This window comes from Nonomuraea gerenzanensis (assembly GCF_020215645.1).
In the GTDB taxonomy this organism is placed as follows: domain Bacteria; phylum Actinomycetota; class Actinomycetes; order Streptosporangiales; family Streptosporangiaceae; genus Nonomuraea; species Nonomuraea gerenzanensis.
Map to the genome: position 1 here is coordinate 6,733,038 of NZ_CP084058.1, position 225,190 is coordinate 6,958,227.

Below are 225,190 nucleotides of genomic sequence, written 5' to 3' on the forward strand. Positions count from 1 at the left end.
TCCGTGGGGGCGCCTGCACGAGGCGTTGCGGCGGCGGTTTCCCCGGTGCGAGGGGCGGCCTGAGGGTTTCACGCCGCATCTGACGCTCGGCCGCACCGAGGAGCCGATCCGGCTGGCGGGGATGTCGGCGCAGGTGGGAGAGCTGGTGGTGCTGTCCCGCCGGGGGGATGAGCCCATGCGGGTGCGGGCGCGGGTGACGTTGGGGACGGGCGAGCTGCGCTGGTCGCCCGACCCGGTGATCGGCGAGGATCTGCCGGATGCGACGGCTGCGGCACTCCTGACGGGCGCGCAGGACGCGGCGGGCCTGACCGGCGGGACCGGAGCGGACCTCGTGCGCCCGGCGAGCGGAGCCGAGCCGGGCCAGGCGGATCCGACGGCGGGACCGGCCGATCCGGTGGCGGGCCGGGTGGCTCCGGTGGCGCGCCGGGTGGCTCCGGTGGCGGGTGTCGTGCGGCGGTTGGCGGAGGCGCTGGAGCCCGGGGTGGTGCACGTCGCCGGGTCCCGGCGGATGGGGTGCGAGCTGCCGGACGCCGACCTGGACCTGGTGGCGGTGCTGCCCGGGGAGCCGGACCGGGCCGAGGTGGAGGCGCGGGTCCGGGCGGCGCTGCCCGGGGTGTCCCGGTTGCGGCGGGTGGTGGGGGCCCGGGTGCCGGGGCTGCGGTTGCGTACGGGCGGCCTGGACGTGGACCTGACCGTGGTGCCGTCCGGTGCGCTGCCACCGCGGCAGGCCGTGGCCAGGCGCGCCGAGCTGGGCGAGGCGGCGGCCACCGCGCTGAGCGCGATCAGCGACGCGGACGCCGTGCGCGCCGCAGTCGGCGGGCGGCACGCGTCCTTCGCGCGCCTGGCCCGGCAGGTGAAGGCGTGGGCACGGGCCCGCGGGCTGGACTCCGCCCCGTTCGGCGGTCTCCCCGGGCTGGCCTGGACGGTCATGGCCGCACGCACGGTCGGCGACGGCGGCGACGACGACCTGGGCCGCTTCTTCGGCACGTGGGCCGCCTGGAACTGGCGGGATCCGGTAACCCTGGGCCCCGGTGCCACCCATGAGGACTCGGAGCCCGCCGTGGTCCTGACGCCCAGCTTCCCCGTCCGCAACTGCGCCCGACAGCTCACCCCCGGCGCCCTGGAGCTGCTCACCCACGAGCTGTACCGGGCCTGGGAACTCACGGAGAGCGGCCGCTCAGCCGAGCTGGCCACCCCGCCACCCCTGCACCGCCGTCACGTGGCCTGGGCGGTGGTGACCGTGCGTTCCGGAGAGCTGGACGCGCTGCTCGGCCGCGTCAGAGGACGGATGCTGGAGCTGATCACCGCCCTGGAGGAGGCCGGGATGCCGGACGCGCACGCCTGGCCCCGCCCGTTCGAGAGCACCCCCACGCAGGCCAGGTACGCGATCGGCCTGGGCCGCACCCCACCGACGGCCGCCCGGCTCGGCGAGCTGGCCGGCCGGTGGGCCAGGGACCTGCCCGGCGTCACGGTCGAATGGGCCGACGGCGGCGCCGTCCCCACCATGAGCTGAGCGTCCGGGCGCTGAGCGTCCGGGCGCTGAGCGTCGCTCAGCGGTCGCACATCGCGGTGATGAAGGCGTCGATCAGGTGCTGCCGGTTCTCGGGAACGCCCGTGACGTAGACCGTGGCCGCGCGCCCGCCCCGGTTCCGGCCGCTGATGACCGCGGCGCCCGGCATGTCGCCGGCGGCGAAGTAGGCCTCGCCGCACTTGGTGCCCATCCGGACCACGCCGTGACCGTAGCGGGCGCCCGCGGGCCAGCCTTCCTGCTCCACCGGCACCGACCCGGCCATCAGCCTGCTCAGCGGCGCCTCGCGCCAGAACCGGTTGAGGTCGGCGGGCGTGGAGACCAGGCCGCCGCTCGGCCCGAACGCGTAGGTGGGAAGCTGGTCGGTCAGGTCCACCTCGCCGTCCTGCGGACGGCCCGGGTGGACGCCGTAGGTGTGGGCGTGCGGGCCGCGGATGCCGTTGTCGCCCTTGGCCGGCCAGTACGTGTCCCGCATCCCGTACGGCTCCAGGATCAGCTCCTTGCTCGCCCGGCGGAAGTCCTTGCCGGTCACCGCGGTCACGATCATGCCGAGGACCAGGTAGTTGGTGTTGGCGTAGGCGAACGAACCACGCGCGGTGGACTTGCGGGCCAGCGCGACCCGCAGGAAGTCGGGGAAGGGCTGCTTCCACTCGATCGCGTCGAGGAACTCGGGCAGGCCGCTGGTCTGCCGCAACAGCATGCGCACGGTGATCTTCCTGCCGTCGATCGCGGCGCCGTCGCCGGTGCCGCGCAGCACTCCGGGCAGGTAACGGTCCACCTTGGCGTCCAGGTCGATCTTCCGCTGGTCGGCCAGCCGCAGCACGGTGGCGGCGATGATCGGCTTGCTCCCGCTGGCGATCCTGAACCGCCCCTCGGCGCCGATCATCGGCTTGCCGGTGCCCCGCTCCGCGGTGCCGGAGCGCCGGGTCACGCTCGTCCCGCCCGGGCCTGTCACGTGGCTCAGCGCACCCGCCATGCCGTCCTGCCCGGTGAGCACGTCCAACGGGGACTGGGCGGGGGTGAGGGCCAGGAGGCCGGCTACAGCGGAGGCGAGCAGTTTCATCATGCGTCCAACCTCACAGGATGATCATGCAGGGGCAGTCACGCCTGCACGCCAGGCCGGAGTGGGGCCAGCACTACCCCGGCCGGCCGGTGGCGGGCCTGGGGCGGTCGAGCAGCAGGTCGCCGGCGTGGGCGAGGACCTGGGCGCGAGTGCGCCCCTCGTGGTCGGCGGCCAGGAAGTGCGCGCCGATCGCCGCGCAGAAGGCCAGCACGCTGCGGGCCTCGACCTCGTCGGGGTCGGTGCAGAAGGTGCCGATCATCTCGCGCAGCAGGGCCATGCGCCGGTTGTCGACCCGCCGCAGCCGCCCGGCGACCGCCTCGTCGCGCCGGGCCCAGCCGCGGACGGCGAGGTCGATGGGCAGCAGCCGGTCGCTGGAGAAGGTGAGCATGCCCGCCCGCTGGATCTTGGACTTCGGATCGCCGCCCTCGCGTTCGACGCGCTCGATCACCTCGTCGATGCTCTCCCGCTCCCAGGCGTCCAGCATCGCGGTCAGCAGGGCGTCGCGGTCGGCGAAGTACCCGTAGAAGCCGCCTTTCGTGACGCCGAGCCGCTTGGCCAGCGCCTCGACGCGCACGGCGTCCGGGCCGCCGGCGGCCAGGGCCTGCAGCCCCGCCTCGATCCACTTCTCGCGCGGGGTGCGGATCGCGCCCGCCATGTGTCCCACCTCACCCTGTCCGCCATCTATACGGTGCCGTATAGATGGGTCTAACCTCGATCTATACGGTAGCGTATAGATGAATGGAGACCAGCGTGACGATCATCCCCGAGTCCGTCCGCGCGCTCAGCCCGCTGTCCGACTACGCCGACCACTACACGCTCTCCACCGACGTGCGGGCCACGCCCGAGCAGTGGGCCCGCGCCATGTTCGGCGACGTGCCGAACGCCGCCGAGCGGCTGATCTGGAGCGGGTTCCTCGGGCTCCGCCTCAGCAGGGAGCCGTCGCCGCAGACCGTGGCCGGGTGGCGCATCGCCGAGCAGGGGCCCGGCTGGATCCGGATGGAGGCCGCGTCCTGGTGCCTGACCGCCAACATCGTGGTCCGGGCCGGCGACGGACAGGTGGCGGCGGCCACCTTCCTGCGGTACGAGCGGCGGCTGGGGCAGGTGATCTGGGCGGCGCTGTCGCCCATCCACCGCGCGCTGGTGCCGCGGATCCTGCGGATGGGCGCGGCGGCACGCGAGCGGCGATGAGTTCCGGCCGGCCCGCGAGTCTGTTCCGGTGACCATCGCGTGGCGGTCGCGCGCCGCCGCCCCGCACCGGATCCCACGGAGGACAACACCATGACGAGCACCCCGCGCATCGTCGACCTGGCCACCTGGCAGGCCGCCCGCGACGAGCTGCTGGCCCGCGAGAAGGCCCACACCCGCGAGGGCGACGCCATCGCCGCGGCCCGCAGGCGGCTGCCGATGGTGGAGTTCGACGGGACGGTGGAGGTCGTCGGCCCCGACGGCCCTGTCCCGTTCCTGAGCCTGTTCGAGGGCCGCGACGAGCTCGTGGTCTACAAGCACATGTGGTACGACGACACGCCGCACCAGGGCCAGTGCGAGGGCTGCACCACCACGGCCTGGCACCTGAAGGACGCCGTCTACCTCAACGCCCGCGGCGTCTCGTTCGCCATCGTGACCACGGGCCGGTGGGCGGAGGTGGCGGCGTTCGTCGAGTTCATGGGCTACACCCAGCCGTGGTACTCGGTGCGCGGCGTGGAGGGCCCGGCCGGCGGCCCCATGGGGTTCCTCACCTGCTACCTGCGCGACGGTGACCGCACGTTCCTCACCTACTCCACGACGGGCCGGGGCAACGAGCGGGTCAACGGCTCCATGGGCCTGCTCGACCTGACCCCGTACGGCCGGGGCGAGTCCTGGGAGGACAACCCGAAGGGCTGGCCCGAGGGGGGCGGCGCGTGCTGGACCTGGCGCTCGGACGCCGACGGGAACGCCACCTGGGGCCCGACCAGCCGCCCCGTGCCGCAGTGGACCCGTCCCGGCGCCACCCCCGTCGAGACTCTCGGCCGGCGCGGCCGGCACCACTGACCGCGCCGGGTCGAGGACGTCAGGGCAGCGTACGCAGGTAGGCCGGCGGCTTGCGCGCCCTGGTGGCCTGCTCGAACGCGTACCCCAGGCCGATCAGCGTCGATTCGGAGAACCGGGTGCCGAGGAAGGTGACGCCCAGCGGCAGCACCTTGCCGGCGTGACCGGCGGGGACCGTGATCGCCGGATACCCGGAGACGGCCGGCGGCGTGGAGGAGGAGACGAACGTACTGAAGTCGTCGCCGTTGACCAGGTCGGTGAGCCAGGCCCCGCTGTTCGTCGGCGCCAGCACCGCGTCCAGCCGGTGCGCGGACACCACGGAGTCGATCGCCTGCCTGGCCAGCGAGGTCGCCTTGTCGCGGGCCGCGCGGTACGCGGGGTCGTCCAGGTCGCCGGTGGTCGCCTGCGCCTGCTCGAACAGCTCCTGCCCGAAGTAACGCAACTCGGTCGAGGCGTGCCGCTCGTTGAACGCGATCAGCCCGGCCAGGTCACCCGGATGCCGCCCGGGGGTGGCGGCCAGATAGGCGTTCAGGTCGTGCTTGAACTCGGTGAGCAAGGCGGTGAACTCGGCCTCGCCCACCTCGTCCAGGCCCTCCAGCTCCACGTTCTCGACCACGGTCGCGCCGCGCGAGCGGAGCGTGGCGACGGCGGCGTCCAGGGTCGCGAGCACGTCCCGGTCGTCGCCCGCCACCGAGCGCCAGACGCCGATGCGCTTGCCGGCCAGCGCGTCCGGCTCCAGCGCCGCCAGGTAGTCGCGGTCACCTCCCGGCACGGTGGCCGGGTCGCGCGGGTCCACACCCTGGATGGCCGCCAGCACGGCCGCGGCGTCGGTGACGCTCCTGGTGATCGGGCCTGCGGTGTCCTGCTGCGCGGAGATGGGGATCACGCCGGAGCGGCTGACCAGGCCGAGCGTGGGCTTGATGCCCACGACGCCGCTGGCGCCCGCCGGGCAGACGATGGAGCCGTCGGTCTCGGTGCCGATGGTCACCGCCGCCAGGGTCGCGGCGGCGGCGACCGCCGAGCCGCTGCTCGATCCGCAGGGGTTGCGGTCCAGCACGTAGGGGTTGTTGGTCTGCCCGCCGACGGCGCTCCAGCCGCTGGAGGAGGGGGCGGAGCGGAAGTTGGCCCACTCCGACAGGTTCGCCTTGCCGAGGATGACGGCGCCCGCCGCGCGCAGCCGCTCGACCAGGAAGGCCTCGCGGGCCGGGCGGGCGCCGAGCAGCGCCAGCGAGCCGGCGGTCGTGCGGAGCGGCCCGACGGTGTCGATGTTGTCCTTGAGCAGGACCGGGATGCCTTCCAGGGCGCCGCGCCCGCCGTGGCGCCTGCGCCGGTCGCTGCGTTCGGCCTCCTTCAGCGCGGCGGGGTTGGTCTGGATGACCGAGTGCAGCAGCGGGTCCACGACCCGGATGCGGTCGAGGTAGAAGCGGGTGAGCGCCACCGAGTCGAAGCGTCCCCTGTCCATGGCGCGCTGGAGGTCCAGGACCGTCGCCCGGTCGAGGTCCAGCCCGCGCAGGAAGGTGTCGGAGTGACGGGTGCCCGCGCGGTCGGCGTGGGCGGGGGATGCCACGGATAATCCGGCGATGAGCGCCACCACCGCCGTCCATCGTGCGGGATGTAGGGGCTTCATGGGCCACGAGCGTAGCCCTGATGCTTTCTGTTGAAAATATTTCGTGTTGAGGCTTTCCGCCGTCGGCGAGCGGTTGCCCGCCCCGCCCGTGGTTGTCGGTCCTGGCGGGCACACTTCCCTCATGCCCGATGAGCCCCTCGAACTCGGCGAGATCGCGCCCTCCGAATACCACGTCCACCACGACACCATGGCCGGCGTCGGCTTCCTGACCATCGCCAGGCGGCTGCCCTCGCTCATCGGCCAGGCCTTCCGCCTGGCCTGGCGGGCCGGCCCGCGCGACACCATGACCACCGTCTCGCTCAACCTGCTCGGCGGGATCGTCACCGCGTTCGGCCTGCTGGCCACCACCGGCGTGCTCACCGCCCTGTTCAGCGAGGGGCCGACCCCCGACCGGGTGCTCGCGGCGCTGCCCGGCCTGATCCTGGTCGGCGCCGCCGCCGTCGTCCGCACGCTGCTGCAGGCGGGCGCGGGCTGGGCGGAGGCGCGGCTGAGCCCGCAGATCGAGCGCGCCTCCGAGGAGCGGCTCTACGCCCTGACCAGCCGGGTCGAGCTGGTCGCCTTCGACGACCCCGAGTTCCACGACGCCCTCGAACGAGCCAGGGGCCGCGGCGCGGCCACCGCGAGCTTCGTGGTGTCGGCGGCCGTGGACGTGGTCACCTCCCTCGTCGGCCTCGCGGCGGCGGCCGGCGTGCTCGGCCTGCTGCACCCGGTGCTGCTCCCGCTGCTCCTGCTGGCCGTGCTGCCCGACGCGTGGGCCGCGGTCCGCAGCGCGCGCCAGCGCTACTCGACCCTGTACGGGCTCGGCCCGGCCCGCCGCCGCAAGTGGATCCTCGCCGAGCTGCTGGCCGATCGCGAGCCCGCCGCCGAGGTCCGCGCGTTCACCATGCGGCACTTCCTGCTGCGCGTGTACGACGCGGTGGCGCGGGCCGAGCAGGAGGAGCTGCTCAAGCTGGTCAGGCGGCAGACGCTCACGCGGCTCGCCGGCAACGCGCTCGGCGGCCTCGGCACCGCCCTGGTCTACCTCGCGCTGGGCGTGCTGCTGGCGATCGGCGCCATCCCGCTGGCCGTGGCGGGCACCGCCGTCCTGGCCATCCGCTCCAGCCAGGGCTCACTGTCCAGCCTGATGTTCACCACCAACTCCCTGTACGAGCAGGGGCTCTACTTCACCGACTTCCTGCGGTTCTGCGACGACGCCGAGAGCCGGCTGATCCCGACCCGCCCGCTGCCCGCGCCGGAGGGCTTCGACCGCATCACCGCGACCGGCCTGACCTTCACCTACCCCGGCTCCGACACCCCGGCCCTGCGCGGGGTGTCCGTCGAGATCAAGCGAGGCGAGGTGATCGCGTTCGTGGGCGAGAACGGCTCAGGCAAGACCACTCTGGCCAAGATCCTGGCCGGCCTGTACGAGCCCGACACCGGCACCGTCCGCTGGGACGACACCGACCTGCGCCAGGTCAGCCCCGAAGCGCTGCGCTCCCGCACCGCCGTCATCGCCCAGGACCACACCCGCTGGCCGCTGACCGCCCGCTACAACATCACCATGGGCACCGACAAGGGCGAGCCCGCCCTGCACGCCGCCGCCACCGTGGCCGGCGCCGACGAGGTCATCGCCGATCTGCCGCACGGCTACCGCACCCTGCTGGATCGCCGCTTCAAGGACGGTCACGAGCTGTCCGGCGGCCAGTGGCAGCGCATCGCCGTCGCCCGCGGCTTCCACCGCGACGCCGACCTGCTCATCTGCGACGAGCCCACCGCCGCCCTCGACGCCCGCGCCGAACACGCCCTGTTCGAACGCATCCGCCACCACGCCGACGGCCGCACCGTCCTGCTCATCACCCACCGCCTGGCCAGCGTCCGCTACGCCGACCGCATCTACGTGCTCGACCACGGCCTGGTCACCGAGGAAGGCGACCACGACACCCTGATGGCCCTCGACGGCCTCTACGCCGACCTCTACACCTTGCAGGCCAGCGCCTACCGCTGAGCCTCAGCCGAGCCGCAGGAGGGAGCCCTGCCAGCGGGCGCGCAGCCACCGGTCGTGACTGGCCACCACGATCGCGCCGGGCCCGTCCGTCCCCAGGGCCTCCTCCAGCTCGTCGGCCAGGCGGGGCGAGAGGTGGTTGGTGGGCTCGTCGAGCAGGAGCAGCTCGGGCGGGTCGGCCACCAGCAGGGCCAGCGCGAGCCGGCGGCGCTGGCCCACCGACAGCTCCCCTACCCTCAGGTCCAGGTCGCGCTCGCCCAGCAGGCCGAGCGAGCGCAGCGGCACGGCCTCGGCGCGCTCCTGGCCGAGCGTCCGTTCGTAGGTCTCCCGCACCGTGCGTTCCGGCCGGTCGAACACGGTGTCCTGGGCCAGCAGGCCGGTGGTCAGCCCGGGCCGCCGCCGCAGTCGCCCCTCGGCCGCCTGGCGTCCGGCCAGCACCGCCAGGAGCGTGGACTTGCCGGCGCCGTTCGGGCCGGTGACGAGCAGCCGGTCGCCCGGCTTGAGGTCGAGGTGGTCGAGCACGAGCCGTCCCGGCACCCGTACGTCACGCAGGGACAACCAGGGCTCGCCGACGTCGGCATCGGCGTCGGCAGCGGCAGTACCGGTCAGGGGGCGGGGGTGGAAGCGGAGCGGGGGTGGCGGGGCGGGCACCTGCTCGCGTTCCAGCTCGGCGAGCCGTCGGGCGGCGTTGCGCACGCGGCGGGAGATCTGCTGCTGCACGCGCCCGGCCCGGTGCCCGTAGCCCATCTTCTCGTTGTCGCGGCGCAGCCCGTCCAGCGCCACGTTGCGCGCCGTGACCGCGACGGAGCGGCGCAGCTCGCCGAGCTCCTCCTGCTCCTCGGCGTGACGCCGCTCCCAGCGCTCGCGCTCGGCGCGCTTCTCGGCCAGGTAGGCGCTGTACGCCCCGCCGTACCGGACGGGCCCGCCGAGCGCCGGGTCGAGGTCGATCAGGTCCGTGCAGACCGCGTCCAGGAACGCCCGGTCGTGGCTGGCCACGACGACCACCCCCGTCATGCCGCGCAGTTGCTCCTCCACGAACGCGGCGGCGTCGTCGTCCAGGTGGTTGGTGGGCTCGTCCAGCAGCAGCGCGGCGGGGCGCCTGATGAGCAGCGCCGCCAGGGCGAGCCGGCCACGCTGCCCGCCCGACAGCGAGGCGATGGCGCGGGTGCGCGGCACGCCGCCCAGGCCGAGCCGGTCGAGGATGATCCCGGCGCGCCGGTCGGCGTCCCAGGCCTCGTGCAGCTGCGCCTGGTCGAGCCGGGCTCCGTACGCGTCGAGCAGGGCGGCGTCGTCGGGCTCGGCGGCCAGCGCGGCGGCGAGCCGGTCCAGCTCGGCCAGGTCCGTACGGGCCTCGCGCAGCGCGTCGCCGAGCACGTCGGCGATCGTGGCGTCGGCGGCGAAGGGCAGCTCCTGGTGCAGGAAGCCCAGGTCGGCGGGCCGTACGACGGTGCCGGAGTCCGGTTCGTCCGTGCCGGCGAGCAGCCGCAGCAGGGTGGACTTGCCTGCGCCGTTCTCACCGATGAGCCCGATCCGGTGACCGGGGGCGGCGGTGAGTGAGACGCCGTCGAGCACGCGCCGCGTGCCCAGCGTCCGTACGAGCTCGTGCGCGAGCAGGGTGTCGATGACCATGCGAGAAGACCTCGGAGGAGAGACCCGGGCGCGGCGGGGCGGCCCGGCGAAGGAGACAGGGTCCGGGGAACGACGACCAGGGCCCGCGTCGGCGGCGGCGTCAGGCGCGCTCACCGGGGCCGGTCAGACTCCGGGATCACCCGGAGATGTCGTCGTCACCTGCCATGTCGGGAGTCTCCTCAGGTGTGATCTTCGTCCTTCACGATAGCAGCCGCCCGGCTCAGCGCGGGTCGGCGGCGGCCTGGCGCTGCTCCTCGGCCCACTGCGGGTGGTGCTTCCTGGCCCACGACCACGTCACCGACCCGGTACGCATGCCGCGCCGCGCCATCGGGTCGCGGTAGGCCAGCCGGAGGTGGCCGAGCACGACGACGGCGATCGCCAGCGCCGTCAGGTCGTGCACGAAGATCGCGCTGGTCCGGGAGATCCACGGCAGAGCCCCGGTGAACCACATCAGCAGCCCCGTGAACATCATCACCGGCACGGCCCCGGCGATCCAGCCGGCCCAGATCTTCTGCCCGGCGTTGAACTTGCCCGCCGGGCGCGGGCCGGGGGTGCCCCGGCGGACGGCGCGCAGCCACTCCCGGTCGTACGGCGCGAACCGGTTGAGCCTGCGCAGGTCGGCGCGGAACGAGCGGGCGGCGAGCCCGATCAGGAACGGCACCGGCAGCAGCAGCCCCGACCACTCGTGGATGACGACCACCAGGTGCCGCCGGCCGACGAGCTGCGCCAGCGGCTCGAAGTAGAGGAAGGCCGCCGCCCCCGCGCACAGCAGCATGAGCGTGGCGGTGGCGCGGTGGACCAGCCGTTGAGGGCGGGTGAAGCGCCGCAGCCGCTCAGGCCGCCCGGTCGAGCCAGCCGTCGACGTCATAGCCGTACTCCTCCCAATATCCCGGGACGACCTGCTCGGTGACGGAGATGCCGGACAACCACTTGGCGGACTTGTAGAAGTACATCGGGGCGACGTAGAGCCGCACGGGGCCGCCGCGCTCGTGGGTGAGCGGCTTGTCCTGCATGTCCAGGGCGATCACCACGTCGGAGCGGCGGGCCTGGCCGAGCGTGAGGCTCTCGGTGTAGACGCCGTCGAAGCAGGTGAAGCGGACCGCCTTGCCCTCGGGGCGCACGCCGGCCAGGTCGAGCAGGTGCGCGAGCGACACCCCGGTGAAGGGAGTGCCCGGCACCCGCCAGCCGTCCGTGCACTCGACGTCGCCCACGACCCGGGTCTGGGGCATGGCGCGCAGCTCGTCCAGCGTGTACGTGATCGGCCGATCGACGAGCCCGCCGATCTCCAGCCGGTAGTCGGCCGCGGTCTTCTCCGGCACCGAGCCCGCCACGCTGAAGTAGCGGAAGCCGTCGGTGCTGGGCAGCAGCCCGGTCAGGCCGGTGGGGTCGTTCGCGCTGGCGGCGCTGACCGCCCGGTCCCAGCCGCTACGCAGGAACGGCGCGGTGGCCAGGCCCAGCACGCCCGCCGCGAGTGTCCCGAGCATCACGCGGCGCGCGATGGGCGTGCCCTCCTCCGCAGGACGTCGCCGGTCAACCATCACATCACTCCTGAGGCCTCGGTTCCGCCCAGGACCGCGGCGGAACGCCCATCCGGCACGGCCATCGGTCGTCACCGGTTCAACTAGTGACGATGGTTGCAGAGAGATCGTCACCTGTCAAACCAGTGACGGATTCAGGAGGTGGTCATGGGCCCCCAGGCGAGCCGGCGGCCGGTGGCCGCCTTCCGGCCCAGCTTCCCCGCCCTGACCTGCACGGCCAGGCTGTCGAGGATGACCCGGGCACTGAGCAGGGCGGTCTGCTCCGCCCAGTCGTACGGCGGCGAGCACTCCACCACCTCGATGCCGGCCAGCCCCGGCTCGGACACCAGCCGCACCAGGTTGAGCGCCTCCCGGGGCAGCAGCCCCCCGGGCTCGGGCCAGCCGGTGCCCGGGACGAACCCGGCGTCGATCACGTCGATGTCGAAGGAGAGATAGACGGCCTCGGCGTTCTGCCAGGCGATCTCCAGGGCGGTCTCGGCGACGCGCTCCACACCGACCCGCTCCACGTCGCCCACCGTGATCACGGTGGTGCCGCGCTCGCGGCCGACCTTGACCCCGGCCCTGGGCGCCTGCCAGCCACCGATGCCGACCTGCACGAGGTTGGTCGCGGGCGCGTTGGCCAGGTTGGTGGCGTGAAACCACGGCGTGGTGTGCATGCGCTCGTCGAGATCGGTCTCCTGGGTGTCCACATGGCGGTCGAAGTGGATGATGCCGACGTTGCCCCCATGATGCGCGGCGAGCCCCCGGATCGTCGGGAACCCGATCGAATGGTCACCCCCCAGCACCACCGGCATCACGCCCTGCTGGACGACGTGGCTCATCGCCTGGCTGATCTGGTCGAACGACTTCTCCAGGTTGCCGGGGATGGTGAACACGTCCCCGATGTCCACCAGGTTGAGCTGCTCGCGCAGGTCCACGCCCAGCTCGTAGCTGTAGGTGCCGAACAGGTTCGTGCTGCGCCGGATGCCCTGCGGCCCGAAGCGGGTGCCCGGCCGGTAGGTCGCCCCCGCGTCCAGCGGCACCCCGAAGATCGCCACCTCGGCGTCCCCGACGTCGTGCACGTCCTCCACGTAGGGGCACTTCAGGAACGTGCCGCGCTCACCCGCGAAGTGCGGCAGCTCCCCCCGCGCGAACGTGGGGATCGTGCGATCCGTCAGCGTGGGCGCGCCCGGCAGCCCGTGGGCCAACGCCCGCTCGATCTCCTCCTGGTGCCGGGCCGATGAGATTTCCGCCTCCGCCCGCTGGGCCCAGGCGCCTTCCTGATTTACGTTGGCCATGATTCGGAGTGTTCGCTCGTAACGATCGGCTGTCCAGCAATGATCATTCTGGGTGTCACGCTCGCCATCATCGCCATGATCGTCGTCGGGCTGCTGGTGGCTCGCCGCGTCGCAGGCGACAGCAGGAACTTCCTGGTCGCAGGTCGTACCCTGGCTTTGCCCGTGGTCGCCGCCACCCTCATGGGCCAGGCCGTCGACACCAACGCCACCCTGGGCGCCACCGACCTGGCGGCCACCCTCGGCTTCTGGGCGGGCGCCGGGCTGCCTGTGGGCCTGGCCCTGTGCCTGCTGCTCACCGGCCTGTTCTTCGCCCGGCCGATGAACCGCATGGGGCTGACCACGCTGCCCGACTACTTCCGGCTGCGCTACAGCAGGGCCGTCGAGGTCGCCGCCGCCCTCCTGATGATCGCCGCGTTCGCCATCCTGGTCGCGGGGAACCTGGTGGCGGGCGGTTTCCTGTTCGAGCGGTTCCTCGGCACGTCGTACACCGGGGGCATCCTCATCATCGTCGCGGTCGTGCTGATCTACACGCTCGCCGGCGGGCTGCTCAGCGACGCCTACACCTCGATCGTGCAGATGCTCATCACCGCCGCCGCCGCGTTCGCCCTGCTGTTCTGGGTCGCCTTGACGTACGGGCTGAGCGCCGCGCCCGGCACCGGCCCGCTCGACCTGGAGCAGCTGTCCGACCCGGCACAGGGCGCGGTCGTCAACTGGGCCACGCTCGTCGCGCTCGGCGTCGGCGACATCGTCGCCATCGACTTCATGCAGCGCATCTTCGCCGCCCGCTCCCCCGACGTCGCCCGCCGCGCCTGCTTCATCGCCGCCGCGGGCACCACCGTGATCGGCGTGCCGTTCGCGCTGGCCGCCGTCTCCACCGGCCAGGGCCTGCTGACGCTGCTCGACGAGGCCGCTCCGGCCGGGCTGAGCGTGCTGGTGCTTGCGGGCATCGTCAGCGCGTCGCTGTCCACCGCCGACGGCGCCATCCTGGGCACCGCCGCCGTCGCCGTGCGCAACGTGGGCTCGGCCCGCCGCGTCCACCATCCGGGCCGGCCCGACCCGCTGCTGCGCGCCACGCGCTGGGCGATGCCGCCCGTGGTCGGCGGCGCGGTGCTGCTGGCCCTGCGGGTGCCACAGACCGGGGTGCTGCTCACACTGGCCTTCGACCTGATGCTGGCCTGCCTGGTCGTGCCGTTCGTGCTCGGCTTCTGGTGGCGGCGCGGCGGCGCGCCCGCCGCCATGGCCGCGCTGACGGTGGGCCTGGTCGTACGGCTGGCGCTGTTCGTGATCACGCCCACCATGTACGGCGCGCCCAACACCCTGCTCTACCTGCCGAACACGCTGGTCGACGCGACCTTCGACGGCTGGCCGACGTTCATCGCGCTGGGCGCGTCCCTCATCGCCTACCTAAGCGTCGCGCTGCTCACCGCCCCGGCCGGGGTCGCCGGCCGGGAGCTGCGCGTGGAGGAGTCCGCGCCCGTCAGGGACGGATGACGATCTCCAGGTACTCCAGGGGCATGAGCAGGGTGTCGCCGTCGGCGTTCAGCTCGTGGACCAGCTCGGTCAGGTCGGAGACGAGGGCCCGCCTGCCCGCCTCGTCCAGGGCGCCGAGCGTCACCACCGTGGGTCCGTACGTGGCGCACCAGGCCCGCACGTGCTCGTCCGGGCTGGGGAAACGCCACCACAGCTCGCGTGTCGCCGACTCGATCTCCGCCCCCGGGCCGAACAGCTCGCGCAGCCCTTCCGCCGTGCCCCAGCGGCTCTCCGGCCTGGCGCCGGGCGCGGGCGGGACGTACGCGGTGTTCAGCGCCAGCATCCGGCCCATGTAGCCGGACGGCGTCCAGCACGCCAGCGCGATCCGGCCGCCGGGCCGCGTCACCCGTACCAGCTCGGCGGCGGCCCGCTCCTGGTCCCGCGCGAACATCACCCCGAACGTCGAGGTCACCAGGTCGTAGGCGTGGTCGGGCACCGGCAGCGCCTCGGCGTCACCGTGCCGGAAGTCCACCGCCAGCCCTTCCGCCTCGGCCCTGCGGGCGGCGTGGGCCAGCAGCTCGGGCTCCAGGTCGATGGCGGTGACCCGGGCGGCCCTGCGGGCACCGGCCAGAGCCACGTTCCCGGTGCCGGTGGCGACGTCCAGGTGCTCCTCACCGGCCCGTAGCCGCGCCGTCTCGCACAGCAGCTCGGCGGCCAGGAGGAACCGGGCGCCCACGGAGCGGTAGTCACCGATCGCCCACGTCCGCTGCTGCGCGTCGTCCTGCTCCGGCATCATGATCCTCCCCGGTCGATCCTCGGCCAAGATCCCGTCGCTGCCAGTCTGCGGGACCGGGGCGGCGGCTGGCCAGATCGACTTCGCGGTGCTGCCACGCGATCACCCTGCGGCGGCGCCCGTCAGGTGATGGGCCACAGACGGACGGTGCCGTCGGCGCCGGCCGCCGCGAGGGTTCTTCCGTCCTGGCTGAACGTGAGGAGCAGGGGGCCGGTGTGGCCGGGGAAGACGGCTTCGAGCTCGCCGTTGAGCACGTCGCGGACCAGGACACCGTCCGATCCGGCCTCCGGGCCGGCGCCTGCGGCGAGCACCCGGCCGTCCGGGGCGAAACCCAGCGCGCTGAAGGTCCTGCCGGCGCTCGACAGCGTGCCGAGGTTCTTGCCGTCGGCCACCTCCCACACCTGCACCCGGTTGCCGGGATCCGTGCCCCGGACGGTGGCCAGCCTCGCGCCGTCGGGGCTGAAAGCCGATGCGCCCACGAGATTGCCGCTCTCCATGGGGAGGTTGGGCCGGCTCCGGCCTTCTGCCACGTCCCACAGCCGCGTGGTGTCGTAGTAGGAGCCGCTGGTGGCCAGGAGTGTGCCGTCACCGCTGAACTTGAGAGTGAAGGCGCTCATCTCCTCGCCCGTGACCACGTTCCAGCGCCGGACCTGGTGGTCGTCGTGGCCCACGGTGATGAGGAGCTTGCCGCCCTGGCTGAACGTCATCGCGTCGAGGGGGCCGTTGAGGCCGGTGATGGTCGTCGTGGGCCGGAAAGGGGCGCCGCCGCCACCGGCGCTTCTGTCCCGGGAGGAGGTGAGGCCCAGATACGTGAGCACGGCGGCTGCGGCCAGCACCAGCGCGGCGCCCGCCACGAGGGCCTTGGGGCGGCGGGTCAGGGGTGCCGGTCGCCAGGGGCTCGCGGTCGGCTGCGCACCGGCTTCGGTGGTCGCGGGCGGCGCGTCGGAGGCCGTCTCCGATAGCCCGGCCGCCGCGGCCGCATCCGGCAGGGCGACCGGTGGCGACCCGGACGGCTGCGGCTGCGCAGGGGAAGCTGCTGCGGGTTCAGGCGGCGCGCTTTCGGGCGGCGCGGGCAGACGGGGCGCGGGCGCAGACGGCGCGGGCAGACGGGGCGCGGGCGCAGACGGCGCGGGCAGACGCGGCGCGGGCGCAGACACGCGGGCAACGTCCAGTTCACGTCCGCGCGATGACCGTGCGCCCCTCGACGTTGTCCTGCTTCTTGGGCCGCTGCTGCGGCATCTCCTCCACGACCCGGTCGTGCACGTACCCGTACAGCTCGTCGCAGGGATCGCACCGGCGGGAAAGCTCCATCGCGGATTCCCCGCGCCGACGGAACGACTCTCGCGCGGATTCACCTCACCGGCTGGCTCGCCGCCGGCCCGGCACCACCCGTCATCGGTGCGATGCCGGTCGCCGGCGCCGGTTCAGTCCACCTTGGCCTCCCGGCCGTGGACGATGAGCGCGTACAGGACGAGGACGTCCACCGCGATGACGGCGAGCGACCACCAGGGGTTCACGGCGATCCAGGTCAGCTGGGTCAGGGCGTTCAGCATGACCAGGACGACGCCGACCATCCTGGCCCAGGCCTGCCCGACGCTGATGGCGATGCCCGTGGCCAGGAGCAGGACGCCGAGGGCGAGATGCAACCAGCCCCAGGTGGTGACGTCGAAGAGCAGCAGGCGGTTGGGCGTCTGTACGTAGATCCGGTCGGCGAAGACGGCGGCGAGACCGGTGATGATGTTGAACAGCCCGGCCAGGACCATCATCATGCCGCCGAACCAGATCCAGCCGACCCAGCCGGTCACCTGGCGATGCGCATGGTGGTAGGTCATCGGAAACCTCCCCTGTGGACTCTGACTTCCGTGTGTTGCTTCCCCCACCAAGCCCGACAAATGCGATAAATCGGGATATAGGGCCACAAATGGGGTGGCTTATGCTCAGTCTTGAGCATGCGCTTGCCTTTTCCGGAGGCGGCCGGGGGCACCACCGTCCCATGGCAGACCTTCCCTTTCACGACCGGGCGGACTTCGACGACGCCGAGCGCGGCTTCCTCGCCAAGCTGACCCCTGCGGTGATCGAGGCGGCAGACGGCAGGGTCGTCTGGGACAACGACGCCTACGGCTTCCTCGACGGCGAGTGCCCGGACACGGCCCACCCCAGCCTCTGGCGGCAGGCGCAGCTCTGCGCCAAGCAGGGGCTGTTCGAGGTGACGGACGGCATCTATCAGGTACGCGGCCTCGACCTGTCCAACATGACCCTCGTGGAGGGCGAGCGCGGCGTCATCGTCATCGACCCGCTGGTCTCCACCGAGTGCGCGGCCGCAGCGCTCCGCCTCTACCGCGACCACCGCGGCGACCGCCCGGTCACCGGCCTGATCTACACCCACTCCCACGCCGACCATTTCGGCGGCGCCCGTGGCGTCACGGACGGCACCGGGATCCCCGTCGTCGCGCCCGCGCACTTCATGGAGCACGCCGTCGCCGAGAACGTCTACGCCGGCACCGCCATGAACCGCCGCGCCGCGTACATGTACGGCCAGCACCTGCCCCGCGACCCGGGCGGCCAGCTCGGCTGCGGCCTGGGCATGGGCACCTCGACCGGCACCGTCTCGCTCGTCCCGCCCACCCTGGACGTCACCCGCACCGGGCAGGAGGAGACGATCGACGGCGTCCGCATCGTCTTCCAGCTCACTCCCGGCACTGAGGCCCCGGCGGAGATGAACTTCCTCTTCCCCGACCACCGCGCCCTGTGCCTGGCCGAGAACGCCACCCACAACCTGCACAACGTCCTGACGCTGCGCGGCGCCCTGGTGCGCGACACCCGCGTCTGGTCCCGCTACCTGACCGAGGCCATCGCCCTGTTCGCCGACCGCGCGGACGTGGCCTTCGCCTCCCACCACTGGCCGACCTGGGGCAGGGAGCGCATCGTCACCTTCCTGTCGCAGCAGCGCGACCTGTACGCGTATCTGCACGACCAGACCCTGCGCATGCTCAACCGCGGCATGACCGGCGCCGAGATCGCCGAGGGCATGCGGCTGCCGCCCGCGCTGGAGCAAGCGTGGCACACGCACGGCTACTACGGCTCGGTCAGCCACAACGTCAAGGCGATCTACCAGCGTTATCTCGGCTGGTTCGACGGCAACCCGGCCCACCTGTGGGAGCACCCGCCGGTCGAGCAGGCGCGCCGCTACGTCGAATGCCTCGGCGGCACCTCCGCCGTCGTCGCGCTGGCCGACCGCTACGTCGGCGAGGGCGACCTGCGCTTCGCCGCCACCCTGCTCAACCACGCGATCTTCGCCGACGAGCAGGACTCCAGGGCCCGCCGGCTGCTGGCCGAGGTCTACACCCGGCTGGGCCACGGCGCCGAGAACGCCACCTGGCGCAACTTCTTCCTGACCGGCGCCGCGGAGCTGACGGGCCACGCGTCGGCGGGCGCCACCGACACCACGTCGCCGGACCTGCTCCGGGCGCTCACCGTCGAGCAGATCTTCGACTCGCTCGCCATCCGCGTGAACGGCCCCGGCGCCTGGAACGAACGCTTCGCCATCGACTGGCACCTCACCGACCTGGACGAGCGCCACCGCACCACGATGGGCAACGGGGTGCTGATCCACCAGGAGTCGCCCTCCGGCGGCGGCGCCGACCTGACGCTCCGGCTCACCAAGGCGCGCCTGATGGGCCTGCTGGCCGGTGACGGCGACCCCGGCGGCCTCGATCACGACGGCGACGTGTCCGTCCTGGAACGGCTGACCGCCCTCCTGGAGGAGCCCGCGCCGGACTTCGCCATCGTCACCCCCTGACCACGGCTTCGGCCAAGAATGCCCAGCCTTGGGCCATAGGTGCTGCAACCTCCGGCGTGTCCGTCGACCGCGCCTGGACGTCTGGCGCAGGCTCGCAGAGGGCTCGACCGGCACACGGACTGATGGGAAGCACGGGCATGGCCGAACTGGGACGCGTGCGCTGGAAGCGCTTCGCCTGGATCTTCGCCCCCGTCGCGGCGACGACCACGCTGCTCGTCGGTGCCACGGCGCAGGGCGTCATCGGCGCCACGTTCGTGGTGTCCGGCAACAGCTTCAAGCTCTTCGCCGGCGAGCTGCGCGGCCAGGGCTTCGCCCTGTCCAGCAACGTGGTACGGACCAGGAAGGACCGGCTGATCCCGGTCATCACCACCGGCGTACGGCGAGCCGTGGTCACCGGCCTGTGCCAGAGCGCGCTCGTCAAGACCCCCCTCGGCACGGTGACGATCGAGCTCACCGGCGGCCGCAACGGCAACGAGGTGACGATCGACGACCTGGTGATCGACGTGGCGGCGGGGCGGACCGCCTCCTCCCTGCGCGAGCTGGAGCTGGGCCGCGACGCCGCCACGCTGGACGAGGTCCCCGACGCCAGGGGCCCGGCAGGCACCTTCGGCAGCCAGGCCAGGTCGGTCGTGCTGCGCAACGTCAGGCTGGAGCCGTGGGCCGCGACGGCGGCGACGTTCAGCCTGCCCGACCTCGGCCTGCGGGTGCTGCGCGGGGTGCAGGAGTGTTTCTGAGAGCCGATGGGGGAGAGCGTCGTGAGGCTGTGGCGGCGATCGCGGCCGTTCTGGGGCGGGCTGTTCATCGTGGCGGCGGGGCTGGAGCTGCTCTCCATCCCGCTCGCGGTGAACGCGCTGCCCGTGGCGGTGATGTTCGGCAGGGTGGGCGCCGGGTTCCTGATCGCCCTGACGCTGGTGATCGCGGGGGTGCTCGTCTGGTTGCAGCCCGGCCAGCGGATGTTCCTCGGCCTGGTCTCGGTGCTGCTGTCCATGGCCTCCTTCGTCTACTCCAACCTGGGCGGCTTCCTGATCGGCATGCTCATGGGGCTGCTGGGCGGCATGCTGACGATGGCGTGGACGCCGGTCAGCCTGCCCGCCAACCGTCTCGACCGCGTCACCGTGCGCGGCCTGCTGGCGGCGGCGCGGCGGGCGCCTGATCTGCTCACCGCGACGCGGCGGAAGCCCGGCCTGCTCGCCACCGCACGAGGGAAGCCCGGCCTGCTCGCCACCGCGCGGAGGAAGCCCGGCGTGCTCACCGCAACGCGACAGAAGCCCGGCGTGCTCGCCGCGACAGGGCGCGGCACAGGGCGGGACGTGGCGGAGCCTCGGCCTCTGGACACCTTCGACGCGCTCGGCTGACGGCCTGCCGGTCGCCTCACCTGCCGAGCCTGAACTTCTGCGCCTCCCCCACACCCGCTGGTGGTCCGCCCACCGCGACGGGGTTGGAGACCCAGTGCACCGCCTGCCGCCTGAGCAGGTCGTCCTCGTTCCGCAGCGAGGTGATCACGTCGTCGCCGCGCCGCGAGCTGCTTGCGCAGCGGATCGAGCCTGGACGGCTTGGAGCCGTCGGTGAAGTAGCCGGGGTAGTGCGCCCGCAGCGCGTCCTCCCCGGGCGCGGGTGCCACCCCGGTGGGCGCCTGCTTGGTCACCTCCACCATGGACGTGCGACCGGTACCGGGCTGTCGCCGTGGCTCCTGGACGTCACCGTCACCGTGAAGTACTCCGCCGAGCAGGGCGGCGAACCGTTCGCGGGTGCGGTCAAGGGCCTGCTCAAGCCCGCTCCCACGGCCCGCTACTGCGACGTGCCGGCGGAGTTCCCCGAGGAGTGGTCGGCGTTCCTCGACGGCTCCGACGACACGATGGTCCTGCCGTTCACGCCGGCGTCGTTCCCCGGCATGATCGGCCGCGCCGTCACCGGGGTGTACGCCCTGTACTCCCCGGCCGGCTCAGGCCGCTTCCTGCTCAACGGCGACCAGCGCCTGGCTCTGGACGAGGGCAAGCTCGTGCCCACGCCCGGCTTGACCGCCGGACCTGGCGGCTGGTGCTGGACGGCGACAAGTCCGCTCTGGCGGGGCTGGGCCTGATCGTGGCCTACCGCGCCCGCCAGCGGACCCCACCCGTGCCCCGGTCAGGGGCACGGGTGCCTACGGGTGAAGCGGCCCCTCCTCGGCGTTCCTGGCGAAGGGCGGCTGCGCCGGCTGCTCGGCCGCGGGCCTGGGGGTGCCGCTGAGGATCCGCTGGACCGCGTCGCCCCTGTTCTTGAGGTTCTCGGTGTCGTCCTGCCATTGGATGCGTGGGCGTCGGGGTGTGTCAGGCATGCCAGCCACCGTAGTGACATGATCGGCAAGGCCGCGTAACGAGAGTCTCAGCTTTCCGTGCTTCGCGGCAGCCCGCCCGGGATGATCCGTTGCCCCGCTAGGCTTCCGCGCATGCAGCGTCCCCTCGCGCACCGGCTGGCCGTCGCCCTGCTCGCGCTCCTCTGGCCCGGCCTCGCCGGCGGCGTCGTGCTGGTCTGGCAGGGCCGCGCCGCCCCCTACGAGATCTTCGCGGGGGTGTTCTGGAGTGCGGTCTGGTACTTCTGGCTCGCCCGGGTCTGGCTGGGCGGGCCGATGGCGATCGGGCTGATGCGCAAGGCCCTCTACGGGATCTGCCCGATCCTGATCCTCGCCGCCGGGCTGGCCGTCGGGATGAGCGACGGCGAGATCCACCCGTCGCAGCTCACCGGGTTGGGCGCCGCCCTGTGCGGCCTCGCCGCCGCGCTGCTGCTCGGCCGCGGGGAGGTCAGGCGCTGGAGCGAGTCGGCCGCCGCGCCGAAGGCGGTCCGCCAGCCGCCCGACGGGACCGCCTTCGACCTGCGGGCCGTCGCGCTGCGGCAGAACAGGGGCATGTTCGGCTGCCTGATGATGGTCGTCGCGGCGGTCGTCCTCGTCGTGGTCGGCCTCATCGGCGCGGCGCTGCCCGCCGACCGGGGGACGGACGCGCCGGACTACATCGCGTTCATGGTGGGCGTGGTGCTGGTGGTGGTCATCGGCATCGCCGGATATATCCGGATAAATCTCCAGGCCAAGGCGCTGGGCGTGCTGGTGATCACCGCGCGGGGCGTCAACGACCATCCGTGGTCCAGGCTGCGCTCGGTCTCCCTGTCGTACGCGGGCGAGGCGTCCGTCGTGGCCGGGGTCCGCCGCCATCCGGGGGTGCGGCTCGACCTGTCCCTGTACGACGAGCCGGACGAGCACCACCTCGCCCTGCCCAACGAGGCGAACGTGCACGGCTCGATCGCGGCGGCGCTGGCGGCGCACGCGCCCGAGGGCGTCTTCCTCGGCTGGACCCGGCGGGCGGACCGGGCGCGGTCAGCCCGCTAGGCTCAGGCGGAAGGTGTAGTAGTCGACCTTCCAGCCGTCCCTGACGAGGTCACGGTGGGCGACGACCTGTCTGGTGAAGCCCGCCTCGTCGCTGAGCCGTTCGAGGTAGGCCAGGTCGCCCGCGGTGCCGAAGCCGATCAGCACGCGCCCGCCGGGGGTCAGGTGCCGTCCGGCGTCGCGGAAGAACGCCGTCATCGCCCGGTAGTCCTCGTCGGTGGTGGCGGCCTCGAACAGGTCGCGTGGTGCGAACCAGCGGAACGGCGGGTCGAAGACGATCAGGTCGAACCGGCCCTCGACGTGGCTGAACACGTCGCTGTGGCGGACCTCGACCCGGTCGGCCACGTGGTTGCGCGCGGCGTTGTCGCGGGCGGTCTCCACGGCGAGCGGGTTGATGTCCACGGCCAGCACCTCCGCGGCTGCCGAGGCGGCCAGGACGGCGTTGACGCCGCAGCCGGTGCCCAGGTCGAGGACGCGGTCGCCGGGGCGGACCTCGGTCAGCACGGCCTCGCCCATCAGGTGCGACATGCCGGTGATCGGCTGCACGCCGGGCGGCACCCACAGGGTCCTGCCCAAGTAGGTGAACGTCTGGCCCGAGCCCGCCTCGCGCTTGGCGGCCTCGTAGGCACGCTCGTGCCACCGGCGGATCCGTGCCACCTCGGCGGCGGAGAGCGTCGGGGTGTAGGACGTGCCGGCCGGCCGGGACGGGGGTGGGTCGGTGGGGGCCATACCCGAACTCTACGGAAGCGAGTGGCCCGCGCGCTGAGGCTCCGGACGCGGAGGCGGGCCGGGTGAGAGCGTGCTGCGCATCGGGGCGGTGCCGGGCCAGGCGAGGTGGTCGACCGCCAGGAAGGGCTCGGCGACCACGGTGGCGGGGGTCAGCCCGGTGAACTCCATGACGTCCCGGTGCAGGTGGGACTGGTCGGCGTACCCGGTGTCGGCGGCGACCCCGGCCGCGCCCGCACCGGCGACCAGGCGGTGCGCGGCGTGATCGAAGCGGACCAGCTTCGCCGCCGCCTTCGGCCGCAGGCCCAGCTGGGAGCGGAACCGGGACCACAGGCGCTTGCGGCTCCACCCGAGCTCCTGCGCGAGCCCGTCCACCCTGACCAGGCCGCGCCCGTCGACGATCCGGTCCCAGGCCCAGGCCACCTCGGGGTCCACCGGCGCCCGCGCCTCGCGGCGGCCGGCGAGCAGCGCGTCGGTCAGCGCGAAACGGGCCTGCCAGGAGGTGGTCGCGGCCAGCCGCTCGCGGACCCGCTCGGTCTCCCGGCGGCCCCACAGCTCCTCGACGGTCACCACCAGGCCGTCGAGCTCGGCCGGGGAGACGCCCAGCACCGAGCGGGCGATCACCGGGGACAGGCGTACCTGGAGGCACTCGACGTTCTCGCCGCGTGCCCAGACCGTCCCCCCGGCCCCGAACCCCGGCCCGGCGACGATGCTCCCCCGCTGCCGCGGCCCCGCGCCGCCGTCGAGGACGGGCGAACCGGCGCCGAAGTCCAGCACCAGTGTCACGGCCGGATGCGGGACCATCCGCAGCGCGTCCAGCCCGGCGATCCGGAACCCGGCCATGGTCACCCCGGCCACCCGGCTGGGCCGCCGCCGGCACTCGACGCCCCACGCGACCCCGCCCTGGGAGAACGTGCGCACGGCACCATGCTACGCGGGCGATCGAAGGAACATTCGTCCAAGCCACCGGCGGGCACCGGCGGCGACAGTGGCCTCATGACCCTTTCTGACGGCGGACCGCACCTGGACGATGCGGCCGCGACCACCGAGAGCCTGACCCTGTCCCTGCCCGACGGCGCGATCCACGTCCGCCTCGACGGCCCGCGCGACGCTCCCGCCCTCCTGCTCATCCACGGGTCCGCGGCCTCGGTCCGCTCGTGGGACCGGCTCGTGCCGCTACTGACGGCAGCCCATCGCGTCATCCGGATCGACCTGCTCGGCCACGGCCGCTCGGCCAAGCCGGGCGACCGCAGCTACGCGATCCCGGACCAGGCACGCCGGGTGGGCGAGGCGCTGGACCTGCTCGGCGTGCCGCGCGTCGTCGCCGTCGGGCACTCCAGCGGCGGGGTGGTCGCCACCGCCCTGGCCGAGCGGCGGCCCGACCTCGTGACCGCGCTCGCGCTGGTCAACACCGGCCCCAGCCTGGACGCCCACCTCGCGCCGCCGGACGCCGCCGCGCTCAGCCCCCAGCAGTGGCCGCCGACCGACGAGCAGCTGCGCCGGTTCGCCGGCACCGGGTTCAGCCGGGCCGGGTTCGAGGTGCCGCCGGAGCTGCTGCGGGAGGTGCGGCTGATGACCTTCCACACGCTCGCCGCGACGATGGCGGGCACCACCGGCTACCTGCGGGAGCGGGCCCTGCCCGAGCGGCTGGCGCCCCTCGGCAAGCCGCTGCTGGTGATCTTCGGTGCGGATGATCGCCGCTGGCGCTCCTCCTCCGCCGCCGGCTACGGCCTCGTTCCGGGAGCGGCGATCGAGCTGCTGCCCGGCATCGGGCACTCGCCCATCCTGGAGGACCCGCCGGCGACCGCCTCGCTGCTCCTGGACTTCACCGCCGCGTCGGTGACCTGACCATCAGCGCGTGAGGCTGTCGCTGGGCTGCCCGGTGCCCCACGAGGCGAGGATGCGCAACGCGTCGTGCGAGGGCGTGCCGGGCTCGGCGGTGAGGACCATCAGCCGCTGGCCCGAGCCGTCGGGGCTGCTCCACGTGTCACAGTCGAGGGTGAGGTCGCCGACCAGCGGGTGGCGGTAGCGCTTCGTCCCGTAGGCGGCGTTGTTCACGCGATGCTCCGCCCACCAGGTACGGAAGTCGGCGTCCCGCACCGACAGCTCACCGACGAGCCGGGCCAGCTCGGGATCGTCGGGATCGGCCCCTGACTCCATGCGCAGGGCGGCGACGGCGTCGCGGGCGTCGTGCTCCCACTCCAGGTGCATGCCGCGCATGACCGGGTCGGTGAACAGCAGGTACAGGTAGTTGCGCCGGTCGGCGGGCAGCCGGGAGAAGTCGGTGTAGAGGGCGGCGGCGCCGGCGTTCCACTCCAGGACGTCCAGCCGCCTGCCCAGGACGATGGCGGGGGTCGCGGTGAGCTGGTCGAGCAGGCGCCGCATGGCGGGGCGGACGCGTTGCACGGGCCGGCGCCTGCGGGGCCGGGCGTCGGTCTTGCCGGCGAGCTGGTACAGGTAGCGCTGCTGGTCCTCGTCCAGCCGCAGCGCGCGGGCCAGCGTGGCGAGCACCGAGGCGGACGCCCTGACGCGGCCCTGCTCCAGCCGCGTGTAGTAGTCGACGCTGATGGCGGCGAGCTGGGCGACCTCCTCCCGGCGCAGCCCCGCGACCTTGCGCCGGGACTCCTGCTCGGGCAGGCCGAGCTCGCGCGGGTCCAGTTGGGCCCGGCGGGCCTTGAGGAAGGCGCCGAGTTCGCCGGGGCCAGATGTGGGGCTCATGTCTCCATTGTCGGACCTGTGGTGCCGAGGTTGAGGGGGCAGGTTCTTTCCCAGGCAAGAACCCGCCGCTTTTGCCCGCCCCGCGATGCGACGACTGTGGACACGTGCCCGGCACCGAGCCGGGCCGGCCGAACACTTACGGAGCATCCCATGTCGAAGATCGACGTCACCTTCCCCAGCGCCGGCATCCCCCTCGCCGGGCACCTCCACCTCCCCGACGCCCCGGCGGCGGGGCCGCGCCCGGCGATCGTCGTGGGGCATCCCGGCACCGGGGTCAAGGAGCAGGCCGCCGGCCTGTACGCCCGCCACCTGGCCGAGCGGGGGTTCGTCGCGCTCGCCTACGACGCGGCCTACCAGGGCGAGAGCGGCGGCGAGCCGCGCAACCTGGAGGACCCGGCGCAGCGCGTCGAGGACCTCAAGGCCGCCGTGAGCTTCCTGACCACCCGCGGCGAGGCCGATCCCGGCCGCATCGGCATGCTCGGCATCTGCGCCTCGGGCGGGTACGCCCTGTCCGCCGTCGCCGGTGACCGGCGCGTCAAGGCGGTCGCCACCGTCAGCGCCGCCGACGTGGCCCGCCAGTTCCGGCTGGGGGCCGACGGCACGCAGGACCCGGCGGTGTACCTCGGCATGCTGGACGCCGCGGCGCACGCCCGTACCGTCGCGGCCGGGGGCGAGGAGGCGCCGGTGCTGGACCTCTTCCCCGAGACGGTCGAGCAGGCCCGCGCGCTCGGCGGCGAGCACGGCGCCGAGGGCTTCGAGTACTACCGCACCGAGCGCGGCCGGCACCCCCGCTCGCCCGGTCTGCTGACCTGGGACAGCGTGGACAGGCTGGCCTCCTTCGACGCGTTCGCGCCCGTGCCGCTGATCGGGCAGCGGCCGCTGCTCATGGTCGTCGGGACCCGGGCGGTGACGTCGTGGATGAGCGTCGAGGCCTTCCAGCGGGCGACCGGGCCGAAGGAGCTGCACTGGATCGAGGGTGCCAGCCATGTGGACCTGTACGACAGGAAGCAGTACGTGGATCCGGCCGTCGAGCGGATCGCCGCGTTCTTCGGCGAGCACCTGGGCAGGACGGCCTGATCGCCACGGCCTGACCGCCGCGCCTGATCGCCGGCGCCTGATCGCCGGCGCCTGATCGCCGGCGCCTGATCGCCGGCGTCTGATCGCCTCGCAGCGCGAGCGGCCGCCCGTCATGGGCGGCCGCTCGCGAGGGAGACTTCCGGTCGCTTACTTGAGCAGGCGCTTGCCGAGAAGCTCCTTGCCCTGCTCGGCTCCCTTACGGCTCTCGGCCTGAGCGCGGCGGAAGAAGCTCGCGAGCTCCTGATCGCCCGTACGCTCGGCGTCGGCGATGTAGTTCTCCAGCCGCAGCACGTTGCTCAGGCACTGCTCGACGAACCAGATCAGGTTGTAGTCCTTGTCCTGGGTACCGGTGACCTTGCCGGTCTCCTGGGTCGACGGATCCATCGGTCTCCTCCTAGCCGTTCGACGGTCAGATCCATCCCCCTGCCCACCCGGCGCGACGCCATCGCGCGGCCGGGTCGCCTCCGTCCCCCTGCCCGTCAGGCACGAGGTATGCACCATCGGGCCATGACCCTCGTGCGCGGTTTCACCGGGACGGAAATGCGCGGCCCTTCGTGGGTGTTGGCCGAGACATGGGAAACCGTTTCGCGGACCAGGACGTCATCCGGCGGCTCCTGACCGAGGCGCACACGTGGGCCTTCGTCGGCTTGTCCGACCACCCGGGCCGGACGGCCTACGACCAGGCGGGCCTGCTCAAGTCGCGCGGCCGGCGGATCATTCCCGTCCACCCGGCCGCCGGGGCCGTGCTCGGTGAGCCGGGTTACGCGTCGCTGGCCGAGGTGCCGGGCAAGGTGGACGTGGTGGCCGTGTACCGGCGTTCCGAGCATGCCGGTGAGGCTATCGACGAGGCCATCGCGATCGGGGCCGGGGCGGTCTGGCTGCCCCTGGGTGTGATCGACGAGGCGGCCGGTGAGCGCGCGCTGGCGGCCGGGCTGGACGTCGTGATGGACCGCTGCCCGGGCGTCGAGTGGGCCCTGCGCCGCACCGCCTGAAACCGCGTCGCCGTGCGCCGTTCAGGTCTGGGTGCGGCGGATGACCTTGGTTAGCTGCTGCCCCTCCCCCGCCGCCGGGCTCGCCGGTGCCGTGGACACCAGCACGTCCGGCGGGTCCTGCCGGTAGAAGATGTCGATGTCGACCTCCTCACCCCCCATGATCAGCGTGTCCCAGGCCCCGCTGATCAGCAACGTCCGTAACGTCTCCGCCTTCAGCCCGCGCAGATGCCCCCGGAGCGTGGCGTCGTCCGGCATTCCGGGGATGCGCGGAGCCAGCCGGTCGCGGATCTGCCGCAACCGGCCCATGAGCGCGTCCAGCTCGGCGTCCTGACGCGCGCCGGAATCCCAGCGGGCGCCGGAATCCCCGTGCGCGCCGGAATCCCTGTGCGCGCCCGAATCTCCGCGCGTGCCGGAATCCCTGCGCCCGTCGAGGTCCTTGCGCGGGTCGGAGTCCTGCGCGGCCTCCGCGATGCCCGCCGCGATCTGGTCCTTGATCGCCCGCGTGACCCCCTGCCCGTCCGTGGTCACCATCGCCTTCCAGGCGCGGCTCTTGTGCCGGTACTGCAGCATCGACATGGCCGCCTCGTGCCGGATGAAGTCCGCGTCCCTGAACGGCCGGGCCCGCCAGCTCTGGCTGAGCGTCCTGGCCAGTGAGATGGCCGAGGCCAGCCCGCTGTTCAGGCCGCGGCCGGGCCAGAAGTGGATGGCGTTGGCGGCGTCGCCGAGCAGGAAGCCGTACGTGCCGGGCGTGGCGGAGGTGGGCGGGTGGAGCTGGGCGGTGAAGCGGGGCCGCTGCACCATGTCGAGCCGGAACGCGGTGACCGCGCTCAGGTTCTCCTCCCGTACCCCGAAGAACCGCAGCCCCTCCATCACCCGCCCCCACAGCGCCGACCCCTTGACCAGAGCGGGCAGGAACAGCGTGCTGTGGGTGGAGCAGCGGAACTCGCCGTGCTCGGTCCGGTCCATCAGGCACGGGCTGGCGGCCACGCACTGCTCGAACACGTGCCGCACCGGGTCGATGCCGATGACCTCCTCGGCCTCGGCGTCGGTGAGCCGCATGTTGAGGAAGCCCTCGCCGCGCAGGGCGTTCAGCAGGAAACGGTTCTGCGCCACGGTGAGCAGGACCGTCATGGGGTCGGGCAGGTCGGACTTGACCCGCAGGCCCAGGACGACGTCCCGCAGGTGGTGGCCGTCGAGGGAGTAGATGGAGGTGTCGGCCTTGCCGAACTTGGCGGCGAAGTGCTCGCGGGTGCGCGACCGGCCGCCCTCGCAGATCGCCAGCACGTGGTCGCGCGCCGCGGCCTCGCCGTGCTCGCCGGGGTCGAACCGCTCGGGGACCAGCCTGATCCGGCCCGGCCGCTCGCCGGCCATCGCCAGCAGCGTGTCCTCGATGTAGGAGATGCGCAGGTTGCGCGGGCTGCGGCCGCGGATGGAGTCGGGGCCGGCGGGCCACATCTCGGTGAACGCGCCCGGGGCGAACAGCCGCGCCTGCACCTTCTCCGGCAGGTTCAGGTACTGCCGGCTCTGCACCGTGACCACCTGCTGCCGCCGGACGTTGCCCTGCTCCTTGCCCTTCCAGACGACCCGGTCGCCGTCGGGCATCCAGCGGCCGTCGTACACGGTGATCGCCACCCGCTCGCCCATGAGGTGGTCGAGGAGCAGGGCGAAGCCGAGCCCGACGGGGCCACCGCCGCTGACCGTGACGCGCAGGACCTCGGCGGGGTCCACCGCGCGCGCCGCCCGCCGGCCGATCTCCCGCATCAGCCCCGGGTCCATGATGGTCTCGACGTCGTCGGACGCCTCGAAGCGGAACACCTCGTCGCCGATCGCGATCACGTCGCCGGGCCGCAGCTCGTGCGTGGTCACCCGGACGCCGTTGACCAGGGTGCCGTTGCGGCTGCCCAGGTCGTGCAGCACGTACCGGCCGGCCTCGTACCGCACCTCGGCGTGCGCGCGCGAGGCGCGGCCGCTGGCGATCACGATGCGGCTGTCGCTCCTGCGGCCGAACGTCATCGGCCGGTCGTCGATCGGAAACCTCTGTCCGGACAGCGGGCCCTCACGCCCCACGATCACCGGCGGCATAGGTCACTCCCATTTCCTAGCCCATGGACTGACGGTGCGCCCCAAGCGTGAGCCGGTTCCGGGGAATTGACCGCTGAAAATTACGCACGCGGCGCGCACTTCGCGGGAAGTCGTGACGGCTGTGAAAGCTGAGGCGATTCAGCTGGGCAGGTGCAGCTCGAACCCTCCCGCGGCGAGCTCCGGCAGGAAGGCCGCCGGGTCCACGAGCTGTTCGAGATGCCGTACGCCGGGCGGCAGCGCGGGCAGGTCACGGATGAGGAGCGCCGCGACACGCCCGGTGGCGCGGCTCTGCGAGTGCCCGCTGAAGGCGGCCCGCGCCGGGCCGCGGGCGACGGTCACCGCGAAGCCGTCGCCGCCGAGGTGCACCTTGCCCAGCAGCTTGACCAGGAGGTCGCGCACCCGGGGGCGGCGCAGCACGGCGGCGACGCGCGGCCGTCCTGCCGCCGCGAGCAGGCCGGTCATGAGGCGGGAGTCCAGGCAGAGGCCGGTGCGGGCGGAGGCCAGGCCGAGCGCGCCGAGCCCGTCCAGCGTCCAGGCGATCGCCGCCGCGCCGTGCTGCTCCCCCGAGCCGAGCAGGACGCCGACGAGCAGGTCCCGGTGCCCGCCACGGGCGCCGGCCACCAGGCTCACGCTCAGGGCGGCGGCCAGCAGGTTGGTGACGCCGGGCACCAGTCCGACGCTCAGGGCGGCGATGGCGCCGCGGGCCGTGGCCAGGTCGTCGAGCTCCTCGATCGCCGCGAGCACGTGCCGCGAGGCCGACACGTCCACGTAGTGGATGCCGCGTTCCAGGCAGGCGCGGGCGACGCGGGCGTTGTCGATCTCGGCGCACATGAGGACGGTGGTGACGCCCTCCAGCGCGCTGCCCAGCTCGTCGGGATCGGCGGCGTCCACCCGCTTCGCGGTGGCACCGGAGACGGCGCGGGCCCGCTCGGGTTGCGCCCCGCGACGATCACCCGGATGCCGGGGTACGCGGCCAGCCGCGGCGGCGGCCTCCCTGCCGACCGCGCCGTAACCGCCCAGGACGAGCACCGTGTGCGTGCCGGCAGAACTTTTCGCAGTCACACCACAAGAATGTTTTCGTAGTGCTGCTACAGTCAAGTCCGTGAGCGCGACACGATCACCACGGCGGAGCGAGGACGGGCGAGCGGCGCGGGCCAGGTCCACCAAGGCGCGCATCATCGCGGCCGCCACGGAGCTGTTCACCACGCACGGCTACGCGGCCACCAGCGTCACCGCCATCGCCGCCGAGGCCGCCGTGGGCGAGCAGACCGTCTACTACGCCTTCGGCCACAAGCGGGCCATCCTGAGCGCGGCCCTCGACGTGGCCGTGGCCGGCGACGACGAGCCCGTGCCCACCCTCGATCGCCCCTGGGCACGCGCCGCGATCGCCGACCCCGACCCGCTGGCGCAGCTGCGCCGCCAGGTGTCAGGCGCCGCCGAGATCCTCCTGCGCGCGGCACGGCTGCTGGACGTGGTGCGCAGCGCCGCCATCACCGACCCCGACCTCGCGGGGGTCTGGGACACCAACGTCCGGCAGCGTCTGACCGTGCAGCGGGTCTTCGCCGACGCCCTGGCCGGCAAGACGGCCCTGCGTGCCGGGCTCACGCCGGAGACCGCGGCCGACATCGCCCTGGCCACCCTCTCCCCCGAGACCTACAACCTGCTGGTCCACGGCCGTGGCTGGAGCGCCGAGCAGTGGCGCGACTGGGCGCTCGACGCCCTCACCGGCATGCTGACGACCCTGCCCCGGCCGATGCCGCCCTCCGGGTGACGGCAGGCGGCCTGACGGCAGGCGGGTGACGGCAGGCGGGTGACGGCAGGCGGGTGACGGCAGGCGGGTGACGGCGGGCGATCGCACCACCACCGGCGCCACCCGCCGACCGTCATCACTTCTCGTCGCGCACCTGCGCCGCCGTGACCGCGACGGTGGTGACGATGTCGGCCACGGTCGCGCCCCGGGACAGGTCGTTGACAGGCTTGCGCAGCCCCTGCAGCACCGGCCCCACCGCCACCGCCCCCGCACTGCGCTGCACACCCTTGTACAGGTTGTTGCCGGTGTTCAGATCCGGCACCACGAACACGGTGGCCCGCCCGGCCACCTCGCTGTCGGGCATCTTGGTGCGGGCCACCGCCGGATCGACGGCGGCGTCGTACTGGATCGGCCCCTCCACCCGCAGATCCGGCCGCCGCTCGCGGACCAGCTCGGTCGCCGCGCGCACCTTGTCCACATCCGCCCCCGCCCCCGAGGCACCCGTCGAGTACGACAACATCGCGATCCGCGGATCGACCCCGAACAACGCCGCGGTACGCGCCGAGGCGATCGCGATCTCGGCCAGTTGCTCGGCACTCGGATCGGGATTGACCGCGCAGTCACCGTAGACCAGCACCCGATCGGCCAGGCACATGAAGAACACGCTGGAGACGAGCCCCAGCCGCAGGATCTCGAACGCCGGCCTGATCGTGTGCGCGGTGGTGTGGATGGCCCCCGACACCATGCCGTCGGCCATCCCGGTGTGCACCATCAACGTGCCGAAATAGGACACATCAGTCACCGTGTCCCGCGCCAGCTCCACCGTCATGCCCTTGTGCGCCCGCGCCTCGGCATAGGCGCGGGCGAACCGCTCACGCAGCTCCGCATCGAACGGGCTCAGCACCCGCGCCGCGTCCAGATCCAGACCGAGCTGAGCGGCCTGCACCCGGATCCGCTCCTCATCACCGAGCAGGGTCAGCTCCGCCACCCCCCGGCGCAGCAGGATGTCGGCCGCCCGCAGGATCCGCGGCTCCTCCCCCTCCGGCAGCACGATGTGCCGGCGCCGGGCCCGCGCCCGATCCAGCAACTCGTACTCGAACATGAGCGGCGTCACCACCTCGGTCTTGGCGATGTCGAGCCGCTCCAGCAGCAACCGGCCGTCCACGTGCTCGGCGAACAACCGGACCGCCGTGTCGATCTTCCCGCCCGCCTCCGGCGTGAACCGGCCCTCCACCGCCGACAACCGGGTCGCGGTCTCGAACGTGTCATGCTCGGTGGCCAGCACCGGCAGCGGAATCGCCATCCCGCGCAGCAACCGCTCGACCGGCACCGGCAGATCCGTGCCCCCGGTCAGCACCACCGCCGACAACGCCGCGAACCCCGGCGCCTTGTGCGCCGCGATCAGACCGGGCAGCAACGCGGCCGCCCGATCCGACGGAATGATCACCGCCGCGCCTTCCGTCAGCCGCTCCAGGATGCCCGGCAGCGACATCGCGCCCACCATCAGCGCGCTCGCCTCCCGGCCCAGGCCGTCCCGCTCCCCCAGATACAACCGCCCCTCACAGGCATCCAGCAGGTCGGCCACCGTCGGCGCCCGCAACGACGGCGTCTCCGGCAGCACGAACACCGGCGTCGGATGCGCCGGCGCCACCGGCCCGGCCGCCCGGGTGACCACCACCGCCAGCTCCCGGGCGTGGTGGTGGGCCAGCTCCCGCGCCGACAGCTCGACCGCCGCGCCGATCTGCGCCGCCGTCCGGCCCCGGCCGCTGACGACGTTCAGCACCGGCGTGCCGAGATCCGCGGCCAGCCGGGCGTTGAACCCGAACTCCATCGGCGCCCCCACGTCGGTGTAGTCGGTGCCGACCACCACCACCGCGTCACACCGCCCGGCCAGCGCCCGGAACCGGGCCACCACCTCCCCGGCCGCGCGCTCCCCATCGGCGTGCACCTCGTCGTAGGTGACCCCCGCGCACGCCTCGTACGGCAGGGCGAGCTGGAACCTGCTCCGGATGGTGTTGATCAGCGCGTCCTCCCGCCCCGCCCGCACCACCGGCCGGAACACCCCTACCGTCTCCACCTGCCGGGACAGCAGCTCCACCAGACCCAGGGCGACGGTTCCCTTGTTGCTCTCCGCCTCACCCGCAGCAATGTACACAGCACGCGTCATGCCTCTCATTGTTCTCGGCCCGGGCGGAAATAGGCTCATGGGCATGCCCGACCACATTCTCGTCCTGAACACGGGATCCTCCTCCATCAAGTACGAACTGGTGGACCCGCGCACCCGAGCCCGCTCGGCCAAGGGTCTCGTCGAACGCATCGGCCAGGAGCAGGGGCGGCTGACGCACCGCACCGGCGACGGCCCGCCCTACGTGCGCGACCGCCCGTTCCCCGGCCACCACGAGGGGCTGGAGGCGATGATGGAGGCGTTCGCCGAGGCGGGGCCCAAGCTGGCGCCCACCGCGGTGGGGCATCGGGTGGTGCACGGCGGCGAGCGGTTCGCCGAGGCCGTGCTCATCGACGACGAGGTGATCGCCGCCATCGAGGAGCTGGCGCCGCTCGCGCCCCTGCACAACCCGGTCAACCTCACCGGGATCCGGCTCGCCCGCGAGGTGTTCCCCGGGGTGCCGCAGGTGGCGGTGTTCGACACGGCGTTCCACCGGACGCTGCCGCCGGAGGCGTACACGTACGCGGTGCCGCGCGAGTGGCGGGAGCGGGGCGTGCGGCGCTTCGGCTTCCACGGCACCTCTTACGCCTACGTCTCCCGCCGCGCCGCCGCCCTGCTCGGCCGCGACCTCGCCGAGCTCAACCTGATCGTGCTGCACCTGGGCAACGGCGCCAGCGCGACCGCGATCTCCGGCGGGCGCAGCGTCGACACCTCGATGGGCATGACGCCGCTCGAAGGGCTGGTCATGGGCACCCGCTCCGGCGACGTGGACCCGGCCGTCGGCGGTTACCTCGCCCGTTCGGACGGCCTGGACGCCGAGCAGGTGGAGCACGCGCTCAGCCACCGGGGCGGCCTGCTCGCGCTGACCGGCTCCAGCGACATGCGCCAGGTGCGCGCCCGCGACGACGACGAGGCCCGGCTCGCCCTGGACGTCTACACGCGGCGCATCCGCAAGTACGTCGGCGCCTACTACGCGCTGCTCGGCCGGGTGGACGCGATCGTGTTCACCGGCGGGGTGGGCGAGCACGACGCCGCCACCCGGGCCGAGTCGCTGGCGGGGCTGGAGCGGCTCGGCATCGCCGTGGACGCCGGGCTCAACGCGGCGGCCTCGGGTGAGGAGCGTGCGGTGTCTCCCCCGGGCGCCGAGGTGCCCGTGCTGGTCGTCCCCACCGACGAGGAGGGGGAGATCGCCGGGCAGACCCTCGCGACGCTGACCGCGGACCCCTCCTGACCTGCCCGGCTTCGCCGGAGACGGCACGGTGACCCCCTGAGCGCGGCTATCGTGGGACGAAGATCTGAACCACAGCCGTGCCAGGAGAACGCATGAGCAACCGCCTCACCGCCACGATGATCAGCCAGGCGGCCGAACGGTTGCGCCCCGTGGTCCGCCGCACCGCGCTGGAGCCGAACGAGCGGCTGTCCGGCCTGCTCGGCGGCCAGGTGCTGCTCAAGCGCGAGGACGCGCAGGTCTGCCGCTCCTACAAGGTGCGCGGCGCGTTCAACCTGATCGCCTCGCTCACCGAGGAGGAGCGGCGGCGCGGCGTGGTCTGCGCCAGCGCCGGCAACCACGGGCAGGGCGTGGCGTTCGCCTGCGCGCGGCTGGGGATCAGCGGCCGCGTGTACGTGCCGTCCACCACGCCCCGGCAGAAGCGCGAGCGCATCGCGGCGCTCGGCGGCGACCGGGTGGAGATCGTGGTCGGCGGCGGCACCTACGACGAGGCGAGCGGCGCCGCGCACGCCGACAGCGAGCGCACCGGCGCGGTCTACGTGCATCCGTTCGACGACGTCAGGACGATGGCGGGGCAGGGCACGGTCGGCCTGGAGATCCTGGAGCAGTCGGGCCAGGCGCCGGGCACGGTGGTCGTCCCGGTCGGCGGCGGCGGCCTGATCAGCGGCGTGGCCGTCTGGCTGCGCGAGCACTCCCCCGCCACCCGCATCGTCGGCGCCGAGCCCGCCGGCGCGGCCAGCATGCGCGCCGCCCTCGACCACGGCGGCCCCCTCCCCCTGCCCGAGCTCGACACCTTCGTCGACGGCGCCGCCGTCGGCACGGTGGGCGAGAGCACGTTCCCGCTGGTCGAGGATCTGGTGGACGAGGTCGTCGCGGTCGACGAGGGCGCCGTGTGCACCGAGATGCTGGATCTCTACCAGACCGACGGCATCATCGCCGAGCCCGCCGGAGCCCTCGCGGGGGCCGCCGCGCGCGAGGTCCTCGCCTACGCGCCGGCGGGGCCGGTGGTGTGCGTGGTGTCGGGCGGCAACAACGACGTCAGCCGCTACAACGAGGTGCTGGAGCGCTCGCTCGTGCACATCGGGCTGCGGCACTACTTCCTGGTGACCTTCCCGCAGCGGCCCGGCGCCCTGCGCCACTTCCTGGACGAGGTGCTGGGCGAGGGCCAGGACATCATCGCCTTCGAGTACATCAAGAAGAACAACCGGGAGACCGGCCCGGCGCTGGTCGGCATCGAGCTGGAGCGGGCGGGCGACCTCGACGACCTGCTGTCCAGGATGAAGGCGAGCCCGCTCACGGTGGACCGCATCCCGCCGGGCTCGCCGCTCTTCACGTTCATCCTCTGAGCCGTCAGGCCCTGCGGTCACGGTCTTGCCCGCGCCGTCGGGCGCGAGCACGGAGTGGACGCGGCGCGCGCCGGCGCCCAGGCCACGCTGTCGACCGTCCACAGCGGGTCGGCGGCGATCTCGTCAGGCGTGCGGCCGGTGCAGCGCCCGGTCGAGCCTGAGGTCGCGGAAACCGGCCATCCTGACACCGGGAACGGCGGGACCCGCGCCGGGCGCCGCCACCTCCCAGCCGCCGCGACGCCGGGGCCCCCGCCGAGTCCGCTTCCATCACGCGAGCATTACTGCCGTGATCGTGAACCTGAGCGGCCTCCCGCCCGACTGTGCAGGGTGACGGAAGGGACGAGATGACCGATGAGCTGCTCGTGGTCCGCGCCCAGCTGGGCGAGCGGGCCGCCTGGGCGGAGCTGGTGGGCCGATGGCGGGTGCCGGTGTGGACGTACGTGCGGCGCATGCTGGACGCCGACCGGGCCGACGACGTGACCCAGGAGATCTGGCTGGCCGTGGTCCGCGGCCTGCCCCGGCTGCGCGAGCCGAGCCGGTTCGCGCCCTGGCTGTTCACGATCGCCCGCCGGTCGGTGGCCGATCGCCTGCGTGACGAGTACGCCGCGGCGGACGAGAGCCGCACGGCCGGCGAGGCGGCGGCGGAGGATCCGGTCGAGAGCGTGGTGGACCGGGCCGAGCTCGTCGCCGCGCTGGCCGGGCTGCCGGTGCTGGAGCGGGAGGTCCTCGTCCTGTTCTACCTGGAGGACCTGTCGGTGGAGGAGTGCGCGCAGATCTGCGCCGTCCCGCCGGGGACGGTCAAGTCCAGGCTCAACCGGGCTCGCCGGATGTTGCGCGAGCACCTGGAGGAAAGGGGATACCGGGCGTGAACGAGGAGGAGCCGCGCCTGTCGGCGCGGGAGCTGGTCGAGCGGCTGGAGCCGTCGTTGTCGCCGTGGCGGCGGGTGCGTGCCGTGACGGCGTTGCTGGCGGGGGTGGCCGGGGCGGTGTTCGTGGGTGCGTTGTGGTGGAGCGAGCCGGGGCCGTTGCCTGGCCGTACGCAGGTGGCGTTCGCCCTGTTCGCGGTGTTCTGCCTGGCCTGGGCGGGATACGGCGGGTGGCTGCTGACGCGCAGGGTGCCGTTGTTCGCCACCGATCGGGTGGTGGCGGGCTGGATCGCGCTGGGGGCGTCGGTGGTCACGGCCGCCGGTCTGGCAGTCGTCTCGGTGCAGCGCGGGGCCGGGCTGGGGGCCGCGCTGGCGGTGGGGGGCGGCTTCGTCGCGGTGGCGCTGGTGCTCGTCGTGCGGGCGCACGCGCGCCGCGCCGAGCTGCTGCGCCGCAAGCGCGAGCTGACCGGCGGGGAGCGATCGTGAACGCGCCCGGAGCCCGCGGGCCGGGCGGCGAGGTGCGCGCATGAACGCGCTGGACGCGGAAGGACTGGGCAAGCGGTTCGGCAGGCGCTGGGCGCTGCGCGAGGCCACGTTCGAGCTGCCCGCCGGAGCCCGGTGCGCGCTGGTCGGCCCGAACGGGGCGGGCAAGACCACGCTGCTGAACCTGGTGACCGGCCTGCTGGCCCCCACCACCGGCCGGGTGCGCGTCTTCGGCCGCCCGCTGGAGGTGTCCAGGGTGGCGTTCGTGGCGCAGGACAAGCCGCTGTACCGCCGGTGGAGCGTGGCCGACCTGCTGCGCTTCGGCGCCGCGACCAACCCGCGCTGGGACGGGCCCGCCGCCGCCTCGTTCCTGTCCACTCACGACATCCCCCTCGACCAGCGGGCGGACCACCTGTCCGGCGGCCAGCGCACGCTGGTGGCGCTCGCCCTGGCGGTCGGCAAGCGGGCCGACCTGCTGGTGCTGGACGAGCCGCTGGCCGAGCTGGACCCGCTCGCGCGCATCGAGGTGATGGACGCGGTGCGCGCCCTGGACACCACCCTCCTGCTGTCGTCGCACCTCCTCGCCGACCTGGCCGAGGTGTGCGACCAGCTGATCCTGCTCGGCGCCGGCCGCGTCCGCCTGTACGGCGACCGCGCCGGCCTGCTGGCCCGTCACCCCGCCACGACCATGGAGGACCTCGTGCTCGACCACCTGCGCAACCCCGGGCCGCCGCGATGACCGGGCCCGTCACGGGGCCGCTGTGGGTGGCCTGGCGCGGGCAGCGTGCGCAGGCCGCCGCGATCGCCGCCGTCGTGGCGATGTACGGCGTCCTCGTCGTGGTGGAGCACGTGGAGCCGGGCCTGTCCGGGCTCACCAGGCAACTGGCCGGCCTGTTGCCGGGGGCGGTCTGCCTGGTGTGGGGGGCGCCGCTGGTGGCCCGGGAGTTCGAGGCGGGCACGTACCGGCTGGCCTGGACCCAGAGCTGGACACGCGGTCGCTGGCTCGCCGCGGTCCTGTCCACGGCGGTCGCCGGCGCGCTGGCAGCGGCGGCGGTCCTGTCCGCGCTGCTGGCCTGGGCGCTGCCTCCTGCCGGGGGCGATCCGATGGCCTGGCCGTACTACGAGAGCCACGGCCCTGTCCTGTTCGCCCGCGTGCTGTTCGCCCTGCTGCTCGGCGTCGCGCTCGGCGCCGTGACCGGGCACACTCGCCTGGCCATGCCGCTGTCCGTCCTGCTGGCCGGGCTCACCCAGCTCGCGGGCCGGGCGCTGAGGGGGCTGCCCGGCCTGCCCTTCTGGCCCACGCAGTGGGTCGAGACGGCCTGCCATCTCCTCCTCGCGCTGCTGCTGGCCGGCGCCGCCCTGCTGGCCGTCCGGCGGCGCGCGTGACGGGCTTGGCGACGCGGGAACGGGGTAGCGAGCGGCCATGGCAGACGACGTCATCACCCTCATCAAGGCCGACCACCGCAAGGTGGAGGAGCTCTTCGCCAGGCTGTCTACCGGCAAGGGCGACGCCCGGTCCATCGTGGCCACCCTGCACGCCCTGCTCACCGCGCACGCCCGCGCGGAGGAGGACGTGGTCTATCCCCGTCTCGACGCCCATCACGGCCTGGAGGAGCACAAGGAGGCCGAGGTGCTGCTCGACAGCCTGAGGCGGGCCGAGCCGGGCAGCGCGGAGTTCGCCGGCGCGTACGAGCTGCTGGCGCTCTCGGTGAGCCACCACGTGCAGGAGGAGGAGAGCACGCTCCTGCCGCTGCTGGCCCGCACGACGACCGAGCGCGAGCTGCGCGCGCTCGGTAGGACGTTCCGTCACCGCCGGCAGCAGGAGTTGCGCGCGCTGACCGCCCCCAGACGGTCACGCCCGGCCTCCGGCGGGCCCGAGCTCACCAAGACGGAGCTGTACGAGCGGGCGCGCAGGGCCGACATCCCCGGGCGCTCCCGCATGAGCAAGCGCGAGCTGGAGAAGGCTTTGGCCAAGGCCCGCTCCTGACATGGGGCCTGGCCGACGATCTCCCTGAAGGCGGGCACGACCACGGGTCTCGGGGATGGGGGACCGGCGTGTGCGGAATCTGCGGATGGGCGGGCGAGGGGCTGTGGACGGCTCAGCACGCCGCGATCGGGCACTGCCCGCGGGCGCGCCTCAGCCGGCCCCGGCCTGCGTGAGGTGGAGGTGGGCGTACCGGCCGCCGGCCGCCAGCAGCTCGTCGTGCGTGCCCCGCTCGACGACGCGCCCGCGGTCGAGCACGACGATGAGGTCGGCCTGGCGCACGGTGGACAGCCGGTGCGCCACGACCAGGGTCGTGCGTCCCCGCATGAGGCGGGCCAGCGCGTCCTTGACCAGCTCCTCCGACTCCGAATCCAGCGCGGAGGTGGCCTCGTCCAGCAGCAGGATGCGCGGATCGCGCACGAGCGCGCGGGCGATGGCCAGCCGTTGCCGCTGGCCGCCTGACAGGCGCGCGCCCCGCTCCCCCACCACCGTGTCCCAGCCCTGCGGCTGGTCCTGGACGAACGACCACGCGTTCGCGTCGCGCAGCGCCTGGGCGATGCGCTCGTCGGGGACCTCCGGCAGCCCGTACGCAATGTTCTCCCGGATGGTCCCCTCGAACAGCACGGACTCCTGCGGCACGACCGAGACGAAGCGGCGCACGGTCCGCAGGTCGAGCTCCTGGAGGTCGGCGCCGTCGAGCAGGATGCGCCCGCCGGTCGGCCGCACGAAGCCGAGCACCAGGTTGAGCAGCGTCGACTTGCCCGAGCCGGACGAGCCGACGAACGCGACGGTCGTCCCCGAGGGGATGTCGAGGTCGATGCCGTGCAGGGCGTCCTCGTCGGCTCCCGGGTAGCGGTGGCAGGCGCGGTCGAGGCGGATGGCGCCGTCCACGGCGGCGACGACCCGCTTGCCCTCGTTCTGCTCGAGGTCCGGCTCCTGGATGACCTCGGCGATCGAGCGGATCGACTCCACGCCCCGCGCCGCGACCGGGATGAGCAGGAGCAGCTGGGTGAGGCCCTGCGTGAGGAGCGCGAAGTAGCTGGACAGCAGGACCACCTCGCCCGCGGTGATCGGCAGCAGGCCGGTGAGGGAGAACACCGCCGCCAGCACCAGGCAGCCGACCCCGAGGAGCTGCATCGTGACCCAGGACAGGGAGGCGACGTGCCCGTTCAGCATGTCCAGGTGCAGGCCGGCCCTGCGCACGCCGTCGGCGCCGTAGGCGACGCGCGTGACCGCGGTCTGCTCCAGGCCGTGCGCGCGGGTGACGGGGATCAGCGACGCCATCTCGCCGACCCGGGCGGCGAGCCCCTCCATCTCGCGGCGCAGCGCCTCGTTGCGGCGGCGCGACCGCCGGCCGAGCGCGGTGCGCAGGATGAGCGCGATGGGGACCGTGAGCGCGTAGACGGGCAGGAACTGCGGCACGGCGATCGCCGTCATCGAGACCGCGCCGATGAGCACCATGGTCGCCGACAGCAGCGGGTGGGTCACCTGCTGGAGCATCAGCTCCACGTTCTCCACGTCGCGCACGACCTTGTTCTGCACGATCGAGGAGCTCATCCGCGTGTGATAGCCGATCGACAGGCTCTGCAGCCGCGCGGCCAGCGCGTTGCGCAGGTCGGCGCCGAGGTCGCGGACGACCGTCATGAAACTGCGCGTGTAGAGCAGGTGGTTCGGATAGTTCTGCAACAGCAGGACGCCCGCGAGCGCGAACCACCACAGGACGGCGGTCAGCGACCCCCGGTCGGCGACGACGTCGATGATCGCGGCGGTGATGACCGGGAGGAACCAGAGCGGGATCTCCTTGAACGCGAACGCCAGGAGCGCGAGCGACATGCGGCCGGGCCGGCGCGCGAGCAGCCGGACGACGGACCGGGCCGGATGGGCGCCGTCGATCAGGGCGGAGACGTGGGAGGGGGGCTTCACTGCGTGTCCTTTCTCGCCGCCATGGCAGGGGCGTGGCTGACGTGGCGGCGTGGATCATGCAATCACACGCTTTTCCGCCGACACGGACCGGGCAGCCGGTTCGGATCCCGCTCCTGGCGTCGGCCAGGCCGCGCCGGAAGACGCCGTTCAGGTCGTAGAGCCGACGATCGCGAACCCGTGCCTGCGCCGTGCTGCCGTCCGGTGAGAGTACGTACGGGAAGCTGTACTCCTTGTGGCGCTTCGCGCCGGAGGCGGTGGCCGGCTCGGCGGTCAGGATGCGGCCGGTCACCGCAGGCAGGTGGTCCTGCCCGCCCTCCCCGAGCCGGCCGATCACCGGAATTTTCACCCGATTGCTTTTCCCGGCACTTCGCTCACTGAAAGTGAAGAAGTAAAGGTAAAACCCGGCGCGCACTTCTGGCGCTCACCTGCGCCGAGTGCTCGGCGCAAAAAATCTCCGCGTCCCGACGATTTATCACACATTCGTGGGTATGAAATGGGCTCACCATTCCGAAAGGAGGTCCTACCAGCCCTCGCGCGATAAACGGCCCCGCCTTCACGGAAGTCCTCCACTGACCTCCGCACGCGCCGAAGGGCGCGACTCTCGCCTGCTCAAGCGCATGGCGAAACCTTCATTCACCTTTCCCGAGCAAATGATTCCGCGCACCTATCGCGCGGCCCCTTCATTCCCTTACGAACAGCATTTGTCAAGACCAGGAGAGAACAGCACATGACTCAGACCGCGCACCGCTCGTACAACGGCCAGGAAGAAAGGACCACGCAGACAAAGGAAGCCATCAGGCAGGTCTACGAGTTCATCTCCGCCGAGTACGACGACCGCATTCCCGGACTCACCGCCGCCGACCGCCGCTTCATCGACACCGAGCTGGACTTCATCCTCGGCCGCGTCGGGCCCGAGGACACCGTGCTCGACCTCGGGTGCGGCACCGGGCGGCTCACCATCCCGCTGTCGGGGCTGGCGCGGGACGTCGTGGGGCTGGACATCTGCGACGGGATGTTGTCCGTCGCGCGGCGCAAGGCGGCGGAGGAGGGGGCGCGCATCCGGTTCGACCAGGGCGACATGTGCGACCTGCCGTACGCCGACGGCAGCTTCGACGTCGTCACCAGCACGCTGGCGCTCATGCACATCCCGCCCGAGGCGCGGCAGACCGCGTTCGCGGAGATCGCCCGGGTGCTGCGGCCCGGCGGACGCGTCCTGACCGGGGTGAAGAACGCCGCGTTCGAGCAGCTCACCCGGGCGGACCGGTTCGCGACCGTGGACATCACCGACGTCGACAACAAGACCCTGGTGTTCACCGGCACCCGCGACGGCGAGGAGCGGGTGACGCCCTGGTTCAGCTTCTCCCCCGAGGAGCTGGAGGAGCTGTTCTCCGACGCCGGGCTGCGGCCCGCCAGGCTGCGCGGGAACTGCCTGGTCGCGGCGTGGGTGGCCGACCAGATCCTGGCCGACCCCGGCATCTACTCGATCGTCGAGCGGCTCGAGACGGCGTTGAACGAGACTCCTCCGTTCAGCCGGTTCGGGTACTACATCCTGGCCGAGGCGGTGAAGCCCGCCTGAGGGGCGGACGGTCGCAGTCGCGGATGACCGGGAGGACGGTGACCGTCCTCCCGGTTCCCGTTGCGTACAGGCGGTCAGGCGGAGGTGGGTTCCTGTACCGGCGGCGTGCCGGAGTCCTGCCGGAACGGCGCGCGCAGCCACGGGAAGGCCGCCGCCCCCAGCGCCGAGGCCGCCAGGGCCACCACGGCGAGCAGCCCGAAGCTGCCCGCGCCCAGCACCTGGTAGGCGGCCGTGGCCAAGAGCGGCCCGGCGACCCAGCCGAGGTCGGAGACCAGCCCGAACCAGCCGAACGCCCATCCCTGACGCCCCTCCCCGAGCCGGCCGATGACCGCCCGCATGTTGACGTAGACCAGCGGCTGCACGGCCATGAGCGCGACGAAGGCCGCGGTGAACACCCCGTACGAGCCGGTCACCCAGGCCAGCGCCAGGGCCGCCGCCTGCACGGCGAAGACCGCGGCGGCCAGCGGGAAGCCGCGTGACAGGTGCACGACCCTGCCGCCCACCCAGGAGAGGGCGGCGAAGACGGCCAGGCCGAGGAAGAAGCTGAGCGAGACCGCCCGCTCCCCCGCGCCCAGCGGCCCGGTGCCGTGCAGCGGGAACAGCGGCTCCAGCGCGGCGTAGACCGCGTTGTTGGCCAGGTCGAGCACGCCCAGGACGAGGACGAGCGGGATCAGCGGCAGGCGCGCGAGCCGCTCCGCGCCCTCGGCGGCGGGTGCGGCCGGCCCGCCCGCCGGACTCCTGTCGGGACGCCCGGTGCGGCGGAAGGCCAGTGCCACCAGGACGGTGGCGAGCACCGTCAGCACCGCGCCGCCCGCGAACGCGGACCGGAAGTCGATCACCCCGGACAGTGCCGCGATGAGCCCGGGCCCCACCGTCATCCCGGCCACCGCCGCCGTCCCGAACCAGCCCAGCGTGCGGTCCGAGCCGTGGCCCGACTCGTTCCCGAGCTGGGCGGTGAGCCGGTAGAGGGCGGGCATGGCCAGCCCTTCGCCGATCCCCCAGACGAACCGGCAGGCCACCACCTGGGCGGACGTGGTGGCCACGGCCAGCGCGGCGGTGGCCAGGGCGGTGATGGCCAGCCCCACGATCGCGATGGTCCGGCCGCCGATCCGGTCGACGAGCCAGCCGCCGAGGGGCTGGCTGAGCGCCTTGGTCGCGGCGAAGCCCGCGAACGCCACGCCGATGAGCACCGCGCTCATCTGGAACACCGAGTTGAGCGTGGGGACGAACGGGATGAGCACGGTGTAGGCCACGTTCGCCACGCCGACGGCGCCGAGCAGCGCCACCAGCCGTAACCGCACGCCGGCCCGGCCGCTCATCCGGGTCTGCCCAGGAAGTCGGCGATGCGGCGGTGCATCTCCGCCAGGCGCCCGGCGTAGTGCGCCGTGCGGCCGGGGGCGAGCACGTACACGGGGCTCCACAGATCGACGGCGTGGAAGCCCAGGCGCTGCTTGAACTCCAGGTTGCCGCGCCCGAAGTCGACCCACCGGCAGCCACGGGCGGCGGCCGCCGCGATGGCCTCGTAGATCAGGAAGTAGTACGGGTAGTGGGTCTTGAGCAGGGCGTAGTCGATGCCGGCGGCCCACAGGACCAGGCAGCCGTCCCGTTCGAAGGACAGCAGCCCGGCGGCCGGCCGGCCGTCGAGGTCCGCGCTGAGCACCCTGCTGCCCGGCACCTCCAGCAGCGCCCGCAGCGCCGCCTCGCTGTAGAGCGGCGGGGTGCCGTGCCGCTCGGCCGACTGCCGGGTGAGCCGGGCGAAGGCGGGCAGCACCTGGCCGGCCTCGGTGACGTCGCGGTCGTGGTAGGTCAGCCCCGCCTCGGCGCCGCGCCGGTGGTAGCGCCGCAGCCGGCCCCGGTGGGCGGTGGCCAGCCGTTCGAGGTAGCCGTCCATGCCGTCCGTCAGTCGGAGGCGGCACGTGGCGTCGAGCCGGACGAGGGCGTCCGCGGGCGGCAGCGCCTCCAGTGCCGGGCCGGGCTCCAGGTTGGTGACGACCAGCGCCTCGGCGCCCCACTCCCCGGCCGTGTCCAGGGCCGCGGCCACCGTTCCCGACGCCTCGGGCGCGGGCGCCTGGTTGAGCGGGTTGGCGACGGCGTACACGGTGGACAGGTAGGCCACCGGCCCGTCCCACACGGGCGGCAGGCCGGCGTCGCCCTCGTACCCGCGCCACAGCGGCGAGTGCGTGACGAGCTGCAGCGTGACCGGCACCCCGCCGGCGCGCATCCGGACGTGGCCCGGCGGCGGGCCCGGCGGCTCCATCCGGCCGGCCAGCCAGGCGTCCTGCCAGCTCTCGGACGCGAAGACGCGCCCGCAGACCGTGCCGAGGTCCATGGCCGGTTCCGTGATCGTGTTCACGACGGCCCCCTGTCCGGGTGCAGCGGGCAGCGGTCGGCGAGGGGGACGTTGACGTCCGGCAGCACGTACTGCTTCCATTCGCGCATCTCGGTGTCGCCGTAGGCGAGCTGGACCAGCTGCGGGTGCGGGGGGACGTCGTCCCAGCGCCGCACGCGGTCGTAGATCCGCTGCCGGATGCGCTCGCCGCCGGGGTCGTCGCGGTTGGTCCCGAAGAACACCCTTCTGGGCTGGAAGCACATGAGGAAGTGGTCGCCCATGCGCCGGCTGCGGCGCCGGCGGTAGGCGGGGATGCAGGGGAAGACGAACATGGGGTCGCCGGCGAAGCAGAACTCCCACTCGGGATGGTCGGGGTCGCTGGGGATGTCGGCGGGCCACGGCTCGGGGTCCTGCGTGCGCAGCCGGCGCAGGGTCTCCCAGAAGCGCCGCTCGTGGGCGGCGAAGTCGCCCGCCCCGGTGTCGGGGAAGAACGCGATGAGCAGGTGGCGGCGGCGCGGGTGGGCGCGGGAGAGCGCGATGAAGTCGGCCAGGGTCGCCGCCAGCACGCCGAGATCCTGCTCCCCGGCCACCCACGTGTAGCGGATGTGTCCCTGCGCCTCGGCGGTGGTGCCGAAGTAGCAGGGGAAGTCCGGGTCGCTGATCACGGCGCGGTATTCCTCGTACGCCTCCGTCACCCAGTCCTGGCAGGCGCCGCTCGTCAGGTCCTCCCTGGTGAGCAGGCGTGAGCGGTGTTCGGCAAGGGTTCGGCCCATGGCAGGCTCCTTCGTCAGGCGGGCTCGCGGATGAGGGGGCAGGACAGGCAGCGGGGGCCGCCACGGCCCCGGCCCAGCTCCGCCCCTGGCACGGTGACGACCTCGATCCCGTGGCCGGCGAGCAGCTCGTTGCTGCGCTCGTTGCGCTCGTAGCTGATCACGACGCCGGGGGCGAGCGTCAGGACGTTGTTGCCGTCGTCCCACTGCTCGCGCTCGGCGGCCGGGGCGTCGGCGGGCAGGCTGATGAACTCCAGGGCGGGCCGCTCCAGCGTGGCGGCCAGGACGTCGCGCAGCGGCCCTTCCTGGGCCGGCTCCAGCTCCTGGCCGCGCAGCCGCAGGCGATGGCCGGTCAGGCGGCCGGCCAGGTGGCTGAAGACGAGGAACCGGTCGGCGTCGACCATCGTGAGCACGGTGTCCAGGTGCATGGTGGCGCGCTCGCGCGGCAGCGGGCAGACCACCACGTCGCGGGCCGTCCCGTCCCGCAGCAGCCGCTCGGCCAGGGCGGCCACGTCGGCGAAGCCGCTGCGCTCGCTGACGCCGATGAGCACGGTCCCGTTCCCCGGCACCAGGATGTCGCCGCCCTCCACGCCGTAGCGCAGGGGCCAGGCGGCCCAGCCGTCCACCTGGGAGAGGCTGTGCAGGCCCGCGTACGCCAGGGAGAGCACGCGCCGCTCCCCCTGCCGGGCGGGCCTGCGCAGGCGGGTCAGGCACAGCCGGTCGTGGATCCAGGCCGAGGAGTCGCGGACGAAGGCGAGGTTCGGCAGCGGCGGGACGAGGAAGTCGGGCCCGGCGATGCGGCGCAGCCAGCCGGGGGCGTCCGGCAGCTCGGCGGGCAGCACGCCCGCGATCAGCACCTCGGCGAGATCGGCCGCCCGCAGCCCGGACAGCCAGTCCCGCAGCGCCCTGTCGGTGCGGTGCTCACCGGTCGCGGCCAGCGACTCCACCACGCACTCGCGGCCCTCCCCGGTCAGGGCGGGCACGAGCAGGTCGGTGAGGTAGACCACGTCCACGCCGTGCTCCCGCAGCCGGGCGGTGAACACGTCGTGCTCCAGCCCAGCCCCCGTCGGCCAGGGCACCTCGTCGTAGAGCAGCTCGCGGCAGTTGCCCGGCGTCAGGCGCGCCAGCTCGCGGCCCGGGCGGTGCACCAGCACCTGGCGGAGCCGTCCGATCTCCGACCCCACGTGGGGCCGGCGGTGATAGCGGACGCCAGGGATTCGCCCGGTGTCCGGCTGGGTGGGGTGCGCCCGGTGAAGGCTCATGGCAGCTCCAGATGCGCCGGCGGTGCAAGATGCTTGCGTGCGTCAAGCACATATACCGCCGAATCCGGGCCATTAACGTCGCTCCGCGATCGACGCGGACTTGGTCGCTGTCTGACCAGGTCGTTAGACTCGCACAGTGAGCCTGGAGCGAGCGGTCAACCTTTACGGGGCCTGCGCACTGGTGGCCGACGACGCCGTCCGCCGCGCCTGGCAGACCGCGCTGCCCGGCAAGTCGGAGTCGCTGGCGGCGGGGCTCGTCGCGCTCGCCACGTTCGGCGACCTGTTCGTCGACGAGCTGAGCAGGGCGCTGTTCCTCACCCACTCGGGCACCACGCGGCTGGTCAACCGCCTGCAGGAAGCGGGCTGGGCGACCCGGCACGCCGGCGACGACGAGAGCGACCGGCGCCGGGTCCTGGTGTCGCTCACGCCCGAGGGGCGGCAGGTGGTCGGCGACGTGCTCGACGCCCGGCGGGAGGCGCTCGCCGCGCTGCTGGAGCCGCTCAGCGCGCTTCAGCGCGAGCAGCTGTCCGGCATCCTGGAAACGATCCTGCACGTCCACGGCAGCGACGGGCGCAGCCTGCGCACCACCTGCCGGCTGTGCGACCACCGGGTGTGCGTGCCGTGCCCGACGCTGGAGGCCCACCGCGCGGCCACCGCACAGGAGACCTGACCGGTCAGTGGCTCACCGCCCGGTCAGCGGGCGGGAGACCCGCTCACCGCTCGGTCAGCGCCAGCTTGGCCCCGAGTGCCACGAAGGCGGCGCCGAAGCCACGCCGCATCCAGGTCAGCACCTTGGGCCGGGAGATCACCTGGTTCCTGACGGCGGCGGCGCACAGCCCGTACCCGGCGAAGACCACGAACGTCAGCAGCATGAACACGCCGCCCAGCTCCAGCATGCGGGGCACCGCCGCCGGCTCCCCCGCGCTGACGAACTGCGGCAGGAACGCGAAGAAGAAGATCGACAGCTTGGGGTTGAGCAGGTTGACCAGCACGCCGTCGCCGATCACGCGCGGCGCGGAGCGCGGCTCCGCCTCTCCCTCGACATTCAGCGCGCCACGCTCGCGCAGGGTGTTCCAGGCCATGTAGAGCAGGTACGCGACGCCCGCGTACTTGATGACCTGGAAGGCGACGGCGCTGGCGTGCAGGAGCGCGGCCAGGCCGGTGACGGCGGCCGCCAGGTGCGGGACGATGCCGAGCGTGCAGCCGAACGCGGCCACGACCCCGGCCCGGCCGCCGCGGGTGAGCCCGGCGGCGAGCGTGTAGAGCACGCCCGTGCCGGGGGTGACGACGATGACGAGCGAGGTCAGCAGGAACTCGATGCTCACGGTGGGCAGCCCTCCCGGGGGTTGATGTCCCCCGGGAGCCAACCACCCTCCGCCTTCTATGTCAATACGGATTGGTTTTAGTCGGCGGGCGGCCAGGCGTCGCCCCACTCCACGTCGCGGGCCTGGCGGTAGAGCTCGCCCTGCCGCTTGGAGACGATCACGTCGCGCAGGCCGCCTCCCTCCGTGCACAGCCGCAGGGAGACCACGCCCTTGCGTTTCTGCGGGTGCCGCAGGACGCGGGCGGCGGGACGCGGCCAGGCGCCGGCGACGGCGGCCACGTAGGAGAACTTCTCGTCCTCGAAGCTGAGCGTGCCCGCCTTGATACGGCGGTGCAGGGACGTCCTGGGCAGGCGGACGGAGAAGTGACACCAGTCGCGCCCCGGCTGGATCGGGCAGGCGCCGTCGTGCGGGCAGGGGGCGACGATCGTGCGGCCCTGGGCGGCGAGCACCTCGCGGGCGGCGGCGACGGTGGCGTGCCCCGCCGGGGTTCCCGGCTCGATGACGATCACCATGGTGGCCGCCTCGGCCAGCCACTTGACGACGCCGGGGCGGTCGGCCTCGGGCAGCTCGCCGAGGGCGTACGACATGGTCACCAGGTCGGCGGCGGGGCGGTCGAGGCTCGCGGCGACGGACGCCTGCCGCCACGTCGTCCCGCGCAGCGGCGCCGGGCCACCGCGGGCCAGGCGGCGGCCCAGGTCGATGATGTGCGCGTCGTGCTCGACGACGGTGATCCGCTCGATGGACGGCCAGATCCCGGCGGCGGCCCAGATCGCCGCCCCGGTCCCGCCTCCGGCGTCGAGGTGGCTGCGTGGCTCGAACCCGGGGGTCAGGGCCGCCGCCCGGCGCATGGCGGTGGCGGCGGCGGCGTACGTGGCGGGCATGCGGTAGGCGGCGTACGCGGCGATGTCGGCGCGGGAGCGCAGGTGGTTGCCGCCGGTGGAGACGCCGGCAATGCGGTAGCGCTCGGTGAGCCGGGTCACCGAATCCGACAGCTCCTGCGGGGTGAAGCGGGTCAGTGCCTGGTCGAGGGCGGTTCTGAGGTCATCGGGAAGCATGGCGGGGTTGTCCTGTGAGTGCGGGGGAAGACGTGGCTGCGGGCGCGGTGGCGCGCGGGCATGAGGGCACGCGAAGGGGCTCCTCGAAGTCATGGGGAAACGGTCGGTTCTCGCGCGAGCGACCGCTTCAGGCGAGGAGAGTTCGCCCGCCGGGCACGGGCCCGGCGGTGACCGGCCGGGGAATGGGCCGGGTCAAGGGGTGAGACGCCCTCGCCGTGAAGCGGTGGCACTGACCTTGGCGAGGCGCATACGAACCCCCATCGAACGCGTGACGACAACCGTGGACATTATCGGCCATGCGGCGTGGTCGTCGGTATCACTTCCCCCTTCGGCATGCGCCGCCTTCAGCGTTCGTCACCCTGCAGCCGCCTGGCAGCCCGTGCGGAACAACCTCCAGAACGCCAGCGCCGCCTCCTCGGCGGACCCCCCGTCCGCCACCCAGTGCGCGATCACCCCGACCAGCGCCCCGGCCAGGTAAGCGGCATGCATGCCCACCGGTACGTCCTCCCACCCTGGCGGACGCCGGCCGTCGGCGAAGCGCCGCGCGAGCTCGGCCGTCAGCCGCTCACGCATCCGCGCACCGAAGCGGGCACTGCCATGGGGTCCGAGCATGCGCCGATACAGCTGCCCGTTCGCGGCAACCTGCTCGAACAGCTCCACCAGCGGCCCGGGCGCCCGGCCGCGCGGGGCGTCGAGCGGACACAGGGCGGCGGCCCTGGCGACGGCCGCCACGGTGTCCTCCATGGCGTCGGTGACCAGTGAGTCGACATCGGAATAGTGCAGGTAGACCGTCGCCCGGTTCACCTCGGCCCGTTTGGCCAGCGCGGACATCGTGATGGTGCCGAGCTCCTGCTGCAGGGCCAGCTCCAGCACGGCCGCCTTCAACCGGGCACGGGTGCGCTGGGCGCGCGGATCGTCCGAGTTCACGCCCTCCACTCTACGACATACATCGCTTATGCGACATGTGTTGACTATTCAACATTTGTCGCATATCTTGACGGCATGAGAGTGGAGATTTGGGCGGATGTCATCTGCGGATGGGCTCACATCGGGAAGCGCCGGCTGGAGAAGGCGCTGGCCTCCTGGGAGGGGGAGCCGATCGAGGTCGTCTGGCGGCCGTACCAGATCGACCCGTCGGCGCCCGCGCGCGCCGTCCCCATGTCCGATCTGCTGCGGGACCCGATGGCCGACGAGGCGCTGCGTGCCTGCGCGCCCGGGCTGTCCCCGGCCGAGAACCGGGCGCGGGTGGCCGAGGTGGCCGCCGCCGAGGGGCTCGGCGAGCAGTGGGGCTCCGGGTGGCGGGCCGGGACTCTGGAGGCGCACCGGCTGATCGCGCTGGCGTACGAGCACGGCGGCGCCGAGTTGCAGGACCGCGTGGTCGAGCGGGTGCTGCGCGCCCATTTCGTGGACGTCCAGGACATCAGCGACCTCGCCGTGCTGACCGCCATCGCCACCGAGGCCGGCCTGGCGGAGGAGGCCGGCTACACCGGCGAGCCCACCCTGGAGACTCTGCCCGGTGCCGAGCTGGTGCGCGAGTTGCTGCTCGTCGGCAAGGCGAAGGGCGTGCGCACGTCCCCGACGATCGTGGCGAACGGGCTGGCGCTGGAGGGCGCGCAGTCACCGGAGACGCTGCGCGAGTTCCTGGAGGACGCCGCACGGCACACGCCCCGGCACCTGCCCGCCGAAGTGGAGCGGCTGCGCCATGCGGAGTCGCTGCTCGACCAGCGCGACCCCCTCGGGGCGCTGACCCTGCTACGGCCTCTGATGGCCGAGCACGGCGACGACCGCGGTGTGCGGCTGCTGGCGGCACGGGCGTACTTCGCCTCGGCGCAGCTCAACCGGGCGCGTACGGCGCTGGAGTCCCTGGTGGCCGAGTCACCGGACGACTCCTACGCCCGCCACCTGCTCGGCCGCACCCTCCAGCGCCAGGGGCGCCATGAGGAGGCCGCCTCCCACCTCACCCTGGCCGCCGTCATGACCCCCGACTACGCGACCAGCTGACCGTCACCCGACCCTGCGCCACCACCTTGCCGTGCACGGCCACCCGCCGTGCACGGCCACCTCACGGTGCGCAAGCGTCTCGACGGCGCGCCGGCGCCTCGCCTCGCACGGCCACGTCGCACCATGCCGCTCCTTGCCACACGCAGGCGCCGCACCTCTCGCGTGCACGGCGGCCTTGTGAAGCGTCCCGGGGATCTTTCCCCCTCCCTGCGAGAGCTGTGGGCGAACATCAGCCCGGCACCTCCCCCGCCCCACTAACGTGCTGATCGTGGACGATCCCGGAATCGCATACGAGGAGACCAGCCCCCCAGCCCCAGCAGGCACGGTCGTGCTCGTGCACGCGGGCGTGGCCGACATGCGCATGTGGGACCACCAGTTCAACACCCTCTCCGAGCGTTACCGCGTGATCCGCTACGACTGGCGCGGCCACGGCCGTTCCTCCGACGCCGACGGCGTCGTCTGCCACCACGAGGACCTGCTCGCCCTCATGGACGCCCTGCGGGTGGACCGCGCCGCACTGGTGGGCTGCTCGATGGGCGGCGCGTACGCCGTGGAGGCCGCCTTGGCCGCACCCCACCGGGTTGCCGCACTCGCCCTGATCTGCTCCGGCCTGTCCGGTCACCAGTGGCCGCGCGAGATGCTGGAGCAGGCCGCCGAACGCGTCCACTCCTCGGTGCCACCCGACCGCCTGGCGCACTACCGTGCGGGGACAGCCGGCGAGGTGGACCCGGCGGACGTGCGCGCGATGGCGGAGGCACACACGCTCTGGCAGGTCGCGGGCCCCGATCGAAGCCGCGACGCGCTGCCCGAGCCGGTGTGGGACGCGGCCGTGGAGATGTGCCGGCTGGTGTTCGAACGCTCCTGGACCGGCCCCAAGTCCACCGAACGCCACCTCACCCCGCCCGCCGCCACCCGCCTGCACGAGGTGACCGCTCCCACGCTGGTGATCAACGGGCTGTCGGACGTGCCGGGCATCCAGGAGGTGTCCGGGCTGCTGGCGTCGGGCATCCCGGGCGCGCGCCGCTTCGACCTTCCCGAAACCGGCCACCTCCCACCCTTGGAACGCCCGAAGGAGGTCAGCGACGCCTTGACGACGTTCCTCCGGGAGGTCCTGGGCGCCTGACCGATCACCTACCAGGGCACGTCAGCCCAGCGAGACACCCCCAGCACGCCTGGCTGCCCACGCACTCCTGCCCGCCTAACTGCCGCACAGTCCCTCGCGCTTGGCTGCCGCACAGTCCCTCGCGCTTAGAATCCGCACACTGCCGCATGCTTGGCTGCTCATACACTCCCGCATGCTTGGCCACCCTCACACTTCAACAAGCGCGGCTGCCCTCACGCTCCGGCACATCAAACCGGCCGGCCACGCCCCCACCACGCCTTGACCTCACCGCCCAGGTGGCCGCCGGCACGCTGGACGCGGGCGCCGCCCGCTCGCAGATCAGCACCATGACCATGCGCCAGAACAACTGGAAGCTGGGCGCGTACTGCGAGTCCTACCGCCGGCTGGTCACCATGCACCACTCGGCCGAGGACGCCATGCTCTTCCCGCACCTGCGCCGTGTGTAGCCCGCCCTCGCCCTCGTCATCGACCGCCTGCGCGAGCGGCGCTGCCGGGGGCGGCGTATCGGAGCCTGCCCGGCGGGTTCCACGACGTCGAGGCAGGGGTGCTGGCGCCGGTGCTGATCGACTACTTCGGCAAGGCAGGGTGACGCCGGCGGGGAGTGCTCGCCCATTGTCGGCGGTCTATTGAGGGAAAAGTCGGTGTGGCGCTACTGGAAGCGTCAAGATCGCTACGTATAGTGATGCCCGATGGCACTCCGTGATTACAGGGGGAGATCATGAGAAAGAGCCTCACCGCCGCCGGTGGTGCGCTGCTCGCCGCGGCCGTACTCTTCGGGACGGCCGGCTCCGTGGCCGCCGACGAAGGCAAGGACTGGGTCTGGTCCGAGCACTGGGCCAAGCACCCGCAGCACTGCGGCCTCGGCATGAACGACGACTCGACCTACCAGCACGTCACCAAGCATGGCGTCTTCGCGGGCACCCGCGACGCCGACGTCTGCAAGAAGCTCGAGTCCAAGGACTACAGGGAGAACTGGGCCGGCGACGACGACGATGACGACGACAACGGCGATGACGGTGGCGACAACGGTGGCGCCATCTTCGACTGACGAAAGCTGAGCTTTCGGCACACGGCTGTCCCGGTACCCGCGCTGTGCGGGACCGGGACAGCCGCCGTTTCCGGGACCCGCCCTGTACGGGGCCGGACGAACGCCGTGCCCCGGCCCTCCTTCGCATGATCCACCCGGCTGATAGCCTTATGCCGTAAGGCATTGTCCGGCCCCTGGGAGCTGCGCGTTGGTCGTCTTCGCAGGTCAGGGTGACGCGCGACGGTCGATGGCGCTGTTGTGGCGCAAGGGCGAGGAGCCGGGCGAGGTGCGGCCGGGCCCCAAGCCGGGGCTGAGCGTGGACGTCATCGTGGAGGCCGCGATCGAGGTGGCCGACAGCGAGGGCATGGCGGCCCTGTCCATGCGCAAGGTCGGCGAACGGCTGGGCCGCACGGGCATGGCGCTGTACACGTACGTGCCGAACAAGGGCGAACTCGTCGATCTGATGTACGACCGCGTGCTGGCCGAGCTGCCTGCCACGTACGACGTGAGCGGCGGCTGGCGGCCGGCGGTGGCGTCCTGGGCCGAGCACACGCTGGCCTTCTACCTGCGCCATCCCTGGGTGCTGCAGGTGTCGCGGGCCCGGCCGGTCCTGGGGCCGAACGAGTTCGCGATGCTGGAGAGCATGGTGGCGATCCTGCGTGACACCGGGCTGGGGCCGCGCAGGACGCGCGGGGTGGTGGCGCTGCTGTTCGACTTCGTGCGGGGGGCGGCCAGGACGGTCTCGGAGTCGCGGCTGGCGCCGTCGGCGACCGGGGTCTCGGACGAGGAGTGGTGGCGGACACGCTCGCACCTGCTTGAGGAGGTGGCGCCGGGGGTCACCGACCGCTACCCGATGGTGGCGTGGCTGGAGTCGGCGGACGGTGAGCCCGGCGCGGACGACACCTTCGCGACCGGCCTGGAGGTGCTGCTCGACGGCATCGAGGCAGCGGTCGCGAGAATCTGAGCCGCCCCGCTACAGCCTGCCGGCCAAGCGGGCCGCCAGCTCGGCCTCGTCCCGTACGAACCACAGGTGCTCCCCCCGGTTCGCCTCGATCATCCAGGCCCGCACCGCCTGGCTCCCGGCGGCGTAGGAGGCCGTGTCGCCCACGATGGCCAGCCCCAGCCGGTAGTTGGCGAACTTCTGCGTGATCTCCCCTGCCGCTCCGCTGCTCAAAGTGAAGAAGTCGGCGGGCAGCCGCTCGACGGGCACGGCCACCCAGGTGACGCCTCGTCCCCACACCTCCCCGATGAGGTCGAGCACGTCGGCGGTCCCGTGCAGGGGCTCGCCGTCCGCGTAGTGGTAACCGTCAGGCATGGACACTCTCCAGGAAGTTCATGATCTCTTGGGTCTGTGGGGGCAGTAGGTGGCCGGTGCCGGGCAGGACGCGCACGTCGGCCCCTGGCACGGCACCGGCCAGGCGGCGCCGGGTGTCGCCGGAGTCGAGCAGGCTGTCGCGGTCGCCGGTGACGACCAGCATCGGCATGGTGAGGCGGCGCAGGTCCGCGTCGGGGAAGACGGGCAGCCTGCCGTGGCGGGGCCGGAAGTGGCGGTGGATCAACAGCGCGAACTCCCCCATCTCACCGGCGGAGCCGAGCCCCGCAGCCTGTGGGCCGAGGATCAGGCGCATCGCGTGGCGCCGTCCCCCCTCGCCGCCCAGCGCCATCAACGGCAACGCCCGCAGCAGCGGCAGAACGCGCTGCCGGCCGATGCCGCTAGGGCACAGCAGCGCGAGGCGTTCGACCTGCTCGGGCCGCCGGGTGGCGAAGGCGAGCGCCGTCCAGCCGCCCAGCGACACCGCGACGATGCGGACGCGCCGCGCGCCGAGCCCGGCCAGCACCTCGCCGAGCCAGCCCGCGTAGGTGCCGGGATCCAGCGGCGGCCGGGACGGCGCGCTCAGCCCGGGCTCGCCGATGAGGTCCACCGCGTGGACGCGGAAGCGCCGCGCCCAGGTGGCGACGTCGCCCAGCCACATGGCGCTGGTGCTCGCCGACCCGTGCAGGAGCAGCAGCGGCGGCGCGCCCACCGGCCCGCACGTCACGGCGAACGTCTCCCCCTGCGCCGTCGGCACCCGCACCTGCTCATGCGGCACCGGCCAGCGCGCGAGCAGCTCGCGGTAGCGGCTTTCGACGGCCCGCGCGCCCTCCGGCGAGGAGTAGAGGCCGCCCATCAGTCCCTCACCAGCGCGTCGATGATGCGCAGCACCTGGGCGCTCTCCTCCAGCCCGCCGAGCACGATGATCTTGAGGTGCTCGCGTTCCTCGTCGTAGACGAACTGCACGCTCAGCCCGTGCGGCCGGCCCGCCAGCGAGCCCGTGACCATGGTGCTGACGCGATCGAGATCGCTCCTGGCGATGCCGTCCACCTGCACGATGCTGGACACCTCGGCGTGCCGGGGCCTGGCGGGCGCGCTCGCGGGCAGGCCCGCGAACGCCGCGAGGTCCGCCCTGGCGATGCGGTACTGCTTGCCGATCCGGACGGCGGGCAGCCGCCCGTCCCGTACGTAGTTGCGCACGGTCTTGACGTGCAGCCCCAGCAGCTCCGCCACCTGCTCCACGGTGTATTGCTCCATAACACTCCCCATTATGCCCTACAAAAGGGAGCGATAGGGAAGGTTCAGGCATGCGCTCCGACGGTGACCGGGCCGATCGTGAGGCGCGGGCGGCCCTCCAGCACCTCGCCCACTCGCAGCACCTGCTCCTGCAGCTCACCGAGCTGGGCCGCCGTGAGGTCGCGCAGTGGCTCGACCGTGACGTCGATCCGGCTGCCCGCGCGCCGCTGGTGCCAGACGCCGGCCACGTCCCCGTCCACGAGCAGCACGGGGAAGTTGCCCGCCTGGCCGCCGTTCAGCGCCCGCTGCGCCGCGGCTCCGGCGTACAGCAGCTCACGGGGCCGGCCCGCCACCACGTACGCGTCGAAGTACGGCAGCAGCCGCACGCCCCGGGGCGGCTCGGCGGGCAGCTCGGTGTCGCCCGCGAGCACCCAGGCCCGCCGCCCCTCCAGCCGGACCTCCTCCAGCTCGACCTGCTTGAACGCCTCGTTCGCCCACCCGGTGGTGCCGCCCGCCCACTGCCCGAACTCGGCGGGCGTGGCGGGCCCGTACGCCCACAGGTAGCTCCTGGCCAGCCAGGCGGGCCCGCCGGTCGCCGGTGGCGCGTCCGGCGCGGCGGTGTAGGTGACCTTGCGCCCCCGGCCGGGGCCGAAGACGAACGCGCCCCGGTGCGCCGCCAGGTGCATGACCTGCCGCCAGCGCGGCCAGTGGGTCTGGAACGCGGGCATGACCAGGTCGCCCGCCCACGGCCCGGTGGCCGCGACGACGGCCTCGCTCAGCTCGTCCATCGTCAGCTCCGCGCCCTGGAGCGCCTCCCCGATGGCGGCGATCACCTGGCCGGTCTGCTCGTCGGTCATCCGCATGTACGCCGGGGCGGGCTTGACGGGCAGCGTGGACAGGGCACTCACCCAGCTCGGCAGGTCGCGGGCGGGCAGCAGGTGCACGGTGCCGCGCGGCCCGTACGTCTTGACCAGGCCGCGCTCCTTCCACAGCGCCTCGCGGACGTGCACCCGCGTGACCCCGCCGAGCCGCAGCCCGACGGACAGCTCGGCGGCCGACATGACCTGGGCGTGCGCGCCGCACATGGCCGCCACCGCCTCCTCGGGGCCGCCGCCAGCGGTGATGAGCCCGGCGCGCGCCAGCCGCCTCGCGCTGACCTGCGGCCACGACAGTTCGATCACGGGTTTTCGCCTCTCTTTGTTCCGACGACACCCACGCTATGGGGCAATGCGGAAAGCTCCCTTCCGCAAGGGCGAATGCCGTGAAAGTGGACGACAAGTGACCTTTCAGTCGATCCCACTAGTCTCACGGGTCATGATCCGCCTCAGTCCCGTCCTCGGGCCGCTCACCCCCCGTCAACGCTGGCGAAGGGCCCGCCTCCAGGCCTACTCCTGGACCCTGACCGGCGCGTACCGGCTGGGCACCCTGCACCCCGCCATCTGGCGCATGGTCGCCCGCGGCTACCACCCCGCGCTCGACCGCGTGGCGGCCAGGCACGCCAGGGTGGCCTGCCAGTTCGCGGCCGTGGACGTGCCCGCCTACCGCCACTTCCTGCGTACGCACGGCGCCGAGCGGGCCCGCGGGCTGGCCGACTTCCCCGAGACGACCAAGCAGAACTACGCCGGCGCCTACGACGAGGCCAGCCGCTGCCAGGAGGGCAGGCTGCACCGGGCCGGCGTGATCGTGGACGAGTCGTCGGGGTCGAGCGGGAAGCCGTACAACTGGGTGCGCGGGCCGCGCGAGCTGAAGGGCATCTACCGCAACGCCGCCGGATACATCGAGCTGGTCTTCCCGGGCAAGCGGCTGTTCGTGATCAACGCGTACTCGATGGGCGCCTGGGCCACCGGCACCACCACCGGAGCGGCCATGGCGCGCATCGCGATGGTCAAGAACACCGGCCCCGACCTGGAGAAGATCGCCGACACGCTGGCGCACTTCGGCCCCGGCTACGACTACGTGGTGGCGGCCTACCCGCCGTTCCTCAAGCACCTGCGCGACCGCCTCGACGAGGCGGGCTTCCCGTGGGAGGACTACCGCATCCGCGGCATGGTCGGCGGCGAGGGCATGACGGAGGCGCTGCGCGACTACCTGGAGGAGCGCTTCGAGGAGGTGCGCTCCGGCTACGGCGCCAGCGACCTGACGATCGGGATGGGCGCGGAGAGCGGCTTCAGCGTACGGCTGCGCAAGCGCCTGGCCACCGACCAGCGGCTGCGCGACGCTCTGCTCGGGCCCGGCGAGCAGCGGCTGTCGATGATCTTCCACTACAACCCGCTGGAGACGTTCCTGGAGGTCAACGCCGACGGTGAGCTGCTGTGCACGCTCAACACCAAGAGCTGCCTGCAGCCCAAGCTGCGCTACAACGTCGGCGACGAGGCCCGCCTGCGCACGCTCGCCGACGTGCGGCGGGCGCTGGGCGAGGACGACTACGCGGCCATGTGGACCGACGAGCGGATGAACCTGCCGCTGCTGTTCCTGTTCGGCCGCAAGGACTCGACGATCTCCTACATGGGGGCCAACCTCTACCCGCAGGACGTCGAGTACGGCCTCTACCGGGGCAACCCGTACGCCGCCGCGATCAACCGGTTCTGCCTGTCGCTGGAGGAGCTGCCCGGCCTGGAGTACCGGCCGGTGATCAACCTGGAGGTCCGCGGCGAGGTGGACGAGCAGGCGCTGGCCGAGATCTGCCGCAAGGGGGTCGTGGCGCACCTGAGCGCCGTCTCCCGCGACTTCGCCGAGTCGCTGAAGGAGGACCCGACGGCCGCCGACCTGCGGATCAAGGTGTTCGGGCCGGGCGAGGGGCCGTTCGCGCGGCTGACGAAGATGAAGAACGTCTATCTGGTGAAGGACGCATGAGAACCCAGGATTTCAGCAGGACGCCCCCGCAGGGGCAGGCGACGGCGATGTTCGTCGGGGCGACCCGTTACCGGGGGCCGCTGTCGATCCTGACGCTCACGCTGACGTGGTTCCGGATGGTGCGCGACATGAAGCGCATGCGCGGCTACCGCTGGCACAAGGTCTACTGGGAGTTCCCGTTCACGCTGGGCACCCTGGCCTTCTTCGAGGACCGTGACGCGTTGCTGCGCTTCGCCCGCAGCCGCCACCACCGCAGGCTCATGCAGTGGGTGACCGACGGCACCAGGAACGCCACCGGCGGCTACATCCGGCTCTACAACGCCGAGCCCGAGGGGTACAGCAACGGGATCTGGCGCGCCGAGGGCGGCCCGATGGCGCACATCGAGACGTTCACGCCGCTGTCCACCGAGCCCGGCGACGGCCCGCCGGTGAAGCGCTCGTGATCCCCGTCGGGTCCCGCCGCGACCTGCGCGACTTCCTCACCTTCACCGACCGGCTGTACGCGGGCGAGCACCGCTTCGTGCCGCCCCTGCGGGCCACGGTGCGCGGGTGGCACCGGCGCGGCGTGCGGCTGTTCCTGCTGCGGCGGGGCGGGCGGGTGGTCGCCCGGACGACGCTGCACACCGACGCCGCGCTGGACGCCAAGCTGGGACGGGCCACGCAGTTGTTCGGGCTGACGGAGTTCGAACAGGACGCGGCCGGGGAGCTGTTCGACGCGATCTGCGCGGCGGGGGCGGCGGCCGGGCGCGAGGCGGTGTTCGGGCCGGTGTCGCTGCTGCCCAACCAGGCGGGCGGGGTGATCACCTCGGGGTTCGGCGAGCGCGGGTTCATCGACAGCGCCTGGAACCGGCCGTACTATCCGGCCGCCTACGAGGCGTACGGGTTCGGCCGCCGTTTCGAGTCCGACACCTGGATCTGCCCGGTGCCTGACCAGCCGGTGTTCACCTTCGACGACGCGCGGCTGCGCGCCGAGGGGCTGCGGGTGCACCGCGGGGACCGGCGGCGGGTGCGCGAGCAACTGCCGATCCTGCGGGAGATGCTGAACGCGAGCTTCGCGCGGCTCGGGTACTACACCGAGATCTCGGCCGAGCAGCTCGCCGAGCAGACGGACGGGCTGGCCCACCTGCTGGACGAGGCGCTGCTGCTGTACCTGACGAAGCGGGACCGGCCGATCGCGTTCGTGCTGTGCCTGCCCGACATTTCCGAATTTGTCGCGAAAATTCGCGGGCACCTGCACCTTTTCCACCAGCTCCGGCTGCTCGCCACCCGCTCCCGCTACCGCCGCGAGGCGGTGCTCATCGTCAAGGGCACGGTCCCGGACGAGCAGGGCCACGGCTACATGCGGCTGCTCTCCCGCGAGCTGCACGAGGGGCTGCGGCACGGCGGCTACCACACGCTGCGCAGCACGTACGTGGAGCGCGACAACCCCGGCTCGGCCGCCCAGTTCGCCGCGATGGGCGGCCGCCCGCTGCACGGCTACACCTTCTACGACAAGGACCTCGGTTGAGACAGCTCCGGGCGCTGGAGCCCGACTTCTGGCGCGCGCCCAGCGCGCACAACACGCAGCCGTGGACGCTCACCTACACCGGCGGGCAGGCGGCCGTCGGCTGGGACCCGGCCAGGGCGCTGCCCATCAGCGACCCCTCCGAGCGTGACCTGCGGCTCAGTCTCGGGGCGTTCGTGGAGTGCTGCCTGATCGTGTGCGCGGACGCGGGCCTGTCCGTCGCCTTCCGCGCCGATCCCGGGCCGCTGCGGGTGGGCTTCCTGTACGGGGCCGAGGAGCCGTACGCGACCCCGTTCACCACGCAGGACGTGCGCGCCCGGGGCGCCAACCGCGGCGAGTACCACGCGGGGCGGCTGCCCGACGAGGTGGCCGGCGCGCTGGCGGGCACGCGCCGGCTGCCCTGCCGCGACCTGGCGGACCTGCTGCACGCCGCGGATTTGCACCAGTTCGGGGACCGGGAGGTGACGCGGGAGCTGCGTGCCTGGCTGCGGCTGACCCGGCGGCACCGCCGCTACTTCCTCGACGGCCTCAGCGACCGCGCGCTGGCCCTGACCAGGCTGGAGGCGCTCGGGCTGCGGGCCTCGCTCGCCCTCTACCCGGCGCTGCGGCGGCTCGGCCTGCCCCGGGCCCTGGCGGGGGCGTCGCGGGGGCTGCTGGACTACGACGGGGACGTGCTCGTCCTGGTGGGGCCGGCCGAGGAGGAGGTGGAGATGGGGCGGGTGCTGATGCGGCACTGGCTGACCCTGTCGAGGCTCGGGTACACGACGCATCCGCTGAGCCAGATCATCGACTGCGAGGCGACCCGGCGGAAGCTGGCGGAGCGCCTCGGCGTGGCGGACCCGCGCACGCTGCTGCACGTGGCGCGGGTGGGCCGGCCGCGCGCGCCCGCCTCGCCGTCCGCCCGGCTCATCGATCACGGGACGCCTATCCCGCCGTGATCCCCCGCAGGTTGGCGCGCACCCTGGGCGCCAGCCGCCGCACCGCCTCCGGCGTGGAGGCGTAGAGCGTGGTGACGACCGGGCCTGCGACGATCATGGCGGAGTGGAGCAGACCGGCGGGATGGCTGCTCTCGTGGTAGGAGATGCCCGGCTCCGTGCCGATCAGCGTGCCCGTGCCGTAGCGGGCCTCCTGCGCGGCCAGCCGGCGTGCTTCGGCCTCGGACCCGGCCACCCATTCGATCGTCAGGGAGACGACGTCGCCGTCGTCGGCCGGCGGGATCCAGTCGCAGGAGACGGCCCTGCGCGTCGGGCCGCCCTCCGGCGTGCGCGGGTGAGGGTGGGCCAGGTAGCCCGGGGCCGGCAGGCGCAGGTCACGATCGGTGAGGGCGGCGCAGGCGTCCGGCCAGTCCGCCGGGAAGAGGGCCTCCGGCCGCCGCGCCGGGGGCCGGCGGGCGCGGGACAGGTGGTAGGCCGTGATGGTGGTGGCGTGCGTGACTCCGGCGGTCTCCTCCCCGGTCTCGGGGGTGCGCACCAGGACCAGGTCTCCCGCTCCGCCCTCGACGACGGCGGCGCTCGCCGTGGTGGGCAGCGGGAGCCTGCTCGGCTCGCCGGTGACGGCGTTCACGACCGCGAGGTGGGCGACCAGCGGCCAGCTCCCGGTGTAGCTCAGCGGGTACTGCCCGTCGCTCGGGTTCACCACGACGTGGTCGCCGATCGCGATCAGCGAGGACGCGTCGGGCACCTCCTGGATCCATCGGGCCTCGCCGGTGGCCGGGTCGATCCCGCGCAGCTCGTCCGGACGGGGCCACGCCGCCACCGAGCCGTGGGCCAGCACGCCGCCGCTCGTGACCATCGGGGACCTGTTGCCGTCCTCCTCCCACCGGATCCTGCCGGCGGCCAGCCGCCTGCCGCCCGGGGCGTACAGGTGGGAGGTGCCGTCGAGGCTCACGACGACGCTCCCGTCCGCCGCGACCGCGACGCTCCCGCCCACCGCGACCGCGACGCCGCCGCTCGGGCTGCGCGGTTCGGCCGGCGGCGGCCACTCCTGCGCGCGCGGGTAGGGCACGTCCTGGCGCCAGTAGGACCGGCCGGTCACCGGATCGACGGCCTGGACCCGCACGCGCCCGCCCGCGCACGCTTCGAGCCCCGCGCACGCCTCCAGCCCCGCGCACGCTTCGAGCAGGGCCACCAGTTCCCGCGCGGCGGCGGCCCGCGCGGTGCAGCCGGGGCTGACGGGCAGGAGCCCGTTCCTTGCTCCGGTGCGGGCGTCGAGCAGCGAGACCTCCGACGCCGTGACGACCGCGACGGCCCGCCCGCCCACCGCGACGCCATCGGCCGGCCGCGGACCCCACCTGCGCACCCCCGAGGCCAGGTCGTAGCCGGTGACTGCGGCTCGCACCGCCTCGTCCGCCCCGAGCGGAGCCTCCCGCAGGACGACGAGCGCCTCGCCGGCGACCCAGATCCGGCTCACCGGACCGGACTGCGGCTCGGCCGGCACGGCGGCCCGCACCCGCCCGGTGACCGGGTCGAGGATCAGCACGCGCCCCGCCCCCAGCCCCACGGCGACGGCCTGCTCGGACAGCCCCAGCACGTAGTCGTCACCAGGCTCGGCCCCGCCGAACTGACGGGCGTCGAACGATCTCGTCCAGACCTCCCGCCAGGACACCGCCTGCCACGCGACCGCCGGTCCGTCGGACAGCACGATCGCTCCCGTGATCAGCAGCAGCACGAGCAGCGGCGCGGCGCGGCGCATGTCAGCACTCCTGTTTCACGGGCGACGCGGAGGCGGGCCGCCAGCCGCCCATCGGATGCTCGTCATAGCTGACCCCGTACTCGCGCGCCGGCCCGGTCAGCCGGAACGGGAGCCCGCCCGGCCTGCGGATCACCACCTCCTCCGCGCGGCCGTCGCTGACGACCGTGGCCACGAACTCGAACTCGTAGTACGCCTCGCAGGCGGTGAGCGTCATGGCGAGCGTGACCTGCTCGTCCCGCACCAGGTCGATCTGCTTGGTCTGGAAGTACGGGGTCTTGCGGCCCTTGAGCGGGACGAACAGGGGGACCGGCCGGTCGAGGTCGGCCGCGATCTCGATGGTGCCCTCCTCGCCGGCGCTGGCGGGGTTCAGCAGCGCGCTGTCGGAGACCGGCTCGCGTTCGAGCACGCGGGGCCGGACGTCGGCGATCCGGAGCCGGGCCCGGTTGCCGCTCAGGACGGCGACGACCACCATGCGCCCGACCTGGGCGGCCCGGTGGCGCTCCAGGAACGCCGCCTCCTCCATCGCGTCGGCCCTGCCCAGCAGGATCGCCCGGTCCTGGGGCGAGGTGACGGGGTCGCGCAGGGCGATGCTGGGGCCCTCGTCGCTGATCGACACGTAGGCGACCGTCAGTGGTTCCTTGCTGACGACCTCGTCGAAGACGCCGGGGCCGAGTGTGTTGAACCAGCCGGTGAACACGACGCCGGCCGCCGCCGCGAGCACCGCGCTGACGATCCCCGCCACCCACATCACCAGGCCGCGTCCGGATTTCTCCGCGTTCTCCGCGCCCTCGCCGCGCGCGGCCGGGCTCTGCGCGATCCTGGTCCCCGCGGCGTCGCCGGAGGCCGGGCGGTTGCCGGTGGCCGGCGTGCTCTTCCGTCTGGCGCGTCGAGATCGCGGCATGCACATCCCTCCTCGTTCATCATCGCCCCTGGACGTCCGAATACTGTGGCGACAAGGAGAGTCAAGAAAGGGGAACATCGCCTGTGAAGTGCGGGTGACCGGCGGTCGCGGCCTCGGCGCGGCACCGCCGTGGTCAGGAGGTGGGCTTGGACGTCGCCCTGCTGCTCCTGTCGGGCCTCGTGGCCCTGTTCACCGCCATCACGGTGCACGATCTGCGGCGCGAGCGGCGCACCAGGGACGACCGCGTGCCGGCTCGCGAGGGGCCGGCGCTGACGGCGTACGAGCTGGCGTGCCTGGCGGGTGGTCCGGGACGGGTCGCGGAGGTGGCCGTCGCCCTGCTCGCCGGCAGCGGCACGATCCGGCTCTCGCTCGGCGGTCACGCGCACCGGGGCCTGTCGCCGCCGGCGGGTGACCGCCATGCCGTCGAGCGGACGGTGCTGGCGGTGGTGCGGGGGCGGCGGGGCGCGTACCTGTACGAGATCAAGCGGGAGCTGCGGCACAGCGCCGCGATGGCCGGGCTGGAGGACGTGCTGACCCGGCTCGGCCTGCTCGTGCCCCTCGGCCCCGGCTTCGTCGGCGACCTGCTGCTGTGGCTGCGGCGGCTGCGGACGGCCGGGCTCGCGTGCGCGATGCTGGAGGTGGTGGCGATGTTCGTGCAGCGGTCGTACTGGGTTCCGGTGATCGGGCTGGTGGTGCTGACGTTCACGCGGGTGGCGGCGCAGAGCGAGCTGCGGTGGTGGGGTGGTGGCGCCTCGCGGGTGAGCACGGCGTGGGCGCGGCAGGAGCTCGAACGGGCGCGGGCGGCGCATCCGCGCGGGGGCTTGTCGGGGGATCTGGCGGCGTCCGTCGCGTTGTACGGGCTGTCGGAGCTGCGCGATCCCCTCATGCTGGCGGCGATCTACCGCCTGGACCCCGGGCAGGGCGGGTGACGGCTCACACGGCGGCGGGCGCGGACTCCTCGGACATCGCCGACTTGTCCGGTTCGTCGGGCGCGGGCTCCTCGGGCGCGGGCTCCTCGGGCGCCGGCTCGTCGGGCGCCGGCTCGTCGGGCGCCGGCTCGTCGGGCATGGTCACGGGGACGGGCTCGGCGCGGGCGGCCCAGCGGCCGTCGTCGCTGCGTACGAGGCGTACCGGATGGTCGAAGCAGACGCTGACCAGCTCGCTCGTCAGCACCTCCGCGACCGGCCCGGCGGCCAGGCACTGGCCGTCGCGCAGCAGCATGGCGTGCGTGGTGGTGGCGGGCAGCTCCTCCAGGTGGTGCGTGACCAGCACGGTGGCCAGCGAGGAGTGCCGGGCGCGCAGGGCGTCGATGCTGGCCAGCAGCTGCTCGCGGGCGGCCAGGTCGAGCCCGGTCGCGGGCTCGTCGAGCAGCAGCAGCCGGGGCTGCGGCATGAGCGCGCGGGCGATGAACGCGCGGCCACGCTCCCCCTGCGACAGGGTGGCCCAGGAGGCCCGCGCCCGGTGGCTCATGCCGAGCATGGCGATCAACCGGTCGGCCCGCTCCGCCTCCTGCTCGGTGGGCGCCCAGCGGGGCACGGGGGCGGCGGTGTTGGTCAGCCCGGTCAGCACCACGTCGCGGACCCGCAGCGGGCCGTCGGGGGTGTGGCGCGGGTTGACGTGCCCCAGGTATGAGCGCAGCTCCCGCACGTCCACCCGGCCCATCCTGCGCCCGAGCACCTCGACGGCGCCGCGGCTGGGATGGGTGACGGCGCCGAGCAGGCTGAGCAGGGTGCTCTTGCCCGCGCCGTTGGCACCGAGCAACGCCCAGTGCTCGCCGGGGCTCACGGTGAGGGAGATGTCCTTCAGCAGGTGGCGTCCGTCGCGGACGAGATCGACGCCGTCGGCCCGCAGCACGGGGCCGTTGTCGGAGGGGCGCGAGACAACGGTCATGCGCCCCAAGTTATCAGCTCCTCAGACATCTGATGTCTCGGGGTGCTCCGGTGGCCGGCGCGCTCAAGCGGCACAGGCGGCGCGGACGTCGGCGATCAGCCCGGCCGCCGCGTCGATGGTGCGGGTGATCTCCTCCGGCGTGCCGCCGACGCCCGCCAGCAGCGCCTGCGCCCGCTCCGCGAACCCCTCCGGCGCCGACGGCAGCCGGCCGGCGGAGGCGACCATGCCCTTCTCGTTGATCAGCCAGGCCCCGTCGGCGGCGTGCAATGCCTGGCAGGCCACGCCGACCGCGCGGAACAACGCGCCCGCCGCGTACACCGGGTCCTGCCCGGCGGCGCCGTAGCGGGCCGTCATGAGGGCGAAGTCGCACTCCCACAGCCCGGCGATCAGCGCCTCGCGCAGGGCGGGCGGGTAGTGCGTGGTCTCCTCGCGCAGGGCGGCCAGCTCGCCGGCCGGGTCGGCGAGCACCTGGCAGAGCGCCACCTCGCCGGCGTAGGCGTGAGAGTAGAAGCCCAGCGGGTGGCCGGCCTGGACGCCGATCTCGTAGCGGCCGGCCTGGCAGTCGCGCCAGATCCGGTGGACGCGGTCGAGGTCGCGGTAGATCCAGTCGACCCGCCATCCGTCGATCGTCAGCCAGCCGCCGCCGTCCACCCACGGGCCCCAGCCGCCGGGGGCGGTCACGTCCGTGTCCTGGCCGGTCACCTGCCTTGCGAGGGTGCGCAGCTCGTTCACTGCCAGGTCTTTTCGGTAGTAGAGGCCGAGGTCGATGTCGCTGTCGGGGCGGTGGGTGCCGCGGGCCCGGCTGCCCCCCAGGGCTACGGCCACCACGCCGGGCACCGCGGCCAGGCGATCGGCGATGGCGTGAAGATCGGGGTTCCGCACGGTACGAGCCTACGACCCGAGCCCCGCGCCATCGGCACGGGCCACGGCACCGCTGAACGGTCAGGTCCTCGACGGGCGGACGTGCGGCCGATCAGGGGTATGCGCCTCACTGAGCTGGTGTTTCCATCATGTCCGAATGCTCCCCCACCCTAGGATGTGGCAGGTGAAGGACATGCTGACGATCCACCCACACCCCGGGACGGCCTGATGCCGGTCGCCGTCGAGGGCCTGTTGCGGGAGCTGGCGCCGCAGGTGCTGGGCACGCTCGTCCGCCGCTACGAGCAGTTCGACATGTGTGAGGACGCCGTGCAGGAGGCGCTGCTCGACGCGTCCGTGCAGTGGCCGAGGGACGGCGTGCCGGACAACCCGCGCGGCTGGCTGGTGACGGTGGCCGCGCGCCGGGTCATCGACCACGTACGCAGCGAGCACGCGCGCCGGCGCCGCGAGGAGAGCGTGGCGGTCAGCGTGGCGGCCGACGAGCTCGTGGCGCCGGCGCCGGGCGAGGAGCGGCCGGCGGATCGGGACGACACGCTGACGCTGCTGTTCCTGTGCTGCCATCCGTCCCTGTCGGAGGCCTCGCAGCTCGCGCTGACGCTGCGGGCGGTCGGCGGGCTGACGACGGCGCAGATCGCCGGCGCGTTCCTGGTGCCGGAGACGACGATGGGGCAGCGCATCAGCCGGGCCAAGCAGCGGATCAAGGCCACCGGGGCGGAGTTCAGGATGCCGCCGGAGGGTGAGCGGGACGACCGGCTGCGGGTGGTGCTGCACGTGCTGTATCTGATCTTCAACGAGGGGTACACCGCCACGTCCGGACCCGAGCTGCACAGGGCGGAGCTGACGGGGGAGGCGATCCGCCTGACCAGGGCGGTGTCGCGGTTGCTGCCCGGCGACGGGGAGATCATGGGGCTGCTGGCGCTCATGCTGCTCACCGAGGCGCGGCGGCCCGCGCGTACCGGGCCCGACGGGCGGCTGATCCCGCTGGCCGAGCAGGACCGGAGCCTGTGGGACCGGCGGCTCGTGGAGGAGGGCGTGGAGCTGGTCACCAAGGCGCTGTCCTCGACGGCGGTGGGCCCGTACCAGCTCCAGGCGGCCATCGCGGCCGTGCACGACGAGGCGCCCACCGCGCAGGAGACGGACTGGCCGCAGATCCTGGCGCTGTACGGGATGCTGTCGGGCCTCGACGACAACCCGGTCGTCAAGCTCAACCAGGCGGTGGCCACGGCCATGGTGCAGGGGCCGCGCGCCGGGCTCGGCCTGCTCGACGAGCTGGCCGGCGACGAGCGGATGGCGGGCCATCACCGGCTGGCGGCCGTCCGGGCGCACCTGCTGGAGATGGACGGCGACGCGGAGGGGGCGGTGGCCGCGTACCGGGAGGCGGCGAGGCTGACCACGAGCCTGCCGGAGCAGCGCTACCTGGAGGACCGAGCAACTCGGCTGTCTTGACAATGATTTTTTTCGGTGCCATCGTGTGCCCATGGACGAAGTGGCGGTGATCGAGGACCCCGCGGCGGCCGAGGCGTCGCTCGACCCCATGCGGTCGAGGCTGCTGGCCGAGCTGGTGGAGCCGGGCTCGGCGACCTCGCTGGCGGCGAAGGTGGGCCTGGCCAGGCAGAAGGTCAACTACCACCTGCGCACGCTGGAGCGCCACGGCCTGGTGGAGCTGGTCGAGGAGCGCAGGAAGGGCAACGTCACCGAGCGCGTGATGCAGGCCGCGGCGGCCTCGTTCGTGATCTCCCCCACCGCGCTGGCCTCCGTGCAGCCCGACCCCGCCCGCTCGCCCGACCGGCTGTCGGCCCGCTGGCTGCTCGCGCTGGCGGCGCAGCTCGTACGGGATGTCGGCACGCTCATCACCGGCGCGGCGAAGGCGCAGCAGCGGGTGGCGACGTTCGCCATCGACGGCGAGGTGCGCTTCGCGTCGGCGGCGGACCGGGCGGCCTTCGCCGAGGAGCTGGCCCAGTGCGTGACGTCCCTGGTCAGCAAATATCACGACGAGTCCGCGGCGGGCGGGCGCGATCACCGGCTGGTCGTGGCGGTCCACCCGGCCGTGAACGCCAAGAGGGAGCACTGAGGTGGGCCACGACTTCGAGCTGCCGCAGGAGGCCACGGTCGGGGCCACCCCTGAGGAGGTCTGGGAGGCCATCTCGACCGGGCCGGGCATGGACTCGTGGTTCCTCGGGCGCACCGAGGTGGCCGAGGGGGTCGTGCGCACCGCGTTCGGCCCGTTCGACATGCCGCCGTCCACCGTCACCGCCGCCGAGCCACTGCAGCGCCTGGCCCACTCCAGCGACAAGGGCGACGACGGGCGGTTCGTGGCCTACGAGTTCATGATCGAGGGGCGGGAGCGGGGCAGCACGCTCGTCCGCATGGTGACCAGCGGGTTCCTTCCGGGCGACGACTGGGAGGACGAGTTCGAGTACATGTCCAGGGGCCTGGAGCTGTACTTCGCGACGCTGGTGGAGTACCTGGGCCACTTCGCGGGGCGGACGGCGACGCCGGTCACGGAGTTCGGGCCGCCCATCGCGGACTGGGCGGAGGCGTGGGCGAGGCTGCACGCGGCGGCCGGCGGGGTGCCCCGGGTGGGCGAGCGGATCGCGGTCGCGGGTGTGGAGGGGGTGGTGTACCACCGCAGCTCCCAGGCGCTGGGGATCCGGTCCGGGGATGCCATGTACCGGTTCGTGCAGGGGTTCGGTGGGTCCATGGTGGCCTCGCATCTGCTGTTCGAGGGCGAGGGCGAGGGCGAGGCGGAGCAGGGGGTGCGGTGGCGGGCGTGGCTGGAGGATCTCCACGCCGGGTGATCGGCGGGGAGCCCGCCGGCACCAGGGCTCGGCGGGCTGCCGTCGATGTCGGGGGCGTTGTCTATTCTGCTGGTCATGCCGTCGCGCCTGTCGCCCCGCCTGGCCGCCGTCGTGGCCGCGTTGCCCCTGGAGCCGCACTCACGCGTCCTGGAGATCGGCTGCGGTCCCGGGGCCGCCGCCCGGGCGGTGGCGGCCCGGCTCGGGAGCGGGCACGTGCTGGCCATCGACAGGTCCGCCGCCGCGATCGCGCAGGCGCGGGCGGCGGCGGCCGGGGAGATCGCGGCCGGGCGGATGAGCGTGCGTCAGGTCGCGGGCGAGGACTTCGCGCTGCTGCCGGGTGAGGAGCCGTTCGATCTCGTGTTCGCCCTGCGCGTCGGCGCGCTCGACGGGCGGCATCCCGACGCCGGCCGGCGGCTGTTGCGGCGGATCGCGTCGGCGACCAGGCCGGGGGCGAGGCTGTTCATCGACGGAGGCGATCCACTGCGGGAGCTTCCCATCCCGCGCTGAGCCTTCCATCCCGCGCTGAGCTGCGTGAGCTTTCCATCCCGCCGTGAGGGGCAGGAGTGACGGGGTGAAGGTAGTCGCGATCTCCGACACGCACGCGCCCAGGCGCTGGCGCGGGTGCCCGCCCCGGGTGGCCGAGCACCTGCGCGGCGCGGACGCCATCCTGCACGCGGGCGACGTCTGCGTGCCCTCGGTGCTGAACGAACTGGCCGCGTACGCGCCCGTCCACGTCGTGAAGGGCAACAACGACGGCCCCGACGTGGTGGCGCCGGAGACGCTGGAGCTGACGCTGGGCGGGCTGCGGATCGGCATGATCCACGACAGCGGCCCGGCCAAGGGCCGCCTGGCCCGCATGCGGCGCCGGTTCCCGCAGGCGGACCTGGTGGTCTTCGGTCACTCGCACATCCCGCTCGACGAGTCGGACGGCGGCCTGCGGATCTTCAATCCCGGCTCCCCCACCGACCGCCGCCGCCAGCCGCACGGCACGCTGGGCCTGCTCACCATCGAGCACGGAGCGCTGGCCAGGGCCGAGATCGTGCCCGTCACTCCTTGACGACGTCGTCGCGCGCCTTGTCCAGCTCCGTCTTCAGCTCCTCCATGACCTCGGCGTAGCCGAGGTAGCTGTAGCGCTCGGCCGCGTGCCACGGGTAGAGCTGGCCCGCCTTGACGGCGGGGAGCTTGGCCCAGGTGGGCTTCTCGGCCATCTCCTCGATCTTCATGGACTGGGAGCGCGCGTCCACGAGGATCACGTCGGCCTGGTACTTGTCGGCGTTCTCCCAGCTCAGCACCTCCCAGAAGCCGCCCTCGCTCTCCGTCGGCCGCTCGGGGTAGACGATCTTCAGGCCCAGCTCGTCGCCCCAGTACGTGATGTCGGGGTGGTCCGGCAGGTACGCCACGTACAGGGATTCGGGCGTGCCGGTGACGATCATGACGCTGAGGTCGGGCTTGTCGGCGGCGAGCTGCTTCAGCGCGGCGCTGGCAGCCTCGAAGCGCTGCTTGGCCTCGGCCACCGGCGCCGCGTTCAGGTCGGCGCCGAGGGCTCCGGCGAGCTGGCCGTACTTCTCGATGATCTGCACCAGGGGCTTGCCGCTGAGCTGCACGCCGACGGTCGGGGCGATCTGGTCGACGGCCGCGACCGACTGCTCGGGCACGTACCAGAGCGCGTCCTTGACGTACATGCCCGCGACCAGCAGGTCAGGCTGGAGCGAGGCGTACTTCTCGACGTTGAACTCTCCCCACACGTTCCCGATCGACTCCACCTTGGTGATGTCGACCTCGCCCACCTCCGGATCGCGCCCGCCGTTCTTCAGCTTGTGCGGGCCGAACACCCCGACCGGCCGCACCCCGAAGTCCCACAGTGCGGCGGCTGCCGCCGACTGGGCCACGACGCGCTGGGGCCGCTGCGGCAGGGAGATGCTCTTGCCGCGGTCGTCGGTCCAGGTCCAGGGGCCCTGCGAGGCCGCCTGCGACGACGGGGCCTGCGCGGCGGGAGAGGAGACGGGCGGCGAGGCCGTCCCGCCGCAGGCGCTGACCCCGACTAAGGCGGCGGCGCCGAGGGCGGCAAGGGTGCGTCGCGGAAGGTTGGCCATGGGTTCTCCTCGTCAGACAGGCTCTGCCCTGATGGACGGCATATTAGATTAGCCTTACCTAACCGAAAAGTCCTTTCGGTGGAGTACGCCCTCCGTCCCGTACGACCGGCGAAGTAGCCGGGGCGGCGACGCCCGGACGATGTGCGACCAGCGCGGCGGCAAGATCCTGGAGACCTTAAGGGCGGCGGTAAGTCGACGGGAACGCGACCGTAAGCGCCCTCCAGCACTCTGATCTCAGATCGAAGAGCAGAGCCGAGAAGAGAAGGGCCAGACAGATGAGCCAGCCGTACATCCTCCAGGACGAGATCCAGCTCCCCGGCTTCACCGGCACCGTCCACCTGCCCGGCGAGGCCGGCTACGACGAGGCCCGCCGCTCGCTGAACCCGGCCGTCGACTCCCGCCCCGCGCTGATCGCCGAGGCGCAGAGCGCCGGTGACATCCGGATCGCGCTGCTGGCGGCCCGCGCCCACGGCGTCCCGTTCGCGGTGCAGTCCACCGGGCACGGCACGCACGCCCCGTGCGACGGCGGCATCCTGGTCAAGACCTCCCCGATGGCGTCGGTCCTGGTGGACCCGGCCCGCCGGATCGCCCGCGTCGGGCCTGGGGCGCGCTGGAGCGAGGTGATCGCCGCCGCCGCGCCGTTCGGCCTGGCGCCGCTGTCCGGCTCCTCCCCCTCGGTGGGCGTCACCGGCTACACGCTCGGCGGCGGGCTCGGGTGGCTGGCGCGCAAGCACGGGTTCGCGGCCGACAGCGTGGTGCGGGCCGAGGTGCTGCTGGCGGACGGCCGGCAGGTGACCGCGAGCCCCGACAGCCACCCCGAGCTGTTCTGGGCGCTGCGGGGCGGCGGTGGCGGGTTCGGTGTGGTGACCTCGCTGGAGTTCCGGCTCTACCCGGTCTCCGAGGTGTTCGCCGGGTTCGTGTACTTCCCCATCGAGGTGGCGGAGCGGACGCTGAAGGCGTACCGGACCTGGATCGACCAGGCCCCCGACGACATCAGCACGGCGGTCGTGCTCAGGCGCATGCCCGACGACGAGCAGACGCCGGCGGCGGTGCGCGGCAGGCACGTGGTCATGCTCAAGGTCCTGTACGCCGGCGCGGCCGAGGAGGCCGGGCGGCTGCTCGCGCCGCTGTTCCTGGCGGCCGGGCCGGCGCTGCTGGACGAGACCCGCACCACCACCTACGGGGGCGCCGCCATGGGCGGGACGCCGAACCGGCACATGGACATGTTCGACACCGTGCCCGACGAGGTGATCTCCGCGCTGGTGCGGGCCGCCGAGCACGCGCAGACGGTCGAGATCAGGCACTGGGGCGGCGCCATGGGCCGGCCGGGGCCGGACGCCGGGCCGGTGAGCCACCGCTCCACCAAGCTGTCGGTGATCGTGGACACCGTGGTGCCGGGGCTGGCCGAGGAGTTGCGGCCGTACGCCAACGGGGGGACGTTCCTGAACTTCCTGGCGGACCCATCGCGGACGGCGGCGGCCTTCACCGGGGTGGACTACGGGCGGCTGCGCGAGGTCAAGCGCGCCTACGACCCGGACGGGTTCTTCCGCGTCGGCCACGTCGTCCCGGCCTGAGGTGCCCGGCCGCGCCTTCCCGCGCCGTAGGCGTCGGTCGCCTTGTACACGAGATCGGGCGCGGGGTCGGCCGGCCAGGAGACGATGAAATAGCGCTCCTCGAGATTGAGCCCCGAGCCGTCCACAGAGGAATCGCGGCCCGTGGCGTGCACGCGCAGCCGGTAGAAACCCGGGCCTTTCCACGCCAGGTTCGGCAGTTTCCGGGGCAGGTCCCCCATCAGGCCGACCACGTACAGTGAGCCCAGGGTCGATTCGATGGAGATGTCGACGATCTCCTCCCAGGAGTCGAGCTCCAGGGGCGGCTGCTCGTGGGCGAGCCGCACCAGCACCTCCACCTGGCCGATCGCGAGGCCGGTGAGGATGATCGCACCGTCCGGCTCCTCGTCGCCCACGGCTACGAGTCCGTTGGGGAACGCCTTCGGGTAGGACGGACCCGCCTCGTCGTGCGGGCGGATCTCGATCTGGTGGTAGGACAGCTGAATGAATTCTCGGAATAACCCGCCGGTCATCCGAGAAATGCTACTGACGGAAGAAATTCGGTGAGACCACCTCGGGGTCGTAGGAGTCATGGAAGACCGGCGTGACCGAGGCCGCCGTGGGCGGGATGATCCAGCTCCAGTCGGCGTGCACCTCCTCCCCCGCTCGCCGCCGCGCCTGCACGTACCGGTCGAACTGGTCGGCCATCGTGTGGTGGTCGAGCATCCGCACCCCGGCCCGCTCGTACGAGGTCAGCACCGCGACGTTCAGCTCCGTCAGCGCGCGGTCCTTCCAGAGCGTACGGTCGTCGCCCGTGTCCAGCCCCAGCCGCCGCGCGATCACCGGCAGCAGGTCGTAGCGGTCGCGGTCGCCGAAGTTCCTGGTGCCGATCTCGGTGCCGACGTACCAGCCGGTGAAGGGCGCGGCGGGGTAGACGACGCCGCCGATCTCGAGTCGCATGTCCGAGACCGTGGGGCAGGAGTACCAGCGCAATCCCAGCTCGGCGAACCACGGGTGGTCCGGATGGGTGATGGGCACGTCGGGGCAGGCGTCGTGGGGCAGGTCGTGCCGGGTCAGGCGGCCGCGCGAGTCGCGGATCAGCACCGGCAGGCGGTCGAAGTCGCCGCCGTCGCCGCTCCAGCCCAGCTCTTGGGCCAGCCGGGTGAGCCCGGTGTTGGCGGGGTCGCCGCGCCGGGTGCCGTCCGGGCGTTCGTAGCCGGCATACCGGACGAGCTGAGGGCTGACGATGCGCGGGCCGGGGGCGGCTGGGGTGTCGGGCGGGAACACGGTGATGATCGGGCGGATGGCGCCGCCGTTGTGGGCGCGTACCAGGTGGGTGGTGAGGGCGGCGGCGATGGCGTCGGGGTGGTGCAGCCTGCGGCAGTCGCGCACCATGAGCGTCTTCCAGTACAGCTTGCCGACGCACCGGGTGTGGTTGCGCCAGGCGAGTTTCGCGCCCAGCACCAGCTCGGCGGACGTGTGCCGGTAGGTGCCCGTGCGGGCGAGCTCGTCCAGGACGGCGGCGCGGCGGCGGGCGTACCGCTCCCGGTCCCAGCCCAGCCCTTCCGCGCACTGGCGCAGGAACGACTCGGCCTCCTGGGTGACGGTGGCGGCCGGCGCGCTGATGACGCTCATGGATCCCCCGAGGTGCTGGACGCGGCTGAGTCTCCCGGCGTGCTCGGCGTCGGCGAGCCCCCCACTGGCGGGTTGCCCACTGGCGAGCCTCCCGGCGCGGTGGTCGCGGGTGGGGTGGTCGCGGGCGCGGTGGTCGCCGGCGCGGTGGTCGCCGGCGCGGTGGTCGCCGGTGCGGCCTGGTCGATGTCGCGCAGGGGTGACAGGGCGGTGCCGACGGCGACCGCCGTCTGCACGAGGGCCGCGCACAGGAACAACATCCGGCCCGGCCCGCCCCACGCCCCCAGCGCGCCGCCGACCACCACCCCGCCGGCCAGCGCACCGACCGGGATCGTCGCGTACGCCGCGGCCCTGCTCACCGAGGTGACGCGCCCGATGGCGTCGGCGGGCACCACCGTCTGGCGGGCGGTGAACCAGGACACCACGATCACCGACGTGGCCACGCCCTCCACGGCCCAGGCCGCCGCCATCACCCACACGGCGGGCAGCGCCACGGGCAGCGCCATGGCCAGCGCCGACAGCGCCATCCCGGCCGCGAGCAGCCGCCCCGTGGGATGGCGGTCGATGAGCCGGGGCGCCACCACCGCGCCGAGCACCGCTCCCAGCCCCTGCGCTCCGAACACCACGCCCAGGGCCACGCCGGGCAACTGCTCGACCTCCAGGACGAGGTAGACGAGGTTGCCCTCGACGATGAACCCGGCGAAGTTCGCGGCGGCCATGAGCAGGGTGCCCCACCAGACCGGCCTGATCGAGCGGAGGATGCGCAGCCCCTGAAGGAAGTCCCTGCCCACGCCGGACAGCTCCGCCCGCACGCCGCCCGCCGGCGTCGCCCGCGTGTGCACGTGGGCGATCTGGTAGATGAGCAACGCCGAGATCGCGAACGTCAGCGCGTTGACCAGCGTCGCCAGCGGCACCCCGAGGGCGGCGATGAACGCGGTGCCGACGACGGGCCCGACGAACCCGAGCGAGCTGTCCACGGTCTGCGTCCAGGCATTGATCCTGGACAGCCGCTCCTGCGGCACCGTGTCGACGACGAAGCCCTGGAAGGCGGGGAAGTAGAAGGGCCGCACGCTGGCCAGCAGGAAGGCGCACAGGTAGAGCAGCGCCACCGACGGCCGGTCCGCCGCGGCCACGAACACGATCACCAGCGCGATCGCGAAGGACAGGCAGTCGCAGGCGATGAGGATCCTGCGGCGGTCCCACCGGTCCGCGATGACGCCCGCGACCAGCCCGACCACGACGTACGGGATGAACTCCAGCACGTACGCCAGCGCCGCCGACAACGCGGAGCCGGTGATCTGCAGGATCAGCGTGGGCGCGGCGAACCGGTAGATCCAGTCACCGACCGAGGAGACGAGGAACGCGCTGCGCAGCCGGACGCCTCCCGGTCCGGAGGCCGTGCGCGATGGCACCCGCATCGGCCCGGGTCAGGAGGGCGGCCGGGCCGCGTCGGAGGGGATCGGACATGCCATGGAAGGTCCTCCCTGGAGCTGACAGGCGCGGTGGGGAAGGCTCATCCGGGAGAGTAACCGCACGTGGGCCTCCCGGCGAGGGGGTGGGGCGCCCCGGAGGCGCCCCACCAGGTGCGCGGCATCACGCCTTCTGCACACCACCGGCGATGCTGTAGCGCTTCGTCGACTTCTTGATCATCTTGTTCACCTCCTTCCCCGTCTCCGCTGGGAACGGCCGCTCGCGACCCCGGGCTGCGGGTCGAGAAGCGCGAGCAGGTCGGTGGTCGGCTCAGAAGGGCAGGGGGCCGAGGTCGCCGGCGAGCCACTCCAGGCTCGGCTTCGGCCGGGCGTCGCCGCACGCCGCGCAGCGCGGGTCGCGCTTCCACGTCTCGGCCTCGCGCAGGCGGGGGTCGTGGAAGGTCATCTCCAGCATCCGGCCCACCGACAGCGGCGGCGAGACCCGGCTGGCGATCCGCACCATCTCGGCCACCAGGAAGCCCGCGCCGAACAGCACCAGGCCGTTGAAGGCGGCGGTGTCCTCGCCGAACGTGCCGCCCTCCCTGTCGATCTCGTCGAGCACGTTCATCACGGCCAGGGAGGTGGGGTCGTTGCTGCGCACCTGGTCGTACCAGCATTCGATGCAGCCGGACACGCCGGGCACGATCGTGTAGTGCAGCGCCCGCTGGGTGTCCACGCCGCCCACGATGAGCGCCGTGCCCGCCCGTACGCAGCCCTCGTTCAGCCAGTGGGCGATGTGCACCTTGGGCCGGTCCACCACGGCGATCACGATGTCGCGGTCGCGGACGACCTCGTACACGTCGTCGCCGGACATCAGCCTGCGCTGCACCGGGTCGATCCGCACGGCGCTGTTGAGCGCGCGCGCCCGCTCGGCCGCCACCTCCACCTTGACCCGGCCCACGTACGGCTCGCCGTAGAGGATCTGCCGGTTGAAGTTCGACAGCTCGATCCGGTCGAAGTCGACGATCCTGATGTCCTCGAAGCCGATGGCGACCAGGTCGATCAGCGCGTGGCTGCCGATCCCGCCGACGCCGAGCACGGCGACGCGGGCGTCACGGATGCGGCGCTGGAAGTCGTACTTGGAGGCGTGCAGCGAGGCGTAGGTCTCGAAGAAGCCGAGGTTGTTGGACCAGCGCTCGCGAGCCTGCTGGTCGAAGTCGTCGCCGGGGTCGTCGGCGCTCTGGATCAGGCGGAGTTCGTCGAGCTCGCCGATGGCCTCGCGGACCTCGTCCGCGGTCACGTCGGGGTGCACGGCCCGCAGGTCGCGGTGGACCTCCTCCGGGGTACGCGTGCCGTCCAGCAGCGACAGCAGCCTGCTGACCCGGCCGTCGGCGTCCTCCAGCGAGGTGAGCTCGCCGCCCAGCCTGAAGTGCACCGACCCCTCGGCGATGAAGTAGGGGATGCTCGTCTTGAGCACGGGATGAGTCATGGCTTTCCTTTCGGCCCGAGGGGGGTGGGGCGCCCCTGAGGACGCCCCACCTGCAACGGAATCAGCCCTTCTGGGTACCACCGGCGACGCTGTACCGCTTGGTCGACTTCTTGATCATGGAAGTTCACCTCCTTTCGGTTCCGTCGGGGTGATGCTCGCGAGACCCAGCTCGTGGGCGAAGAACGCGAGCACGTCAGCGAAGTAGGACAGCCGGCCGGTGCGTCCCCGCTCGCCGTGCCCCGCGCCCGCCTCGTGGCGCAGCAGCACCGGGCGGGGCGAGGTGGTCGCGAACTGCAGCGCGGCGGTCATCTTGCGCGCGTGCAGGGGATCGACGCGGGTGTCCTCTCCGAAGGCCGACAGCAGGACGGCCGGGTACGGGGTACCGGGCACGACCCGGTGGTAGGGCGAGTAGCCGAGCAGCCAGCCGAGCTCCTCGGGGCTCTCTCGGCTGCCGAACTCCTCGCGCCAGTGCTCGCCGAGCCCGGTCAGCTCGTACCGGGCCATGTCGAGCAGCGGCGAGGTGCAGGCGACGGCGGCGAACAGCTCCGGGCGCTGCGTCAGCGCGGCGCCCGTGAGCAGGCCGCCAGCGCTGGTGCCGAAGGCGCCCAGGCTGCCGCGGGTGGTGTGCCCGGCCGTCACCAGGTGCTCGGCCGCGGCGATGAAGTCGTCGATGCCGCGCTGCTTGTGCTCGCGGCGGCCGGCGTGGTGCCAGGCCTCGCCGCCCTCGCCGCCGCCGCGCACGCAGGCCACCGCGAACAGACCGCCCCGCCCGGCCCAGGCCAGGGCCGCGGCGTAGTAGTCGGCGATGCGCGGCTCCCCGAAGGCGCCGTACCCCTCCAGGATCGTGGGCAGCGGCCCTGCGCGGTGCCAGGACGGGGCGAGCAGGAGGATCCGTACGGGGGTGCCGTCGGGGGCGTGGCAGATCGTCTGGGACGCCCGCACCGGCGGCGTGGTCGGGGCGGGGCGGCGGCGCCAGGGCGTGCTGGTGCCGGTGCCGGCCTGGTAGCGGTAGACGGTCTCGGGGGTGACGCGGTCGGAGTACTCGTACCAGGCCTCGTCGCCCTGGCCGCCGGGGGCCAGCTCCGTGACGAGGCCGGGGCCTGGCAGCTCGACCTGGCCCAGCGGCCCTCCGGTGGCGAGGTCGTGCCGGGTCACGGCGCCGCGGCCGGAGATCGTCCAGTGCGCCAGCAGCAGGCCGTCCAGCACCGCGAACCCGTCCAGCACCGCCTCGGGATCTTCGGGGATCAGCGTGCGCGGCCGCATGCCGCCGTCCTCGGGCGGGCCTGCCACGAGCAGCCGGCCGCGCGGCGCGCCGGCGTCGGTCAGCAGGTACAGACGGCCGCCGGGCGCCGGCCAGGCGGAGGTCCACCCGTCCCCGGGCAGCGGCAGCCTGCGCAGGGCGGGCCGGTCGAGCGGGCTCTCGCGCAGGTCGGCCACCCACACCTCGTTGGCCGCCGACAGGCCGGCGGCCACCTGGACGACCAGCAGCCGCCCGTCCTGCCCCACCAGCGCGTCCAGCTCCGCGGTACGGTCGCCGCCCGCGTCCAGGACCACCGTGTCGGACCTGGCGCTCCGCCCCACCCGGTGCAGGTGGACGCGCGGGCCCGAGCGTTCGTCGTGCCGCGTGTAGTAGAAGGCGTCCTGGCCGGGCACCCAGGCGACCGCCGAGTAGCGGCAGCCGGTGATGGGCTCGTCCACGTGCGTCCCCGTGTCCACGTCGAGCACGCGCAGCGTGAACCGCTCGGATCCGCCCACCGCCGTCTGGTAGGCCATCAGCCGGCCGTCGGCGGAGGCGGACCAGTAGCCCAGCACCGTGCGCCGGCGCGGGTCCGCGGTGTCCGGCTCGAACAGGGCGCGGTCGCCCCGGTGGTCGCGGACCATGAGCGCGTGGTGCTCCGCGCCGGGCCGCAGGCAGGTGTAGAACGCCCGCCCGCCGCGCCACTGCGGCACCGACAGCCGCTCGAACGAGGTCAGGTGCCGCAGCTCGCGGAACCAGCCGCCGGCCCGCCAGCCGTCCCTGGCCCTGGCGAACAGGTCGGCCTGCGCGGCCAGCCAGTCGCGGGTCGCGGGCGAGTCGGGGTCCTCCAGCCAGCGGTACGGGTCGGCCACCTCGTGTCCGGCGATCAGCTCCCGTACGTCGTCCCGCCGTGCCGCCGGGGCGGAGCTCGTGTCCATGATTCCCGACGACCTCGCGACCTCGGACACTGCCGGCTCCCTCCGTTGCCGTGGTGGCTGGGTGTTGCGTTCCGCTGCTGTCACCGAAGCTTCGTCCTCGGGGCTGGACGGGGTGCTGGACGGGGTGCTGGACGTGCGGCTGGACGTCCCGCTGGCTTTCGTCCTGGTGCGGGCGCTGGCAGGGACCCTGGAAGGGACGCTGGACAGGGCGCTGGAAGGAGCCCTGGAAGGGTGCGGTGAAACCGCTGGTCCGGCCCCTCGCCCAGAAATTTCCGGATTTGTCATGAACTCGAACCCGTGGTCGTCATCCCCTTCGGGCCGGACGACGAATGAGGGGGCGTCCCCGGCGGATCAAGACCGGGGTGGTCCGGCCACATCTCGCGGACAGCGACACTCGTGTTACTTCTGGGGAGGCGGGATGTCCGAAAGTCAGGGAGACGACGTTCGGTTCGAGGTGCTGGGGCCGCTGCGCGCGTGGCGTGCGCGTACCAGCCTGGCTCTGGGTTCGGGGCGGCGGCGCACGCTGCTGGCCGTCCTGCTGCTGCACGCCAACCGCCCGGTCAGCCGGGACAGGCTCATCGACGAGCTGTGGGGCAGGCGCGTTCCCGCGTACGCCGTGAACCTGCTGCAGAAGCACATGTCCAGCCTGCGGGCGGGGCTGGAGCCCGGCCGTCGCGGACGCCGGCCATCCGGCGCGCTGACCTGGACGGAGGCAGGGTACGTGCTGCGCGTGCCGTCGGGAGGACTCGACCTGGAGGTGTTCGAGCGCGAGGTGCGGCGTGCCAGGGAGGCGCACGCCGCCGGTGACCTGAGGGGGGCCTCGCACGCGTTCCACGCGGCCCTGCGGCTGTGGCGGGGGCCGGTCTGCGACGGGCTGGGCAGCCCGTTCCTGGACATGATGCGCGATCAGCTCGCCGAGCGGCGGATCGGGGCGATCGAGGAGTGCATGGAGGTGGACATGGCCCTGGGTGACCAGGCCGATCTGGTGGCCGAGCTGCGCTGGCTGGTGGCCAACCATCCGCTGCGCGAGCGGCTGCACGGTCTGCTCATGCTGGCCCTGTACCGGTCGGGGCGGCAGGCTGAGGCCCTCGCCGCCTTCCGGGATGCGCGGCGGCGGCTGATGGAGGAGCTGGGTGTGGAGCCGACTGCCCTGCTGCAGAATCTCCACCAGCGCATCCTCGCCGCCGATCCCGGTCTCATGCCCCCTTCCTCGGCCGCGGACGCCTCGCCGTCGCTGTCCGGCCTGCCTGCCGCCGGTTCCCCGGCGCGCCCTGGCCCGGCGCCGGACGACTCGCCTGAGCAGGGGCCGCCGCCGCACGGCACGGCGGCGCACGGCACGGCGGCGCACGGCACGGCGGCGCACGGCACGGCGGCGCACGGCACGGCGGCGCACGGGCGGCGGGCGGGCTCGCGGGCACCTCACCGCCGGCCCACCCCCGCGCAGCTCCCGCGCGGGGTACCGCAGTTCGTCGGCCGGAAGGCGGAGCTGGAGCGGCTCGACGCACTGCTGGCCGACGACCGCAACCCCGGCGGCCCCGTGGTGCTCACCGGCATGGCGGGCGTGGGCAAGACCACCCTGGCGATCCACTGGGCCCACCAGGTCCAATCCCACTTCCCCGACGGCCAGCTGTACGTCGACCTGCGCGGATTCGACCCGTCAGGAACACCGATGGAGCCCACGGACGCGATCCAGGCCTTCCTGGACGCGTTCGCGATCAAACCGGACCAGCTCCCCGCAGGGGTGCACGCGCGGGCCGCACTCTTCCGCAGCCTCCTCGCGGGCCGCCGGATGCTGATCGTGCTCGACAACGCCAGGGACGCCGAGCAGGTCCGCCCCCTGCTCCCCGGCGCACCCGGCTGCCTCGTCGTGGTGACCAGCAGGGATCAGCTCACCGGCCTGGTCGCGGTGGAGGGAGCGCACGCGTTCGTGGTGGACCTGCTCCCCAAGCAGGACGCCCGCCTGCTGCTCACCCGCCGCTCCGGAGCTCCCCGCGGACACACCACAGACCCCGCCCCAGCGACAGACGGCGCCAGCAACGGGGCCGGGAACAGGCCCACGGGTGAGGCAGCGGCCGTGGACGAGATCGTCGCGTACTGCGGGCGTCTGCCCCTCGCCCTGTCCATCGCCGTCGCCCGCGCCGTCACCAGCCCGCGCCTGCCGTTCACCGCCCTGGCGGCGGAGCTGCGCGGCGCCCGCGCCCGCCTGGACCCGTTCGACGGCGGCGAGCAGGCCACGAACGTGCGGGCGGTCTTCTCCTGGTCCTACCGCCGGCTCAGCCCGCCGGCCGCCCGCCTGTTCCGGCTGCTCGGGCTGCATCCCGGCCCGGACTTCGCCCCGGCCGCCGCCGCCAGCCTGGCCGGTCTGCCGCCGCAGGAGGCCCGCCCGCTGGTGGCCGAGCTGTCCAGGACGAACATGCTGTGCGAGCGCGTACCCGGCAGGTTCGCCTTCCACGGGCTGCTCCGCGCGTACGCGTGCGAGCTGAGCCACGCGCAGGACACCCGCGAGGAGCGGCGGACGACCCTGCACCGCCTGCTCGACCACTACCTGCACAGCGCCCACCTGGCAGGCCGGATCCTGCGCCCCGGCCGGAGCGCCGACGCCGGCCTGCGCCCCGCCCTGCCGCTGGTGACGCCGGAGACGCCGGCAGGCAGGCAGGAGGCGAGGACGTGGTTCACCGCCGAGCACCTGGTGCTGCTCGCGGCGGCCAGGCGGGCGGCGGAGGAGGGCTTCCCGCTGCACGCCAGGCAACTGACCTGGTTCCTGGCGGTCTTCCTGGATCACCGCGGGGGCTGGCGCGTGCAGGTCGCCCCCGCCTCCAGGTGACCAGGTGAACCCGGCGGGCACACTGGCGGCGCCGCGCCACCGCACGGGTCGGCTGCCTCGCGACACCACGGCGGGCGTGTCAGCGGCATGGTTCGGACCGGCACCCCTGGCAGGGTCCTTCGCCCTTGATCCCGAGGTCGTCCGGCTCTGCCTGCCGCGCCCGGCTCCCGGCAGCCTCGAAACTGAGCACGTGTCTTGGGGAACGGGAGGCGCACCATGTCCGAGGGTTACGACGTCCTGCTGCGCGACGGCGGCATCGCCCACGTCCGCCGGCTGCACCCGGACGACCGTGCGGCCCTGCACGAGCTGGTGGAGCGCTCGTCGGAACGCTCGGCCTACCTGCGCTTCTTCACCGGCGGCCGGAACACCGCCCACTCCTACATGGACCGCGTCACCTCCGGCGCCTACCGCGGCCACGCATTGGTGGCGGGTCTGCGCGGCCGGCTGGTGGCGGTCGCGGAGTACATCCCCATGGACGACGGCAAGGCCGACCTGGCCATCCTCATCGACGACGCCGTCCACGGCCACGGGCTGGGCACGCTGCTGCTCGAACACGTCGCGCTGGACGCGGCCGAGCACGGGGTGCGCACGCTGGTCGCCGACGTGCTGGCCGAGAACCGGCCGATGATCCGGGTGCTGCGCGACCTCGGCCTGGACGTGGCGCCGCGCTTCGAGGGCGGCATGATGCACCTCGACATCACCGCCCGCCCCACGGCCCGGCTGCGCGAGGGCATCGAGGCGCGCGACCACGAGGCGACGCGGGCGTCGCTGGCCCGGCTGCTCACCCCGCGCTCGGTGGCGGTGATCGGCGCGAGCAGGGACGAGCGCGCGGTGGGCCACAAGGTGTTGCGCAACCTGCTCGACGGCGGCTTCCCCGGGCCGATCCATCCCGTCAACCCGAACGCCGCCGAGGTGGCCGGGCTCGTCTGCCACGCCGAAGTGCCCGGCGGCGTGGATCTGGCCGTGGTGGCCGTGCCCGCCCGGCACGTGCTGGAGGTGGCCAGGGACTGCGCGCGGGCCGGGGTGGCCGGGCTCGTGGTGCTGACGTCGGGGTTCGCCGAAACAGGGGAGCGCGACGCGGAGGGTGAGTTGCTGCGGATCTGCCGCTCGGCGGGGATGCGGCTGGTCGGCCCGAACTGCCTGGGCGTGGTCAACACGGCAGCGCGGCTGAACGCCAGCTTCCTGCCGCACCACCCGGTGCGGGGACGGGTGGCGCTGATGTCGCAGTCGGGCGCGGTCGGCGCGGCGCTGCTGGAGCGGCTGGAGGTGTCGTCGTTCGTGTCCGTCGGCAACAAGGCCGACGTGAGCGGCAACGACCTGCTCGAATACTGGGAGGACGACCCCGGCACGGACGTGATCGCGCTGTATCTGGAGTCGTTCGGCAACCCCCGCAAGTTCGCCCGCATCGCCCGCCGGGTCGGGAGGAGCAAACCGGTGCTGCTGGTCAAGAGCGGCCGCAGCGGCGCGGGCGGGCGGGCGGTGCGCTCGCACACCGCGGCGGCGGCCACCCCCGACGTCGCGGTGGACGCGCTGACCCGCGCGGCGGGGGTGATCAGGCTCGACAGCGTCAACGAGCTGATCGACACCGCCAAGCTGCTGGCCGGCCAGCCGCTGCCCGAGGGGCGCCGGGTCGCCATCGTCGGCAACTCGGGCGGCCCCCAGGCGATGGCCGCCGACGCCTGCGAACGTCACGGCCTCGTCGTCCCCGAGCTGCCGCCCGGACTGCTGGACGCGCGGGCCGCCGCCGCGCTCGGCAACCCGGTCGACCTGACCGCCGACGCCACCGCGGACGAGATCGGCTCCGCCGTGCGAGCGGTCGTCAGCTCTCCCGGGATAGACGTGGTCCTGATCGTCTACACGCCGCCGTTCGGCTCCGGCCTGGAGCAGACCCGCCAGGCCATCGCCGGGGCGACCAAGGCGGCGGGCAAGACCGTGCTGGCCTGCCTCATCGGACATGACGGCCTGATCGACGGCCGGATCCCCGCCTACGCCTTCCCCGAGCAGGCCGTCGCCGCCCTGGCCGGCGTCGTACGCTACGCGGAATGGCGCCGTGCCCTCGCCGAGTCCACCGAAGTGCCCGTACAAGCGGATGCCGGAACAGCACGCCAGATCATCGAAGCGGAGCTGGCGCAGCGGCCGGAAGGCTGCTGGCTCTCCCCCGCGGCCACCGCCCGGTTGCTGAGCTGCTACGGCGTGCGGTTGATCGAGTCGCTGGAGGTGAACAGCCCGGACTCCGCGGCCGAGGCGGCCCGGCGGGCCGGCCTGCCGGTCGTGCTCAAGGCCGTGGGGCCGGTGCACAAGAGCGACGTCGGCGGCGTCCGGCTCGACCTGCGTACCGAGGAGCAGGCACGGCAGGCCTACGCGGAGATGTCGGCCCGCATCGGCGCCGAGATGACCGGCGCGATCGTCCAGCCCATGCTGCCGGGCGGGGTCGAGATGATCGTCGGGGGCGTCAACTACCCGGCGTTCGGTCCGCTGGCCATGGTGGGCATGGGCGGGGTGATGGCCGACCTGCTGGCCGACCGCGCCTTCCGCGTCCCCCCGGTGACCGACGCGACCGGCATGATCGAGGAGCTGCGCTGCTCCCCGCTCCTGCACGGCTACCGGGGCTCGCCGCCGGTGGCCGCCGACGCCCTGGCGGACCAGGTCACCCGCGTCGGCCGCCTGCTGGACGACCTGCCCCAGGTGGCCGAGCTGGACCTCAACCCGGTCATCGTCACCGCAGACGGTGCGATCACGGTCGATGCCCGGATCAGGCTCGCGTTCTGCGAGCCGCAGCCGTCGCCGCTGCTGCGGCGGCTGCGCTGACCAGCGACTGTGCCGTTCGGGGCAGCACACAGCGCCCACCCCCGGCTACCGGAGGTGGGCGCTGCCTTCCGCGGCTGCCCGGGGCGGGCACGGCTTCGCGGCGCCGGCGGCTCAGCGCACCACGGCGACAGGACACGGCGTGTGGTGCCGGACGCCCCTGCTGACCGAGCCCAGCAGCGCCGAGCTCACGCTCCCACGCCCATGCGAGCCCACGACCAACAGCTCCGCCTCCTGCGACGCCCGCGTGAGCGCCTCCACCGCATCGGCGAACCGGACATCCTCGACCACGAGAACGTCCGGGTAGTGCCGCTTGAACGGCTGCAGGCACGCCGTCACCATGTCCTCGCGGGCGACGCGATCCTCGCCCGCCTCGTGCGGCAGCTCGGTGCCGAACGCCTGGACGGGCCGCCGCCAGGCGTGCACGGCCCGCAGCGTGCTGCTGCGCAGGGCGGCCTGCTGGAAGGCGTAGGCCAGCGCCGGCGCGCAGCCGGGCGAGTCGTCCACGCCCACCACGATCTGCCCGTGGGCGGGCCGCTGTCCGCCGTGGACCACCACGACGGGTGCCTCGGCCTGACCGGCGACGTGGTCGCCGACCGAGCCCAGGAGTGCGCCGGTGACCGCGCCGAGCCCTCTGCTGCCGATCACCACCTCGACGGCCGTCCTGCCCTGCTCGCGCAGGATCCGTGCGGGCGGCCCCTCCTCCAGCGCGGTCGTCACCTCGACACTGGGCTGGCGCTCGTGCACCAGCGCCACCGCCTCGTTCAGCGCCTTCTGACCGGTACGGCGCAGCCGGTCAGGCCGATCGGCGTCCGGGAATCTCGCGATCTGGTACGGCTGCCGGTCCACCGCGTACACGAGCTTCAGGGGCTGGTGCATGCGGAAGGCGTCGTTGGCGGCCCACGCCATGGCGGCACGCGCCTGCACGGAGCCGTCGACCCCCACAACGATCATGATGTCCTCCTTCGTCACCACCATCTGACCGGAGTCGCCAGGCGACGTGCAGGGCCGGAAGTCCCGGAAGCCGGGAGCCGAAGGACAGCGGGACGAGGCCGGAACGGCTCAGCGGGCCGGACACCGGGCCGATCCCCGCACATGCCGGCGCCCACCTCCGGTGTGCCGGAGGTGGGCGCGGGGCCGTTCACGCTACTTCAGCCAGGCGTTGCGCTGGACGATGGGCAGGTTGCCGAGCCCGAGGGTACGTCCCGCGCCGGCCAGGGCCAGGCCGATGAGGACGATCGAGTAGACGATGTGGTCGTCGATGACCGGGTTGTTGGCCAGGGGCAGCTCGGCGGCCCACATCAGGAGCAGCATCGCGGTGCCGGCGCCGGCGGCGATCCGGGTGCCGAGGCCGAGGATCAGGGCGACGCCGACGCCGAGCAGGCCGGCCATGAACAGCCAGTCCACCCACGCCTGCCCGGCCAGGCCCGAGAAGAAGCCGCCGAGCGCGTTCTCGCCGGTGCCCTTGAGGAAGCCGGTCGTCGGGCTGCCGCCGTTCAGCCAGGCGCGGTCGGCGGGGGTGGCGAAGCCCCAGCCGAAGGTCTTGTCCAGAAACGCCCACAGGAAGATCCAGCCGATCGAGATCCGGGCGGCCGCCCAGACGTAGTCGACCGGACGGCGAGCTTGGGCGGCACTCGTCTCCATGACGGGCCTGCTGATGGTGGCGGCCATGATGGCCCCCTTTCGAGGGGTGATTCGCCGTTTCTGTGTCATCACCAGCACACCGCTTGCGCGGCTCGCGCAGCAGTGCCGGAGGGCCCCCGGCGCAGGGACCTTCGTCCCCTGCCGTTCAGGATTCGTGCTTGCGGGGCCGTACCACCGCGACCGGGCATGTCACGTGATGCAGGACGCCGTGGCCGACCGAGCCCAGGACCGCCGAGGCGAAGCCGCCTCGCCCGCGCGAGCCCACGACCACGAGGTCGGCTGTGGCGCCGGCCCTGGCCAGCACGCCCACCGGGTGCCCGGACAACGTCTCGTGGGTGATGTCCACGTCCGGGTTCTTCTCGCACCACCGCGTCACGCTTTCCGCCACCGCCTGGGACTCCTCCTGGTAGACCTCCGTCATGACGCTGTTCCAGGCGATCGGGTACGGCGAGAAGACCGGCGTCTGCCAGGCATGCAGCACGTGCAGGCGCGCACCGTGGGCCCGGGCGTGCTCGACGGCGTACTGCATGGCGCCCTCCGCGTGCTCGGAGTCGTCGTAACCGACGACCACTCGGCCGTGCCGGATACCGTCAGGGCCTCGCACGATCACGACCGGTCCCGTGGCGTGCCCGGCCACGGCCAGGCTCACGGAGCCGGCCAGCATCCCGGCGAGCTCGCCGAGGTTCCGGCTGCCCAGGACCACGCTGTCGGCGGTCTCCGACTCGGCCAGCAGCCGATCGACCACGGTGCCCGCCAGCAGCTCCGTGGTCACCTGGATGCCGCCCGCCGTTTCGCCGGCCAGGTGGGCGGCGGAGGTCAGCGTGCTCGTGCAGCATCCCCGCACGTGCTGCCCCGGCCGCTGCTCGCGTACGTGCACGATGCGCAGGCCCAGGTGCCTGCGCTCGGCGTCCGCCGCCGCCCATGTCACCGCGGCCTTCGCCGCTGCCGACCCGTCCACTCCCACGACGATGTGTCCGGCCATCTGCCGCTCCCTTCGCTCGGATCCGTCACCTCCAAGGTCGCCGTGCGGAGAGATCCGCGCCCGGGGACGAAGTCCCGAAGGAGAGGGCCGTTGGTCCCGCACCGGCCGCTTCCCCGGCGGCGGGGTCGCCCAGAAGCGCGTCGGGTCAGTGCACCACGGCGACGGGACAGGGCGCGTGGTGCACCATGGCCTGGCTGACGGAGCCGAGGAGCAGCCCGCGAACCTCGCCCAGGCCCCGCGCCCCGACCACCAGCAGGCGGGCCTTGCGCGCCGCTTCGAGCAGCGCGTGGCGCGCGGGCTCGTCCACGAGCTCGACACTCGCCTGGAGGCCCGGATGAACGCGCTGCCGGGCGATCAGCTCGTCCCACGCGAGCCCCTCGGTCTGGATGCGCAGCTCCAGCGTGTCCGCTTCCCTGTCTCGCTCGCGGTGCGCGATCACGGCGTGGACCGGGCAGCCCAGCCGGTGCGCCTGCGTGGCGGCGAAGCCCAGCGCGGCCCTCGACGCCGGGGAGCCGTCGAAGCCGACCAGCACCTCGCGAGCGCCGCGCTCCTCCGGGTCGCCGCCCATGACGATCACCGGGCAGCGGGCGCGGCCGGCGACGTGGCCGCTCACGGAGCCCACCGTCAGCCCCCGGAGCTCACCGTAACCGCGGCTGCCCACCACGATCAGCTCGGCGTCGGCGGACAGGTCGGTCAGGAGCCCGGACGGTGAGCCGCGGTCGGTCAGTGTGTTGACCGGCACGCCGGGATGGTGCCGTCCGGCCCAGGCGGCCGCGGCCTTGACCAGCCGCTGGGCGGGGCGGCGCACGAGTTCGAGCGGCACCAGCTCACCGGGCCACTCGTGGTGGGGCCAATCCCAGGCGTGGCACACCGTCAGCGGCACCTCTCTGCCTGCGGCTTCGGCGGCGCCCCATCGCAGGGCCTGCCCTGCCTGCGCGGAACCGTCGTAGCCCACCACCACGCCGAGCTCGTCCCTGTCCATCGCCGCCTCCGTCCGTCGGGGTCCGCTTTCACGCTCCCGCAGGCAGAACCCGCCGCTCAGAGGCCTCCCTCCTGTGCTGAAGGGACTTTGGTCCTCATCGCGTCCAGGCGCTGGCGGCGCCGGCCCCGACGTTCGGCACTTCCGAAGGGCACCGGGTGAAGGGCTTCCGTCCCTACGACGGCGCCGCCCCGAGGCGGTGCGATGGGAACGGATCGAAAGGAGGGTCCATGATGCGGACCACGGTGAAGGACGTCATGACCACCCGCGTGGCCTCCGTCGAGGCGGGCACCCCGTTCAAGGACGTGGCCGAAACCCTGGTGGAGCACGGCATCAGCGCCGTGCCCGTGGTGGACGGCGAGCAGCGGGTCCTCGGTGTGGTGTCCGAGGGTGACCTCATGTGCAAGGAGGAGTTCCGGGAGCTGTACTGCGGCGAGAGCTACCGGCCACCGCTGCGCGCCCGGCTGCGCCGGCGCATGGCGGGCCAGGCCGGCAACGGCGAAGAGAAGGCCGGCGGCCACACCGCGGCGGACCTGATGACCGCGCCCGCGGTCACCGTCCCCGCGTCCGCGTCGATCTCCAGGGCCGCCCGCATCATGGACGAGTGCGGTGTCAAGCGGCTGGTCGTGGTGGACGCCGAGGGCCGCCTGCGAGGCATCGTCAGCAGGCGTGACCTGCTGCGGATGTACCTGCGCGACGACGACGAGACCAGGCGGCGCGTCGTCGAGGGCATCTCGCCGGAGGCCCGGTGGAACGACCGCGACGGCATCCTGGTGGAGGTCCGCAACGGCATCGTCACGCTGTCCGGGCATACGCGCAAGCGCAGCGACGCCGACGCCGCCCTGCGATCCGCGCTCCGGATGGAGGGGGTCGTGGACGTCCAGCAGACCTTCACCTGGCGCGAGAACGATCTCCTGGAGGTTCCCGTCGCGTGGGACCGCCCGTGAACGTGCCCGGTTCCGGCAGCACCGCACGACCTCCGACTCCAGCTCCCGGCGACATCGACGAGCTGAGCTGGAAGCACGACGACACGAGCTGGGACACGTGAGGAAACGGAGGCCCCGGCGCCGCCGTCGCGTCGCGGGGACCGGGTCGGCGCCGGCCCAGCCGGCTCCCGGTCGTTCCCCGGCCGGGCGAGCACGTCGTGCTCTGAACGTCCACCTCTGTCAGGCGACGGTGACGCCGGCGCCCTGCTCATCCGCGTGCCGCCGCGCGTCGCCGCGGACCACCGCGACGGGGCCCCGCGCGTGGTGCAGGACCCCTCTGCTGACCGACCCGAGCAGCAGCGAGCCGAGCGCGCCCCGGCCGTGGGAGCCGACGACCACCAGATCGCACGCGGTGCCGGTGAGGGCGTCCACCGGGTGCGCGTTCTGGACGTCCTCCACCAGCTTCACCCCGGGATGCCTGGCCTCCCATGGTGCGATCCGGCGGCGGAGCATCTCGTGCAAGGTGGTGTGGATCTCGTCCGCGTCGAAGAAGATCTCGGGCGCGAAGGCGTGCACCGGCACCTGCCAGGCATGGATGAGACGCAAGGTGGCGCCTCGCAGGCCGGCCTGCTCGAAGGCGTAGGCGAGCGCCGGTTCGCAGCTGTCGGAGTCGTCGATGCCGACCGCGATCTCGCCGATGCGCTCGCGGGGGCCGTCCCGCACCACGACCACCGGGCAGGGCGCCTGCCCTGCCACCTTCATGGTGACCGATCCGAGCAGCGCTCTGGTGAAGCCGCCCAGCCCCCGGTCGCCGATGACGAGCTCGTCCGCCTGCCGCGCCTGCTCCTGGAGAACGACCGCGGGCGCCCCCTCGACGACCTCGCTCGCCACCCGCACCGTGGGCTGCCGGGAACGCGCGACCGCCTCGGCTGCCTCCAGCACCTGCTCCGCCGCACGCGACAGGACATCCTCAGGGCCGGCCACGGCGACTCCGGCGATGGCGTACGGATACCGGTCCAGCGCGTGCACGATCCGGAGCTCGGCGTCCTTCCGCAACGCGTCGCCGGCCGCCCACTCGACCGCGGCGGTGGCAGGAGCCGAGCCGTCGACGCCCACGATGACGACACCGCTCATGGCAATCCCCTCCTCCCCGAGGCTTCACCCGCGGCTCTCCCCGGCAAACCCCGGATCAGGCATACCTGCCATGGCCAGGTCTTTGCACTCATCCCGCCATCGGGCCTGCGCACCTGAGGTCGACGCCCGCCGCACGCTCTCGTAGTACTCCAGCATCGGCGGCACGGCCGACCGCCTGCACCTGTGCATGATCACGATTCCGTCCGTCCGTCAGGCGTGGAGGCCCGGGGTACGCCCGCCGCCATGGCGCGAGCCGTTCCGCCAGAGCCTGTTCCGTCAGGGGCAGGTTCCGGGCGGGGCGCCGAGGCCGCGGTGAACGGGTGCTCCCCGGCCCAGGGCTCGCGTACGTGCACGATGCGCAGTGCGCGCCCGCGTCGGGCGGCGTCGTCGGCCGCCCGATCGAGCGCCGCGTCCGCTGCTCGCGATCCGTCGATCCCGACCACGATCCGCTGGTCCATCACCGGTCTCCCTTCCGGGCGTCGGCGTACGGGCCGCCGGTCCCGGGGTAGGCGCGGCCCAGCCGGGCGAAGACCAGGGCGAGCAGCAGCGCGCCGGTGGCGGTGAGCACCCAGGCCACGGTGCTGGCGCTGCCGCACGCCGCGAGCGACGCGGGCAGCAGGAACACCCCTGCGCCGATCACGTTGCCGACGACCAGCGCGGTCGCCGTCCACGGGCCGAGCATGCGGCGGCGTGGCAGTGCCGTCACGGACATGATGATCCCCCTCTCGTTTCGGTCACCACCAGCACATCGGCCAGCAGGTCGCCATGCCCGCCCACGATCCGGCCCGCCGCACTCCTGGCCTCGAACAGGGGGCCGCGACCGTCGAGGAAACGCAGGGCCAGGCGTTCGAGCCCGTCCAGCACGGGGCGCTCGATCGGCGGCGAGGGCAGGCCGCGTACCTGGTCGAAGCTGTCGGTCCACCGGCTGCGCAGCGCCTTCACGCCGCCCTCGCGGTCGATCCCGGGGCCGTGCGGGCTCGCCGCGTGCAGCCGGGCGACGGCCCGGGCGATCGCCCGCAGGTGCTCGTCCACGGGCACGCCGGCGCGCACCATCGTGGCCAGGCGCCGCTCCTCGGGCATGCGCCGCATGACGACTGGATGCTCGCACGCCTGGCCGTCGGGGCCCAGCACGTCGGCCACCCCCTCGTACACGTCGGGGGCCAGCCTGCGGTTCAGCTCCACCTCACGGCGGCAGGCGGCCAGCCGGGCGCGCACCGTGGTGCAGTTCAGGAAGCCGAGGTGTACCGGCTTCTTCAGCTTGTACGCACGCTCGCCGGACAGGACGACCATGGCGGCGTGCGTCTGCTCGACCATGATGGACATGGCGTCACCTTCATCTTCAGCTCCGGCCCGCCGCGGCGGCGGGAACCACCCACAGCGGGCAGGGCGTGCGGTGCAGCAGCTCCTGGCTGATCGACCCGAGCCCCATCCCGGCGAACGCGCCGTGCCCGTGCGATCCCACCATGAGCAGGTCGGCGCCGGTGGCGGCCTGCCGCAGCACCTCGGCGGGGTGACCGTGCACGACCTCGGCCACCACGGGCACCTCGGGATACGGCTCGCCATGCCCGGCGAGCGCCTCCTTCAACAGGATCAGCGCCCCGTCCTCCCTGCCGGGATCGGCCGGCTCGAATCCGTCCGGGCGGGGCCAGGCCCAGGCGTGGACGGCGCGCAGCGTGGCGCCCCGCCGCCCGGCCTCGGCGAAGGCCGCCGCCAGCACGAGCCGGGAGCGGTACGAGCCGTCCACCCCCACCACGATCTCGCCGCGTGGCGGCGACGGCAGCGCACCCACCACGACCGTGTCGCAGGCGGCGCGGCCGACGACGCCGTGCGCCACCGAGCCGACGAGCAGCCCGCGCACCCCGCCGATCCCATGACTGCCGACAACCAGCAGCTCGGCGTCCTGCGACGCCCTGACCAGCGCGGTACGCGGATCGCCGGGCAGCAGCGCGACCGTCACCTTGACGTCCCGGCCCTCACGGCGGGCCCGTTCCTCGCCCGCGTCGAGCAGCTCCCGACCGCCCCGGCGCATCCAGGCGGCCACCTCGGCGTACCGGCCGTCGTCACGTTCGCAGACCCATCGCGGCAGGGCGTGCACCACGCTCAGCTCCGTCTGCCGGATCGCCGCCTCCCGAGCGGCCCAGCCGACCGCCTCCAGCCCGGCCCGTGACCCGTCGACCCCCACGATGATCATCGTCCTCGCCCTCCTCCGCCCTCTCTCGCAGCACGCCTCCGGAGCGAGACCGGCACCACCATCGAAGGTCCCCGTACCGCATGACCTTCGGCCCGATCCTGCGCGGCTGGAGCGAGGACAGACATCCCCGAACTGGGGCGACATTCGCCGGATCATCGTCGTCTGAGATTCGCACTGTCATCGCATTGACGGGCCACGCTCGCAAGGTTACGGTCAGGACCGTTATTGCGAGCGCCATCAAGGAGGCGGTGTCGTGCACACCTCTGCGAACGGTCCCTCATCGGCGGCGAAGCGGCAGCGCCCCCAGGTGGAAGGCGGGGACGCGTGAGACGCGCCCCGCTGCGCGGAACGACCGCGACGGCGCCCCTGTCAGCACTGCTCACGACCCTGCTCACGGTCCTGCTCACGGCCCTGCTCACGACCCTGCTCACGGCCCTGCTCACGGTCCTGCCCGGAGCGCCGGCGTCCGCGGCGGACCTGCGGATACTGAACGACGGCTTCGACGACGGGCTCGTCGGCTGGAGCGGCTCGCACACCCCTGGCGGCGTCGACCCGGCGACCTGGGACGGGCGCACCACCGCGCGCGTCACCGACCCCGACCCGGCCGCCGCCTACGGCAGGGAGAGCATGCCCGGCCTGCCCGCCACGGCCGGCACGCGCTACACCCTGAACGCGCAGGTCTGGGCCGAGAGCGGCACCGCGCACCTGTATCTGCGCTTCCGGGACGCCTCCGGCCGCCTCCTCACCGGCGGCGCGTACGCCTCGGCGACGGGCCGGCGGTGGAACCGGGTGACGACCTCGGGCGTCGCCCCCGCCGGCACCGCCACCGTCTCGGCCCTCGTCTACTCGGGCGTGGCCGACGTGGGCACCGCCTACTGGGACGAGGTGCTGATCACCAAGGACCTCACCGACCTGGGCGTGCAGATCGAGAGCAGCGCGCCCAACGCCACCACGTTCGCGGGCGGCAGCGCCTACGCCCTCTACACCGGCACCGCCGACGTCAACCCGCAGCTCGCGGTGATCGACCTGGCCACGGCGAAGACCACCAGGAAGATCGCCATCCCGGACAGCGCGGCCACGCCCACCGTCGGCGGCTGGGCCGCGGCCACGGCCACCGACGGCAGCGTGTATCTCGGCACGTACCCGAACGCCAAGCTGTACCGGTACGTCCCCGGCCAGTCCGCGGTCACCGACCTCGGGCGCGCGGAGGGCGGCTACTCCTTCATCTGGGACCTGGAGCCGGGAGCGGGCGGGAAGGTGTACGGCGGCACGTACAACGACGGCCGCTACTTCAAGTACGACGGCGGCGCCTTCACCACGATCGGCGCCGTGCCCGTCGTGGCCGGCGCGCAGTACGTGCGCAGCCTCGCCCACGACCCGGACGCCGGCGCCACCTACCTCGGCACCGGCACGGACGCCGGGCTGATCAGGTTCGACAACGTCACCGGGCAGGTGGACGACCTGCTTCCGGCGGCCTACGCGCACAACTCCATGGTGGGCGGGCTGACCTGGACCGGGGGCAAGTTGTTCGCCTGGATCGACCGCACGCTGCTCGTCCTGCGCGTCGTCCGCGAGGCCGGCGGCTCCTACACCGCCGTCACCGACGCCGCTGTCACCGACGTGGACCTGCACCACTCGCCGGCCCGCGACGGCAAGGTGTGGTTCGTCAAGGAGGGGCTGTTGCACTCCTACGACGTGGGCACCGGGTCCGTGCAGGCGACCTCCGTCCGGCCGGGGCTCGACGTGACCGGGTACACCTGGTCCGGCGGCACCCTCGTCGGGCTCGGCGCGGCCGAGGACGGCACCAGGATCTTCACCTACGACCCGGCGAGCGGCGTCTCCAGCAGCAGGCTCGTCTCCGGCGCCCCCGTGCTGCCGGCCGCGATCAACGCGCTCGGCGCGGGCCCCGACGGCCGCGTCTACACCGGCGGCTACCTGACCGGCGGCACCGGCGTCCACGAACCGCTGCGGAGCGACGGCGACGACAGCAGGCCCGACACGCCGACGCTGACCGGGCTCAGCCAGACCGACAGCGTGCTGTCCCACGACGGCCGGCTCTACCTCGGCGTCTACCCGTCGGCCAAGCTCTACGGCTACGACCCGGCAGGCTCCTGGCCGCCCGCCCTCCTGTACACCGGCGGCGCGGCGGGCGACAAGGCCGACGACTGCGAGCCGGGCAACGGGCCACCGCCGCAGGACCGGCCGTACGCGCTCGCCGGCGGCCCGGACGGCACCGTCTACATGGGAACGGTGCCGAAGTACGGCAAGCGCAGCGGCGCCCTCACCATCTGGAAACAGGGCACCGCCGGGCGAACCCTCTGCGTCGTACCCGACCAATCCGTCGTCTCGCTGGCCTACGCGGGAGGCAAGCTGTTCGGCGGCACGTCCACGCGCGGCGCGCTGGGCGTGGACCCCGTCTACGCGTCGGGGGCCTCGGCCACGCTCTTCTCCTTCGACCCCGCCACCGGCGCCGTGCGCCTGCACCCCCTTCCGCTGACGACGCCCAAGGCCGTCACGGCCCTAGCGGAGGTGGACGGCGAGCTGTGGGGCCTGGCGGGTGGCTCGTTGTTCACCCTCGACCCCGCTCAGCCCGGGACGATCGGGGTGAAACGCCTGTTCGCCGACCCTGACTACGCCGCCAAGCCGAGCCTGGCCTGGCGTGACGGGGTGCTGCTGACCGTGGCCCAGGATCCGGACCACGTCTACGGCACCCTCGGCGACCAGATCTTCCGCCTCGACAGGTCGACGAAGACCGTGACCGTGCTGCTGACGGTGGCCGGGATGGAGGGGCTGACGGCCGACAGCTTCGGCAACCTCTACTACAAGGTCAATGAACGGCTGTACCGGCTCGCGGTCCCGCGGCCCTGAGCGACGCGGTGCAACCCATCGGGCTCCACCGCCGGCAGTCCCAGCTTGTCCGCTGTGGTCCCCCATGGATTGCACGGACGCACGGACCGCACGGACCGCACAGCAGCGAAGCCCTGTCAACCCGACCTGATCGGACGACCACCGTGTGCGGAGATCAGCCGGGCAGAGCCCCCAGGCCGGCGAGCAGCTCGTCGCGCTCCAGCTGTGACAGCTTCTGGTAGACGGGCTCATCCAGGCGGTTGGTCTCGTCCTCGATCTCCCGTCGCTGCGGGCTGTCCACGGGCAGGGCCCTCAGCTGGGCAAGCGTGAGCCCGGCGGCGGACCAGGCGGCCCGGTGCGCGTCGGCCCGGTGGTGGCGCAGGGCCCCGAGACGGCTGGTCAGGCGTAGCGCCGGAGTGGCGCCGGACGGCTCGTACACCGGGGCCATCGCCCGGAACGCCGGGCCACCGGTGGCCTGGCCTGCTTCCAGGAGGCGGCCGACCAGCTCGGCGAGCCGTGACACCACGGTGAGGCCCGGCATCGTCTCGATCAGCTTCCGGCCCCAGCACTCCTCGGCCCAATCGCCGCACGCGCGCTGCACCGCCAGCGCCACCTCCCGGCCGAGCGCGGTCAGCCGCCACGTACCGTCCCGATCGACCTCCGCCACACCCTGCGCCAGCTCGTCGGTCATGTCCGAGCCGGAGTACGCGGTCGCCGCCGCGAAGCCTTCGGCGGACATCGGACGGGCCAGCAGTCCGAAGTAGAAGCTGCTCTCGAAGCCCGGCCGGATCGCGTACTCGTCGTAGACCGCTTGGATGCGGTCTCGCCCGGTGATCCGGAGACTCACGTACACCCGGTCGATCACGGGTCGGATCAGTGCCGCGTAACTCATGTCTCCTCGGTTCGCTCGCAAGGCGGGAGGGACCAAGAGTAGATCAACCATGCTTGAGCCTCCTGTCGAGCACAGCGCGCTGATGACCGGCCCGGGGCTCGCACCCGGCGGGCGCCGGGCAGCGTGGGCGGTCACCAAGGCACGCCGAGGGCGGCGTCCTACTGAGCGACCGCGGCTGACGGCTGACCGCGCGCACCCACGCTCTCCCCCGCCCGATCCGCGAGAACGGCCCACACGGTTACGGTCATGGCATGGAGATCATCGCTGTGGAGGATCACTGGCCGGAGTACGGCACGATCGTCGTCCGGGACACCTGGGACGAGGAACCGTGGGCGGAAACGGAGCTGCCCCTGCTCGGCGAGCACGCCGCCCCGCTGGCCGGCCCGCAGCCGGCCCGCCGTACGACCGGCGAGCACCGGGTGGCGGAGTTGCCTCGGGCTGCCGGGCCGGGAGGTGCTGTACGCCGTGCAGCTCGCGGCGGCGACCGGTGCAGCCACCGAGGAGCGGATCGCCGCCGCCTACCAGCCGTGGTCCAGCGGCTCCGGCGGCTGGAACTCCCCCATCGAGGACGACCTGTCGCGCTTCGCCGCCCAGCTCGGTGTGCCCGCCCCTGCCACCCGTCCGGACCTGCTCCCGCTCCTCGTGGCCGCGGGCCTGCTGATCACCGAGACGGCGGGCGGCGTGCCCCGCTACCGCTGGGCCCCGGACCCGCCGCAGGCCGGGGAGGTGCTGGACCTGCCCGCCCACCAGGCCGACATGATCCGGCGGCAGGACGACCGCGAGCGCCACACTCCCAGGAGCGGTTCCCGAGGACACATCCACTGAGAACGCCCTGTCGGTCCACCGTCTCGCCGCTTGGGACAGAGGCCGGCTGGACCTTCCGGCGCCCTGTCCGTCAGGAAGCCGCACCCGGCGTGGGAGCCACACGTTCGAGCTTGGTCCATCCCGTCCAGCCGCGCTGCTTCATCAGCTCGATCAGCCGGCGCGCCGGCGGCACGGTGTCGAACGCCAGCGTGTCCATCAGCCTGACGAGCGGCAGCGCGATCTCGGTGTCGTCGACATAGCCCTCGCCCCGCTCGTCCGCCATCCGCGTGAGGTAGGCGGACAGCTCGTCGGCCAGCTCGACCAGCCGCGGGTCGTCGTCGGCCCGGTCGAGAGCCTGGCTCAGGACGAGGTAGAAGTCGGCCAGCCGCGGATCGTCGAGCTGCTCCCGTTTGCGCGCCATCCACTCCGGGACGCGCTCGGGCGAGTGCGCGGCCAGCGGGATCCAGCCGTCACGCTCGGCCTGGACGATCCGCTCGTCGACACCGAGGGCCCGCAGCCGGTCGAGATACTCGACCACGTCCCGGGGCAGGACCAGGCTGTCCCCGGCCGCGAGCCGGGCGATCGCCCTGCGGTGCCGCTGCCTGTCCCGGATCTCCGCCTGCAGCCGCCTGTCGATGTCCGCGACCGCCGCCGCGAACTCCTCCTCCCCCGCCCGCAGCAGCTCCCGCACCCGCGACAGCGGAACCCCGGCCTCGGCGAGGGTACGGACCCTGATCAGCTCGATCACGGCGCCGGCGTCGTACCTGCGGTAGCCGGAGTGATCCCGGTCGGGCTCCGGCAGCAGCCCCTTGGCGTGGTAGTGCCGCACCGCACGCACTGTCACTCCGGCGTACGACGCCAGCTCACCGATGGTCAGCATCAGACCAGTCTGCAGGAAGTGCTCACCAGGTCGCCCGACCGGCTGGGCCCCATGCGTCGCGGATGATCCGGGCGATCTGCGGGGCATGGGTGAGGACCAGCTGATGATCGGCGTCGAGCCAGTGGGTGGCGAGGTGCGGGTGCTCGCGGACCAGCCGCTCGACGCCGGCACGCCAGTTCCGGTTGAACCGCGCCGCCTGCCCTTCGCCGCTGTCGCCGGCCATCGAGGCCGACATGATCATGGTGATGGGCCGGTCGATCTTGCCGTACCGGTCGAGGATCCCGGACCGGATCACGTCGATCTCAAGGTTGAGGTCGAGAATCTCCTGGCCGCTGAGCAGCACCTGACGGGCGGTGCCCCGCTCGGCCTCCTGCCGCGCCGCCACGTCCTCCCACATGGCGCGGAACGCCGGCAGGTCCGCCTCCGTGATGAACGGTTCGGGCACCGGGTTCGCCCCGTCGATGAGGACCAGCCCGGCGACGGCGTCAGGATGCTCCGAGGCGAAGTGCACGGCCAGGTCGGCGCCCAGCGAGTAGCCCACCAGCACGGGCGCCGCCGGCAGGCCGAGGTCGCCCACCTCCGCCATCACCGCGCCGAGGTCGTCGCGGAAATCCCCGAAGGAGTACCGGTCGGCGGCCGAGGCGAGGCCATGCCCGCGCAGGTCGAAGGTCACCACGTCGTGATCGCGCCTCAGCAGCTCGGTCAGCTCGCGCAGGCCGGCCTGGGTGGAGCTCAGGCCAGGGCACAGGACCAGCGGTCGTCCCCGGCCGCCGCGGGAGACCGGGAGGGTGACGCCGTCGTGGTGGATCGTGAAGTGCCGTATGGTCCTGTCGCCGCTCTCCGCCCGTCCTCCGTGATCTCCGTGCTGGTCGTACGGCTCTGCGGCCTCGGCCGCCTTGGTTTCCGTGGTCATGCCACCATGGTGGAAGCTTGACGCTGCGTCAGGGTCAAGCGGTGCGGCGCCATGACGGCCGTACATCCGCGGCTCACTGACGGCACGGCTGCTGCTCGGCGACGCCGGGGAAGTAACTCGCCCACTGCCCGGCCGCGAGGGCCGGGTAGGCCCTGGCGCAGACGGCCCGATGCGCCAGTACGGGATCGACGCCCCACACCCGGGCCGGGTGGTCGGCTGCGCCGCTGACCAGCAGGGGGCCGGCGAACAGCAGGCCGATCACGGGCCCCTCGCCGCCCGTCAGAGTCGCCCAGCGGGTGGGGGCGCGGGGGTCGGTGACGTCCCACAGGTGCACGGCGGGCTCGCCGCCGCCGGTCGCGAGGAGGCGGCCGTCGCCGCTGAAGGCCACCGAGTCCACGTAGGTGCCGTGGCCGTGCAGGACCGCCGACGACGACGGGCTGGCGGGGTGGGTGACGTCCCACAGCCGGACGGTGGTGTCCTGGCTGGTGGTGGCGAGCGTCCGCCCGTCGGGGCTGAACGCGCCGTGGTAGACGGCGTTGGCGTGGCCACGCAGCACCGCTGTGGTGGCGGGGCGGGCCACGTCGGTGAGGTCCCACAGGCGGGCGGTCCTGTCGTAGCCGAAGGAGGCGAGCAGGCGGCCGGACGGGGCGAAGGCGAGGGAGTTCACGAAGCCGGTGTGACCGGTGAGCGGCCGGGTCTCGCGCGGGCGGGCGGGGTCGGTGAGGTCCCAGATGCGGATCACGAAGTCGCGGGTGGCGGTGACGGCGAGCACCCGGCGGTCGGCGCTGAACTCGGCGCTGTCCGGTGGGGTCGCCCCGGCGCTCATGGTCGCCAGCAGGGTCGGGGCCGGGCCGGTGAGGCTCCACAGCCGGATCGTTCCGCCGGGGCCGGCCGTGACCATGAGCGATCCGTCCGGCGACAGCTTGACCAGCCCTTCGGTGCGGACCTGGGTCCGGCTCAGCGGGCGGTGCGGGTCGCTGACGTCCCAGCGCAGTGCGCGGTCGCCGTTGCCTGTGATCACCGTACGGCCGTCGGGGGCGGCCCAGACCGGCCGGGTGCGCCCGCCGCCGGTGAGGGCGGGGCCCGGCAGGTCCCACAGGCGGAGCAGGTGGTCGTAGGAGGCGGTCGCGAGGGTGTGGCCGTCCGGGCTGAAGGCGACGTCGGACATCGCTCCGGTGTCTATCGGTGCGCCGGGGCGCGGGGTGAGCGTCTGGAGGGGACGGCCGTCGGAGGCGTCCCAGAGGCGGGCGGTGTTGTCGTCGCCCGCGGTGGCGATGGTGGTTCCGTCCGGGGAGAAGGTGGCGCCGTAGACGATCCAGCGGTGGCCGGGGAGTGTGAAGCGGAGGCGGGGGTGGTTCGGGCGGGTGAGGTCCCACACCCGCGGTGTGCTGTCGTCGCCCGCCGTGACCAGGCGTTTCCCGTCGGGGCTGAAGGCGACCGACGTGACGCGGCCGGTGTGGCCGGTCAGGGTCGCGCTCGGGCGGAGGTCGGCACGCGCCGAAAGCGGACGCGACCCCGCCGACGCCGGGTTGGAGGCGGGGTCGGGATTGGAGGCGGGGTCGGCGTCGGGGGCAGGGGCTGGGGCTGGGGCTGGGGCGGGGGCGGGGAGTTTCCCGGTCAGGTCCCACAGGTGCACCATGCCTTCGTCGCCGGCGCCGGCCACCAGGTGACCGTGCACAGCCAGGTCCTGCACCGTGCCCTGCCGCCCGCGCAACCTGTTCACCGTCCGCCCCGTGGCCACGTCCCTCAGGACGATCTCGCCTGCGGCACCACCAGAGGCCAGAACACGCCCGTCCGAGGTGAACTTCAGGGCGTAGACCGCGCCACCCGCAGCCGGCATGGTCAGCAGACCCCGGGCGGTGGCCACGTCCCATACGCGGACGGTCCCGTCATCGCCCCCGCTGGCGAGCCTGCGCCCGTCGGGAGTGAAGGCGAGCGCGCCGACCTCGCCGATGTGCCCCGTCAGCACGGCGAGCGGACGCGGCCGGTGCGGCAGGCCGACGTCCCACAGCCGCACGGTCCCGTCCTTGCTCGCACTGGCCAGGATCTTTCCGCCGGGCGCGTACTCGACGTCGTGCACGTAGTCGGTGTGGCCGCTGAGCCTGAGGTTGAACGGCACGCCGAAGGCGCTGAGCAGCCCGCCGCGCGCCTCCGTGGTGGGCGCCAGCGCGTACGCGGCCTGGGCGAGCCGGGCGGCCAGCGCCGGATCGGCGGCACGGACGGCGGATGCCTGGTGGGCCACCTGGCGGGACAGGGCGATGTCGCGCTGCTCGCTCGCGATCGCGGCCTCGTTCAGCGCGGCGACGCCGCTGAGGCAGGCCAGCACCAGCAGCACCCCCAGCCCGGCGACCAGCCGCCGCAGGCGCCGCGCTCCGGCGCGGGCGGCCCGGGCCTGCCGCCGCGCCAGTTCGGCCGACGCGTCGAGGAACTCGGCGGTGAGCGGGCCGGGCGGATGCGTGGTGACCGTCCTCCAGTCCTGGGCCGCGGCCAGGCGGTTGCCCTGGTAGAGGGAGGCGGGGTCGCGGCCCTCGCGGTCCCAGGCGGCGGCGTCCGCGGCCAGTTTGCGGCCCGCCAGGAGCGCGGCCCGGTCCTCCTTCAGCCACGAGACGAGCAGCGGCCAGGCGGTGAGCAGCGCCTCGTGGCTGATCTCGACGGTCTCGCGGTCGGCGGTGAGCAGGCGCTGGGCGATGAAGCGGTCCAGGATCTCCTCGGCCCCCTCCGGCAGGTGCTGCCTGGCCACGCGGCGGCGGGCGTCGGCGGTGTCGTCGGCGACGTGCACCAGTTGCAGCAGCAGCCGCCGGGCCAGCGCGCGTTGCGGCTCGGTCAGCTCGGCGCAGGCGGTGTCCGCGCTGAGCGCGATCGCGCCGGCGATGCCGCCGGCCGCCTCGTAGTCGGCGATGGTGATCGCAGGGCCGTGGCCGTGCCGCCAGGTGGCGTACAGCGCGTGGGACAGCAGCGGCAGCGCGCCCGCGGCCGGGGCGCCGTCGCGCAGCGTGAGGTCGCGCAGGATCAGGTCGGTCAGCCCGGGTTCGAGGGTGAGACCGGCCTTGCCGGCCGGCTCCGCGATGGCCGCCCGCAGTCCGTCCTCGTCCATCGGGCCGAGCGTGAGCTGGTTCTCGGTGGCGGCCACCAGCTCCGGGTGGTTCAGGGCCTGGGTGTAGAAGTCCGAGCGCAGGCCGAGCACGACGACGTTGTCGTCCGCCAGGGCGTGGACACCGGTGACGAACGCGCGCCGCTCCGCCTCGTCCTCGCACAGGGTGAACAGCTCCTCGAACTGGTCGAGCACGATCAGCGGCCCCTCCAGCCCCTTGAGCGTCTCCATCGGCCTGGCTCCCGGGGTGTGGACCGTTCCCAGCTCCAGGGTGGCGATCAGGCCGGCGCCGATCAGGGAGGACTTCCCCGACCCCGAGGGGCCGACCAGCAGCAGGAGGCCGCCGCCGCCCTCGCCCAGCCGCTCCACCATGGCGATCAGCAGCTTGGTCGGCTTGGACCGGCCGAAGAACCAGCCGGCGCTGTCGGCCTGGTAGGCGGCCAGGCCGCGGTAGGGCGACGGCCCCGACCGGGGCGAGCCACGCCGCTGCCGGGCCCGCCGCCAGCCGGCGAGCCACGCCTCGATCCGGGCGGGGTCGTCCTCCCCGCACACGTGCAGCACCTTGATCAGCAGCTCGCGGGAGGTCGTGGACGGCAGCCCGCGCCCGGCGAACCAGTCGCCGATCGTGCTGTGCGCGCCCTGCACACCGACCCTCGCCGCCACCTGGCGGACGGTCAGCCCGGCGCGCTCGCGCAGCAGGGTCAGCTCGTCGGCGAAGCCGCGGCGGGTCCTGATCCGGTCCGGCTGCGGCTCATCGGGTGCGGCGGGCTCGGGCACATCTGCATGTCGGTGTGAGCAGCGCTTTGGTTACACACCGCGTACGGACTTGTACGGAAATCCCGGCGGCACTCGGCTCACCAGGGCTTTCTCCCTACCGTCGAAGCGTGCGATCCTCCCTCGGGCGTGGCCTGGCCGCCCTGCTGCTGACACTCGCCTGCGTACTCGTCGGGATCCCGCCCTTACCGGCCCTGGCGGCCGAGATCTGCACGCTGCGGTTCGTCATCGAGACCGGTGACGACGGCATCGCCGAGAACTCCCTGGAGATCTTCCGGCTGGGCGAGAAGGTGCTCCTGTTCGACGAGCACCCGCCGGGCTTCCCGCCCCGGCCCTTCCACCAGGGCGGCACCGGCGACCGGGGGAACGCCGAGCTCACCTGGACGGGGCGGCTGGCGAACTGCGCCACCACCGCCGACCTGGACGAGGGCCTGTCCATCGAGCACGTCACGATCACCGACGACCTCAGCGCCGACAACTGGATGCTGAACAAGCTGACCGTCGTGAACCCGGCCACCGGCGACGTGCTCGCCGAGCGCGGCACCCCTCCGGGCAAGGACTACCTGCACTACTTCCACAAGAACAGCGACCAGCTCCTCACGGTCCCCCTCGACGTCGAGAGCCGGCCGGACCCGCCGGCCGATCCGGCCAGGAAGCTCTGCCGGCTGGAGATCTCCGTCACCACCGGCGAGCACGGCATCAGGGACGACTCCGTGGAGATCTTCATGCTGGGCGGGCACGCGATCCTGTTCGAGGACCGCCCGGCCGACCTCCCGCCCCGGCCCTTCCTCCTGGACCGCACCGGGGATCTCCCGCACTTCCCGCACCGGTGGCGGACGCGGGTGCCCGGCTGCGTCACCGCCGCCGAGCTGGCGCAGGGCCTCAGCATCGAGCACCTCAACTTCGCGCCCGACGTCGGCACCGACAACTGGCACCTGGTGTCCCTGCGCATCGTGGACCTCGACACCGGCACCGAGCTGCTCGACCTGACCGCTCCGCCCGACCCGGGGTTCCTGCACTACTTCCAGAAGAACAGCGGCCAGGTCTACCGTACGCCGGACCGGGACGTCGACGGCGACCGCCTCAGCGACCGCATCGAGCTGAACGGCATCCGCCTACCCGACGGCACCATGGACACCTGGCTGCCGGACAACGGGGCCAACCCCTGCCGCGACACCATCGCCGTCGAGGTCGACTGGCTGTTCGACACGGACGAGAACGTCAGGGACAGGCCCGACCCGGCCGCGATCGCCGAGGCGGTCGCCATGTTCGACCGGGCGCCCCGCATCGCGGAGTCCCGCTGCCCGTACGGGACCGGGACAGGGCGGGGCGTCCAGTTGCTCGTCCACCTCGACGGGGAGATCCCGGTCCCCCACGCGCAACGCGTACGGCCGCTCCTCGCCTCGCCCGAGGGGCAGCGGAGTCATTTCCACACCTTCCGGGCCGCGAACTTCTCCCCCTCCCGCTCCGGCCTCTTCCACTACAGCCTGTGGGGCTACCGCAGCGACGACACCAACAAGGGCGGGTCCTGCTGCTCCGGGCTGGACTTCGTGGTCACCCTCGGCGCCCTGCGGGAGCGGCCGGTGCGGTTGCAGAGCGCGACCTTCGTCCACGAGCTCGGGCACTCGCTGGGCCTCGACCACGGCGGCTACAACGGGGTGAACTACAAGCCGAACTACCTGTCGGTCATGAACTACACCTACGCGACGGTGGGCATCCCGGACCACGCCGCCTGGCAGGCGCGGATGCGGGAGCTCGGCGACGCCACCGACGGCAGGATCCTGTCGAAGACCCTCGACGAGGTCAGCACGCTGGACTACTCCGCGCGCACGCTGCCCCGGCTCGTGCGTGGCGAGCTCGACGAGAGCGCGGGGCTCGGCACCGACCGTCACGTCATGGCGGCGTGGTGGGACAACGGGGGCACCCTGCGCGTGGGCGACGGCTCGCAGCCCCTCGACTGGGACGCCGACGGGCAGCTGGACGACGAGGCGGTGGCGGTCGACGTCAACGGCGAGTTCCAGCAGTGCGTCGAGGGCTTCGACCCGGACCGCACCCCGCCGAACGACGACACCTTGCAGACCGATGCCGAGGATGACGACCTCGACCGGTACGGACGGATCTACGCCGGGCTCAACGGACGCTGCCAGTCCTCGCCGGAGCCGGACGACCGGGCCGTGGTCGAGAAGGACTTCGACTACCCCCAGCGGTTCGGCTACACGCTCGGGCTGTCCGGCTCCAACGACTGGGCGCGCATCAGGTTCGGCGGCGGCCCGGGCGCGGGCGGCGGCACCCCGGCCTTCGGCGAGACCCCCGAGCTGAGCGTCGACGAGCTGACCGCCCACCGGGCCCGCCTGGTGGACGCCCTGGTCGTGGCCGGCAGCCCGCGCCCGGCGGCGCGGCCCCGCTGGGCGTACGCGTACCTGGACCGGGCCACCACCGCCGAGGCGCCGATCGGCCAGAGCGTCCCGCTCACCCCGTCCTGGCAGTGGAGCACCGGCCGGCTCGACCCGGACACCGCCGACCGGCGCGCCACCGTGGTGCACACCGGGACAGGCACCTATCAGGTACGCCTGCCGGGGGTCGCGTCGGCGGCCGGGATCGCGCACGTGACCCCGTACAGGACCGTCTACCGCGGCCGTACCTGCGGGGTGACCGGCTACGCCCCCGAGGGCCCGGACCAGGTGGTGGAGGTGCGCTGCTTCAACGAGGCCGGCGCGCCGGCGGACTGGTGGTTCACGGTCTTCTTCGCCGCGCCGGGGCCCGGCACCGCCCCCTACGCCACGGTCAGGTACGACGGCGCAGGAGGCACGGGCTCGGTGGACCCGGTGTTCAATCCGGGCACGGTGAACTCCGGCGGGGGCGTCAACCGTGTCACGCGTGCGGGCACCGGGCTCTACCGGGTGACGCTGGAGGGGCCGGCGTTCGCTTCCGGCACGGGATACGTGCAGGTCACGCCGTACGGAACGGGGGCGCCTGCGCGCTGCGTCCCGGCCGGGAGCACGCCGGGCACGGACCGGGTGGAGATCATCGTGGCCTGCCACAGGATCGGCGGCGCGGTCGCGGCCGAGCCGGTGGACTCGCCCTGGTTGTTGTCGTACGTGGACGGCGCGGGCCTGCACCGGGACGGCGGCACCCCGGCCGCGTACGTCAGCGTGACGGGCGATCCGGCCGCTCCGGTCGTGGACCGGGCCCGGTCGTTCAGCGGCGACGGGGAGATGCCCGCGCTCGCCCGGCTCGGCACCGGCCAGTACCGGCTGACCTGGGACACGCTGGGCAAGCGGGGGGACAGCGTGCAGGTGACGGCGACCGGCACCGGCGGCGGGTACTGCCACCTGGGCAACATCGACTCCTACTCCGCGCCGCCCCGGGTGTCGGTGATCGTCTGGTGTCACAACGCGGCGGGCACTCTCGGCGACGGCCCGTTCGCCGTGGCCTACCTCCGGGCGCCCTGACCCGACCGTGGCCTACCTGCGAGTGCCCTGATCCAGCAGGCGGCGTAACCAGCTCCGCCACGACGACGCCACCCGGCCGGCCGGCCGCCGCCGGGTGGCGGCGGCGTCCTCGCTGGTCGCGGCGGGGAGCCGCTCGTCCAGGACGGCCAGCACGCGGGCCGCCGCCAGCTCCGCGATCTCCCGCCGTTCCGCCTCGGCCTCCGCTCGCCGCTCGCGCTCGCGCCGCCGCTCCGCCGTCCTCGCCAGCACGAGGTCGCCGGCCCACGCCAGCACCGTCAGGGCCGCGCCGCCCAGCAGACCGGCCCAGAACAGCGAACGGTTCGCCGCCTTCTCCGCCGCGACGTCGGTGAACGTGCCGTACGGCCCCGGGTCGGGAAAGCCGGGATTGTTGGCGGCCTGCTTCCGCGTCCAGCGCAGTCCGGGCCCCCGGTACTCGGGCGAGACGGCCTCGGGTTTGAGCCCGTTCTCGTCCGCCTGGCCCCGGTGCGCGAAGGCGACCTCGTAGTCGACGTCGTACTCGTGGTCCAGGCCGTACCAGGTCGCGCTCACCTCGGGCATGCTCACCAGCGTGGTCGAGCCGCTCCTGGCCACCATCGGATCGGCCACCTTGAACGACGCCTCCATCAGCCCCCGCGTGCGCGTCGTGCCGGGCGGCGGAGGCGACGGGCAGATCTGCGTGACCACGGGCGGCGGGGGCCGGTCAGTGAGGAGGTGGACCTCCGCCTGCACGCAACCGCTCTCCGGGATGGCCGGGCTGCTCTTCTTCCCCAGGTCGAACGTCGCCAGGACCTCGACGAGGAGCCCCGGCGCGTCCGTGGCGGTCAGCTTGACGTCCACGTCCTGCGCCGGGCCGCGGATCAGCAGCGACACCGTGCTCGGGCCGCCGACCACCGGGAACGAGGGCACCGCCGCCTCGTACTGCCACCATCCGGCCAGAGCGAGCACCACGGCGCCCGACAGGAGGAACAGCGGGGTTCTGGTGGTCCTCACCGCGGGTCATGACCCGGCGGTGGCAGGTCGCTCACCGCCCCTGCAGGCGCCGCTGCTTGCGGCGTTCCCAGCTGCTGGCGTGCCGGATGACCACTCCTCCCGTGCCACCGCTGCCGGTGAGGCGGACCAGCGGCGTCCTGGGGAGCCGCTCTCGCGTGGTCTTGTCCGTGAAGCCTCCGAGACCTGCCTCCATGCGGGACGTGTCCGCGGCCCAGCCGTCGGGGATGACGATCGTGACGCCGCCCATCTGGCCCTGCGCCTCGATCTGGATCTCGGGCAGCCGGCACTCGGTCTGGGTGAAGTCGAGCTTGACGGCACCCATGCCGCCGTACACGGTGATGCGCCCGGGCACGTCCCAGCGCCCGGAACGGGTCACGCCGTGCATGCCGCCCTTGAGGACCAGAGGCTCCTGGCTCACCGGGAACTCCGGTGGCAGATCCGCCGTCAGGGGCGCCAGGTCGGCGTACGTCTTGGCGTTCAGTGCCAGGCCCAGCCGCACGTCCAGCTCGTCGAGGTCGATCCGGCCATCGGCCGCCGCGGTGTTCAGGCGTTCCACCACGGCTTCGCGCTCGTCGTGCGAGACGCGCCACTCATCACGGCGAGCAGGTTCAGGGAGCCCAGCAGTCATGTCCCAATACTACGGAGATATAGGGAATACGGCGCTGCCGAACTTCGCGGCGGCGGGCTTCGTCTGACTCGTATGAGGCGGATCCTGCTCGTCGTCGTGCTGCTCGTGCTGACCGGGTGCGGTGCCCCGGTGGAGCTGCCGAGGGTCGCCGAGCCGGCCCGCTCGGTCGAGGAGGTGGCTGACCGGTTACGCGCGTTCGAGCTGCGCGAGGAGAGCCCTCATCCCGCGGTGGGTGATGTCTTCCAGTTGTGCCCGGGCACGATCGACACCCGGGCACCCGCCGAGCCGCAGGCGTTCCCCACCCTGGTCGCTCACTTGAAGACCGACCCGCCCGTCCACGCGCGGTTCATGCTGCTGCCGGACGCGGCGCAGGCGGCCCGCCTGGTGGCCCAGGCCGCAGGGGTGGCCCGTGGCTGCGCGGGCGCGGCGAGCGGCACCGTGGGCGAGGCGATGGACGCGGAGACGACCGTGTCCGCCTTCGACCGGGACGGCTGGTCGGGCACGCAGCTCATCACCAGCGGGCGGGCCGGGAGCGACACCGATGACCCGTTCTTCTACAAGCCGTTCACCACCGGGCAGATGGTGGCGCACCAGGGCGCGTGGGTCGTCGAGCTGGGCTGGAGCATCGGCGGCGGCTTCGGGTCCCCGGACTCCGGGTGGGCCGGCACGGGGCTGAGGGTCTCGCAGTCCGTGCTGGCCGTGGCCGACGGCGCCGTGACCGCGCCGCGGCCCCAGGACCGGCTGACCCGGGTGGTGCGCGCCCTGCCCGATCCCGGCGCCTACGGCGAGCGGCTCCAGGTCTGGCCGGAACCCGGCAAGCCGCGTCAGTATCGGGAGCAGGGGGACGGGCCCCCGATGACCAACGACCTGTCCTGCGGCGCCCTGTCGTCCCGGGAGCATCCTCCCGAGTTCGTGCCGTCCGTCGAGCGCTCGCTGCTCGGTGAGGTCGCCGTGCACGAGCTGGTGTCCGTGGCCCAGGACGAGCGGCAGGCCGAGCACGTACGGCGGGCATGGCTGCACGCCGAGAGCGGTTCTCCGGCGCCGGATCCCTGTGTGTACTCCGACCCGGGCTTCGTCCACACCGAGCAGACGGGCGCCAGGAGCGTCGCGCCGTCGGTCACGGCCTTCCGGCACGGGGAGTGGGCGGGCGAGATCGAGCGGTTCGCCGCACGGCATCCGGAGGCGACCGCCACGTCCGGCCCTCGCGACTCCTACGCGCAGGTGGCCATCGCCGTCCGGAAGGGCACGATGGCCGTCTACCTGAGATGGCAGGGCCCGGGCGGGGTGGATCCGCACCCGGCGTTCTCACGGGGCGAGTCCGCTCTGCGGCGCACGCTGGACCGGCTCGCGGCAGTCGGGTGAGGCGGAGGCGGCACGGGCACGCAGCCGCCGCACCCCGATCCAATGGTGTTTTTCCGCGCAGTCTTAGCATGGTGCAGCCGTTGAGGAAAGGTGCAGCTGTGCGACGACTCGGCATCCCGAGCCAGATCCCCCCGCCCATGGAAGGCCATCTGCGCCTGGGCGACCTCCCCCACCAGCCCGACGCGATCACCGTGAACTCCCGCCACCTGAGCCGGGGCGGCAGACCGTGGTTCCCGATCATGGGCGAGTTCCACTACGGCCGCTACCCGGCGGCCGAGTGGCGGGAGGAGCTGCTGAAGGTGCGGGCGGGCGGGGTGACGGCCGTCGCCACATACGTCTTCTGGAACCTGCACGAGGAGCGGCGCGGCACCTTCGACTGGAGCGGTGACCGTGACCTGCGCCGGTTCGTCACCACCTGTGCCGAGCTGGGGCTCGACGTGGTGGTGCGGATCGGGCCGTGGGGGCACGGGGAGTCGCGCAACGGCGGCTTCCCCGACTGGGTGCTGGAAGCCGACTGCGTGCCACGCACCGACGATCCCCGCTACGTCGAGCTGGTCCGGCCGCTGTTCGAGCAGATCGGCGCGCAGCTCGCCGGCCTGACCCGCAAGCAGGGCGGCCCGGTGGTGGCGGTGCAGGTGGAGAACGAGCTGTACGACCAGCCCGGCCACCTCGTCACGCTGAAGCAGCTCGCCCAGGCGGCGGGCATCGACGCGCCGCTGTGGACGGCGACCGGCTGGGGCCACGCGCAGCTGCCGCCGGACGAGGTGATCCCGCTGTTCGGCGGCTACCCGGAGGCCGCCTGGGACACCGCCCACGACGGCTGGCCGCAGCAGAGCCGGGCGCACTACTTCTTCGGCCCCGGCCGCGACGACGACTCCATCGGCTCGGACCTGCGCACCACCGAGGTGACCGGCTCGGACGAGAGCCACCTGGCCCGCTACCCGTTCGCCACCTGCGAGCTGGGCGGCGGCATGTACACCTCCTACCACCGCCGGCCGGTCATCGAGGCGCCCGACATCGCCGCGCTGGGGCTGGTGAAGCTGGGCAGCGGGTCGGTGTGGCAGGGCTACTACATGTACCACGGGGCGTCCCAGAAGATCGGCGCGCTGTCCACGCTGCAGGAGTCGCACGCCACCGGCTACCCCAACGACTGCCCGGTGATCAATTACGACTTCCAGGCGCCGCTCGGCGAGTACGGCCAGTTCCGCGAGTCCTTCCGGCACCTGCGGCTGCAGCACCTGTGGCTGGCCGCCGACGGGCCGGACCTGGCCACCATGACGCTGGTGATGCCGCCGGACGCCCCCGGCGACACCGCCGACCGGGAGACGCTGCGCTGGTGCGTACGCTCCGACGGCCGTTCGGGCTTCCTGTTCGTCAACAACCACCAGCCGGTCGAGACCCTGCCCGCGCACGAGGGGGTGCGGTTCGCGATCGAGCTGGACGGCCGCGAGCTCGTCGTCCCGCGTGAGCCGGTGACGGTGCCGTCCGGCGCGTACTTCGTCTGGCCGCTGGCCCGCCCGGTCGGCGGCAGCCTGCTGCTCAGCGCCACCGCGCAGCCCATGGGGGTGCTGGACGGCGACGAGCCGGTGCACGTCCTCTGCCAGACCGCCGGGATCCCGGTGGAGCTGGTCTTCGACGCCGCCACCGTCGCCGGTGTCGAAGGGCCGGCGACGGTGGAACGCGACGGCGACCGCCTCGTGGTCACCGAGCTGGTGCCGGGCCCCGGCTGCCTGGTGCGGATCCGCGACGCGTCCGGCGCCCGCGCGGCCGTCCTGGTCCTGGACGCGGACAGCGCGCTGGCGGCGGCCGGCGGACGGCTCTGGGGTGCTCATCGGCTGGTGTTGAGCGAGCGGCCGGTGGTGATCGAGGAAAGCCGGCTGGTGGTCTACGGCCAGGGCCACTCCGACGTGCGGATCTTCCCCGCTCCCGCCTCCGCGGCGCGCACCGACGGTGTGTTCGGCCTGCTGCCGGTGGCCGCCGCTGCCGGTCAGGCGCCCGAAGTCAAGGTGGAGGAGGTCAAGGTGGAGGAGGTCAGGCAGGCGGGCCCGGCACGGCGGCCGGTGATCGATCCCGCGTCCGGGCGGGCCTCCGCGCCCACCGACGCCGACTTCGAGCAGGCCGCCGTGTACCGCGTCACCGTCCCGCCGGAGGCCTTCGCGGGCGAGGAGGAGGTGCTGCTGCGGCTCGACTGGGTCGGCGACGTGGGCCGCGTCCACCTCGGGGGCCGCCTGGTGGCCGACCAGTTCTGGCACGGCCCTGCCTGGGAGATCGGGCTGCGCCGCTTCCGCGAGGAGGTCCTGGAGCACGGGATCGAGGTGCGGCTGCTGCCGCTGAGCCAGGACGCCCCCGTGTTCGTCTCCCCCGGCGTGCGGCCCGCCGCCTATCCCGGCGGCTCCGTCCTGGAGCTGCGCTCGGTCGCCCTCGTCCCGGTGCCCCGCACCGTGCTCGTGGAGGACGGGCGATGACGGCCCTGGACGAGGCGCTGGCCGCGCTGCCCGTCATCGCCATCGTCAGAGCAGCCGAGTCCCGCCACCTGGAGGCGGTGCTGGAGACGCTCGCCGGCGCCGGCGTCCGGGCGATGGAGATCACCATGACGACTCCCGGCGCGGCCGAGGCCATCCGGTGGGCGACCGGGCTCCAGGGGGTGGCGGTCGGGGCGGGCACCGTGCTCGACGCGGCCTCGGCGCGCCGGGCCGTGGACGCCGGCGCCGGATACCTGATCACCCCGGCCGTGCTGCCGGAGGTGATCGCGGAAGGCCGGCGGCTGGGCGTCCCCGTCCTGCCGGGCGCGTTCACGCCGACGGAGATCATGCAGGCGTGGTCGCAGGGGGCCGCCATGGTCAAGGTCTTCCCCGCCGGCGCGGCGGGTGGCCCCGGCTACATCAAGGACGTGCGGGCCCCGCTCCCGCACATCCCGCTGGTGCCGACCGGAGGGATCCGGATCGAGGACGTGCCCGGCTACCTGCGGGCCGGGGCGCGGGCCGTGGGCATGGGCTCGCCGCTGCTGGGCGAGGCGTGCGCGGACGGTGACACGGCGGCGCTGGCGGCCCGCGCCGGGCGGCTGGTCGAGGTGGCCGGACGGCAGGGCTTCGATGGGTGAGCTGGTCACCTTGGGCGAGCTGGACAAGCAGGACGTGCCGTTCGGCCTGATCGGCTCGTCGTACTACCTGTACTGGACCCGGAGACCCCGGAAGGCCGGCGCGACTTCCTGTACGAGCTGTTCGCCGGGCTGAAGTCCGTCAAGGGGTGTTTCGTGGCGGACCGTCTCCGGACGGTTCGCCACGATCGCGGCGAGGCCGCGCCGCTCCACCAGGGCGCCGAAGGAGGCCGTCGTCGTCACCGCCCTCGAGCCATGGAGGCGAACAGAGTGTTACGCCGTCGGTCGGGCGGCCAGATGTCCGGCGAGATGGCCGATCACCTCGCGGGCGTCGTCCTCGATGCCGTGGATGAACGTGGATCGGCGCCGCCGCAGCAGGGGCAGCCCGAGCGCGTACAACCCTGGGCTGTCCACCACCCCGCCGTCGTGCCGCAGCCGCCCCTTCCCGTCGACCACGGGCACGTGCAGCCAGCTGTAGTCGGGCCGGAACCCGGTCGCCCACACGATCGTACGGATCTCGCCGGCGCGCAGGTCGAGCTGTAGGCGCGGCGACCGGGGCACCCGGGTCGGCGGGAGCCGCTCGACCGGGCCGATCGCGGGATCGTGCTCGCGAGCCCAGGCGTCGAAGGTGTCCAGCAGGCGTTCCAGCTTGAGGTCCGCGAGCGAGAACACGTTCCGCAGACCGCCGGAGAACAGCGCCCGGCCGTCGCGTACGGCCGCCCACCGGCCCACCGGCTCGACGCCGATCGAGGTGAGCGCGTTGAGATCGAGCGTCCGGCGCTCCGGGGTGCCGGCGAGCTGGGGCGAGGGCAGCCGCCTGGCTCGCGTGAGGTCGTCGAGCTCGTCGTGGCGCTGGTCCCACACGCCGGAGGCGTCCATCCACCACAGCACGTCGCGCCCGCGGTAGGTGCGGGGCAGCCGCACATGCTCCCCCACCGACAGGATCACCGGCCGCCCGGAGCGGCGCAGCTCCGCGGCGAGCTGCACGCCGGTGGCCGACGCGCCCACCACCAGCACGCCGCCGTCGGGCAGCCGGCCTGGCTCGCGGTAGTCGAACGGCGTCACCTGCTCCACGGACGGCGGCACCGCCTCGGCGAAGCCGGGCACCGCCGCCAGGTTGCAGGCGCCGCTGGCGATGACCACCGTCCGGCAGGCGATCTCGCCGTGGCCGGTGGTCACGCGGTATCCGCCGCCGTCGCGCCGTACGGACGTGACGTTCGTACCTGTCCTGACGGGAGCCCGGCAGAGCGTGGCGAAGCCCTCGATGAACTGCGTCACCTCCTTCGCGCTCTGGTAGCCGTCGGGGTCCGGGCCCTCGTAGGCCAGGCCCGGCAGGCGGCTCTGCCAGTTGGGGGTGAGCAGCCGGAAGGAGTCCCAGCGCTCGCGGCGCCAGGAGTTCGCCACCTCGCCGCGCTCGAGCACCAGGTGATCGATGGCGCGTTCGCGCAGGAAGTGGCTCGCGGCGAGGCCGGCGTGCCCGGCGCCGATGACGACGGTCGTGACGTGCTCGATGATGGCTGCGTCTCCCCGGCTCAGGCGACGTCCACGGTGACGTCCGTCGGGTTCGTCAGGGCGTCGAAGACGGCCGAGCGCTTCTGGGACTGGGCCACCAGGGCCTCGATGTCCTGCCTGGAGGCGTCCGCGTCGATGTGGAACGTGACCTTGATGTCGTTGAAGCCGTTGCGCACGTCGGCGTCGGCGCCGAGGATGCCGCGGATGTCGTGCCTGCCCTCGAGGGTCGCCTCCACCGAGCGGAGCTGGATGCCGCGGTTCTGCGCGACGGAGGCGACCCCGGCCGTCAGGCAGCTCGTCAGGCCGACGAGCAGGTACTCGATCGGCGTGATCCCGTTGTCCTCGGCCGCGAACACCTCGGGGTGGTCGGCGTCGAACACCGCCTCCCTCTTGTGGCTGTGCTCCTCGCCGAGACCGTAGAACTCCTTGACGGTGGTGGTGCTGTGCACGCCGTCCCGCCACGTGGAGGAGGCCCGCCAGACGAACTGCGCGGCCTCGGGGGCGCCCTTCAGCACCTCGCGTGCGTCGAGCAGCGCCTGCACGTTCACACCGTTCGTGACTGTGGTCATGCTTTCTCCTCTCCTCTGTTCTTCCTTGGGCTCACCGGCGGCGCCGATGGTCCTGGTCGATCTCGATCGGGTGGCAGGCCGCGTCAGGCCGCCGCGTGCGCCGGCGGCCCGGCGAGCCGGGACAGCGCGGCCCGCGCCACCGCGCCGGTCCGGTGCGGCAGCGGTGCGGGGCCGTCGCCCTCCCCGGCGGTGAGGCGGGTGCCTTCGGCCTCCGGCCGGGCGTCGGGCAGGCCCGGCTGCGAGTGCCGCGCCTCGATGAGCATCCGCGCTCTGGTCACCCCGGGTACGGTGGGGCCGCTCGCCCGCCAGCCGTCCTCGTCCCGCTCGATGCGCGGCTCGGCCCCGATGAAGGTGACGATCCCGGCTCTGGCCAGGGCGTGCAGCTCGGCCTGGCGGGACAGGGACGGACCGTCGGCCAGCAGGCCGAACAGCCCCTCGAACCACGGATCGCCCGCCATGCGGGGCCGCGCGTCCTCCAGCGCGCGGACCAGCGCCAGATCCGGGCTGAAACCGGGGTCGGCCCGGCGCCGCAGGTCGGCGGCGAGGTAGCCGTGCATCCACCGCTGCAGCCCGGCCAGGTCGCCGAAGCGCATGCCGCGCAGCGGGCGTTCGAGCCGGTCCAGGTGCAGCCGGTCGGCGAAGCGCGGCACGGACCTGGTGACCAGGGCACGCATCTCCTTGCCGCCCTGCCCGGCGCGGGCGAAGGCGGGCTCGAACGCCGCCCACGTCGTCCTGGTGCGGGCCGGGTGGGCGGTGAACAGCTCCCGGTAGTAGGCGTACGCCAGCTCCTTGGCCGTCGCCTGCCGCGCGTCGCCTTCGTCCGGGAACCGCCGGGGCCGTGCCTCGCCGGTCAGGCGGTATCCGGGGCGGGCATGGTGCGGCACGCCGCGCTGGGAGCCCACGTACAGGAAGGGCTCGCAGCCGCAGGGCAGGTAGATCAGCTCGCCTCCGCGTTCCCGGGAGAAGCGGCCGCCGCGGCCGACGGTGAGCGGCGCCAGCAGGTCGGCGAGCAGCCGTCCCGCGCCGCGCACCAGCACCGGCTCGCCGGCGGGCACGTTCTCCAGGTCACCGGGGACGCACGTCCCGGCCGGTCCCCCACCGGTCACCATGATCGCGCCCTCCCCTGCCTGAGTCCGTGTCGTCACCTCGTCGGCGCCTCCCCCGGCGGCCGTCCGTCAGGGGAGGTGATCAGTGACAGCGGGCGCTGGCGACGCGGCCGAAGTCCACGTACGCGCGGATGATCAGCGGGAGGCGGCTCATGATCATGACGCTACACGGCACCCGCCCTTTAGTCAACTATTCCTACTGGATATGCATGAAAAGCGCCGGCACCTCCTCGCAATGCCGAGCGCTACGACCGGAACGGGTACTTCGGCGCGGTCTCCGCCCGACCCCACGAGCTAGCTTTCCGGGGTGCGCGCGAGCCGGTGAACACCACCACGGGCGTGCGCCCCCTCGACGTCACGACTCACCCCCAGGAGACCTGAACATGACCATGTCCTCGATCGCCCCGTCACGCCGTCGCGCTGCGCGCGTGTCCGCCGTACTGGCCACCGTGGCGGCCGCGGGCGCGCTGCTGGCGGGCAACGCCGGCTCGGCCGCGGCGGTGCCGCCGGACGTGACGAGCCGCTGGGACAACGAGATCCTGCACGACGGCGCGAGCAAGGAGGTCAACTTCTTCATGGATCCGGGCCACTACACGATGACCGCGAAGCTGTACGCGGTGAACACCGGCTCTTCGACGATCACCTACCAGTGCACCCTGCACACCGGCCCCGGCGGGGACGGCGACATCACCCAGGTGACGCTGGCGCCGAACGGGGAGCACGCCGTCTTCCTCAACGTCGTGCACACCTATCCCGGCAGCCTCGAACGGCTGTACTTCGGCTGCAGCAAGCCGGCGGGCTCGGCGCGGGTGGTGATGAGGCACGTGAAGATCACCACCGTGAAGGTGAACACGCTGTCCAACATCTCGTTCAACGGGTGATCCGGCTACCGGCACCTGCCCGACGGGGACCGCGCGGCCGTCACCGCGCGTCCCCTGCGCCGTCCGCCGCCCCGCCCGTGATGAGCGCGTCCCCCAGCTCCGAACGCAGATACAGCACCGAGCGGCCGTGACGGGCGCTGCTGAGCAGGCCGGCATCGCGCAGCGCCCGCAGGTGCTGGTTGACGGCCGAGGCGGTGACGCCGAGGCGGCCGGCCAGCTCGGTCGAGGACGCCGGTGTCTCCAGCGCCGTGAGCAGGCCCGCGCGTGTCGCGCCGAGCAGTTCGGTGAGTGCCGCCGGGGAACGGCGGGGCTCCGCCTGCCAGAGTGTTCCGGCGCCGCGGGTGCCGTACATGATCAGAGGCGGCTCTCCCGGTGAGATCGGGGCGGTCACGCCCCTGCTGAAGAGCGTCGGCACCAGGGTGAGCCCCTCGCCGCCGGTGGACCTGCGGTAGCCGGCGTTGCTGACCAGGCGGACGCGTACGACGCCCGCGTCCAGATGGACGCGCTCGCTGAGGTCGGCGAACATCGCCGCCAGACCGTGCGCGGAGATGACCTGCCCGCGGTAGATGATGTCGGCCTGCAGAACCGTCCGCATGCGCGGCCACCACGGCGCGAAGCACGTTCGCCAGTACGCCCGCAGAGCCTCCGTGATGCGTGCGCGCACGACCGCCGGGTCGCCCCGCAACGGTGCGGGCAGCCGCCCGGGGTGCAGGGCGCGCAGGTCGTCCAGCATGCGTTCCAGGGGGACGCGGGCGACGGCGGCGAGCTCGTCGTCGATGCGGGTGAGGGGAGCGTACGGCCGGGGTGTCAGATAGTCGGGCGACCACATCGCGTCGTTGGTGAGGGCGCGCAGCAGCGGCAGGTCCAGCGTGGCCCGGACGTGCTCGGTGCGCCGCAGCCAGGGCAGGTGCACCGGATAGCGGCCGGGGTCGCGGAACGTACGCAGGGACAGGGTCAGCTCGTTGATCGGGGAGGCGGCGAAGCGCACCTCGGCGACGTCCATCCCGGCCAGCTCGTACGCGATGACCCCACCGCTTCGTACCGCGACCATGTAGCCATACGCTACATCATTGGTTTCCGGGCCCACGGTGCGAGAGAAACGGGCCGTGATCCGAACCTTCTTCCCCGAGGACCGTGTCGGCCGCTCACTGACGCTCAGCACGATGGCGTTCGCGCTGTCGAGCGGCGTCTTCTACACCGTCAGCACGCTGTACTTCACGCTGGTCATCGGGCTCGGCGCGACGACCGTGGGCCTGGGGCTGGGCATCGCGGGCGGCGCCGGGGTGCTGGCCTCGTACGCGTCGGGGTGGCTCGCCGACCGGGTGGGCGCGCATCGCGTCCAGACGGTGGCGACGCTGTGCAACGGCCTGGCGATGCTCGCCTACACGCTCGCTTCCGACGCCGTCGGTTTCACCCTGGTCGCCTGCCTGGCCGCGCTGATGCGCTCGGCGAGCAGCACCTCGAAGCAGGCGATGCTGGCGCGGTGGTACACCGGCCCTGAACGGGTGGTGGTCCGGGCGCGGATGCGCGTGGTCACGAACGTCTTCATCGGCCTGGGCACCCTGGCCGCCGCCTCGGCGCTCCTGGCGGGCACTGCCGTGGCTTACCGGGCCGCGATGATCGCTTCAGGAGTGCTGCTGCTGGCGGCCTCGGTGCCGCTGGCGCGGCTCGGCTCCCGGGTGCCGGAGCTCGCGGCCCGCATGGCCGCCCCGGCCCAGGACCAAGCTCCCGTTGGCGGGCCGTCACCGCTCAAGGACCGCACGTATCTGGCGAGCGTGGCGTGCAACGCCGTCGTGGCCGTGCAGTTCGGCCTGCTGACGGTCGGCGTGCCGCTGTGGGTGGCCTCCACCCACGCTCCCACCGCCGTCGTGTCCGTGCTGCTCGTGCTCAACACCGTGGTCGTGGCCGTGCTCCAGGTGCGGGTCTCGCGGGGCGTCCACGACGTCCGTCGTGCCGGGATCGCCGTCCGGCGCGCGTCGTGGCTGCTCGCGCTCGCCTGCGGGCTGTACGCGCTGGCGGGGTACGGGAACGTGGTCACCGCCTGCGTGCTGCTTCTCCTGGCCGGGTTCGCGCACGCCCTCGGCGAGATCCTGGGGGAGGCGGGCGGCTGGGGCATGGCCTTCGAGCTGGCCGACCAGCGCAACGCGGGTGCTTACCAGGGGCTCAGCCAGACCGGTTACGCGATCGCCGCCATGGTGTCACCGGTGCTCGTCACCGCCACCGCCGTCGAACACGGCACCGTGGGGTGGCTCGCGCTGGCCGTCCTGTTCGTCGCCGGCGGCACCGGCGCCGCGGCGGTCGCCCGGCGGCATCGTCCCAGGGCGGCGTCCGTACCGGACTCCCCCGCAGCGGCCGGCACCGGCGCGAAGCCGCGCTGAGCCCCCTGGTCACGAAGCGGCGCCTCTCACATGCGCGAACGCGCCGCCGGCCCGGCACGCGGATCAGCGCGCGGGGCAGGACGACGACGTCGCCCCGCCCCGCGCGCGGAGCACCTCGCGCCCGCGCCGCGACTCGGGGAAACGGTCGAGCATGGCACGCAGCTCGGCCGCCCCGGCGTTCGCGCCGAACGGTTCCGTCCCCGGTTCCGTGCGGACGCCCTCGGCGAGCGATCCGGCGATCACCGGGTCGAAGCCCAGCGCGTCCACGATCGCGGCGACGGCCTCGACGTCGGCCGGGTCGTCGCCCGCGACGGCGATCGCGCGGCGGCCGGGCGCGCCGGCGGGCCGGGCCCCCTCCTCCAGGTCGTGGTAGCCCACGTGGTTGAACGCCTTGACGACCCGGGCGTGCGGCAGGAACGCCTGGACGATCTCGCTGGACGACGTACGCGGGTCGGTGAGGTCGTCGCGTGCCCCGTCCACGTCCTGCCAGTAGTTCATCGCGTCCAGCACCAGCTTGCCGCGCAGCGCCTCGGCGGGGAGCTCGCGATACCGGCCGAGCGGCAGGGCCAGCACCACGGCGTCCGCCTCGGCCGCGGCCCGCGCCGCCGTCACGGCGATCGCGCCGGGCGTGACGACCTCGACGATGAGGGAGATGCGGGCGGCCTCCCGCGAGCCCGCGATCAGGACGCGGTAGCCGGCCGCGACGGCGAGGCGGGCCAGGACGGTGCCGACCTTGCCGGCGCCGAGGATGCCGATGGTGCGGAGGTCGCCGGGTTTCATGGTCGCTCCAGGGTGGTCATGCGCGGACCGGGTCGGCCGCGAGCAGCTCGCGCACGCGCGGGGCGACCTCACGGCCGAGCAGCTCGATCGTGCGGGCACGGGCGTCGCGGGGAAGGTGCATGATGTCGTACTTGAGGTCGAAGCGGCTCAGGTGGAGCTCGCGGGCCATCCTGACGATCTTGCGGGCGACCGTCTCGGGCGATCCGACGAAGAGCGCGCCGTCCTGCAGCTCGGCCTCGTACCGCTCCCGGTCCGGCGCGTAGAAGCCGCGCTCGGCCGCGAGCGCCCGCACGACGGGCTGCCAGTACCGCCACCATGTCTCCACGGCCTCCTCGTCGGTGTCGGCGACGAGGCCGAGCGAGTGCTGGCCGATCGGCAGCTCGGGATGGCCGGAGCGCTCCAGCGCCGTGAGGTAGAGCCGGACGTTCCTGGCGAACCGCTGGGGCCGTCCGCCGATGATGGCCATCATGAGGGGCAGGCCGTGGCGGGCGGCGCGCAGCACGGAGTCCGGGCTGCCGCCCACCCCGATCCAGGTGGGGATGCCGCCCGGCCGCATGCGCGGGTGCAGCCGCTGCCCGGTGAGCGGTGTCCGCACCGTGCCCGACCAGGTGACCTCCTCCTCGCGTTCCAGCTTGAGGAAGAGGTCGAGCTTCTCCTCGAACAGCCGCTCGTAGTCGGCCAGGTCGTAGCCGAACAGCGGGAACGACTCCGCCGCGGACGCGCGGCCCAGCACGATCTGGGCACGGCCGCCGGAGACCGCGTCGAGCGTGGAGAACTGCTGGTACAGCCGCACCGGATCGTTCGTGCTCAGCACGGTCACGGACGTGCCGAGCCCGATGCTGCCGGTGGCGGTGGCGATCGCGGCGAGCAGCACCGGGGTCGCGGAGTCGTTGTGTCCTTCCCGGTAGTGCTCCCCCACGCTGAAGACGTCCAGCCCGGCCGCCTCGGCCAGCCGGGCCTCCTCCACGAGCAGGCGCACGGTCTCGGCGTCGTCGAGCACGCGCCCGCCGTCCGTCGCCACCTCCCCGAACGAGTTGAGCCCGAGCTGGAAGCGCGGGCGTGCGGTCCTGCGGTCGGTCACGGTCCTCCCCTTCGTCGTCGGTACGCGGGCCGCGGGGTCAGGCGGCCCGGCGGAGCGGGGCCAGGGCACGGCTCCAGGCCACGACCTCGTCGAGCATCGTCGACAGGGCGGCCACCTGGTGCTCGCCGGCCGCGAGCCTGCTGAAGTCCTTAAAGTCGGTGAACAGTGACAGGGCCACGTTGGTGCGGACGTCGGCGAGCTTCAGCTCACCGCCGATCAGCCGCAGGTGCTCCGCCGCCCGCGCGCCGCCGACGCTGCCGTAGGACACGATGCCGAACGCCTTGTGGTTCCACTCGGCGAACAGGTAGTCGATCGCGTTCTTCAGCACGCCCGAGGTGGAGTGGTTGTACTCGGGCGTCACCATGACGAAACCGTCGTAGGAGGCGATCTTGGCGGCCCACGCCTTGGTGTGCTCGTTGCGGTACTGGCCGTAGGGGGGCGGAATGGGCTCGTCCAGGTGCGGCAGCGGGTAGTCCATCAGGTCCACGAGCTCGAAGGCGGCGTCGGTGCGGCGGGAGGCGTGCTCCAGCACCCACCGCGCGACCTGTTCGCCGTTGCGGCCGGGACGGGTGCTGCCGAGGATGATGCCGACACGGGTCATTGCAGGGTCCTTTCAACACGGGGTGTGTTCGTCATGGCGGGAGGCATGGCGGCGCCGTCCCGCAGGACTACTTGAGTACACGCCGGTGATCGGTCACTTCAACGGAACCCTGGTCACACGGAGTAGACCGTCGGCGCCTCAGTCGAGGCCGGCGGCCTCGTCGAAGGCACGGCGGTTGGCCCGGATCGTGTCCTCGTTGGCGGCCGCCCACCGGGCGAGCGTCAGGACGGGCTCCGACAGGGTGCGGCCGAACGGCGTGACCTCGTACTCGACCCGTGGCGGGATCTCCGGGAAGACGACCCGCTTGACCAGCCCGTCACGCTCCAGGCCCCGCAAGGTCAGCGACAACATGCGGCGGGAGATCCCGGGCGCCGTCCGCAGCAGCTCGGTGAAGCGCATCGGCCCCTTGTCGAGCAACCCGATGAGGATCAGGCTCCACTTGTCACCCACCCGGTCCAGCACGGATCGCAGCATCTCCGGGTCGTGCTCCAGGCACGTCCTGCCCAGCGAACGCAGCACCCTGTCCGCCTCGGTCTGGTGCGACATGCCCCCCGCCTCCTGTGTCGTCGTGTCGTCGGTGACCAGAAGTAACCCCTGGATGAGGCGCGCTATGCCCGGTGCCGCCTGCGCGCACCATATGTGGTCCATATGTGGACGTTGCGATACTGCCCGGATGCGGGTGCTCCTGGTCGAAGACGAGCAGCCCCTCGCCGGATACATCGAGGCGGGGCTGCGCAAGCACGGTTTCACGGTGGACGTGGCTTTGGACGGCCGCAGTGCGCTGGACAAGTGTGCGCTGACGCCGTACGAGGTGGTGGTCCTGGATCGGGATCTGCCGCTCGTGCACGGCGATCAGGTGTGCCGCTCGCTCGTGCGGCGGGGCGAGTCGCGGGTGCTGATGCTGACCGCCTCCGACGCGGTGGAGGATCGGGTGGGCGGGCTGATGCTGGGCGCGGATGATTACCTGGGCAAGCCGTTCGCGTTCTCCGAGCTGGTGGCGCGGGTGCACGCGCTGGTGCGGCGCAGCGCGCCGGCCCGCCCGCCGGTGCTGCGCGCCGGTGGCGTGGTGCTGGATCCGGCCCGGCGCAGCGCCGAGCGGGACGGGCGGTTGCTGCGGCTGACGCCGAAGGAGTTCGGGGTGCTGGAGCAGCTGCTGGCCGCAGGTGGGGACGTGGTCAGCGCGGAGCGGCTGCTGGAGAGGGTGTGGGACGAGCACGCCGACCCGTTCACCAACGCGGTCCGGATCACGGTGGGCACGCTGCGCCGCAAGCTCGGCGACCCGCCGCTGATCGAGACCGTCATCGGCGCCGGCTACCGGATCGGCGGCTGACGGGTGCTCCGGCTCAGAACGGTCCGGCTGACGGCCCGGGCCCGGCTGACGGCACGGGCCCGGCTCGCGCTGCTGCAGACCGCCCTCGTGCTGGCCGCCGGGGCCGCGCTGACCGGCCTGACCTACCTGCTCATGAAGCGGCGCCCCGCGCTCGTCACCCACCTGGACCCGACCGGCCCCGACCCGCAGGGCACCCTCCAGCTGGTGCCGCAGCCGCAGGACCTGCGCGAGCTGGCCGACCGGGTGCAGGCCGATACCCTGTCCGCGCTGCTGCCCCAGGCGGGGCTGGCGCTCGTCGTGGTGACCGCCCTGGCCGCCGTCCTGGCCTGGCTGGTGGCCGGGCGGGTGCTGCGCCCGATCCGGGTGATCTCCGCCACCGCCCGCCGGCTGTCGGCCGAGAACCTCACCGAACGGGTCCCGGTCACCGCCCCCGCCGACGAGCTGTCGGCGCTGGCGGGCACGGTCAACGACATGCTCGACCGCATCCAGCGCGGCATGGCCGAACGCGACCAGGTGCTGGACAGCCAGCGGCTGTTCACCGCCAACGCCGCCCACGAGCTGCGCACCCCGCTGACCACCGCCCGCACCGCGATCGACGTCACCCTGGATGACCACCCCAGCCGCACCGAGCTGCTCACCATGGCCGGCGACGTCCGCGACGCCGTCGAGCACATGCAGCGCATCCTGGACGGGCTGCTCCTGCTGGCCCGCAGCCAGGGCGGCCTGGCCGCGCGGGAACCGGCCGACCTGGCCGCCGTCACGGCCGCCGTCCTCGACGCCGCGCGGGCGCGGGCCGCGAGCGCCGACGTCATGGTACGGCCCCGCCTCCGGCCGGCCCCGGTCACCGGCGAGCCCGTGCTGCTGGAACGCCTGGTCTCCAACCTGGTGGACAACGCCGTCCGCTACAACCACGCGGGCGGTCACCTCGTCGTCGAGACCGGCGCAACGGGCGCGCACGCCGTGCTGCGGATCTCCAACACCGGCCGCGAGATCCCGCCCGAGGCGGCGCAGACGCTGCTGGAGCCGTTCGTGCACGGGCAGGGCACCCGCGTGCGCACCGACGGCCTCGGGCTGGGGTTGACGATCGTCCGCGCGATCACCCTCGCCCACGGGGGACGGCTCGCGGTCACCGCCCGCGCCGGAGGCGGGCTCGACATCACCGTGGAGCTCCCGCTGGTCAGGCCCGGGAGAGCACCGTCACCGGGTCACGGCACCTCGGCGCCGGGGCAACCCCGGTCGATGCGGCCGGTGGTGAAGTAGGCGACCAGGTCGGCGGTGCATGCGCGCAGGGCCGAGGAGTGCGCGTCGTCGTCGATGGTGTAGATCCTGCCGCCGATCTCGGCCTGCATCTGGGCGGCGTACTCGTAGGGGGACATGAACTCGTACCGGTGTGCGGCCAGGATCAGCGGCCCGCCGCCGTGGCGCAGCCGGGTGGTCTGGGCCGGCAGCGGCCAGCCGGCGCAGCCGGCGCCGAAGAAGGAGGCGCGGCCGGTCACCGGGTTGTCCTTGAGCAGCTTCTGGTAGGCGGCCCAGGCAGCGGGGAAGCTGAGCCGGCTGTGGTCCTCGTTGCACTTGACCGCGCGGTTCATGGTCATGTTCACCCATTCCGTCGCGCCGGGGACGGGTGCGGGCTGCTGGGGGCTGAAGAGCTGCTTGACGGCGGGCGGCGCGGTGGTGCCGGTCGCTTTCCGCAGTTCGGCGAGGGCCTTGCCCGCCTGCGGCCACTCGCGTGAGGTCTTGGCGGCCAGCGCGGCGATCGACCCACCGTCGATGGGCGTTCTCAGGTCGGTGAAGGTCCTGGGGTGGCGGTCGTGGTCGCGGCCCAGTTTCAGGACGGTGGCGCGGACCTGTCGTGCGGTGGTGCCGAGGCCGAAGGTCTGGTGGTGGCGGGCGAGCCAGGCGGCGAAGCGCGGGAAGTTGCGCTCGGTGGCCCGTACGCGTGCCTCCTCGTGTGCGGCGAGGCTGTCTCCCGGGGAGGCGGGGCTGTCGAGCAGGACGCGGCCGGTCCGGGCGGGGAAGAGGCTGCGGTAGACCGCGCCGAGCCAGGTGCCGTAGGAGACGCCGAGCAGGTTGAGCTTCGGCACGTCCAACGCGGTTCGCACCAGATCGAGGTCGCGGGCCACGTTCACGGTGGTGAGCTGCCCGAGGAAGGCGGGGTCGCTCTGCCCGCAGGCCCGGTTGCCGGCGGCCTCGGCGTCGTAGCTCCGCTTGGCGGCGGCCTTCGTCAGCGGCCCGGCGCTGCCACCGAGCTGCCCGGAGCCGGCGCAGTCGACCTTGGTGCTGTAGTTCACTCCCCGGGGGTCGAAGCCGATGAGGTCGAACCGCTCGTTCAGCCGGGCGCTGTCGGTGTTGGTGAGCGTGACCCGGAGCGGATCGAGGTAGCCGGGCTGGCCGGGGCCGCCCGGGGCGACGGCGAGGGCGCCGAGCCGGTGCTCCTGGTCGGTGGCGGCCAGCCGGGTGACCGCGATGGTGATCTGCCGGCCGTCCGGGTCGCCGTAATGCAGGGGGACGCTCACCGTCCCGCACTCCAGGCGCTTCAGCAGAGCGCGGAACGCCGCTGTCTTCTCCTGGGGATAGCCCATGGCGGTGATCGCCGCATCGGAGTAGGACGGGCAGGCCTTCCACTCGACGGCGGGAGATGCCTCGTCGGCGACAGCGGTGCCGGGGAGGGCGGCGCTCACGAGCGCGCAGCTCAGCACGCCGAGGCGCACCTTGGTCCAACGTTTCACGTCAGTGGTTCTTTCCTGGTCGGTACGGTCGGCTTCGGTCATCGGCCGGGGCAGAGCACGGCTTCGGCGGCCTTGGTGGTGGCGTCGCCGACGGCCATCGCGTGCTCGTTGTCGGCCTTGAGGGTGGCGGCCACCGCGAGCTGGATCCGCCCGTTCGGCCGTGGAGAAAGTGGTGGAGCTGATCCCGGGCAGGCCGCCGGAGGCCGAGGAGACCGTCCCGCCGCACAGGTTCGGGAACGGCTGCGGCAACTGCCGCGGCCGGCCCTTGGCGTCGGGGTGGTAGCCGTGGCCGGGCGGGCCCTTGATCTCACCCGCTTGCCGTCGACGTACACCTCGCCGATGGCCCCCACCACCCCGTCGGTCTTCGCCAGGTTGTCGATCGCCGGCATCGCGCACGCCAGCCCGGCGGCCAGGCCGGGGGTCTTGCCACGTCTCATCGATGTGATCCTCTCGCTGCGGAGTTTCCGAGGGTGTTCACATCTACCGGCAGGCACCTATGAAGAGCCGATCCACGGGCCATATGCCGTCCATAGGTGGTGTGGCACCCCCCCGCCGCCTGCCTCGCTCAGTGCACCTCCTCACTACCTGAGGGTGGGGCCCATCGTTCGGCCACATCGGCCTCACCTACTGGCGACCGGGCCGGGCCGGCGCTGTACCACCTCGAGAGGACGTGCAGCCTGAGCCGGGCGGTGCGAGCGGCGGCAGGGGTCGTGCGGGAATCCGGGCGCGCCCCCGAGACGTCGCCTCCATCGCTGCCTACGTTGTTCCTATGCAGGCAGCTGACAGCGCCCCGCCCGCGAACGGCGGGCACGACCATCCCGGCGACCCCCGCTACCTGCCGATCGGCGAGCACGGGCTGATCGGCGACCTGCGCACGGTCGCGCTCGTGGGCACCAACGGCACCATCGACTGGTACTGCTGTCCCCGCTTCGACGCCCCGTCGGTGTTCGGCTCGATCCTGGACGCCGACCGGGGCGGGGCGTTCGAGCTGGCCGCCGACGTGCCGTACACGACCAAGCAGTTCTACTTCCCCGACACCAACGTGCTGATCACCCGCTTCTTCGCGGACGACGGCGTGGGCGAGATCCAGGACTTCATGCCCGTCGAGGGCGGCGCCACCGAGGCCGGGCGGCACCGGCTGATCAGGCGCGTCAGCTGCGTGCGCGGCACGCTGCCGTTCCGCGCGCTGGTGGCGCCGCGCTTCGACTACGCGCGGCAGCCGCACACCGTCACGCAGGACGGCGGGCTGATCGTGTTCGCGTCGTCGTCGCTCACGCTCATGCTGTCCTCCAGCGTCGCCGTCGAGCACGACGGCCGCGACGCGCGCAGCAGGTTCGTGCTGAGCGAGGGCGAGCGTGCCGTGTTCGCGCTGGACCAGCTCTCCCCCGGCGTCGAGACGCGCGGCTGCCCGCTGGAGGAGGCGGAGGAGTTGTTCACCGCCACGGTCGGATTCTGGCGCAAGTGGCTGTCGGCCTCACGGTACCGGGGCCGGTGGCGGGAGATCGTGCACCGCTCGGCGCTGACGCTCAAGCTGCTCACGTACGCGCCGACGGGCGGCATCGTTGCCGCGCCGACGACCAGCCTGCCGGAGCAGATCGGCGGCCGGCGGAACTGGGACTACCGTTACGTGTGGGTGCGCGACGCCGCGTTCTGCGTCTACGCCCTGCTGCGGCTCGGCTTCACCGAGGAAGCCGAGGCGTTCATGGGCTTCCTGGAGCAGCACGTCCGGCTGGAGGGCACCGGCACGGGCGGGCCGCTGCAGATCATGTACGGCATCGACGGCCGCTGCGACCTGCCCGAGGAGGAGCTGCCCCATCTGGAGGGCTACCGGGGCTCGGCGCCGGTCAGGATCGGCAACGCGGCCGTCGACCAGCTCCAGCTCGACATCTACGGCGCCCTCATCGACTCCGTCTACCTCTACAACAAGTGGGGCACGCCCATCTCCAGCCGCCGCTGGGAGGAGCTGTGCACGCTGGTCGACTGGGTCTGCGAGCACTGGAACCAGCCCGACGAGGGCGTCTGGGAGACCCGGGGCGGGCGCAAGACCTTCACCTACTCCCGCCTCATGTGCTGGGTCGCCATCGAGCGGGCCATGCGCGTGGCCCTGCAGCGCGGCCTGCCCGCCGACATCCCGCGCTGGCGCGAGAGCCGCGACGCCATCTACCGCGACATCATGCGGCACGGCTGGTCCGAACGGCTGCAGGGCTTCGTCCAGCACTTCGACGACGAGGTGCTGGACGCGGCCGTGCTGATGATGCCGCTGGCCAAGTTCGTCTCGCCGACGGACCCGAAGTGGCTGTCCACCCTGGACGCGCTCGGCGACACCCTGGTCTCCGACTCCCTCGTCTACCGCTACGACCCCCGGCTCAGCCCTGACGGACTCGAAGGGCCGGAGGGCACGTTCTCGATCTGCTCGTTCTGGTACGTCGAGGCGCTGGCCAGGGCGGGCCGCATCGACGAGGCGCGCCTGGCCTTCGAGAAGATGCTCACCTACGCCAACCACCTCGGCCTGTACGCGGAGCAGATCGGGCACACCGGCGAGCAGCTCGGCAACTTCCCGCAGGCCTTCACGCACCTGGCGCTCATCAGCGCGGCCTTCAACCTCGATCACGCACTCGGCTAGCCACGCAACGCCATTCGACATACTCCCGACATACCGCCCATCTCTACAGTGAACCTCGATCCGCCCAGGACTCCGGCAGCAAGCCGCCGGCGTCACGCTCCCGGCCGCACCACGGGCTTCCGCACTGGCGGACGGAGGCCGGGCCGGAGGCGCCGGGGACGCCGGAGTTCGCCGCTCACTGCGAGAGAAGGGGTACTCATGCAGATTCTCGACGACAAGACCGAGGTCCGTTCGGACCAGACCACCGACGACGTGTTCGACCTGGTGATCGGCGACCTGGAACTGGAGATTCCGCCTCTCTCGTCCCCGACCAGCTCGGGCACCGGCACCGCGTGCGGCTCGTGCGCGACCTTCTACTGCTGCTGAACCCCGGCCGGGTGGCGCCGTTCGCGGCGCCGCCCGGCTCCCCGCCGCGTCCCGCTGCCACGAGCCGGAAGGAAGATCTTTGTTGCCTGCGCCAGCGGATGCCGAGCCGCTCTGGGAGCTGCGCCCGCCCCCTCCCGACGCCGGCGAGGACGTCACGACCAGGCTCCCGCCGGTGGCGCGGCGGCTGGTCGCCCGGGTCCGCGAGGGCACGGCGGGCGGGCTGCTGCCGCCGGTCGTCTCGGCCGGACCGGAGGGAACGGTCGCGCTCGACCGGCTGCTCGGCGGTGAGGCCGACGCGCGGATGCTGGCGTACGCGCTCGCGGACCGGCGGTTCGCACCGCTGCTGGCGCTGCTCGAACGGCTGGACGGCTGGTGCGCCCGGGCCGCCCGGCAGTACGCGGCGGTCCTCGCCCCCGGGGTGCTGGAGATCACCGACGCCGAGTTGTTCGGGCCGGTGGTGTCCGAGGCGTTCGTGGCGTGCGCGGCCGGGCGCGCGCACTACGCCCGCGACCGGGTGGCGGAGTGGGCGCGGCGCTGCGAGGCGTTCCTGACGCTCTTCCTCGACCGGCTGTCGCGGGACCTGCGCACCTGCTGGCCGGACGAACCGGCGTTCCAGGGGCCGGTCGTCGGGCTGTGGGCGCACGGCGAGGAGACCCACAACGGGCGGCAACGGGTGCTGCGGCTCGACTGCGCCGGCGGGGGGCGGGTGGCGTACAAGCCGCGGCCCGCGTCCGGGGAGCTGCTGTTCACCGCGCGCGGCGGAGCGGACGCGCCGGCGTCGGTGTTCGAGCTGCTCAACGAGGCGCCTCCGGCCTCCGGTGAGATACGGCTGCCGGTGCTGTCGTGCTGGCGCGGCGCGGAGCCCGGTTACCTGTGGCAGGAGTGGATCGAGCCGCCGGAGCAGTGGGCGGCGATCCGTACGTCAGGGAGGTGGCGGCTGACCGGCACCCGCCTGAAGCGGCAGGAGGCGGCACGCTTCTGGCACCGCGCCGGTTCGCTGGCCGCCGCGGCGTTCGCGTTCGGGATCACCGACCTGATCGGCGGCAACGTGGTGACCGGCCGCGGGCCCGGCGAGCCGGAGCCGCTGCTGTACCCGATCGACCTGGAGATCTACCTCTGCCGGGTGGCCCGGCTCTACGACACGGGCCTGCTGCACGACAGGACCGCCGAGGCCGACCAGCACCACGTCGGGCTGGAGAGCGCCGCGCGGTGGTGCAGCGCGGAAGGCCCGGTGGTGTGCTGGAGCGCGCAACCGTCGGGGGCGTTGCGCCTCCACCGCCGCCGGCGGCCCCTCACCAGGCAGGAGACCAGGACCGTCGTCGCCGACACCGAGGGCAGGGCCGGGTACGGCCCCTACCTGCCGGCGATGCTGCGGGGCATGTTCGACGCCTGGACCCTGATGTGCCGTCAGCGGCCGGCGATCCGGCGGTTCCTGGCGTCCGCCGGCCCCGGCCAGCACGTGCGGGTGCTGCGGCAGCCCACGTACCGGTACTTCGACGCGCTGGTGCCCAGGTGGCTGTCCGGCGGCGGCGTCGCGCCGGTGCCCGCCGAGCCGGGCGTGCGCTTCGACCGGGCGGAGCTCGGCCAGCTCCGGCGGATGGACGTGCCGTACTTCGTCCGTTCGCTGGAGGGCGGGCCTGTGTTACGGGTGGAGCCGCCGCCTGGCCCGCTCAGGACGGCCCCCGTCGCGGCCCTGCCACGCCCGGAGGGCGGCTGGCCCCCGCTGCCGGAGCTGCTCGACGGCGCCAACCTGGAGCTGGCCGGGCTGGGGGTGGCGCTGCGGGACGCGGTGGAGCACGTGTTCGACGAGGTGACGGAGCACGTCGTGACGGACACCGGGCTGGGCGTCCGGCTGCACCTGCAGAGCCCCGCCGAGGGCCAGGTCGGCTTCGACTGGCCGGAGGTGGGCAGGCGCGTCACCTACCTCTGGGACCGCGAGCGGGTGCGCCTGCGCATCGACCCGGTGGACGCGCCCGAGGTGCCGGCCGAGCCGGCGCCCGCCGGTGAGATCCGGCGGCGGCTGCTGCGCCTGGACCGGCTCGACGACGCCATCAGGACACCCTGGGCGCGCGGCGGCATGTCCGACGGCGCCGCCGAGCGCCGCCTGCGCACCCTGACCGACGCCGGCCTCGCCTGGCTGTCCGGGGTGGTGGCCGAGCGGGGCTGGCCGGGACGCGCGATGGTCGGCGCCGAGGCCGCCGCCGCCGCGAGCCGCCTCGTGCAGCACGCATCGGGGCACCTGGACTTCCGGCGGCACTGCCTGGAGCTGATGCGGCAGGCCGCCGCAGGCGGTGACCTCCCGTGGCGGGAGGTGGCGTATCTGACGGACGAGCTGCGCCTGGCCGACGGGCTCCCGCAGCTGTACGGCACGAAGTTCGAGCCCGTGGCCGGGCGGCTGGTGCCGTGCCCGATCGAGGAGCCGGACGGCGTGGACCACCGGCGCGCCGCGATGGGCCTGGAGCCGATGGCCGACTACACGAACCGGATCCGGCAGCGGTTCCCCCTGACGGAGGCATCATGACCACACTGATCCACCGGGCGCCTCAGGCGCCGGGCGGCGTCGACTGGGCGCTGTTCGGGCGGCGGCACTGGGCCAGGGAGCCCGCCCTGCTGAGCGCCCCGCCGCCGCTCGGCCTCGACCGGATCCACGCGCTGACCGTCGAGTCGTGCGCGCCGTTCCGGGCCGGCACCCGGTTCTGGGTGATGCCGGACGTCCGGTTCCTGGCCGGGGACGGCTGGTTGCGCGCGCCGGGCACGCTGCTGCCCGGCACCGCCGAGCCGGCCCTCGACGCCTACCAGGACCGGCTGGACGCCGACCTGGCCGGGCAGGGCTACCTGCTCACCGTGCGGCAGCCGCTGCTCCTGGACCACGCCTCGTGGGCGGCGGTCCGCGACGCGATCCGCGGCCTGTGGCGGGCGGTCGGCTGGCCGAACCTGCCACTCGTCGCCGAGGTGCTGATCGGCGACCGGTTCACCGACCACGCCGGCGCGGCCGAGCCACCGTCGCACGCGGCGCTGACCTGGGTGCTGCGTGGGCGCATGGACGTGCGGCTGTGGGACGAGCGGCGCGGCCCGCCACCGGTCGCGATCGCCGACCCCCGCCGGCAGCCGGACGAGGCGCCCGTCCTCAGCGCCGGCGCCGGCGAGCTGCTGTACTGGCCGGGCGACCGGCGGCACGTGGACACCTACCGCGAGCGGTGCGTGGCGCTGCGCCTGCGGATCCCGGACGACCGGCGGCTGCCGTTCACCGCGCTGCGTGACCTGCTCGCCGACCTGGTGCATGCCCGCCAGGGCCACGACGAGAGCGTGCCGTTCTTCCCGTTCGGCCCCGGCTCCCGCGTGGACGGGCCCGGCGGGGTGCTGCCCCGCCTGACCGCGCTCGGCGACGAGCTGCGGGCGGTCGTGGACGGCGAGCAGCTACGCAGGACGATGCGGGTGCGCTGGGCGGCGCTGCGCTCCGCGGCCGGCCTCGAACCGATCCCCGAGCCGCGCGAGGGTGTCCCGATGACGCCGGAAACCCGGATCCGCCGGTCGGGCGAGATCGTCCGGATGCCCGACGGGCCGGGGCACGAGGTGTGGGCGGTCGACGGGAACGTCTTCACCCTGCCGGCCGCCGCGAGCGACCGGCTGTTCGCCGCGCTGGGCGACGGCGAGGAGATCGGCGTCGCCGAGGTGTGCCGCGCCGCCGGCGCCGCCGGCGACGACAGGAACGTGCTCGCGCTGCTGGGCAGGCTGTACCGGCTGCGCGGCATCGAGGTGGTCGGGGACGACGGGAGGGCTGCCTGATGACGCTGACGATCGAGACGTCGTTCGACTGGGACGGCTTCGTCGAGCGGTACTGGGACCGCGGGCCGGTGCTGTACAAGCAGGCCGGTGTCCTGCCGTTCGCGGAGCCGGAGGTGTTCGAGGCGGCCGTGCGCGGCACCAGGCCGCCGCATCCCCTCGCCGTGCCGTCGAACGTGCAGATCCTGGTGGAGCGCAGGCAGCAGACGCGGCCGCGCGACTACCTGCCCGAGCTGTCCGACGGCTCGCTCGACGGCTACGAGCGGCGCATGGCCGACCGGCTGGACGGGCAGCGCTACGCCCTCGTGGTGCACCTCTTCCACGCCTTCTCCCATCCGGTGTGGGCCCGCGCGCAGCGGTTCTACGCCGGGCTCTGGGAGCGGGTCGGCCAGCCGGCGCACTCCGTGGGCTCCACGATGTTCCACGGCTCCTACGAGCACAGCCCGGTCGGCGTGCACCAGGACCGCTTCGCCACCTTCATGTTCTGCGTGCGCGGCACCAAGCGCATGCGGTTCTGGGACGGGTGCCCGTGGTCGGACCCGGTGCACACGGTGCTGGACTACCAGCCGTACCTGGACTCCTCGTTCGTCGCCGAGGTCGAGCCGGGGGACCTGCTGTACTGGCCGTCGCAGTTCTACCACGTCGGCGAGAGCACCGGCGCCGCCCCCGCGACGAGCGTGAACGTGGGCGTCCCCCGGCGCGAGCACCGGCCGTACTACGAGATCAAGGACCTGTTCAGAGGCACCGTGCCGGCTGCGTCGGCACCGCTGTTCACCAGGGACGACGGCGCGGACGGGCGGCTGGCCGGCGAGCTGCCCACGGCCCTGGCCGACGCCGTGGACGCCTTCGAGGAGCTGCTGGGCCGCGACCGGTTCGCCGAGCGGGCCACCGGCCTGGCCCTGCGGGTCAGGACCGGCGGCGGGTTCTGGCCGACCCAGCCACCCACCCAGCCACCCACCCAGCCACCCACCCACCCACCCGCCGTGCCACCCGCCGTGCCATCCGCCCAGCCGCCCGCCCAGCCGCCGCCGCTCGACGACGGCACGCCCGTGCGCGCGTGCGCTCCCCTGCTGGCCGCGCCAGGCGACGGCGCCCGCGCGTACGCCGCGAACGGCAACCTCTCCTGCGGTGTGGCCGCCCCCGAGGTGCTCGCGATGCTGGACCGGCTGAACGCCGGCGAGGTGGTGCGCGCCGGCGAGCTGCCCGCGCCGCTGCGGGCGCAGGCCCGCCGGATGCTGCAGGAACTGGAGAGCTTCCGTGCCCTCACCCGTGCAGACGCGCACTGACCGGCCGCCGGCCCACCGGCAGGTGGCCGCCGCGCTCGTCGCCGAGCTGGCGGAACGGCTCGCGGAGCCGGACCGGGTGGCCGAGATCACCGCCGCCCCGGACAACCTGATGCGCTACCCGGGCGATCCGCGGCCGGTGTGGCATCCGCTGCTGCTCTCCGACGGCCATCCCGGGGTCGCCCTGCTCTTCGCCGAGCTGGGCGCGGACAGGCCGGAGCTGCGCGCCAGGGCGCACGCTCACCTGTCCGCCGCCCTCGGCACCGGGATCCGGCTGCAGCCGCAGTCGCTGTTCAGCGGCATGGTGGCGCTCGCCTTCGCCGGGCACGCCGCGGCGAGCGCGTCCGGCGGCTACGCCACGATGCTGGACGGGCTGGACCGGCACATCACCGGCCAGGCCAGGCAACGTGCGCGAGCCGACCTGGAGCGGGTGCGCGCCGGGGCGCCGGCCGGCGCGTGGAGCCGCTACGACGTCCTCGCCGGCACCGCCGGGATCGGCCGCTACCTGCTGGCCCGCCACCGGTCGGCCGCCGAGCCCGAGTCCCGGGAGGCGGCCGGGCTCGCCCTGAGCGAGGTGCTCGGCTCGCTCGTGGCCACGGCGACCGCCGGCGACGTCGCGCGCCACGGCATCCGCCTGCCGGCGTGGTGGATCACCGACGAGCTGGAGCACGGGCTGGCCGAGCACGTCAACTTCGGTCTCGCCCACGGCGTGTGCGGACCGCTCGCGCTGCTCTCCCTCGCCTGGCGGGCGGGCGTGCGGGTGCCGCGCCAGGACGAGGCCATCGAGCGGATCATGGCGCTGCTGTCCCGCTGGCGCAGGACCGACGCGGCCGGCCCGCGCTGGCCGCACCTGATCTCGCTGCCCCACGTGGGCACCGAGGGGCCGCCGGAACGCGGGCGGGACTCGTGGTGCTACGGCGCCGCGGGCGCGGCCCGCGCCGTGTACCTGGCCGGGGCCGCGCTCGACCGCGCCGACTGGCGCGCGGACGCGGACGCCGCCCTGCGCGGAGCGCTGAGCGTGGCCGGCGGGGAGCTGATCAAGGACTCCGCACTGTGTCACGGGTGGGCGGGGCTGCTGCAGATCACGCTGCGCATGGCGCACGACAGCCCAGGCTCCGGGTACGACGCCGTGGCCGACGAGCTGGCGGCGCGGGTGGTGGCGGGGCACGAGCCGGAGGCGCCGTTCGGCTTCCGGTACCGGCACGCGCTCGCGGCTCGGCCGCTCGACCGGCCCGGGTTCCTGGAGGGGGCCGCCGGGATCGCCCTCGCTCTGCACACGTACGCGACGGGGGTCGCGCCGAGGACGGCGTGGGACAGCGCGCTGCTGGTGAGCTGACAGGGGCGCTGCCGGCAGTCGTGCAGGAATGCGGAGATCTCCTGCATGCTGACAGGCCGGTGCCGGCAGTCATCCTGGCCGGGCACGCTGCCATGTCGACGCGCCGGCCCCTGAGCTGTCACGGGCGCGACCTGGGCCGCGTCGAGCCGTCGCGGACGGGACCTTGCGCCGCGACGAGCCGCCGCAGGCGGAAGCTTGCGCCGCAGGAAGCCGTCGCAGGCGGGACCTTGCGCCGCGCCCCCTTCGCAGGCGTCCTACGACGTGACCGTCCGTGAGGCGAAGGGGCCGGTCAGGGCCGCCCACTGGAGCAGCATGATCGTCTTGGCGTCGGCGATCTCGCCGCGCTTGACCAGGTCGAGGGCGTGGTCGAAGTCCAGCTCGACGACCTCGATGTCCTCCCCTTCCGCGGCCACCCCGCCGCCGTGGGAGGTGCGGGTCTCGGCACTGTACGGGGCGGCGTAGAAGTGCAGGCGCTCGGTGACCGAGCCCGGGCTCATGTAGACGGTGAACACGTGCTCGACCTCCCCGACGGCGTGCCCGGTCTCCTCGGCGGCCTCGCGCCGGATGGCCACCTCCGGCTCGTCGTCGTCGAGCAGCCCGGCCGCGGTCTCCAGGAGCATCCCGTCAGGATGCCCGTTGACGTAGGCGGGGTAGCGGAACTGCCGGGTCAGCAGGACGGTGCGGCGGGTGGTGTCGTACAGCAGGACGGTCGCGCCGTTGCCGCGGTCGTAGGTCTCCCGCTCCTGCGTGCTCCAGCTGCCGTCGGTGTGCCGGTAGTCGAAGGTGGTGGTGCGCAGCACGTACCAGTTGCAGGACAGCAGCCGCACGTCGCGCACCCGCACCCGGGGGTTGCCGGTCAGGTCACGCCCCTGCTGGTCCAGGCCGGTGCGCCCGCGCCGGTCCGGAACGTCGATGCCCTCGGTCATGACCCCGCTCCCCCTTCGTGCTCGCGCCTGCGGAAGCGCGAGGAACGATTATGGCAGTTCAGCCTGGATCGCTGCTGACAGGTGGAGGCGTGTGACCCCGGTCAGCGGCGGCGCGTCCCGGCCAGCAGCCACAGCAGCAGCGGAGCCCCGAGCGCCCCGGTTACCACGCCCACCGGCAGCTCCACGTCCGGGATGAGCAGCCGCGCGATCAGGTCGGCCCCCAGCACGACGAACGCCCCGGTCAGCCCCGAGGCCAGTGGTGGCGGGGCGGCGGCGCGGGAGAGCCGCTGGGCGATCTGCGGCGCGGCCAGGGCCACGAACGCGACGGGCCCGGCCGCCGCCGTGCCGAAGGCGACCAGCGCCACGCCCGTCAGGAGCAGCGCGAGCCTGGCGGCCTGCACCCGGGCGCCGAGCACGACCGCCATCTCGTCCCCGAGCTGGAGCACCCGCGTCCGGTTGCCGAGCAGCAGCGCGGCCGGGACCAGCACCGCCAGGGCGAGGGCGAGGGGGGTCACGTGGTCCCAGGTGCGGCCGTTCAGGTTGCCGAACAGCCAGCCCAAAGCCTGCTGGGCCTGGAAGTCGCCGCTGGTGACCATGAGGTACTCGGTGGCGCTGGTGCACATCCACGACAGCCCGATGCCGACCAGGACGATGCGCCCGCCGGTGGTGCCGCGCCGCCAGGCCAGCAGGTACGTGATCAGCGCCGCGGCGACGGCCCCCGCGAAGCCCAGCACCTGCAGCCCGCTGCCGAGCCCGAGCACGATCCCGGCGACCACGGCCACCCCGGCGCCCTGGGTGACGCCGATCATGTCGGGGCTGGCCAGCGGGTTGCGGGTCATGGTCTGGAACAGCGCCCCCGACACGCCGAACGCGACCCCGGCGAGCAGCCCGGTGAGCGCCCTGGGCAGGCGCAGCTCGTGCACGACGAAGGCCGTGCCCTGCTCGCCGCCCCCGGCCAGCGCGGCGACGACCTCGCCGAGCCCGAGCCTGACCTCACCCAGCCCGATGCCCAGGCAGAAGGCGAGGAACGCGGCCGCGGCGGCGGCCAGGCAGACCAGGACGACCCGGGGCCGCAGCACCCCGGAGACGGGCGGGAACGTCAGCCGGAAGGCGACCGCCCGGCCCAGCGGCATCGATGCGCGCATGCTCTACAACTCCGCGAGACGACGGCGGCGGGCCAGGACGACGAAGAACGGGCCGCCGACGAACGCCACCAGCAGGCCCGCCTGCACCTCGATCGGGGGCGCGACGACGCGCCCCAGCACGTCGGCGGTCAGCAGCAGGCACGGCCCGAGCAGCGCCGCCAGCGGCAGCAGCAGCCGGTGGTCCGCCTCGGACCGGCCGCCGCCCCTGGCCAGGGCGCGCGCCACGTAGGGCACGACGAGCCCGACGAAGACGACGGGGCCGATGGCGGCCACGGCCGAGCCGGTCAGCAGCATCACGGCGGCGGCGCCCCGCAGGCGGACCAGGCCGATCCGGCGGCCCAGGCCCCGGGCCACGTCGTCGCCGAGCGCCAGGCTGTTGAGCGCGGGGCCGCAGGTGAGCGCGAGCAGCGCGCCCACGGCCACGAACGGCAGAAGCTGCGGCAGCAGCTCGCCGCCCGCCCCGGACAGCGAGCCGGCCGACCAGAACCGGTACCTGCTCAGCGACTCCGGGTCCACCAGCACGAACGCGCTGGTGACCGAGCTGAGCAGGAACGTCGTGGCGACCCCCGCCAGGGCCAGCTTGAGCGGGGTCATGCCGTCGCGGCCCAGCCCGGCCAGCGCGTACACGACGACGCTGGCCACCAGCGCCCCGGCGAAGGCGAACCAGACGAATCCGGCGGGCGCGGCCACCCCGAACACGCCGATGCCGAGCACGACGGCGAACGCGGACCCGGCGCTGACGCCCAGCACGCCGGGGTCGGCCAGCGGGTTGCGGGTGAGCGCCTGCATGAGGGCGCCCGACAGGCCGAGCGCCGCTCCGGCCAGGATGCCGACCAGGGTGCGCGGGACGCGTACGGACCAGATGACGTCCAGGACGTCCTGGTCGGTCACCGTGCCCGCGAGCGCGCCCGCCACCTGGTCGAGGGGGATGGCGCGAGCGCCGAGCGAGAGCGACAGGACGCAGACCGCGAGCAGCGCGACGACGGCCGCCGCGGTGGCTTTCACGAGGTCTTGGTCGCCGGGTCGCCGTCCACCGCCGCGGCCAGGCGCGGCACGAGCGTGTCGAGCACGTACGGGACGCTGAGCACGGTGAGGAAGGCGACCGCGTCGCTGGGCGGCGTGCCTTCGGGCAGGTAGACCTCGCGGCCCTGCTTCACCACGTCGAGCGCCTTGTAGACGGTGTCGCCGTGCAGGGTCTGCTCACCCTCGGCCACGTCGGTGACGCTCCAGACGATCACGCCGGTGTCGAGCAGGTCGAGCCGCTCCCTGCTGATGTTGGCGCCGAACTTGTCGCCGATGGCCTGGTCGAGGTTGGCCGGGAGCTGGAAGCCGAGCGAGCCGAGCAGGCGGTTGCGCGGGTCCTGGCTGCCGAAGACGAAGTAGCCCTCGTAGAGGGTGGCCATGAGGCCGGTCTGCCCCGCGAACTCGGGGTGCTTGCCCTTCTCCGCGGCGAAGCGGTCCTCTACCTGCTTGACCAGGCTCTGCGCCTCGGCGGGCTTGCCGACGGCGGTGCCGACCCGCTTGGTGACCTCCTGCCACGGGATGCCGTAGTCGATGTACTCCTTGGGCTGGGCCACGGTCGGCGCGATCTTGGACAGCGTCTCGTACTGCTCCTTGGTCAGCCCGGAGTACAGGGCCAGGATCAGATCCGGGGCGAGTGCGGCGATCTTCTCGAACTGCGGGCCGCTGCCGGTGTCCTTGAGCACCTGCGGGCGGGCGGCGCCGCCGAGCTTGGCCTCGGCCCAGGGGCCGATGGCGCCGGGGTACTCGCCGAACCACTCGGTGGTGCCCACCGGCACGATGCCGAGGGCGAGCAGCGAGTCCTGCTCCAGCAGGCCGACGGTGACGACCCGCTCGGGCGCGGCCGGGATGGTGGTGCTGCCGTACTTGTGCGGCATCGTCACCGGGAAGGCCGAGGCCGCTCCGGTGGCGGACGCCTGAGGTGCCGGTGCGGCGGCAGGTCGGGGGGAGCCGCAGCCCACGATGGTGATCAGGACGAGCGCCACGAGGGCGAGCACGCGGGTCAAGAAGGGCTCCTCAGGAGGTAAGGCCACACTAAATAAGGCGAGCCTAACCTTACATGAGGAGTCGATCAATGTTGTGACACGGCTGACCTGCCGGCAGCCGTGTCACCTGGTGATCGATCACTCCGGCACGAGGCCGGAGCGCGCCCCTGTCACGGGCGCGTGCTGCGGTGCGGCATGTGCTCCGCCGTGCCTACGTGGTCGCGCTGCTTACGCATGCCGGCGAAGCCCAGCAGGCCGAGCAGGCCCAGCAGGCCCCACAGCCCGGCGTTGCCGCCCCCGTCGTCCCTGTTGTTGTCCTGCGGTGCGGGTGTCACCTGGCTTTGCGCGACAGGCTCCACCGGCGTGTCGGCCGTCGCTGCAGCGGCCGGGACTAGCGTCAAGAAGAACGCCAGGCCCAGCCCGGTGAGCGTCTTGCGCATTGGGTTCCCCCGATCCGGCGGTCTCGTCAACCGCGGAGACCGCCTATCACGCCTTCCTTGATGAAGGCTTCCGATAGCGGGGCGATCTCCAGATCCCCTGCTAAAGAGCCCCCTACCATCGTCCTGGCCGCATCAAACGCCTTCTCCCCGCAGGTGGGGGCCCGGCACGCCCGCACGTACGCGTGCCTCGGAGATTCTGGCCAGCTCGGCTCTGGCCCGCGGGCCGCCCGCACCGGGCGCGGGCCGTACGGGAGCCAGCAGCGTCACCTCCACGACCAGGTCGCGGGTGGCGGTCACCCGCAGCAGGGAGGCCAGCAGCGAGTCGTCACCCACGAAGCAGGCGCGGGTGGAGGGCAGCGGCCCCTCGCGGTAGCGCAGCGTGGCGGGCCTGACGACGGCCCCCGCGTCGATCGCCGCCTGGAACACGGCGGGCCGGAACCCGCCCATCCCGCGCCCGCACCACGTGGTCCCCTCGGGGAAGGCGACGACCGTGTCCCCCGCGCTGAGCGCGTCGGCCACGGCGGCCACGGCGGACGGCAGCGCCATGAGCCGCTCTCTGTCGATGAACAGCGCGCCGGCCCCCGCCACCAGGGTCCTGACGACCGGCCAGCCGGCGACCTCCCGCTTGGCGAGCGGCCTGGACGGCACCGTGGCGGCGATGACCAGCGGATCCAGCCAGGAGACGTGGTTGGCCACCACCAGCGCGCCCGCCCCGTCGGCCTCGATCGCCCCACGGACCTCCAGGCGCAGCCCGAGCGCCCGCAGCATCAGCCTCGCCCACAGCCGGGTGACGTGCGCCCGCGTGAACAGGCGGGCGGCGAGCGCGACGGGCACGCCGCCCAGCACCACCGCGGCCACGGCCAGCACGCGGCCGGTGCGCCGGACGCGGCCCACTGCGGAGGCCGGGTCCCCGATGCAGGCGGCGGGCGTGCACGGCCCCATCGGCCGCCAGGGGTTGAGCTGCGCCGCCGGTGGCGGCAGAACGGTGCTCACAGCGGCTCGCCGAGGAAGTAGCGCAGGTAGCGGGCGTTGACGTTGGCCATGGACAACAGCATGAAGAAGTCGGCGGTGCCGAAGTCGCCGTCGTGCGCGGGCTCCCCGCACACCCACGACCCCAGCCGCAGGTAGCCGCGCAGCAGCGGCGGCGGCACGAACCGGTCGGCGTCACCCGGCCGGGCCGCCACGGCGTGCGCGGCCGCACCCGGTGCTCCTCCGGGCCGAGCGGCACCCGCCGCATCACGGCGGCGGCCGTCGCGCCCCCGTCGTCGAGCGGCACCGAGCAGCAGCCCGCCAGCCACTGGTGGCCGCCGGCGACCATGTAGCGGGCGATGCCCGCCCACATCAGGGCCATCACCGCGCCGTCCCGGTGGTCGGGGTGCACGCAGGTGCGGCCCGCCTCCACCAGGCCCTTCCTGATCGGCCGGAGCGCGGCGAGGTCGAACTCGGCGTCGGAGTAGAGCCGCTCGCTGCGCCCCGGAGGCAGCAGCCGGTACGTGCCCACCACCTCGTCACCGGCGCGGACGAGGAGGTGGTCGCAGTAGGCGTCGAACCGGTCGGCGTCGAGGCCGGAGACCGGGCTGTCGAGCCGCGCCCCCATCTCCCCGGCGAAGACCGCGTAGCGCAACCGCTGGGCCGCCTGCAGATCGGCGGCGCCGGTGGCCATGCCGACCGTGTACCTACCGGTGTCAAGAGAGATCGTCATGGGCGCGCGTCCTTCCCTGAAGGGTTCTCGCGCCTATGTCGACATGCCGAAATGACGGGCACGTCTCACGTTGGGGGCAGGCAGGCGACCTGGAGGATAATCGTTCGCTCGTCAGGTGAGCGTCTCCAGCTCGTCGGCTCGCCGCAGGTCCTTGGGACGGCCGATGGCGCGGCGCATCCGGATCAGGTCGGGCCGCGAGATGTAGCGGACCTCCAGGCCGTCGGCGCCGGTCGCGGTGAGCGCGCGCGCGAGGAACTCACGGACGTCGACCGCCCCCCAGGGCAGCGCCGGGGTGCAGCAGTCGCCGTCGGCTCCGGTCACGGCGAACTGCACCTTGGGGCGCAGGAAGGACTCCGGCAGGAGGGGCAGCGGGTCGCCCGCCTCGTCGGCGATCCGGGCGTCCACGGCGGCGAAGGCCGCCGCCAGGGCCGGGGCGCCGGCGGGGGTGCCGTCCCAGAGCAGGTCCAGGTCGCCGGTCAGCTCGGCGGAGCCGTGCATGATGGCGGCGACCTGCCCGATCACCATGGCCTGGGCGCCGTGGCGGTGGAGGGCTTCGAGCAGGGGGAACGGGTCGAAGCCCGCGGCGGCGTCCGTGGCGATCGTGCCCACCTCGTCGTCGGCGTCCTCGTGGCTCAGGCCGGTGCCCGCCCGGTTCCCCGCCAGCTCGCGGGTGCGGCGGGCGGCGGTGCGCAGTCGTTCGAGCGGATCTTCGATCATCTGCCTCATCCTCTCACCAGGCCGCGCGCGGCGGCTCGCCTTCGCCGGGCCGCTCGGTGACGGTGATCGGCACCGAGGTGGCCGTGCCGTCGGCGAGGCGCAGGCGGTGCGCGCGCCAGCCCTGCACGTACAGGAGGTGCTCGCCCGTGCCGTCCACGCTGAAGCGCAGGCTCAGCGACGCGCCGGGCGGCAGCTCGGGCCGGCCGAGCACCTGCGCCGGACCGCCGGACACGGCGACGCGCTCGACGGTGTGCCCGGCCGCGTAGACCAGGGCGCCGCCGTCGGGAGTGTGGGCGACGGACTCGATCGGCAGGGCGCCCGCGACCTGCTGGACGATCCGGGAGGCGCCGTCCAGGCCGGTGCCCGCGCGGGCGAGGTCGAGCACGGCGATGGCCCTGCCCTGCCCCGCGTACGCCAGCGACCGGCCGTCCGGCGCCCAGGACAGGCCGCTCAGCAGCGAGTACGTCCTCGTCGTCCAGTCGCGGCGCCGGCCGGTGGCCACGTCGAGCACCGAGATCTTGGCGCCGCCCCCGAGGAGCGCCGTGGCGTAGGCCAGCCGGCTGCCGTCGGCGCTGAGAGCCAGGTCGTAGGCCGAGGTCAGCTCGTCGGGGTCGCTCTGCGTGACGGCCACCGGCTCGCCCGGCCGGCCGTCCTCGCCGAGGCGTACCAGGAAGAAGCGCAGGCCCTGGTCCGTGCGGCCGGCGAGGGCGAACGTGCGGTTGTCCCGGGCGGCGGCCACGAGGTGCCAGGAGCTCTCGACGCCGGGCGGCAGCGGGATGTCCGCGACGAACGCGCCGGTCTCCGCGTCGTGCACGGCGGACGGCACCGGGGTGGCCACCCCGGTCTTGGAGTCGCCGGTGAAGCGGACGAGCGGGCCGCGCGCCGAGACGAAGAACCGGGGCGGGCCCGTCGCGGGCAGGGGCGCGCCGGTGGCCCTGGGGTCGGGCAGGGAGGTGGCCGGCGGGTACGGGTGCCGTACGGCGGGGCCCGCGGAGGCGCGCGGCGCGGGCTGCGAGGGCAGCAGCGTGGCCGACGGGTGCGGCGAGGAGGCCGGTGGCGGGGTCGAGCCGACGAGCGAGACGCGGTCGGCTGCCGGGTCCGCGCAGCCGGAGGCCAGCACGGCCAGGGCCAGACCGGCCAGGGCTGCGGACGGTGCGGGGCGCATAGGGCGATCTTCGTACGGAGCCGCCCGCGCCGCCACCTCCCGGAAGCGATGAGTTTCACCCGGCTCGCCGGTCTACCCTGACGCAACGACACGAGCGACGAAGGAGGCCGGCGATGGACGAGGGCATGCTGGACAAGGAGTTCACGGCGACACTGGTGAAGAGCCCGGCCAAGGGCGGCTGGACGTACGTGGTGATGCCGGGGTCGGCCGCGTTCTTCGGGACGCGGGGGCTGGTGAAGGTGCGGGGGACGATCGACGGGCGGCCGTTCCGGAGCTCGTTCATGGCGCTGGGCGACGGCACCCACAAGCTGCCCGTCAGGAACGACGTCCGCGAGCTGATCGGGAAGGGGCCTGGGGACAGCGTGACCGTTCACCTGCTGGAGCGGCTCGCCTAGCCCGGTCGCCGGCTTTCCGGCCGGGCGCGAACCCGGCCGGAAAGGTGATCGATCATGGAGTGACGACGGCGGCCCCCGTCGCCGAGGACGACCAGTACAGCGCGCCGGCCACCTGGGCGAACAGGCCCTTCGGATGGTTGCGGAACATCGGCTCGGTGCCGAACAGCACCACGGCCGCGCCCCGCTCGTCCCTGCCGCTGATCACCGCCGCCTGGCCTCTGGCGTCCTCCTGGCCGCCGCCCGAGCCGTCGGCCCTGGGCCGCCAGTGACCGGCGACCAGCGGGCCGTCCGTCGCGTACGACTGCTCCACCGTGACCTCGGGCCCCAGGCCCGTGAACCACAGCGGCGAGTACACGAACGAATGAGAGGGCAGGCCGCCTGCGGGCGACACGGTGCGCACCACGCCGTTGCCGTCCGGGTTGCCGGCCACCGTGGTGGCGGTGAGCAGGCCGGCGGCGGTGTTGAAGGTGGCGCCCGTCCTGCCCCGGGTGACGACGCCGCCCGTGGCGAGGAACGCGTCCAGCGCCACCCTGGCCGCCGGGTTGAGCGCCGCGTGGCTGAGGCCGCTGGAGACGTACAGGACGTCGGTGGCGCTCCAGTCGTAGCCGGCGTTCAGCACGGCGGTGGAGACGGGCGTGACCGCGAAGCCCAGCTCGCGCAGCGTGAACAGCTCGTCGGCGGAGGCCGCGGCGGCGATGCGAACCGGCGCGAGCGGGGTACCGGCGGGGGTGCCGGCGGGGGCGAAGGCGACGCCGTAGCGGTCGGCGGCCGTCCTGGCGGCCTGCCTGGCGGAGGCGGGGACGATCGCCCGGCCGCCGTTCCAGGTCACCGCGACGCCCTGGGCGAGCAGGTCGTTGAGCGCCCTGACCTCCTTGGCGTCCTTCACCTCCAGGGCGAGCGGGCCGGGGGTGCGCGGGACGGAGCCCGTCGGGGCGGCGGCCTTGACCGGCTCGGTACGCGCCCGCAGCGACTCCACCGGCTCGACCGTGGCGCCCCAGAGCAGGGCGTGGCTCCAGCCGGAGATGTCGTACATGGCGCCGACCCTGGGCGAGATGTCCGCGCCCGGCTCCAGCATGACGTTGGCCAGGCCGCGCTTGGGCTGGCGCATGTCCACCACGTAGGAGCCCGCCGGGTACGTCCTGCCGCCCGAGCGGAACGCCGACCTGGCCCGCTCGACCCGGACGTCGTTGGCGATCAGGTGGTCCACCAGGCGCGCGGCGGCCGTCGCGGAGCGCTGTCCGGGCCCGGCGGGGATGACGTAGGCGCGCGGGAAGGTGGTGGTGTAGACGTCCTCAGGGCCGAAGCCGGGCACGATGCCGAGCGGCACGACCTTCGGCGGCTCGCCCGCCGCGCCGCGCCGGAACACCTCGATCTGGTCGGCGATCAGCCGGTCGTGCCCGGCCTGGACGAAGCCGTAGGTGGCGCGCACCGCCGCGGCGGCCACGTCGGTGTTGATGGCCGCGCGGCGGCGCAGCTCCTCGACCGGCTCGTTGCTGTAGGCGGGCTCGTTGACGTCGAGGGGGATCTCCACGGTGTGCGCGGCGACCGTGCCGTGGAACGGGGCGTACTGCGGGGTGAAGATGGGCGGCCAGTCGTCCCAGCCGTCCTCGGAGTCGCGGAACGGGATCTGCACCGGCTCCACGCCGTCCGCTTCCGGGGTGTAGCCGAGGGCGTTGACCGCGGCCTCCATGCCCAGGCCGTTGGCGTAGGTGTGGGTGATGAACAGGTCGTACTCGTAGTTGGCGCCGTGCGGCGGGGTGGTCGGCTCGATGAGCGTGCCGTTGACGTAGCCGTGCAGGTCGAGCAGGGCGACCGGCTGGGTGTCCATGATCGCCTGGCGCATCGCGCGGGCCTCGGGCTGGGAGGCGGTGACGAAGTCGCGGTTGAGGTCGAAGCCGGCGCCGTTCTGGCGCACGCCGTTGACGCGGCCGTCGGGGTTGGCGGTGACGTTGAAGTACAGGCGGTTGCGGGCGAGCAGGGCGGCGACCGCCGGGTCGGTGCTGGTGGCGAGCTGCTCGATGGTACGCAGCGACGCGTCGGTGCCCTCCCACTCGTTGCCGTGGATGTTGGCGTTGACGAAGATCGGCGCCTTGTACCGCGCGGCCAGGTGGCGGTCGCGGGCGGCGGCGGCCGGGTCGTTCTCGATGCGCTCGCGGATGCGGGCCTGCTCGCGCGCCTCGGCCGCGCTCTCCGGCTCGGTGACGGTGACGAGGTAGAGGTCACGGCCCTGGTACGAGCGGCCGATGATCTCCACGCTCACCCGGTCGCCGCGCCGCTGCAGCTCGTTGAGCTTGGGCGCGATGCCGTGGTAGGGCACCAGGCCGAGCTTGATCGAGGAGTCGGCCGGGTTCTGCGGCGGCAGCGGCAGCGTCGTCCGCCTCGGGTAGCCGCGCTCGCGGGAGTGCCCGTACGGTTGCGCCTCGGGCAGGGCGGCGGCGTCGAGGGCGGCGGCCTGCTCGGGCACGCCGGCCGCGACCTCGTTCCGCTCGGGGCCGTTGCCGAAGTCCCGCACGGCCGGCGCCGGCGGCTCCGAGACACCCGGCGCGGGAGAGGCCAGCGCGGCCGGCGCGGGGACGGCGAGGAGCGCGACCGCGACGGTCGCGGCCAGGAGGCGGCGCATCAGCGCTCCCTGTAGTCGGCGGCGATCCCGATGAGCGAGATCAAGCCGGAGGCGAACTCCATCGCCTCGGCGTGGCCCTCCTCGAACGGCGGCTGGAAGCCGACGCCCTCCCAGGTACGGGTCGCCGGGTTCCACAGGTCGGCGCCGACCTCGAAGTCCCAGCCGTAGATGCCGAAGTCGTACCAGAGCTCGTCGGCGGAGTTGCCGGCCGCCGAGTACAGCACGTCCGTCACGGGCCCGGTCTGCTGCGGCCAGATGACGGTGCCCCGCTCGGCGGCGATGGCCTCCTCGATGGTGCGGGCCGAGCGCAGGAAGTAGGCCAGGTCCTGCTGCGAGGGCCTGGGCAGGGTGACGCGGCCGTCCAGCTTGTAGGCGCCGGGAGGCCACATGAAGAAGCCGCCGTAGCTGTGCACGTTCATCGCGAACTTGATGTTGCGGAACTTCTGCGCCAGCCAGATGACGTTGCGGCTCTCGGGCTCGGAGTGCTCGCCGGGCCCGGCGTAGGTGCCGCTCTGGCAGTTGGCGGAGGCGCCGAAGTACCCGTCGAACAGGGAGCCGGCGGCGTAGTTGCGGTTGACGTCCACGCCCCACGTGTTGCGCAGCGCCGGGTCGGACTGCTGCGCCGGGCAGTGGTTCGTCATGTTCTTCCGCTGGGAGTTGAAGTCGTAGAAGCTGTAGTTCGCGCCGTCGGGGTTGACGGTCGGCACGATGAAGATGTCGGTGCGCTCCAGCAGCCGGCGCGTGGCCCTGTCGCGCGAGTAGTTGCGCAGCAGCCGCTCGGCCGCCTCGATCGTGACCAGCGGCGTCACCCACTCCCTGGCGTGTTCCTGGGAGTAGGCGAGCACGCCGGTGCGCGAGCCGTCGCGGCGCTCGCCGATGCGCAGCGCGAGCACCTGCGCGGGCGCGCGGGAGACGTCGGCGGGGGCGTTGAGGAAGTCGTCGAGCTGCACCGGCGGCGCGGGTGCCGGCACGCCCGCCCCCGGGTCGGTGCGGTAGAGGGCGGCCCTGACCGGGAGGCCGGGCACGGCGTTGACGGCCGCGACGACCTGGGCGGCGGTGCTGACGGGCGCGCCGGAGCCGTCGGTGGCCAGGCTGACCGTGATGAGCTTGCCGTTGACGGTGACCTGCAGCGGCCGGCCGGGCGCGGCGGGCGCGACCACTTCGACGGACAGGTCGTTGCCGCCCTCGGAGCCGTACGCCGTCGAGGTGACGACGACGGCTGAGCCGGGCGGGGTGCCGAGCACCGCCTGGGCGTGCCTGCGGTAGCCGTTCGTCCGGTACGGCAGCGCGATCAGGTCGGTGAGCCGGGGGAACTGCCGGTGCAGCGCCTTGATGCGCTCGTTGAGCTGGGCCGGCGGCATGTACTGGGTGATGAAGTCCTTCTGGTAGCCGCGCCCGGTGTGGTCGGGCCGCTCGCCGTCGGGCCATTCCTGGACCCTGGCCTCGGCCCTGCCGCCGGTGGAGGTGACGGTGATCCGCTGCGGCTGGTCGTCGGCCGGGACGGGCGTGCTGAACTGGTGTCCCAGGTACGCGCCCGCGTCCACGTACGCGATCATCTCCGCCTGGCCGGTGGTGCCGCGCCTGCCCTGCCAGGTGACGGTGAGCGTGGCGGCCTGAGCGGCGCTGCTGCTGGCCTCGACCGACAGGAAGTACCCGTCGCGGGTCTTGAACCAGACCGCCCGCTCCACGACGAGCTGGTCCTGCTGCGTGGGAGCCGACTTGGCGGTGGCCCGCGCCGGGGTGCCGGAGGCCCGCGTCACGCCCGCCGGCAGGGCGGCGAGCTGGCTCGGCGTGAGCACCGCGTCGATCTGGACGCTGCCGTCCGCCTGCGGGCGTACGCGTTCGGTCAGGTCGGCGCCGGAGGCGACGAGCCGCTCCATCGCGGCCGTGTCCGGCACGGACAGCGTGCCCAGGGAGACCGGCTCGGGATCGGCCGGTCCGGCGACCGCCGGAACCGATGGCGCAGGTGCCAGGAATGTGGTGACGGCGATCAGCAGAACGACCGTGGACGCCCGTAAGCCGTGCATGTGCCCCTCCAGGAAGATCCCTTCTGGGGCTCATTGAAAGCCGACAATCCTCAACCGGCAAGACCCAGGAAATTCACAACCTCTCGGACAAATCGCTCCCTGCCGCGCTCGGCGCGGTCGAGATGCACGTAGTGCGTCGCCTCCGGCAGCTCCACGCTGCGCACCTCGCGGGCGTGCACGAGGTGCTCGCGCAGCCGCGTCACGTCCTCGGGACGGCTCCAGAAGTCGCGCTCGCTGCGCACGATGAGCGTGCGGGCGGTGATCGTGCCCGCGTCCCAGAGCTGGCGGCCCGTGGCCAGGTAGAAGCTGTCCTCCATGGCGCCGGACGGGGCGCGGAAGCTGGGCGGCGTACGGGTGCCGCTGGTGGGGTCGGACGCCAGGGCGGCCTTGATGTAGGCGTCGGCCAGCGCCGGGTCGCGCCAGGCCGTCTTGTCCTCGGCCGGGATGCTGCTGTCCCACGACGGCAGGAGGCTGGCGCCGGTGCTCAAGCGGTAGGCGCCGTAGCGGGCGGCGTCGAAGCGGCCCGGGTGCGCCGGGTCCTCGCTGTCGCTGCCGCGGCCCAGGGTGGGGTGGCCGTCCACGGGGCCGTACAGGGTGTTGTAGAGGACGAGGTGGCTGACCCGGCCGGGGTTGGCCGCGGCGTACTGGCCCAGCCAGTGGGCTCCGGTCGCCCAGCCGAGCAGGGCCACCGGGCCCTTCGGGGCGATCCGGTCCACGACGGCGGCGACGTCGCGCACGACCTCGTCGGAGCGCACGGCGGGCCGGCTCTCCTGGGGCGGGCGCGACAGGGCGGCCGGGCGGGTGGAGGCGCCGTAGCCGCGGGCGTCCATGACGTAGACGCGGTGGCCGGCGCGGGCGAGGTCCTCGGCGAGCGAGCCCCCGGGGACGCGCAGGTCGAAGCTGGCCACGCCCGGGACGCGGGCGCCGTGCAGCAGCAGGACCGGCGGGCGGTCGTGCCGGGTGCCCGGGGCGCTCACCTCGCGGACGGCGATCCGCACGCCGGGGTCGCTCGTGACGTGGAAGTCCGAGCGTTTCACCGGCTCGCGCGGTCCGGCCGGCTCGGCCGTCAGAGAGGCGGCGGTGACCAGGCCGATGAGGGTGGTGAAGATCAAGCGCATGCCCTCGATCCTGCCGCCGGCGGCCGCGGCACCCCGGATTCAGCTTCTGATCGCGTGCGATTGATATCCGGATCCGGCGTAATCAGGAGGCGGTGACGTGCGGCACCGCCTGGTAGGCCGCCCAGTCGGCGCTGATCGCGCCGGCCGTCTTCAGCAGCAACGGCAGGTGCTCCTCGGTGAGCTGCTCGATGGAGGTCTCGGCGGCGTGCGCGTTGACGTTCACCGCGGCGATGACGTTGCCCAGCCCGTCGCGCAGCGGCGCCGCCACCGACCTGATGCCGAGGGCGAGCTGCTCGTCGGTCACCGCCCAGCCCTTGGCCCGCACCGCGCGCAGCGCCGCCTCGCGCTCCTTGGCGTCCGGCCGCCAGCGCGGCTCGATGCCGGAGCGGCTCGGCTCGGCCAGCACCCGCTCCACCTCGGCCGGCGGCAGCGCGGCCAGCAGCACCTTGCCCAGGGACGTCTGCAGCGCCGGGAAGCGGGTGCCGATCTGCACCGACAGAGCGACGATCTTCGGCACCGAGACCCTGGCCACGTACACGATGTCGGAGCCGTCGAGCTGGGCGATCGAGGAGGACTCGCGCGTCTGCGTGACCAGCCGCTCCAGGTGCGGGCGGGCCACCTCCCACAGGCCCATCGAGCGCACGTACGACACGCCCAGCTCCAGCACCCGGGGCGTGAGCGCGAACCCGCCGCCCTCCTGCCTGGCGTAGCCCAGCTCCTGGAGGGTGAGCAGGATGCGGCGGGCCGTCGGGCGGGCCAGGCCGGCGGCCGTCGCCACCTCGGTCAGCGACATGACCGGGCGGGCCGGCTGGAAGGCCCTGATGACGTCGAGGCCGCGGGCCAGCGCCTCGATGAAGTCAGGTCCGGTCTCACCACGTGCCATCTACGTCCCCGCTCGTTCCTGGATCTGCTTGATCCGACTTTAGGGGCTGCTACAGGCGGTGGGTGGAGTCGCTGCGGTAGTCGGTGTAGGTGTACGGGTTGTCCAGGATCTTCGTGCTGGGGATGTCCGGGTTCATGCCCTTCTCCCAGGCCTCCTCCCCCATCTGGCCCTTGAGGTACTCGACCGTGCGCTCGGTCCCGGCCCGCGCGGCGGCCAGGTCGATGCCGACGAGCCGGTGCTCGTGCTTGACGACGCGGCCGTTGACCAGCACGGTGTGCACGTCGGCGCGCTGCGCCTGGAACGCGACGTGCCCGAACGGGTTCAGCACCGGGAACGACACGGGCGAGGCGTCGTTCTTGATGAGCACGAGGTCGGCCTTCTGGCCGGGCGCGAGGGTGCCGAGGTCGGCGCGGCCGATGGCGGCGGCGCCGCCCCTGGTCGCCCAGTCCACCACCTGGTCGGCGCGCAGCGAGCAGTGCGTGACGGTCTCGCTCTTGGCGTGCGCCTCCAGGTGCTCGCGGGAGCGGTCGGCGCCGAGCGTGGCCCGCATGGCGGAGAACAGGTCGCCGCTCCACCAGACGCTGGTGTCCATGGACAGCGAGACCGGGATGCCGTGGGCGCGGATGGCCCAGGTGGGCGGGTAGCCCTGGCCGGCGCTCTGCTCGCTCTCGGTGGAGACCGAGATGGAGCCGCCGGTGGCCGCGATGCGGTGGTAGGAGTCGGCCGACAGCGAGGCGGCGTGCACGTAGACGGTGCCGGGGGTCATGAAGCCGTGCTCGTACATCAGCCTGATGCCGTCGTCGCCGGTGGCGCCCCACACGCCGGCGTGCGTGGTGACGGTCACGCCGAGGTCGCGGGCGACCTCGAAGGCGGGCTGCTCGGGGAAGGACGGGTCGCCGAGCACGTCGAAGGCGAGCTGGAAGCCGAGCATGCCGTCGCCGGTGATCCTCCTGCGCACGAAGTCGCGCAGCTCCGGCGCCGCCGCCCACTCGGCGGGCGGCTGCTGGATGTTGCCGTACGCGAGCACGTACCGGCCGGGCACCGACCGCAGCGCGTCGGCGGCGGCGTCGGCGTGGTCGGGGGTGCGCAGGCCGTGCGACCAGTCGACGACGGTGGTGACACCGGCGTCCAGCGCCTCGAGGGCGGCCAGCGTGTTGCCCGCGTGCACGTCCTCGGGCCGGAACAGCTTGCCGTACTCCAGGTAGAACCAGACGAAGTACTGCGTGAGCGTCCAGTCGGCGCCGTAGCCGCGCAGCGCGGTCTGCCACATGTGCCGGTGCGTGTCGATCATGCCGGGCATGACGATGCCGCCGGAGGCGTCGATCTCGGCGGCGCCCTCGGGGGCCTCCAGAGCGGGGCCGACGGCGGCGATCTTGTCCCCGGTGACGAGGACGTCCGTGTGGGGCAGCACGCGCCTGCCGTCCATGGGCAGCACGGTGCCGCCGCGCAGCACCAGGGGGCGTCCGGCCTGGAAGTCGTTCATGACAGGCTCCTCGCTTGCGAACGATTGTCCGCTGTACGGTCACCGTCACTGTGATGAGCAGGTGATGGCGTGTCAAGACCATTGACGAGGGCCTTGGCGCGTGCTGTGATCACTGGTGCGGACATTCGTCCGTTACGCGGACGCGAGGTGGAGCTGGATGACTGACGGGCCTTTGTCCGGCGTGCTGGTGGCTGACTTCTCCCGGATCCTGGCCGGGCCGTACGCGACGATGCTGCTGGCCGACCTGGGCGCGGACGTGATCAAGGTGGAGGGGCCGCACGGCGACGACACGCGCACGTGGACGCCGCCCGCGCGGGGCGAGGTCTCCACCTACTACCTCGGCGTCAACCGGGGCAAGCGGTCGATCGCGCTGGACCTGCGCGAGGACGGCGACGCGCGGCTGGCCAGGGAGCTGGCCCGGCGGGCGGACGTGCTGGTGGAGAACTTCCGGCCGGGCGGGCTGGCCAGGTACGGGCTCGACTACGCGGCCGTGCGCGCCGCCAACCCGGGGGTCGTGTACGCCTCGATCAGCGGGTTCGGGTCGGGGGCCGGGGCGCGGGTGCCGGGCTACGACCTGATGGTGCAGGCCATGTCGGGCCTGATGAGCCTGACCGGGGAGCCGGACGGGCCGCCGTACCGGGCGGGGATCTCGGTGTTCGACGTGATGGCGGGCAACCACGCCGTCATCGGCGTGCTGGCCGCCCTGCGGCACCGCGACGCGACGGGGCAGGGGCAGCACGTCGAGGTGAACCTGATGTCGTCGGCGCTGACGGGGCTGGTCAACCAGAGCTCGGCGTACGTGGCGGGCGACGTGGTGCCGTTCAGGATGGGGAACGCGCATCCGAGCGTCTTCCCGTACGAGCCGCTGCCCACGGCCGACCACGAGCTGATCGTGGCGGCGGCCAACGACGGGCAGTTCAGGAAGCTGTGCCAGGTGCTCGGGATCCCTGAGGTGGCCGACGACCCGCGCTTCGCGCGCAACGCCGACCGGACGGCGCGGCGCGAGGAGCTGCGGCCGATCCTCGTCGAGCGGCTGGTCACCCGGCCGGCGGACGAGTGGTTCGCGCTGCTGGTGGAGGCCGGGGTGCCGAGCGGGCCGATCAACACGATCGACGGCGGGTTCGCGGCGGCCGAGCGGTTCGGGCTGGAGCCGGTCGTGGTGGTGGGCGAGGGCGAGCGGGCGGTGCCGACGACGCGGCATCCGATCCGCTTCTCCGAGACGCCCGCCGGGTACGCGCTGCCGCCGCCCGAGCTGGACGAGCACGGGGCCGAGCTGCGCAAGTGGCTGGAGGGCGGGCCGCATGCCTGAGCACGGCCAGCCGCCCGCGGACCGGCCCGGCTACCCGACCGCCCTCGGCGCCTCCTCCGCCAAGGAGATCACCCTGCTCGGGCACGACCTGGCCACGGACGTGATGGGCGAGGTGGGCTTCGGCGAGCTGGCGTTCTGGCTGGCCACGCAGCGCCGGCCCGCGCCCGGCGAGGTGCGGGTGTTCGAGGCCGTGCTGGCGGCGCTGGCCGATCACGGGTTCACGCCGACCGCGATCGTGACGCGGCTGACGTACCTGTCGGCGCCCGACTCCGTCCAGGGCGCGCTGGCGGCCGGGCTGCTCGGCGGCGGCTCGCGTTTCCTCGGCGTCACCGAGGACTGCGGCCGCTTCCTGAACGAGGTCGTGGCGGGCCGCGACCCGCTGCCGTGCGACGACTCCGGCTGGGACGCGCTCGCCCTGGAGACCGTACGGGCGCGGCGCGAGTCGGGGCGGCTCATCCCGGGGCTCGGCCACCACGTGCACAAGGACGGCGACCCGCGCACGCCCCGGCTGTTCGAGATCGCGGCGGAGGAGGCGCTGTTCGGGCCGCACCTGTCGCTGTTCGCCGCCATCGGGCGGGTGCATCCGCGCGTGCTCGGCCGGACGCTGCCGCTGAACGGCGCGGGAGCCTGCGGAGCGGCGCTGGCCGACCTGGGGCTGCCGCTGGAGCTGCTGCGCGGGTTCGCGCTGCTGGCCAGGACCGCCGGGCTGATCGGCCAGCTCGCCGAGGAGCTGCGCCGGCCGGTGGCCAACGAGATCTTCCTGTCCGTGGACCTGAACAACCGGTCCGTCCCGCCCGAGCCGTACCCCGATGGAGGCCCGCATGGCTGAGCTCGTCGATGGAGGTCCGCATGGCTGAGGTCGTCGCCGTCATCGCGTCCACGCACCACCCGTTCTACTACCGCGCCAGCACCGCCACCGGCGAGGACCGCCCGCCGTTCGCCGACGAGTGGGTGCGCAAGGTGCTGGCCTTCCGGGAGACGCTGACCAGGGCCAGGCCGGACGTGCTGGTGATGGTCGGCTCCGACCACTTCCACCAGCTCTGGCTGGACAACATGCCGCAGTTCCTGGTCGGCAAGGCGCCCTTCTACGACGCGAACTTCTACAACGAGGAACGCGAGTTCGGCCTGCCCCGCCTGGTGTGCCGGGGGCAGGAGGAGCTGTCGGCGTACATCCTGCGCGAGGGCCTGGACGCCGGGTTCGACCTGGCCTTCTCCAACGAGCTGCGGATCGACCACTCGATCACCTGCCCGATCATCACCCTGCGCCCGCAGAACGACCTGCCGATCGTGCCCGTCTACACCAACATCTTCGCCCCGCCCCTGCCGCAGCCGAAGCGCTTCGTGCAGCTCGGGCGGACCATCAGGGAGCTGGTCGAGTCGTGGCCGGCCGACCAGCGGGTAGCGATCATCGGCACCGGGCACCTGTCGCTGGAGCTCGGCGGGCCGCGCCAGTTCGGGCCGCACGGGCCCGACCCCGAATTCGACCGCAAGGCCGTGGAGTGGATCTCCTCGGGCGACATCGAGGGCTGCCTGGCCGAGGTCACCCTCGACAGCCTCCACCTGCCGGGGAACGCCACCCATGGGTTCATGGACTTCATGCTCATGATGGGCGTGGCGGGCGATGGCCGTAAGGCCGACTACGTGGACACCTACGACCTGTTCCACACCATGGAGGCGTATTTCACCTGGTACCCGGACGGAGGCGGGCGGTCGTGAGCAAGTATCTGCTGAACAAGTTCCTCTTCACCGTCGATCGCGATCCCGAGCTGGTGGAGCGCTACCGCGCCGACCCTCGGGGGACGGTCGAGTGGTGGGAGTCCGCTTACGCCAACCGGATCCTGGGGTGTCATGCGGGTGAGTCGTCCACGTGGTTGCAGTTCGACGAGGTGGAGCGGGAGGCGCTGGGGTCGCATGATTATCCGCGGTTGTTCGAGCTGGGGGCGCATCCGTTCCTGACGTTGACGTTGTTCATCGCGATGTTCGAGCGGGATCATCCGCCGCTCGGGTTTCAGAGGGAGTATGCGCGGCGGGTGGGGCATGTGCGGCTGCCGTATCCGGACATCGCGACCTGATGACCGACCCGCCTGCTGGCCCGCGCGCTGGATCCGTGACGATCGCCGCCCGGATCGAGACCTGCGGGCAGCCGCCCGTCGTGGCCCGTCGCCCCTCCCCCGCGCCCGGAGCCGGGTGGGAGACGGTGCGGGTCCTGGCCGCCCCGATCACCCCGCTGGACCTGCTGTGCGCGAGCGGGACGTCGTACTTCGGCACGCCCGCGCTCCCGTACGTCCCCGGCGTGCAGGGGGTCGGCTCGGTGGGCGGGCGCCTCGTGTGGTTCCCGACGCCGGCGGGGATGGCGGCGGGCGACGGGAGCATGGCGGAGGTGGCGCTGGTACGGGCGGAGGAGCTGGTGGACCTGCCGGCCGACACCGACCCGTTCGCCATGGCGGCACTGGGGTTGTCGGCGGTGGCCGCGTACATGGCGCTGACGTGGCGGGGTGAGCTGGCGCAGGGCGAGCAGGTGCTGGTGCTGGGCGGGGGCGGGGTGGTGGGGCAGGCCGCCATCCAGCTCGCCCGCCTGGCGGGGGCGCGCCGGGTGGTGGCGGCGGCCCGCTCCGAGCGCGGCCTCCAGCGCGCCCGGTGGGCGGGCGCGGACGCCGTGGTCCCGCTGCGGCCCCTGACACCGGACGGCGCGGCAACCACCACCGACGACCCGCGACCCGACGCCAGAACCACCACCGACGACCCGCGACCCGACGCCAGGACCGGCCCCGAGGACGGGCGGCTGGACGCGCGGATCGTCGCCGAGGAGATCGCCGAGGAGGTCGCCGAGCTCGCGCACCGGCTCACCGCCGCCTGTGACGGCCCCGTGGACCTGGTGCTCGACCCCCTCTTCGGCACCCCCGCCGCAGCGGCGGCCCGCACCCTGCGCAACGGCGGACGCCTGGTCAACCTCGGCGGCTCCGCCTCGGAGACCTGCCCCCTCGGCTCCGCCACCCTGCGCAGCCGCTCCCTGCGCGTCCTCGGCTACACCAACAACGAGCTCACCCGGGAACAACGCGCGGCGGCCATCACGTACGTCGCACAGCAGTCGGCGGCCGGACGCCTAAGGGTGGCACACGAGGTCGTCCCACTGGCCGAGGCGGCGGAAGCCTGGCAGCGCCAGGCGTCCGGCACCGCACGCGGCCGCATCGTCCTGCACCCCGGCTGACCCCCCTGCCGACACCCCCGGCCACCCCGCACCTCAGTGCAGGACCAGCGGGGTCTCGGAGGCGATCCGGGTGAGCTTGTGCGGGTTGCGGACGTAGTACAGGCCGGTGATCAGGCCCCCCTCGACGCCGGCCGCGATCACACCGTCGATGCCCCCGTTCACCCGCACGACCAGCGCGGGACTGCCGTTGACCACGGTGGCCTCGCCGGTGAGCCCGACCTGCGCCTTGCCGAGCCCGCCGACGATGAACCGGGCCACCTTGCCCGCGCCGACGATCGGCCGCGGCGCGGCCTGCTTGACGCCGCCGCCGTCACTGATCAGCACGACCTCGGGGGCGAGCACGTCCAGCAGCCCCTGCAGGTCGCCGGTCTCGAACGCGCGGCGGAACGAGTCCAGCGCCGCCCTGGCAACCCCCGGTGACACCACCTCGCGAGGCCGTCGGGCATCGACGTGCCGGCGCGCCCGGTGGGCGATCTGCCGCACCGCCACCGGGCTCTTGCCCACCGCGGCCGCGATCTCCTCGTACCCGACGTCGAACACCTCGCGCAGCACGAACACGGCCCGCTCGGTCGGCGCCAGCGTCTCCAGCACGAGCATCAGCGCCATGGACACGCTCTCGGCCAGCTCGGCGTCCTCGGCCACGTCCGGCGCGGTGAGCAGCGGCTCGGGCAGCCACGAGCCGACGTACTCCTCCCGGCGGCGCTTCACCGAGCGCAGCCGGTCCAGTGACCGCCTGGTCGTGATCCGGACCAGGTAGGCGCGATGGTCGTGCACCTGCTCCAGATCGACCCTCATCCACCGCAACCAGGTCTCCTGCAGCACGTCCTCGGCGTCGGCGGCCGAGCCGAGCATCTCGTAGGCGACGGTGAACAGCAGGTTGCGGTGGGCGACGAACGCCTCGGTGGCGGAGTCGGCCGGGCCGCCGCCGGCGAACGGCTCGCCGGTGGCGGGCGTCGGCTCGCTGCGCTCGTCCATGGTGCGGCTCCTGTCTGTTCAGCGTGTCCCTTCATGCACGAGACGCCGCCCGCCGCCGCGGCGTGACACCCGCTCGACGTGGCACAGGTCACATCTTCGCGGTGTCACAAGTCCCGAGGCTGCCTGCGTCTCATGGGCGTCACAACACCGTAGAGGGAACGGAGACAGCGTCATGAGCAAGGTCTGGTTCATCACCGGTTCGTCGCGTGGTCTGGGACGGCAGTTCGTGGAGGCCGCCCTGGGACGTGGTGACAAGGTGGCCGCGACCGCCAGGAACACCGCGAGCCTGGACGACCTGGTGACCGCCTACGGCGACGCGGTGCTCCCGCTCGCGATGGACGTCACCGACAGGGCCGCCGTCCTCGACGCCGTCGGGCGGGCCAAGGAGCACTTCGGCCGGCTGGACGTCATCGTGAACAACGCCGGTCACGCCCAGATCGGCGCGGTCGAGGAGCTGACCGAGCAGGACCTGCGCGACCAGATGGAGACGAACCTGTTCGGCGCGGTGTGGGTGGTCCAGGCCGTGCTGCCCCACCTGCGGGAGCAGGGCTCCGGGCACATCATCCAGTTGTCGTCGGCGGCGGGGCTCATCGCCATGCCGCTCGGTGGCGCGTACCACGCGTCCAAGTGGGCGCTGGAGGGCCTGAACGAGGCGCTGGCCGGGGAGGTCGCGGGCTTCGGGATCAAGGTGACGATCGTGGAGCCCGGCGGGTTCGCCACCCGGGACGGCAAGAACCCGGACCCGCTGGCCAACGGGCACCTGGCCACTCCCGACCCGGCCTACGACGCCCTGCGCGCGCGCCTGGGCGCGGTCGCCGGCAAGCAGCCCGCCGGGGACCCTGCCGCTGCCGCCCAGGCGCTGCTCAAGCTGGCCGACTCCGCCAACCCGCCGCTGCGGGTGCTGTTCGGGCAGGGCTTCTACCCGATGATCCAGCAGGCGTACGCGGACCGGCTCAAGACCTGGGACGACTGGCAGGACCTGTCGGCCGAGGCCCACGGCCCCGCCAAGGTCTGACGGCGGATCAGCCCCGGGCGAGCTGCGCCACTCCCGAGCGCGGCGACGACAGCACCGGGACACCACCGCCCGCCTCCCCCACGATCCGGGCCATCGACGCCTGGGCCAGCACCACCACGTCCACCTGCCCCGCCAGCTCGCGGAACCCGCCGAGGACCAGGGCGTCGTGCCGGGCGGCGTCCCCGGCCCGCAGCGCCTCGAACGCCCCCTCGCACAGCCGCGGGACGACCTCCCGCTCCACCTCGCTGCGCGCCGCCGCCCGCTGGACCGCCCGCGTGGTGGGGCCGAGGGTGGTGGCGAGCGTGGCCAGCACCCCGATCCGGGCGCCCGCCCGTACGGACTGCTCGGCCATCGGCTCGTCGATCCGCAGGATCGGCAGCCCGGCGAACGGTCGTGCCCGCTCGGCCGCCTCACCGATGGACGAGCAGGTCACCAGCAGCGTGCCCGCGCCCGACTCCTCGGCGTAGGCGGCGTAGGCCACCACCCGGCGCAGCACGTGCGGCGGCGGGCCGCCTGCGGCGATGCTGTCCTGGAGCAGGCTCTCGTCCACGAAGTGCAGGATCCGGGCGTCGGGGCGCACCTCGGCGGCCAGCTCGGCGAGAGGGGCGGCGAGGGCGGGCACGGTGTGCAGCATCGCGATGGCCACGCGGTCTCCCACCACCGGGCGGCTCATCGGGTGGTCCACGGGCGGGCGGCTCATCGGGTGGTCCACGGGCGGGCGTGCTCGTCCACGATGGCCGCCAGCCGGCGCAGGCGCGGCACGGAGCGGGCGCGCAGCTCGGCGGCGAGGTCCGCCGAGCCCACCACGTCGCTCCAGACGGCCCGCCCGGCCAGCATGCCCGACGCCCCGGCCCGGCACGCGGCCCGCACGGCGGCGGGGAAGTCGTCGCGCTCCACCCCCTGCGAGAGCACCACCCACGGCACGGGGATCACCTCGTCGAGCCGCGCGCACTCCTCGACCAGCCGCTCCTCCGGCGCCGCCCCGCCCAGCGGGACCTGCGCCTTGTACAGGCTCGGCCGCAGCCCGGCCAGCTCCCTGGCCGCCTCCCGGATGGCCGCGGGCCCGTCGAAGCCGGTGGCGCCGGCGGCCGGCTTGGCGACGCCTTCGAGCACGGACAGCAGCCCGGCGCCCGCGCACCGCCGTACGAACTCGGCGGCGAGCTCCAGCCGCCGCCCCCGCCGCTCGTCGTCGCGCCAGATGAGCAGCAGCTTGGCCGCCACGGCCCCGGCCTCGCGGGCGTCGTCCAGATCGACCCGCTCGTCGATGCCGGTGTCCTCCACCGGCCCGTCGGCCTCCTGCTCCAGGCTGTCCACGGCGACGATCAGCCCTCCGGGCACCATCCCCTCGGCGGCCACCTGCCCGAACCCGTAGTCCTGGTCGATGAGGAACCCGGACGCGTGCGGCCCCAGCTCCCTGGCCACCGTCAGCTTGAACGACGTCAGCCGCTCGTCCCCCACCCGCTGCCCGAGGGCCGCCGTGAACATCTGCCTGAGGCTCTCCCGCTGGTCCATCGCGACCATCGCGAACGCGCCTGACGGGCGGGCCAGCAGGTCGAGCGTCGGGGCCGAGGTCATGGTCATGCGTGCTCCTGTGGTGATCGGGCTGTGCGGCGGAAACGGTCGTAGAGGGGCTGGTAGGCGGCTCCGAGGCCGGGGTCGGGCGGCAGGTGTTCGCGGGGCAGGACGGGCACGTCGTCCAGGGAGCCGCCCGCCTGCCCGGCGATGAGCGCGGCTCCCGCGCAGACGGCGTCGTCTGCCCGCACCACCTCGACGGGCACCGGCGAGAGCGCTGCCTTGACCCGCGTCCAGAGCGGGATCCTGACCTGACCGCCGAAGACGGCCAGGCGTTCGGGGGTGGTGCCGGTCAGGGCGGTGAGCTCGTCCAGGATCCAGCGGCTGTGCAGGCACGTCCCCTCGATCGCGGCCGCCAGCAGGTCGCCGGCGCCGTGCCCGGCCGCGATCCCGGCCCAAGCCATCCGCCGGTCCCGATCGGGCGCGGGCGCCACCCTGCCGCGCAGGTACGGCTCCACCAGGATCCCGGTCGGTAACCGGACACCGGCCAGCAGACCGGACAACGCCGCGTACCCACCCGTCCCCTCCGCGCGCCGCGCGGCCCCGCCGCCGGGACCCGGCTGCGTGCCGTCCTGTCCAGAGCCAACGGAAGCGCCGCTCGCGGGCGCGGGGGCGGGGGCAGGGCCGAGCAGGCCGAGCAGGCCGAGGAGCCAGTCCACCACCGCCCCGCTCGTCGCCAGCCCGCCCACCAGCACCGTACGCGCCCCGTCCAGCGACGGATCGGCCGTCACCCCCGTCGCCAGCCCCACTCCCGCCTCGGGCCACCGCTCGGCGGGCATCATCACGGCCTCAGCCGTCCCCAGCGAGTCGGCCACATCCCCCGGCCTCCGCACCCCCGCCGCCCAGCCCCCGACCGCATGATCATGTCCGGCGATCACCACCGGCGTCCCGGCCGGCACGCCGCGCACCCGCGCCACCACCCCGCCGACCGGCTCCACCGCCGCCTGCACGGCGGGCAGCCGCTCACTCCCCAGCCCGGCCAGCCGGAGCAGCTCCACGTCGTAGTCCCCGCGCTCGACCGAGTACCCCAGCGTGCGCGCCGCCAGCGTCGCGTGCGTCCGCAACACCCCCGTCAGCGCGTACGCCACCGCGTCCGGCACGCTCGCCCACCACCGCATCGCCCGCAGCACGTCCCCCGCATGCGCCCGCAACCACAACCACTTGGCCAGCGGCGCCTTGGCGTCGGCCCACCGCCCGGTCCGCGCGTACAGCGCTTCCGCGTCCAGGCCCAGCCCGGCGATCTCGGCCGCACCGCGCGGATCGTTCCACCACCACAGTGGGGTGAGCGCGTCACCTGACGCGTCGAGCGGCACCCCGGTCTCGGCCATCCCGGCGATCCCGATCGCCGCCGGCGCCAGCCCGGCCCGCTCGGCGCACTCCTCCAGCCCCCGCACCACCACGTGCACGAGCGCGGGCAACTCCCGGGGGGTGGCGCGGCGCACGGCGGCCACGCAGCCGCCCCGCTCGTCGAAGAAGCCCACCTTGACGTGGGTGGTGCCCACGTCGATCCCGGCGGTCAGTGCTCGCATGGTGTCACTATAAGTCCAAAAGTTGGCGCAAACCTGCCAACTTCTGCGCCATAATCTCCATATGACCGGCGACGCCACCCTCCGCTACACCTCGGCCCCGCACCGCCGCGAGGCGATCCTGCGCCGCATCGAGGTGGACGGGTACGTCGCCGCCGCCGATCTGGTCACCGAGCTGGGCGTCTCCTCGAACACCGTCCGCCGCGACCTGCGCAGGCTGGCCGGCGACGGCCTCATCAGGGCCGTCCGCGGCGGTGCCACGGCGGCGGACGCGTCCGCCCCGCCCTTCGCCGACCGCTCAGGCCAGGCCGCCGACGCCAAGCGCGCGATCGCGGCGGCGGCCGTCCGGCATGTTCAGCCGGGCACCGCCGTGGCGCTCGACTCGGGCACCACGACGCTGGAGATCGCCAAGCTGCTGCCCGTCGACGCCGGCCTCACGGTGATCACCCACTCGCTGCCCGCCATCGCCGTGCTCGCCCCCAGGCCGGACATCACGCTCATCGGCATCGGCGGCCAGTACGGCAGGGACACCCGCTCCTTCGGCGGCCCGGAGACGCTGGCGGCGCTGGAGCACCTGAGCGTGCGCACGCTGTTCCTGGCGGCCACCGCGCTCGACGGCTCGGGCGTGTACGGGGCGACGCCGTACGAGGCCGAGACCAAGCGCCGCCTCATCGCCATCGCCCGCAGCACGGTCGTCGTCGGCGACGCGCGCAAGTTCGCACTGAGCGCCCCCATCCGGGTGTGCGGCTGGGACGCCGCCGAGCGCCTGGTGACGGACGGCGTGCCGGCCGGTTTCTCAGGCGTCGAGACAGAGCTCGCCCGATAGGCGATCCACGCCCGCCCGTTCCCTGCGGCATTCGTCTCACTCCGAGCCGTGGCGGCCATTCCTGAATGCCAGGGAGTCGGCAGGTAACAAGTCCTTGACAAACCTCACAAACGCCCAATACTCTCCAGCCAAAATTTAATCGATTCAATCAGCGGAGCTCGTCACCATGAGACCCCCCAGCAGCATCCGCCGCGCGTTAGCCTCAGGTCTGGCGGCCCTGCTCTGCCTGCCGCTCACAGCCGTGCCCGCGTCAGCCGACGCCAGGGGCGGCCACCGCGACGGCATCAGGCTCGAACACCTCGACCGCGGCCTGGTCGCCGCCTCCACCAGCGAAGGCGTCTTCCTGAGCTGGCGCCTCCTCGGCGAGGAGGTGACCGGCGCGGGCGCCACGGGCATGACGGGCGCCGACTTCCGCGTCTACCGCGACGGCCGCCCCATCGCCACGGTGACCGACAGCACCAACTACCGCGACGCCGCCGGCACGGCCGCCTCCGAGTACCGGGTGGCCCCGATCGTCAAGGGCCGGGAGGGCCGCCGCAGCGCTGCGGCGAAGCCGTGGATTAAAACGTTTTACGATCTCCCGCTGAAGAAGCCCGCCGACGGGGTGACCCCCATGGGCGAGGCTTACACGTACGCCGCGAACGACCTGAGCGTGGGCGACGTGGACGGCGACGGCCAATACGAGTACGTGGTCAAGTGGGACCCGTCGAACTCCAAGGACGTCTCGCAGCGCGGCTACATCGGGAACACCTACCTGGACACGTACGAGCTGGACGGCACCCTGCGCTGGCGCCTCGACCTGGGCGTGAACATCCGCTCGGGCGCCCACTACACGCAGTTCCTGGTCTACGACTTCGACGGCGACGGCCGCTCGGAGACGATGCTCAAGACCGCCCCCGGCACGAAGATCATCCGCTACGGGCCCGACGGCCAGGTGGTGTCCGAGCGGTACATCACGATGCCGCGCGCCGACGTCAAGGCCGGATACGCCAACACCGACGACTACCGTAAGAGTGCCGTGGACTATTTCGACCATGTTGTCGACATGTTCGCGAACTGGCACGCGCATCCTGAAGTCGTCGCGGGGCACTGGCCGGCCACGCTGGAAGAGGCGTTCGGCATCCCCAAGAAGTACGCCTACCCGCTCTCCCATGCCGACGCCGTCGAGCTGGCCACCTACTTCGTCGACGTCTACGCGCCGAGCCGCAGCGGCAACAACCGGCTGCGGGAGTTCAACGGGTTCGTCCTGACGGGGCCCGAGTACCTGTCGGTCTTCGACGGCGCCACCGGCCGCGAGCTGCAGACCATCCACTACAAGCCGGGGCGCGGCGACGACGGACTGCTGTGGGGCGACTACGCGATGGCCAGGGTCGAGCCGGGCAACCGGGTGGACCGCTTCCTGTCATCCGTGGCCTACCTCGACGGCAAGCGCCCCTCGGCCATCTTCGCGCGCGGCTACTACACCCGTACCACGCTGGTCGCCTACGACTGGAACGGCAGGCGGCTCAAGGAGCGCTGGTACGTCGACAGCGGCCACGCCCCCATGGCCAACCCGTTCAACTCAGGGCCGCACGGCGTGGACGGCAGCAACCCCGAGTACGCCAAGCTCACCACCCAGGGCTTCCACTCGATGAGCGTGGCCGACGTGGACGGCGACGGCAAGCAGGAGGTCGTGTACGGCGCCGCCACCATCGACGACGACGGTGACGTGCTCTACTCCTCCTTTGCGCAGGCCCCTCCGGAAAGCGCATTCCCAGGCCAGCACCTCCGCCTCGGCCACGGCGACGCCATGCATGTCGGCGACTTCGACCCGGACCGGCCCGGCCTGGAGATCTGGACGGTGCACGAGGGCGGCCGCTCGGCCCCGTACGGCTGGGCGCTCCGCGACGCGGCCACCGGCCAGGTCATCCACGGCGGCTACAGCGGCGTGGACACCGGCCGCGGCATGGTCGGCGACATCGACCCCGCCGTCCGCGGCGTCGAATCCTGGTCGTCCATGCCGCCCGACCAGGCCGTCCAGGCGGGCCTGTGGTCCGCCCGCGGCGACCACCTGGGCCGCAACGCGCCCGGCACGAACATGAGCATCCGCTGGGCCGCCGACATGACCACCCAGCTCGTCAACGGCACCGCCACCACCGTCCTGCAGACGCCGACCATCGACGACTACAAGCGTGGCACGCTGCTGACCGCCGAGGGCACCCTGACCAACAACTGGACCAAGGGGAACCCGGGGCTGGTGGCCGATGTGTTCGGTGACTGGCGGGAGGAGCTGCTCGTTCGTACCGCTGACAGCGGCGCGATCCGGATGTACGTCAGCACGGAGCTGACCGATCGCAAGCTGTACACGCTGATGCACGATCCGCAGTACCGGGTCGAGGTGGCCCGGCAGCAGACCGCTTACAACCAGCCTGCTTATCCGAGCTTCTACCTCGGCTCGGACATCGACTGGTCGAAGGTTCCCGTACCGAACCTGAAGTGATCCCCGAGAAAGGCCGGCCTCCGGGCCGGCCTTTCGCCTGCGACGGGACGCACGCCCGCACGCGGCCCGGCCCCTCCCCCGTGCCCGGACGCGGCAAGCCCTTACCGAACGGCCTCCCGCTTCGCCACCGCATCTCCCTGCGATAGCCGAAGCTTCCGTGACTCCCACGCCCAACCCGCCGTGACGAGCAGCATGACGCTGACCAGCAGCCCCGAGATCACCCCGGCCTCATAGGTGCCCACCTCATCGGTCAGCTCGAGCAGAAAGGCCACCCCGTCGAAGGCCGACACCGTGGCACCGCTCCCGGCCGCGAAGCCAAGAACCCCTACGACCACGGCAACGGTCCGACCGGCGACCGGCGGCACGAACCGGGCCACCTGCGCCGCCAGTAACCCCGCAAAACCGACACCGACGCCGGCCAGCACCGGAACGACCACCATCGCGTCGTCATCCAGCATGTCCTCGAACTCCTCCCACGCGAGTCCGGAGTCCATCAGGCCGACCAGGCCGAGCACGGCGACGACGGCCATCATCACGGCCACCCCCTTGTGCTGCCACCCCCGCGCGGGGGCCGCCTCAAGGACCTTGGTCTCGCCCGGCCCGCAGCCCGGCCCCGGCTGCCGGCGTCCGAGCATGGTCAGGGCCTCCTCGACTGCGGGCCGCCGGGCGGGGTCCTTGTCGAGCAGCCGGGTGATGAGCGGTGCGAGCCGGCCCGCTCGCCGCGGCGGCGGAGGCTCCTCCAGCAGAACGGCGGTCAGTGCCGCCGGCTGGGTGGTGCGGTGGAACGGGGAGACACCCTCGACTGCCTGGTAGAGGGTCACACCAAGGGAGAACAGGTCGCTGGTGGGCAGCCCGTCGATGCCGCGCAACCGCTCGGGAGCCATGTACTCGGGTGAGCCGATGAGCATCCCGGCGGTCGTCAGGGTCGTGTCGGTGTCGTGGACCGCGATCCCGAAGTCGGTGAGCAGCACCCTGCCGTCACTGGCGAGCATCACGTTGGCGGGTTTGATGTCGCGGTGCACGATGCCCGCCCGGTGCGCCGCGCCGAGCGCCGCCAGCAGCGCCCCGGCGACCTGCTCGGCCTGCTCCACCGGCAGCGGCCCCAGCGTCTCGAGGTGCTCGGCCAGCGATCTGCCGTCGATCAGCTCCATCACGATCCAGGGCAGGCCGTCCCTGACGATGTCGTGGATGGCCACCACGTTCTCGTGCGCCCGTAACCGGACGGCGTTCCTGGCCTCGCGCTCGGTACGCTCCAGCCGCTTGTCCTGCTCGGCCTGCGACATCCCGGGCAGCAGCCGCAGTTCCTTGATCGCCACCTCGACGTCCAGGACCTCGTCGTGCGCCCGCCAGACCTGCCCGAACCCGCCCGCACCCAGCACCGCGATCAGCCTGTATCGCCCGCCGACCCGGTAACCGGGCTGCGCCGCGGTCATCGCCACCCCGCCGGCCTCACACCGCCCGACAGCTGATCGAGGTACGGCCGGTCGGTTGATGTCGCTATCTTGAGCAGCCAGGCGTTGGAGGTGAGGCCAGGCTCCAGGCCACCGCACTCCGAACCACCGGGCCCCGAACCGCCGGACGCCAGGCCGACGGGCCCCGAACCGCCGGACGCCGAACCACCGGGCCCCGAACCGCCGGACGCCGGGCCGCCGGGCGCGGTGGCGCGGGCGCGTCCCGACACAGCGAAGTCACCGAAGATCACGCAGAGGAGTCTCCCGGACGCCCACGACCCGCCGCAACCGCTTCCCGCACGCCCGCCCCGCCGCAGCCGCGCACTCCACAGGCACGCCTCACGCCGAGCCGCCCCCTCACCAGCCAGACACTCCACCGCGCGCCTGGCGCCCAGCCGTCCCCTCACGCCAGCCACCCCAACAGGCACACGCCTGGCGCCGAACCGCCAGTTAGCAGCCAGTCACCCCGCACGCACGCCTGGCGCCCAGCCGCCCCCTCACCAGCCACCTAGGCACGTGGCCTGACGGATCACCAGGCGCCCAGGCGCGCCCGCCCCGCCTCCACACCTCAGCCCCGAGGCGGCTCGACCGACCGCCCCGCACGGCAACCGCCCGATCGCGACTCGACCGACCGCCCCGCGCCCGAACCTCACCCGCTCAATCCACCCGCGAACGGCATCGTCCGCCACTGCTCGACAGCCGGCTTCAGGTACTCCAGCAACACCGGCAGCTGAGGCACCATCGACAGAACGGCGACGGCCCGCAACATACCGACGGCGTTCACGAAGCCCAGCACGTCCGCGTTCAGCGGCCTCATCCCGATGCGCTCGGCACCACGGTTGTACGCGGACTCGCAGGCGGACCCCAGCGCGGCCAGGTCCCACTCGACGGGGCCCAGCGTGACCAGCTCGAAGTCGGAGTAAAGGTTGCCGTCCACCCCGTGGAAGATGTTCGCGGGCGGGGAGTCGCCGTGGACGGGCTGGAGGTCGATCCCCGGGAACGCGTGCTCGAACGCCGCGCGTGAACGTACGAGAGGCTCCAGGACCTGCCACTCACGGCGCGCGCGGTCGAGGTCGGCGGCGTCGAGGAGGTCGGGCCGCTCGCCGAGGAGAGCGAGGCTGTCCGTGACGAAGTGCGGCTCGGCCGCCGAAAGGAACCCCAGCTCGCCCGGGTACGCACGCATCGCGGCGTGCAGGGCGGCGACGCTCTCCGCGTTCGCCTCGTAGTCGGGCTCCCTGTCCCGATCCTCCTCGACGAACTGCCAGAACGTCATCGAGAAACCGTCACGCTGGACGGGCCGCCGCGGCACGAGGGGACTCGGCGGGATCACCGGAGTTCCCTGGTCCCCGAGCCACTGGGACACGTGCAGCTCCGCCTGCTGACGAACCGCCTGGGCGGCGAGGCCCACCTGGGGCGACACCACCGTGGGCACCCGGACCACTACCGGTGAGGGCGCCAGGTGGACCACGACGGAGAACAGGTCGTGCAGCACCTTGGCGTCCGTGACAAGCAGCCCCAGCTCGCGGCCCGCTGCGACGGCGGCGTCGAGGGCGGCGGAGGTGCGGGCGACAAGCTGCGCCGGTGTCAGGAAATCGCTCATCGCTAGATCGTTCCATGCTTCAGGACGACCTCGCGCACCCAGACAACACGCCACCCGGCTTTGCCCACGCCTGCTTGAAGTGCGTTGGTGTGCATCACCGCCTCGAACCGCCCCCGCGCACCACCGGCACATCACCTCGCACACCACCTCGCGCATCCGCCCCGTCCACGCCGCGCACCACCTCGCGCATCCGCCCCTGGAACCACTCCGGCCACCACTGCACACAGCACCCGCGCGGCACCCCACCCGCACCAGTCCACACACCACCCGCGCGCCACCCCACCAGTACCACTCCACACACCACCCGCGCACCACTCCCCACATCCCCCGCGCCACCACCCCGCACCGCTCCAGGCACCACTCCGCGCATCCGCCTCCTCGGAACAGCGGGCGATCCGCTCAGAAAGCAGCCCGGACGCAGACATGCGTAAAGGGCGCCCTCCGTCAGGAGAGCGCCCTTTACGCAAAAGTTCGGGGACAAGACCCGGGTTGCGTCAGTGACCGGCGTTCTTGACCGACACCGGCTGCGTCATGGTGCTGGTGTCCTTCTCGGCCCACGCACCGGTGGAGAAGGCCACGGGGTGGCTCTTCTTGCCGACGCCGTCGCCCCACTTGGTCACGACGTACTCGATCTTGATGTGGCCCTCGCCACCGACGCCGTCCACACCCAGGGTGTCCGGGTTGAACTTGCCGCCGGTCAGCTCGGCGAAGGTCTTGGCGTCGAGGTCGAGCATGACGCCACGGTTGGAGGGGTCGCCGGGGCCGCGGTCACCCACGAAGAAGGGCATCTTCTTGCCCTTGTAGACGACGTAGCCCTCGGTCATGAGGGGCCAGCTGGGGCTGGCGACCAGACCCTTCTGCATGGGCTTGCCGGCAGCCGGAAGGCCGGTGTCACCGGCGCGGCCGGAGGCGTCGTCCCAGAAGTACGAGGCCGTGGTCGAGCCCTTGAGCAGGCTCCTCTGGTCGGTGTTGCCAGAGTCGGCGTGCGCCGCGGTCGAGCCAACCGTCAGCGCCGTGGCAGCGGACGCGGCGAGCATGGCAATGGCACGCAGGCGAGCAGACATACTGAATTCAGGTCCTTTGTTAGGGGACGGGAACGTGCGCTCGCTAGACGGACGTAGCCGGGCAGCACGCCGTACGGTCGCTACGTGGAGCGCAGGAGAATCCATGGGTCGGATTCGAGAAACCGGGAGTCCCCGCCTTCCTTCGTTAGGAAAGGCGTAGGTAACTCCTCGGCAACACTCACTAAGCTACCCCCCGAATCGGACAAAGGCAAACGAAACACCATGAAACCGGCATAGATCTACCTCGGTGGGTAAAGCGCTCACTGCACGTCCTTCCGCAGAACGCGCAGAACCCCTACACCCATGGGGATGACGACCCACACCATGATCGTCACGGCCAGCTGAGGGACGTCGCCACCGCCCATGTTCCCGTCCATCAACGCGTTGGTGGCGGTGTTCAGATCGAGCCATTCGGCCAGCAACTGCCCTGTCGCGCCAAGTTGGCTCACGAAACCCCACAACATGGGACTGACCAGGTAGATCACTATTGCCGCGGGCGCGTTCAGCAGCAGCATGCCCAGCGCCAGCCCTTCGGCGGTCGACAGCACGATCGTCGCGATCCAGCCCAGCAGCGGCCCCAGCTCCAGCCCCCAGGTGGCCGGCACGCCCCGCACGGCGGCGGACACGGCCGTCATCGGCACCGCCACCAGCAGGGCCAGCAGGCACGCCGCCACGGAGGCGCCCAGCACGGGCAGGCACTTAGCTGCCAGAACGCGCCCCCGCCGGGGCTCCAGCGTGAACGTGGTGAGCGCGGTGCGATGGCTCCATTCGCCGGTGACGGTGAGGATGCCGAGCACCGGCAGCAGCACGCTGAGGGCGAGTGCCGCGGTGTTGGCAAGGGTGGACAGCTCCGCCGGGCCCGCGAAGAGCGCGCGTCCGACGACTAGCGCGATCGACACGGCGGACAAAGCTACGGTCATGATGATGCTGGTGCGGGTGTCGTGCAGCTTGCGGGTCTCGACCCGGAGGAGGGTGCTGAAGGGGGTGTGGTGCGTGGTCGTGCGCGTGCCGGTCGTCAGGCCGGCCTCCGGTCGGTTGGTCGTTCGGGAGGTAAAGGCGTCGGTGTTCATGCGTGCCTCCGATCGGCAGTGTGAGCGTAAAGACGTCTGTGTTCGTGACCGACTACGCGGGCGGAGTCGTGCGAAGGCAGCGCCCGCACCCGCTCGCGTTCAAGGGGAAGTGCGAGACCAGCGCCCACAACCGCTTACCTTCAGGGGCACCGCGCGAGGTGAAGGCGCTTTCGCATGCCAGCCCTTTGCAAACGGAAGGGCGGAAGGTAAACGCAGTGCCATGCCGATCCGAAGCGTCCCGTGGCAGCTCATGCCGAGCTTCGATCCACGTGCGCGGTGAGCTCGAGGAACGTCTGTTCGAGGCTGCGGCCCTGGCCGAGCTCGGCAAGCGTGCCCTGGGCGAGCACCCGGCCGCCGCAGATCATCACGATCCGGTCGGCCACCTGCTCCACCTCGTACAGCAGGTGCGAGCTGAGCAGCACCGCGCATCCCGCCTCCGCCAAGCCGCGCAGCAGCTCGCGCATCCACTGGATGCCCTGCGGGTCCAGCCCGTTGGCCGGCTCGTCGAGGACGAGCGCCTGGGGACGTCCGAGCAACGCGTGACCGATGCCCAGGCGTTGCCGCATGCCCAGCGAATAGCGGCCGACGGGCTGTTTACCCTCCTTGCCGGTCAGACCCACCAGCTCCAGCACCTCGTCCACGCGCGACCTGGGCAGCCCGAGCATCATGGCGCCCAACGTGAGCACCTCCCGCCCGCTGCGACCGGGGTGCTGGGCACCGGCGTCGAGCAGCGTGCCGACGTCGTAGCCGGGGCGCGCCAGCTCCGCGTACGGCCGGCCGAGCACGGTGGCCGAGCCCGAGGTGGGCCTGGTGAGCCCGGTCAAGATGCGCATGGCCGTCGATTTACCTGCGCCGTTCGGCCCGAGGAACCCGGTCACGGTGCCGGGCGGGACTGTGAAGGACACGTCGTCCAGCGCCTTCGCCCCGTTGTACGTCTTGGTGACGCGGTGGAATTCGATCACGGGGCAAGTTCACCGGAAACGCCGTTCTGGCTCATCAGGCCTGGGTCGAGAGTTTCCGTCCGCAGGGCTGGATCCACCGTCCTGAAGGTCGACCAGGGTATGCACCAGCGTGGACCTAGGGAGCTAAACACCAGGCCAAGCCACCTCTACGCTGGAACCCGTGCACGACCTCCGCGACCAGCCGCTTCACCCTTCTCCCGCCGGCCACCCGCCGCCGACGAACCAGGCACCACCCCCGCGCCCCTCCTCCGAATCCCCCGACACGCTCGGCTCCGTCCTGCTCTATCTGTTCGCCTCCATCCCGCTCCTGATCACCCTCCTCCTGCTCGTCACCCTCTCCTCCCGCACCGGCGAGGCCGTGAGCAGCCTCCCCATCAAGCTCCTCGACGTGGCGAGCGGCGTGGCGGGGCTGGTCCTGCTGCGCTGGCGGAGGCGGTGGCCGTGGCAGGTGGCGCTGCTCACGGCGGTGCCCAGCGCCGTCTTCTGGTGTCTCAACGGGCCGGCCATCGTCGCGTTCGCCTCGCTGGCCGCGCACCGCCGCTGGCGGCAGGTGGTTCCGGTGGCGGTGGTGTTCTGGCTCAGCTTCGTGGGCTCCAGCCTGTGGGTGCAGGGGCCTTGGCTGCTGACGGCCCTGTACGCCCTGGTCGGGGGCGTCACACTCACAGGGCTGACCGTCTTCGGCCTTTACCTGCGCGGGCGCCGGGAGCTCACCGAGGCGCAGCGGGCGGCGGCAGAATGGGCACAGGCGCAGCGGGTCGAGCAGGCCAAGCTGGAGGAGCGGCTCAGGATCGCCCACGAGATGCACGACGTGCTGGCCCATCGCATCTCGCTGCTGTCGATGCTCGCCGGTGGGCTGGCCTATCGCAAGGACCTCACAGGCGAGGAGGCCCGCGAGGCCGCGCTGGCGATCCAGGAGAACGCGCACCAGTCACTGAACGAGCTGCGCGGCGTGCTGGGCACCTTGCGGCGCGACAGCGTCGGAAACGGCACCCTGCGGCATGACAGCATCAAGGACGGCTCGCTACGGCGTGACAGCGTCAAGGATGGCACGCTGCGGCGTGACAGCGTCAAGGACGGCACGCTGCGGCGTGACAGCGTCAAGGACGGCACGCTGCGGCGTGACAAGAGCAGGGACGGCGCGCGCCAGCCTGACGACGCCGACGGGCACGGCGTCCTCCAGCGTGGCAGCCGCGGCGACGGCACACTCCAGAGCGGAGATGGTGAGAACGGCGGAAGCGGTGGGGACGGCGTGCTCGGGCATGACGACGCCCGGGGCAGCATGCTCGGGCGCGGAGGCGGCGGAGAAGACACGCTCCGGCATGGGGCTGGCGGAGACCGCATACTCCGGCGCGGAAACGGAGGAGACCGCGCGCTCCAGCGTGGAAACGGAGGAGACCGCACGCACCGGCGCGGAGGCGGTGGAGGCCGCGTGCTTCGGCGCAGAGGCGGTGGAGGCAGCCGCACGCTGCAGCATGGAGACGAAGGGGACCGCACGCTCCGGCGCGGGAACGGCGAAGAAGGCACGCTGCATCACGACGACACCGAAGCCGACCTGCTCCGCCGGGGAGATGACGTCGACGACACGCCCCGCCACCGCACCCAGGCTGCGGGGCTGGTCGGCGGAGTTGAGGCGCCGCAGCCGAGCCTGAACGACCTGAACGCCCTGTTCACCGAGGTAAGAACGGCCGGCCAGCACGTCGAGGTGCACGACACCATCACCACCCGGGAGCTCCTCCCCGCCCAAACGGGCCGCCACGCGTACCGGATCGTGCAGGAGGCCCTCACCAACGCCCGCAAGCACGCCCCCGGCACCCCAGTGCGGGCCGAGATCAGCGGACGGCCAGGGGCGGGGCTGCGGATTCGGGTGAGTAACGCGGTGCCCGTGGGCGCGCCGGCCGGGCCGGGTGGGCGGCTGGGGCTGATCGGTCTGGCGGAGCGTACGCGGATGGCCGGCGGCACGATCGCCCATGGCGTACGGGACGGGCGGTTCGTCCTGGAGGCGTCCCTGCCGTGGGAGGCTTGACGGCGTGATCGGAGACGGCGTGACCAACGACCCCGTGACCAACGACCCCGTGACCAACGACCCCGTGACCAACGACCCCGTGACCAGTGACGGCGTGATCAGAGTGGTGATCGTGGACGACGACCCGATGGTGCGCACCGGGCTGCGCCTCATCCTGGGTGGCGAGCCGGACCTGGAGCTGGCCGGCGAGGCGGGCGACGGCAAGCAGGCCATGGCGGTGATCCGCGAGCTGCGGCCCGACGTGGTGCTGATGGACATCCGGATGCCGGAGCAGGACGGCCTGACCACCACCGAGCTGCTGCTGCGCCGGCCGGGCACGCCCAGGATCCTGGTGCTGACCACGTTCGACGCCGACGACATGGTGCTGCGCGCACTGCAGCTGGGCGCGCACGGCTTCCTGCTCAAGGACACGCCGCCGCCGAAGATGATCGAGGCGGTGCGGGCGGTGGCGCGGGGCGAGCCGGTGCTGTCCCCGACCGTCGCCCAGCAGGTGATCGCCGCCGCCACGGGCCGCTACGAGCCGCGCCGTCCCGAGGCGGCACGTGAGCTGGCGGCGCTGACCGAGCGGGAGCGGGAGGTCGCGGTGGAGGTGGCCAAGGGCAGCTCCAACGCCGAGATCGCGAAGGATCTGTCGGTGAGCGTGGCCACGGTGAAGGCGAACATCACGCGCATCTTCGCCAAGCTGGGGACCGACAACCGGGTGCACGTGGCCATGAAGGTCCGGGACGCGGGCCTGCTCTGAGCGGGCTCACAGTTCGGAGGCGGCGATGAGAGCCACCACCACAGCGATCGTGACCAGCGGGAAGACGGAGTTGAAGCCCGCTGTGGCGGCCCAGCCGAACAGCGTGAAGACCCAGGCGCCGAGCAGACTCGGGCCCACGGTCCACAGGGCCGGCAAGGGCCAGGTGAGAGCGGCGCCCCCGATGCGCGCCCACGTGCCGGTCTCGGCGATGGGCAGCAGGGCCTGCCGGATTCCCCTCATGGGTGTCACTCCGTCACTCATGAGCACGAAGTAGATCAGGGAGACGGCTACGCCCCCGTAGCACAACGTCAACGGCGCGTAGGCGATGCCCAGCGCCGTCATGGGGGTCAGGGCGAGGAAGTAGGCGATCGTGTATGCCACCAGAGCCGCCAGGGGCGCAGCGATCAGGATGCTTGCCGTGTCTCTGAGGAAGGTGGCCGACCCGTCGCCGAGCGGGAGGCTCGCCCGCTGGCGGAGGAGCGCCATCCGCTCTTGAAAGGCTCGGCGGACCCTCTCGGAGGAGTGCGTCGTCGCCATGGCCTGCGCCCACTCCTCCAGCTCCTCCTCCGTTCCGCGCCAGACCTTGAACACCGCACTGTCCGCAGGACGCCTGACAGTCTGGTTGAGCGCCGCACCCGCGATCATCATTGCGGTCTTCCGCACGAGCAGGCGATCGGCCACTTCCGCCGGGTCCCGGTCGGGATCGATCTTGAGGTCCGCCGATACCTCTCGTGCCGTCCTGTCTACGAGCCTCACCAGGGCCTTGTAACGCGACGACCACCACCCCACGGAGCTGGGAAAATCCCGGTACACGTATCCCGCCTCGGCGGCGACCAGTCGTCTGGCGGCCGTCCACGTGTCCTCTTCGCGTGCGACCAGCGATTGCGACGCTTGCTGCTCGTATTGCGGACGCCAGTCGAGCAGAATGCCTCCAAGCAGGTCGTGCAGCAGCTCGAACTCTTCCCGGTCGGAGCGGAGGATCCGCTGAAAGATGGGAGCGGAGCTGGAGGTGAGGCTCCGGAACACCTTCCGCATGAGCGCTTTCTTCTGCTCGGCCGCGAGCGCGGCGAGCCACGGTGACCACTCGTCGGACCTGCGGAGATAGTCGGGGTACGGATGGCGCGAGACAGGCACCTGCAGGAAATCGGTGGGCTGCAGGAACTCCACCAGGTCCTCCACCGTCAGAGCGACCTTGGCCCCCGTCGGCAGCACCAGATACCGCGACATCGCCCAGAACAACTCCGCCTGAGCCGGCTCCAGAGCGTTCAAGATCTTCGCAGTGAAGTCCTCCAGAATGCGCCGCGATCCACCCAGCCACCTGTACCTCGACAACGTCAGCCGCGCCGCCCCCTCGGCCCGGTTGTCCTCCCACATGGTGGACCACACGATCTGGAAGTACCCCGGCTCGAACCGCTGCTCGGCCGGCTCCTGCTGCGCCGCGGAGCGTTCCAGGAGATCGTCGAGGACCAGGTCCGCGAGGTCCTGCTCCAGCGACACCTCGGTGCCGCTGCGCTCCAGCGGCCCCTCGATGGCCGACTGCAACGCCGATCTGGACAGCGGCGGCACCCGGTAACTGGCGTCCAGCAGCCCGGGCACGCGCCGCATCAGCGGTTCGAGGCTGCCGAGATAGTCCTCCCTGATGCTGAGCAGCACGCAGCCGGCGTCGGACCTGCCGTGCACCATCCTGGCGATGGCCGAGAAGAGACCTTCAAGTGCCTGGCCGCTGCTCAGGCGCTCCTCGAACTGGTCGATCACGACCAGGACCCGCTGGTCGGTGGCCGCCCAGTACCGCTCCAGCAGGTCGTCGAGCGGCCCGTCGGGGTCGGGCGGCCAGCCCTGGTCACGCACGGCCGACCGCACGCGTTCGAGGACGTCCTCGCGCACGCCGACCGGCACGGCGACGTAGGAGCCCTGCTCCGCCAGCAGGGGTAACAGCCCGGCGTTGATCAGCGACGACTTGCCGGTGCCGCTGGGTGCGTAGACGATGAGCGTCGGCAGGGTGGCCACCAGATTCGCGAGGATCCGGGTCTCCTTCTCCCTGCCGAAGAACAGGTCGCTCTCCGACATCCTGAACGGCCGCAGCCCCACCCATGGGTTCCTCATCGCTCGTACGCTCCCGCGGAACGGATCCTGGCGCAGAAGTCCTTCAGGTCCCCGTCGTAGACGTTGACGTTGCGGTGCTCCCACAGCTTGACCTCGACGGGATGCGGATCGAGCTGGATGGCCCAGTGCCGCTTGGTGTCGCGCCTGCCGAGCGCGTTGCGCAGGACCAGCATCCGGAGGAAGGCCCGGAAGTTCCAGTCGTAGAGCGAGTAACCGAGGAACAGGAACCGGCGCTGCTTGTAGGCGAGCGTGAGCGAGGGCGGCGGGAAGTAGGCCGACATGCCCTTCCCGGCGTTCACCAGGAAATCGATGTAGTCGTCCTCGGTGATGATGACGTCGTCGGGGCCGCCGGGGTCCCGCTTGTGCACCGACCCGTGCATCTTGAACAGGAACGCGCAGTCGCGGGGGAAGCGCGACTCGTTCCACTGGAACTCGGCGCTCGGCACCAGCTCGTGCGCGCCGCCCGGCAGGATCAGGCTCACCTGTGAGCCACCGCCGTCGGGGTCGCGCATGTTCTGCGTGATGACGCAGAGCGGCTTGCCCTCCGCCGCGAAGGCGCGCTCGATGAAGGAGTCGTAGTTGGTGGTGACGATGAAGAGCGGGGCGTCCTGCCGCGGGATGCGGCCCAGCAGCCTGGCGACGTCGCCCGGCTCCTTGCGCAGTTGCTCACGTTCGAACGTGGCGTGCAGGTGGTCGTAGAGGGCGGAGCGGTCGAAGGCGGTCTTCTCGTAGAGCTGGGCCACCTTGGCGAGGTCGTCGCCCACGCCGTGCGGGCACGCGCCTTCCATGGCCTTGATCAGGTCCTGGGCCAGCCCTCTGCCGTCGGGCAGCAGCTTGGTGCCGTCGGCTCCGACGCGTGAGGCGCCCGCGCCCACGAAGGGGACGATCTCCCCGCGCGCCAGCCACGCCGCCACCTGCGCGAAGGGGAAGCGGTCGAGACCGGGGCTGTCCAGCATGGCTCAGAGCTCCTGCTCCTGTCCGCACAAACTGGTGAGGCGACAGCTCCACAGCGTAATCGGCGGGACACGGGTCCGTAACGCCGGTGGTGCCACCGATAGCAAACCGACATGTTCACGCAGTGGCCGCACCCGCCCCGGGCACAGGGAGTGCATGGCTGCTGGAGTACGTGCGGGGCGGGCCCCGGACCTCGCCTCGCCACCGGCCAGGGCGCACCGGGTGCTCGGCGACGACGTCGAGAATCTCGGCGCGGAGCAGCGGTGGCCGTGGCCGTGGGTGAGCGCGTCCCTGCGGGATCCGAGCGGGCGCGGCGGGCCTGGCCGCGTCAACGCCGGACGTGCGGCGCGGTGCTGCGGCGGACGATGAGGGTGGTGGCCAGCTCGATGCGCGTGCCGGAGGCGCCCTTCGGATGGGTGAGCTCCTCGTACACGAGCCGTACGGCCTCGTTGGCCATGTCGTCGAGCGGCTGGCGGACGGTGGTGAGCGGCGGCGAGAGCGTCTCGCACAGCAGCGAGTCGTCGAAGCCGACGACGGACAGGTCGTCGGGCACGCGCAGGCCCCGCTCGGTGGCGGCCTGGTAGACGCCGGCGGCCTGGAGGTCGTTGCCGGCGAAGACGGCGGTGGGCGGGTCGTCGCGGTCGAGCATCTCGCCGCCGTAGGCCCTGCCGCTGCCGACCAGGAAGTCGCCGTAGCGGGTGAGCGCGGGGTCGGAGTCGATGCCGAACGTGCGGTGCGCCGCCAGGTAGCCCTCGTACCGGTCGAGCGTGCACTGGGTGTCGAGGGGGCCGCCGATGAAGGCGATCCTGGTGTGGCCGAGCTCCAGCAGGTGGGTGGTGGCCATGACGCCGCCCAGCCAGTTGGTGGCGCCGACGGTGGACAGGCGCGGGTCGCGCTGGCCGACCGGGTCGAGCAGGACGAGCGGGACGTGCAGCAGCTCCTCGATGGCGGCGATCTCGCGCTGGTCGGCCCGGGAGAGCACGAGGACGATGCCGTCGGTGTTGCGCTTGCGCACCATCCCGATCCAGCGCCGCAGGTCGAAGTCGGAGCGCGCGGAGGAGGTCACGACGAGCGAGAAGCCCCAGCGGGCCGCGGCCTTCTCCGCGCCGCTGATGAGCACCTGCGCCCACGGGGAGCCGAGCCCGTCGATGAGCAGGTCGACGACGCCGACGCGGGGGGCGGTGGCCGGGCGCGGAGCCTCGTAGCCGGCGGTCCTGACCGCTTCGAGGACTTTGTCCCTGGTGGCGGCGGAGACGTGTTTCTTCCCGCTCAGGACCTTGGACACCGTCGGCACCGAGACTCCGGCGGCCGCCGCGACGTCGGCCAGCGTGGCTCGAGGCACAGGACCTCCCGTAGGTCAAAACTTTCGGAAAACCACCTGAAACTTGACGACGCTCTCACCAGGCATTTTGGGAAAGCTACCGTCATTTGATCCGCGCTGTTGACAGGGCTGCGAGCAGGACTCTAGCGTAACTGATCGGCAATGTCACGGTAATTTTTCGGAAAGCAATTCAGAAACTTTCCGGTCGAGAAATACATGAACGAGGGTGTATGCCTGCACGTGTGGAGCAACCGGAACTCGCCGACCGCCGGTCCAGGCGGGTCGAGGAGCTGCTGGCGGAGATGTCGCTCGGCGAGAAGCTCGCGCAGCTCGTGGGCGTGTGGTTGAACGTCAATCGCGAGGAGGGCGTGGTCGCGCCGCTGCAGGACTCGATGCAGGGCGAGGACGTGCAGTTCGAGGCGTTCGCCAAGGACGGCGTCGGTCAGATCACCCGCCATTTCGGCACCCGGCCGGTCGAGCCGGAGTGGGCCCGCTCGGCGCTGGCCGCGCGGCAGCGCTGGCTGCGGGAGAACACGCGGCTGGGCATCCCCGCGCTCGCGCACGAGGAGTGCCTGACGGGGCTGGCGGCGTGGCGGGCCACGACGTACCCGGTGCCGCCGGCGTGGGGCGCGTCGTTCGACCCCGTCCTGGTGGAGGAGATGGGCCGCAGGATCGGGCGGAGCATGCGCGCGCTCGGCGTGCACCAGGGGCTGGCGCCCGTGCTCGACGTGATCCGCGACCAGCGGTGGGGCCGGGTGGAGGAGTGCATCTCCGAGGACCCGTACGAGGTCGCCACGATCGGCGCCGCCTATGTGCGCGGCGTGCAGTCCACGGGCGTGATCGCCACCCTCAAGCACTTCGTCGGCTACTCCAACTCCCGCGCCGGCCGCAACCTCGCCCCGGTGCATGCGGGCGCGCGCGAGGTGGCCGACACGCTGCTGTTCCCGTTCGAGGTCGCCGTACGTGACGCGGGCGCGGGCTCCGTCATGAACTCCTACGCCGAGATCGACGGCGTCCCGATCGCCGCCGACCCGCACTATCTCACCGAGATCCTGCGCGGCCAGTGGGGTTTCGAGGGCACGGTCGTCGCCGACTACTTCGCGGTGGCGTTCCTGCACACCCTGCACGCGGTGGCCGCGGACGCCGGCGATGCCGCCGTGCAGGCGCTGACCGCGGGCATCGACGTGGAGCTGCCGACCGGCGTGACCTACCTGGAGCCGCTGCGGGAGGCGGTGGTCGAGGGCCGGATCGAGGAGTCGCTGATCGACCGGGCGCTGCGCCGCGTGCTGCGGCAGAAGGCCCAGCTCGGGCTGCTCGACGACGACTACGACCCCGAGCCGTCCGGCCCGGTGGATCTCGACGACCCCGAGTCCCGCGACCTGGCCCGGCGGCTGGCCGAGGAGTCGGTCGTCCTGCTGACCAACGACGGCGTGCTGCCCCTCGCCGGCGACCGGCGGATCGCGGTCGTCGGGCCGAACGCCGACGACGTGGCCGCGCTGTTCGGCTGCTACTCCTTCGTGCAGCACGTGCTGCCGCACTTCCCCGGCGTCGAGACCGGGATCGCCGCGCCGACCGTGCTGGAGGCGCTGCGCGCGGAGCTGCCGGGGGCGCGCATCAGCGCGGCGAAGGGCACCGGCGTGGACGACGGCGACCGCGCGGGCATCCCCGCCGCCGCGCGCCTGGCCGCCGAGTCCGACGTGGCGGTCCTGGTGCTGGGCGACCGGTCCGGGTTGTTCGGCCGGGGCACCTCGGGCGAGGGCTGCGACGCCGAGAGCCTCGACCTGCCCGGCGCGCAGCAGGAGCTGGCCGAGGCGGTGCTGGCCACCGGCACGCCGACCGTGGTGGTGCTGATGACGGGCCGCGCGTACGCCGTACCGTCGATCATCGAGAACGCCGCCGCGGTCGTGCAGGCCTACTTCCCCGGCGAGGAGGGCGCGGGCGCCATCGCCCGCGTGCTCAGCGGCGCGGTGAACCCGTCGGGCCGGCTGCCGATGAGCATGCCGCGCGCCACCGCCGGCCAGCCCTACAGCTACCTGCACCCGAAGCTCGGCGCGGCCGGCTCGGTCAGCAACCTCGACCCCGCACCCGTCCTGGCCTTCGGCCACGGCCTCAGTTACACCCGTTTCGAGTACGCCGACCTCACCGCCGAGGCCGAGGTCGCGGCGGGGGCGCCGATCCGGTGCTCGGTGGTGGTGCGCAACGCCGGTGACCGCGCGGGCGCGGAGGTCGTGCAGGTGTACGCCACCGACCGGATCGCGTCCGTCACCCGGCCGCTGGCCCAGCTCGTCGGCTACGCCCGCGTCGAGCTGGCGCCCGGCCGGAGCGCGAAGGTCACGTTCGACGTGCCGGCCCGGCTGCTGTCGTTCACCGGCAGGGACGGGCGGCGCGTGGTCGAGCCCGGCGAGGTGGGCCTGTCGGTACGCCGCTCGGCCACGGACGTGGTGGCCGAGCGGACGGTCACGCTGACCGGCTCGGTGTACGCGTTCACCGGCGACGAGCGCCGCCTGACGGACGTCTCGGTTGAGAACTCATGACCAACGAAAGCAGTGGCATGTCACGCATGGAGAATTTCCGGCGCCGGGTGGGCGGTCTGGCGTTCGGCGGTGACTACAACCCCGAGCAGTGGGACCCGGAGGTGTGGCGGGAGGACGTCCGGCTGATGCGCGAGGCCGGCGTGAACACCGTCAGCCTGGGCGTGTTCGCGTGGGCCTCGCTGGAGCCTGAGCCGGGCACGTACACGTTCGGCTGGATGGACGAGATCATGGATCTCCTCCACGAGAACGGCATCAGCGTCAACCTGGCCACCCCCACGGCGGCGCCGCCCGTCTGGCTGACGCATCTGCACCCCGAGGTGTTCCCCATCAGGGAGGACGGGCACCCGTTCGGCTTCGGCAACCGGATGCAGTACGACCCGTCGTCGCCGATCTACCGCGAGTACGCGGCCCGGATCACCACCAAGCTGGCCGAGCGCTACTCCTTCCACCCGGCGCTGGCGATGTGGCACATCAGCAACGAGTACGGGCCCACGTCGTACGGCCCGGCCGCCGCGGCGAACTTCCGCACCTGGCTCAAGCGCAGGTACGGCACCCTCGACCGGCTGAACGAGGCGTGGACGACCCGGTTCTGGGGCCAGGTCTACACCGACTGGGAGCAGGTCGACGTCCCGCACATCCCGCGGACCTGGATGAACCCCACCCGGCGGCTCGACTTCAAGCGCTTCACCTCCGACGCGCTGCTGGAGTGCTTCCTCGCCGAGCGCGACATCGTGCGCTCCTTCCGCGACGACATCCCGGTCATGACCAACTTCATGCGCTTCTTCCGCCACGCCGACTACTGGAAGTGGGCGCCGGAGGAGGACGCCGCCGCGCTCGACATCTACCCGAACCCGGCCGACGCCGACTCCCACGTGTCGGCGGCCTTCAACTACGACCTGTTCCGCTCGCTCAAGGGCGGCCGGCCGTGGATGCTCATGGAGCAGTCGAGCAGCGCCGTCAGCCAGTGGCAGCTCAACATCGTCAAGGAGCCGGGCCGGATGCGGCTCGGCTCGCTGCAGGCGGTGTCGCGGGCGGCCGACTCGGTGATGTTCTTCCAGTGGCGGGCCAGCCGCGGCGGCCAGGAGCGCTTCCACTCGGCGATGCTGCCGCACTCCGGGCCCGGCTCGCGCACGTTCAGGGAGATCACCGACCTGGGCCGGGAGGTCAAGCTGCTCGCGCCGGTGGCGGGCACGACCTCGCGCGCGGAGATCGCCGTCGTGTTCGACTGGGACGGCTGGTGGGGGCTGGAGGAGGTCTTCGGCCTGCCGCGCTCCGACTTCAGCTACACCGACACCGTCATGCGGCACTACACGCCGCTGTGGGAGCGCCACCACGCCGTGGACGTGGTGAGCCACGCCTCGGCGCTGGACGGGTACAAGGTGCTGATCGTGCCGAACGCGTACCTGATCGACGACGAGGCGGTCGCGCGCATCCACGAGTTCGTCGGGAACGGCGGGACCGTGATCATGTCGTTCTTCTCCGGGGTGGTGGACGCCGACAACCGGGTGCGGCCGAACGGCTACCCGGGGGCGTTCCGTGAGCTGATCGGCGCGAAGATCGACGAGTACTGGCCGGCGCGGCCGCACGAGGAGTTCGCCGTGACGTTCGCCGACGGGCGGCGCACGACGGCCACCTGGTGGCGCGACGACCTGCATCTGGAGTCGGGCAAGGCGCTGGCCACCTACGCGGATGGGCTGCTGGAGGGGCGGGCCGCCGTGGTGGAGAACCGGTACGGTGCCGGGCGGGTGGTCTACTTCGCGACGCTGCTGGAGCGGGAGGCGTTCGACGCGACGCTGGCTCAGGTCGTGGAGGAGGCGGGGGTGCGGTCGCGCTTCGAGGGGGTGCCCGCGCATGTGGAGTGCATGGTGCGGGGGGATGCTGAGCATGAGTACGTGTTCCTGCTGAATCACAGTGGTGAGGTGGGGGTGTCCGTCGCCGTGGGAGGGAAGGGGACGGATCTGCTCACTGGGCAGGAAGTGGTGGATGAGGTGACGCTGGGGCCGCTGGGGGCGGCGGTTGTGCAGGTCGCCCGCTCCTGAGCGTAGGTCGTCGGCGCTTGAGCGCAGGCTGTCGGCGCGGGTACGGGCTGGCTTCGTGCCCGTGCCCGCGCCCGCGCGGCTGCTCACACGCGGCGCCTACCTTGACGCAGGGCGGTGGCCCGGCCGTTCATAGGCTGGGTCCTTCGCCGCGTACGCGACAGCGACCTCGATGGCGGGGCCGTAGGCCGCGACCTGGTCGGGCGTCCATCCGGCGTAGGCGGCCAGGACGTCGGCGGGCGGCGCCTCGCGCTCGCCGGACGAGGCAGGCGGGGTGCTCATGGCAAGTCGGGCAGGACGCTCGAAGCGCGGGAGGCGGGTGCGCTCACGACGAGGCGGGCGGGGTCGCGAGCCATTCGTCCACCTCCGCCCGCAGTGCCGCCTTCATCCCCTCCGGCGCGAACGACGCATCGATCGCCGCCTTCGCGAACCCGGCCAGCTCCCCATCCCCATACCCGAAGACCTCCCGCAACCGCAGATACTCATCCCCCAGCCCCGTCTCCCCATCGGTATTGACGGTCACAGCCAACCCAGCCTCCCGCAACCGAGGCAACGGATGCTCCTCCAACGACGGCACAAGACCGAGCAGCACATTCGAGAACGGACACACCTCCAGCGCCAGCCCCCGCTCCCGCACCTCATCCACCAGCGCATCGTCATCGAGCACCCGGATCCCGTGCCCGAGCCGCTCGGTGTGCCCCACGTCGATGGCCTCCCGGATACTGTCGGCCCCCGCCGCCTCCCCCGCGTGATGCACGAGGTGCAGCCCCGCGTCCCTGGCCGCGTCGCACACCTCGGCGAACGGAGCCAGCGGGTGGCTCTCGTCCCCCGCCACGCCGAGGCCGATGACCTGCTCGTGGCGCAGGGCCAGCTTGTACGTCTGCCACATCCGCTCCACCGGCCGCCGCCTGGAGTGGTCGAGCAGCACCCGGCACTCGATCCCGTACCTGGCCTGCCCCTCGGCGAGCCCGTCGAGCACCGCCAGCAGCGGCATCTCCGGATCCCCCACGCGCTCTCCGTGCGCGGCGGCGGTGAACGTGACCTCGACGTACCGGGTGCCCTGGGCGGCCTCGTCGGCGCAGAACTCCACCGCGACCCGGCGGAAACGGTCGGCCGTGGTCAGCAGCTCGCGCACCTTGGCTCGCTGGTCGGCGAACTCCCTGAACGTGCTGAACCCGCCCTCCGGCTCCGGCGGGCCGCCCCACTCGCGCACGGTACGCGGCCGTACGGTGCTCTCCAGGTGAACGTGCAGGTGGGCCTTGGGCAGCGACCGTAGATCTCTCACGTGGGACCACCCTATGAGCCACCCCGGGCGCCCGCAGCTCCTTTTCCGGGCGTACCGTCGCAGACGGGGCCCTTCGTGGGAGGAGCGGGTCATGACCGTCGTTCTGGTACACGGCGTCCCGGAGACGCCGTCCGTCTGGGATCCGTTGCGCGCGGCCCTGCGCCGTCAGGACGTACGCGCGGTGCGGCTGCCCGGCTTCGGCTGCCCTCGGCCCGGTGGCTTCGGCGCGACCAAGGAGGAGTACGTGGCCTGGCTGGCCGCCGAGCTGGAGTCGATGGGCGTGGACGAGGTCGACCTCGTCGGCCACGACTGGGGCGGCGGCCTGGTGGTGCGGCTGGTCAGCCTGCAGCCCGAGCTCGTACGCTCCTGGGTCACCGACGCCCCCGGCCTGGCCCACCCGGGCTTCCGCTGGCACGACGTCGCGCGGCTGTGGCAGGCGGCGGGGGCCGGGGAGCAGTTCTTCGAGCAGATCGTGGCGCTGCCGGTCGAGGCGCGGGCCGAGGCGTTCGCGGGGATCGGGGTGCCGCAGGAGCATGCGGTGGCGATGGTGCGCGAGGTGGACGCGGTGATGGGCGGGTGCATCCTGGACCTTTACCGGTCCGCGGTGCACGTGGCGGAGGAGTGGTCGCCGGCGTTCACCGACATTCCCGTGCCGGGGCTGGCGCTGGTGCCGTCCGAGGATCCGTACCTGGCGGCGGGCGTGGCGCGGGCGAGCGCGGCCAGGGCGGGCGCGGCCGTGGCCGAGCTGACGGGGCTCGGCCACTGGTGGATGCTCCAGGATCCGGCGGCGGGGGCGGCGCGGCTGGAGAAGTTCTGGAGCGAGGTGGCCAAGTAGCCCGGCCGAAGTCCGATCCTCCGGGCCGCGGGCGGCACAATCGACGCGACGCCCGGCCACTTCCAGCAGCAGGCGGCACAATCGCCGCGACACCCGGCCGCGGGCGCGTCGGGACGGCCGGTCTACGCAGGTTGCCGCTTGGTGAGGCGCATCTTCGACTGCTTGTGCGGCAGCCGCTCCCAGTCCTCCATGAACGTCGCGTCGAAGCCGTACTTCCCGGCCAGCGCGGCGAGGGTCTCGGTGCGATAGTAGAAGTCCTCCCGCAGCACCTGGTGCTCCTTGCCCTCGGTTCGGTCGAAGGTGAAGTCGAACCAGGCACCGGGTTTCATCACCCTGCCCACGTGTGCGAAGCACTCCTCGATCACCTCCAGCGGGGAGTGCGAGAAGACGCTGTGCGCGTGCACGACGTCGAAGTGCTCGTCGGGCAGGAACGCCAGGCGCAGGTCGCGTACGGGCGTCAGGTACGGCAGCTTGTCCCCCAGGCCGTGCTCGACGAGGGTGTCCTGCGCGGCCATGAGGATGTCGGGTGAGATGTCGACGCCGTAGTAGTTCCCGGTGTGCAGGTAACCGATGAACAAGTGGCCCGCCCGCAGGTTGCCGCAGCCGATCTCCAGCATCCGGCATTCGGGCTTCAGCCCGTGCTCCACCAAGTAGTCGAACTGCATGCGGCCCAGCGCCAGCCACCGCCGGTGGTTGTGCGAGCCGACGGCGCCCTCGGGGTCGCGGGCCGTGTCGGACCTCATGACGGCGCGGTAGTAGCCGATGTGGTCGCGCGTGCGCAGCCTGAACCACGTGTCGCGGGCCAGGCGCCGCAGGTGGGGGATGATCTTGTGTGGGTTCTTGATGGCGTACGTCGCTTGGTGGACGACGCTCGAACGGGAGCGGTTCACGCCTTGGAATCTAGGTCAGGGGGGTGGGCGGCCATAGGGCTGTCGCGACACTCTTGATTTCCCGTTTGCGCAGCCTTTCTCTCACAGGCACGCCACCTCCCTCACAGCGAAGCCCCACCTCGCCCGGAGGCGCGCCACCTCAAACGCCCGCCCCGTCCGCGCGAAGGCGCCACCTCAGACCCCGGCCCGTCCGTACGAAGGCGCGTCGCCTCAGGCCCCGGGCCTAGCTCAGGTAGTCGCGCAACGCCAGCGACCTGGACGGGTGACGGAGCTTGGACATGGTCTTGGCCTCGATCTGGCGGATGCGCTCCCGGGTGACACCGTAGACCCGGCCGATCTCGTCCAGGGTCATGGGCTTGCCGTCCGTGAGGCCGTACCGCATGCTGATCACCCCCGCCTCCCGCTCGGAGAGCTGGTCGAGCAGTGCCCGGAGCTGCTGCTGGAGCAGGGTGAAGGACACAGCGTCGGCCGGTGAGACGGCCTCGGTGTCCTCGATGAGGTCGCCGAACTCGCTGTCGCCCTCCTCCCCCAGCGGCGTGTGCAGGGAGATCGGCTCGCGGCCGTACCTCTGCACCTCGATGACCCGGTCGACCTCCAGCTCGCTCTCCTGGGCGATCTCCTCGGGGGTGGGCTCGCGCCCGAGCTCGCTCTGCAGCCGCCGCTGCACCCGGGCGACCTTGTTGATCAGCTCCACCATGTGGACGGGGATGCGGATCGTGCGGGCCTGGTCGGCCATGGCGCGGGTGATGGCCTGCTTGATCCACCAGGTGGCGTAGGTGGAGAACTTGTAGCCGAGCTGGTAGTCGAACTTCTCGATCGTCCGGATGAGGCCCAGGTTGCCCTCCTGGATCAGGTCCAGGAAGAGCATGCCGCGTCCGGTGTAGCGCTTGGCGATGGAGACCACCAACCGGAGGTTGGCCTCCAGCATGCGCCGCTTGGCGCGGGTGCCGTCGTCGGCGATCCACTCGAGGTCGGCGCGCAGCTCGTCGGTCAGCTCGGGCTCGGTGTCGAGCCGCTCCCTGGCGAACAGCCCTGCCTCGATGCGCTTGGCCAGGTCGATCTCCTGCTCGGCGGTGAGCAGGGGGACGCGGCCGATCTCCTTCAGGTAGGCCTTGACCGAGTCTGCGCCGACGACCGCGCCACCGTCGGCGCCACCGTCGGCACTGGTGTCGTCCAGTTCGAGAACCTCTGCTGCTTGGGACAAAACTCTCTCCTCGCTCGCTTTGGATGATTGGACGGCGGCCTAAACTTAGGTCGCACCTATCTTTAGGTAGTCCTCGATGGAGGTCAACCTAAAATAAGGTCGAACCTAAATTTTTGTGGGAGACTGCGGCCATGAGCACCGACACCTTGGGGTTGAGGGAACAGAAGAAGCGAGAGACCCGGCAGGCCATCTCTGACCACGCTACCCAACTGTTCCTGGAACGTGGCTTCGACCGGACGACGATCGCCGACATCGCCGCCGCGGCCAGGGTCGCGAAGATGACCGTGACCAACTATTTCCCCCGCAAGGAGGACCTGGCCCTCGACCACCACGAGGAGTTCGCGGCGGGGCTGGCGGAGACGGTCGCGCACCGGCCGGCCGGGGAGTCGGCGCTGGGGGCGGTGCGGCGGGCGTATCTGGCGGCGCTGGAGCAGCGGGATCCGGTCATCGGCTTCACCGGCCGGGAGTTCGCCCGGATGATCGCCGAGAGCCCGACGCTGGTGGCGCGGCTGCGGGATCTGCACGACCAGCGGGAGGAGGCCCTGGCCCGGCAGCTCGTGCGGGAGGCGCCGGGCGATCCGGTCGCCGCGCGGGCCGTGGCGGCGCAGATCGCGGCGGCGGATCGGCTGCTGTTCAGGGAGTTGCAGGCCCGGATGCTGGCGGGGCAAGACGCTGCCGCAACCGGGGGTGCGGCCCTGGACGAGGGTGGGGACGGCGTCACAAGCCCGCGTGAAGGAGCCGAGGTGGGCGGGGGCGGCGTCACAAGCCCGCGTGGAGGAGCCGAGGAGGATGCGGGCCGGCGGGTCGACGGCATCGCCGTCGCGCTCGGCGAGATCGCGCGCCGGGTCTTCGACCTCCTGGAGCCCGCCATCGGCGGATACGCCGTCCGCTGAACGGCCGCGCCCCTCACGCGACCGTCAAGGACCTCCTCGGCGGCGACCATACGATCTCCCCTCCCTGCACCCCCGCGAACGCCATCAACCGCGCCCCCTCGACGGCCAGCTCCCCCATCACCTCATCGCTCAACGCCTCGAACGGCTCGACCGTCAGCACACCGTCCTTAAGCTCCCACATGCCACCGACAGTTCCGTCGACCAGGAACGTGGGATGGACAGCCGCCCCCACGCACACCTGCTTCCGCTGCTCAGCGGTCATCATCCGGCCGCGGTCGGCGAAGGCGACGATGAGGTTGTCGAACCAGGGCAGGAAGCGGACGGGCGCGGGCGCGTCGGCGGCGGCGAGCGGCGCGTCCGCCAGGTCGAACAGGACGCGGCCGGAGGCGTCGCGGTAGCGGCGCAGGCCGGGCATCGCCTCCATGACACCGCGCAGCCGGGTCAGCCCCGACCACATCTGCACGTCCATCACGCTCGCCGGCCCGAACGCCGCCAGGTAGCGCGCCACGAGCCGCTCCACCGGCGGCGCCGGCTCCAGTGGCCGGCCCAGCCACTCCTCCGCCAGTGTGAACGGCGTGGGCCCGCCCGTCCCCCAGAGCCCGTTCGGCGGCGTGTGCACGATCGGCAGCAGCGCCTGCGGCGAGAAGCCCAGCGCGACGGGGTCGACCTCGGGCCACCGCTCGCGCAGCAGGTCGCGGAGCTGAGGGCGGGTGAGCGTGCGTCCTGCCAGGTGGCCGCGGGCCAGTGCGGCGAGCTCCTCGACGTCCACCCCGCGCATCAGCCGCCCGAACGCCGCCTGCCGGGTACGCGACAGGATCACCTGCACCAGCGGCCGGATCCACACGTAGTCGTCGGCCAGCGCCAGGTGTTGCGTGCCGCGCAGCAGCGAGCCGCGCACCACCCGCCTGTCGTTCAGGAGCGCCGCCAGGTCGGCCTGGGTGAAGGAGGCCAGGCGGGTCCACAGGCCGAGGTACGGCGCGTCGATCTCCTGGCCCTGCACCGCCACCAGGCGCTCGATGGCCTGGGCGGCGGACAGCTCCGAACGGTTCAGCAGGAGCTGCCGCTCCAGCGTGGTGCGGTTGAGTACGCGGGGGCCGAGCTCGGGGGTCAGCGTCATACGGGCAGCGTAGGAGCTAATGCGGCAAGTTCCCTTCCGCATTGCGCAGCTCCTCCAGGGCGTCGCGCAGGTGGCCGGCCAGTTCCCAGGCGTCCGGCACCATCTCCCTGTCGGTGACGATGCCGATGTCGAGGGAGCCGTCGTAGGAGAAGGCCGTGATGTTCACGCCTCCGCTCACGTCCGTGATCACCGAGACGGGGTAGTGGCAGAGCAGCCGCGCGCCGCACACGTACAGGGGGAACTGGGGGCCGGGCACGTTCGAGATGATCAGATTGAACGGCGGCGCGGCCTGGCCGACCAGCGCGAACGCCGAGCGCGAGGCCAGCCCCATGAGCGCGGCGGGCATCGACTCGCTGAACTCGCGCAGCCACCGCGCGGGCGCCAGCGAGAACCTGTCCTTGATGCGGTGCATGGCGTGCCGGACGTGGTGCAGCCGCGCGACCGGGTCGGCGACGTGAACGGCCAGCGGCGCCGTCATGATCGCCACCTGGTTGCCCGGCCCCTCCTCGCCCGCGGCCCGCAGCGAGAACGGCACCCCCGCCACCAGCGGCTGCCGAGGCACCCCGCCGTGCCGGGCCAGCCACGCACGCAGCCCGCCCGCGCACACGGCCATGACCACGTCGTTGACCGTGACCCCGAACCCCTTGCGCACCTGCTTGATCTCCTCCAGCGGCAGCGACACGAACGCGAAGCGCCGGTGCTGCGACAGGGGCCCGCTGAACGGCGTCCTGGGCGCGGGCAGCGCGGGCAGCTCCGGCGCCTGGCCGCTGCCCTCGATGCGGCGGGCGAGCCCGGAGAGCGCCGCGGCGCCGGGGACCCACGACACGACGGGGATCTCGTCCAGGTGCGGGACGGCGCTCGCGGCGAACCGTACGGCCTGCGCGGGGTTGCCCGCCAGCCTGGTCAGGCCGCGCGCCACCATCGCCCACGGCCCGGGGGGCGGCTCGTCCCGCTCGGGCGGGACGGTGGGCGGCGGCCCGGGCTCGGGCGTGAGGTCGAGCAGCGCGGCGAGTACGTCGGCGCCGCCGATGCCGTCCACGGCCGCGTGGTGGATCTTGGTGTAGAGGCCCATGCGGCCGCCGGACAGCCCGTGGATCAGGTAGATCTCCCACAGCGGCCGGCCCCGGTCGAGCCGGCGGGCGTGCAGGCGCGAGATCTGGTCGGCGAGCTGCCGGTCGTCGCCGGGTGGCGGCAGGCCGATCTCGCGGACGTGGTAGTCGAGGTCGAGATCGTCCTCCTGCACCCAGTACGGATGGTCCAGCCCCAGCGGCACGGCGGCCAGCCGGCGTCGTAACGCGGGCACGTAGGGCAGCTTGCGATCGAGCAGGGTCTGCAGGTCGGTGCGGTTGAGGTCGCCGTCCAGGATGGCCAGGCCGGCGATGTTGGCGATGTTCGTGGCGGTCTCGAAATGGAGGAACTGCGCGTCCAGGGCGGTCAGCTGTGGCATCGTCACACCTCCGCCCCGAACCAATCAGACTGCGTCCACGGCTTCAAGAGCCAGCGAGGTGGCGTCGGGCTCGGCGAAGGTGAGCAGCCGCAGGCCCTCCTCCTCCAGCACGTCCAGGTCCGTCCCGGCGAACGGGGTGACGAGCAGCCTGGCCTTCTTGCCCGAGCGCTTGATCTGCCACGTCCCGGCCGCGAAGCCGTCCACCAGGTAGACGGCCCGCACGCGCAGGTTCTTGGTGGCGACGAAGCCCTTGTGCTCGTCGGCCAGCACGCGGGTGCGGTCGGCGTGGCCGAGGATCAGGGTGTCGAAGTCGGGCAGGAAGCGGACGGGGGCTGGCACGTCGCCGCCGGGCCGGGGCGCGCCGGGCAGGTCGAACAGCTCGCGCCCGGCGAAGTCCTTCACGCGCTCCAGGTCCATGCCGGTCATGATGTCGCGCAGGCCGCGCAGCCCCGACCAGGTCTGCACGTCGGCGGGGGTGGCGGGGCCGAAGGCGGCGAGGTACCGCTCGATCAGCACGGGCACGCCGGCCGGGGCCGGCGCGACGGCGGGCAGGCCGAAGGCGGGGTCGCGCGGGTAGCTCCACCGGTCCTCGGTCGGCTCGATGACCAGCGGGGTCAGCATGCGCACGGCGTACCCCAGCGCCCGGTCGTACCCTCCGGGAAACTCCTCCAGCAGCCGCGGCCGCAGCTCGTTGAACGTCATCGGCCCCGCCGTCAGCAACCGCCGCGCCGCGGCCGAGACCGCCTCGAAGTCCACCCCGTCGAAGCGCCGCGCGGCGGCCTCCAGCACCGGCGCCACCACCGGCCGGAACGCCGCGAAGTCGGCGGCCGTCACGAGGTGCAGCGTGCCCCGCCACATCGTGGCCCGCACCAGCGTGCGGGCGTGCAGCGCCGCGTGCAGGTCGGCACGCTCGAACCCCGCCAGCCGCGTCCAGATCCCGAGGTACGGCGGGCGCGGCTCCTGCGCCTGCAGGCCCACCAGGCGGTGCACCACGTCGGCCACATCCCCCTCGTGACGGGAGAGCAGGTGCTGACGGGCCAGGGTGGCACGGTTGAGGTCGCGAAGGCTGAGCATCTACATAGCATGCCTTTCCCCATCAAAGAGGTACGTGCCACGTACCCCGCCCTGGCCGACGGCTACGCCTACCTCGACGGCGCCGCCGGCACGCAGACCCCCCGCCCCGTGATCGACGCCATCGCCACCGCCTACCGGACGGGGATCGGCAACGTCGGCGGTGCCTTCCCGGCCAGCCACCGCTCCGACGCCATCGTGGCCGCCTGCCGCGCCGCCGTGGCCGACCTGGTCGGCGGCCACCCGGACGGCGTGATACTCGGCCCGAACATGACCACTCTCACCTACCGCCTGTGCAGGGCGCTGGCGGGCCCGGGCGACGAGGTCGTGCTCTCCCGCCTGGACCACGACGCCAACGTGCGTCCCTGGACGCAGACCGGCGCCACCGTGCGCTGGGCCGAGGTGGACCCGGTCACCGGCGAGCTGCCCGTCGAGCAGTACGCGGAGCTGATCAACGAGCGGACCAGGGTCGTCGCGGTCACGGCGGCCAGCAACATCCTCGGCACCCGCCCCGACGTGCCCGCCATCGCGGAGCTGGCGCACCGGGCGGGCGCGCTGATGTACGTGGACGGCGTGCACGCCACCCCGCACGGCCCGGTGGACATGCGGGCGCTGGGCGCCGACTTCTACGCCACCAGCGCGTACAAGTGGTCGGGCCCGCACATCGGCGCGGTGATCGCCGACCCGGCGCTGCTGGAGACCGTCAGGCCCGACAAGCTGGCCTCCTCGCCCGACACGGTGCCGCACCGTTTCGAGACGGGTACGCTGCCGTTCGCCGACCTCGACGGGGTGACCGCCGCCGTGGACCACCTGGCCGCCATGGTGCCGGGCACGGGCAGCCGCCGCGAGCGCCTGCTCACCTCGATGGCCGCCGCCGAGGAGCACGAGCTGGCGCTGTTCGCCGAGCTCGTCGCGGGCCTGGAGACGATGCCGCACGTCACCCTGTACGGCAAGCCGGCCAGGCGCACCGCCACCGCCTACTTCAACGTGGCCGGGCACGCCCCGCGCCAGGTGGCCGAGCGCCTGGCCAGGCTGCGTGTGAACGTGTGGAGCGGCCACAGCTACGCCTGGGAGCTGACCGGCGCGCTCGGCATCCGTGACACGGGCGGCGCGGTGCGCGCGGGCCTGGTGCACTACAACGACCGCTCGGACGTCGACCGCCTCCTGGAGGGGGTGGCCGGCCTGGGGTGAGCGCCGGGGTGTGCATGATGCACGGTGAGGCCATCGCGGCTGTGGGAAATCACCACTGACTCCCACTTGACCAGCACCTATGGTGGGCGGCTAAGCAACACCTCCCGCCTGCGAAGGAGCCCGGCATGGCCTCAGCCGTCGGTGTCGACGATTACGCGCTCACCAGGGTCCCCCAGAGCGCCCGCTACTCCTGGTGGTCGGTCGCCGTGCAACGGTTCGGCCAGGTCTCCGCGCTCAGCCAGTTCCTGCTCGGCGCCACGCTGGGCTTCGGGATGGGGTTCTGGGAGGCGTTCCTCGCGCTGACCCTGGGCGCCGTCATCCTGGAGGTGGTGGCCGTCTTCGTCGGCATCATCGGGATGCGGGAGGGGCTGTCCACCTCCATGCTGGCCCGCTGGACGGGGTTCGGCCGGTCCGGGTCCGCCCTGATCGGCCTGGCGATCGGCATCAGCCTCGTGGGCTGGTTCGGCATCCAGTCGGCGGTCTCCGCGCAGGGGCTGGCCGCCCTGGTGGGCGGGCTGCCGGAGTGGGGCTGGTCGCTGGTGTTCGGGCTGGTGGTCACCTCGATCGTGCTGTGGGGTTTCGGCTCCATGGCGTGGACGGCGTACGTGACCGTGCCCGCGTTCCTCGTCCTGGTCGGCTGGTCGATCATCAGCGAGCTGTCCCGGCACGACGTGGGCGCGCTGATGGCCTCGGCGCCGCCCGGCCCGCAGCTCAGCCTGCTGGAGGGCACGACGCTGGTCGCGGGCGGGTTCATCGTGGGCTCGATCATCACGCCGGACATGACCAGGTTCAACCGCAGCGTCGCCGACGTGGTCAAGCAGACGGTGCTCGGCGTCACGCTCGGCGAGTACGTCATCGGCATGGCCGGGGTGCTGCTCGCGCACGCCGTCGGCACCAGCGAGATCACCACCATCGTCACCTCGTCGGTCGGCTGGGTCGGCATCCTGGTGATCGTCGCCGGCACCATCAAGATCAACGACTGGAACCTCTACTCCTCCGGCCTCGGCCTGGTGAACTTCGTCGGCACGGTCTTCGGCAAGCAGGTGCACCGCGGCCTGGCCACCGCGCTCATCGGCGTGGTCGGCAGCGTGCTGGCCGCGGCCGGCATCCTGGGCGCCTTCACCGAGTTCCTGACGCTGCTCGGCGTGGCGTTCCCGCCCATCGCCGGGATCATGGTGGCCGAGTACTTCGTGGTGCGGCGCTGGCGCGGCGACCTGGAGGCCGCCAGGGCGCGCGGGGAACTGCCGGAGCAGGCGCCGGCCTGGGTGCCGGCCACGCTGGTGATCTGGCTGGTCGCGGCCTTGGTGGGCAGGTTCGTGGAGGTCGGGCTCGGCAGCATCAACTCGCTGGTCGTGGCCTTCGTGCTCTACGTGGTGGCGGGGAAGCTGGGGCTGGTGCGGGGCGTGGGGGCCGGCCGTACCGAGCAGGTGCGGGTCTGAGAGACAAGTGAGGGGAAATTCCGTGCGTATCGGCATCGACGTGGGCGGTACCAACACCGACGCCGTCCTCCTGGACGGGCGGCAGGTGCTCGCCGCCGTCAAGACCAGCACCACCGCCGACGTCACCTCCGGCATCGTGGCCGCCATCGCGGGGCTGCAGGAGCAGCGGCCGTTCGACCCGGCGGACGTGCGGGCCGTGATGATCGGCACAACGCACTTCATCAACGCCCTGGTCGAGGCGCGCAGGCTGGCCCCGACGGCGGCGCTGCGGCTGAGCCTGCCGGCGGGGGCGTCGCTGCCTCCGATGGTCGACTGGCCGGGGCGGCTGATCGAGGCGGTGTCCGGGCGCGGGTACCTGGTGCACGGCGGGCACGAGTTCGACGGCCGGCACATCGCCGAGCTGGACGAGGCCGAGGTACGCAAGGCCGCCGCCGACATGGGGCAGGCGGGGGTGCGCAGCGTCGCGATCACGTCGGTGTTCTCGCCGGTCAACGCCGAGTTCGAGGCGCGCGCCGCGGAGATCGTCGCCGCTGAGCTGCCCGACGCGGCGATCTCGCTGTCCTCCGAGATCGGCCGCATCGGCCTGCTGGAGCGGGAGAACGCCACCATCATCAACGCCGCGCTGCGCGAGCTGGCCGCGCACATCGTGGACGGCCTGGCCTCCTCGGTCACCGGGGCGGGCATCACGGCGCCGCTGTACCTGAGCCAGAACGACGGCACGCTCATGGACGTGGACTTCGCCCGCCGCTACCCGGTGGCGACGTTCGCCTCCGGCCCCACCAACTCCATGCGCGGCGCCGCCGTCCTGTCGGGGCTCGACACCTGCGCGGTGGTGGACGTGGGAGGCACCACCAGCGACGTGGGCGTGCTGCGGCACGGCTTCCCGCGCGAGGCCACCACCGACGTGACCGTGGCCGGGATCCGGACGAACTTCCGCATGCCGGACGTGTTGTCCATCGGCATCGGCGGCGGCAGCCGGGTCCGCGACGGAGCCGTGGGCCCCGACTCCGTGGGCTACGAGCTGACCTCCAGGGCGCTGGTGTTCGGCGGCGACACGCTGACCGCGACCGACATCGCCGTGGCGGCGGGCCGGGCCGAGATCGGCGACCCCTCACTGGTCGGGCACCTGGACAAGGGCCTGGTCGAGGCGGCGCTGCGGCGCATCGCGGCCGACGTCGCCGACGTCGTGGAGCGCATGCGCACCTCCGCGGAGCCGCTGCCCGTGGTGGCCGTCGGCGGCGGCTCGGTGCTGCTGCCCGACGAGCTGGCGGGCGCGGGCGAGGTGCGCCGGCCCGACCACTACGCCGTGGCCAACGCGATCGGCGCGGCCATCGCCCAGATCGGCGGCGAGGTGGACCGCGTGTACGCCGTGGAGCCGGGCCGCCGCGACGCCGTGGTGGACGCGGCCAAGCAGGAGGCCGTGGACCGGGCCGTGGCCGCCGGCGCGTCCCCCTCGACGGTGCAGATCGTGGACTTCGACGAGGTGCCGATCCCGTACCTGCCGGGCAACGCCACCCGCATCAGGGCCAAGGCCGTGGGCGAACTGCAGCTCACCGACGCGAAGGGACGCTGACACATGCGCGAGATCACCCTGGCGGACCTCGACGACCTGGCGACCGGCGCGGCCATCCTCGGCACGGGCGGCGGCGGCGACCCGCACATCGGCCGCCTGCTGGCCGCCTCCGCCGTGCGCGAGTACGGCCCGGTCAAGCTGTGCTCGCTGGAGGAACTGCCCGACGGCGCCGCGCTCGTGCAGGTGGCCATGATGGGCGCGCCGACCGTGATGGTGGAGAAGCTGCCCTCGATCGACCAGGTCTCCGCCGCGGCGGACGCGCTGAGCGGCTACCTCGGCAGCGGCCTGACCCACATCGCCTGCGCCGAGGCGGGCGGCGTCAACTCGCTGATCCCGGTGGTCGCGGCGGCGCAGCTCGGGCTGCCGCTGGTGGACGCCGACGGCATGGGGCGGGCCTTCCCGGAGATCCAGATGGTGCTGCCCACCCTGTACGGCGTGCGCGCCACCCCGATGGCCATCGCCGACGAGAAGGGCAACCGCGCCGTCCTGGACACCGTGGACAACCACTGGGCCGAACGCCTGGCCCGCTCGGCGACCATCGACATGGGCTGCTCGGCGATGATCAGCTCGTACGCGATGTCCGGCGCCCAGGCCCGCGAGTCGCTCGTGCCCGGCACCCTCGGCCTCTGCGCCGAGCTGGGCAGGCTGGTGCGCCAGGCGCGGGCCGCGCACGCCGACCCCGTGGCCGCCGTGGTGGCGCGGCTGGGCGGCTCGACGCTGTTCACCGGCAAGGTGACCGACGTCGAGCGGCGTACCGTGACCGGCTTCGCCCGGGGCACCGCGACGCTGGCGGGCCTGGACGGCGACGCGGGCGGCGAGCTGATCCTGCGATTCCAGAACGAGTACCTGGTCGCCGAGGTGGACGGGCGGGTGCGGGCGACCGTACCTGACCTGATCTGCACCCTCGACCGGGAGAGCGGCGAGGCCGTCACCACCGAGGCGCTGCGGTTCGGGCAGCGGGTGACGGTCATCGCCGCGCCCGCCGACCCGCGCTGGCACACCCCGGAGGGCCTGGCGCTGGCCGGGCCGCGGTACTTCGGCTACGACCTGGACCCGGTGGGGGCGGCCGGATGAGCTGGGAGCTGACCGAGGCGGACCTGCCCGACCTGGCGCGCGGCGCCGCCGTGCTGGGCACGGGCGGGGGCGGCGACCCGTACGTCGGGCACCTGCTGGTGCGCGAGGCGATCCGCGAGCACGGCCCGATCACCGTGCTCGACCCGGCGGAGCTGGACGACGACGCGCTGGTCATCCCCACCGCCCAGATGGGCGCGCCGACGGTGGTGCACGAGAAGCTGCCGCGCGGCACCGAGCCGGTCGCCGCGCTGCGCGCGCTGGAGGCGCACCTGGGCAGGCGGGCGGGCGCCACCATGCCGATCGAGTGCGGCGGCATCAACTCGATGATCCCGCTCGTGGTGGCCGCCAGGACCGGCCTGCCCGTCGTGGACGCCGACGGCATGGGCCGCGCCTTCCCCGAGCTGCAGATGGAGACGTTCGCGGTGTACGGGGTGCCGGGCTCGCCGATGGTCGTGGCCGGGGAGCGCGGCGAGACCACGATCATCGACACCGGCGCCGACAACGCGCGCATGGAGTGGCTGGCCCGTGGGGTGACGATCCGCCTCGGCGGCGTGGCGCACATCGCCGAGTACCCGATGACCGGAGCGCAGGTCAAGCGCACGGCGGTGCCGCGCACCCTGTCGCTGGCCCGTACGGTGGGCAGCACGCTGCGGCAGGCCAGGGAACGCGCGGCCGACCCGGTCGCGGCGCTGGCCGAGGCGCTGCGCGCCACCCTGTACGGGCACCTGCGGGTGCTGTTCCGCGGCAAGGTCACCGACGTCGAGCGGCGTACCGAGGCGGGCTTCGCCCGGGGCCGGGCGGCGGCGGTGTCGTTCGACGGGCGGCACGAGCTGGAGCTGATGTTCCAGAACGAGCACCTGGTGGCGCTGGTGGACGGCGAGCCGCGCTGCGTGGTGCCCGACCTGGTGTGCGTGCTGGAGTCGGAGCAGGCCGAGCCGATCACCACCGAGAGCCTGCGTTACGGCCAGCGGATCACGGTCGTGGGCATCTCCACGCCCGCCCTGATGCGCACCCCGGAGGCGCTCGCGGTGTTCGGGCCGGCCGCGTTCGGCCTGCCGTACCCGTTCAGGCCCGTGGAGGAGGTCGCGTGAACGGCCGGACAGCGGTGATCTGAGGGGGTTCCCCTGTTACGGTGGGCACACTTCAAGATCGAAAGGTGTGCCGTGACACTCCCCCTCACCGCGGTCCTGCTCGCCTCGTTACTCACCCCGCCGTCTGCCGCCGCCCTGCCCGCGTGCCCGCAGATCTTCGGGCACGGCGGCTACCCCACCGGCGCCAACGCCTGGGAGCGGGACCAGGTCCGCCAGCCCAACAACCCGACGGCCATCCGTCAGTACAAGGCGTGGGGCTCGGCGGGCGTGGAGGCCGACCTGCAGCTCACCAGGGACGGCACCAAGGCCGTCATGTGGCACAACACCTCCACCTGGGGGCTGACGGGCACGAAGAAGAACATCACCGAGATCTGGTGGGCCACGGGCGACACGAAGCTGCAGGGCCGCACCATCACCCGGGGTCCGTTCCTGGGCGAGAAGGTCTACACCTTCCGCGAGTGGCTGGCCGCGATGCGCTCCGCCGGCCTGGTCGGCCTGGTGGAGATCAAGCCCGAGGCCCGGCAGTCGCTGTTCAGCACGAACGCCACGATCAAGGCGCGGGCCTGGGCCGAGGTGCTCGACCCCGTCAAGGAGAACATCGGGTCACAGGAGATCATCCTGTACTCCCACGACAGCGGGATCGCCGCGGAGCTGCGCACCAGGGTGACGGCCGCCGGCCTGACGCAGGTGCTGCGCGGCGGCCCCGTCTGGCCGGACGTGACCAAGTGGGAGGAGCCGCCGCCCTCCTGGACGCTGAACCAGAGCGCCTGGCAGGCGGCGCTGCAGAGCGGCGCCAGGCGGATCGCCACCGACTATCCGTCGCAGCTGCGCGGCTGGCTCGTGGGCAAGTGCCAGCAAACTTGAGCTACTCCAGATTATGACGGTATGTTGCTCCCATGGCGTCTGACCTCGAGACGCAGTTGCGATCGGTCTCTTTACGGGTGACCCGGCCGCGGCTGGCAGTGCTCGCCGCGCTGCGCGACCACGCGCACATCGACACCGACACGGTGATCGCCCTGGTTCGGGCAGAGCTCCCCAGGGTCTCCCACCAGGCGGTGTACGACGTGCTGCGCGCGCTGACCAACGCCGGCCTGGTACGGCGCATCGAGCCAGCCGGCAGCACAGCCCGTTACGAGTCCCGCACAGGAGACAACCACCACCATGTCGTGTGCCGCTCCTGCGGTGCGATCGCGGACGTCGACTGCACCGTCGGCCACGCCCCTTGTCTCACCCCCTCCGATGATCAGGGCTTCCTGGTCGACGAGGCGGAGGTGGTCTTCTGGGGCACCTGCCCCGACTGCACGACCAGACGTGATGCCCAATGATCCGGCAGTTCGGAAGGAAATAAATGAGCGACACGCAGGACAACGCCCCCTCCAGCGCGCAGGGCGTGGATCAGAAGGCGGCAGCCGGCTGCCCGGTCGCGCATGACTCCGTGACCGCGCACGGCAGCGAGAGCGAGAACCCGGCCATCGACTCGCCGACTCCGAAGCGGAGCGGCCGTCCCAGGACGAACCGGGACTGGTGGCCCAACCAGCTCGACCTGTCGATGCTGCGCGCTCACTCGTCCAAGAGCAACCCGCTGGGCGAGGGGTTCAGCTACGCCAAGGAGTTCGAGAAGCTCGACGTCGAGGCGCTCAAGCAGGACATCGTCGAGGTGCTCACCACCTCGCAGGACTGGTGGCCGGCCGACTTCGGCCACTACGGCGGCCTGATGATCCGCATGAGCTGGCACGCCGCGGGCACCTACCGCATCCACGACGGCCGCGGTGGGGCCGGCGACGGCGGGCAGCGGTTCGCGCCGCTGAACAGCTGGCCCGACAACGCCAACCTCGACAAGGCCCGGCGGCTGCTGTGGCCGGTCAAGCAGAAGTACGGCCAGCAGATCTCCTGGGCCGACCTGCTCGTGCTGGCCGGCAACGTGGCCCTGGAGTCGATGGGCTTCAAGACCTTCGGCTTCGGCTTCGGCCGTGAGGACGTCTGGGAGCCCGAGGAGATCTTCTGGGGCCCCGAGGACGCCTGGCTCGGCGACGAGCGCTACGTCTCGGAGTCGGAGATGGTGCCGGACGTCGGCGCCACCGAGATGGGCCTCATCTACGTCAACCCGGAGGGCCCCCGCGGCAACGCGGACCCGGCCGCGGCGGCGCACTTCATCCGCGAGACCTTCGGCCGGATGGCGATGAACGACGAGGAGACCGTCGCCCTCATCGCCGGCGGCCACACCTTCGGCAAGACCCACGGCGCCGGCGTCGCCGACGACCACGTGGGCCCCGAGCCCGAGGGCGCGCCGCTGGAGGCGCAGGGCCTGGGCTGGCTGAGCACGCACGGCAGCGGCAAGGCCGGCGACACGATCACCAGCGGTCTCGAGGTGACGTGGACGGACGTGCCGACGCAGTGGAGCAACCGCTTCTTCGAGATCCTGTTCGGCTACGAGTGGGAGCTCACCACGAGCCCCGGCGGCGCCAAGCAGTGGGTCGCCAAGGACGCCGAGCCGATCATCCCGGACGCCCACGACCCGTCGAAGAAGCACCTGCCGACGATGCTGACGACCGACCTGTCGCTGCGCGTCGACCCGATCTACCGCGAGATCTCGCTGCGCTTCCTCAACAACCCCGACGAGTTCGCGCTGGCGTTCGCCAAGGCCTGGTACAAGCTGCTGCACCGTGACATGGGCCCGGTCAGCCGCTTCCTCGGCCCGTGGGTTCCCGAGCCCCAGCTGTGGCAGGACCCGGTGCCGGCCGTCGACCACGAGCTCGTGGGCGAGGCCGACATCGCGGCGCTCAAGGCGAAGGTGCTGGACTCCGGCCTGACCACCGCCCAGCTCGTCTCCACCGCGTGGGCCTCGGCCGCGAGCTTCCGGTCCACCGACAAGCGCGGCGGCGCCAACGGCGCCCGCATCCGCCTGGAGCCGCAGCGCAACTGGGAGGTCAACCAGCCCGAGCAGCTCGCCACGGTGCTGAGCACCCTGGAGGGCATCCAGCGGGAGTTCAACGAGGCCGGTGGCGCGAAGATCTCGCTCGCCGACCTCATCGTGCTGGCCGGCTCCGCGGCCGTGGAGCAGGCGGCGGCCGAGGCCGGCGTGAAGGTGACGGTGCCGTTCCACCCGGGCCGCACCGACGCCACGCAGGAGCAGACCGACGTCGAGTCGTTCTCGGTCCTGGAGCCGCGGGCCGACGGGTTCCGCAACTACCTGCGCGCCGGTGAGAAGGCCCAGCCGGAGCTGCTGCTCGTCGACCGCGCGTACATGCTCAACCTGACCCCGCCGGAGATGACCGTCCTGGTCGGCGGCCTGCGCTCGCTCGGTGCCAACGTGGGCGGCAGCAAGCACGGTGTCCTCACCGACCGGCCCGGCGTGCTCAGCAACGACTTCTTCGCCAACCTGCTCTCCCCGGGGACGCGGTGGAAGGCGTCGGAGTCGGAGGAGAACGTGTACGAGATCCGCGACCTGTCCACCGATGAGCTGAAGTGGACCGCCACCCCGGTGGACCTCATCTTCGGCTCCAACTCCCAGCTGCGCGCCCTCGCCGAGGTCTACGCCAGCCGGGACGCCGACGAGAAGTTCGTCAACGACTTCGTCGCCGCCTGGACCAAGGTCATGGAGCTCGACCGGTTCGACCTCGCCTGATCCGTCCTGACCCGCCGAGCCCGGCCGAGCTTCCCGCTCGGCCGGGCTCGTTTGGTTATGCCGGATATGCGGCTCGTATAGCCGGGCTTGTCATCCTGGCGGGATGACAAGCGGGACAAGGGCCGGCGGCGACCGGCGGCCCACATTTCTGCCTTCCTCTGGTCGTATAGTGAGATCACGCGCGGTCCGGAATGATCAAAGGGAGCCATGGCCAAGGTCGGAATCAGTGACGTCGCCGCCCGTGCCGGGGTCAGCGAAGCGACCGTCAGCCGCGTGCTCAACCGCAGGGGCGTGGTCGCCGCCACGACGCGACGCGCCGTCGAGGACGCCCTGCGCGAGCTGGGCTACGACCGCGGCGGCCAGAGCCAGCTCGTCATCGTCCTGACGCCCGGTCTGGCCCAGCCGTTCTTCGGGCGGCTGTGCGAGCTGATCGAGTCGGCGCTGGCTCCCCAGGGTTTCAAGGCCGTCGTGTGCTCCACCACGGTGGGCGGGCTCCAGGAGATCGACTTCATCACCTCGATGATGGACGTCGGCATCGCGGGCGCGGTCTTCGCCTCGGCCAGCAACACCCTGGTCGGCGCCGACCCCGGGCCGTACCGGCTGCTGCAGGAGCGCCAGATCCCGTTCGTGTCGATGAACGGCGCGATCGAGGGCATCTCCGCGCCCAGCTTCTCCACCAACGACAAGGTGGCCGCGGCGCTGGCCGTCGAGCACCTGTGGGGCCTCGGTCACCGGCAGATCGGCATGATCGTCGGCCCGGTGGGCAACCGGCCGAGCGAGCGGCGGCTGGAGGGCTTCCTGGAGTCGATGGGCGCGCTGGGCGCCGAGGATCCGCGCCGGCACGTCGTCCGTCAGGTCTACAGCGTCGAGGGCGGCATGTCCGCGGCGGAGACCCTCCTCGACCAGGGGGTGACCGCCATCGTCGCGGCCAGCGACTACATGGCGCTGGGCGCGATCCGCACGGCGAGCCGCCGCGGCCTGTCCGTGCCCGCCGACCTGTCCGTCGTCGGCTACGACGACCACCAGATCATGGGGTTCGTCGATCCGCCGCTGACCACCGTCCGCCAGCCGATCGAGCGGATCTCGCAGGCCATCTCGGCCACGATGGTGCATCTGGTGAACCGGCGGCCGGTGCCGGCCGGGGAGCTGATGTTCGACCCCGAGCTGATCGTCCGCAGCTCGACGGCCGCTCCTCGCGACTGACCTTCTTGTCGTCTTCCTGACGTGTTCCTGCAAGGCGGCGTCACGCTGCCTTGCCATGTTGGCGTGCCCATCCTCCGTGAGCCGAGTCGGCGCTGTGCACGTTTGTTGTCGGACCGTTGACGGGTTTGAAGCAGCTATGTAACACTCGCTCCTCATGACGAACAAGTCACCATCTGCGACTTCTGTCGGCAGATCGGGACAGAATCACCCACCTGAGCAGGTCTGGGTTGATTCGAGCATGACGGATCTTGTCGAGTCTTTCAGCTGGGCGTCAACGCGCTCGCAGGAATGGGTGCAGACCGGGCGGGACTCCGCCTTCCTGCCCAGCTACTGGGCGGCGATGACGGACCGGCCGATGTTCTACTCGCGCGACTTCGCCCACCAGACGCTCGGCGCCCACCTCCTGGGGCTGGACACCGAGAACCTCGCGATGCTCCGGCACTTCGCCGGCTCGGCCACCGGGGCGCGCGGCTGGTACCCGCTCTGGGCGTTCATGTTCGACGGCACCCCGGCCGCCATCGACTACCGCTCCGACGACGACTTCGTCCGGGAGATCCCGGCGCCGTTCGAGCTGGTGGAGAAGGCGGTCGAGCAGTACCGCTGGACGGCGGACGAGCGGTTCCTGCTCGACCCGGTGATCGCGGGGTTCCTGCGCACCACGATGACCGCGTTCGTCGAGTTGCACGACCCGCTCGGGACGGGCGTCGCCGGCGAGCGGGGCACCGGGGACTTCTGGTCGGGCACGGCCACCTACAACGAGGTGGAACGGCCGCCGTACCTGCGGGTCGCGGCCGACGGGATCGCGAGCCAGTGGGCGGCGCACCATGCGCTCGGCTCGGCGGCCGTGCTCCCGGCGGACTTCGCCGCCTGGAACCGCTCGCGCGCCGCGGAGCTGCGGCAGCACTTCTCCGACGCCTGGTGGTCGCAGGACGGCCGCCACTACACGGCGGGCTTCACCGCCGAGGGCCCGGTCGCCGGTTTCCGGCTGGAGAGCACCTGGTTCCCCGCGCTGAAGGGCATCATGCGCGCCGACGAGCGCTCGGCCGCGCACCTGGACTTCCTGGCCGCCGGGCTGGAGGCGGCGCCGCCCGCCAACATCGAGGCCGCCACCTACCTCCCGGAGGCGTTCCTGCGCTACGGCAGGGACGGCGAGGCGTTGCGGTGGATCCGCGCCCTGGCCGCCTCCCGCGCGGACTACCCGGAGGTGCCCTTCACCCACGTCGCCCACGTGGCGACCGGCCTGACCGGGCTGGAGCCCGGTGAGCGGCCGGGCGTCGTCCGCACCCGCTCGCACCTGCCCCCCGGCGAGTGGCTGGCGGCCGGGAACGTTCCCGTCGGCGGCTCCCGCATCGGCGTCAGGCACGACGGCCGGGAGGCTACGGAGCTCCAGGTGACCGGCGGCCCGGGCGTGACCTGGGCCGCCACCTGGGACGACGGGCAGGTCTCCACGATCGAGGTGCCGGCCGGCACCCGTGTACGGGCGACCCCGGACGGCGGCGTCACCCGGCTCCCCGCCCGTTGACAGATCACTCTCGCGAAGGAGACCCCCATGCAGGCCAAGGCACTCACCGCTGTCACCGTCGCCTCGTTCCTCGCTCTCGCGGCGTGCGGCGGCGACCCGGGCGCGGACCCTGCGACCGGCGGTCAGGGCATCGTCACCATCACCTACGCCTTCTGGGGCAACAACGACGAGGCCGCCACCATCAAGTCGATGATCGCGGCGTTCGAGAAGGCGAACCCGGCCGTCAAGGTCGAGGCCAACTGGATCCAGAGCGACTACGAGCAGAAGCTGCAGACCTCGATCGCCGGCGGGGACGCCCCGACCGTGGCGCAGATCTCCAACACCGCGCTGCCGAGCTTCGCCAACGCGTTCACCCCCGTCGAGGTGGACCACGGCGTCTACTACTCGCCGGCCGTCGCGAAGGCCGGCAACGTCGGCGGCACCGACTACGCCGTCCCCTTCGTCGCCAAGAGCAAGGTCATGGCGGTCAACAAGGCCGCCTTCGAGGCCGCCGGCCTGGCCGTCCCGTCCGGGTCGGCCCCGATGAGCACCGCGGACTTCGTGGCCGCGGCCAGGAAGCTGACCTCCGGGTCGGGCGAGAAGAAGGTCTACGGCTCCGCGCCGCTGTGGTACGACGGCTGGCTGGTCGCGGAGGGCGGCTCGTACTACAGCGCCGACGGCCGGACCTGCACCATGGGCAACGCCGACGGTATCCGGGCCGCGCAGGTCGTGGTGGACTCCACGAAGCCGGACGGGTTCGCGCCGAGCCCGGCCGACACCCAGGGGCAGGACATGTTCCAGTGGTTCGCGGACGGCAAGGTCGCGATGCTGCCCGACTTCGGGCCGTGGAACATCGCCAAGCTCGCCGCCCTCGACACCGCGAAGTTCCTCGTCGTGCCGATGCCGGGCAAGGGCGAGCCGATGGAGGTGGACAGCCTCGGCATCTCCAAGTCGGCGGAGCAGGCGGAGGCGAGCGCGGCCAGGACGTTCGCGACGTTCATGAGCACCAGCCCCGCCGCGCAGAACCTGCTCGCCTCGACGACGTCCGCGCTCGGCGTGCCGGTCGTGCAGGGGTCGCTGGAGTCCTTCAAGTCGATCGCGCCGAAGGTGAACCTGCAGGCGTTCGTCGATGCCGTCACCGACGCCGTCACCACGGCGTACGTGAAGGACAAGGTCAAGATCGAGAGCACCTTCTCCACGGATCTGAACTCGCGCACCGCGATCGGCTCCGGCACCGAGGACCCGGCGGCCGTGCTGCCGGAGCTGCAGGCCCAGTGCCAGCAGATGCTCGACGCGACCAAGTAGACCGGCGAAGGGAGGCGGGGACATCGCCATGGAGGACATCGTGGGCGGCCTCGAAGGTCTGCTCGGACGGCTGCACGTCTACGAGGGTCTCAGACCCATCCTGTCCTTAGTGATCATGCTGGCCGCCGTGTTCGCCGTCCTGCTGGCCGGCTTGCGGGGGGCCGTGCGCGCACGCTGGATCTCGCGGAACACCGCCGCCTTCTGGATCTTCGTCTCGCCGTGGATCATCGGGTTCCTCCTGTTCACGGGAGGGCCGATGGCCTACTCCCTGTACCTGTCGTTCACCGACTGGAACCTCATCGACCCACCGGAGTTCGTCGGGCTCGCCAACTACGCGGAGGCGTTCACGGACCCGGACCTCGGGCAGTCGATCAAGGTCACGCTCACCTACGCCGCCGTCAGCGTCCCGCTGCAGACGGTGCTGTCGCTGGCGGTGGCGCTGCTGATGAACAGCAGGGTGCGCGGCATCCACGTGTTCCGCACGATCTGGTACCTGCCGTCGCTCGTCACCGGGGTGGCGCAGGCCGTGCTGTTCATCTGGGTGTTCAACCCCAGCTACGGGCTGGCCAACGGGCTGCTGCGGCTGATCGGCGTCGAGGGCCCCCGCTGGCTCTTCGACGCGGACTGGGCACTGCCGACGGTGATCATCATGAGCCTCTGGACGGTCGGCGGCAACATGATCATCTACCTGGCCGGGCTCCAGGACATCGCCAAGGAGCTCTACGAGGCGGCGCAGATCGACGGCGCCGGCCGGTGGCGCAGGCTGTGGAACATCACCCTGCCGCAGGTGAGCCCCGTGATCTTCTTCAACGTGGTCACCGGGCTCATCTACGCCATGCAGACCTTCACCCAGGGGTACGTCGTCACCCACAACGGCGGCGGCCCGTCGGACTCGCTGCTGTTCTACGTCCTCTACCTCTACAACAACGCGTTCTCCTTCTTCCGGATGGGCTACGCGTCCGCCCTGGCCTGGATCTTCTTCATCATGATCATGGTGCTCACCGCGCTCGTCTTCCGCGGCAGCGCCTTCTGGGTCTACTACGAATCGCAACGACCGAAGGAGCGCGAGCGGCGTGTCCATGCCCACCAGGCCCACTGACGCCAACCAGCGCGGGCCGCTCGGCACCCGGATCCTGGCGCTCACCCTGCTCGTGATCGGGTCGGCCGGCTTCGTCTACCCGTTCCTGTGGATGATCGCGACCGCGCTGCGCACGCCGGAGGGGGTGGCGCACGCGGGCGCCTCGCTCTGGCCGCTGCAGTGGCAGTGGTCCAACTTCGCCGAGGGGCTCGGCTCGTTCCCCTTCTGGACCTACCTGCGCAACTCGCTGCTCAGCACGCTCGTACCGGTCGTCGCGGTCGTCTTCTCCTCGTCGCTGGTCGGCTTCGCCTTCGCGCGGATCAGGGCGCGGGGGGCCGGGGTGCTGTTCGCGGTCGTGCTGTCGACGCTCCTGCTGCCGCAGGAGGTCACGATCGTGCCGCAGTTCATCCTGTTCAGGAACCTCGACATGATCGACACGCTGTGGCCGATCATCGTGCCGACGTTCTTCGGCTCGGCGTTCTTCATCTTCCTCTACCGGCAGTTCTACCTGCGGCTGCCGGAGGCGCTGACGGACGCCGCGCTCATCGACGGGGCGGGCTGGTTCCGCATCTGGTTCTCGATCTACCTGCCGCTGTCGCGCCCGATCATCATCGCCACGGCGGTGCTGCAGTTCATGTCGTACTGGAACAACTTCTTCCAGGCCGCCATCTATCTCACGACGGACCGGTGGAAGACCCTGCCGCTGGCGCTGGCCGGGTTCCAGTCCGTCAACGGGACGGACACGCCGCTCCTGATGGCCACCGCCCTGGTGGTCACCGCGCCCTGCGTGCTGCTGTTCTTCATCGCCCAGCGCCATATCATCGGCGGAATCTCATTCACGGGGAGCAAATGACCGACCTCGCATCACCGTCGCCCGTCACCTTCTGGCTGCCGGGCACGTCGCAGGCGCCGCCCGAGACCCCGGTCGTCCTGGACGGTCACCGTCCCGGCGCCGGGCTCCGGCTCCAGGCGACCCCGTCGGCGGGCACCCGGGTCCGCACCCTCGGCGAGGGCGTGGTCGAGGTGGTGTTCCGCACCCTCGGCGAGCCCTTCGGCCTGACGGCGGCGATCCCCGCCACCGACGCCGTCGCCTGGTGGCGGCCCGGCAGCGCGGTGCGGGACGCCACCATCCCGCCGTCCTGGGCGGACCCCGACGACGTGACCGCCCTGCGCGGCCTCCCGCTCGGCGCGCTGCTCGCGCCCCGGGACGCCACGCGGCTGGTGTACGCGGTGGACTCCGGTACGAGCGCGACCACCGTACGGGCCGGCCTGGTGGAGGAGACCGCCGACTTCGCGATCATGGTCAGCGTCGACGGCCCGCCGGGTGAGGTGCGGCTGCTGCTCGACACCTCCGGCCGCCCCTTCCCCGAGGCCGTGACCGCGGCCGGGCACTGGCTCCAGGGGGAGCAGGGTCACCGCGCCGCCCCCGGAGCCGAGGACGCGGTCCTGTGCACCTGGTACTTCGCGCACCAACACGTCACCGCCGACGCCGTGCTGGCGCAGGCCGGCCGGGCCGCCGAGCTGGGCTTCGGCACGGTGATCGTCGACGACGGCTGGCAGACGACCTCGCACGGCCGCGGATACGGCACATGCGGCGACTGGGAGCCGGCCGAGGAGAAGTTCCCCGACGCCGCCGGGCTGGTCGAGGAGCTGCGCGAGCGGGGGCTGCGGACCATGTGGTGGATCGGCACGCCGTTCCTCGGCCACCACGCCGAGGCGGCGGCCCTCGGGTTCCCGACGCTGCGCGACCGGCCCGAGCTGCAGGCGCGGGTGCTCGACCCGCGCGACCCGGCCGCCCGGGCCCACCTGGCCGGCAGGCTCGACGACATCATGGCGCGGACGGGGGCGGACGGCCTCAAGCTCGACTTCCTGGAGGAGTTCGCGGCCGGGCACTCCCCCGGCTCGGTGGCCGCCGCGATCGACACGATCGCGGAGCTGGTCACCCGGCTGCGGGCGCGCGGCACCGAGCCGCTGATCGAGTTCAGGGAGCCGTACGTGCATCCGGCCGCCGCCCGCCTGGCCTCCATGATCCGCGTCGGCGACTGCCCGCTGAACGGGCTGCAGAACCGCATCGGCATCCTCGATTTGCGCCTGGCACGGCCGGGCACGCCGATCCACAGCGACCCGATCATGTGGGCGGCGGACGACAGCGCGGAGCGGGTCGCCCACCACCTGATCAACGCGCTCCTGGGCGTGCCGCAGGTCTCCGTGGACCTGACCCGGCTCACCGAGGGCCAGGCCGGCGCGCTGGCGTTCTGGCTCGGGGTCTGGCGCGCGAACCGCGACCTGCTGCTGCACGGGCGGCTCACGCCCGAGCGGCCCGACCTGCTGTATCCGGTGGTCAGGGCGGACTGCGGCGGCCGGCACTTCGTGGCCAGATACGCGCCGCACCCGGTCGCGCTCCCGCCGGGCGACTGGACGGAGCTGCTGATCGCGAACGCCGACGAGAGCGCGCCGATCCTGCTGAACGAGGGCGGCGAGGTGCGCGCGCACCTGGAGACCTGGGACGCCACGGGGCGGCCGGTGACCGGCACGGAGATCGTCCTGGCCACGGAGCGGCCGGTGACCGGCACGGAGATCGTCCTGGGCGCGGGCCCGCAGATGCTGGCCGTGCCGTCCGGCGGGCTCGCCCGGCTCCGGCGCTCAGGGCCGAGGTGAGCCGTGCACCCCTTCCAGCAGGCGGAGCACCTGCTCTGGGCGCCGGCCCCGGCGGCGGACTGGCTCGAGGCCTTCCCCCTGGGCAACGGGCGCCTCGGCGCGATGGTGCACGGCACGCCCGGTGACGAGCACCTCCAGCTGAACGACGGCACGGCCTGGTCCGGCGGCCCCGGCAGCGAGGAGGCGACCAGCACGGCCGACCCGCGCCTGGCGCCCGCCGCGCTCGCCGCGGCCCGGGCGGCGCTCGCCCGCGGGGACGCGCCGGAGGCGGAGCGGCAGCTCATGGCGCTGCAGGGCGGCTGGTCCCAGGCTTACCTGCCGTTCGCCGACCTCCACGTGGAGATCGAGAACCCCGGGGGCGCCCTCGCCGAGGGGTACCGGCGGCAGCTCGACCTCGCGACCGCCACGCACGAGGTGAGCTACCGCCTGGCCGGGGCCGCGCTGCGCTGGACGTGCTTCGTCTCCCACCCGGACGGGGTGCTGGTCCTGGTCCTCGACGCGGACCGGCCCGTCTCCGTGCGCTGGCGGCTCGCCTCGCCGTTGCGCGTGCTGGGGCAGGAGTCGCATCCGTCCGGAGCCTGGCTGACCGTACGGCTGCCGAGCGACATGCCGCCCCCGCACGAGCCGGACCTGTCGCCGGCGTGGGGTGAGGAGGCCCTGCGCGGCGCGGTGGCCGCGCGGGTCGTGCACGACGGGGAGGCGCGGCCGGGCCGGGCGCTGGGGGTGCGCCGGTTGGAGCTGGTCCTGGCCACCGAGACGACGTTCACCTCGATCGGCCGCGCGCCGCGCGGGGACGCGGCCGGCGCGCTGACGCGTGCGGAGCGGCGCGTCGCCCGCGCCCTCGGCAGGGGAACGGCGGAGCTGGCGGCCCGCCAGCGGCAGGACCACGCCCGCCTGTACGACCGGGTCCGGCTGGAGCTGGACGGCCCGCCGGAGGCACGGGCGCTGCCCACGCACGAGCGGGTGCTGCGCGCGGCGGGCCCCAGCGGCGACGGGTCATGCCCGGCGGAGCCGGCCGGGCACGACCCGTCGCTGGCCGCCCTCCTGTTCGCCTACGGCCGCTACCTCGCCATCTGCTCCTCGCGGCCAGGCGGGCTGCCGTCCACGCTGCAAGGGCTGTGGAACGACCGGCTCAGGCCGCCGTGGAGCTCGAACTACACCATCAACGTCAACACCGAGATGAACTACTGGGCCGCCGAGACCACCGACCTCGGCGAATGCCTCGACCCGCTCGTCGAGCTCGTCACGGCGCTGGCCGACCGGGGCCGGGCCACCGCGCGGCGGCTCTACGGCGCCCGCGGCTGGGTGGCCCACCACAACACCGACGCCTGGGCGTTCACCTCACCCGTCGGCAGGGGGCACGCGGACCCGGCGTGGGCGTGCTGGCCGATGGGCGGGGTGTGGCTGAGCTGGCTCCTGGCCGAGCGGCTGCGTTTCGGCGCGGACGAGCGCTTCGCCCGCGAGCGGGCCTGGCCGGTGTTGCGCGAGGCCGCCGCGTTCTGCCTGGACTGGCTCGTCGAGCTGCCCGACGGGACGCTCGGCACCTCGCCCTCGACCTCACCGGAGAACCACCACCTCACCCCGGACGGGCGGCGCGTCGCGGTCGGCCGCTCGGCCACGATGGACCTGACGCTCATCTCCGGGCTGTTCACCAGGCTGTCCGGCCTGGCGGAGCGCCTGCGCCTCACCGGTGACCCGGTCGCCGTGGCGGCGCGGGCCGCGCTCCCCCGCATCCCGGCGCCGTCGGCGGGCCGTGACGGTCTCGTCCGCGAATGGCTCGACGATCCGCCGCAGGCCGAGCGCGGGCACCGGCACCTCAGCCATCTGGTCTTCGCCTATCCAGGGGACACGCCACGGGACGCGCAGCTCAGGGCCGCCGTGGCCAGGAGCCTGGACGACCGGCAGGACGACTCGACCGGCTGGTCGCTCGCCTGGAAACTGGCGCTGCGGGCCAGGCTCAGGGAGCCCGCCAGGGTGTCGCGGCTGCTCTCCCTGGTGCTGCGCCCGGCGCCGGTGGACGGTGCCGGCGAGCGCGGCGGGCTGTACCCGAACCTGTTCGCGGCGCACCCGCCGTTCCAGATCGACGGCAACCTCGGGTATGTCGCCGCGGTGGCGGAGATGCTGGTGCAGAGCCACGACGACACGATCACCGTGCTGCCCGCCGTGCCCGCCGAGTGGCGCAGCGGGTGGGTGCGCGGGCTCGTGGCCCGGCCGGGGGTCTCGGTGGACGTCGCCTGGGACACCGTGGCCGGTCGGATCACGGCGACGGAGCTCGCGCTGACCGCGCGGCGGCCCGCCGGGCGTACCCGGGTCGTCGTGCGGGCCGGTGACCGGGAGGGGCTGATCGACCTCAGCGCGGGCGGGCGCGTCGTGGTCGATCCTGGGACGCTGACGGCGCGTGGCTCCCGTGCTTGACGTGACCGGATTCGGCGCGGTCCCCGGCACGCGGACCGACGCGGCACCCGCCGTCGCGGCGGCCCTGCGCGCCGCGACGGCCCGGCCGGGGCCGGTGACGCTCCGGTTCCCGCCCGGCGACTACCACCTCTGGCCGGAACGGGCGGAGCGTCGTGAGCTGTACGTCTCCAACACCGTGGGGGACGACCAGCGCCACCGCGACAAGACGATCGCCCTGCTCGTCGAGGCGGCCGAGGAGCTGGTGATCTCCGGTGCGGGCGCCCGCCTGATCCTGCACGGGCTGCAGACGACGTTCGCCGTGCTCGACTCCCGCCGGGTGCGGATCGAAGGGCTCGCCTTCGACTTCGCCGTGCCGACCGTCGTGGACGCGACCGTGGTGGCCGCCGGGGTGGCGGCGGGGCGGGCGTACCGGCTGATCAGTGTGCCGGAGGCCACGCTCTTCGAGGTCGAGGGCCGGTCCGTGCGCTGGCACGGGGAGCGGCTCGGCACGGGCGCGTACGCCTGGGAGGGGCGTGACGCGCTGGAGTACACGCAGGTGCACGATCCCGCGAGGGGGCGCACGCGCCGCGCCCCCAACCCGCTCTTCGAGCGGGTCAGGCGGGTCGAGGCGGTGGGGCGGAGGGAGATCCGCATCGAGTACGACCACGGCGACGCGCCCGCCGACGCCGGCCTCGTCTACCAGATGCGGCCGACGACCAGGGACCATCCGGGCGGGCTCGTGCTCGACAGCGCCGAGGTGACGCTGTCCGGCCTGCGCTTCGGGTTCCTGCACGGCTTCGGCGTGGTCGCGCAGGCCGCCCAGGACGTCACCGTCGAGGGCTGTGAGTTCCGGGCGCCGCCGGGCACCGGCCGGTACAGCGCGGGGTACGCCGACTTCGTGCAGTTCTCCGGCTGCTGGGGGCGGGCCGTCGTGCGCGACTGCCTCTTCGACGGGCCGCACGACGATCCGGTCAACGTGCACGGCACCTACCTGCGCGTGGCCGGCCAGCCCGGCCCCCGTACGCTGGAGCTGGAGTACGCGCACCCGGAGACCGCGGGCATGCCCCAGTTCACGCCCGGCGACCAGGTGGAGATCGTCGACCGCGAGACGCTGCGCCCGATCACCGCGGCGACGGTGCGGCGGGTGCGCCAGCCCAGCGGCCGGGACCACCACGCGCCGCTCAGGCGCATCGTCCTGACGGTCGGCGCCGCGCTCCCCGGCGGGCTGGCCGGGCGGGCCGCGGTGGAGAACCTCACCAGGACCCCCGCCGTGCACCTGGCCCGCAACGTCTTCCGCAACGTGCCGACGCGCGGCGTGCTCGTGACCACCCGCCGGCCGGTGCTCATCGAGGGGAACCGGTTCGAGCGGACGGGGATGGCGGCGGTCTACGTCTCGGGGGACGCCGCCGAATGGTGGGAGTCGGGACCGGTGCGCGACCTGACCGTGCGAGGTAACGAGATCATCGAGCCGGGTGGGCCGGGGGTGTTCGTCGATCCCCGCAACAGCCGGTCCGATCCTGCTTGTCCGGTGCATCGGGGGGTCGTGGTCGAGGGGAATCGCTTCGTGCTGGACGGCGTGCCCGCGCTCGACGCCAAGGACACTGCGGGGCTTCGCTTCCGGGGCAACACCGTCGTCCGGGTGGGCGAGCCGGCTTCGGACGTCGTGCTGCGCTCATGCCCGGACGCGGACGTCGAGCCGCGCTCTTGCCCGGACGCGGACGTCGACGCGCGCTCTTGCCCGGACGCGGACGCCGAGTCGGTGCAGGTCGGGCCCGTTATCGGCGCGCCAGGAGGTGAGGGGCCGGACACCCGGCCGCATGCGGCAAGCTGAGAGGCATGCTGCGCATCGAGTCGCCGGACGTGGACGCGCTGGAGCGGGGCGTGGCCGTGCTGGGCTCCGGAGGCGGCGGCGACAGCCGGACCGCGGCCACGCTGCTGCGCCGGCGGCTGGCCGACGGCCTGGACGTCGCCGTGCACCCGCTCGGCGAGCTGCCGCCCGGCGCGCGGGTCGTCCCGGTGGGCGTCGTCGGCGCGACCGCCGTCTTCGCCGAGAAGCTGCCCGGCGGGCACGAGGTCGCCGCCGCGGTGGAGGCCATCCAGCGGTGGACGGGCGAGCGCGCCGACGCGCTGGTCTCCATCGAGATCGGCGGGCTGAACGGTGTCCTGCCGCTGGTCGCCGCCTGCGACCTCGGCCTGTCCGCGGTGGACGCCGACCTGTCGGGGCGCGGGCTGCCGCGGCTGGACCAGCTCTCCCTGGCCGCCGCCGGGCGCCCGCTCACCCCTGCCGCGCTGGCCGAGCCGAGCGGGCAGGTGCTCGTCCAGGGCAGCGGCGTACCCGCCGACCTGGAGCGCACCGCCCGCACCTTCCTGCCCGCCGCCGGCGGCTGGGCGGCGCTCGCGCTCGCGCCCGTGCCCGCGCGCGAGCTGGCCGCCTGCTGCGTGACCGGCTCCGTGTCCGGCGCGGTACGGCTGGGGCGGCGCATCCTCGACCTCGGCGAGTCACCCGACCCCGCCCGGCTCGCCGCCGCCACCGGAGGGCGGGTGCTGTCGGTGGGACGCGTGGTGGAGGTCACCCGGCGGCCCGGCCCCGAGTTGCACGGGCGGCCCGGGTTCGCGCGGGGCAGCGTCACGCTGGCCGGGCACGGGTCGGGTGAGCTGCTGCGGGTGGAGATGGAGAACGAGTACCTGCTGGCGCTGCGCGACGGGCTGGTGGTGGCGTCCACGCCGGACGTGATCGCGGTGCTGGATCGGCGGACGGGGGTGCCCATCGCGGGCGACACGGTGCGGGTGGGGATGGAGGTCATGGTGCTGCAGGTGGCGATCTCACCGTTCTGGACCGACCCGGGCCGGATCGGCGTGCTGGCGCCGCGCGCGTACGGGCTGGACTCCGATCCGGTGTTGCTGGAGGGGGGCGGGCGGGTGAGTGGCGCGCGGGGGTTTTCGGGGGTGGGGCGATGACCAGCGTGCGTCGGCTGCTGACGCTGCCCGGGTGGAGCGGCGTGGTGCGGGTGCTCGCCGGGGCGGCTGGGCTCGACGCGCCTGTACGTGCGGTGCGGCCCGTCGCCGATCCCGGGGCGGTCCATGATGTCGCCACTGGTGAGCTCATCGTCGTCACCGGCCCGCCGCTGGCCGCCGACTGGCGCTTGGACGCGCTTCTGCGCCGCGTGGTGGACGCGGGCGGCGCGGGCGTCGTCGTACCGGTGCGCGCGACGTGCGCGGACGCGGCGGACGGGGCGGACGCGAGCACAGGCACGGCAGGGGCGGGCGGCGGCGAGATGGCGCGGGCGACGTTGTTGCTGGCCGGCCGCCTCGGGTTGCCGTTGCTCGCAGCCGTGGCCGGCGACGCGCTGGAGCTGGTGGTAGCGGCGCGGCTGATGCTGGCCGAGCCCGAGATCGACCGCGCCCGTCTCGTGCTGGCCGCGCACCGGGCGTTCGACAACCGCACCAGCCCGCCCGAGGACGTGGCGCGCAGGCTGGGAGACCTGCTCGGGGTGCCGGTGGCGCTGCTGGACGACCGGGGGCAGCCGCTGGCCGGGGAGATCGCCGAGGCCGGGGCCGTGCGGGTGGACGAGTTCGTCGCGCAGCGGGTGACGCTGGCCGACGGGCTGCTGCTGGCGCAGCCGGTGTTGTTGCCGCAGCCGGCGCGGCCGACGCTCTGGCTGGTGGCCGAGCTGCGCGGGACGGCGGCGGCGCGGGCCGAGATCGTGCCGCCCGCCCTGGCCGTGGCGACCGCCGCCGTGCAGCGCTGGTTGCTGGCCCACCGCCTGGAGCTGGAGCGCGACGCGCGGGCCCGTACCGCGTTGCTGGGCGACCTGCTGCGGCTGGACGGCGAGCCCTCGGCGCAGCTGCGCAGGCGGGTGGCCGACGCGGGCTGGCAGCTCGGCGGCTGGCACGTCGGGCTGCGCATCGGCGCGGTGCCCACGCTCGACCTGGTGCCGTGGACGGCCGAGATCACGCGCGTCCTGCGCGCTGAGGGTGTCGAGGCCGTGGTGGTCGAGCACGGCGACGGCTGGACGGGCTGGACCACGTTCGGGCAGGAGCCGACCCCCGCGCGGGTGCGCACGCTGGCGTCCCGGCTGCGCGCCGCGCACCGGAAGCTGCGCGGCTCGATCGCCGACCACATGGGGGTCGGCCGCCCGCACCCCTGGCCGGAGGGGCTGGCCGGCACGGTGGCGGAGGCCACGGACGCGGCCAGGCTGGCGGCGACCCGGCCCGAGGCGGGCTTCTTCCTGCAGGTGGACCAGCTCGGCATGGCGCAGCTCCTGCTGGAGTGGACCAGGACCGACACCTTCGAGCCCGCCGCCCGCGCGCTGCTCGCGCCCCTGCGCGAGCAGCCGGGCGACCTCGTGCGCACGTTGTCCACCTACCTGGACGCGGAGTCGTCGATCGCGGAGACCGCCGCCGTGCTGGGGGTGCACCGCAACACCGTGGCCGCCCGCGTGGACCGGATCGAACGGCTGCTGGGGGTGGACCTCGGGCATCGGGACGAGCGGCTCGCCCTCCACCTGGCCTGCCGCACGGTCACCCTCCCCGGCCGCTGAGACCGGCCGCTGAGACCGGCCGCTGGAACCGGCCCGTCAGGTCGGCCCGTCAGATCGGCCCGTCAGATCGGCCCGTCAGATCGGCCCGTCAGATCGGTCAGGGAGAACGGCCGGGAAGGGACCGGGCCGGTCAGGTCAGGGGTGGGCCGACCGAGGAGCGCTGGATCAGGCGGGAGCGCAGCGTGTGCATCTCGCGGGCGGGCTCGCCCCCGCCCAGGATGTCGAGCAGCACCTGCGCCGCCTTGGCGCCCAGCTCGTGCACCGGCTGCGCGATCATCGTCAGCGGCGGCTCCATCACCGCCGCCCACGCGCTGTCGTCGAACCCGATCAGCGCCACGTCGTCCGGATACGACAGCCCCGCCTTGCGCAGGGCACGCAGCGAGCCCGTCATACCGTCGGTCTCGGAGCAGAACACGGCCGTGACCCGGTCGGGCAGCGCGAGCATGCGGCCGACCTCGGTGACGACCCGCTCCTCCGTCTTCGGCCCGACCATCACGAGCTGCGGGTCGAACGGAATGTGCGCGTCGTCCAGGGCGTCGAGGTAGCCGCGCAACCGCTCGCCGTCGGTCCACAGGTTGCGCGAGGCCGCCGTCAGCAGCTCCCGCCTGGTGGCGGGCGCCTCGGCCACCGGCGGCCCCCAGACGAAGCCGATGCGCCGGTGCCCGGCGGCGATGAGCACCTCCACCGCCTCGCGGGCCGCGTCGCGGTTGTCGATGACGACGGAGTCGAGGTCGAGCGCGGAGACGGCGCGGTCGACCAGCACGACCGGGATGCCCCGGTCGATGGCGGCCTGGAGGTGGGCGACCTGGTCGCGGCCGAGCGCGGCCGAGGCCACGATGACGCCGTCCACGCGCTTGTCGATGAGCACGTTGGTGGCCGCCACCTCCTCCTGGAGGTTCTCGTACGTGCTCAGCACGATCACGTCGAACCCCCGGGCCCGCGAGGTGTCGGAGACCCCCCGCAGCAGCCCGGCGAAGAACGGGTTGCCGATGTCGGCCACGATCACGCCCAGCGTGTGGCTGACCCCGGTGGACATGCTGCGCGCGATCGCGTTGGCGCGGTAGCCGAGCTTCTCGGCCGCCGCGAGCACCCGCGCGCGCAGCTCGGGGCTGACGTAGCCGTAGCCGCCCAGCGTGCGCGCGGCCGTGGCCCTGCCCACGCCGGCCTCCGCCGCCACTTCGGAGATCGTCGGCCCCGCCTGGCCGCGGTCAGTCGGCATGGGTCCCGTCCCTTGTCACTGAATCATGCTAACTACGCGCGGGTACGGCCGTGCCCGAAGGCGCCTTCGACGAAGCACTGCGCGTGCGCCGCCTCCGCGCCCCGGTGCAGCGCCCGCTCGATCGCGGCGGATGCCGGCGGGCGGCCGGTGGCCCAGCCGTCGCGCAGCAGCGAGACGGCGAACCCGGCGAGGAAGGCGTCGCCGCAGCCCATGGTGTCCACGATGTCCGCGGCGAGCCAGGCCGGGGCCGAGACGGTGACGTTGCCGTCGGCGGCCACGGCGCCGGCCACGCCGCGGGTGCCGAGCGCGAGCCCGGCCCCCCGGCGTACGGCATCGGCGAGCAGGTCGGCGGTGGCGCCCTCGTCGAGGTGGGAGCAGGACAGCAGCACCAGGTCGGCGTGCGGGCAGACCCGGTCGAGGTAGGCCGGGTCGCGGTACTCCTGCTCGCTGGACAGGTCGAAGCTGACCAGCGGGCCGAGCCCGGCCAGCTTGGGCAGCTCGGGCTCGCTGCGCGAATAGACGCTGGAGTGCACCAGGTCGAAGCCGCGCACGTAGCCGAGCAGGTCCTCGTCGAGCTCCAGCGGCTCCCGTACGGTGACGCCGCCGCCGTTCCAGCCCAGGAAGACGCGCTCGCCGTCGTCCACCCGCAGGCGGGAGACGCCGCTCTCGCCCGCGCGGACGACGCAGCGGTCCACCGCCACGCCTTCGGCGGCGATCGAGTCGCGCAGGAACGCGCCGAGCCCGTCGTCGCCGAAGACCCCGAGGTAGGCGGACTCGACGCCCAGCCTGCGGGCGTAGACGGCGACGTTGACGCTGTTGCCGCCGGGGTAGTCGATGCCCCGGTCGACGAACCGGTCGACGATGTTGTCGCCGAAGCCGAGCACTCTCATCGTTTCAGTAGTCCATGACCCGGTAGTAGCGGCGCAGGTCGAGCGAGTGGTCGCGGACCCGCTCCAGGTGCTTGCTGACCCGGCTCATCACGGTGTCGAGCACGAGCGGCGCGAGCAGGCCGCGGAACTCGGGGCTGATGCCGGTGAGCGGGTAGTCGCGGGTGTCGAAGACCGTGACGTCCTTGGAGACGCGCTTGGCGAAGGCCTCGGCGCGGTCGGTCAGGGCGCGGGTCTCGTCCTCGCCCTGGAAGATGATCACGCTGGTGTCCTCCTCCAGCAGCTCCAGCGAGCCGTGGAAGAACTCGGCGCTGTGCACGCGGGTGGTGCGCAGCCACTGCATCTCCTCGAGGATGCACATGGAGTAGAGGTAGGTGAAGCCCCAGAGGTTGCCGCCGCCGATGAGGAAGTAGTAGTCGCTGTCCTTGTGGGCGTCGGCGAACGCGGCGGCCACCGGCTCGGCCTGCCTGGCCACCTCGACCAGGATCTGCGGGATGCCGGCCAGCTCATCGGCGAGCTGGTCGTAGCCGTCGAACTCGCCGCGGCGCGCCAGCAGCCGGCCCATGAACAGCAGCAGCTGGAAGTCGAACGGCCAGGTCTTGGGCTGGGAGACGAGCGCCGTGTCCACCTTCGTGGCCACGGGCGAGTCGGGGTGGCCGGTGAAGGAGATCGTGTACGCGCCCTTGGACTTGCAGTACTCGATGGCCCGCACGCTGTCGTCGGTGGTGCCCGAGACCGAGGTGAACAGCGCCACCGTGCGCTCCCCCAGCCGGGCGTCACCGGATTCGATCAGCTCGGCGGCGATCACGGCGCGCACGTCGAGCGCCGAGGTGCGCCGGGCGAGCTGCTCGTACGGCCACATCTGCGCGTACGTGCCGCCGGCGCCGACCAGGAGCAGGGTGTCGAACCCCTCGTCCACGAGCCGGTCGACCAGCTCCTCGATCTGAGGGCGCAGGGCCACCGCACTCGACACCTGGGAGAGAAATTCCGGCTCGTCGAATCCGAGCATCGTCGCATCCTTTCGCAGAACCCGGCGCCCGCCTGATCGGGACCTGATACCGGTATCACGCGGGGGTCACGTTGGCACAGGCTGCCGGGCGGCGTCAACCACCGGACTCACAGAAAGCAATCTGAGCTGCGAGAACATCGGCCGTTACCAGGTCACGCCAGGCTAACGAATGAAAGATCTTGGCGAACGGGTCTGGTACCGGTATCAGACGAGCTGTAAGGTCGGCCAACACCACGCACCGGTGGAGAAAGGAAGCCCATGCGCCCTCGCGCCCTGCCGACGTTCGCGGCACTCCTCGGGACACTCACGCTGGCCGCCTGCTCCGGCGGCGGCACCACCGCCCAGGCACCCAAGGCCGACGCCGCCGCCACGCCGGAGTTCTCCGGCACGCTGAGCATCCTCACCAAGTTCGCCGGCGACCCGACGGGCCCCTACTTCGAGAACCTCGCCGCCGCCTACACCAAGCAGCATCCGCAGGTGAAGTTCGAGCTGATCCAGGAGACCGACCAGAGCGTCAAGGACAAGCTCAAGACGCTCACCGCCTCCGACGCGCTGCCCGACATCTACTTCACCTGGACGGGCAACTGGGCCGACAACTACATCCGCGGCGGCCGGGCGGCCGACCTGACCGCGGTGATCGGCCCGGACACCGAGTGGGGCAAGACCTTCAGCCCCGGCTCGCTGGCCGCCTTCGCCCGCGACGGCAAGAACTACGGCATCCCGCTGTACGGCAACGGCAAGTTCATGGGCTACAGCAAGAGCGCCTTCGACAAGGCGGGCGTCGCGGTGCCCAAGACGTTCGAGGAGCTGATCGCCGCCTGCGGGCCGCTGCGCAAGGCCGGCTACGAGCCCATCGCCTTCGGCAACAAGGACGGCTGGCCGGCCCTGCACTACCTGCAGCAGCTCTTCGCCTACAACGTGCCCGACGCCACGCTGCAGGCCGACTTCGACCCGGCCACCGCCAAGCTCGACGACCCCGGCTACGTCACCGCGCTCACCCAGTTCAAGACCCTGGTCGACCAGTGCACCGACACCCGGGAGGGCACCAACGGCGTGCTCTACAGCTCCGCGCAGGAGGCGTTCGCCGGGGGCAAGGCCGCCATGTACTACCAGGAGATCCTGGAGTTCGACAACGCGACCTCCGACAAGGTCAAGCCTGACGACTTCGGCATCTTCCAGCTCCCCGTGCCGCAGAACGCGCCCGGCGACGGCGCGGTGCTGGAGGGCTCGCCCGAGGGATACCTGATCAACGCCAAGTCGCCCAGGGTCGCGCTCGCGGTGGACTTCATGAAGTTCGCCACCAGCCTGGAGAACGCCAAGACGTTGTCGGCGCCGCCGTACGGGCAGCCCAGCACCGTCGTCGGCGCGGTCACCGAGGACACCTCCAGCAAGGCCGTCTTCGAGGGCGTGCAGCTCGTCAACAAGGCGCCCAAGCTGGCCATCTGGCTCGACACCGTGACCGTCCCCGAGGTGGCCGACGCCTGGCTGGCCGGTGGTGAGGCGCTCATCAGCGGCGGCTCGACGCCGGACAAGGTACTCGAAAGTGTCCGCCAAGCCTCGAACTCCGCCAAGTAGGAGCCCACGCGTGCGCGCCACCCTGCGAAGGACACTCGGGCTCGCGTGGGTCGTCCCCGCCCTCGTGCTGGTCGGAGTGTTCGTCTACCTCCCCCTCGTACAGAACCTGCAGTTCAGCACGCTGAAGTGGGACATCTACAGCGGCGCCCAGGAGTACGTCGGCCTCGGCAACTACACCAAGCTGGTCGAGGACCCGGTCTTCTGGTCGTCGCTGGGCAACAACGTGCTGTACGCGGCGGTCTCCATCGTCTTCCAGGTGTTCGGCGCGCTCCTGCTCGCTGCGCTCATCGAGGGCGTGCGGAGCGAGCGGTGGCAGCGCGCGCTGCGGGCGATCTACTTCATCCCGTCGGCGATCTCGCTGACCGTCGCCGGCCTGCTGTTCTACTTCATCTACGAGCCGAACCTGGGCCCGCTCAACCACGCGCTGCGCGCCACCGGGCTCGGCGAGCTGGCACAGGCGTGGCTGGGGCAGGAGAGCACGGCCATGTCGTCGATCATCGCGATGAGCCAGTGGCAGGGCTTCGGCTACTCGACGCTGCTGTTCGCGGTGGCCATCCAGCGCATCCCCGCCGAGATCTACGGCGCCGCCGCCATCGACGGCGTCGGCGCGGTGGGCCGCTTCTTCCGCATCACGGTGCCGCTGGTGCGGGAGATGACCGGGCTGATGGCGATCGTCACGCTGTCGGGCGCGTTCCAGGTGTTCAACGAGGTCATGGTGATGACGGCCGGCGGCCCCAACAACTCGACCCAGGTGCTGGGCACCTGGCTGTACCGCAGCGGGTTCGTGCGCAACAACTTCGGGTACGCCGCCGCGATCGCGACCGTCCTGTTCGTGATCACGCTCGGCGTGGCGGTGGCGCAGCTCTGGGTCACCCGCAGGAGAAGGGTGGAATGGTGAGGCGGCTGAGCTTCCTCGGGGTGATCGCCCGCGTGTTCATGTGGGCGTTCCTGCTGGCCCTGGCCGTGGTCGTGCTCTACCCGCTGCTGTGGATGACGCTCAACGGGTTCAAGACGAACGCGGAGCTGTTCGGCGACCCGTTCGCGCTGCCGCTCGACTGGAGTTTCGCCAACTACGCCAAGGCGTGGAACCGCGGCGTCAGCGACTACCTGACCACCAGCGTGCTCGTCACGGTGACCTCGACGATCGCCACCGTCTTCATCAGCGCGTGGGCCGCCTACGGGCTGACCCGCGTGGACATCCCGCTGAACAGGACGCTCACCGCCGCCATTCTCGGCGGGCTGATGCTCGCGCCGACCGTGGCGCTGGTGCCGCTGGTGAAGCTGTTCCAGGCGATGGGGCTGTACAACACGTTCTGGGCGTTGCTCATCCTCTACACGGCCTTCCGCATCCCGTTCACCACGTTCCTCATCCGCGCGTACATGATCGACCTGCCGCGCGAGGTGGACGAGGCCGCCGAGATGGACGGCGCGGGCCGGTGGACGGCGTTCTGGCGGGTCATCCTGCCGATGTGCAAGCCCATCCTCACCTCGACGGTGCTGCTGCACATCCTGTTCACCTGGAACGAGTACCTGTTCGCGATGATCTTCACCAGCGGCTCCGGCGTGCAGACGCTGCCGGTCGGGCTGACGAGCCTGATGAGCAAGCACGGCACCGAGTACCCGGTGGTGTTCGCCGGGATGGTGATCGCCGCGCTGCCGGTGGTGCTGCTGTTCTTCCTCGGCCAGCGCTACATCGTCAAGGGCCTCGCAGACGGGATCGGAAAATGATCGAGCTTGCCCGCTTCACCGGATCCAACTTCGCCTACCAGCACCTGCCGTTCGACCGTTTCCTCGACGACATGGCCGCGCTCGGCCGGGAGCGGCTGGAGCTGTGGGGCATCGCGCCGCACCTCCACGTCCCCGAGCTGAGCGACGCCGGCGCGCGCGCCATCCGCCGCCGCGCCGCCGCGCGCGGCCTGAGCGTCGCCTGCCTCACGCCCGAGCAGGTGATGTACCCGGTCAACCTGGCCTCCCCCGACACGGCGCTGCGGGCGCGCAGCGTCGCGATGTTCCGGCGCGCCGCCCAGCTGTGCGCGGAGCTGGAGGCGGAGCTGCTGCTGCTCACGCCGGGACGCGGCTTCGAGGACGAGCCGGTGGCAGCCGCCTGGCGCCGCTCCGCCGACGCGATCGCCGAGATCACCGCGTACGCGGCGACGCTCGGCGTGACGTGCGTGCTGGAGGCGCTGCAACGTGTCGAGTCGAACCTGGTCAACGACTCGCGGGCGCTGGCCCGGATGATCGGCGAGATCGGCGCGCCGAACCTGGACGCCGTGCTGGACACCGTGGCCATGGCCGTGGCCGGGGAGAGCGTGGACGACTACTTCGACGCCCTCGGCGACCGCGTCCGGCACGTGCACCTCATCGACGGCCGGCCCGCCGGGCACCTGGCGTGGGGCGATGGGGAGCTGCCGCTGGCCGAGTACCTGGAGGCGCTGGAGCGGCGGGGGTATCGGGGGGTGATGACGTTCGAGCTGTTCGGGGACGGCACGTACGCGATGGCGCCGCGCGGCGCGGTGGAGCGCTGCCTGGAGGCGTGCTCCGTCTGAGGCCGGCCGACGATGAGGTGAGACCGATCAACGCTGTCACAGGTCGGGGCTCCCTCACGCGCATGGCCTAGGGAGCGCCCGCAGCAGGCACGGCGCCGCCGCCGCACCTCGTCCCCTGATCCTGACGGGCCAAGGCGGCGGGCAGCACAAGCAGGCCCCCGGCATCGTGGCCCGCGCGCGCCGCTTCGTCACCGAGGGCGGTTTCGCGGTGGTCGCGCTCGACGCGCCCCACCACGGTGACCGGCCGAGGACCGAGGAGTTCGGCCGGGTCGTGGCCGAACTGCGGGCCGGCATGGCCGCAGGCGGGGACGACGGCGCCCCGCTGGCCGCCATGCACACGTTCCTGGCCGGGCAGGCCGTGCCGGAATGGCAGGCGGTGCTGACCGCTGTCCAGGAGCTCGACCTCGTCGGCGCGGGGCCGGTGGGCTACTGGGGCCTGTCGATGGGGTGCGGGCTCGGCATCCCGTTCGTCGCGGCGGAGCCCCGGGTCCGCGCGGCGGTGCTGGGCCTGCTCGGCGCGTACAGGCTGACGGGGACCGCCGCCCGGATCACCGTCCCGGTGCGGTTCCTGCTCCAGTGGGACGACGACATGGTGCCTCGGGACCAGGGGCTGGCGCTGTTCGACGCGCTGGGGCCGGTCGTCAAGACGTTGAGTGCCCATCCCGGCAAGCACGGGGAGGTCCCCGAGTCCGAGACGGACGAGTCGCTGCGGTTCTTCACGCGGCACCTCGGGCGTTGAGGTGGAGCGTGCCGGTCTTGCCAGGCGGATCGGCTGCCTGGCCTGGCTGCTGGTGCCGTTCGTGCTGCCCTGGGCGGTGGCCGAGACGCCGGCCTGGGTCAACGACTTCGAGCCGTCGCGCATGGTGGAACGCGCCCAGGAGTGTCCGCGGCTCAACGTGCACCCGTCTGTGGAGCGAGTGACGAGGCTGCGGAGACCTCCTCCCCCGGGGACGTCGATCATCGACCTGGACGGCACGTTCAGCGGCGGATTGCTGGACCTGCGCTGCCACTGAGCGCCAGGCACCGGCCTACCCACGCAGGAGAAGCAGCGTCACCGGCCAGCCAGCCACGCCCGCCACCCTCCGTACTTCGTGATGTCCTCCCCCGCGGACACCGCCTCCTGCGTGCACCCGAACCCCACGACCCACCGCCCATCGGACAGCTCCACCCGTCCCAACGTCATGGGCGCGGGCAGCCTGGCCAGGAAGCGGCCGAGCGCCCCCTCCGGGAGCAGCCAGACCTCGCCCTCGACAGCCGAGCCACCCG

Annotated in this window: 201 protein-coding genes and 2 pseudogenes (2 of these 203 only partly in view); 98 read left to right on the plus strand and 105 right to left on the minus strand. The window is 72.9% G+C overall.

All coding sequences use genetic code 11. The features are described 5' to 3' along the window. Nucleotides 1-1,513: the 3' portion of an RNA repair domain-containing protein gene (locus tag LCN96_RS31480; RefSeq protein WP_225266045.1), read on the plus strand. 1,409 nt of this gene lie to the left of the window's left edge; 1,513 of the gene's 2,922 nt are visible here — the last part of the coding sequence; the start codon falls outside the window, past its left edge; it ends in the stop codon at nt 1,511-1,513. Nucleotides 1,514-1,550: 37 nt separating this feature from the next. Here LCN96_RS31480 and LCN96_RS31485 read toward each other — a convergent pair whose 3' ends face one another. Both LCN96_RS31485 and LCN96_RS31490 read right to left on the minus strand, forming a co-directional pair. Beyond that, nucleotides 1,551-2,594, minus strand: a complete 1,044-nt coding sequence (locus tag LCN96_RS31485) for a serine hydrolase domain-containing protein (protein ID WP_225266046.1) — start codon at nt 2,592-2,594, stop codon at nt 1,551-1,553. A gap of 70 nt (nt 2,595-2,664) precedes the next feature. Beyond that, nucleotides 2,665-3,246, minus strand: coding sequence for a TetR/AcrR family transcriptional regulator (locus LCN96_RS31490; RefSeq protein WP_225266047.1), 582 nt, complete (start codon nt 3,244-3,246; stop codon nt 2,665-2,667). Nucleotides 3,247-3,329: 83 nt separating this feature from the next. On the opposite strand from LCN96_RS31490, the gene LCN96_RS31495 reads away from it, so the two are divergent. Together LCN96_RS31495 and LCN96_RS31500 are read left to right on the plus strand one after the other, a co-directional pair. Beyond that, nucleotides 3,330-3,779, plus strand: coding sequence for a DUF2867 domain-containing protein (locus LCN96_RS31495; protein WP_225266048.1), 450 nt, complete (start codon nt 3,330-3,332; stop codon nt 3,777-3,779). A 90-nt stretch (nt 3,780-3,869) separates the two neighbouring features. After that, nucleotides 3,870-4,619: a DUF899 family protein gene (locus LCN96_RS31500; RefSeq protein WP_225266049.1), complete on the plus strand. Its 750-nt coding sequence runs from the start codon at nt 3,870-3,872 to the stop codon at nt 4,617-4,619. 19 nt (nt 4,620-4,638) lie between these two features. On the opposite strand, the gene LCN96_RS31505 is transcribed toward LCN96_RS31500, so the two are convergent. After that, nucleotides 4,639-6,243, minus strand: coding sequence for an amidase (locus LCN96_RS31505; RefSeq protein ID WP_225266050.1), 1,605 nt, complete (start codon nt 6,241-6,243; stop codon nt 4,639-4,641). Between the two features lie 121 nt (nt 6,244-6,364). Here LCN96_RS31505 and LCN96_RS31510 point away from each other — a divergent pair, with 121 nt between their 5' ends. After that, nucleotides 6,365-8,227, plus strand: coding sequence for an ABC transporter ATP-binding protein (locus tag LCN96_RS31510; protein ID WP_225266051.1), 1,863 nt, complete (start codon nt 6,365-6,367; stop codon nt 8,225-8,227). Nucleotides 8,228-8,230: 3 nt separating this feature from the next. Here the strand turns inward: LCN96_RS31510 and LCN96_RS31515 are convergent, their stop codons facing one another. The 4 genes from LCN96_RS31515 to LCN96_RS31530 form a co-directional block, all read right to left on the minus strand. Continuing rightward, the gene (locus LCN96_RS31515; protein WP_225266052.1) at nt 8,231-9,853 is read right to left on the minus strand and encodes an ABC-F family ATP-binding cassette domain-containing protein; all 1,623 of its coding nucleotides are present in this window, start codon (nt 9,851-9,853) and stop codon (nt 8,231-8,233) included. Between the two features lie 220 nt (nt 9,854-10,073). Continuing rightward, complete coding sequence (locus LCN96_RS31520; protein WP_225266053.1) at nt 10,074-10,721, minus strand: cytochrome b/b6 domain-containing protein; 648 nt, start codon at nt 10,719-10,721, stop codon at nt 10,074-10,076. Continuing rightward, nucleotides 10,687-11,391: a molybdopterin-dependent oxidoreductase gene (locus tag LCN96_RS31525; RefSeq protein ID WP_225266054.1), complete on the minus strand. Its 705-nt coding sequence runs from the start codon at nt 11,389-11,391 to the stop codon at nt 10,687-10,689. The genes LCN96_RS31520 and LCN96_RS31525 overlap by 35 nt, the downstream gene beginning before the upstream one ends. Before the next feature lie 134 nt (nt 11,392-11,525). Continuing rightward, nucleotides 11,526-12,668: an agmatinase family protein gene (locus LCN96_RS31530; RefSeq protein WP_225266055.1), complete on the minus strand. Its 1,143-nt coding sequence runs from the start codon at nt 12,666-12,668 to the stop codon at nt 11,526-11,528. Nucleotides 12,669-12,707: 39 nt separating this feature from the next. Between LCN96_RS31530 and LCN96_RS31535 the strand changes: the two genes are divergently transcribed. Then, a complete protein-coding gene (locus LCN96_RS31535; protein ID WP_225266056.1) occupies nt 12,708-14,159 on the plus strand; it encodes a sodium:solute symporter family protein in 1,452 nt (483 codons plus the stop codon). Here the strand turns inward: LCN96_RS31535 and LCN96_RS31540 are convergent. The 4 genes from LCN96_RS31540 to LCN96_RS31555 all read right to left on the minus strand — a co-directional run bounded on the left by LCN96_RS31540 (nt 14,146) and on the right by LCN96_RS31555 (nt 16,763). Then, a complete protein-coding gene (locus LCN96_RS31540) occupies nt 14,146-14,934 on the minus strand; it encodes a methyltransferase domain-containing protein (protein ID WP_225266057.1) in 789 nt (262 codons plus the stop codon). The two genes, LCN96_RS31535 and LCN96_RS31540, sit on opposite strands and share 14 nt — an antisense overlap. 119 nt (nt 14,935-15,053) lie before the next feature. Continuing rightward, nucleotides 15,054-15,785, minus strand: a complete 732-nt coding sequence (locus tag LCN96_RS31545) for a WD40 repeat domain-containing protein (protein WP_225266058.1) — start codon at nt 15,783-15,785, stop codon at nt 15,054-15,056. A 319-nt stretch (nt 15,786-16,104) separates the two neighbouring features. Next, on the minus strand, nt 16,105-16,242 hold the full coding sequence (locus LCN96_RS31550; RefSeq protein ID WP_225266059.1) for a hypothetical protein: 138 nt from the start codon (nt 16,240-16,242) through the stop codon (nt 16,105-16,107). Between the two features lie 113 nt (nt 16,243-16,355). Next, nucleotides 16,356-16,763, minus strand: coding sequence for a DUF7144 family membrane protein (locus tag LCN96_RS31555; protein WP_225266060.1), 408 nt, complete (start codon nt 16,761-16,763; stop codon nt 16,356-16,358). Between the two features lie 161 nt (nt 16,764-16,924). Here LCN96_RS31555 and LCN96_RS31560 point away from each other — a divergent pair, with 161 nt between their 5' ends. The 3 genes from LCN96_RS31560 to LCN96_RS31570 all read left to right on the plus strand — a co-directional run bounded on the left by LCN96_RS31560 (nt 16,925) and on the right by LCN96_RS31570 (nt 20,085). Next, nucleotides 16,925-18,730, plus strand: coding sequence for an alkyl/aryl-sulfatase (locus LCN96_RS31560; protein WP_225266061.1), 1,806 nt, complete (start codon nt 16,925-16,927; stop codon nt 18,728-18,730). Between the two features lie 137 nt (nt 18,731-18,867). Continuing rightward, nucleotides 18,868-19,464 carry a DUF6230 family protein gene (locus LCN96_RS31565; RefSeq protein WP_225266062.1) on the plus strand — a complete coding sequence of 199 codons (597 nt, stop codon included), beginning with the start codon at nt 18,868-18,870 and terminating at the stop codon, nt 19,462-19,464. A 21-nt stretch (nt 19,465-19,485) separates the two neighbouring features. Next, nucleotides 19,486-20,085 (plus strand): DUF6114 domain-containing protein, encoded by a 600-nt coding sequence (locus LCN96_RS31570; protein ID WP_225266063.1) that lies wholly within the window; start codon nt 19,486-19,488, stop codon nt 20,083-20,085. A 16-nt stretch (nt 20,086-20,101) separates the two neighbouring features. Here the strand turns inward: LCN96_RS31570 and LCN96_RS56780 are convergent, their stop codons facing one another. Continuing rightward, nucleotides 20,102-20,233, minus strand: a complete 132-nt coding sequence (locus LCN96_RS56780) for a hypothetical protein (RefSeq protein WP_263657344.1) — start codon at nt 20,231-20,233, stop codon at nt 20,102-20,104. 205 nt (nt 20,234-20,438) lie between these two features. On the opposite strand from LCN96_RS56780, the gene LCN96_RS31575 reads away from it, so the two are divergent. Next, the gene (locus LCN96_RS31575; protein ID WP_225266064.1) at nt 20,439-20,810 is read left to right on the plus strand and encodes a hypothetical protein; all 372 of its coding nucleotides are present in this window, start codon (nt 20,439-20,441) and stop codon (nt 20,808-20,810) included. 60 nt (nt 20,811-20,870) lie between these two features. On the opposite strand, the gene LCN96_RS31580 is transcribed toward LCN96_RS31575, so the two are convergent. Next, nucleotides 20,871-21,044, minus strand: coding sequence for a hypothetical protein (locus LCN96_RS31580; protein ID WP_225266065.1), 174 nt, complete (start codon nt 21,042-21,044; stop codon nt 20,871-20,873). A gap of 111 nt (nt 21,045-21,155) precedes the next feature. On the opposite strand from LCN96_RS31580, the gene LCN96_RS31585 reads away from it, so the two are divergent. Then, on the plus strand, nt 21,156-22,088 hold the full coding sequence (locus LCN96_RS31585; protein ID WP_225266066.1) for a hypothetical protein: 933 nt from the start codon (nt 21,156-21,158) through the stop codon (nt 22,086-22,088). On the opposite strand, the gene LCN96_RS31590 is transcribed toward LCN96_RS31585, so the two are convergent. Then, entirely contained in the window at nt 22,077-22,814 is a 738-nt protein-coding gene (locus LCN96_RS31590; RefSeq protein ID WP_225266067.1) for a methyltransferase, read from the minus strand. The genes LCN96_RS31585 and LCN96_RS31590 overlap by 12 nt on opposite strands. 9 nt (nt 22,815-22,823) lie before the next feature. Then, nucleotides 22,824-23,732: an AraC family transcriptional regulator gene (locus tag LCN96_RS31595; RefSeq protein ID WP_225266068.1), complete on the minus strand. Its 909-nt coding sequence runs from the start codon at nt 23,730-23,732 to the stop codon at nt 22,824-22,826. Between the two features lie 75 nt (nt 23,733-23,807). Between LCN96_RS31595 and LCN96_RS31600 the strand changes: the two genes are divergently transcribed. Next, nucleotides 23,808-24,659: an alpha/beta fold hydrolase gene (locus LCN96_RS31600; RefSeq protein ID WP_225266069.1), complete on the plus strand. Its 852-nt coding sequence runs from the start codon at nt 23,808-23,810 to the stop codon at nt 24,657-24,659. Nucleotides 24,660-24,662: 3 nt separating this feature from the next. On the opposite strand, the gene LCN96_RS31605 is transcribed toward LCN96_RS31600, so the two are convergent. After that, nucleotides 24,663-25,529, minus strand: coding sequence for a helix-turn-helix domain-containing protein (locus LCN96_RS31605; protein ID WP_225266070.1), 867 nt, complete (start codon nt 25,527-25,529; stop codon nt 24,663-24,665). 150 nt (nt 25,530-25,679) lie between these two features. On the opposite strand from LCN96_RS31605, the gene LCN96_RS31610 reads away from it, so the two are divergent. Further along, the gene (locus LCN96_RS31610; protein ID WP_225266071.1) at nt 25,680-26,606 is read left to right on the plus strand and encodes an alpha/beta hydrolase; all 927 of its coding nucleotides are present in this window, start codon (nt 25,680-25,682) and stop codon (nt 26,604-26,606) included. Nucleotides 26,607-26,753: 147 nt separating this feature from the next. Here the strand turns inward: LCN96_RS31610 and LCN96_RS31615 are convergent, their stop codons facing one another. Then, entirely contained in the window at nt 26,754-26,990 is a 237-nt protein-coding gene (locus LCN96_RS31615) for a hypothetical protein (protein ID WP_225266072.1), read from the minus strand. A gap of 188 nt (nt 26,991-27,178) precedes the next feature. Between LCN96_RS31615 and LCN96_RS31620 the strand changes: the two genes are divergently transcribed. After that, nucleotides 27,179-27,598 (plus strand): CoA-binding protein, encoded by a 420-nt coding sequence (locus LCN96_RS31620; protein ID WP_225266073.1) that lies wholly within the window; start codon nt 27,179-27,181, stop codon nt 27,596-27,598. Nucleotides 27,599-27,619: 21 nt separating this feature from the next. Here the strand turns inward: LCN96_RS31620 and LCN96_RS31625 are convergent, their stop codons facing one another. Further along, nucleotides 27,620-29,680: an FHA domain-containing protein gene (locus LCN96_RS31625; protein ID WP_225266074.1), complete on the minus strand. Its 2,061-nt coding sequence runs from the start codon at nt 29,678-29,680 to the stop codon at nt 27,620-27,622. A 138-nt stretch (nt 29,681-29,818) separates the two neighbouring features. Further along, on the minus strand, nt 29,819-30,742 hold the full coding sequence (locus LCN96_RS31630) for a saccharopine dehydrogenase NADP-binding domain-containing protein (RefSeq protein ID WP_225266075.1): 924 nt from the start codon (nt 30,740-30,742) through the stop codon (nt 29,819-29,821). Nucleotides 30,743-30,782: 40 nt separating this feature from the next. Between LCN96_RS31630 and LCN96_RS31635 the strand changes: the two genes are divergently transcribed. Continuing rightward, nucleotides 30,783-31,451, plus strand: coding sequence for a TetR/AcrR family transcriptional regulator (locus LCN96_RS31635; RefSeq protein ID WP_225266076.1), 669 nt, complete (start codon nt 30,783-30,785; stop codon nt 31,449-31,451). Nucleotides 31,452-31,566: 115 nt separating this feature from the next. Here LCN96_RS31635 and pta read toward each other — a convergent pair whose 3' ends face one another. Next, nucleotides 31,567-33,597, minus strand: a complete 2,031-nt coding sequence (gene pta, locus LCN96_RS31640; protein WP_225266077.1) for a phosphate acetyltransferase — start codon at nt 33,595-33,597, stop codon at nt 31,567-31,569. Between the two features lie 43 nt (nt 33,598-33,640). Here pta and LCN96_RS31645 point away from each other — a divergent pair, with 43 nt between their 5' ends. The 7 genes from LCN96_RS31645 to LCN96_RS31675 all read left to right on the plus strand — a co-directional run bounded on the left by LCN96_RS31645 (nt 33,641) and on the right by LCN96_RS31675 (nt 39,503). Then, the gene (locus LCN96_RS31645) at nt 33,641-34,825 is read left to right on the plus strand and encodes an acetate/propionate family kinase (RefSeq protein ID WP_225266078.1); all 1,185 of its coding nucleotides are present in this window, start codon (nt 33,641-33,643) and stop codon (nt 34,823-34,825) included. Between the two features lie 92 nt (nt 34,826-34,917). Next, nucleotides 34,918-36,168 (plus strand): threonine ammonia-lyase IlvA, encoded by a 1,251-nt coding sequence (gene ilvA / locus LCN96_RS31650; protein ID WP_225266079.1) that lies wholly within the window; start codon nt 34,918-34,920, stop codon nt 36,166-36,168. A 344-nt stretch (nt 36,169-36,512) separates the two neighbouring features. After that, nucleotides 36,513-37,037, plus strand: a complete 525-nt coding sequence (locus LCN96_RS31655; RefSeq protein ID WP_225266080.1) for an RNA polymerase sigma factor — start codon at nt 36,513-36,515, stop codon at nt 37,035-37,037. After that, nucleotides 37,034-37,519, plus strand: a complete 486-nt coding sequence (locus LCN96_RS31660) for a hypothetical protein (protein ID WP_225266081.1) — start codon at nt 37,034-37,036, stop codon at nt 37,517-37,519. Before LCN96_RS31655 ends, LCN96_RS31660 begins: the two co-directional genes overlap by 4 nt. 40 nt (nt 37,520-37,559) lie before the next feature. Further along, complete coding sequence (locus LCN96_RS31665) at nt 37,560-38,255, plus strand: ATP-binding cassette domain-containing protein (RefSeq protein WP_225266082.1); 696 nt, start codon at nt 37,560-37,562, stop codon at nt 38,253-38,255. Further along, nucleotides 38,252-38,902 carry a hypothetical protein gene (locus LCN96_RS31670; protein ID WP_225266083.1) on the plus strand — a complete coding sequence of 217 codons (651 nt, stop codon included), beginning with the start codon at nt 38,252-38,254 and terminating at the stop codon, nt 38,900-38,902. The genes LCN96_RS31665 and LCN96_RS31670 overlap by 4 nt, the downstream gene beginning before the upstream one ends. A 37-nt stretch (nt 38,903-38,939) precedes the next feature. After that, the gene (locus tag LCN96_RS31675; protein WP_225266084.1) at nt 38,940-39,503 is read left to right on the plus strand and encodes a hemerythrin domain-containing protein; all 564 of its coding nucleotides are present in this window, start codon (nt 38,940-38,942) and stop codon (nt 39,501-39,503) included. 150 nt (nt 39,504-39,653) lie between these two features. Here the strand turns inward: LCN96_RS31675 and LCN96_RS31680 are convergent, their stop codons facing one another. After that, nucleotides 39,654-41,423 carry an ABC transporter ATP-binding protein gene (locus tag LCN96_RS31680; RefSeq protein ID WP_225266085.1) on the minus strand — a complete coding sequence of 590 codons (1,770 nt, stop codon included), beginning with the start codon at nt 41,421-41,423 and terminating at the stop codon, nt 39,654-39,656. Nucleotides 41,424-42,150: 727 nt separating this feature from the next. Between LCN96_RS31680 and LCN96_RS31685 the strand changes: the two genes are divergently transcribed. Further along, complete coding sequence (locus LCN96_RS31685; RefSeq protein WP_225266086.1) at nt 42,151-42,999, plus strand: class I SAM-dependent methyltransferase; 849 nt, start codon at nt 42,151-42,153, stop codon at nt 42,997-42,999. A 74-nt stretch (nt 43,000-43,073) separates the two neighbouring features. On the opposite strand, the gene LCN96_RS31690 is transcribed toward LCN96_RS31685, so the two are convergent. Genes LCN96_RS31690 through LCN96_RS31705 form a run of 4 tightly spaced genes read right to left on the minus strand, consistent with a single transcriptional unit; the run spans nt 43,074 to nt 47,360 of the window. After that, nucleotides 43,074-44,318, minus strand: a complete 1,245-nt coding sequence (locus LCN96_RS31690; RefSeq protein ID WP_225266087.1) for an MFS transporter — start codon at nt 44,316-44,318, stop codon at nt 43,074-43,076. Continuing rightward, complete coding sequence (locus LCN96_RS31695) at nt 44,315-45,352, minus strand: GNAT family N-acetyltransferase (protein WP_225266088.1); 1,038 nt, start codon at nt 45,350-45,352, stop codon at nt 44,315-44,317. The genes LCN96_RS31690 and LCN96_RS31695 overlap by 4 nt, the downstream gene beginning before the upstream one ends. Next, nucleotides 45,349-46,101, minus strand: a complete 753-nt coding sequence (locus LCN96_RS31700) for a YqcI/YcgG family protein (RefSeq protein ID WP_225266089.1) — start codon at nt 46,099-46,101, stop codon at nt 45,349-45,351. The genes LCN96_RS31695 and LCN96_RS31700 overlap by 4 nt, the downstream gene beginning before the upstream one ends. A gap of 14 nt (nt 46,102-46,115) precedes the next feature. Continuing rightward, nucleotides 46,116-47,360: an arginine deiminase gene (locus tag LCN96_RS31705; RefSeq protein ID WP_225266090.1), complete on the minus strand. Its 1,245-nt coding sequence runs from the start codon at nt 47,358-47,360 to the stop codon at nt 46,116-46,118. Between the two features lie 136 nt (nt 47,361-47,496). Between LCN96_RS31705 and LCN96_RS31710 the strand changes: the two genes are divergently transcribed. Next, on the plus strand, nt 47,497-48,030 hold the full coding sequence (locus LCN96_RS31710) for a MarR family winged helix-turn-helix transcriptional regulator (protein ID WP_225266091.1): 534 nt from the start codon (nt 47,497-47,499) through the stop codon (nt 48,028-48,030). A 43-nt stretch (nt 48,031-48,073) separates the two neighbouring features. On the opposite strand, the gene LCN96_RS31715 is transcribed toward LCN96_RS31710, so the two are convergent. The 3 genes from LCN96_RS31715 to LCN96_RS31725 all read right to left on the minus strand — a co-directional run bounded on the left by LCN96_RS31715 (nt 48,074) and on the right by LCN96_RS31725 (nt 50,667). Continuing rightward, entirely contained in the window at nt 48,074-48,685 is a 612-nt protein-coding gene (locus LCN96_RS31715) for a LysE family translocator (RefSeq protein WP_225266092.1), read from the minus strand. 77 nt (nt 48,686-48,762) lie between these two features. Next, nucleotides 48,763-49,740 (minus strand): small ribosomal subunit Rsm22 family protein, encoded by a 978-nt coding sequence (locus tag LCN96_RS31720; RefSeq protein ID WP_225266093.1) that lies wholly within the window; start codon nt 49,738-49,740, stop codon nt 48,763-48,765. Nucleotides 49,741-50,094: 354 nt separating this feature from the next. Next, nucleotides 50,095-50,667 carry a TetR/AcrR family transcriptional regulator gene (locus tag LCN96_RS31725; protein WP_225266094.1) on the minus strand — a complete coding sequence of 191 codons (573 nt, stop codon included), beginning with the start codon at nt 50,665-50,667 and terminating at the stop codon, nt 50,095-50,097. A gap of 75 nt (nt 50,668-50,742) precedes the next feature. Here LCN96_RS31725 and LCN96_RS31730 point away from each other — a divergent pair, with 75 nt between their 5' ends. The 5 genes from LCN96_RS31730 to LCN96_RS31750 all read left to right on the plus strand — a co-directional run bounded on the left by LCN96_RS31730 (nt 50,743) and on the right by LCN96_RS31750 (nt 54,855). Continuing rightward, nucleotides 50,743-51,741 (plus strand): DsbA family protein, encoded by a 999-nt coding sequence (locus LCN96_RS31730; protein ID WP_225266095.1) that lies wholly within the window; start codon nt 50,743-50,745, stop codon nt 51,739-51,741. 268 nt (nt 51,742-52,009) lie between these two features. Continuing rightward, nucleotides 52,010-52,864: an alpha/beta fold hydrolase gene (locus LCN96_RS31735; RefSeq protein ID WP_225266096.1), complete on the plus strand. Its 855-nt coding sequence runs from the start codon at nt 52,010-52,012 to the stop codon at nt 52,862-52,864. 275 nt (nt 52,865-53,139) lie between these two features. After that, nucleotides 53,140-53,310 (plus strand): hypothetical protein, encoded by a 171-nt coding sequence (locus tag LCN96_RS31740; protein ID WP_225266097.1) that lies wholly within the window; start codon nt 53,140-53,142, stop codon nt 53,308-53,310. Between the two features lie 272 nt (nt 53,311-53,582). Next, nucleotides 53,583-53,912, plus strand: coding sequence for a hypothetical protein (locus tag LCN96_RS31745; RefSeq protein ID WP_225266098.1), 330 nt, complete (start codon nt 53,583-53,585; stop codon nt 53,910-53,912). A 187-nt stretch (nt 53,913-54,099) separates the two neighbouring features. Continuing rightward, the gene (locus LCN96_RS31750; RefSeq protein WP_225266099.1) at nt 54,100-54,855 is read left to right on the plus strand and encodes a TetR/AcrR family transcriptional regulator; all 756 of its coding nucleotides are present in this window, start codon (nt 54,100-54,102) and stop codon (nt 54,853-54,855) included. 9 nt (nt 54,856-54,864) lie between these two features. On the opposite strand, the gene LCN96_RS31755 is transcribed toward LCN96_RS31750, so the two are convergent. From LCN96_RS31755 to LCN96_RS31770, 4 genes are read right to left on the minus strand one after another with little or no spacing between them, the layout of a single operon-like run. Beyond that, entirely contained in the window at nt 54,865-55,206 is a 342-nt protein-coding gene (locus LCN96_RS31755; protein WP_225266100.1) for a DUF4180 domain-containing protein, read from the minus strand. Then, nucleotides 55,199-56,059, minus strand: a complete 861-nt coding sequence (locus LCN96_RS31760; RefSeq protein WP_225266101.1) for an alpha/beta fold hydrolase — start codon at nt 56,057-56,059, stop codon at nt 55,199-55,201. The genes LCN96_RS31755 and LCN96_RS31760 overlap by 8 nt, the downstream gene beginning before the upstream one ends. After that, a complete protein-coding gene (locus LCN96_RS31765) occupies nt 56,059-56,460 on the minus strand; it encodes a helix-turn-helix domain-containing protein (protein ID WP_225266102.1) in 402 nt (133 codons plus the stop codon). The genes LCN96_RS31760 and LCN96_RS31765 overlap by 1 nt, the downstream gene beginning before the upstream one ends. 44 nt (nt 56,461-56,504) lie before the next feature. After that, a complete protein-coding gene (locus tag LCN96_RS31770; RefSeq protein WP_225266103.1) occupies nt 56,505-57,620 on the minus strand; it encodes a winged helix DNA-binding domain-containing protein in 1,116 nt (371 codons plus the stop codon). Between the two features lie 133 nt (nt 57,621-57,753). On the opposite strand from LCN96_RS31770, the gene LCN96_RS31775 reads away from it, so the two are divergent. Genes LCN96_RS31775 through LCN96_RS31790 form a run of 4 tightly spaced genes read left to right on the plus strand, consistent with a single transcriptional unit; the run spans nt 57,754 to nt 61,734 of the window. Next, on the plus strand, nt 57,754-59,292 hold the full coding sequence (locus tag LCN96_RS31775) for a phenylacetate--CoA ligase family protein (protein ID WP_225266104.1): 1,539 nt from the start codon (nt 57,754-57,756) through the stop codon (nt 59,290-59,292). After that, the gene (locus tag LCN96_RS31780; RefSeq protein ID WP_225266105.1) at nt 59,289-59,735 is read left to right on the plus strand and encodes a DUF4188 domain-containing protein; all 447 of its coding nucleotides are present in this window, start codon (nt 59,289-59,291) and stop codon (nt 59,733-59,735) included. Before LCN96_RS31775 ends, LCN96_RS31780 begins: the two co-directional genes overlap by 4 nt. Continuing rightward, nucleotides 59,732-60,799: a hypothetical protein gene (locus LCN96_RS31785; RefSeq protein WP_225266106.1), complete on the plus strand. Its 1,068-nt coding sequence runs from the start codon at nt 59,732-59,734 to the stop codon at nt 60,797-60,799. Before LCN96_RS31780 ends, LCN96_RS31785 begins: the two co-directional genes overlap by 4 nt. After that, on the plus strand, nt 60,796-61,734 hold the full coding sequence (locus LCN96_RS31790) for a nitroreductase family protein (RefSeq protein ID WP_225266107.1): 939 nt from the start codon (nt 60,796-60,798) through the stop codon (nt 61,732-61,734). The genes LCN96_RS31785 and LCN96_RS31790 overlap by 4 nt, the downstream gene beginning before the upstream one ends. Here the strand turns inward: LCN96_RS31790 and LCN96_RS31795 are convergent. Continuing rightward, entirely contained in the window at nt 61,721-63,487 is a 1,767-nt protein-coding gene (locus LCN96_RS31795; protein ID WP_225266108.1) for a PQQ-binding-like beta-propeller repeat protein, read from the minus strand. The two genes, LCN96_RS31790 and LCN96_RS31795, sit on opposite strands and share 14 nt — an antisense overlap. Nucleotide 63,488: 1 nt before the next feature. Further along, nucleotides 63,489-64,388: a hypothetical protein gene (locus tag LCN96_RS31800; RefSeq protein WP_225266109.1), complete on the minus strand. Its 900-nt coding sequence runs from the start codon at nt 64,386-64,388 to the stop codon at nt 63,489-63,491. A 146-nt stretch (nt 64,389-64,534) separates the two neighbouring features. On the opposite strand from LCN96_RS31800, the gene LCN96_RS31805 reads away from it, so the two are divergent. After that, complete coding sequence (locus tag LCN96_RS31805) at nt 64,535-65,317, plus strand: TIGR04222 domain-containing membrane protein (protein ID WP_225266110.1); 783 nt, start codon at nt 64,535-64,537, stop codon at nt 65,315-65,317. A gap of 4 nt (nt 65,318-65,321) precedes the next feature. Here LCN96_RS31805 and LCN96_RS31810 read toward each other — a convergent pair whose 3' ends face one another. Together LCN96_RS31810 and LCN96_RS31815 are read right to left on the minus strand one after the other, a co-directional pair. Beyond that, on the minus strand, nt 65,322-66,278 hold the full coding sequence (locus tag LCN96_RS31810) for an ABC transporter ATP-binding protein (RefSeq protein WP_225266111.1): 957 nt from the start codon (nt 66,276-66,278) through the stop codon (nt 65,322-65,324). Between the two features lie 63 nt (nt 66,279-66,341). Next, nucleotides 66,342-67,160, minus strand: coding sequence for a nucleotidyltransferase domain-containing protein (locus LCN96_RS31815; RefSeq protein ID WP_225266112.1), 819 nt, complete (start codon nt 67,158-67,160; stop codon nt 66,342-66,344). Between the two features lie 207 nt (nt 67,161-67,367). Here LCN96_RS31815 and LCN96_RS31820 point away from each other — a divergent pair, with 207 nt between their 5' ends. The 5 genes from LCN96_RS31820 to LCN96_RS31840 all read left to right on the plus strand — a co-directional run bounded on the left by LCN96_RS31820 (nt 67,368) and on the right by LCN96_RS31840 (nt 71,012). Further along, the gene (locus tag LCN96_RS31820) at nt 67,368-68,603 is read left to right on the plus strand and encodes an RNA polymerase sigma factor (RefSeq protein WP_225266113.1); all 1,236 of its coding nucleotides are present in this window, start codon (nt 67,368-67,370) and stop codon (nt 68,601-68,603) included. Between the two features lie 31 nt (nt 68,604-68,634). Then, nucleotides 68,635-69,228 carry an ArsR/SmtB family transcription factor gene (locus LCN96_RS31825; protein WP_225266114.1) on the plus strand — a complete coding sequence of 198 codons (594 nt, stop codon included), beginning with the start codon at nt 68,635-68,637 and terminating at the stop codon, nt 69,226-69,228. Nucleotide 69,229: 1 nt separating this feature from the next. Then, nucleotides 69,230-69,955, plus strand: coding sequence for an SRPBCC family protein (locus tag LCN96_RS31830; RefSeq protein WP_225266115.1), 726 nt, complete (start codon nt 69,230-69,232; stop codon nt 69,953-69,955). Between the two features lie 75 nt (nt 69,956-70,030). After that, entirely contained in the window at nt 70,031-70,462 is a 432-nt protein-coding gene (locus tag LCN96_RS31835) for an SAM-dependent methyltransferase (RefSeq protein WP_225266116.1), read from the plus strand. A 64-nt stretch (nt 70,463-70,526) separates the two neighbouring features. Next, the gene (locus LCN96_RS31840) at nt 70,527-71,012 is read left to right on the plus strand and encodes a metallophosphoesterase family protein (protein ID WP_225266117.1); all 486 of its coding nucleotides are present in this window, start codon (nt 70,527-70,529) and stop codon (nt 71,010-71,012) included. Here the strand turns inward: LCN96_RS31840 and LCN96_RS31845 are convergent. Beyond that, nucleotides 71,002-72,048, minus strand: a complete 1,047-nt coding sequence (locus LCN96_RS31845) for an ABC transporter substrate-binding protein (RefSeq protein ID WP_225266118.1) — start codon at nt 72,046-72,048, stop codon at nt 71,002-71,004. The two genes, LCN96_RS31840 and LCN96_RS31845, sit on opposite strands and share 11 nt — an antisense overlap. 275 nt (nt 72,049-72,323) lie before the next feature. Here LCN96_RS31845 and LCN96_RS31850 point away from each other — a divergent pair, with 275 nt between their 5' ends. Continuing rightward, complete coding sequence (locus tag LCN96_RS31850) at nt 72,324-73,622, plus strand: FAD-binding oxidoreductase (protein ID WP_225266119.1); 1,299 nt, start codon at nt 72,324-72,326, stop codon at nt 73,620-73,622. On the opposite strand, the gene LCN96_RS31855 is transcribed toward LCN96_RS31850, so the two are convergent. From LCN96_RS31855 to LCN96_RS31875, 5 genes are all read right to left on the minus strand, one after another. Further along, complete coding sequence (locus tag LCN96_RS31855) at nt 73,574-74,131, minus strand: hypothetical protein (protein WP_225266120.1); 558 nt, start codon at nt 74,129-74,131, stop codon at nt 73,574-73,576. The genes LCN96_RS31850 and LCN96_RS31855 overlap by 49 nt on opposite strands. 10 nt (nt 74,132-74,141) lie before the next feature. Next, entirely contained in the window at nt 74,142-75,233 is a 1,092-nt protein-coding gene (locus LCN96_RS31860) for a nitric oxide synthase oxygenase (protein ID WP_225266121.1), read from the minus strand. After that, the gene (locus tag LCN96_RS31865) at nt 75,230-76,648 is read right to left on the minus strand and encodes an MFS transporter (RefSeq protein ID WP_225266122.1); all 1,419 of its coding nucleotides are present in this window, start codon (nt 76,646-76,648) and stop codon (nt 75,230-75,232) included. Before LCN96_RS31865 ends, LCN96_RS31860 begins: the two co-directional genes overlap by 4 nt. Nucleotides 76,649-76,970: 322 nt before the next feature. Beyond that, nucleotides 76,971-78,128, minus strand: coding sequence for a HesA/MoeB/ThiF family protein (locus tag LCN96_RS31870; protein WP_225266123.1), 1,158 nt, complete (start codon nt 78,126-78,128; stop codon nt 76,971-76,973). Nucleotides 78,129-78,242: 114 nt separating this feature from the next. Further along, nucleotides 78,243-80,303 carry a prolyl oligopeptidase family serine peptidase gene (locus LCN96_RS31875; RefSeq protein ID WP_225266124.1) on the minus strand — a complete coding sequence of 687 codons (2,061 nt, stop codon included), beginning with the start codon at nt 80,301-80,303 and terminating at the stop codon, nt 78,243-78,245. Nucleotides 80,304-80,721: 418 nt separating this feature from the next. On the opposite strand from LCN96_RS31875, the gene LCN96_RS31880 reads away from it, so the two are divergent. Next, a complete protein-coding gene (locus tag LCN96_RS31880; protein WP_225266125.1) occupies nt 80,722-83,127 on the plus strand; it encodes an AfsR/SARP family transcriptional regulator in 2,406 nt (801 codons plus the stop codon). A gap of 216 nt (nt 83,128-83,343) precedes the next feature. Further along, nucleotides 83,344-85,935, plus strand: coding sequence for a bifunctional acetate--CoA ligase family protein/GNAT family N-acetyltransferase (locus LCN96_RS31885; RefSeq protein ID WP_225266126.1), 2,592 nt, complete (start codon nt 83,344-83,346; stop codon nt 85,933-85,935). A 111-nt stretch (nt 85,936-86,046) separates the two neighbouring features. Here the strand turns inward: LCN96_RS31885 and LCN96_RS31890 are convergent, their stop codons facing one another. The 4 genes from LCN96_RS31890 to LCN96_RS31905 all read right to left on the minus strand — a co-directional run bounded on the left by LCN96_RS31890 (nt 86,047) and on the right by LCN96_RS31905 (nt 89,540). Next, nucleotides 86,047-86,886, minus strand: coding sequence for a universal stress protein (locus LCN96_RS31890; protein WP_225266127.1), 840 nt, complete (start codon nt 86,884-86,886; stop codon nt 86,047-86,049). 192 nt (nt 86,887-87,078) lie between these two features. Beyond that, a complete protein-coding gene (locus tag LCN96_RS31895; RefSeq protein ID WP_225266128.1) occupies nt 87,079-87,603 on the minus strand; it encodes a DoxX family membrane protein in 525 nt (174 codons plus the stop codon). A 118-nt stretch (nt 87,604-87,721) separates the two neighbouring features. Next, nucleotides 87,722-88,558 (minus strand): universal stress protein, encoded by an 837-nt coding sequence (locus tag LCN96_RS31900; protein ID WP_225266129.1) that lies wholly within the window; start codon nt 88,556-88,558, stop codon nt 87,722-87,724. Nucleotides 88,559-88,703: 145 nt separating this feature from the next. After that, nucleotides 88,704-89,540 (minus strand): universal stress protein, encoded by an 837-nt coding sequence (locus LCN96_RS31905; protein ID WP_225266130.1) that lies wholly within the window; start codon nt 89,538-89,540, stop codon nt 88,704-88,706. Between the two features lie 227 nt (nt 89,541-89,767). Here LCN96_RS31905 and LCN96_RS31910 point away from each other — a divergent pair, with 227 nt between their 5' ends. Next, nucleotides 89,768-90,484 (plus strand): CBS domain-containing protein, encoded by a 717-nt coding sequence (locus LCN96_RS31910; RefSeq protein ID WP_225266131.1) that lies wholly within the window; start codon nt 89,768-89,770, stop codon nt 90,482-90,484. Between the two features lie 219 nt (nt 90,485-90,703). Here LCN96_RS31910 and LCN96_RS31915 read toward each other — a convergent pair whose 3' ends face one another. From LCN96_RS31915 to LCN96_RS31935, 5 genes are all read right to left on the minus strand, one after another. After that, nucleotides 90,704-91,597, minus strand: coding sequence for a universal stress protein (locus LCN96_RS31915; RefSeq protein ID WP_225266132.1), 894 nt, complete (start codon nt 91,595-91,597; stop codon nt 90,704-90,706). A 191-nt stretch (nt 91,598-91,788) separates the two neighbouring features. Beyond that, nucleotides 91,789-92,055: a universal stress protein gene (locus tag LCN96_RS56785; RefSeq protein WP_263657345.1), complete on the minus strand. Its 267-nt coding sequence runs from the start codon at nt 92,053-92,055 to the stop codon at nt 91,789-91,791. After that, complete coding sequence (locus LCN96_RS31925) at nt 92,055-92,303, minus strand: amino acid permease (protein ID WP_225266133.1); 249 nt, start codon at nt 92,301-92,303, stop codon at nt 92,055-92,057. The genes LCN96_RS56785 and LCN96_RS31925 overlap by 1 nt, the downstream gene beginning before the upstream one ends. After that, nucleotides 92,300-92,920, minus strand: a complete 621-nt coding sequence (locus LCN96_RS31930; protein WP_225266134.1) for a hypothetical protein — start codon at nt 92,918-92,920, stop codon at nt 92,300-92,302. Before LCN96_RS31930 ends, LCN96_RS31925 begins: the two co-directional genes overlap by 4 nt. Before the next feature lie 16 nt (nt 92,921-92,936). Further along, nucleotides 92,937-93,788 carry a universal stress protein gene (locus tag LCN96_RS31935; protein WP_225266135.1) on the minus strand — a complete coding sequence of 284 codons (852 nt, stop codon included), beginning with the start codon at nt 93,786-93,788 and terminating at the stop codon, nt 92,937-92,939. A gap of 324 nt (nt 93,789-94,112) precedes the next feature. Between LCN96_RS31935 and LCN96_RS31940 the strand changes: the two genes are divergently transcribed. Further along, nucleotides 94,113-96,656, plus strand: coding sequence for a ligand-binding sensor domain-containing protein (locus tag LCN96_RS31940; RefSeq protein WP_225266136.1), 2,544 nt, complete (start codon nt 94,113-94,115; stop codon nt 96,654-96,656). Nucleotides 96,657-96,810: 154 nt separating this feature from the next. On the opposite strand, the gene LCN96_RS31945 is transcribed toward LCN96_RS31940, so the two are convergent. Then, nucleotides 96,811-97,527, minus strand: a complete 717-nt coding sequence (locus LCN96_RS31945) for a hypothetical protein (RefSeq protein ID WP_225266137.1) — start codon at nt 97,525-97,527, stop codon at nt 96,811-96,813. Nucleotides 97,528-97,980: 453 nt separating this feature from the next. Between LCN96_RS31945 and LCN96_RS31950 the strand changes: the two genes are divergently transcribed. Next, nucleotides 97,981-98,352: a DUF6042 family protein gene (locus LCN96_RS31950; protein WP_225266138.1), complete on the plus strand. Its 372-nt coding sequence runs from the start codon at nt 97,981-97,983 to the stop codon at nt 98,350-98,352. A 70-nt stretch (nt 98,353-98,422) separates the two neighbouring features. Here LCN96_RS31950 and LCN96_RS31955 read toward each other — a convergent pair whose 3' ends face one another. The 3 genes from LCN96_RS31955 to LCN96_RS31965 all read right to left on the minus strand — a co-directional run bounded on the left by LCN96_RS31955 (nt 98,423) and on the right by LCN96_RS31965 (nt 103,992). Then, a complete protein-coding gene (locus LCN96_RS31955; protein ID WP_225266139.1) occupies nt 98,423-99,211 on the minus strand; it encodes a MerR family transcriptional regulator in 789 nt (262 codons plus the stop codon). A 22-nt stretch (nt 99,212-99,233) separates the two neighbouring features. Further along, complete coding sequence (locus LCN96_RS31960; RefSeq protein WP_225266140.1) at nt 99,234-100,124, minus strand: alpha/beta fold hydrolase; 891 nt, start codon at nt 100,122-100,124, stop codon at nt 99,234-99,236. Between the two features lie 73 nt (nt 100,125-100,197). After that, nucleotides 100,198-103,992 (minus strand): nSTAND1 domain-containing NTPase, encoded by a 3,795-nt coding sequence (locus LCN96_RS31965; RefSeq protein WP_225266141.1) that lies wholly within the window; start codon nt 103,990-103,992, stop codon nt 100,198-100,200. A 107-nt stretch (nt 103,993-104,099) separates the two neighbouring features. On the opposite strand from LCN96_RS31965, the gene LCN96_RS56790 reads away from it, so the two are divergent. Continuing rightward, nucleotides 104,100-107,441: a zinc metalloprotease gene (locus tag LCN96_RS56790; RefSeq protein WP_263657346.1), complete on the plus strand. Its 3,342-nt coding sequence runs from the start codon at nt 104,100-104,102 to the stop codon at nt 107,439-107,441. 12 nt (nt 107,442-107,453) lie between these two features. Here the strand turns inward: LCN96_RS56790 and LCN96_RS31980 are convergent, their stop codons facing one another. Together LCN96_RS31980 and LCN96_RS31985 are read right to left on the minus strand one after the other, a co-directional pair. Further along, nucleotides 107,454-108,431: a hypothetical protein gene (locus LCN96_RS31980; protein ID WP_225266144.1), complete on the minus strand. Its 978-nt coding sequence runs from the start codon at nt 108,429-108,431 to the stop codon at nt 107,454-107,456. 31 nt (nt 108,432-108,462) lie between these two features. After that, nucleotides 108,463-109,059 (minus strand): DUF1707 SHOCT-like domain-containing protein, encoded by a 597-nt coding sequence (locus LCN96_RS31985; protein WP_225266145.1) that lies wholly within the window; start codon nt 109,057-109,059, stop codon nt 108,463-108,465. A gap of 72 nt (nt 109,060-109,131) precedes the next feature. On the opposite strand from LCN96_RS31985, the gene LCN96_RS31990 reads away from it, so the two are divergent. The 4 genes from LCN96_RS31990 to LCN96_RS32005 all read left to right on the plus strand — a co-directional run bounded on the left by LCN96_RS31990 (nt 109,132) and on the right by LCN96_RS32005 (nt 113,654). Further along, a complete protein-coding gene (locus LCN96_RS31990; protein ID WP_225266146.1) occupies nt 109,132-110,421 on the plus strand; it encodes a hypothetical protein in 1,290 nt (429 codons plus the stop codon). 98 nt (nt 110,422-110,519) lie between these two features. After that, nucleotides 110,520-112,886: a beta-galactosidase gene (locus LCN96_RS31995; protein ID WP_225266147.1), complete on the plus strand. Its 2,367-nt coding sequence runs from the start codon at nt 110,520-110,522 to the stop codon at nt 112,884-112,886. Then, a complete protein-coding gene (locus tag LCN96_RS32000; RefSeq protein WP_225266148.1) occupies nt 112,883-113,521 on the plus strand; it encodes a bifunctional 4-hydroxy-2-oxoglutarate aldolase/2-dehydro-3-deoxy-phosphogluconate aldolase in 639 nt (212 codons plus the stop codon). The genes LCN96_RS31995 and LCN96_RS32000 overlap by 4 nt, the downstream gene beginning before the upstream one ends. Continuing rightward, nucleotides 113,514-113,654, plus strand: a complete 141-nt coding sequence (locus LCN96_RS32005) for a hypothetical protein (RefSeq protein WP_225266149.1) — start codon at nt 113,514-113,516, stop codon at nt 113,652-113,654. The genes LCN96_RS32000 and LCN96_RS32005 overlap by 8 nt, the downstream gene beginning before the upstream one ends. Before the next feature lie 137 nt (nt 113,655-113,791). Here the strand turns inward: LCN96_RS32005 and LCN96_RS32010 are convergent, their stop codons facing one another. The 3 genes from LCN96_RS32010 to LCN96_RS32020 all read right to left on the minus strand — a co-directional run bounded on the left by LCN96_RS32010 (nt 113,792) and on the right by LCN96_RS32020 (nt 116,744). After that, nucleotides 113,792-115,054, minus strand: coding sequence for an NAD(P)-binding domain-containing protein (locus LCN96_RS32010; RefSeq protein ID WP_225276100.1), 1,263 nt, complete (start codon nt 115,052-115,054; stop codon nt 113,792-113,794). Next, nucleotides 115,051-115,599, minus strand: a complete 549-nt coding sequence (locus tag LCN96_RS32015; protein ID WP_225266150.1) for an OsmC family protein — start codon at nt 115,597-115,599, stop codon at nt 115,051-115,053. Before LCN96_RS32015 ends, LCN96_RS32010 begins: the two co-directional genes overlap by 4 nt. A gap of 83 nt (nt 115,600-115,682) precedes the next feature. Then, nucleotides 115,683-116,744 carry a hypothetical protein gene (locus LCN96_RS32020; protein ID WP_225266151.1) on the minus strand — a complete coding sequence of 354 codons (1,062 nt, stop codon included), beginning with the start codon at nt 116,742-116,744 and terminating at the stop codon, nt 115,683-115,685. A gap of 389 nt (nt 116,745-117,133) precedes the next feature. Between LCN96_RS32020 and LCN96_RS32025 the strand changes: the two genes are divergently transcribed. Continuing rightward, nucleotides 117,134-117,586, plus strand: coding sequence for a hypothetical protein (locus LCN96_RS32025; RefSeq protein ID WP_225266152.1), 453 nt, complete (start codon nt 117,134-117,136; stop codon nt 117,584-117,586). 40 nt (nt 117,587-117,626) lie between these two features. Here the strand turns inward: LCN96_RS32025 and LCN96_RS32030 are convergent, their stop codons facing one another. Further along, nucleotides 117,627-118,637, minus strand: coding sequence for an ArsR/SmtB family transcription factor (locus tag LCN96_RS32030; RefSeq protein WP_225266153.1), 1,011 nt, complete (start codon nt 118,635-118,637; stop codon nt 117,627-117,629). A gap of 55 nt (nt 118,638-118,692) precedes the next feature. Between LCN96_RS32030 and LCN96_RS32035 the strand changes: the two genes are divergently transcribed. Next, the gene (locus LCN96_RS32035; protein ID WP_225266154.1) at nt 118,693-119,964 is read left to right on the plus strand and encodes an MFS transporter; all 1,272 of its coding nucleotides are present in this window, start codon (nt 118,693-118,695) and stop codon (nt 119,962-119,964) included. Nucleotides 119,965-120,027: 63 nt separating this feature from the next. On the opposite strand, the gene LCN96_RS32040 is transcribed toward LCN96_RS32035, so the two are convergent. The 4 genes from LCN96_RS32040 to LCN96_RS32055 all read right to left on the minus strand — a co-directional run bounded on the left by LCN96_RS32040 (nt 120,028) and on the right by LCN96_RS32055 (nt 122,972). Further along, complete coding sequence (locus LCN96_RS32040) at nt 120,028-120,744, minus strand: NADPH-dependent F420 reductase (RefSeq protein ID WP_225266155.1); 717 nt, start codon at nt 120,742-120,744, stop codon at nt 120,028-120,030. A 16-nt stretch (nt 120,745-120,760) separates the two neighbouring features. Beyond that, nucleotides 120,761-121,825 carry an LLM class flavin-dependent oxidoreductase gene (locus tag LCN96_RS32045; RefSeq protein ID WP_225266156.1) on the minus strand — a complete coding sequence of 355 codons (1,065 nt, stop codon included), beginning with the start codon at nt 121,823-121,825 and terminating at the stop codon, nt 120,761-120,763. 37 nt (nt 121,826-121,862) lie between these two features. Next, nucleotides 121,863-122,426, minus strand: a complete 564-nt coding sequence (locus tag LCN96_RS32050; RefSeq protein WP_225266157.1) for an NADPH-dependent FMN reductase — start codon at nt 122,424-122,426, stop codon at nt 121,863-121,865. A 138-nt stretch (nt 122,427-122,564) separates the two neighbouring features. Beyond that, nucleotides 122,565-122,972, minus strand: coding sequence for a winged helix-turn-helix transcriptional regulator (locus LCN96_RS32055; RefSeq protein ID WP_225266158.1), 408 nt, complete (start codon nt 122,970-122,972; stop codon nt 122,565-122,567). Nucleotides 122,973-123,099: 127 nt separating this feature from the next. Here LCN96_RS32055 and LCN96_RS32060 point away from each other — a divergent pair, with 127 nt between their 5' ends. Beyond that, complete coding sequence (locus LCN96_RS32060) at nt 123,100-123,756, plus strand: response regulator transcription factor (protein WP_225266159.1); 657 nt, start codon at nt 123,100-123,102, stop codon at nt 123,754-123,756. Nucleotides 123,757-123,759: 3 nt separating this feature from the next. Next, complete coding sequence (locus LCN96_RS32065; protein WP_225266160.1) at nt 123,760-125,016, plus strand: sensor histidine kinase; 1,257 nt, start codon at nt 123,760-123,762, stop codon at nt 125,014-125,016. Here LCN96_RS32065 and LCN96_RS32070 read toward each other — a convergent pair. Together LCN96_RS32070 and LCN96_RS32075 are read right to left on the minus strand one after the other, a co-directional pair. Continuing rightward, entirely contained in the window at nt 124,962-126,485 is a 1,524-nt protein-coding gene (locus LCN96_RS32070; RefSeq protein WP_225266161.1) for an alpha/beta fold hydrolase, read from the minus strand. The two genes, LCN96_RS32065 and LCN96_RS32070, sit on opposite strands and share 55 nt — an antisense overlap. Nucleotides 126,486-126,523: 38 nt before the next feature. Next, nucleotides 126,524-126,922 (minus strand): hypothetical protein, encoded by a 399-nt coding sequence (locus LCN96_RS32075; protein WP_225266162.1) that lies wholly within the window; start codon nt 126,920-126,922, stop codon nt 126,524-126,526. A gap of 332 nt (nt 126,923-127,254) precedes the next feature. Between LCN96_RS32075 and LCN96_RS32080 the strand changes: the two genes are divergently transcribed. The 6 genes from LCN96_RS32080 (at nt 127,255) to LCN96_RS32105 (ending at nt 135,876) form a co-directional block, all read left to right on the plus strand. Next, complete coding sequence (locus tag LCN96_RS32080; RefSeq protein WP_225266163.1) at nt 127,255-129,108, plus strand: glycoside hydrolase family 15 protein; 1,854 nt, start codon at nt 127,255-127,257, stop codon at nt 129,106-129,108. A gap of 198 nt (nt 129,109-129,306) precedes the next feature. Beyond that, the gene (locus LCN96_RS32085) at nt 129,307-129,474 is read left to right on the plus strand and encodes a hypothetical protein (RefSeq protein ID WP_225266164.1); all 168 of its coding nucleotides are present in this window, start codon (nt 129,307-129,309) and stop codon (nt 129,472-129,474) included. A gap of 82 nt (nt 129,475-129,556) precedes the next feature. Continuing rightward, the gene (locus LCN96_RS32090; RefSeq protein WP_225266165.1) at nt 129,557-131,995 is read left to right on the plus strand and encodes a type 2 lantipeptide synthetase LanM; all 2,439 of its coding nucleotides are present in this window, start codon (nt 129,557-129,559) and stop codon (nt 131,993-131,995) included. After that, nucleotides 131,992-133,260: a hypothetical protein gene (locus tag LCN96_RS32095; RefSeq protein WP_225266166.1), complete on the plus strand. Its 1,269-nt coding sequence runs from the start codon at nt 131,992-131,994 to the stop codon at nt 133,258-133,260. The genes LCN96_RS32090 and LCN96_RS32095 overlap by 4 nt, the downstream gene beginning before the upstream one ends. Continuing rightward, a complete protein-coding gene (locus LCN96_RS32100) occupies nt 133,260-134,543 on the plus strand; it encodes a cupin domain-containing protein (RefSeq protein WP_225266167.1) in 1,284 nt (427 codons plus the stop codon). The genes LCN96_RS32095 and LCN96_RS32100 overlap by 1 nt, the downstream gene beginning before the upstream one ends. Further along, complete coding sequence (locus tag LCN96_RS32105) at nt 134,527-135,876, plus strand: lanthionine synthetase C family protein (protein ID WP_225266168.1); 1,350 nt, start codon at nt 134,527-134,529, stop codon at nt 135,874-135,876. The genes LCN96_RS32100 and LCN96_RS32105 overlap by 17 nt, the downstream gene beginning before the upstream one ends. 254 nt (nt 135,877-136,130) lie before the next feature. Here LCN96_RS32105 and LCN96_RS32110 read toward each other — a convergent pair whose 3' ends face one another. The 10 genes and pseudogenes from LCN96_RS32110 to LCN96_RS32155 all read right to left on the minus strand — a co-directional run bounded on the left by LCN96_RS32110 (nt 136,131) and on the right by LCN96_RS32155 (nt 143,977). Beyond that, on the minus strand, nt 136,131-136,802 hold the full coding sequence (locus LCN96_RS32110; RefSeq protein WP_225266169.1) for an NUDIX domain-containing protein: 672 nt from the start codon (nt 136,800-136,802) through the stop codon (nt 136,131-136,133). A 101-nt stretch (nt 136,803-136,903) separates the two neighbouring features. Continuing rightward, nucleotides 136,904-137,947, minus strand: a complete 1,044-nt coding sequence (locus tag LCN96_RS32115) for a FecCD family ABC transporter permease (RefSeq protein ID WP_225266170.1) — start codon at nt 137,945-137,947, stop codon at nt 136,904-136,906. Nucleotides 137,948-137,950: 3 nt separating this feature from the next. Further along, entirely contained in the window at nt 137,951-138,952 is a 1,002-nt protein-coding gene (locus LCN96_RS32120) for a FecCD family ABC transporter permease (RefSeq protein WP_225266171.1), read from the minus strand. Next, the gene (locus tag LCN96_RS32125) at nt 138,949-139,965 is read right to left on the minus strand and encodes an iron-siderophore ABC transporter substrate-binding protein (protein WP_225276101.1); all 1,017 of its coding nucleotides are present in this window, start codon (nt 139,963-139,965) and stop codon (nt 138,949-138,951) included. The genes LCN96_RS32120 and LCN96_RS32125 overlap by 4 nt, the downstream gene beginning before the upstream one ends. A 158-nt stretch (nt 139,966-140,123) precedes the next feature. Beyond that, nucleotides 140,124-140,393 (minus strand): WGxxGxxG family protein, encoded by a 270-nt coding sequence (locus LCN96_RS32130; RefSeq protein ID WP_225266172.1) that lies wholly within the window; start codon nt 140,391-140,393, stop codon nt 140,124-140,126. Nucleotides 140,394-140,525: 132 nt separating this feature from the next. Further along, entirely contained in the window at nt 140,526-141,386 is an 861-nt protein-coding gene (locus LCN96_RS32135; protein WP_225266173.1) for a lysophospholipid acyltransferase family protein, read from the minus strand. After that, nucleotides 141,383-141,577, minus strand: coding sequence for a hypothetical protein (locus LCN96_RS32140; RefSeq protein WP_225266174.1), 195 nt, complete (start codon nt 141,575-141,577; stop codon nt 141,383-141,385). Before LCN96_RS32140 ends, LCN96_RS32135 begins: the two co-directional genes overlap by 4 nt. Nucleotides 141,578-141,738: 161 nt before the next feature. Beyond that, a pseudogene (locus tag LCN96_RS57495) lies at nt 141,739-142,095 on the minus strand (GNAT family N-acetyltransferase); the annotation flags it as partial. Nucleotides 142,096-142,206: 111 nt separating this feature from the next. Next, entirely contained in the window at nt 142,207-142,812 is a 606-nt protein-coding gene (locus LCN96_RS32150) for a hypothetical protein (protein WP_225266175.1), read from the minus strand. 13 nt (nt 142,813-142,825) lie between these two features. Beyond that, nucleotides 142,826-143,977: a WD40 repeat domain-containing protein gene (locus LCN96_RS32155; protein ID WP_225266176.1), complete on the minus strand. Its 1,152-nt coding sequence runs from the start codon at nt 143,975-143,977 to the stop codon at nt 142,826-142,828. 113 nt (nt 143,978-144,090) lie between these two features. Here LCN96_RS32155 and LCN96_RS32160 point away from each other — a divergent pair, with 113 nt between their 5' ends. Then, entirely contained in the window at nt 144,091-144,372 is a 282-nt protein-coding gene (locus LCN96_RS32160) for a DUF1905 domain-containing protein (protein WP_225266177.1), read from the plus strand. Between the two features lie 52 nt (nt 144,373-144,424). On the opposite strand, the gene LCN96_RS32165 is transcribed toward LCN96_RS32160, so the two are convergent. The 5 genes from LCN96_RS32165 to LCN96_RS32185 all read right to left on the minus strand — a co-directional run bounded on the left by LCN96_RS32165 (nt 144,425) and on the right by LCN96_RS32185 (nt 152,503). Next, a complete protein-coding gene (locus LCN96_RS32165) occupies nt 144,425-146,992 on the minus strand; it encodes a M14 family zinc carboxypeptidase (protein WP_225266178.1) in 2,568 nt (855 codons plus the stop codon). Next, nucleotides 146,992-149,019 carry a M14 family zinc carboxypeptidase gene (locus LCN96_RS32170; RefSeq protein WP_225266179.1) on the minus strand — a complete coding sequence of 676 codons (2,028 nt, stop codon included), beginning with the start codon at nt 149,017-149,019 and terminating at the stop codon, nt 146,992-146,994. The genes LCN96_RS32165 and LCN96_RS32170 overlap by 1 nt, the downstream gene beginning before the upstream one ends. Nucleotides 149,020-149,069: 50 nt before the next feature. Further along, nucleotides 149,070-150,137 (minus strand): alpha/beta fold hydrolase, encoded by a 1,068-nt coding sequence (locus LCN96_RS32175; RefSeq protein ID WP_225266180.1) that lies wholly within the window; start codon nt 150,135-150,137, stop codon nt 149,070-149,072. Between the two features lie 82 nt (nt 150,138-150,219). Further along, nucleotides 150,220-151,020, minus strand: a complete 801-nt coding sequence (locus LCN96_RS32180) for an IclR family transcriptional regulator domain-containing protein (RefSeq protein WP_225266181.1) — start codon at nt 151,018-151,020, stop codon at nt 150,220-150,222. 49 nt (nt 151,021-151,069) lie between these two features. Continuing rightward, nucleotides 151,070-152,503 (minus strand): amidohydrolase family protein, encoded by a 1,434-nt coding sequence (locus LCN96_RS32185; RefSeq protein WP_225266182.1) that lies wholly within the window; start codon nt 152,501-152,503, stop codon nt 151,070-151,072. 157 nt (nt 152,504-152,660) lie between these two features. Between LCN96_RS32185 and LCN96_RS32190 the strand changes: the two genes are divergently transcribed. Genes LCN96_RS32190 through LCN96_RS32210 form a run of 5 tightly spaced genes read left to right on the plus strand, consistent with a single transcriptional unit; the run spans nt 152,661 to nt 157,020 of the window. Beyond that, nucleotides 152,661-153,812 carry a CaiB/BaiF CoA transferase family protein gene (locus LCN96_RS32190; protein ID WP_225266183.1) on the plus strand — a complete coding sequence of 384 codons (1,152 nt, stop codon included), beginning with the start codon at nt 152,661-152,663 and terminating at the stop codon, nt 153,810-153,812. Then, a complete protein-coding gene (locus LCN96_RS32195) occupies nt 153,805-154,641 on the plus strand; it encodes a citryl-CoA lyase (protein WP_225266184.1) in 837 nt (278 codons plus the stop codon). The genes LCN96_RS32190 and LCN96_RS32195 overlap by 8 nt, the downstream gene beginning before the upstream one ends. Before the next feature lie 20 nt (nt 154,642-154,661). After that, a complete protein-coding gene (locus LCN96_RS32200; protein WP_225266185.1) occupies nt 154,662-155,528 on the plus strand; it encodes a DODA-type extradiol aromatic ring-opening family dioxygenase in 867 nt (288 codons plus the stop codon). Next, nucleotides 155,525-155,884 carry a hypothetical protein gene (locus LCN96_RS32205; RefSeq protein WP_225266186.1) on the plus strand — a complete coding sequence of 120 codons (360 nt, stop codon included), beginning with the start codon at nt 155,525-155,527 and terminating at the stop codon, nt 155,882-155,884. Before LCN96_RS32200 ends, LCN96_RS32205 begins: the two co-directional genes overlap by 4 nt. A gap of 35 nt (nt 155,885-155,919) precedes the next feature. Continuing rightward, nucleotides 155,920-157,020 (plus strand): zinc-binding dehydrogenase, encoded by a 1,101-nt coding sequence (locus LCN96_RS32210; protein ID WP_225266187.1) that lies wholly within the window; start codon nt 155,920-155,922, stop codon nt 157,018-157,020. A gap of 33 nt (nt 157,021-157,053) precedes the next feature. On the opposite strand, the gene LCN96_RS32215 is transcribed toward LCN96_RS32210, so the two are convergent. After that, on the minus strand, nt 157,054-157,995 hold the full coding sequence (locus LCN96_RS32215; protein ID WP_225266188.1) for an RNA polymerase sigma-70 factor: 942 nt from the start codon (nt 157,993-157,995) through the stop codon (nt 157,054-157,056). Nucleotides 157,996-158,167: 172 nt separating this feature from the next. Here LCN96_RS32215 and LCN96_RS32220 point away from each other — a divergent pair, with 172 nt between their 5' ends. Further along, nucleotides 158,168-159,010, plus strand: a complete 843-nt coding sequence (locus LCN96_RS32220; RefSeq protein ID WP_225266189.1) for an SDR family NAD(P)-dependent oxidoreductase — start codon at nt 158,168-158,170, stop codon at nt 159,008-159,010. Between the two features lie 7 nt (nt 159,011-159,017). Here LCN96_RS32220 and LCN96_RS32225 read toward each other — a convergent pair whose 3' ends face one another. From LCN96_RS32225 to LCN96_RS32235, 3 genes are read right to left on the minus strand one after another with little or no spacing between them, the layout of a single operon-like run. Then, on the minus strand, nt 159,018-159,710 hold the full coding sequence (locus LCN96_RS32225) for an aspartate/glutamate racemase family protein (RefSeq protein WP_225266190.1): 693 nt from the start codon (nt 159,708-159,710) through the stop codon (nt 159,018-159,020). Beyond that, nucleotides 159,707-160,591, minus strand: a complete 885-nt coding sequence (locus tag LCN96_RS32230) for a hypothetical protein (protein WP_225266191.1) — start codon at nt 160,589-160,591, stop codon at nt 159,707-159,709. The genes LCN96_RS32225 and LCN96_RS32230 overlap by 4 nt, the downstream gene beginning before the upstream one ends. Further along, nucleotides 160,588-162,111, minus strand: coding sequence for an FGGY-family carbohydrate kinase (locus LCN96_RS32235; protein ID WP_225266192.1), 1,524 nt, complete (start codon nt 162,109-162,111; stop codon nt 160,588-160,590). Before LCN96_RS32235 ends, LCN96_RS32230 begins: the two co-directional genes overlap by 4 nt. A 61-nt stretch (nt 162,112-162,172) precedes the next feature. Between LCN96_RS32235 and LCN96_RS32240 the strand changes: the two genes are divergently transcribed. Then, nucleotides 162,173-162,934, plus strand: coding sequence for a DeoR/GlpR family DNA-binding transcription regulator (locus LCN96_RS32240; RefSeq protein WP_225266193.1), 762 nt, complete (start codon nt 162,173-162,175; stop codon nt 162,932-162,934). Nucleotides 162,935-163,100: 166 nt separating this feature from the next. Next, nucleotides 163,101-165,413, plus strand: coding sequence for a rhamnogalacturonan lyase (locus LCN96_RS32245; protein ID WP_225266194.1), 2,313 nt, complete (start codon nt 163,101-163,103; stop codon nt 165,411-165,413). Between the two features lie 101 nt (nt 165,414-165,514). Here the strand turns inward: LCN96_RS32245 and LCN96_RS32250 are convergent, their stop codons facing one another. From LCN96_RS32250 to LCN96_RS32270, 5 genes are all read right to left on the minus strand, one after another. After that, nucleotides 165,515-166,846, minus strand: a complete 1,332-nt coding sequence (locus LCN96_RS32250; protein ID WP_225266195.1) for a serine/threonine-protein kinase — start codon at nt 166,844-166,846, stop codon at nt 165,515-165,517. A gap of 667 nt (nt 166,847-167,513) precedes the next feature. Beyond that, nucleotides 167,514-168,464, minus strand: coding sequence for a phosphotransferase family protein (locus tag LCN96_RS32255; protein WP_225266196.1), 951 nt, complete (start codon nt 168,462-168,464; stop codon nt 167,514-167,516). Between the two features lie 494 nt (nt 168,465-168,958). Then, on the minus strand, nt 168,959-169,528 hold the full coding sequence (locus LCN96_RS32260) for a hypothetical protein (RefSeq protein WP_225266197.1): 570 nt from the start codon (nt 169,526-169,528) through the stop codon (nt 168,959-168,961). Between the two features lie 260 nt (nt 169,529-169,788). Beyond that, nucleotides 169,789-170,598, minus strand: coding sequence for an ABC transporter permease subunit (locus tag LCN96_RS32265; protein ID WP_225266198.1), 810 nt, complete (start codon nt 170,596-170,598; stop codon nt 169,789-169,791). Between the two features lie 248 nt (nt 170,599-170,846). After that, nucleotides 170,847-171,560, minus strand: coding sequence for an ABC transporter ATP-binding protein (locus tag LCN96_RS32270; RefSeq protein ID WP_225266199.1), 714 nt, complete (start codon nt 171,558-171,560; stop codon nt 170,847-170,849). A gap of 160 nt (nt 171,561-171,720) precedes the next feature. On the opposite strand from LCN96_RS32270, the gene LCN96_RS32275 reads away from it, so the two are divergent. Continuing rightward, on the plus strand, nt 171,721-173,583 hold the full coding sequence (locus tag LCN96_RS32275; RefSeq protein ID WP_225266200.1) for a sensor histidine kinase: 1,863 nt from the start codon (nt 171,721-171,723) through the stop codon (nt 173,581-173,583). A 94-nt stretch (nt 173,584-173,677) separates the two neighbouring features. Beyond that, nucleotides 173,678-174,325: a response regulator gene (locus LCN96_RS32280; RefSeq protein ID WP_225276102.1), complete on the plus strand. Its 648-nt coding sequence runs from the start codon at nt 173,678-173,680 to the stop codon at nt 174,323-174,325. Between the two features lie 6 nt (nt 174,326-174,331). On the opposite strand, the gene LCN96_RS32285 is transcribed toward LCN96_RS32280, so the two are convergent. The 3 genes from LCN96_RS32285 to LCN96_RS32295 form a co-directional block, all read right to left on the minus strand. Next, nucleotides 174,332-176,428 (minus strand): ATP-binding protein, encoded by a 2,097-nt coding sequence (locus LCN96_RS32285; RefSeq protein ID WP_225266201.1) that lies wholly within the window; start codon nt 176,426-176,428, stop codon nt 174,332-174,334. Continuing rightward, nucleotides 176,425-177,384, minus strand: coding sequence for an SIR2 family NAD-dependent protein deacylase (locus tag LCN96_RS32290; RefSeq protein ID WP_225266202.1), 960 nt, complete (start codon nt 177,382-177,384; stop codon nt 176,425-176,427). Before LCN96_RS32290 ends, LCN96_RS32285 begins: the two co-directional genes overlap by 4 nt. 326 nt (nt 177,385-177,710) lie before the next feature. Further along, on the minus strand, nt 177,711-178,724 hold the full coding sequence (locus tag LCN96_RS32295; protein ID WP_225266203.1) for a LacI family DNA-binding transcriptional regulator: 1,014 nt from the start codon (nt 178,722-178,724) through the stop codon (nt 177,711-177,713). Between the two features lie 209 nt (nt 178,725-178,933). Between LCN96_RS32295 and LCN96_RS32300 the strand changes: the two genes are divergently transcribed. Together LCN96_RS32300 and LCN96_RS32305 are read left to right on the plus strand one after the other, a co-directional pair. Then, complete coding sequence (locus LCN96_RS32300) at nt 178,934-181,237, plus strand: beta-xylosidase/alpha-l-arabinosidase (RefSeq protein ID WP_225266204.1); 2,304 nt, start codon at nt 178,934-178,936, stop codon at nt 181,235-181,237. A gap of 26 nt (nt 181,238-181,263) precedes the next feature. Then, nucleotides 181,264-183,276, plus strand: coding sequence for a beta-galactosidase (locus tag LCN96_RS32305; RefSeq protein ID WP_225266205.1), 2,013 nt, complete (start codon nt 181,264-181,266; stop codon nt 183,274-183,276). Nucleotides 183,277-183,372: 96 nt separating this feature from the next. Here the strand turns inward: LCN96_RS32305 and LCN96_RS32310 are convergent, their stop codons facing one another. Beyond that, complete coding sequence (locus LCN96_RS32310) at nt 183,373-183,555, minus strand: hypothetical protein (protein ID WP_225266206.1); 183 nt, start codon at nt 183,553-183,555, stop codon at nt 183,373-183,375. A 43-nt stretch (nt 183,556-183,598) separates the two neighbouring features. Beyond that, on the minus strand, nt 183,599-184,558 hold the full coding sequence (locus tag LCN96_RS32315) for an adenosine deaminase family protein (RefSeq protein ID WP_225266207.1): 960 nt from the start codon (nt 184,556-184,558) through the stop codon (nt 183,599-183,601). A gap of 91 nt (nt 184,559-184,649) precedes the next feature. Here LCN96_RS32315 and LCN96_RS32320 point away from each other — a divergent pair, with 91 nt between their 5' ends. Further along, complete coding sequence (locus LCN96_RS32320) at nt 184,650-185,393, plus strand: alpha/beta fold hydrolase (RefSeq protein ID WP_225266208.1); 744 nt, start codon at nt 184,650-184,652, stop codon at nt 185,391-185,393. Between the two features lie 122 nt (nt 185,394-185,515). Here LCN96_RS32320 and LCN96_RS32325 read toward each other — a convergent pair whose 3' ends face one another. Continuing rightward, nucleotides 185,516-186,283, minus strand: a complete 768-nt coding sequence (locus LCN96_RS32325; RefSeq protein ID WP_225266209.1) for a class I SAM-dependent methyltransferase — start codon at nt 186,281-186,283, stop codon at nt 185,516-185,518. 223 nt (nt 186,284-186,506) lie between these two features. Next, a pseudogene (locus LCN96_RS32330) lies at nt 186,507-187,469 on the minus strand (RNA polymerase sigma factor); the annotation flags it as partial. A 149-nt stretch (nt 187,470-187,618) separates the two neighbouring features. Between LCN96_RS32330 and LCN96_RS32335 the strand changes: the two are divergent. Beyond that, entirely contained in the window at nt 187,619-188,380 is a 762-nt protein-coding gene (locus tag LCN96_RS32335) for a TetR/AcrR family transcriptional regulator (protein WP_225266211.1), read from the plus strand. 13 nt (nt 188,381-188,393) lie between these two features. On the opposite strand, the gene LCN96_RS32340 is transcribed toward LCN96_RS32335, so the two are convergent. Genes LCN96_RS32340 through LCN96_RS32350 form a run of 3 tightly spaced genes read right to left on the minus strand, consistent with a single transcriptional unit; the run spans nt 188,394 to nt 192,018 of the window. Continuing rightward, nucleotides 188,394-189,497, minus strand: a complete 1,104-nt coding sequence (locus tag LCN96_RS32340; RefSeq protein WP_225266212.1) for a winged helix DNA-binding domain-containing protein — start codon at nt 189,495-189,497, stop codon at nt 188,394-188,396. Nucleotides 189,498-189,513: 16 nt separating this feature from the next. After that, nucleotides 189,514-190,944: a WS/DGAT/MGAT family O-acyltransferase gene (locus LCN96_RS32345; RefSeq protein ID WP_225266213.1), complete on the minus strand. Its 1,431-nt coding sequence runs from the start codon at nt 190,942-190,944 to the stop codon at nt 189,514-189,516. Nucleotides 190,945-190,968: 24 nt separating this feature from the next. Then, on the minus strand, nt 190,969-192,018 hold the full coding sequence (locus tag LCN96_RS32350; protein ID WP_225266214.1) for a winged helix DNA-binding domain-containing protein: 1,050 nt from the start codon (nt 192,016-192,018) through the stop codon (nt 190,969-190,971). A gap of 9 nt (nt 192,019-192,027) precedes the next feature. Here LCN96_RS32350 and LCN96_RS32355 point away from each other — a divergent pair, with 9 nt between their 5' ends. The 18 genes from LCN96_RS32355 (at nt 192,028) to LCN96_RS32440 (ending at nt 216,688) form a co-directional block, all read left to right on the plus strand. Then, complete coding sequence (locus tag LCN96_RS32355; RefSeq protein ID WP_225266215.1) at nt 192,028-193,206, plus strand: cysteine desulfurase-like protein; 1,179 nt, start codon at nt 192,028-192,030, stop codon at nt 193,204-193,206. A 125-nt stretch (nt 193,207-193,331) separates the two neighbouring features. Next, nucleotides 193,332-194,645, plus strand: coding sequence for a purine-cytosine permease family protein (locus tag LCN96_RS32360; protein WP_225266216.1), 1,314 nt, complete (start codon nt 193,332-193,334; stop codon nt 194,643-194,645). A 22-nt stretch (nt 194,646-194,667) separates the two neighbouring features. Further along, complete coding sequence (locus LCN96_RS32365) at nt 194,668-196,218, plus strand: hydantoinase/oxoprolinase N-terminal domain-containing protein (RefSeq protein WP_225266217.1); 1,551 nt, start codon at nt 194,668-194,670, stop codon at nt 196,216-196,218. Between the two features lie 3 nt (nt 196,219-196,221). Then, nucleotides 196,222-197,292: a DUF917 domain-containing protein gene (locus LCN96_RS32370; protein WP_225266218.1), complete on the plus strand. Its 1,071-nt coding sequence runs from the start codon at nt 196,222-196,224 to the stop codon at nt 197,290-197,292. Then, the gene (locus LCN96_RS32375) at nt 197,289-198,383 is read left to right on the plus strand and encodes a DUF917 domain-containing protein (RefSeq protein ID WP_225266219.1); all 1,095 of its coding nucleotides are present in this window, start codon (nt 197,289-197,291) and stop codon (nt 198,381-198,383) included. Before LCN96_RS32370 ends, LCN96_RS32375 begins: the two co-directional genes overlap by 4 nt. A gap of 72 nt (nt 198,384-198,455) precedes the next feature. Beyond that, nucleotides 198,456-199,247 carry a glycerophosphodiester phosphodiesterase gene (locus LCN96_RS32380; protein WP_225266220.1) on the plus strand — a complete coding sequence of 264 codons (792 nt, stop codon included), beginning with the start codon at nt 198,456-198,458 and terminating at the stop codon, nt 199,245-199,247. Between the two features lie 32 nt (nt 199,248-199,279). Continuing rightward, nucleotides 199,280-199,708, plus strand: coding sequence for a Fur family transcriptional regulator (locus tag LCN96_RS32385; protein WP_225266221.1), 429 nt, complete (start codon nt 199,280-199,282; stop codon nt 199,706-199,708). Between the two features lie 23 nt (nt 199,709-199,731). After that, the gene (katG, locus tag LCN96_RS32390; RefSeq protein WP_225266222.1) at nt 199,732-202,008 is read left to right on the plus strand and encodes a catalase/peroxidase HPI; all 2,277 of its coding nucleotides are present in this window, start codon (nt 199,732-199,734) and stop codon (nt 202,006-202,008) included. Between the two features lie 207 nt (nt 202,009-202,215). Then, a complete protein-coding gene (locus LCN96_RS32395; protein WP_225266223.1) occupies nt 202,216-203,211 on the plus strand; it encodes a LacI family DNA-binding transcriptional regulator in 996 nt (331 codons plus the stop codon). Between the two features lie 238 nt (nt 203,212-203,449). Beyond that, a complete protein-coding gene (locus tag LCN96_RS32400; RefSeq protein WP_225266224.1) occupies nt 203,450-204,733 on the plus strand; it encodes a hypothetical protein in 1,284 nt (427 codons plus the stop codon). Between the two features lie 27 nt (nt 204,734-204,760). After that, complete coding sequence (locus tag LCN96_RS32405; protein WP_225266225.1) at nt 204,761-206,017, plus strand: extracellular solute-binding protein; 1,257 nt, start codon at nt 204,761-204,763, stop codon at nt 206,015-206,017. Between the two features lie 28 nt (nt 206,018-206,045). Continuing rightward, nucleotides 206,046-207,116, plus strand: a complete 1,071-nt coding sequence (locus LCN96_RS32410; RefSeq protein ID WP_225266226.1) for a carbohydrate ABC transporter permease — start codon at nt 206,046-206,048, stop codon at nt 207,114-207,116. Further along, nucleotides 207,097-207,948: a carbohydrate ABC transporter permease gene (locus LCN96_RS32415; protein WP_225276103.1), complete on the plus strand. Its 852-nt coding sequence runs from the start codon at nt 207,097-207,099 to the stop codon at nt 207,946-207,948. The genes LCN96_RS32410 and LCN96_RS32415 overlap by 20 nt, the downstream gene beginning before the upstream one ends. Further along, nucleotides 207,945-209,753, plus strand: a complete 1,809-nt coding sequence (locus tag LCN96_RS32420; RefSeq protein ID WP_225266227.1) for a glycoside hydrolase family 36 protein — start codon at nt 207,945-207,947, stop codon at nt 209,751-209,753. Before LCN96_RS32415 ends, LCN96_RS32420 begins: the two co-directional genes overlap by 4 nt. A 3-nt stretch (nt 209,754-209,756) precedes the next feature. Further along, a complete protein-coding gene (locus LCN96_RS32425) occupies nt 209,757-212,168 on the plus strand; it encodes a glycoside hydrolase family 95 protein (RefSeq protein WP_225266228.1) in 2,412 nt (803 codons plus the stop codon). After that, complete coding sequence (locus LCN96_RS32430; protein ID WP_225266229.1) at nt 212,152-213,978, plus strand: right-handed parallel beta-helix repeat-containing protein; 1,827 nt, start codon at nt 212,152-212,154, stop codon at nt 213,976-213,978. Before LCN96_RS32425 ends, LCN96_RS32430 begins: the two co-directional genes overlap by 17 nt. A 5-nt stretch (nt 213,979-213,983) precedes the next feature. After that, entirely contained in the window at nt 213,984-215,105 is a 1,122-nt protein-coding gene (locus LCN96_RS32435; RefSeq protein WP_225266230.1) for a DUF917 domain-containing protein, read from the plus strand. Then, the gene (locus LCN96_RS32440) at nt 215,102-216,688 is read left to right on the plus strand and encodes a helix-turn-helix domain-containing protein (RefSeq protein ID WP_225266231.1); all 1,587 of its coding nucleotides are present in this window, start codon (nt 215,102-215,104) and stop codon (nt 216,686-216,688) included. The genes LCN96_RS32435 and LCN96_RS32440 overlap by 4 nt, the downstream gene beginning before the upstream one ends. Nucleotides 216,689-216,818: 130 nt before the next feature. On the opposite strand, the gene LCN96_RS32445 is transcribed toward LCN96_RS32440, so the two are convergent. The 3 genes from LCN96_RS32445 to LCN96_RS32455 are packed head-to-tail and all read right to left on the minus strand — an operon-like array spanning nt 216,819 to nt 219,803. Further along, a complete protein-coding gene (locus LCN96_RS32445) occupies nt 216,819-217,907 on the minus strand; it encodes a LacI family DNA-binding transcriptional regulator (RefSeq protein WP_225266232.1) in 1,089 nt (362 codons plus the stop codon). Between the two features lie 32 nt (nt 217,908-217,939). Further along, a complete protein-coding gene (locus tag LCN96_RS32450) occupies nt 217,940-218,797 on the minus strand; it encodes a PfkB family carbohydrate kinase (RefSeq protein WP_225266233.1) in 858 nt (285 codons plus the stop codon). 4 nt (nt 218,798-218,801) lie between these two features. Next, nucleotides 218,802-219,803: an SIS domain-containing protein gene (locus LCN96_RS32455; protein ID WP_225266234.1), complete on the minus strand. Its 1,002-nt coding sequence runs from the start codon at nt 219,801-219,803 to the stop codon at nt 218,802-218,804. A gap of 258 nt (nt 219,804-220,061) precedes the next feature. Here LCN96_RS32455 and LCN96_RS32460 point away from each other — a divergent pair, with 258 nt between their 5' ends. The 6 genes from LCN96_RS32460 (at nt 220,062) to LCN96_RS32485 (ending at nt 224,937) form a co-directional block, all read left to right on the plus strand. Continuing rightward, nucleotides 220,062-221,378 (plus strand): ABC transporter substrate-binding protein, encoded by a 1,317-nt coding sequence (locus LCN96_RS32460; RefSeq protein WP_225266235.1) that lies wholly within the window; start codon nt 220,062-220,064, stop codon nt 221,376-221,378. A gap of 10 nt (nt 221,379-221,388) precedes the next feature. Further along, nucleotides 221,389-222,276, plus strand: coding sequence for a carbohydrate ABC transporter permease (locus tag LCN96_RS32465; RefSeq protein WP_225266236.1), 888 nt, complete (start codon nt 221,389-221,391; stop codon nt 222,274-222,276). Continuing rightward, nucleotides 222,270-223,106, plus strand: coding sequence for a carbohydrate ABC transporter permease (locus LCN96_RS32470; RefSeq protein ID WP_225266237.1), 837 nt, complete (start codon nt 222,270-222,272; stop codon nt 223,104-223,106). The genes LCN96_RS32465 and LCN96_RS32470 overlap by 7 nt, the downstream gene beginning before the upstream one ends. Further along, a complete protein-coding gene (locus tag LCN96_RS32475) occupies nt 223,103-223,924 on the plus strand; it encodes a sugar phosphate isomerase/epimerase family protein (RefSeq protein ID WP_225266238.1) in 822 nt (273 codons plus the stop codon). Before LCN96_RS32470 ends, LCN96_RS32475 begins: the two co-directional genes overlap by 4 nt. Nucleotides 223,925-224,090: 166 nt before the next feature. Beyond that, nucleotides 224,091-224,663, plus strand: a complete 573-nt coding sequence (locus LCN96_RS32480) for a dienelactone hydrolase family protein (RefSeq protein WP_225266239.1) — start codon at nt 224,091-224,093, stop codon at nt 224,661-224,663. Between the two features lies 1 nt (nt 224,664). Next, the gene (locus LCN96_RS32485; protein ID WP_225266240.1) at nt 224,665-224,937 is read left to right on the plus strand and encodes a hypothetical protein; all 273 of its coding nucleotides are present in this window, start codon (nt 224,665-224,667) and stop codon (nt 224,935-224,937) included. 38 nt (nt 224,938-224,975) lie between these two features. Here LCN96_RS32485 and atzF read toward each other — a convergent pair whose 3' ends face one another. Beyond that, nucleotides 224,976-225,190, minus strand: partial view of an allophanate hydrolase gene (atzF, locus tag LCN96_RS32490; protein WP_225266241.1) — the 3' portion only. Its footprint extends 1,624 nt past the window's final position; the window shows 215 of its 1,839 coding nt (coding positions 1,625-1,839); its start codon lies off the right edge, out of view; its stop codon occupies nt 224,976-224,978.

What these genes read in the sequence shown, in the direction of transcription:
- LCN96_RS32320 (WP_225266208.1), top strand. Translation starts at nt 184,650, where the DNA reads ATGACCGTCGTTCTGGTACACGGCGTCCCGGAGACGCCGTCCGTCTGG.
- LCN96_RS31875 (WP_225266124.1), bottom strand. Translation starts at nt 80,303, where the DNA reads ATGGACACGAGCTCCGCCCCGGCGGCACGGCGGGACGACGTACGGGAG.
- LCN96_RS31615 (WP_225266072.1), bottom strand. Translation starts at nt 26,990, where the DNA reads ATGGATCCGTCGACCCAGGAGACCGGCAAGGTCACCGGTACCCAGGAC.
- LCN96_RS32230 (WP_225266191.1), bottom strand. Translation starts at nt 160,591, where the DNA reads ATGACCATGACCTCGGCCCCGACGCTCGACCTGCTGGCCCGCCCGTCA.
- LCN96_RS31540 (WP_225266057.1), bottom strand. Translation starts at nt 14,934, where the DNA reads ATGATGCCGGAGCAGGACGACGCGCAGCAGCGGACGTGGGCGATCGGT.
- LCN96_RS31510 (WP_225266051.1), top strand. Translation starts at nt 6,365, where the DNA reads ATGCCCGATGAGCCCCTCGAACTCGGCGAGATCGCGCCCTCCGAATAC.
- LCN96_RS32040 (WP_225266155.1), bottom strand. Translation starts at nt 120,744, where the DNA reads ATGAAACCCGGCGACCTCCGCACCATCGGCATCCTCGGCGCCGGCAAG.
- LCN96_RS31485 (WP_225266046.1), bottom strand. Translation starts at nt 2,594, where the DNA reads ATGATGAAACTGCTCGCCTCCGCTGTAGCCGGCCTCCTGGCCCTCACC.
- LCN96_RS32345 (WP_225266213.1), bottom strand. Translation starts at nt 190,944, where the DNA reads ATGCCACAGCTGACCGCCCTGGACGCGCAGTTCCTCCATTTCGAGACC.
- LCN96_RS31855 (WP_225266120.1), bottom strand. Translation starts at nt 74,131, where the DNA reads ATGACCGGCGGGTTATTCCGAGAATTCATTCAGCTGTCCTACCACCAG.
- LCN96_RS31505 (WP_225266050.1), bottom strand. Translation starts at nt 6,243, where the DNA reads ATGAAGCCCCTACATCCCGCACGATGGACGGCGGTGGTGGCGCTCATC.
- LCN96_RS31800 (WP_225266109.1), bottom strand. Translation starts at nt 64,388, where the DNA reads ATGCCGCGATCTCGACGCGCCAGACGGAAGAGCACGCCGGCCACCGGC.
- LCN96_RS31580 (WP_225266065.1), bottom strand. Translation starts at nt 21,044, where the DNA reads ATGCCTGACACACCCCGACGCCCACGCATCCAATGGCAGGACGACACC.
- LCN96_RS31560 (WP_225266061.1), top strand. Translation starts at nt 16,925, where the DNA reads ATGGCAGACCTTCCCTTTCACGACCGGGCGGACTTCGACGACGCCGAG.
- LCN96_RS32055 (WP_225266158.1), bottom strand. Translation starts at nt 122,972, where the DNA reads ATGTCGCACCAGACCGAGGCGGACAGGGTGCTGCGTTCGCTGGGCAGG.
- LCN96_RS31515 (WP_225266052.1), bottom strand. Translation starts at nt 9,853, where the DNA reads ATGGTCATCGACACCCTGCTCGCGCACGAGCTCGTACGGACGCTGGGC.
- LCN96_RS31600 (WP_225266069.1), top strand. Translation starts at nt 23,808, where the DNA reads ATGACCCTTTCTGACGGCGGACCGCACCTGGACGATGCGGCCGCGACC.
- LCN96_RS32030 (WP_225266153.1), bottom strand. Translation starts at nt 118,637, where the DNA reads ATGGTCGCGGTACGAAGCGGTGGGGTCATCGCGTACGAGCTGGCCGGG.
- LCN96_RS32080 (WP_225266163.1), top strand. Translation starts at nt 127,255, where the DNA reads ATGCAGGCAGCTGACAGCGCCCCGCCCGCGAACGGCGGGCACGACCAT.
- LCN96_RS32440 (WP_225266231.1), top strand. Translation starts at nt 215,102, where the DNA reads ATGACCAGCGTGCGTCGGCTGCTGACGCTGCCCGGGTGGAGCGGCGTG.
- LCN96_RS31760 (WP_225266101.1), bottom strand. Translation starts at nt 56,059, where the DNA reads ATGGGCGGCCTCTACTCCTCGCCGGAGGGCGCGCGGGCCGTCGAAAGC.
- LCN96_RS32160 (WP_225266177.1), top strand. Translation starts at nt 144,091, where the DNA reads ATGGACGAGGGCATGCTGGACAAGGAGTTCACGGCGACACTGGTGAAG.
- LCN96_RS56785 (WP_263657345.1), bottom strand. Translation starts at nt 92,055, where the DNA reads ATGGACCAGCGGATCGTGGTCGGGATCGACGGATCGCGAGCAGCGGAC.
- LCN96_RS32005 (WP_225266149.1), top strand. Translation starts at nt 113,514, where the DNA reads ATGGGTGAGCTGGTCACCTTGGGCGAGCTGGACAAGCAGGACGTGCCG.
- LCN96_RS32310 (WP_225266206.1), bottom strand. Translation starts at nt 183,555, where the DNA reads ATGAGCACCCCGCCTGCCTCGTCCGGCGAGCGCGAGGCGCCGCCCGCC.
- LCN96_RS32265 (WP_225266198.1), bottom strand. Translation starts at nt 170,598, where the DNA reads ATGAACACCGACGCCTTTACCTCCCGAACGACCAACCGACCGGAGGCC.
- LCN96_RS31905 (WP_225266130.1), bottom strand. Translation starts at nt 89,540, where the DNA reads ATGGACAGGGACGAGCTCGGCGTGGTGGTGGGCTACGACGGTTCCGCG.
- LCN96_RS32395 (WP_225266223.1), top strand. Translation starts at nt 202,216, where the DNA reads ATGGCCAAGGTCGGAATCAGTGACGTCGCCGCCCGTGCCGGGGTCAGC.
- LCN96_RS31585 (WP_225266066.1), top strand. Translation starts at nt 21,156, where the DNA reads ATGCAGCGTCCCCTCGCGCACCGGCTGGCCGTCGCCCTGCTCGCGCTC.
- LCN96_RS31700 (WP_225266089.1), bottom strand. Translation starts at nt 46,101, where the DNA reads ATGGGCCGAACCCTTGCCGAACACCGCTCACGCCTGCTCACCAGGGAG.
- LCN96_RS32000 (WP_225266148.1), top strand. Translation starts at nt 112,883, where the DNA reads ATGACGGCCCTGGACGAGGCGCTGGCCGCGCTGCCCGTCATCGCCATC.
- LCN96_RS32180 (WP_225266181.1), bottom strand. Translation starts at nt 151,020, where the DNA reads ATGGCACGTGGTGAGACCGGACCTGACTTCATCGAGGCGCTGGCCCGC.
- LCN96_RS32375 (WP_225266219.1), top strand. Translation starts at nt 197,289, where the DNA reads ATGAGCTGGGAGCTGACCGAGGCGGACCTGCCCGACCTGGCGCGCGGC.
- LCN96_RS31610 (WP_225266071.1), top strand. Translation starts at nt 25,680, where the DNA reads ATGTCGAAGATCGACGTCACCTTCCCCAGCGCCGGCATCCCCCTCGCC.
- LCN96_RS32450 (WP_225266233.1), bottom strand. Translation starts at nt 218,797, where the DNA reads ATGAGAGTGCTCGGCTTCGGCGACAACATCGTCGACCGGTTCGTCGAC.
- LCN96_RS32245 (WP_225266194.1), top strand. Translation starts at nt 163,101, where the DNA reads ATGAGACCCCCCAGCAGCATCCGCCGCGCGTTAGCCTCAGGTCTGGCG.
- LCN96_RS32255 (WP_225266196.1), bottom strand. Translation starts at nt 168,464, where the DNA reads ATGAGCGATTTCCTGACACCGGCGCAGCTTGTCGCCCGCACCTCCGCC.
- LCN96_RS31490 (WP_225266047.1), bottom strand. Translation starts at nt 3,246, where the DNA reads ATGGCGGGCGCGATCCGCACCCCGCGCGAGAAGTGGATCGAGGCGGGG.
- LCN96_RS32370 (WP_225266218.1), top strand. Translation starts at nt 196,222, where the DNA reads ATGCGCGAGATCACCCTGGCGGACCTCGACGACCTGGCGACCGGCGCG.
- LCN96_RS31670 (WP_225266083.1), top strand. Translation starts at nt 38,252, where the DNA reads ATGACCGGGCCCGTCACGGGGCCGCTGTGGGTGGCCTGGCGCGGGCAG.
- LCN96_RS31915 (WP_225266132.1), bottom strand. Translation starts at nt 91,597, where the DNA reads ATGAGCGGTGTCGTCATCGTGGGCGTCGACGGCTCGGCTCCTGCCACC.
- LCN96_RS32400 (WP_225266224.1), top strand. Translation starts at nt 203,450, where the DNA reads ATGACGGATCTTGTCGAGTCTTTCAGCTGGGCGTCAACGCGCTCGCAG.
- LCN96_RS31495 (WP_225266048.1), top strand. Translation starts at nt 3,330, where the DNA reads ATGGAGACCAGCGTGACGATCATCCCCGAGTCCGTCCGCGCGCTCAGC.
- LCN96_RS31780 (WP_225266105.1), top strand. Translation starts at nt 59,289, where the DNA reads ATGAGAACCCAGGATTTCAGCAGGACGCCCCCGCAGGGGCAGGCGACG.
- LCN96_RS31820 (WP_225266113.1), top strand. Translation starts at nt 67,368, where the DNA reads ATGCCGGTCGCCGTCGAGGGCCTGTTGCGGGAGCTGGCGCCGCAGGTG.
- LCN96_RS31530 (WP_225266055.1), bottom strand. Translation starts at nt 12,668, where the DNA reads ATGGCCAACGTAAATCAGGAAGGCGCCTGGGCCCAGCGGGCGGAGGCG.
- LCN96_RS32235 (WP_225266192.1), bottom strand. Translation starts at nt 162,111, where the DNA reads ATGCGAGCACTGACCGCCGGGATCGACGTGGGCACCACCCACGTCAAG.
- LCN96_RS31675 (WP_225266084.1), top strand. Translation starts at nt 38,940, where the DNA reads ATGGCAGACGACGTCATCACCCTCATCAAGGCCGACCACCGCAAGGTG.
- LCN96_RS31885 (WP_225266126.1), top strand. Translation starts at nt 83,344, where the DNA reads ATGTCCGAGGGTTACGACGTCCTGCTGCGCGACGGCGGCATCGCCCAC.
- LCN96_RS32420 (WP_225266227.1), top strand. Translation starts at nt 207,945, where the DNA reads ATGACCGACCTCGCATCACCGTCGCCCGTCACCTTCTGGCTGCCGGGC.
- LCN96_RS31870 (WP_225266123.1), bottom strand. Translation starts at nt 78,128, where the DNA reads ATGACTCATCCCGTGCTCAAGACGAGCATCCCCTACTTCATCGCCGAG.
- LCN96_RS32415 (WP_225276103.1), top strand. Translation starts at nt 207,097, where the DNA reads ATGCCCACCAGGCCCACTGACGCCAACCAGCGCGGGCCGCTCGGCACC.
- LCN96_RS31955 (WP_225266139.1), bottom strand. Translation starts at nt 99,211, where the DNA reads ATGCTGACCATCGGTGAGCTGGCGTCGTACGCCGGAGTGACAGTGCGT.
- LCN96_RS31620 (WP_225266073.1), top strand. Translation starts at nt 27,179, where the DNA reads ATGGGAAACCGTTTCGCGGACCAGGACGTCATCCGGCGGCTCCTGACC.
- LCN96_RS31500 (WP_225266049.1), top strand. Translation starts at nt 3,870, where the DNA reads ATGACGAGCACCCCGCGCATCGTCGACCTGGCCACCTGGCAGGCCGCC.
- LCN96_RS32115 (WP_225266170.1), bottom strand. Translation starts at nt 137,947, where the DNA reads ATGCGCGCATCGATGCCGCTGGGCCGGGCGGTCGCCTTCCGGCTGACG.
- LCN96_RS31745 (WP_225266098.1), top strand. Translation starts at nt 53,583, where the DNA reads ATGAGAAAGAGCCTCACCGCCGCCGGTGGTGCGCTGCTCGCCGCGGCC.
- LCN96_RS32015 (WP_225266150.1), bottom strand. Translation starts at nt 115,599, where the DNA reads ATGACCACAGTCACGAACGGTGTGAACGTGCAGGCGCTGCTCGACGCA.
- LCN96_RS32170 (WP_225266179.1), bottom strand. Translation starts at nt 149,019, where the DNA reads ATGCACGGCTTACGGGCGTCCACGGTCGTTCTGCTGATCGCCGTCACC.
- LCN96_RS31825 (WP_225266114.1), top strand. Translation starts at nt 68,635, where the DNA reads ATGGACGAAGTGGCGGTGATCGAGGACCCCGCGGCGGCCGAGGCGTCG.
- LCN96_RS32150 (WP_225266175.1), bottom strand. Translation starts at nt 142,812, where the DNA reads ATGATCGAAGATCCGCTCGAACGACTGCGCACCGCCGCCCGCCGCACC.
- LCN96_RS31860 (WP_225266121.1), bottom strand. Translation starts at nt 75,233, where the DNA reads ATGAGCGTCATCAGCGCGCCGGCCGCCACCGTCACCCAGGAGGCCGAG.
- LCN96_RS32260 (WP_225266197.1), bottom strand. Translation starts at nt 169,528, where the DNA reads ATGTCTGCTCGCCTGCGTGCCATTGCCATGCTCGCCGCGTCCGCTGCC.
- LCN96_RS32285 (WP_225266201.1), bottom strand. Translation starts at nt 176,428, where the DNA reads ATGAGGAACCCATGGGTGGGGCTGCGGCCGTTCAGGATGTCGGAGAGC.
- LCN96_RS32455 (WP_225266234.1), bottom strand. Translation starts at nt 219,803, where the DNA reads ATGCTCGGATTCGACGAGCCGGAATTTCTCTCCCAGGTGTCGAGTGCG.
- LCN96_RS31765 (WP_225266102.1), bottom strand. Translation starts at nt 56,460, where the DNA reads ATGGAGCAATACACCGTGGAGCAGGTGGCGGAGCTGCTGGGGCTGCAC.
- LCN96_RS32360 (WP_225266216.1), top strand. Translation starts at nt 193,332, where the DNA reads ATGGCCTCAGCCGTCGGTGTCGACGATTACGCGCTCACCAGGGTCCCC.
- LCN96_RS31775 (WP_225266104.1), top strand. Translation starts at nt 57,754, where the DNA reads ATGATCCGCCTCAGTCCCGTCCTCGGGCCGCTCACCCCCCGTCAACGC.
- LCN96_RS32130 (WP_225266172.1), bottom strand. Translation starts at nt 140,393, where the DNA reads ATGCGCAAGACGCTCACCGGGCTGGGCCTGGCGTTCTTCTTGACGCTA.
- LCN96_RS32350 (WP_225266214.1), bottom strand. Translation starts at nt 192,018, where the DNA reads ATGCTCAGCCTTCGCGACCTCAACCGTGCCACCCTGGCCCGTCAGCAC.
- LCN96_RS32195 (WP_225266184.1), top strand. Translation starts at nt 153,805, where the DNA reads ATGCCTGAGCACGGCCAGCCGCCCGCGGACCGGCCCGGCTACCCGACC.
- LCN96_RS31645 (WP_225266078.1), top strand. Translation starts at nt 33,641, where the DNA reads ATGCCCGACCACATTCTCGTCCTGAACACGGGATCCTCCTCCATCAAG.
- LCN96_RS31520 (WP_225266053.1), bottom strand. Translation starts at nt 10,721, where the DNA reads ATGACGTCGACGGCTGGCTCGACCGGGCGGCCTGAGCGGCTGCGGCGC.
- LCN96_RS31865 (WP_225266122.1), bottom strand. Translation starts at nt 76,648, where the DNA reads ATGCGGGTGCCATCGCGCACGGCCTCCGGACCGGGAGGCGTCCGGCTG.
- LCN96_RS32110 (WP_225266169.1), bottom strand. Translation starts at nt 136,802, where the DNA reads ATGACCGAGGGCATCGACGTTCCGGACCGGCGCGGGCGCACCGGCCTG.
- LCN96_RS31900 (WP_225266129.1), bottom strand. Translation starts at nt 88,558, where the DNA reads ATGGCCGGACACATCGTCGTGGGAGTGGACGGGTCGGCAGCGGCGAAG.
- LCN96_RS31655 (WP_225266080.1), top strand. Translation starts at nt 36,513, where the DNA reads ATGACCGATGAGCTGCTCGTGGTCCGCGCCCAGCTGGGCGAGCGGGCC.
- LCN96_RS31935 (WP_225266135.1), bottom strand. Translation starts at nt 93,788, where the DNA reads ATGATCATCGTGGGGGTCGACGGGTCACGGGCCGGGCTGGAGGCGGTC.
- LCN96_RS31960 (WP_225266140.1), bottom strand. Translation starts at nt 100,124, where the DNA reads ATGACCACGGAAACCAAGGCGGCCGAGGCCGCAGAGCCGTACGACCAG.
- LCN96_RS32175 (WP_225266180.1), bottom strand. Translation starts at nt 150,137, where the DNA reads ATGCGCTTGATCTTCACCACCCTCATCGGCCTGGTCACCGCCGCCTCT.
- LCN96_RS31930 (WP_225266134.1), bottom strand. Translation starts at nt 92,920, where the DNA reads ATGTCCATCATGGTCGAGCAGACGCACGCCGCCATGGTCGTCCTGTCC.
- LCN96_RS32410 (WP_225266226.1), top strand. Translation starts at nt 206,046, where the DNA reads ATGGAGGACATCGTGGGCGGCCTCGAAGGTCTGCTCGGACGGCTGCAC.
- LCN96_RS32100 (WP_225266167.1), top strand. Translation starts at nt 133,260, where the DNA reads ATGACGCTGACGATCGAGACGTCGTTCGACTGGGACGGCTTCGTCGAG.
- LCN96_RS31880 (WP_225266125.1), top strand. Translation starts at nt 80,722, where the DNA reads ATGTCCGAAAGTCAGGGAGACGACGTTCGGTTCGAGGTGCTGGGGCCG.
- LCN96_RS31850 (WP_225266119.1), top strand. Translation starts at nt 72,324, where the DNA reads ATGAGCCAGCCGTACATCCTCCAGGACGAGATCCAGCTCCCCGGCTTC.
- LCN96_RS31565 (WP_225266062.1), top strand. Translation starts at nt 18,868, where the DNA reads ATGGCCGAACTGGGACGCGTGCGCTGGAAGCGCTTCGCCTGGATCTTC.
- LCN96_RS31845 (WP_225266118.1), bottom strand. Translation starts at nt 72,048, where the DNA reads ATGGCCAACCTTCCGCGACGCACCCTTGCCGCCCTCGGCGCCGCCGCC.
- LCN96_RS31720 (WP_225266093.1), bottom strand. Translation starts at nt 49,740, where the DNA reads ATGCTTCCCGATGACCTCAGAACCGCCCTCGACCAGGCACTGACCCGC.
- LCN96_RS32190 (WP_225266183.1), top strand. Translation starts at nt 152,661, where the DNA reads ATGACTGACGGGCCTTTGTCCGGCGTGCTGGTGGCTGACTTCTCCCGG.
- LCN96_RS31705 (WP_225266090.1), bottom strand. Translation starts at nt 47,360, where the DNA reads ATGAGCCTTCACCGGGCGCACCCCACCCAGCCGGACACCGGGCGAATC.
- LCN96_RS31990 (WP_225266146.1), top strand. Translation starts at nt 109,132, where the DNA reads ATGAGGCGGATCCTGCTCGTCGTCGTGCTGCTCGTGCTGACCGGGTGC.
- LCN96_RS31890 (WP_225266127.1), bottom strand. Translation starts at nt 86,886, where the DNA reads ATGATCGTTGTGGGGGTCGACGGCTCCGTGCAGGCGCGTGCCGCCATG.
- LCN96_RS32240 (WP_225266193.1), top strand. Translation starts at nt 162,173, where the DNA reads ATGACCGGCGACGCCACCCTCCGCTACACCTCGGCCCCGCACCGCCGC.
- LCN96_RS32305 (WP_225266205.1), top strand. Translation starts at nt 181,264, where the DNA reads ATGGAGAATTTCCGGCGCCGGGTGGGCGGTCTGGCGTTCGGCGGTGAC.
- LCN96_RS32470 (WP_225266237.1), top strand. Translation starts at nt 222,270, where the DNA reads ATGGTGAGGCGGCTGAGCTTCCTCGGGGTGATCGCCCGCGTGTTCATG.
- LCN96_RS31605 (WP_225266070.1), bottom strand. Translation starts at nt 25,529, where the DNA reads ATGAGCCCCACATCTGGCCCCGGCGAACTCGGCGCCTTCCTCAAGGCC.
- LCN96_RS31810 (WP_225266111.1), bottom strand. Translation starts at nt 66,278, where the DNA reads ATGACCGTTGTCTCGCGCCCCTCCGACAACGGCCCCGTGCTGCGGGCC.
- LCN96_RS32095 (WP_225266166.1), top strand. Translation starts at nt 131,992, where the DNA reads ATGACCACACTGATCCACCGGGCGCCTCAGGCGCCGGGCGGCGTCGAC.
- LCN96_RS32215 (WP_225266188.1), bottom strand. Translation starts at nt 157,995, where the DNA reads ATGGACGAGCGCAGCGAGCCGACGCCCGCCACCGGCGAGCCGTTCGCC.
- LCN96_RS31625 (WP_225266074.1), bottom strand. Translation starts at nt 29,680, where the DNA reads ATGCCGCCGGTGATCGTGGGGCGTGAGGGCCCGCTGTCCGGACAGAGG.
- LCN96_RS32300 (WP_225266204.1), top strand. Translation starts at nt 178,934, where the DNA reads ATGCCTGCACGTGTGGAGCAACCGGAACTCGCCGACCGCCGGTCCAGG.
- LCN96_RS32355 (WP_225266215.1), top strand. Translation starts at nt 192,028, where the DNA reads ATGCCTTTCCCCATCAAAGAGGTACGTGCCACGTACCCCGCCCTGGCC.
- LCN96_RS32165 (WP_225266178.1), bottom strand. Translation starts at nt 146,992, where the DNA reads ATGCGCCGCCTCCTGGCCGCGACCGTCGCGGTCGCGCTCCTCGCCGTC.
- pta (WP_225266077.1), bottom strand. Translation starts at nt 33,597, where the DNA reads ATGACGCGTGCTGTGTACATTGCTGCGGGTGAGGCGGAGAGCAACAAG.
- LCN96_RS31795 (WP_225266108.1), bottom strand. Translation starts at nt 63,487, where the DNA reads ATGCGCCGCGCCGCGCCGCTGCTCGTGCTGCTGCTGATCACGGGAGCG.
- LCN96_RS32060 (WP_225266159.1), top strand. Translation starts at nt 123,100, where the DNA reads ATGCGGGTGCTCCTGGTCGAAGACGAGCAGCCCCTCGCCGGATACATC.
- LCN96_RS32340 (WP_225266212.1), bottom strand. Translation starts at nt 189,497, where the DNA reads ATGACGCTGACCCCCGAGCTCGGCCCCCGCGTACTCAACCGCACCACG.
- LCN96_RS32085 (WP_225266164.1), top strand. Translation starts at nt 129,307, where the DNA reads ATGCAGATTCTCGACGACAAGACCGAGGTCCGTTCGGACCAGACCACC.
- LCN96_RS32290 (WP_225266202.1), bottom strand. Translation starts at nt 177,384, where the DNA reads ATGCTGGACAGCCCCGGTCTCGACCGCTTCCCCTTCGCGCAGGTGGCG.
- LCN96_RS31525 (WP_225266054.1), bottom strand. Translation starts at nt 11,391, where the DNA reads ATGGTTGACCGGCGACGTCCTGCGGAGGAGGGCACGCCCATCGCGCGC.
- LCN96_RS31535 (WP_225266056.1), top strand. Translation starts at nt 12,708, where the DNA reads ATGATCATTCTGGGTGTCACGCTCGCCATCATCGCCATGATCGTCGTC.
- LCN96_RS32200 (WP_225266185.1), top strand. Translation starts at nt 154,662, where the DNA reads ATGGCTGAGGTCGTCGCCGTCATCGCGTCCACGCACCACCCGTTCTAC.
- LCN96_RS31665 (WP_225266082.1), top strand. Translation starts at nt 37,560, where the DNA reads ATGAACGCGCTGGACGCGGAAGGACTGGGCAAGCGGTTCGGCAGGCGC.
- LCN96_RS32445 (WP_225266232.1), bottom strand. Translation starts at nt 217,907, where the DNA reads ATGCCGACTGACCGCGGCCAGGCGGGGCCGACGATCTCCGAAGTGGCG.
- LCN96_RS31755 (WP_225266100.1), bottom strand. Translation starts at nt 55,206, where the DNA reads ATGCCTGACGGTTACCACTACGCGGACGGCGAGCCCCTGCACGGGACC.
- LCN96_RS32075 (WP_225266162.1), bottom strand. Translation starts at nt 126,922, where the DNA reads ATGAGACGTGGCAAGACCCCCGGCCTGGCCGCCGGGCTGGCGTGCGCG.
- LCN96_RS32220 (WP_225266189.1), top strand. Translation starts at nt 158,168, where the DNA reads ATGAGCAAGGTCTGGTTCATCACCGGTTCGTCGCGTGGTCTGGGACGG.
- LCN96_RS32335 (WP_225266211.1), top strand. Translation starts at nt 187,619, where the DNA reads ATGAGCACCGACACCTTGGGGTTGAGGGAACAGAAGAAGCGAGAGACC.
- LCN96_RS31685 (WP_225266086.1), top strand. Translation starts at nt 42,151, where the DNA reads ATGACTCAGACCGCGCACCGCTCGTACAACGGCCAGGAAGAAAGGACC.
- ilvA (WP_225266079.1), top strand. Translation starts at nt 34,918, where the DNA reads ATGAGCAACCGCCTCACCGCCACGATGATCAGCCAGGCGGCCGAACGG.
- LCN96_RS31835 (WP_225266116.1), top strand. Translation starts at nt 70,031, where the DNA reads ATGCCGTCGCGCCTGTCGCCCCGCCTGGCCGCCGTCGTGGCCGCGTTG.
- LCN96_RS32385 (WP_225266221.1), top strand. Translation starts at nt 199,280, where the DNA reads ATGGCGTCTGACCTCGAGACGCAGTTGCGATCGGTCTCTTTACGGGTG.
- LCN96_RS32475 (WP_225266238.1), top strand. Translation starts at nt 223,103, where the DNA reads ATGATCGAGCTTGCCCGCTTCACCGGATCCAACTTCGCCTACCAGCAC.
- LCN96_RS31895 (WP_225266128.1), bottom strand. Translation starts at nt 87,603, where the DNA reads ATGGCCGCCACCATCAGCAGGCCCGTCATGGAGACGAGTGCCGCCCAA.
- LCN96_RS32185 (WP_225266182.1), bottom strand. Translation starts at nt 152,503, where the DNA reads ATGAACGACTTCCAGGCCGGACGCCCCCTGGTGCTGCGCGGCGGCACC.
- LCN96_RS32250 (WP_225266195.1), bottom strand. Translation starts at nt 166,846, where the DNA reads ATGACCGCGGCGCAGCCCGGTTACCGGGTCGGCGGGCGATACAGGCTG.
- LCN96_RS31555 (WP_225266060.1), bottom strand. Translation starts at nt 16,763, where the DNA reads ATGACCTACCACCATGCGCATCGCCAGGTGACCGGCTGGGTCGGCTGG.
- LCN96_RS31590 (WP_225266067.1), bottom strand. Translation starts at nt 22,814, where the DNA reads ATGGCCCCCACCGACCCACCCCCGTCCCGGCCGGCCGGCACGTCCTAC.
- LCN96_RS32155 (WP_225266176.1), bottom strand. Translation starts at nt 143,977, where the DNA reads ATGCGCCCCGCACCGTCCGCAGCCCTGGCCGGTCTGGCCCTGGCCGTG.
- LCN96_RS31910 (WP_225266131.1), top strand. Translation starts at nt 89,768, where the DNA reads ATGATGCGGACCACGGTGAAGGACGTCATGACCACCCGCGTGGCCTCC.
- LCN96_RS32435 (WP_225266230.1), top strand. Translation starts at nt 213,984, where the DNA reads ATGCTGCGCATCGAGTCGCCGGACGTGGACGCGCTGGAGCGGGGCGTG.
- LCN96_RS32050 (WP_225266157.1), bottom strand. Translation starts at nt 122,426, where the DNA reads ATGACCCGTGTCGGCATCATCCTCGGCAGCACCCGTCCCGGCCGCAAC.
- LCN96_RS32460 (WP_225266235.1), top strand. Translation starts at nt 220,062, where the DNA reads ATGCGCCCTCGCGCCCTGCCGACGTTCGCGGCACTCCTCGGGACACTC.
- LCN96_RS31550 (WP_225266059.1), bottom strand. Translation starts at nt 16,242, where the DNA reads ATGGAGCTTTCCCGCCGGTGCGATCCCTGCGACGAGCTGTACGGGTAC.
- LCN96_RS31945 (WP_225266137.1), bottom strand. Translation starts at nt 97,527, where the DNA reads ATGAGTTACGCGGCACTGATCCGACCCGTGATCGACCGGGTGTACGTG.
- LCN96_RS31985 (WP_225266145.1), bottom strand. Translation starts at nt 109,059, where the DNA reads ATGACTGCTGGGCTCCCTGAACCTGCTCGCCGTGATGAGTGGCGCGTC.
- LCN96_RS32225 (WP_225266190.1), bottom strand. Translation starts at nt 159,710, where the DNA reads ATGAGCCGCCCGCCCGTGGACCACCCGATGAGCCGCCCGGTGGTGGGA.
- katG (WP_225266222.1), top strand. Translation starts at nt 199,732, where the DNA reads ATGAGCGACACGCAGGACAACGCCCCCTCCAGCGCGCAGGGCGTGGAT.
- LCN96_RS32405 (WP_225266225.1), top strand. Translation starts at nt 204,761, where the DNA reads ATGCAGGCCAAGGCACTCACCGCTGTCACCGTCGCCTCGTTCCTCGCT.
- LCN96_RS31730 (WP_225266095.1), top strand. Translation starts at nt 50,743, where the DNA reads ATGAGAGTGGAGATTTGGGCGGATGTCATCTGCGGATGGGCTCACATC.
- LCN96_RS31690 (WP_225266087.1), bottom strand. Translation starts at nt 44,318, where the DNA reads ATGAGCGGCCGGGCCGGCGTGCGGTTACGGCTGGTGGCGCTGCTCGGC.